The organism is Bacillus sp. DHT2 (assembly GCF_026241455.1).
Classification (GTDB): Bacteria; Bacillota; Bacilli; order Bacillales; family Bacillaceae_G; genus Bacillus_A; species Bacillus_A pseudomycoides.
Genome location: NZ_JAPHWH010000002.1, coordinates 519045 through 725392 on the forward strand (window position 1 = coordinate 519045; position 206348 = coordinate 725392).

Consider the following 206348-nt stretch of genomic DNA (forward strand, 5'->3'; position numbering starts at 1 on the left):
GCACATCTTTTTCTGAATCTTGACTTGTCTTTTCTTTAAACACAGGCACTTCTTCTTTTTTCGGTTGAAAGAAATTACTAAAAAACATAAGCAACATTCCAAGTATGAGTAGGACAAGCAAAAACTTAGGTGTTACTTTTTTTCCTTTCTCCCTATCATCTTTTTCGTCCCCTTTCAATAAATTGCGAAAAAATGAGAATTTCGAGTTTTTATCTTTATTGTCCATTTACTCTACCTGTCCCCCCTTCCATTTGAACTTGGATTTGTTTATCCTCTAGCTGCCACCTGCTTGAAAAGAACTGTTTCATTTCTACATTTGTTTCTTCCGAAGTTTTCCGAGGCGCTCTCGTATTAATTTCAACTGGCTTTACTGTTTCAATTGCATCGTTTTTCTTCACTTCAGCTTCTTTTAGCGTCACAATAACAGATTGAATATCTTTTGCCGCTTTTACTTCTTCCTTAGTTTCTGCTGCAATTATTTTTATTTCAGACACTGTCACGCCATACTTTTTCTCAAATTCTTTTCCAACTTCTTTTTTCATTTTGACAGCCATCTCTTCTAAACTATATGCACGTGTTAGGGCTTGTATTTCTTTTTTCTTTGTATCAATTGAATTTTTTATCGATCCGTCCGCTACGTATTTTTCTTGATTAAAATTCGCAATCACTTCATTTACATCCGTTTGTAATAACTTAAATAGCGGCGTTAAGATTAAAACGACTAACAATAAGCTCACAACAAATTTGACATACTTTTGTAAATTTGAATTAGGAAGGATAAGATGCAGCATCGTCGCTAAGAGCAAAAAGACGATAATATTTCTAATCCACTCTGTAACAAATTGCATACTCGTCACCTCCTATCGCATCATGAGGGTAATGTTCCCCGCGGCAATAATAATGGTAATGCTTAAAAAGAACATAAAGGATACGATAGCTAAGCAGGCAAATACATAAATGATACTTCTTCCTATAATATCTAAACATTTAATAATAGCTCCTCCGCCAACTGGCTGTAGTACTGCCGCTGCGAATTTATAAATAAACGCGATACAAAAGATTTGAATCGCTGGAAAAGCAACGATTAAACATAAGATAACAAGCCCGATAATCCCGACCGTATTCTTTAATAACCCAGAGGCGCTAATAACAGTATCCGCCGCTTCTGTAAACATCCGCCCTACCACAGGAATAAAATTTCCCGTTACAAACTTCGCTGTTTTAACAGCTATACCATCAGCAACTGCTGTTGCTGTCCCTTGCACAGATAATACGCCTAGAAAAACTGTTAGAAAGATACCAATAATCCCAACACTTACATTTTGCAGGAGCTTGGACAATTTCGTAACTTTATATTGATCACTCATTGTACTTACAATGCTTAAGATGGTCGCAAGTAATAAGAGCGGAAGAACAATATAGTTCATAAGCAGCCCACTTGTATTCATTAAAAAAATGATAATCGGATGGAAGAAGGATACTGATACAACCCCGCCTCCGGTCGCTATGAGTGCTAGGAGAATAGGAAGCAAAGCTAATATAAAATCTACCATCGTTTGAATCGTTTCTCGTGCATACGTCATGACCACATAAAAACTATTTAAAGCAAAAATAATTAACACCATATATACAACGGCATCTGCAATTTTACTTATGCTACTCTTCGAAAAGGCAGATTGTAGTGATTGTAATAATGCACTGAAAATTGTGAGCATAATGAGCGTTCCAAGTAGCTTTCCATTTGCAACAAGCTCATGAAATAAATATTTTAATAGCCCTATCATCCATTCTTTTATAGAAAATTCCTTTTCGCCCTTTACAAATTCCATAAAACTTCCCTTTTGACTCTCTGGTAAATAACCTCCATATTTTGTGACAAGCCCGTCCCAAAACTGCTTCACATCTTCGATTCCGAGTTTATCCAATTGTTGATCTACGACGTTTTTTTCTACAGGAGAAGCTTGTACGACAATTGGTAAAGAAAAGAAAAGGAAGCAAGCAAACAGCAGCTTAGCTCCAAACCTTTGCAACATTCACTCCCCCTTATCCCGTAGGTAAAAAACCAAGAATTGTTTCAATTACAACCGTTAAAATAGGAATAGCCATAACAAGAATTAAAATTTTCCCTGCTAATTCAATTTTTGAAGCAATTGCACCTTGACCAGCATCTTTTGTAATTTGTGCCCCAAACTCAGCAATGTAAGCAATTCCAATAATTTTCAGCAGTGTCTCTACATAGACATTGCTTACTTTCGCCTCACTGGCAACTCGCTCAATCATTCTTAAAATAGAATGAATTTGATCGATTAGCAGCAGAAACATGACACTCGCGATGAACACAATAAACAAAGAAGTGATACTAGATTTATGTTGATTTAGCACAGCTGCTAAAAATGTCGCGACGAGGCCCAATCCGACAATTTGTAAAATCTCGATTCGAACCGCCTCCTTTACTGAAAGAGAAAGACACTTTTAATCTTGTCAAACAAAGTATTAATCAAAAATGCAACATGAAATAAAATAACGACAAAACCGACAAGAATAACCCAGTTTGCAATATCCTCCCGCTTTAACTCTTTTAGTACTGTATGAATGAAAGCTAAAACAATGCCGATTCCGGCGATTTGAAATATTAATCCAACATCGATGGACATCGCCTTTCTCCCCCCTATAGCAGTAAAATTACGATAAGTAGTCCTGCTAGTACACCCAAACTCTTTATCATCTTTTCATATTGAAGTTGAAGTGCTTTCGCTTCACCCTCTTCTCTTTCTAGGTGCGTAATACATAAGCGAATATGCTTTTGCTGCGATTCACGGTCATGCTGCCCTAATGTTTCACCAAATTGCTGCAAAATCTCATATTCAGTTTGTTTAAATGCAGTGAGTTTCCAATTTTCTTGTAAACTTTCAAGCCAAGCCTCTCTAACTGTTTGTTCGCCGCTTTCTAGTCGCTTTGAAAAACTTTGAAATATCCAGTTTAAAGGCTTTGGCATTTGTTTTACTAAGCGCTCTGCTGCTTCTGATAAAGGCGTATGCCCATACATGATTTCAGCTTCTAACGATTGCAGCGCTGCTTTTAAAAGCCTAAGTTGACGCGGGCGTTCACTATATCTTTTGGCATACGAAAAACCAAAGAAAGTGCTCACCGCTACAATTAACACCGCACCAAATATTTTCACCATACGCTTTGAACCTTTCCTCGCCTTTGAACAGGCTTTCCATCTCTATCCTTGACTTGAACAACGGTTCCAGGTCCCTTTGCTTTTGATAGTTCAATAAAGCGATCAAACACACCAAGCTCCATCACAGCCTTTAAAGATGGTCGTTTCATTACATCATCAAAAGAAAATCCGTGAGCACTTATAAAAAGCTGAACCCCCGCATGTACCGCCTCCATAATCGCTTCACTATCTTCCACACGCCCAATTTCATCAACAATTAATACGTCCGGACTCATAGAACGAATCATCATCATCATTCCTTCTGCTTTTGGACATGCATCCAACACATCAACACGCGGGCCAAATTCATATTGCGGAATCCCTTTTACACATCCAGCGATTTCTGAGCGTTCATCAACAATCCCCACTTTACAAGAAGGAATTTCATGAGAACGAACCCCTTGACTCATACAACGTGCCACATCCCTGAGAAGTGTTGTTTTCCCTGTTTGCGGAGGGCCAATTACCATTGTGTTTAACCAACGTGAGTCGTACAAATAAGATAAGAGTGGCTCAGCTATCCCGATTTTTTGACGGGCAATTCGAATATTAAATGATGACACATCTCGAATCATCTTCACTGCACTTTTCTCTGTAATTACTTTTCCAGCTAAGCCAATCCTGTGACCACCGCGCAAAGTAACATACCCACGCTTTAACTCTTCTTCCATCGTATAAATAGAATATTGACTAAGCTTATTTAATAAGTAGATTGCATCCTCTGCTGTAACGACATAGTCATAAAAGAACACTTCTCCACGAGCAATACATTCAAGTGGCCTTCCTATCCGAACCCTAATTTCTTCTAACGCGCTATATTGTTCACAGCCTTCAATAAACTGTTTCATCGCTTTTGGTAAAACCTCTAATACTTCTTTCATCTGCTTCTCCCCACCATACTTGACTTACTATTTCAACACTGCAATAAAAATACAGCCAATTCCGAGAGTTAGAAAAAAGAGCTTCAAAAAAGAAATTTCATTTGTAACACTCGCAATACCGATTGACATCGTTAAAATTAATACAGTCGGTCCAACAAATGCCAACATACCATTTATAAACAATGCTTTTTTTGCATCATTCACATAAAGCATAAGCAAAGCGGCGAATATCTCCGCACTACCTGAAAACAACCGAAGCAATCCCATGACAAGCACGGATGTTTCCATTGCCGCCAGCCATTGTTTCATTCTCCCACCTTCTCTCCTACCAATTACTTTTCAGTTCACTAACAAAACTCTTATTCCAAAAAGAATATATTTGTACAACCATATGCAGAGGTTGTCTATTTCAGAAGTAAAAACATAATTTTTCACATCAATCGCTGCAAAAATCTGAATATTCCCATTAATTTATGTTATATTTAGTGTACGAAAGGGGATTTTCTATGAATCACGTAACATTATTACCACTCGATTTACAATATGCAGACATCATTTTCACATTATCTAGCGATCCACATGTGAAAGACGCCCTAGGGCTAAAAGTAGAAACTATCGAAGATACAAAAGCATTTATTCGTTTTGCAATGGAAGAAGAACGAATAAAACAATCTCTATCAAGAGTGATTGTAAATGAAAACAAGGAGATAATTGGTATCACCTCTCTCAAACATATCGATCACAAAAAAAAGAAATCTCATATCGGTAGTTGGCTCGGCTATCCACATTGGGGCCAAGGATACAATGAAGCTGCTAAAAAGGAAATTTTTAAAATGGCATTTGAAGAATTAGATCTTACATATGTATTCGCGGGCGCAAAAACAACTAATATCCGTTCGCAAAAAGCACAGGAGAAATTACCTTATATTTCTCTACATGTAGAAAAACAGTTTCCAGATGAACATATAGCACTAGAAAAAGAGACAAAATCCCCTTGTGTGCTACATGTTATATCTCGTGAGAATTTTTTAAATTGGATGGAATTAAAAAACAAGGAGGCATCAAATTGAAAGCAATTAAATTTTTTGTCACAATCACATTAGAATTTGTTGGTATCTACCTTTTTTCAAAAATGGTTGGTTGGTCATTTATGGAGGCCTTCTTTCTAGGGAGTTTAGCGATATTCGGTGTTATTTGGTTGCTTGCGTTAAATATCAATCTTAATGCCAATATGGATCACACTATATACAAAACAGGGATAGTAAAACCATTCCAATTCATTTGGAGTCCTTACATAATGGGAACAATCAGTCTTATAACTATCAGTCTTATTACAAGCATCATTTATTATATACCTTATTTCACATAAAAAAAGCACTCGTGATCATCACGAGTGCTTTTTCTAACTATGCACGAGAAACGTATTTACCTTCACCTGTGTTGATGATAAGCATTTCGTCTTCGTTAATGAAGATTGGTACTTGTACAACAAGGCCAGTTTCTAATGTAGCTGGTTTTGTTACGTTAGAAGCTGTGTCACCTTTAATACCAGGCTCTGTTTCTACAACTTTTAACTCAACTGTGTTTGGAAGTTCAACACCAAGTACTTCGCCTTGGTATGTCATAATTGCTACTTCCATGTTTTCTTTTAGGAATTTAAGTTCGCGCTCGATTTGGTTTTCGCCAAGTTCGATTTGCTCATAAGTTCCGTTATCCATAAATACGTGAGACTCACCGCTCGCGTATAAGTATTGCATACGACGGTTTTCGATGTGTGCTTTTTCTACTTTTTCACCAGCACGGAATGTTTTTTCTTGAACAGAACCTGTGCGAAGGTTACGTAATTTAGAGCGAACGAACGCAGCACCTTTACCTGGCTTTACATGTTGGAAATCAAGCACTTGCCAAAGGGCATTGTCCACTGAAATTGTTAAACCTGTACGAAAATCATTTACTGAAATCATGCAAAAAATCCTCCTGTGTATTACAAAATAATAAGTTCTTTTGGAGATTTCGTGATTACTTCATTACCTTCACTTGTTACAATAATATCGTCCTCGATACGCACACCGCCAACACCAGGAATATAAATGCCCGGTTCTACTGTCACAGCCATTCCTGGCTCAAGTACCGTTTCAGAACGGAATGCTAAGCCTGGTGCTTCATGGATTTCAAGGCCCACTCCATGACCAGTAGAATGTCCGAAATATTCACCGTATCCTTTTTCCGTTATGTAGTCACGTGTTAATGCATCAGCTTCACGACCAGTTAAACCAGCTTTAATGCCGTTCACACCACGAAGCTGTGCTTCTAAAACGACATTATAAATTTCTTTTAATTTATCAGATGGTTCGCCGACTGCAATCGTACGCGTAATATCAGAGCAATATCCTTTATAATAAGCACCGAAGTCTAATGTTACGAAATCTCCTTTTTCTATCACTTTTTCAGATGCCACACCATGCGGCAATGCTGAACGAAGTCCTGAAGCAACGATAATATCAAACGAAGAAGATGTTGCTCCTTGTTTTCTCATGAAAAATTCAAGTTCATTTGACACTTCAATTTCAGATACGCCTGGGCGAATGAATGATAGAATATGTTCAAAGGCAGCATCTGCAATCTGTGCAGCTTCCTTTAATATCTTAATCTCTGAATCCGTCTTAATCAAGCGTAACTTTTCTACAAGCCCAGAAGTTGGAACAAATTCCGCTTCTACCGCTTCTTTATGTGCTGTATAAGAGCTATATGTAAGAGTATCTTGCTCAAAGCCAAGCTTTTGAATTCCTAATTCTTTCACTTGTTTCGCAACTTCATCCAGAATTGGTCCTGTATGTTGCACAATTTCATAACCAACAGCTTGTTTACCAGCTTGCTCTACATAGCGGAAATCTGTAATAAACAGAGCACGATTATTAGAAATAAGTACAACACCAGCTGTCCCTGTAAAGTTCGTCATATATCTACGGCTATATTCATTCGTTAATAAAATACCATCAATACCAGCTTCACCAAATGCATTTCTTAACTTCGTGATCTTTTCCATCAATTTATGCCTCCCTAAGTTTCTCCAATAATGCAAATAACGCTAACTTATAGCCATAAAAACCAAACCCAACAATTTGGCCCGCCGTGACTGTTGCCGTCACAGATTCATGACGAAACGATTCCCGCTGGTGGATGTTAGAAATATGTACCTCAATAACTGGAATCGAAATGCTCGCTATCGCATCTCGAATCGCATAGCTATAATGCGTAAATGCTCCTGGATTTAGAATGATTCCTTCATATATGTCATCAGCCTCATGAATGATGTCAATAAGAGCACCTTCATGATTCGATTGAAAACATTCTAACTCCACTCCCAATTTCTCTGCTTCTTGCTTCATCTCTTCTTCTAATGATGCCAACGTTCCTTTCCCGTATACATTCACTTCTCGAACACCGAGACGATTTAAGTTAGGACCGTTAACGAGGAGTACTTTTTTCATATACTTTAAACTCCTTAATATAAAAAATGTCTATACAACATTCTAACACAGGAGCCACTTATTTGAATAGTTTGTCTACTCCAACCCTTCCCCTTGATTCGCATTGTTCGCTTCAAATGAAACAGAATATGTGATAAACACACCGTATAAAATAAAAATACATATTGTTGTGACAATTGTTTCTTTCGGTAAATGAAGTGCATTTTTTATAACAGGTGCAATAGAACCCAGTCCGAAAAATAAAATGCCCCACCAAAACAGTCCATAGAGTATTCCCGGTAGTATCCCTTCAAATCTTTTGAAAAGAGCCCTATAGAGAAATGCCACTAAAATAGAAAGAAGCCCTATACAAACAATACCCAATACATTTCCCCAAACTCCTTCTTTCCACGATCCAAACGCAAATGGTAAAAGCAAATAGTTTGGTCCGGCTTCTGTAAATGAAAAAATATGAAGAAAATACCATATACATCCCCAAAAAACACCACCAAATAAACCAATCTGTACAATGTTTTTTGTTATTGATTGTTCTTGCTTCACATCGACACCTCCGCTTACTAGTATGTCCGAAACTATTTTGAAGCATGTTTAAATCATGCGAAATTTGTCTATAAAAAGAATAAGAAATGTCTGGCTTCCGTAACAATTTTCCTTGTCAGCAGCTTGTGTTTGTCGATAAAATAAAGGAAACTCGGTGATTGTCAAATCTCACAATGACAGAACCAAGTGTGACAATTGCCTCTTTTCTACATAAGAGAGAAACAAATACAGGTTGGTGTTAACATGGCAGAGGAGACAAAACAAATATACGGTGGGCAAGCGGTCATAGAAGGAGTTATGTTTGGTGGTAGAGAATATACTGTTACAGCGGTTCGTCGCAAAGATAAATCAATCGAATTTTATCGATTACCACGCGTACGGAATAAAGTATTATCTATGCTAAAGAAAGTTCCCTTTCTACGTGGTATCGCCGCTATCGTTGACGCAAGTGCCAATGGAGCAAAACATTTAAACTTTGCTTCGGAACGATTTGACGTTCATCCTGAAGACGATGAACAACTTACACACAAGAAAGAAGAGCAGTCAAAATTAACGATGGTATTAGGAGTAGCCGCAGTCGGAGTCTTATCGTTCATATTCGGCAAAGTCATTTTCACAGCAGTCCCCGCACTTTTAGCGGAATTGACACGACCGATTTTCCCATCTCACACTGGGCAAATTATTGTCGAAAGCATCATTAAGCTCATCCTTTTACTGAGCTATATATATATTGTGTCACTAACTCCGCTCATTAAGCGTGTGTTTCAATATCACGGTGCGGAACATAAGGTCATTAATGCTTACGAAAACAATCTTCCGCTGACAGTAGCAAATGTACAAAAACAAACTCGTCTCCATTATCGTTGCGGTAGTAGTTTTATTATATTTACAGTCATTATCGGAATGTTTGTCTACTTTCTTGTTCCAACTGATCCCCTTTGGGTCAGAGTGGTAAATCGAATTTTATTAATTCCAGTTGTTCTAGGGATTTCTTTTGAAGTCTTGCAATTTACGAATCGATTACGAGATATTCCGGTCTTGCGCGCATTAGGATACCCAGGGTTATGGCTTCAACTATTAACAACAAAAGAACCAGAAGATGATCAAGTTGAAGTTGCAATTGCATCCTTTGAAGAATTATTACGTTTAGAAGAAAAACACTAATAATTTTTTAAAAATGGTACTCAACTCCTTTCCTTGTCGCTAATATACTAATTTTAATATATGTTATTTAGGAGGTGTTCCCTATGAACGGTCGTTCGTTTACGTTCGCTTTATTCGTGCTTATTATTGGGTTAGCAATATTCGGTCTCGTATCATCTGCAATTACAGATCCATACGGAATGGTTAAAAACATTGTCATCATGTTACTTGTTGTTGGTGTCTTTTATTTATTATATAAAATGTTTACAAGTTCCAGCGGTTCCGCCAATTCGCAAAACTCTTATAAGCGTGCTGCGAAACAATCGAACCGAAAATACGGAAAACAAAACGTAGCACCCCTAAGCAATTCTTTATTAAAACGAAATGCTTCTGATGACAAAGTTAAGAAAGGCAATTCATCATTGTTAAAAAGGAAACGAAAACAATCTCATTTAACCGTGATTGAAGGTAAAAAAAATAAAAAGAAAGACCGCGCTTCCTTTTAGGAAATGCGGTCTTTCTTTTATTTATGCTCCCTCACATATTGAAGTACTTCTGTTAAGCTTTTTTCTTTCATACTTCCTAAGCGAAGATGGTGATTTTCAAACTGCAAAGCCTTTGTAACTTCATTTGGAACAACGACACATTTTAATCCTGCCGCAATCGCTGCTTTCAATCCATTTACTGAATCCTCAAACACAACAGCTTCTGAAGAATCAATTTTCAGTTCTTCAATAGCCGCTTTATACAGTGCTGGATCTGGTTTTACTTTCTCCACATCTTCTTTCGTTTTAATTACTTCAAAATACTCCCGAATCCCTAAATCTTCTAAAAACCCAATAACCCATTCTCTTGAAGAACTAGAAGCTAAACCAATTTTTACTCCAAGACCTTTTGCTTCTTCTAAGTATTCTTTCACACCATCACGAGCTACTGGTATTTTCATTTTCTCTTGATGTAAAGCCGAAACTTTTTCTTTTAGCAAGTTCTTATTAAATTGCTCTTTCAATTGTTGTTCAATATATGTATAAAGCACTTCATCTGTTGTTCCAATACATTTTGCAAACTCTTCTAGAGGTAAATCTCCACCATATTCGCGAATTACTTCCTGAAAAGCTTGGAACCAAATTGTTTCTGTATCTACAATTAATCCATCAAAGTCAAAAATAATTGCTTTCATTCCGATCCCGCCTTTTACAAAACAATTTTTCACATCTCTATACATTCAACTTAAATAAAGTAAATTCCTCTTCTAAACAAAAAAGGAAACGCCTCTCGTTCCCTTTACTTCCCCTGCTCTTCATTTGCTTTTTGAACACCGCGAAGTGTTTCAATTCGAAGTTCATCTTGCTCAAAATATTGTACTAAATCACCAATGCGGTCAATAGCTTCCCAACTTAAATGATGCTCAATTCCTTCTACATCATTATAAATCTTACTTTCATCCACACCGATGATACGCATAAATTGTTCTAGTAACTCATGACGATATACAAGACGCTCCCCGATTTTTTTCCCTTTTGATGTTAATACAAGCCCTCTATATTTTTCATAAATTAGATACTCATCTTTATCTAACTTTTGTACCATTTTCGTTACAGAGGATGGATGTACACTAAGCGCTTCAGCAATATCAGATACACGGGCATATCCCTTTTCATCAATTAACAAATAAATTTGTTCAATATAATCTTCCATACTAGGGGTAGGCATCGGCTTCCTCCATCCAATTTTATTTTGTGTTTTCCGCACTAAGCAATCAATAAAATGATACACCAGAAAGGGTATCATGACAAGGGTGGAAACAGACCAAAAGCTATGAAATATAAAAAGAATCTGCATGTATATACAGATTCTTTTATGTGAAATATTGAATTTCAGCATTCGGAAAATATTCGTAACTATATCTTCTTATCGTTTCCTCTAACCTCACTGCATCATCTTTCTGATATACATATTTTCCGATGCCATATCGTCCCCATTTATATTTTCGTTTCTCCTCATCCATTTCGAGTTTCGTATTGGGATAACGTTGTTGTATTACCTTTTTCGCTGGCTTAGTAAAGCGATGTTGAATCAATTCGAATGATAAATTTAGTAGGGTTAAGTCTTTTAACGCATCAGAAAGTCGTTCAAATAATTCACGATACCCGTCTTCCCAACCTTCATGCATATAAATTGGAGCAACAATAAAACCAAGTGGAAAATTTGCTCCCGCTACTTTACGGGCTGCTTCAATTCGATCCTCAAATGTTGTGGTACCCGGTTCAAAATAAACAAGCTTTGGCATAAATGGCTTCATATGATTCCCTCCCTCATTTTAGTATGAGCAAACGCATGCTGACAGCGCTGTTTAAAATTTTCCACTTTAGTAACTTGTGTTGCAAGTTACCGAATGTTATAATTTAGATAACAACTACCTTGCACAACAAGTTACTTGAAGGCGGTGACGCAATTGCATAGTCAAATGTTAAAAGGTGTGCTCGAAGGATGTATTTTATATATCATTTCGCAAGAAGAAGTGTATGGATATGAACTGAGTACGAAATTAAACCAACATGGCTTTACATTCGTAAGTGAAGGTAGTATCTATCCTCTTTTGCTACGAATGCAAAAAGAAAAACTCATTGCTGGTACATTAAAAGCTTCTAGCCTTGGGCCAAAGCGAAAATATTATCATGTAACCGATAAGGGGTTCGAACAGCTAGAAGAGTTTAAAAAGAGCTGGGGGATGGTTTCGACAACGGTAAATAATTTATTGCAGGGAGAGTGAGATTGATGAAAGCGAAAGATTTAATTGAGCTGAATAATAAAAAACGCAAACTTCTAACCCCCGAAAATGAAGCTATCTATGGAGATATGCTCATATATTTGCGGTTTACTAGTATTCCACAGGAGCAAATGGAGGAGCTATTATTAGAAATACTAGATCACCTTTTAGAAGCTCAAAAAAATAGTAAAAATGCCTATGATATTTTTGGAGAGGATTTAAAAGCATATTGCGATGAATTAATTAATTCATCTAAGCACCAAACTACTTTCGAAAAAGGTGCAGTTATTGGCTTTGCAGTTAGTTTATTGTTAGCTATCCAATTTGGATATGATACATTTACGCATGTATTTTTTAATCATGCAAATAAACCAGGGATTCCATTTAGTATCCTAGGAACAATATTGTCAGCTATTATTTTAACCACTGGTACTTTTTTAACTTTTTCCGTATTAAGACGATATTCTTTCACAATGTTAGCGTCTTGGAAGCAAAAAATTATGCTCATATTATCAGCTTGTATACCATTTGGATTATCAGTGTTTTCAGATATTTATTTTAAAACAAAACCTTATTTATCCTATAACTTAACAGTTTGGCAAGGTGCTCTTATTACAATTTCCTTTTACATTTTATACAAAATTTTATATAAAACCTCTAGATTTTAACAGCCTTCAAAAAGGCTGTTTTTCTTCTGTCTAATTTTACAAATTGAAAAATTTCATAAAGAAAAAAAGAAAAATGCAAAATAATTAAAGTTAATTGTTGACGTGATGCTTTTATTATCGGTATCATATTTCTTCGTGAGCAATTATTTTTCGTTATACGATTTTTTTATTATTAATGAATTTTTGAGAGGGGAAATTTGATGTCACTTAAGAAAAAAACGCAAGTACGCACCGGCAAAATGGTACGTGAACTAATGTTAGCAGACGAAGATGTAAATGCTTCGCTAATTATGGTATATAGTGAAAACGGTGTAAATGCAGAAATTAAAATCGAGGGCTTAACGCCAAAATGTAACGAAGAATTATTTTTGAGCGGGAACGTAGATTGGAACAAAAGTGTGATTTATAAAATTGTCGATTTCACTGGAAACGCTGAAGTTGGTAAAGTTACATTAACCGCAATGAACAAAAACAATGTTTCCCTAGAAATCGAACGCGTTATGTGGAGCAAAGAGAATAAAGAAGCAGCTGAACAGGAAGTGGCACCTGTAGAAACTGCTCCCAAAAAAGAAGTAGTGGTAGAAAAAGTACCTAAAGTAGTCACAGCTGCTCCAAAGCCTGTTACACGTGCTGAAGAACCCGTTGTAATCCCTAAACCTACTCCAGCACCAGCGCCAAAGCCAGTACGTTCAGAGACAGTTGTAGCGGCACCTACTTCAGCACCTGTAAAGAAAGAAGTATCCACTCCGGTTGCAAAGCAAGAAACGGTTTCGGCTATGCCTACAAAACCAAAACAAGCGGCTCCAGCCGAAGCGAATTCAAAACTACAAGAAAATTATGTGAAGCTTGTGAAGAAAACAATTGAAGTATGTCAAGATTATGAGCTTGGCATCGATATAGATGATTCCATTGAAAACTTAAAAGAAGAATTACAAAGCCAAGGAATTAGCGTTACTTTTGATAAAGAGATTATGGATGTTGTAAATCGTCTTCGTTCTTTACAAGACAAAGGAATCAAAGTAGAAAAAGTACTGAATTTACTATAAAAATAAGGAGAGGGCAAATGCCCTCTCCTTATTTTTTATAATTCCACTCATCACTTTCGTACTTTTCTTTTGCCAATGTTTGCACTTCCTTAAGCTGTTCTTCCGTTAGTTCATACGGAACTAGCTCCACATCTAAGCCTTTTTCAAATCCAACTTGGAAGGCTTCAATCAACTGTTCGATTGTAAACGTTCGATCTGTTAATTCATTGATTGCAACGGCCTTAGAAGAAAACATGCTCTTCATACGCTCTTTTACTCGCTCATTTGGGAATAAGAATAAATCATACAGCTCATCTAAATCGATTTCTAGCGGAATAGATCCATGCTGCAGGATAACACCTTTTTGTCGCGTCTGTGCACTTCCAGCAATCTTTCGGCCTTCTACAACAATTTCATACCAAGATGGAGCATCGAAACATACGCCTGAGCGTGGATTTTTTAAATTCTCACGGTCTGCTTCCGTTTTTGGAACCGCATAGTAAGCTTCTAATCCTAACGCCTTAAACCCGTCTAATAACCCTTGCGAAATTACTCGGTATGCTTCCGTAACTGTTTTCGGCATATTCGGATGATCCTCAGAAACGATAACACTGTACGTTAATTCCTTATCATGCAATACACCCCTACCACCTGTTTGACGGCGAACAAAACCATATTTCTTTTCATTTACTACATCCATATTGATATCTTTTTCTACACGTTGAAAATACCCTACTGTTAATGTTGGCACTTCCCATTCATAAAAACGAATCGTCGGCGGCATTTTCTTTTCACTTTGCCAATTTAATAAACATTCATCTAACGCCATATTAAATGCTGGTGAACATTGACCAGAGTTAATATAACACCATTTTTCTTTTCCCATCCTGCACCTCATATAACCAATTATTTTTCACAATCTCTAGTCTAACAAATTCGACAAAATTTGTGAAAGAATACGAAATTTCTCCTCCTCACCGAACGAACCTGTTGCATAAATACATATGGGCATTATAATATTGAAAGTAGGATAAGAAAAAAGGGAGCGATAGAATCGTGTCAACAAACTTGATTATTATACTAGCCGTAATCGTAGGAATCATCGGCTACTCTGTATGGATGTTTTTCTATCAGAAAAAATTAATTAAAACACTTTCAGAAGAAGAATTTCGCGCTGGCTACCGTAAGGCACAGCTTATCGATATTCGTGAAGCAGATGAATTTAACGCGGGGCATATTTTAGGTGCTCGTAACATTCCATTATCACAAATCCGTATGCGTTACAAAGAGCTACGTAAAGACCAACCTGTCTATTTATACTGCCAAAGCGGATTCCGTACAGGACGTGCAGCTCAATATCTAAAAAAACAAGGTTACAAAGATTTCTACCAACTACAAGGTGGATTTAAATCTTGGACAGGCAAAATTAAAAAGAAATAATATTTTAAAGAACTAGCATGATTCATCCGCTAGTTCTTTTCTTCCATGTTGTTCGCAATATATAGTAAGTTCTTTTTTACTACTTCTCCATCTTGTACTTCTGTATTTCGATACAACAACTGATATTCCAGCCCTTTCTCTTTCCATATAAGCGTTGCAAATTCTTCCCCATGCTCGCCCTCATCCCTATTTTTAAAATAGGCAGCTGAACCATTATCCAATCTCATTTTTTCATGAAATCGATTTTGTTCTACAATATAAGGAAAACTGTAAGAAAAATTAGCAACTGTTAATTCTACATAATCTTTTTTTTCTGTTTCCTTTTGCTTATATTTAATCGTTAAGACAGCGTTCTTCTTCCCAATTGCTCTTACTTCCCCTTTTATATCATTCGTAATGTCATACGGTAAAAACGTTGGAACTTTAACTGATTTTGGAAAATAATTAGAAACATCTTTTAATAAGATAGGACCAGATACGCGATCTGTAGCCCCTCCTGTGCTTTCCACAAAATTTTTCTCTTCATTTATCGTTTGTTGAAACGAACATGAGCTAAGTAACACACTAGAAAACACGAAACAAATGAGCCCTTTTTTCAATTTGTTTCCGCCCTTTCATACCGCTCCCTTTACGAACAAAGCGTTAGTATGTTGTTCATATTCGCTTCGCTTGTTCATTCTCCCTTTAGAAACTTTCCTCGTTTATCTCACACATTTTGACACAGCATTTCTATTTAGACAAAAAAAGACTTTCTGCTACTCTTACGCCCAAAATAAAAAGGTTACGCGAATAACAGAAGGTCCTTTTATAACATAGATTGTGAAAAGCTTTTCAGGTCAAGCATTTTTCAGTATTTTTTCCATTCTTATCTATTTGCCTATATAATGAACGAAGAGGTGATACATATGGCGAATATAAAACAAATTGCGAAAACCGCTGGGGTATCTATAACGACGGTTTCACGCGTGCTAAATGACCATCCCTACGTCAGCGATGAAAAACGAAAACGCGTTTTAGATGCGGTTGAAGAACTAAATTATGCAAAAAATATAAATGCAATTCATTTAATAACAGGAAAAACATTGACGGTCGGTGTTATGCTTCCTTTTATTAATTTACCCTACTTTAGTACAATTATTGAAGGGATTGGAAATGAAGCATTAGCTGCTGGCTATCAGATTAATCTATGCCAAACGAACTATGATAGTAAAGAAGAAATTCGTGTTCTAGAGATGATGAAAATGAAACAATTTGATGGCATGATTATTTGCTCACGTGCAAGCTCGTGGGAACAAATTGAACCATTTGCAAAATTCGCTCCTATCATCTCATGTGAAAAGATGGAGCATCCCCTCGTTTCATCTGTTTATGTTAATCATTATGAAGGGTTTCGCATTGGTACAGAATATTTATTGCGTAAAGGTCATGAGAAGATTGGTTTTTGTTTAGCAAGGCAAAATAGCATAAATACAAAGCAGCGTGAAAAAGCCTTTTCCGATGCTCTTCATACTGCCCAAAAAAGAGTACAACCAGATTGGATGTTTTACCAATGTTACAATATGCAAGATGGTGCAAAAGTTCTGCACAGTATTTTAAACATGAAAGAGCGTCCAACTGCTATTTTTGCTGCTAATGATCAAGTGGCCGCTGGTTTAACAACTGAAGCAAGAAAACACGGCCTACGTGTACCAGAAGATCTCGCCATTCTTGGCTTTGATAACCATGAAATTTCAAAAGCATTAGAGATTACAACAATTGAACATCCTGGTTTAACAATGGGTACTCGAGCCTTTTCTTTATTTCATAAGCAAATACAGGCCGAACAAATTATAGGTAGCTCAGAGGAACTCCCTTTCCATTTGATTGAACGAAAAACTGTGTAAAGAGTGCCAATTCAGGTACTCTTTTTAAATCATTTGACTCATTGACTTTATGTTTATTCTCTTTTATAATAAAACTAACGAACGGTAGGTAGGGGATGAAAATGACAGCAAACCGCATTAAAGCTGTAGCACTTTCTCATTTCGCACGCTATGGCTACGAAGGGACTTCGTTAGCAAATATTGCACAGGAAGTCGGGATTAAAAAACCATCGATTTACGCACACTTTAAGGGAAAAGAAGAATTATACTTCATCTGCTTAGAAGCTGCACTTCAAAAAGATTTACAATGCTTTACAGACGATATAAAAAAATTTTCAAAGTCATCTACTGAAGCATTACTTGTAAACTTGTTAAAAGGTTACGCAAAGCGATTTGGTGAAAGTGAAGAATCGATGTTTTGGTTACGCACTTCCTATTTTCCGCCTGATGCATTTCGCGAACAAATTATTGAAAAATCAAATGCTCACATTGAAAACATCAGAGAACTTTTATTTCCTGTATTCAAACGAGCAAATGAACAAGGTGAACTGCATAACCTTGAAATACAAGACGCTTTAGAGGCTTACTTATGCTTACTTGACGGTCTAATGGTTGAACTATTGTACGCAGGCTTAAATCGCTTTGAGACCCGTTTAAGTGCTTCTTGGAAAGTGTTTTGGCGAGGGCTTTCACAATGACGGATTGCAAATAGCAATGCGTCGTTTTTCAGCCCTCCACCTAACGACTGGTAGGAAGGAGAAATAATATATGGCATGGATTTATGTTATTTTAGCTGGCATCATTGAAATTTTTTGGGTGATTGGACTAAAGCACGCAACTACTCCACTTGAATGGGTTGGTGTTGCTCTTATAATCGCAATTAGTTTCGTCCTATTATTTAAAGCTTATAAGGATCTACCTGTTGGAACTGTATATGCAGTCTTTACAGGAATCGGAGCCGGTGGAATCGTTCTTACAGAAATCTTTATTTTCGGAGAACCATTTTCAATTGTAAAAATCTTATTTATTGGTTTAATCTTCTTTGGCGTTATTGGATTAAAACGAGTAACGGGTAAACAAGAAGAGAAGGAGGCTGCATAAAATGGCATGGGTATTTTTAATTATTGCTGGTATTTGTGAAATTGTTGGTGTACTGTTTATGAAAGTAGCCACTGAAAAGAAAGGCTGGGCACCTAAGCTTATTTTAATCGCTAACTTTGCCGTAAGCTTCTTCTTCTTATCACTTGCAATGAACTCATTACCAATGGGAACAGCTTATGCAATTTGGACTGGAATTGGAACTGCTGGAAGTGCGCTTCTAGGTATTCTTATCTTCCGTGAATCAGCTGATTGGCGTCGCCTTGCCTTTTTAAGCTGCATTTTATGCGGTGCAGTTGGCTTAAAATTAATGAGTTAACATGAGGTGAATGTCATGTGGAAAGAAGAAGGGAAACAAATTGTAACTGGAATTATAATTGGAATTGTGCTCCTACTACAAATGAGCTTTCATTTTATCGAATGGTTATTCCATAAAGGAATTTCTATTCTTACATTCCTTCCCAACATGGCACTTGAAGTTGTATCCATTGTTTGGTCAATTATCGCCTCCATCATGATTATTATCATTTGGAGTATCGCTAAACTTTGGAATAAAATAACCAAAAAAGACAGTTCTTCTGAAAAGAAGTAACTGTCTTTTTTATACTTAATGATTCGCGTTGCTTGGCAACCTAAAGAAATTGGATGCAATAAGACATAGTATTCCAAGAATAAAAACGCCAGTCCCAATACCCTTATTCGAGTTTTTAAATAAGTTAATATCCGAGTAAAAATTAAGCATCATAAGACCTAAAGAGAACAAAATCAATCCAATTCCAATTAATATTCTTCCTATTGACGTCCGTTTTCTCATCATTACATCTCCCCCTAATTTCTTTAAAATCTAATAATATTTCCAATCCAACCGGACATAATATTAACAAGGAGCTGATTATATGCAAAATTCCATACATAAACATATCCTATTGTTATTTTTCTTATTTCTTTTCTTTGTTATATGTTTCAGCCTTATATTACATGCACCAAAAGAGATGCCGAGCACCGTTTCTGTTTATAAGTTACTCCTTTGTTATTTTCCCTATTGAAAAAGGTGTCTTGTGATGAGGCACCTTTTTCCCTGCTATATGTCCATTCGCTCATATAATTTCACACAAGCCAACATTGAGAAGACCAATATGCAAGTTGCCCCCATGCATAAGAACCCACTATGTAAATTCAATTGCTCTATATTTACTTTAAAGAAAACTTCTAAAATAAATATAGGTGCGATTAATAGAAAACAAGCTATCATAAACGTTTTCTGATAACCTAGCAGAAAGTAAATTGGTAAAATTAAACTAAAAACAATAAAACCGAGGCTCATACTAGTTACAACCGTTGTTTCTACAAAATCCACTGTCTCATTTCTTAACTGAATACCTACTGTAAAGTAAGCAATGATAACACTGGTCATTAAAATAATCAGCAATGCGCTCTAAGTCTGTTGTAATATGTGTCGAGAATAATACCGATACTTCTTCTTCCATCACAATTTCTTGCAATATATCAAGTAGTTCACTACGGACAACCGGATCTAAACCTGATGTTGGTTCATCCATAATGATGCGTTCTGCATGATGCGATAACGCCATCGCAATCGCAAATTTCATTTTCATCCCTTTTGATAACCGCTTAATCTTTTTGTTTTTCGGAACTTGTAATCTCTCCATATACGATTGATATTGCGCTTCATCCCAGTTTTTATATAAAGGTGCAATAATCTTCTTCATTTGTTCACATGTTAACTCTTCGTAGTAATGATTTTCATCATACACAAATCCAATATATTGTTTAATGTCTTTTTCTCCTTTTGCATTATCCTTACCGAAGATCGTAATATCCCCACTATTTTTCTTTACTAAATTCATAATCATTTTAATGGTCGTACTTTTTCCTGCACCATTTGGCCCAACAAATCCCATAATATATCCACGCGGCAATGTAAAACTTATATTTTTCACTGAAAAATATAAGTTTTACAAACGTTTTTTAACTCTAACATGTCACTTATTCCCCCTTATATAGAAACGTAATCATCTGTTGCAACTCTTCCAGTGAAAGCTGCAAAAATTTACTTTCCTGGACAATCTCTTCTGCTTTACTTTCTAGTAAACGCAATCGTTGTTCCTTTATAAGCTCATTATTTTGTACGGAGACATATGTTCCTTTCCCTGCAACCGTTTCAATGTACCTTTCCTTTTCAAGCTCCTCGTACGCACGTTTCGTCGTAATCACACTAATCTGCAGTTCTTTTGCTAAACTGCGGATAGACGGCAATTGATCTCCCCCCTTAAGACCTCCATTTAAAATAAGCTGCCTCAATTGCTTACTAATCTGCTCATAAATAGGGTCTGGGGAAGAATTTGAAATAATAATATTCATGTTTTCCTCCACTGTGTATATACACAGTTCCCTATTTTTAGCAAGAAAAAAAGACCAACATTTTCCTGTTGGTCTCCCATATATGTATCACTTCTCAAAGCGATCTAACATTTCATCTCTCATCCCAAAACTAACAACCGCAATTCCTACATACATAAAAATAAGAAATGCTGGATGCACTGCGTTGTACCAGCTGCTATCAACAATTAAATATACCGTTAATGCTACAACAAGTACAAATGCCAAAATAAACATATAAAAGTGTCTTGTACTACCCATGATAAACTCCTCTCTTCTCACTTCACCATTCAACAGTATATTTTATCGAATAATTCGATATGACTCAAGGCTAACTTTCTTTTATGTAATCAAGTTCTACCTTTATAATGTCATCACAAGCTATTGAAATAATTGTTCCTTGTTTATCAATCGCTGTCACTTCTGCGTTATCCATTACACGATGTGCTACACGCTCTAACATTTTTCCATAATCTCGATAACAAAATTCCTTTATATCTTTAATTTTTTTACCGTTTTCTAAATGATACACCATCCTATAACACTTATAGCCCATTCCTTCACCCCAAATTGTTCGTTTTTTCACATATACGTAAAAATGAGTTATTCTCCTCATTACACCTTCTTAATTTCAATAAAATTCTAACAAAAATACACAATTTTATCAAACCGACTTTTTCAACAAAAAAGCTTAAAAAACAACTTTCTTCCACACTGTTACATAAAATACAAAAATTCTTTACATTATTTTCATAATTTCTGCACAATTTCTCCACAAAAAAAGAACTCGCATATAGCGAGTTCTTTTCATTTCACATTTACTCAAACTTGTACAGGAGCTGGCTTTTGATAACGTAAAATCGGTTTACGTGCAGCCATTGTTTCGTCTAGACGTTTAATTACTGTCGTATGTGGTGCTTCTTGTACAACTTCTGGATTTTCTTCTGCTTCTTTTGCGATTTGAATCATCTTATCGATGAAACCGTCTAATGTTTCTTTTGACTCTGTTTCTGTTGGTTCAATCATAATACATTCTTCCACATTTAATGGGAAGTAAATTGTTGGTGGATGGTAACCAAAATCAAGCAGACGTTTTGCGATGTCTAGTGTACGTACACCAAGTTTCTTTTGACGGCGACCTGATAATACAAATTCATGCTTACAATGTCTATCAAATGGAAGATCATAGAACGGCGCTAATCTTCTCATCATATAGTTTGCATTTAATACAGCATATTCTGTTACTGCACGTAGTCCATCTGGCCCCATAGAACGAATATACGTATAAGCACGAACATTGATACCAAAGTTTCCATAGAATGGTTTCACGCGTCCAATTGCTTGTGGACGATCGTAGTTAAAGTGATAACCATTTTCTGTTTTCTCTAAAATTGGTTTTGGTAAAAATGGAATTAAATCAGCTTTTACACCTACTGGACCAGAACCTGGGCCACCGCCGCCATGCGGACCTGTAAATGTTTTATGAAGATTTAAATGCACAACGTCAAATCCCATATCTCCAGGACGTGCTTGACTTAATACCGCATTTAAGTTTGCACCATCATAATACAATTTACCGCCTGCATTATGAACGATTTCTGCCATCTCTAAAATATTCTCTTCAAATAAACCAAGTGTATTTGGATTTGTTAGCATAAGTGCTGCTGTTTCTTCGTTCACAACACGTTTTAAATCTTCTAAGTCAACAAGACCGTATTCATTTGATTTTACTGTAATTGTTTCAAAACCTGCTACTGTTGCAGATGCTGGGTTTGTTCCGTGCGCAGAGTCAGGAACGATAACTTTTGTACGGTTATAATCACCGTTTGCTTCATGATATGCACGGATTAACATTAATCCTGTCCATTCCCCATGTGCACCAGCTGCTGGTTGAAGTGTTACAGTATCCATACCTGTAATTTCGATTAAATGTTCTTGTAAGTCGTACATTAATTCCATTGCACCTTGCACTGTTTTTTCATCTTGAAGCGGATGAATGTGTGCAAAGCCTGGGAAACGAGCCACGTTTTCGTTGATTTTTGGATTGTACTTCATCGTACAAGATCCTAATGGATAAAATCCAGAATCAACGCCGTGGTTACGGTTTGAAAGTGCTGTGTAATGGCGCATAATATCAAGCTCAGATACTTCTGGAAGCTCTGCATCTTCAGTACGGATATAATCACTCTCAAACACATCTTCTAATTTCACTTCTTCTACATCTAATTGGGGTAAGCTATATCCTACGCGTCCTTCTCTACTCATTTCAAAAATAAGTGCTTGATCTTGGTTCTTCATTGGATAGCCCCCATTTCGTTTACAAGTGTGTCAATTTCTTCTTTTGTACGAAGTTCTGTTACCGCTAGAAGCATATGATTTGTTAATTCTTTATAATCACGGCCTAAGTCGTAACCACCGATAATATTCTTTTGTACTAATGCATCATTTACTTCTTGTACTGGACGTTTGCAATCTACAACAAATTCATTGAAGAATGGTCCAGCAAATGTTACTGTAAATCCTTTTTCCTCAAATTGGCGTTTTGCATATTGCGCTTTAGAAATATTTTGACGTGCCATTTCTTTCACACCTTGTCTTCCAAGTGCTGTCATTGCAACAGACGCTGCTAATGCATTTAACGCTTGGTTTGAACAAATGTTAGATGTCGCTTTGTCACGACGAATATGTTGTTCACGAGCTTGCAATGTTAATACGAAGCCACGTTTGCCGTCTGAATCCACAGTTTGTCCGACAAGACGTCCTGGGATTTTACGCATAAATGCTTTCGTTGTTGCAAAATAACCGCAGTGTGGTCCACCAAACTGTGTTGGGATACCAAATGGTTGTGCATCACCAATTACAATATCAGCACCAAATTTACCTGGTGGTGTTAAAGCGCCTAATGATAATGGGTTTGAAGAAACGATAAATAATGACTTTTGCTGATGAACAATTTTCTCAATATCAGCTAATCTTTCCACCTGTCCAAAGAAGTTTGGATATTGAACGATTACGCAAGCGACTGTATCATCTACTTCACTTTGTAATACATCTAAATCTGTTACACCATCTTTATGATCAATTTCAACAACTTCAAGATGTTGACCTTTTGCATATGTTTCAAGTACTGCTCTTGATTCTGGATGAACTGCTTTAGAAACAAGAATTTTCTTTTTGCGCGTATGACCAGCTGCTAACATTGCCGCTTCTGCTAACGCTGTACCTCCGTCATACATAGAGGAGTTTGCTACATCCATTCCAGTTAATTCACAAATCATTGTTTGGAATTCAAAAATCGCTTGTAATTCCCCTTGTGAAATTTCTGGTTGGTATGGCGTATAAGCTGTATAAAATTCTGAACGAGAAATAACATGATCAACAATTACTGGAGCGTGATGATCGTATACACCTGCTCCTAAGAAAGAAGCGTATTCTTTTAAGTTAGCATTTTTACAAGCCATATCAGACAGTTCTTTTAAAAGCTCTGGTTCTGACTTTGCTTGTTTAATCTTTAAATCCCCTTTGAAACGAACACTTTCTGGAATATCAGAAAATAATTCATCGATCGTTTGAACGCCGATCGTTTGTAACATTTCTTTTTTGTCTTCTTCTGTCATTGGAAGATAACGATGCAACATGAAATCTACCCCTCTCCCCGTTACTTTGAACGTTTGTAAAATGGTGTTGGAACAACTACTGCTTTAACGCGTTTATTACGAATCTCAATTTCTACTTCTGTATCAACTGCTGCGTATTTTACATCAACTAATGCTAAACCAATGCTTTTCTTTAACGTTGGAGATTGTGTACCACTTGTAACTTCCCCGATTTTTTCTTCGCCTACATATACAGGATAATGCGTACGAGGAATACCGCGTTCAATTACTTCGATGCCGACTAATTTACGAGGTGCACCGTTTTCTTTGTATTCTTTTAATGTTTCTTTTCCAAAGAAATCTGCCTCTTTATTTGTTTTTACTGCAAAACCAATTCCAGCTTCAATTGGTGTAATATCTTTTGATAGTTCTTGACCATAAAGTGGAAGTGTCGCTTCAAAACGAAGTGTGTCACGTGCTCCCAAACCACATGGTTTTAAGCCGTCTTCTGCTCCAGCTTCAAGAAGTTTCTCCCAAAGTTTTGGAGCATCTTCACTCTTGCAGTAAATTTCAAATCCGTCTTCACCTGTGTAACCTGTACGAGATACAAGTGCAGGAGTTCCATCTACAAGAACATCATTTTTAAATTTAAAGAACTTAATTTCTTTTAAATCTTCTGACACAACTTTTTGTAAAATGCCTTCTGCTTTTGGACCTTGAATTGCAAGTTGTGCAATTTCACTAGAAACATTGACTACTTTCGTATTGCCAATGACATGACTTGCTAACCACTCGTAATCTTTTTCGATATTCGATGCGTTGATTACTAATAAGTAGTCTTCTTCACCACGTTTGTAGATTAATAAATCATCTACTGTACCACCATTTTCGTAACACATTGCTGTATATTGTGCGCCTCCTACCTTTAAGGTAGAAACGTCATTTGTAACAACACGTTGTAAAAATGCCAAACTATCTGTACCTGTTACTTCTACTTCCCCCATGTGAGACACATCAAACAGGCCTGCAGCTGTACGAACAGCTTCATGTTCTTCTTTAATGCTTGAAAATTGAACTGGTAATTCCCAACCACCAAAGTCGATTGTTTTTCCACCATACTTCGCGTATACATCAAATAGCGGTGTACGTTGTAATGTAATCATGTTCTTTCCCCCTTATGCTGTCTATGACAAATCAATAAAAGTTGGCTTCCCGTATCTAAACATTTTTCATTCAGAAAAGATGGGATATACGGAATCTCAATGTATTTTTTTATGAAAGCGTAAATAAAAAAGTACTTTCTTGGATAAAATACGAAAGATTCCACACATTTCACACCATTATCCTAACATTTTTCGATCTATTTCATCAATATTCTAGCATAAAAAATAATTTAGAATTTTTTATTCTTATACTTACAAAAACAACTTCACCTTAAAATGTTAGAAATTAGGATTTTTGGTGAGGGATGTAACAATAAGCGTTTTAGTTTACAGAAGGTGGGAGAGTTTCAATGAATGTCGATATTTCCGTAGATCGGACATGGCAAAATAATTTCTTAAAACGAATTGATGAAGATGGCCCTTGGACAAATTGGGAACTATATGATTTAGCCTATAAAACAGAAGAATCATTGCTTGTCCCTACATTTGATGGTTTGCAAGCTCCTAAACATTTATCCCATTTCACACCGCTTCCTCATCAATTAGAAGTAGCACAAACTGTTATTGAACAAATGAATGGAAAAGCGATACTGGCAGATGAAGTTGGACTTGGAAAAACCATTGAAGCAGGTCTTATTTTAAAAGAGTACATGGTGCGCGGTCTTGTAAAAAAAGTACTTATACTCGTTCCAGCCTCCCTCGTTTCACAGTGGGCATATGAACTGAACACAAAGTTTTTTATTCCTGCTGTTGCCCAGAGAAAAAGCTATTCGTGGGAACAAGCTGACGTTATCGTTTCATCCATTGATACAGCGAAGCGTTCACCGCATCGTGACATCGTTTTAAACTTGGAATACGATCTCATCATTATTGATGAGGCACACAAACTTAAAAATAATAAAACAAAAAACTATGAATTTGCACAACGTCTTAAAAAGAAGTTTTGTTTATTACTAACTGCAACACCTGTCCAAAACAAAATTGATGAAATCTTTAATCTCGTTTCCTTATTAAAACCAGGACATTTAGGCAATCAGTCTAACTTCGAAGAATATTATGCATCGAAAAATCGCTCAGCAGAGTCAGATGAAGATTTAAAAGCACTCATTAATAAAGTGATGGTAAGAAATCGGCGAAATGGTACAGGTATCGAATGGCCGAAAAGGCACGTTCGGACAATATTTGTTGATTTTAATGAGGAAGAGCAGGCTCTATACAATGCGATTGAAAATTGGAAAGGACAAGACGCTTTTACCTCTGCCTTTTCATCATTAACTTTGAAACGAGAAGTATGTAGCAGCCGTGAAGCAGTTTATTATTCACTCAAAAAGCATGTAGAAAAAAGACAAAAAGAAAATGAGAATTATATACCAGACCCATATATCGATGTTTTAATGGATAAAATCAATCATATTCCTTTTAATACAAAAGCAAACCAAGCACTGGAGCTTATAAAAGAAATTGATGATAAAGTCGTCATTTTTACAGAATATAGAGCCACGCAAATGTATTTACAATGGTTTTTAAAACAGCACGGTATTTCATCAGTCCCTTTTCGTGGTGGGTTTAAACGAGGGAAAAAAGATTGGATGAAAGAGCTCTTCCAAAATCATGCGCAAGTGTTAATTGCAACCGAAGCTGGCGGTGAAGGGATTAACTTACAATTTTGTAGCCATATGATTAACTATGATTTACCATGGAATCCAATGCGGCTTGAACAGCGAATTGGACGTATCCATAGGCTTGGCCAAAAAAATGATGTTCATATTTATAACTTAGCAACGAAACATACAGTTGAAGAACATATTTTGAAACTTCTATATGAAAAAATCAATTTATTTGAGCGAGTCATCGGTGAACTTGATGAGATTTTAACAAGAATTAATATGAAAAATATCGATGCACATATTCAAGAGATTTTCGCAGGATCAAAGAGCGAAGGAGAGATTCGAATTAAGATGGAAAATTTAACATCTATCATCGACTTTGCGAAGAGAAACGAAGCTGAGGTGCAAGGCTATGCAGCAACATGAAATTCATAATTACTTATGGAATTTTTTCCAAGCAAATGACTGTGAAATTTTGGGGCGTTCCCCGCATCTACTAGATGTACAATTAACAATTGAAATGGATAAACTATTGATGAATCGCCCTTTTTATTGGCACTACCTTGAGAAAACGGGTGGCATCCCAAATCCGATGCAACTTACTCTCATTACGGATCCAGAGAATGATGAAGAAGAAGGTGAGCTTATTCACTATGGCTCTCCTCGTCTGCATCAAATCTTCCAAACAACAAAAGAACTGGGATCCTACATACGTTTATTCGAAGAAGTAAATTCAAGTGGTACAACTCATATACCACTTCATCCATGGCTTGGCGTCAATGTAAAAGTATGTTATCAATGTGATCGAAAGAAAGATATGCTTCATTCCATCGGGATTCATCTTATTTCTGGAACAATGATTACAAGTTTTCATGAAACACTAGCGAAAATTCGGCTCACGCCAAAAATACCAGATTTCAGTTTTACACTTACTCCCATTATTAAGCCGCAAAGTGGATTACAGCGGATAGAAGATGCATTAAAAAATCTCATTGCAGCAGATGATCATACATGGGCTGAAGAAGCACGTGTACGCTGGAATCATGATTTAGCGCTTCTAAATCGATTTTACGAAGAAAGCGAGGAACTTCCCGAAAGCTACGACATAGAAAAACAAGCATTACAAGAGCAATATGAACCGCGTATTACAATGCAAATTATAAATGGTGGGCTCTTTTATGTAACCGCTAACCATTTTTTTTCATAAGAAAAGCCCCTTCATATGAGAAGGAGCTTTTCTTATATTTTTCCATTATACTTTCGACCATCGTTATGTTCTTGTTGCTTCTTTTCTGTCATTCGCTTTTGATATTCTCTATCTTTTGCACTCACATGGTTTGCATCTGTTGGAAGATTTTTCTTCGAACGCCCTACACCATTACTCATCTTTTTCACTCCTTGCCCTTTTAAATTCCTCCTTATTTTCAGCTATAGAAGCATTCCTTATTCATTAAAATAAGAGAAGCTTTTCGCTCCTCTTATTCCTTCACATATTTCTGAAACATATCGTGTAAGCCTTGATTTACGAGATGAGAGATCTGTTCGTCAGATTTATGTGGATAACGATCACGCAACCTGATAGATGCTTTCACCATTAAATTTTCTAATACAGAACGGCCACCTGCTCCATAAATAATTTCAGCATATTCTACAAGCCTTCCGTCCTCTAATGTTGCTGGATTATGATTAAAGAAAAATTTACTCATTGTCTCCACCTCTCTTTTTTGATAACGTTTACATTTATATAGATTATTTATGTTATTTATTTCACAATATTGTATGCATGTATAGATGATTAGTTTCATTATAAAACAACATGACGATAGGAATAATGTATTTTTTCGTCAATTTTGTGAACAAATTTTTAAAAAATGAAAGCGTTTTAATTATTATATAATAAAAAAGATTACCACGCTAGGGGCAATCTTTTTTATTTCTACTAAACTATAACTTACGCTTCGTTTGCTTCGTTTAGTACACGCTCAAGACGTTTGCGAAGCATTGGCATACCGCTGCCGCCTGCTTGGAAATGACGAAGTTTTCCTTCTTTATCAAATACGTAGTAAGCAGGAACATATTTATTTTCAAATGCATCTGTGATCGCATGTTTACTATCAACTAAAATTGGTTGAATGATATCGTGGCTTTCTGCCATTTTTTCAATTACTGCTAAGTCTAAATCTTCTTCTGAGCGAGGCATATGAACTGCTACAACGTTTAAGCGATCATCATACTCATCACGTAATTCATTTACTTCTGGCATTGCTTCTTTACATAAGTAACAGCTTACAGACCAAAAGTGAATTAATGTTGGCTTATCTCCAATTAAATCTTCACGCGTTACTGCGTCGTTTAAAATTTCTGTTGCACCTTCTAATGATGGCATTTGTTCACGTAATTTCATTCTATCTATTCCTCCTACGACTTATAAATTATAGAGTTTCTTGTCCTGGTTTCCAATTTGCTGGGCAAAGGCCGCCTGTTTGCAATGCTTGTAATACACGTAATACTTCGTCTACTTCACGTCCAATATTGTTATGGTGTACAACTTGGTACATTAATTCGCCTTCTGGACTAATGATGAATAATCCACGTAGTGCGATTCCTTCATCTTCTAATAACACGCCGTATTCGCTTGATACAACATGGTTTGTATCAGCTGCTAATGGGTAACGTAAGTCGCCTAAACCATTCTTTGTACGATCTGTGTTAATCCATGCTAAATGTGTGTGTACTGTATCTGTAGAAACACCGATTACTTCCGCATCTAAATCTTCGAACTCATCGTAGCGATCAGATAGTGCAATGATTTCTGTTGGACAAACGAAGGTGAAGTCCATTGGATAGAAATATAATACTGTCCATTTATCATTTTTCATGTTTTCTTCTAAACTAACATTTTTAAATTCTTTATTTGGCATTACTGCACTCATTTCGAAACGTGGTGCTTGTTTCCCTACTAAACGTTTTGTCATATCTATATTCATCCTCCTGAAGCTAATTGAGATTAATTTCTAATTTGTAATGATTACAATTTGTATTATATACAAGTTATCAAATTAAAGTCAACACTAAATTAAAATAATTTTAATTTGATTACAATTATCAATTAATCTTGTACAATATTCAGAAATTGTATTGTAAAATATATCTATAACTAAGGAGGCACAAAATGAATCAAAATAAGAAAGCTATATTCGATATTGTATTTTATCTCGTCTTCCCTTTTCTCATTTGGAAATTTGCAAAAACGCATATTGATCCTTATTATGCAATGCTTATTTCCTCAGTACCGGGAATTCTTTATACACTGTACTGCTTTAAGAAAGAAAAGCAGTTCAACGTTACAGGGTTCTTTATTCTTATTACCCTTATTGCTAACACGACAGTAGACTTACTATCTGGTTCTGCTGAGAGAATGCTATGGAATGACGCATATTATCATATCGTACTCGGATGCATTGTCATCTGTACAATCTTTATTAAAAAACCACTCATGTTATATTTCGCAGCTGATATCGCAGCCTTGCAAGGACATGACCGAGATAAGAGCCGCACTCTTTACCGTGACAAACGCATATATCCAGCCTTGCAATATTTAACACTATTTTTTGGTCTCCAATTCATTTTAAAAAGCTTTTTAAAAATCTATTTCATTTCTGTTTTTGGTGTAGAAGGATATGGTGAAATGAGAGCAATCATGACCGCTGTTGGCTGGGGAATTTCCATATGTATTGGGATAGGATTTGTATGGGTTAATAATAAAATACACTCAGTAACTGAACAGAAAGAATCTACACAATAAGTTAAAAACTATCATAAGAAATAATAAAAATCCCCCTGTACAATATATGTACAGGGGGATTTTTATAGGTTTATCTGTCGAATCGATGACAAGTATACACTCATCGCAAAAATTGTACTATACCGCCCAGCATCATTACTAGCGGTAAATCATTCCAATTTTTATTAACTTGATTTTTTTCGTTTCTTCTTAACGTTTTGATAAAACAAAGCAGCGCTAAGCGGCATCATACCGAACCATCTATTTAAAAACGGCGCTTTTTCAGCACGGCGCTGCTCTTTCTTTTGCTTTCGATCCTCTTTTGGAGCATCCATATACGATACAAATTGTTGCGTCATAAAACGCACATAATCATTAGTAGACATATCATCACCTCTACTTGATTAGTATGTCCACTTTTTTACGCATTAATCTTACGCAGTAGCTCCCCCATAATCTCTTCCACACTTTTATTTGTCGTATCAATATATATATCCGCTTCTTCATAATATGCCCGGCGGTTCTCAAACTTCTCCACAAACGCCTCAATATTTTCTTTTTGAAATAATGGACGTGTCGTATCTTCACGAAGGCGCTCTGCAATAACATATGGATCACAATATAAATACACGACGGTTCCATTCTCTTTCATCCACTGACGATTCTCTGCGCGTTCCACGATGCCACCACCCGTTGTAATAATTACATTACTCGTTAATAACGAACGCAGCATTTCACTTTCATATTGACGAAATGCATTTTCCCCTTCTTCTGCAAAAATATCACGAATTTCCTTCCTTTGCTTCTCTTCAATTTTTTGATCTGTATCTACAACTGGAATATGGAGTTGCTCACTTAGCATCCTCCCAATTGTTGTTTTTCCGGCTCCCATAAAGCCTGTTATGTAAATGGATTTCATTTTGTTACCTCTTTTCTGTCTGTTTAATTATTTGTATTATAACGAAAGATAAGCTAACGTGGTTTATTTTATATACTACTTGCACAAATTAATAAAAAACGTTTTGTCCTTAATTTGTTATCAAGAACAAAACGTAATGGTCATGTAACTTCTTCCTCATCTCTCTTCCACCCAATTCATAACTCTTTTATTTATTTTATCGTACTGAAAGTTCACTTTATAAGAGCGATTTTGTTTCGTCATACACTGCAATGCGACAAATATAATTTCATTTTCAAATACATAATTCCCGCTCGCTTCACCATTTTCGTATCGAAAAGAAAATACAGCATTTTGTTCTTTTTCCTGCAAATCATCCTTTATAGAGGAGACTGCTTGATCAGCAATCTCTTCTAACAAAAATTTTTGCTGCGCCTCCTTATAAAATCTTTGATCAGATTTCAACATATTTATTTCATATATAAAGAATGAAAATAGTAAGAAGAGAAGAATTAACGTTCCCGGCATCGCAAAACCATCTTGTTTTCTCATGTCTTCAACTCAATGGGTGTGTAGCGCGTTGCTACACCGTGATACATTTTACCGCTTATATCTTGCACATGTATAATTAACATATAAGGTGTTAAGTCATAAGAAACCGAATTTACCTTTTGTAATAGAATTTCCATTCCTAACGTATTTACTTTTCTCACGATATTATTTCCTAACATTTCATATGTTACATTCGTACCGTTACTCATTTGAAAAAGTATTAGAGCTTCTTTATTCTCTAACTCGACACCTTTCCCGCTTTTACTCTCTCGAAACTCTAATTGTACTTGTTCCAGGAACACATTCCATTCCCAACTGTTTATTTGCTTTGAATATGGTTTCTCCATAAATAAACTATGGAGGCGCGGCACAAGAAGAAAGAAAATAGATAAAAACAATAAACATAACATCATTTCTAATAACGTAAATCCTGCTTCTACCTCTTTACTTTTTGACATGACGACATTGTTCCATCCTTCTTTGTTTGGTATCTTTCCAAATTGTACAAACTTCTTCTTCCCGCCAATGTATCCAGTACACAACGCCATCTATCTCCTCCTCTTTTTGCTGCTTTAGCTGATTTTGATACATATATAGTGCTGCTTCCCTCTTCAACAATGAATGTGCTTTATACCGAAATTGAATATTTTTTCTTTCTTGCATGATGAGGAGTGTTTGCGGAAGTAATAGCGACACAGCCATCATTAATAAACTTAACGATACAAGCATTTCCAGCATAACCGACCCTTTTTGACACTTCACGATACGTAAATCTTCCTCTCCCAAGTTGAAATACAATTTCATAGGTGCGTGAGCGATAAGAAAGTAGAATTGTACCAGCTTTGTTTATATTTCCATTTGCATTATAGATCATTGGATTTGGAAAAGTATTCAAATCAATTTTTATATCTCGTTCATATTCCCGGATAAAAAGGGAACGCTCATCCCCAGATTCCCAAATACTGTACATATGTTTCTCAGGACTCCATCGCAGCATATGAAGATTCCGGCGGTTTATAGCTAACTGCTGCATATACAAAATATCTTGTGAAAATCGCTTCAAAAACTGCTCTACCTTTTGCTTTTCATATAACGGAGCAACATTAAAGTAAGTGACGACACTTAATATAGAAATGATGAATAAGACAAGAAGCATCTCTAAAAATGTAAATCCTTTTTGTTTCACGATTTACCAACAGATACTGTGCCGTCCTCACTTGAAATACTAATCGGTTCCCCTTTTGGACACGTTGTAGAAGTAATATACTTTTCTTTCACTAATTCATCTACTGTTGGTATCTTATTCTTTTCTAATTGATAAGCTTGCACTTGCGCTTCGACAGACTTCACGTATGCATCGCAACCTTTCCCTTGTACGGAAGAGCGCTGTTTAATTACATTTGGAATAATTAATAAAAGTAATACCGAAATAACGACCATCACTAATAACATTTCTAAAAGAGTAAATCCTTTTTCATTTTTCATTTAAACTACCTCCTAAATAGAATTCATCATTTGAAACATCGGCATAATCATCGCTAAATACATAAGAACAACAATTATGCCAATACATGTAAACAAAAGTGGTTGAATAATGACTAAAATACGTTGAATCTTTCCTTCCATTTTTTCAATCGTTAATTCGCTATAGTCTCCTAATTCTGTCGCTAAGTTTCCGTTTGCTTGTCCATGCGCAATCACGTAAGACAGTTCCCTCTCGTAATAACCGCTCTTCATAATAATAGAATCCAACTGTTCTCCTGCGATTAATAATTCTTCAATTCGAGTGGCTTCACATTGAAAAAACGGGTGATGTTTTTGTTCAACCATTAACGTTAAGGCCTCTAGTACCGATAGTCCTCCTTGTAATAAGCCGCTTAATTGAACAGAGAAATAATGAGAATTTGTTAAAATAAGAAATGTTTTTATAAGAGGAATACGAATCATAATATTCATTCTTTGAACTGGGGGAAGTTTTTGTATATAAAATACATATATACATGTTCCTAAAACGAGGCAGAGAAAAAATCCTCCAATCATGTACGGAAGCATTCGAATAAGGAGCATAATATGATCGGTAAATGAAACAGAAGAAGCTCGCAAGGAACTATATAATGTTTCAAATTGTGGAAGCAAAACGAAATTGAATACAGCAAGTATCCCTAATAGAAAAAAAGATAAAAATATCGGGTAACGAAGCACTTTCATCATATCTTTTTGATGTTTATCTTTTCTATGCAGCAATACACTTCCTTGTTGCAACGCAAAAGAAATATCCCCATGCCGCTGTGCATAGAATAAATAACTTAATATGTCTGGATGAAACATAAGTTGGTGAAAAGCATCATGAATGCTTCGACCATTTTTTAATTCTTCTGCAATATGTTGCAATTGAATTTGTTTTTGAGAAGATAACTGAAACTGCAGAAACTCCAATGCTTGTAAAAGTGAATAGCCCTTTTCTAACAATTCCCCAAGTCTTCTTAATAACAAGACTTGCTCATGTAATCGCCACCCTTTTCGTTCAAACATAAACATCCTCTTCTAAAAAGCCTAAGGCATATCCTTTTCTTATACATGATTGCAACGTTTCATAATGATAGGTTACACGCTCTCCATTCGCTTCACGAATAGCTTTTTTCAATTCATGGCCATATAACAACTCATAAACGCTTGCTTGCCGCACTTGCCTTATTGCTTTACATAACGGCGAACATTTCCCTTTGCAAAATGGACACTTCAATTCAACAAGACGCTGTGCTGCCACAGCAAGCAATGATTGCTCAATTTCTTGCCGCGTAATCCCATAGTCCATCAAACGTAACACAGCTCCTTTTGCATCGTTTGTATGCAGTGTTGTCATTACTAAATGGCCTGTTAAACTCGCACGCACAGCTACTTTTGCTGTTTCTTCATCACGAATTTCACCAACTAAAATAATATCAGGATCATGGCGCAAAATCGCTTTTAAACCAGTTGTATACGTGATACCTGCTTTTTCATTAATCTGAATTTGTAACAAGCCATCCTTTCTCTTTTCGATCGGATCCTCAAGTGTAACAATACGACGTGTTTGTCCCTTTTTGGCTACCTCTAACAAAGCATACATTGTCGTTGTTTTCCCAGATCCTGTCGGCCCAGTAAACACGAGTAATCCATGAGAATGATGTACAAACGAGAGAAGTGTTTTTGCCGAGCTTGGAAATAAAGAGAGATGGGAAAGTGGTTGAACCGACGCTTGCAAGTGTAAACGAATGACGAGGCTTTCTAAATACACAGTTGGTAGTGTAGAAAGACGCACGTGCACTTCTTGCCCCTCAATTTGTAAATACAATGATCCATTTTGTGGCTTACGTCTCTCCCCTATATCCATAGATGCTAAAAATTTAAAATGCGAAACAAGTCTTTCTCCAAATTCCTTTCCAATACAATGCTTCGTTACTAAATCTTTTCCAATGCGCAATTGTATGACTGCATCTGCTTGTCGCGGCACGATATGTAAATCGGATGCCTGTAATGCACATGCTTCCTTCATAATTGTATTGGCAAAATGTTCAACACCATTCATAATGATCTCCTCCTCACTATGTATATATCATGCGGAAATATAAAAGAAAAATAGCGACTTTCGTATTTTCAACAGAGAAAAGAAGGAAAATACGTTTGTGAAATTATGAACAATTTCTGAATTATTGACTAAAATTACCTATAAGCAACTTTATCTGTATTATAATGTTATTATCTTGGATAAAGTGATAAAGGTGGAGATCCTCATGGAACAAGCTTTAAAAATTACAGGTGTACTATCTGATCCAACTCGTTATTATATTTATAAATATATTTCTCAAAAACATAGTTACGTAACTGTACAAGAAATCGCAGATGAATTTAATATCCATCCAAACGTAGCACGTCTACATTTATCAAAATTAGAAGATGTCAATATGTTGCGATCTGAAACAAAGAAAACGGGAAAAGGCGGCAGACCAAGCAGATTATATGTATTGTCTGAAGACTTAATTCAGCTACAATTCCCATTTCGCGATTATCAATTATTAGCAAAAATCGCTTTTAATTCATTGCTTAGCCTCGGTGCAGCCGGTGAAAAAGCACTATATGAAACAGGCAAACAATTTGGTAAAGAATTAATGGAACAACATATGCAGCATTTAAACATTAATGAAGATTCATTAACATTAGAACACAAAGTTCAAATTGCAAAAGAAGCATTATCAACTGCTGGCCTATCCCCTTCATTTGAATTAAGCACAGATGGTACACAAATTTTCTATGACGTGTACAATTGCCCATTCAAAGAAGTTGCTGTCCATCATCCTGAAGAAGTTTGCCATATGCATAGCGATATGATGAAGGGAATTTTTGAAATCCTATTTCCGGGCATGGAATTAACACGACATGATAATTTATTAGACGGATGTAAATCTTGTAACTACAAAGTTCAGCTATAACTTGTTTTTATATGAAATTGTGTCAAAAAGAAGTCAATTTGATTTGGCTTCTTTTCTTTTTTCGCAAATATTTACAATAGTAAGAAAAATAAACTATAATGAAGAGAGGTTTACTTTTTTAGAAAAGGAGGGAGATTGCATGGAGCGCATGTTTCGCGTTCTCGGCTTTTGGACTGGAATTTTCTCGGTTATGTTTTACTTAGGGGATATGCACGCAACTGCACTATTATTTTTAGGACAAACAGGATTCTTCGTACTTTTAAGCTATTTAAAATTAACAGAGCGTATGTATATATACGTATTCGGGGCATATTTAACTGTTTTCTTCATTGGGTTTACATACTATACAACATTTCTACTTGTCCCTGGCGCTGGGCATTAAAAAGATGGCAAATTGCCATCTTTTTTTATTTTCTCTAATTACCTAGTTGACTTATAGGTTTTATTGAAATATATTCTATATAACAGATTGGAATTAGGGGGAATTATCATGAATACACTGCTAGTCGGTATTAACATAGCGGTCATGCTCGTATTAGTTGGCATATTGTATTATATGCAGCGCAAGCATGTATCATTTAATAAACGCGTATTTACTGCTTTAGGGGTCGGAATTGTATTTGGCCTTATCTTACAATTTATCTATGAACCTACTTCTAAAATTATCGTGGATTCGAATAACTGGTTTAGCTTAATTGGTAGTGGGTATGTGAAATTACTACAAATGATCGTTATGCCACTTATTCTAGTTTCTATTATCTTGGCATTTACAAAATTAAAGTTAACAAGTAACCTTGGTAAAATTAGCGGACTTATTATTGGAATTTTAATTCTTACAACTGGAATCGCTGCAGCTGTTGGTATCGCAGCAAGCGCAGGGTTTGACGTTCAAGCAACTGGCTTACAACAAGGTGATGCAGAAACGGCTCGCTTAAAATTAGTGGAAGAAAAATTCAGTTCAATTGAACAAACACCAATTCCACAAAAATTATTGGAGTTATTACCTACAAATCCATTTCTTGATTTAACTGGTGCACGTCCAACTTCGACAATTTCTGTTGTAATCTTTGCAGCGTTCATTGGAATCGCCTTTATCGGTGTGAAAAGAAAATATCCAGAACAAGCAGAGTTATTTAAGAAAATGCTTGATGCTGTCTATGCAATTGTAATGCGTATGGTAACATTAATTTTACGCCTTACTCCATATGGCGTATTAGCTCTTATGACAAAAACAGTCGCTGGTAGTGATGTAAGTGCCATTTTAAAACTCGGTAACTTTGTTTTAGCATCTTACGTAGCACTTATCGTTATGTTTGTTATTCACTTATTATTAATTGCTCTTTCTGGTTTAAATCCAATTCAATATTTGAAAAAGGTATTCCCAGTATTAACATTCGCCTTCACTTCTCGTTCTAGTGCAGGTACAATGCCACTAAATATTGAAGCACAAAAAGAAAAACTTGGTGTTTCAGAAGGAATTGCAAACTTTGCTGCTTCCTTCGGGGTATCTATCGGGCAAAATGGTTGCGCAGGTATTTATCCAGCTATGCTGGCGATGATGGTCGCTCCAACTGTAGGAATTGATCCATTACAACCACAATTTATTTTAACTTTAATCGCAGTTGTCGCTATTAGCTCATTCGGTGTTGCTGGTGTAGGCGGCGGAGCAACATTCGCAGCATTAATCGTACTTTCAACAATGAACTTACCAATCGGGATTGTTGCTCTTCTTATCTCTGTTGAGCCATTAATCGATATGGGTCGTACAGCTCTTAACGTAAGCGGATCAATGACAGCAGGTCTTATTTCTAGCAAATGGCTTGGTGAATTAGATCACGATACGTATAATCAAGATGATGTGAAAAGCGAAGAAGTTGCTTCATAAGAAAGAGAAACTTTCATAAAAAGGAATGCTAATTGATATAGCATTCCTTTTTTTATTCCTTATACCTGTTTTAAAAAATTTAATACTATTTTAGGAACATCCCCATTTATTTGAATTCCTTGAACAGAACCTTTATCTACATCTTTTGCGATTATAATGTTATTTTTATCATCTACCCAGACTAACAAACTTTCCTTAGAATCATCCTTAAAAATAACTTCCATATTAGCATGTACAGCATCCCTTGCTTTTTTATCTAAAGATATTTTTTTAGATGTACCAGCTTTGATTGCTGTAACAATTTGATTTACTAGATCTTCATTATCCGTTCCTGCTTTAGAAATATTATCCTGATCTATCCTCACTAAATTCATTTCTTTTATTTGTTTTTTCTCAAATACTATTGATGTTTCTTTTTCCTCTTTTTGTTCAGTTGATGAAGAAGTTTTTGAAGAACTTGTAATATTGGAACATCCAATTAAACTCAAAAACACTAGAATTATCATAAACAAGCACATATTTTTTCTCATTTCACTCACCCCTTCATACAATACAATTTTTAATACTGAATATCAGTATAAATCGATTCCTCAACTCCCGGAAGAAGTCTGTATACACTCATTCCAATCAAAGATTCTATTTCTTTTTTTATTTCATAAAAACCTTTCCAATGAACAGAAGTGTGAGCATTGGTGCCGTGTCTCAATCCAACTAAAATCAATCTTTTTTCAAGGGTAGTAAATCCCTTTTCATCAGCTAGGGCATCACAAAGAGTAATAACTTTATCGTATAAATCATAGTTACTGTTTGCATTTAATATCACTACAAGCTTCATTTTCATATCTGGAGGAACAAGACTCCAATCAGCCGCGATTTCTATGTCTTTATTCCTACAAGGAAATGAATGTGTTACACATTTAATCGCATTCCCTCTAAATCCTAATTGTTCTAAGTACATGTATCCATCATAAGAATGTATAACAGATTTTGTAAAACCTTTATACCTACCAATGTCATGAAGCAACCCTGCATTATAAGCCAAATTATCATTCACATCATATCCTTGTTTCATAAATTCCAAGATTATGTTTTCAGTAGCTTGGGCAACATTTATCGAATGTTTATACCAAGGTCCAGGATTTTGTTTATATGCACGTTCAAGTAACTCACGTGCATATGCTCTATCCATGATATATTCCATAACACCACCACTCTATCATCATTACTTCACATAACAAATCTGTTTCTTTTGCTCCCAAAGATCCAATTCTGGAATTTGTTTCTCCGCCGAAATCAATACTTCTTCGATTAATAATTCCAAATCCTTCACACTGTTTTCCGGATTTCCCATCAAGATATTCGTCATTCGCTCATAAAGGTTTTCCGGTTTTATTGTCATTCGTTTGATATTAAAAGGCATCCATTTAAATGCAGGGTGATGCACATACATTTTATTAAGGCCGAACAAAACACCAAATACATTCTTCTGTACATCACAAATTACATCGTATAGCATAAGCCAATCTTTTCGTTTTAAAAGTGCTTCACGGTTATGCCAGCGATTACTTAGCAAAAGATTCTCTACAATCATTTGTCTAGAAAGTTCCAATGGATAATCTGCGACTCTATCTTTTAGCCCCCTAATTTTGTCTTCACCATACAAACTCACACCATCATGAATTGAGGCTACAATACATTGTTTCTCATAATCAGTTTCATACTTTTCCACCACATCAGAAATAAAACGTTCAACCGTTACGGATAAAAAGTTACTTATTTCTAATTTAATCCCATCTTTCGTTACATAAGATTCAGACCACTCTTCCTCTTCATACGGATGATACGATAAAACTGTCCCATCAATACGTTTAATAGGCCCTTCACGATCTTCATCTTCTGGCGGTGCTGACCATAAAATATGTAACTCTATATCTGAATTTTCATCTTGCCAGTTTCTTGATACGGATCCTGCTAAAAGAATCGCTTCTACTTTTTGGTTTTGTTTATATATTTTTGCCATATCTATTGCTTTTTGCATTAAATTCATTTGATTTCCCCCATGTTTGATCATCCATTTGAACATTTTATTGCAGCGTTATTACAATGTTTCTATTTATAGCTTAATGGAAATTTATTACTATATCAAATGATTTTCTTTTATTTCTGAATATTACATATAAAAACTTTCTTCGTTACCAAGTGTATAAACAGAAAAAGGATATATGCTCCTATATTGAGCATAATATCCCCATCATCATTATCTATTGATATAACCTTTTCAAGCACATAATAAAAATAAAAGTTCCTCTTCACAGCCCGTCCCTTTTACAAATAGCCATTGTGTTCGCACCATTCATGAAACTGCCGCACATCTACCCCTACTAAAACGATATCTTTTAGTTCCACATCAACGACTTGATCGTCAATAACAAGGAAAAAACTTGATCCTTCCTGCTTTTCTTTTTGCTTTACAATTCCAATGCGATTCCGATACGGTCCATCTTTTACATACGCTTTTTGTCCTGTAATATCAAAATTCAAAATTCTCCCCCCTTTTACTGCGCTCAACTTTGGCATACTACCTTCTCCTCGGAAAGTTTCCTTTCATCACACTATTTCTGTATATATATGATGAAACAGCAAAAGAGTCCTTCCTTTATTACAATTATTTTTTCTTTGTGTCATTTTTATAAATTATACGTGAAAATTAGGAAAAACCGCACTTGGAAACGCTTTCTTAAATTTATTTCATGTTATAATGGAAAAGCAGAACTTCGTAAAGAGGGAGAAAAATGGATATAACAATTATTACAAAAGTAATCGAAGCATTAAAATCATATGGATTTCAAGATGTAACATACTGTGAGGAAACAAAACAATTCTTATTTCATAACCAAACCGATATTATGAGTGGCTATGCAGAAATAACATACAGCAGCCAATTTGAAAAGTTTAACGTGCAAATTCATCCGATTGAAACCCATCATCAGGCAGAGTTACAAGAAGTTGAAAAACACATTCAATCTTGTATACGAAAAGTCGAGTATTTAAATGCACTTCTTACAGGACAAAAAAAATTAACTGACAAAATTATTATTATGTAAAAAAAGAACGTGAGATTATCACGTTCTTTTTCATTTTCACTATTATATACTCATCTTCTCTTTCAATTGTAACCCTGTAACAGACTCTAATACATTCATCGCTTCTCCAATTGTCATATCAAAAATTGTCTTATCTTCTATATACGGAAACTGTCTAAAACGTTTTTCTAACATTTTTACTGCATCCGATGAAAATACTGCACTATCTATACGGAATTCTGTTTCAAGTAGAACAATCCAATCTAAAATATGAAATCCTAACCCATTTACAAATGAAATAAGTTTTTCTTCAGGTTGTGAAGATAGAAATACATAACGTTCCATTTCACTAAAGAGTTCTTCACCTAAAATTTCTGCGAGTTCTTCATCATGTTCACGATTTACAATTTCATCATATCCATAATCGTCTGCAAGTTCTTCTACTTCTTCTCCATCTGCACAAAGTAGCTGACTACGCAGTGCACCTTTTTTGAATTCACTTTTTTGTATAACTTCTAAAAAGCTTGTTTCCCATCCTTGTTCTAATTTCATATTTATAACTCCTTTATGCTTTCTTTATTTTTAAATATATATTTTGATTGAAGTTCTCTTTCGCATTTTGATTGCATAACCTTACATGTTCAGATAAACGAGACGCTTTATATATTTTACCATTCATATAGACATGTGGATCAATTAAGCGTTCCTTCCCACCCGAGTAACAAATATCATACTCTTGATTATTCTCTTCTACTATTACATTTGGATGTAAAGTAGCCAATACACTCGTTATCTCTTCATCACGACAACATTTCAATTTTTGAAGCACTACCTCATCATCGCACAAGAAATCTTCAGTATGTATCACATGCTTTTCTAACGCTAGTTGCAAAACTTTTGTTAATACATGATAACTATATGAGCCTAATGGATGTAGAAAGAAATCAATTGTTTCTTTGTAATAGACTGTTGTAAACCACTCTGCCGCCTCTAGCGTACTAAGACAGATTTGTTTTTCATGGACAACTAATTGATTTAAAAATGTAAGAACTTCTTGTTTTGAAATCATTCCATATGTATATAAATCGCGAAGTGTATAATCTATACGATCTGCGCATAGAGCTGGTAGTGGTTGTTCCAACAGCATCCATTGTTCCCAGTTTTGAAGCATTTTAGAATCATATCCATACTTTTTCAAAATGAGCGGGATATCCGAGTTTTCAATGACTGTATCAAAAATATGTTCATGATAGTCTTCATCTTTTTTATGTAATACACGATCTACAACGTGTGAAAAAGCAGTATGTGATACATCGTGAAGCAATGCTGCAATTTGTTCCGCTTCACCCCCGCCCAGCATTTTCACAAGAAGCATAACTCCAATTGAATGCTCATAACGAGTTATATTCCACTCTGGTTTTACAAGAAAGCTCGCTCCAACTTGATGAATTTTCTTCAGCCTTTGCATAGCTTCTGTTTGTAATAGTTCTTCTAATACACCGTCTATTTCAAAATTACCGTATATCGTATCATAAACCTGCATGATCTATGCGTCTCCTTTATTCATGACGTATGAAACAAACTCCTCCACTTCCCCTTGAAAAATATCCACTTCTGGTAAATGGTAAAACGTTGTTTGAAGCGGATTGTTTTTATGATACATATAGATTTTCTTCTCTAGCGCAATAGCCATACCAAGCTCCGTGTGACTCCCATTTCCGCCATCTAATAAAAGTAGAAAAACATCAGCGTTTTGTATCGCCTGCTTTTCTGCTTGACCAATCTTCTGTAATTGTTCTCTATTTGTCGCTCTTTCATTTTGAGTCCAATTATATGTATGATGCCATCCCGCTTCTTTCAATTGACTCGCTACAAATTGAACAAGATGTTTGTTTTGAAAACTTGATGCAATATAGAAATTCATATGAATTAGCTCCTTATTTATAAAACCAAAGGAAAACTCCTTTTTTAGCGTTAATGATAATAATAGAGAAGGATTTCGCCAAAAGAAATCCCCACCTTCAAAACTTATTTTGCGTTTAAATGGTGGGGTGCCTCATGCTTTTCTCTTATTTTTTGCTTTTTATCACTTTCATCGGCTAACATCTCTAACTCAGCTGTTATTTCCGATTTTTCTAAGTTTCGTTCTTGTGAAAATTTTCTTGAAATGTAAATAATAACACTACCAACGTATAGCACAAAACATATAATCAGAGCGGTATTTTCATAGAGACTCAGCTCCAACACAGTCACTCCTAATCCATTCGTATTTTCACGCTCAAAGAACTGGAATTCCCCTATTAAATCTCTGTTATTGTAACATAAATAAAGTAATTCTTCGAACCTTTCATTCTACTAAAAAAGACATGATTTTTTAGAAATCACGCCTCCGTAATATATTTCATAATGGTCTGTACTGCTTCTTTTCCACTATACTTTTTTAATTCTTTTTTATACTTCTCACAATTATGATTTAACTCTTCTATATGCTTCATAAGGGATGTCACTGTTACAGTTTCTTCATATAAAACCGCTGCATACCCTTGTCTTTCAAACGATTGTGCATTTAAAATTTGATCTCCGCGGCTTGAAGCTTTCGGTAATGGAATTAAAAGCATCGGTTTTTGCAATGTTAAAAATTCAAAAATCGCATTCGATCCAGCTCGTGAGATGACAAAATCAGTTGCCCCTAACACATCTGGCAATTCTCCGTGCACATATTCAAATTGCCTATACCCTTCTATACCTTGTAACGTCTCGTCTAGATTTCCTTTTCCGCATAGGTGAACAACTTGATAATTTTTAAGGAGCTGTGGCAATGCTTCTCGTACTGTTTCATTGATTTTCTTTGCCCCTAGACTTCCTCCCATAACCGTGATAACTGGTTTTCTAGTATGGAACCGAAGAAAGTGTAATCCTTTTTCACGATTTCCACGTAGCACTTCTTCCCTCACAGGCGAACCTGTATAAACCACCTTTTCTGTTGGCAAATGTTGTGCAGCTTCTTCAAACGTAACAAATATTTTTGAAGCAAAACGGAGTGCAATTTTATTCGCTAGTCCTGGTGTCATATCCGATTCATGTAACAAGACTGGAACACGATTTAACCATCCGCCAATTACTACTGGTACAGATACAAAACCACCCTTTGAAAAAATAACATCAGGTTTTAATTTTCTTATTCGTACATAAGCATCCATAACACCCTTCATAACGAGAAAAGGATCTTTTATATTTTTCAAATCAAAATAACGGCGTAACTTTCCGCTCGCTATACCATAGTATGGAATTCCTTCGTTCTCTATAATCGTTTTTTCAATCCCTTGATGAGAACCTATATAAGAAATATCCCAGCCCTTTTTTTGCAAATGTGGAATAATTGCTAAATTAGGTGTCACATGTCCAGCCGAACCACCGCCTGTAAAGACTATTCTTTTCATAGCTCTCCCCCTTCTACACTATAGTACACTAAAATATCGTGCTTCGGGGTGAGCAAATACCATTGCCGTTACAGATGCTTCCGGCTCCATCATAAATCCTTCTGTTAGTGAGATTCCAATCTCCTCTGGCTGAATTAAGCGAAATAGTTTTTCTTGATCAGCAAGTTCTGGACAAGCTGGATAACCAAAAGAAACACGAATTCCCTGATATTTTGTACGGAATCGCTCTTCCATCGTCATCTCCGGTGAATCCGGAATTCCAAAACGATCACGAATCAACATATGTGTTTTTTCAGTGAGTCCCTCTGCTAGCTCTAGCGCTAACGATTGAATCGCATGGCTACGTAAATAATCCCCTTTCTCTTTCCATTCTTCCGCAATATCACGCACACCTTGCCCCACTGTAACAGATAAAAAGGCGACATAATCCATTTCATCACCGACAGGACGTAAGTAATCCCCTAATGTACGGTACGGAGCTTTCCCTTGTCTTGTGAATGAAAAACGCTCTAGCACACGTGTACGATCTTCTGGATCATAAATAATAATAGTTTGTCCATCACTTTGGGCAGGGAAAAATTGATAAACAGCTTTTGGACATAGCCAAGATTGTCCTCCTTGTAATAATTCATCAATTAAATTGTTTAACTCATGCGCTCTCTTATCACCTTCTTTTAATAATTTTTTCACATTTCCTTTTAAACCAAGGTGATGACCAATTAGCATTTGCCTGTTTAAAAATGGTGCAAGATGTGAAACTGGAATATCACGAAGTACAACCCGTTTTGTTGAGTCCGGCACCATAACTTTTGCTTTCGGCAACGGTTCAATGACGGCTGGTTTCTCCACTTTTTTCTCCTCTTGTTTCACGACATGAATGTGGCGATTTTTTTTATCCTGCTTCATTTTTTCTCGTTCTTCTTCTTTTTGCAATCGATTGATAAGATCGAGTCCTGTCATCGCATCACTTGCATATAATACGAGTCCATTATAGGAAGCTGAAATACGGTTATCTGTAAACTTTCTTGTCAATGCCGCACCACCTACAACAATGGGAATATCAATATTTGCCGCTTGTAAATCTTCGGCAGTTGCTACCATTTGCTGCGCCGATTTTACTAATAATCCAGAAAGTCCGATAATGTCTGGTTTCTTTTCTTTTACCTCTTGCACAATGCGATCAGAGCGCACATTAATTCCTAAATTAACAATATCATAGCCGTTATTTGATAAAATAATCTCTACAAGGTTTTTGCCAATATCATGTACATCACCTTTTACAGTTGCTAATAATACCTTTCCTTTTTTCGCACTATCGCTAGATTCCATATAAGGCTCCAAATACGCAACAGCAGCTTTCATACTTTCTGCACTTTGCAATACTTCAGCAACGATAAGCTCATTGTTATTAAACAAACGACCTACTTCGTCCATCCCCATCATAAGCGGACCGTTAATAATATCAAGGGGCTTTCTTCCTTCTGTTAGTGCGAAACTTAAATCTTCATGTAAACCCTGCTTCGTTCCTTCTACAATATAATTTGCTAACCTTTCATCAAGTGTTAATGTTTCTTGTATGACCGCTTCTTTTTTCTTAGCAACCCGGTAAAAGTTCGTAAATTCTTCTAGTGTTTCTTTCGTTGTTTCGAATAATAGTGCATCTGCGAGTTCCTTTTCCTCTTCTGGAATGGATGCATAGCGCTCTAGCTTTTCAGTATTCACAATTGCGTAGTCAAGCCCAGCCTTTGTTGCATGATATAAAAAGACCGAGTTTAGCACTTCGCGACCAGCTGGCGGTAAACCAAACGATATATTACTTACTCCTAAAATTGTTAAACATTCTGGCAGTGATTCTTTAATAAGACGAATCCCTTCTATCGTCGCTGCTGCCGAACCAATATATTCTTCATCACCAGTTCCTACCGGGAAAACGAGTGCATCAAAAATAATATCGGATGGACGTATACCATATTTCTTCGTTAATAACTCGTAACTTCTCTTTGCAATTTCTAACTTTCTTTCTGCACTAACTGCCATGCCCTCTTCATCAATCGTTCCTACTACAATTGCCGCACCATATTTATGAAGAAGAGGTGCTACTTTCTCAAAACGCTCTTCTCCATTTTCTAAATTAATAGAGTTAATAACCCCTTTTCCTTGTATATACGTGAGAGCTTTTGCCATAACATTATCATCCGTTGAATCTATCATAATCGGAACTTTTAATACTTTCGTTACTTCTGCCAAAAAGTTCTCCATATCTTCTACTTCATCACGATCTGGATCCGCCATACAAATATCAATAATATGGGCATTTTCCTTCACTTGCGCCCTCGCAATTTCAGCAGCTTCTGCAAAATTCCCTTCAGCTACTAATCGCTTAAATCTTCTTGATCCAATAACATTTGTTCTCTCTCCCACAAATAATGGCCTCATAGAATCATCATATTGCAACGCTTCTAAACCACTAATACCGTGACCTTCTCGTTCATGATTCTCACGTGGTTCAAGGGACTCAAGCGAAACTTTTATCGCTCGTATATGATCAGGCGTTGTACCACAACAACCACCGATAATATTGATCCACCCTTCTTTAGCAAATTGTTTCACCTTTTCTGCAAGTGAAGTCGGTGACTCATGATAATGTCCATCCTCGTCTGGAAGACCAGCATTTGGATAACAAGAAATATAACACTCTGATAAGTCAGAAAGAGAACGAATGTGTTCGCGCATAAATTCTGGTCCTGTAGCACAGTTTAATCCGACAGATAATGGTTTCATATGCTCAATTGATAAATAAAATGCCTCGATTGTTTGCCCCGCTAACGTTGTTCCCATCGGTTCAATGGTTCCTGAAATCATAAGCGGAACCGTATGATTTGCTTCCGTAAACGCTTCCTGAATCCCTAAATACGCCGCTTTCACGTTACGCATATCTTGGCTTGTCTCTACAAGCAATACGTCAACGCCACCTCGTAATAAGCCCCGAGCTTGTCTCGTATAAGCTTCAATTAGTTCTTCAAACGTTACACCGCCTGTTACACTAATTGCTTTTGTTGTTGGCCCCATCGCACCTGCTACATATACTTCTTTACCACTCTCCTTTACCGCTTGCTTTGCTAAAAACGCCGCTCTTTCATTTAACTCTTCATCTAAATGAGATAGCTCATAATCATGCAATACGATATTCGTAGCACCAAACGTATTTGTTTCGATAATATCCGCACCCGCTTCAATGTAAGCTTTATGGATACCTAAAATAACATCTGGCCTTGTTTTTACTAAGTATTCATTACAACCTTCGTATTCTTCACCTCCAAAATCTTCTGCAGTTAAATCTGCCTGCTGAATCATCGTTCCCATCGCGCCATCTAATATTAAAATATCATGTTGTAATCTCTCTTCTATCGGTCTCATCAGTTGATTCCCTCTTTCACGTCTTGCTTTTCTTTCACATACTTAACGAGATTTTCTGTAATTTCATATTTCAAAAATGGCGTAATGAGATAAATACCGTTAAAGTATTTCATTGCGGCATTAATTAATTCCTGAGAAATACGAATTCCTTCTTCAATTGCAGACTCCTGCGTTTCATGCCCATCCATTCTCTGTCTTACTTCCTCAGGCAATGTAATGCCTGGCACCTCAAAATGAAGAAAATCAGCATTACGTTTACTTACTAAAGGCATAATTCCAATAAAAATTGGTTTTTCTAAATGTTTTGTCGCCTCGTATATTTCTTCAATTAAGGCTACATCGTAAATTGGCTGTGTTAAGAAATACTCTGCACCAGCTGCAATTTTCCTCTCCATTCGCTTCACCGCTGCTTTTAAATGTCTCACGTGCGGATTAAAAGCTCCTCCAACAGAAAACCTTGTCGCTGGACCAATGGATTTTCCTAAAATAGATCGACCATCATTCATTTCTTTAATCATTTTAATTAATTCAATAGAAGACAAATCATATACAGAAGTCGCTCCAGGAAAATCCCCCACTCGCGCTGGATCACCTGTTAAAGCTAACACTTCTTCCATTCCTAAAGCCGATAAACCTAGTAAATGAGATTGCAAACCAATGACATTATGATCACGGCACGTTAAATGCGTCAGTACTGGAATATCATGCTTCGTTAATAATGCCCCCATTGCCATGTTTGAAATGCGCGGGGATGCTAACGAATTATCTGCTAACGTAATGGCATCTGCTCCCGCTCTTTTCAATGCCCTTGCCCCTTCAAAAAAACGCTGCGTATCTAATGTTTTTGGGGGATCTAGTTCAACAACCACCGTTGTTTGCTTCTTCGCTTTTTCTGCAAGGGTAACATGAGTGCTAGCACGTTTTGTTTGGATATGAACTACTTGTTGTCTTTGAACAATTTGTTTTTCTGTAACAGGCGTTACATTCGCAATTACACGCTTCATCCCTTCAATATGTGCTGGCGTTGTACCACAACAGCCCCCTAACAAACGAATACCTTGTTCAATAAATTTCGGTGTCATCTCTTCAAAATAAGCAGGGCTTCCTTCGTATACGTAACGTCCTTCTACATAGTTTGGAAGGCCTGCATTTGGATAAGCGGACAAATAACCATTTTTAGGAATCGATATCATTTTAAAAGCTTCCGTCATATGAAGCGGTCCTAACTGACAGTTTAAACCGACTACATTTGCACCGTAATCTAAAAGCTGCGTTAATATTCCATTTACATCATTTCCATTTTGCGTTGCGCCCGCTTCATGAAGCGCTAGCTGTGCAATAATTGGAATATCTGTTTGTTTTCGCAATACTTTCACTGCATGTAACAATTCGAACTCATCATAAAATGTTTCTAATAATAATCCGTCAACCTTTTCTTCTAATAATGCTCCCGCTTGCTCAAGTAGCATAAACTCTCGTTCCATATCAGTCGTTGTAACGGCCCCGATATGCTTCATCCCACCGATGGTCCCTAAAATGGCGTTCTTATCTGTTACGGCTGCTTTTGCAAGTTTAACCGCTGCTTTATTAATTTGGGTGACCTGATTTTCCAAACCATACATGCGTAATTTCGCTTCATTTGCACCATATGTATTTGTTTGAATAATATCTGCCCCAGCAGCTACATATTGTTTATGAATAGATATAATAAGATCTGGATCAGATAAGTTTAATTCTTCAAAACTACTTTGCAAACCATGAGAATGTAATAACGTACCAATTGCGCCATCACCGATAACAATTCCTTTTGATACTAAATCTAGAATTTTCACTTGTCTCCCTCTTTTCTATCAATATAAAAACCCCCTCTTCATCTTGAAGAGGGGGACATCATCAATCCTCCTCTTATCATGCAAAACAAATTGTTTTGCAGGTATTAGCACCGTTTCAAACATTTCGTTTGAAGGTTGCCGGGTTTCACAGGGCCTTTCCCTCCACCGCTCTCAATAAGAGTTTGTCTTTATTATTCATCTATGTTTTAAAAGGAAATACGTGTACCTTTTAACAATCTTTGTTAATTTTCTCATAAATTTAGCATGGGATAGACTAAAAGTCAATTGAATTAGCAGAAAAATGAAAATTGTTTAAAATAAAGTTGCAATTCAATTATCTTTTGTTGTAAAGTTAAAACCATAATAAAATTTCATACAAAATATTCTTATCTAGAGAGGTAGAGGGACTGGCCCTATGACACCTCAGCAACCATTAACACGTTCGTTAATAAGGTGCTAATTCCAGCAAATTGTGAAAAGATTTGACAGATAAGAAGAAGACTATATTCGCATGAAAGCCTTCTTCTTAGAAGGCTTTTTTTATTTTTATAAAGGAGGAATTTCACATGTCAACAATCGAAACAAAACTAGCACAAATCGGAAATCGAAGCGAAACTACAACAGGAACAGTTAATCCCCCTGTTTACTTTTCAACAGCTTATCGTCATGAAGGAATTGGAAAGTCAACAGGCTTTGATTATTCACGAACAGGAAATCCAACACGTGGTCTTTTAGAACGCGCAATTGCTGATTTAGAAGAAGGTGAACAAGGCTATGCCTGTAGTTCTGGAATGGCAGCTGTTCTTCTTATTCTTTCCTTATTCCGTTCTGGAGATGAACTTATCGTATCAGAAGATTTATACGGAGGGACCTACCGCTTATTTTCGGAACATGAGGAAAAGTGGAATATTCGATGTAGATACGTAGATACACAATCTATTAAACAAATAGAACAAGCTGTCACTTCTCAAACAAAGGCTATTTTTATCGAAACACCGACCAATCCATTAATGCAAGTCACTGATATTGCAGCTGTCGCAACTGTCGCAAAACGGCACGGCCTACTTCTAATTGTCGATAATACTTTCTACACTCCTTATATACAACAACCATTAACAGAAGGCGCAGATATTGTCCTTCACAGCGCAACAAAGTATTTAGGTGGACATAACGATGTACTAAGCGGCCTTGTCGTTGCAAAAGGTCAGACACTTTGCGAAGCACTTGCCCACTATCATAACGCTTCTGGTGCTGTATTAAGTCCATTTGATTCGTGGTTATTAATTCGTGGTATGAAAACATTGGCTCTTCGTATGAAACAACATGAAGAAAACGCAAAAAAAATCGTTTCTTATTTAAATGGGGAGAATGGTGTAACCGATGTTTTTTATCCAGGAAGGGGCGGTATGATTTCATTTCGTCTTCGCGATGAAAAATGGATAAATCCTTTCTTACAATCTTTATCGTTAATTACATTTGCAGAAAGTCTTGGCGGGGTTGAAAGTTTAATGACATATCCAGCAACACAAACACATGCAGATATCCCAGAAGCAGTGCGTATAGCACGCGGGGTATGTAATCGTCTTCTCCGTTTTTCCGTTGGCATTGAAAACGGGGATGATTTAATTCAAGACTTAAAGCAAGCTATTAAACATGTAAAAGAAGGTGTAAGAATATGAGTTATTCGTTAGATACACTCTTACTTCATAACCAATATAAACATGATTCACAAACAGGAGCTGTTAACGTTCCCATTTATAATACATCGACATTTCATCAATTTGATGTAGATACCTTTGGAAAATACGACTACAGTCGCTCTGGGAATCCAACACGTGAAGCACTTGAAGACATAATCGCTTTATTAGAAGGGGGAACAAAAGGATTTGCCTTCGCATCTGGAATTGCAGCGATTTCTACTGCCTTCCTCCTTCTCTCGCAAGGCGATCATGTTCTCATTTCAGAAGATGTATACGGGGGAACATATCGCATTGTAACAGAGGTTCTGTCTCGTTACGGTGTTTCACATACATTTGTTGATATGACAAATGTAGAGGCAGTAAAACAAAACATTAGACCAAATACAAAAGTCTTTTACATTGAAACACCATCCAATCCATTATTAAGAGTAACCGACATTCGTACTGTTTGCGAATTAGCGAAATCTACCGGAGCTCTTACTTTTGTTGATAACACATTTTTAACACCACTATTCCAAAAACCACTCGAACTTGGAGCAGATGTGGTTCTCCATAGTGCGACAAAGTTTATTGCCGGTCATAGTGATGTTACAGCAGGATTAGCAGTTGTAAAAGATGATGAACTCGCTAAAAAACTCGGCTTCCTGCAAAATGCATTTGGCGCTATATTAGGCCCGCAAGATTGCTCTCTCGTTCTTCGCGGTCTGAAAACATTACACGTACGTCTCGAACACTCAGCAACAAACGCGAATAAAATTGCTCTTTATTTACAAAAACACTCGAAAATTCAGAATGTGTATTACCCTGGATTAGAATCACACCTTGGCTATGACATACAGCACTCACAAGCACAATCTGCCGGTGCTGTTTTATCTTTCACGTTACAATCTGAAGATGCTTTGCGAAAATTTTTATCACAAGTCAAGCTTCCTGTATTTGCAGTAAGTTTAGGAGCTGTGGAATCCATCCTCTCCTATCCTGCAAAAATGTCACATGCAGCATTATCACAAAAAGCACGCGATGAAAGAGGTATTTCTAATTCATTGCTCCGTTTATCAGTTGGCCTTGAAAATGTAGATGATTTAATTACCGATTTTGAAAATGCACTTTCTTTTGTAGAGGAACCTGTGAATGCATGAGAAAGTTCCCATCTGATATAGAAATAAAATGTTTCACATTATAAAAAAGGATAGACCAAGCAAATTACATTCGCTTGGTCTATCCTTTTTTATTACGGTACTCAGGATTTACCACCATAAACTCATCATATGCACTTAGGTAAAGTCCCTCTATTGAAGATAATAAGCCATTAATGTATCCTCTCCATAAGAACCATCTTCATATTTAATTTGCTTCCGTTGTCTACCTTCTTCTATAAAACCAGTACGTTTGTATACTTTAATAGCCCTATCATTAACAGAAACGATCCCTAAGCAAATTTTTTCTAAACCTTTCTGCTTTTTAGCCCAATTAACAAGAAATTTTATTAATTTGGTACCGATACCTTGATTGCAACATTCCTCTCTGATACCCATTCCCATTGTTCCTACATGTTTTAAGCGTTCTTGTTTGTAACGATTGAAAATCAAAAAGCCGACTACTGCACCTTCCATCTCACTTACTATATAAAGATTTCCATCCTCAACACTTTTCAATATTTTTTCTCTTTCTTTATTCACATTATCAGGTATTTTATTTGGAGAAGATATAAAAAACTTTGTCGTAGCTGCTGATAAAATGATTTCCTTTCTAATAGCAATAAATGATTCAGCATCAGATTCTTTTGCTAATCGTATCACATCATCACCACTTATCTTTTTTCAGTAAACCTTCAGGAAAGTGAAAGTGTTTTAGGAAATGTATGTTATGATATGCCTTCTTTTCATCCAAAATTATATTCTATAGAAACATATAAAATCTCTTTTTCTTATTATTTTAAAAATTTTGTATATTAATTGAAAGAATAACAAAATCGTGATAAAATTGTGTTACAAATGTATCTGTATATTCACGATTTTTAACAAAAAATACTGTGTTACAAAACGTACAAATTTTGCAAAGTTATTTACATCATGTTCTCTTTTCTTACAATTTCTTTACTTTAGAACATTTTTTCTGCAACAACTATTTTCTTTTCTTTAGATTTTTGGTATGTATAGTATGGGTATAACAGCTCGCATGGAGGTGGAAAAAACATGTTAGAAACCTTTCAAAAGGAATTAGAACTATACGAAAATAATGCAGAATTACTGAAAGTTCTTGCTCACCCTGTTCGTTTATGTATTGTAAAAGGATTGATCGAACGCGGTCCAAGCAATGTTTCGACAATGTACACAGGATTAAATATGCCACAATCCACAATTTCACAACATTTAGCGAAATTAAAAAGCGCTAAAATCGTTTCTAGTGAAAGAAAAGGATTGGAAATTTACTACAAAGTAGAAAATGAAACAATTATCCAACTTGTTCGTGTATTACTAGGTTAGGGGTAACCAAACAAAAAGGACGTATTCTATATTTTCTATCTCATATCTTTAATATAAATATATATCATGAGAGAAAATATACAATACTACATATCCTAAAGTCGTATCAAAAAACAAGACGCAGAATCATTCTGTGTCTTGTTTTTTTCTATATATGTAAATAATGCTTTAAATCAAAATGTGGCATTCCTTTTTTTTGCATAACAACATCAAAAGCATCGCTTATTCCCCCATGTAAAATCATAGAACGAACCGCTCGATTTTGTTTCTGTTTCTCAGAAAAAGGATCGGAATCTTGATGACTAACAAGTTGTTCTAATATACCTGCCGCAAGTAAAAACCCCCTTTGTTTTGTATGCCACACTGTATGAAGACTGCTTTCTTCTCCTATTTTCTTCAATTCATCCCAATGAATATGCGCTGTAATATCCATTTCACCTGGATAATTCAGAGGGTTCTGAATGAGCCTATGGTCATAATATCCCCTTAGACTCCCTTCATGATGCGCAGGATGCATCCACTCCGCCTTTGTATATCCATAATCAACCGTGATGAATAAGCCTTCCTTGAGCCATCCTATAATCTCTTGTAAATAGGTTTCCATTGCTATTGGTACTTCAAAGCGCTGTCCTTCATAAAGCTCAATCTTATGTCTTCGTAAATAGCATCGTATTACTTCTTGTTCTAACGGCCGCAATACTTCTGTAAGTTCCCGCTGCTCCGTATACGTAATACGAACTTCATACAAAATACCAGCTCGCTTCTCTATCACTTCAACAGGAAACGCATCAAACAATTCGTTTGAAAAAACGATTCCTGTAAAAGACTCCCCTAATTCCTTATAGGACTTGTACTGCGAAATATTTTGAAATGAACCAAGTTGACGTTTTTGCAACCTTCTATGAAAAGGACTCACTTCAATAATAGAATATCGTAACTCTGTATAGGTTACTGGAGATAACTGTTTCCATTCCTGTAAAACATCATAAGCAAATCTCCCTGTTCCCCCTCCAATTTCACAAACATTCGGGGGGATCTCTCCATTTTGGACAAGTCGAATAAAAAAACGAGCGAACGTCCTTGCAAATACCGAAGAAATATTACTACTCGTAAAAAAGTCACCATTTCTTCCGATTTTCTCACGTTCTTTCATATAATATCCGTACTCCTCATCATACAGTGCAAGGTTCATATATGTACTATATGAAATCGAATAATCCTTTTCTTTTTCCATCCATTTTCTTAAAACGAGCTCCATCCCCATATAGCTCCTTATTGTAAAAACGGATTATTTTCTTTTTCGAAACCAATATTTGTTTCTGGACCATGTCCACATAATACTGCTGTGTCATCTGGCAGTACAAATAATTTTTCTTCAATGCTTCCAATTAATTCTGCAAAACTTCCACCTGGTAAATCTGTTCGACCAATACTCATTTGGAATAATACATCTCCTGAAAATACAGCATTTGCCTCTTTGCAATAATATGAAATACTGCCTGGAGAATGCCCTGGCGTCTCAAACATTTCAAATGTAAAAGATCCAATCGTTAACATTCCTTCGCCTTCAATAATTTGATCAGCTGGTTTCGCTGTAATACTTCGATTCATCATAAAAATTTGCGAACCATTTACAGTCGCATCTCCTAACCAATCCACTTCTTCTTTATGTACATATACCGGGATATGAAAAGCATCTCTCACAGCATCAACTGCACCAATATGATCGAAATGAGCATGTGTTAATAAAACAGCCAGCGGCTTTAATTGTTCTTCTTGTAAATACGTTACAAGCTTTTCTCCTTCACTACCTGGATCAAAAATAATACATTCTTTTTGATCATTACTTAAAATATATGCATTTGTTTGTAATGGCCCTAATGGCATTTGTATCCATTTCATTTTAAAATCTCCTCCAGTTATTGAACTTACTTTTATGATACAACATTTCTTCCCCTTAGGAAAAGAAACGATGCTATCTCGACAATCATTTCTAAAACATGTACAATAAAAAAGAAGAAATATTGCAAAAACTCAAACGAAAGAATGAGGGAGCAGAGGGGGATCATATATGGGTCTTGTTATCATTTTTGCGCTAGTCACTCTGTTAGCTGTATTCGCAACCCTTAGAACGTTACGTGAAAAAAATTTACTAGCAGGCGGTTTTGCTGTTGCAACTGTACTTGTTTTTGGTTGGTTTACAGTCATGACTGTCCTTTATAGCGGGTACCCACCAGCTCATTAATTCACTTACAGTTCTATTTCCCATCAAGATTTTGCATAAAAAAAGAGGAAGGGATCTCCCTTCCTCTTCTCATTATTTTGCAAATACCAGTAGTCTCACCTTAATTCCGATTCGCCCTGACTGATTCTATTCTTTTTACTTCATAACTTCATATTTATGCTTCTTCACAAGCCAAGCTCCACCAATTACACCAGCATCATTCCCAAGCGTTGCAATTGCTAGCTTCGTGCTCTTAACAGCACGAGAAAATGCATATTGTGCAAAATAGCGCTGAATTGGTTGTAACAATGCATCACCAGCTTTAGATACACCACCGCCAATTACAATCTTTTCTGGATTTAACGTACTAGAAAGATTTGCTACAGCTAACCCTAAATAAGAAGCTACTTTTTCTACAACTTGTTCCGCTAAAGCGTCACCTTGTTCAAGCGCTTCAAATACATCTTTAGATGTAATACGTCCCTCTTCTTCTAACATAGAGTGAAGTATGCTTGGTTCATCTGTACCTTGTAATTTTTGCATAGCAACACGTACAATACCTGTTGCTGAAGCTACTGTTTCTAGACAGCCAGATTTCCCGCAGTTACAAGGAAATCCATTTTCTGTTACGACTGTAATATGTCCGATTTCACCAGCAGCACCACTTACACCGTGCACGATCTCACCATTTGCAATTACACCGCCGCCAACACCAGTTCCAAGAGTCATACAAACTAGATCTTTTGCTCCTTCACCAGCACCTTTCCACATTTCACCAAGCGCTGCTAAGTTTGCATCATTATCAACCACAACAGGTAAGCCTGTTTCTACTTCTAATAAATCTTTTAATGGATAGTTTTTCCATCCTAAATTAACAGCTTCATAAATCAGACCAGAAGCGACATGCACAGGTCCAGGAGCGCCCATACCAATACCAATTAGCTTGCTCTTTAATTCTCCTAGTTCTTCTAACTTTTTATCAATTGCTTTCGCTACATCTAATGTAATATGTTTGCCTTGCTCACTTGTATTCGTTGGGATTTCCCACTTATGTAAAATTTCACCATAAACATTGATAAATGCTAATTTAATCGTTGTCCCGCCAAGGTCAACACCAACTAACCACTTTTCTTCCATTTTTGCTAACCTACCTTTATCTAATTCTTGCTCATCTCTTTTTGAATCTCTTGTTTCAATAAAAATAAAGCTGTTTGATAGTCTTTTGGCTCAATCAACTGTGATTGATTTAATTCACGCAATTCATCTTGCATTAATTGTAAATCAGCGATTCGATCACCTGTATAAATGATTGTTCCAAATTTTTTTAGCAATTGCTGAATATCATAAATTGATATCATTTCATCACCCTCTATGTCCACTTATTATGGAAATATAATAAGAAAACGTTCACATATTTTATTATAATCAACAAGAAAAAGTCTCGTCAATTTTTATTTGTCTATACAAGTCCATTTTGAAGAATTGTTTCTTTTTCTGTAATAATTTTTTGTACATTTTGATCAAACGACTCTGTTGGAATATAACTTACAATTTGAAAATCAAAAGCTAATGATAACGTTTTCCCTTCATACTGCAGCAGATAACGATCATAATAACCACCGCCGTACCCAATACGTTCCCCTCGTCTTGTATACGCAACTCCGGGTACAAACAGAAGATCAATTTCATTTGCTTCTGTTTCTACTGTTAGCGCAGGAATTGGTTCACGCAAGCTCATATATACTGTTTCTAATTGATCAAAATTTGTAATTTGACGAAAGATCATTGTTCTTGTCTCTCTATTACACTTTGGTACAACAACTTTTTTTCCTTCTCGCCATGCTTGTTCAATAATTACATATGTATTCACTTCATGTTCCATCGAAAGAGTAATTCCGATTGTTTCCGCTTCTCTCCACTCTTTTTGTTCATATAAAGTAAATACAATTTGTTCTGATAAAGTTTTGTGCTGTTCTTTCGATAAAAAATTCATTTGCTCTACTAGTTTCTTACGTAAACGTACCTTCTCCTCTTTCACACGCTTTTCCCCCTATAAAGTGATCCTTTACCTACTTTATAATTATTAATCGCAAAAATGAATTATGTTCTTGTAAACAGTCTATCATTTTTTTCATGTATCATCACTTTTCAATAAGGGTTATAACCATAGTAAAAAAAAGAAACAGTAGGAAATTTCCTACTGCTTACTTTGTTTCACGGTGTAACGTAGACTTCTTGTCACGCTTGCAATACTTTTTAAGCTCAAGGCGCTCCGTGTTGTTACGTTTATTTTTCTTTGAGATATAGTTACGATCTCCGCATTCTGTACATGCTAGAGTAATATTCACACGCATTCTTATTTCCCTCCAGTCACTAATAACTTAAATCAGACTATACTATAATACCACTTTTAAAATAAAAATTCTACACCTTTTGATATTGTCTAATTTTTTCTATAAGAGTTTTCATATTTTCCTTTGCTATTACTGGGTTTCTCGCGTGTGAATATACAAGAAATTTAGGATGTTTTGCATCAGAAACAATATAAGACCACTCTTTTTCTGTATATTTAAATTGGATTCCCTCTAATACTTCGACTTCTCTTTTTTCCATATCTTGCAATAACATTCCCATTACTTTCCCTTTCTCTTTCCACGAGCAAACAACTTCATCACATAATAAGTAAAGGGGTGGTGATTGCTCTAACATCGTCGACAAAGTATTTCCTTGCCGAGCAATTAGTTCGAATAATTTTCCAATCCGATATAAAATATCTTGCTGCCATCTCATCTGAAACTTACTTTGTTCACCATACATATAAAAAAGAAGATAGCACTCTCCTAATTTTAACGATAATGGATAAACACTTTCTGTCGTCTCAAGTAATAAATCAGGCACATCGATTTCTTCACAATTTGCACTTTGGTAAATCCCACCATGATTATCATATAATTCAAATTTATTTCCTTGTTCATAAAACATAAGAGCCATATGAGCTCTACTTGATTTCATTAACAATTTAACATGTTCTTTTTGCTCACTAGCATAAACCCATGTAATTGTGCAACCTAGTTTTCGCAAGAAGGATATGAGTAGGGACTGAAACATTTCATCTCTTTTATTAATAAGAAGGTGAAATGTTTGCTTTTGTATCGTTTCGATATCCAAATACACTAATACAGATTCAACATATTTCTCTAAACAAACATGTACCGTTTCATTTCGTCCCATGTCTTTATCATATACATAATGAAATGCTTCTGACATATACAAGTGTTCCATTTCTTTTTGCTGTTTATACGATAACCTTATGCCTTCCTTACCATACAGTTGAATGACAATTCCTTCTTCTTGTTCAAAGCGAATAAAAATGCCCCCTGCACATTCGAGTTCATTGATCGCATACCGAAAGGCCGAATCGTTCATTTCTTGACATTCCATCGTATACAAGCCAACACTATGAATTGCATGTAGAAATAACTTTTTAAAAATATCAACTTTTACATCATCATATCCCCCTATCAATATACGCTCCCCTTTTGAAAAAAGAGAGCCATATGCCATTGCTATTTTTACAACAACTTGAGGTGTCATTTCTATATTACTCCTACCTACTACCCGGCTTTTTTGCAGCCAACCTGAGTTTTTTTCATTTTCAGTAATTCCTGACGGGGCAATAATAGAATGACTATCAACAACTTTATTAGGCCATATTTTCCCATTGTGTTGTATCACTGTATTTTTTCCAATCTGGCAACGGTCTGCTACCACACTTTTCTCAAATAAAGTTACATCATCTTTAATCATCGCATTTTCTCCAACGGTCGCTTCTAATAGCTCACAGCGTTTTCCTACATACGTATGGGCAAGAACAATACTTTTTTGGACATGCGTATGATCTAATATTGTGCTGCACTTACCGATAATTGAATATGGCTCAATTATTACCCCCGCTCCGATGGACGCTCCTTCTCCGATAAAAGATGGACCGTGAATTTTTGTTCCCTTTTCAATAGTTACCCCTTCTCCCATCCAAACCATCGGTAGTACTTCCGTATAAGAAATGGGTACCTGTACTTTCTTTGTAAGTAAGTCAAAATGAGCCTGCCGATATTGATCTAATGTACCAATATCTAACCAGTAGCCTTGCGCTACATATCCAAAGAGTGCTTTTTTATTTTCCAGCAAAGGAAAGACATGGTGACTAAAATCAAAAAACTGCGCTGATGAAATATAAGAAAAAATTTCGGGGTCCATAATATAAATGCCTGTATTTACAATATTTGAAATCACTTCGTTCCAACTCGGTTTTTCCATGTAACGTATAATTTCATGCTCTCTATTCATAACGACTGAACCAAATGATAGTGGGTTTTCCACTTCCTTCACAAACATTGTGACCAGTCTATTCCTGCATTGATGGAATTCAATTCCTTTCGATAAATTAAAATCCGTCAATGCATCTCCACTAATTACAACAAATGGCTCATCTAAAAACGCTTCTGCTTGTTTAATGCTTCCTGCCGTACCAAGCGGTGGCGAATCTTCGAAATATTGCAACTTCACTCCCCATTTACTTCCATCACCAAAATACCGCCTAATTGCCGTACTCATATATTGAACTGTAATTGCAATCTCATGAATACCATGCTGCCTTAGTAACTCAATATTGTATTCTATCACTGGTTTTTCAAGTAATGGTAACATTGGCTTTGGAAGGTTACATGTTAACGGTCTAAGACGCCTTCCTTTTCCTCCAGCTAAAATAACCCCCTTCATATACATTCATCCTCCACGTTTATAATGTTGAACGACCTTGTATATCATATGTATGTCACTTATGTAGAAATTAACCTTTTCACTTCACTGAACCACATTAGTAAGCGCTTACTTTATAGCTTAATACTGTAAAATTTTAATCAGTGGCGTTTTTCCTTGTCCTTCACTGAGTGTCTACCTTCACCAATCAAGTTTTTTACAGGATAAACAATCACTTCCTATATTATTCCATATCATATTATGATACATCTTATCATCATAGAGAGGACAAGACAACGAGCTTTTTTTGTCATGTTTTGACTAAAAAAGCAAGTGATATTCCATCACTTGCTAACATTTTTTCCTATTCATTTAATAAATAATGTTTTCCTTTCACCAAGTAAAAAACATTCTCGGCAATATTCGTAATGTGATCTGCTACACGCTCAATGTAACGTGCAATAAAAGATAATTGTGTAATTTGCGTAATCGCTTCAGGATGTTCAGGGATAGAGGAAATAAATTCACGAATCGCTCTCCCGTATATTTCGTCAACAGAATCATCCATTTCCGCAATTTGTTTTGCAGAAGTTAAATTTTCTTCTTGATATGCTTCTAACGATAAATTTAACATATCCATGGCAATCGTAAACATTTGTTCTAGACTATGCAAGCTAACAGATACATCTTTTTCTCCGAGCCGAATTGTTGATTTAGCAATATTTACGGCATGATCTGCAATACGTTCTAAATCTGTTGCTGTCTTAATCGAAACAAAAATTCTTCGCAGATCGCTTGCAACAGGTTGCTGTTTTGTAATTAGCATAAGTGCAAGGTCATTAATTTCTTCTTCTAAATTATCCATACGGTAATCACCATCAATGACTTCTAGCGCTTTTTCTACATCTTTCTTCTGAAGCCCTTCCATAGAACAAGAAAGGGCTTCTCTTGCCAATTCTCCAAGTTCAATTACCTTTTGCTGCAATGTGTGTAAATCATAATGAAATTGCTCCCTTACCATGTTGTTTCCCCCTTTAGCTGTTACATATATGAAAACTCCCGCCACTTAGCTCCTTTGGATCTTGAAGTGGGGGTTTCTCGTGTGTCTCCTCTAACAGATGCGTAACACGAGTGGAGCTGACACAGTTACCTGATAGCACAACCCCTCTATTTCATTGGCAAACGCCTTTGGAACCACTTTTTTAATATATTGTACAAAGCGTACAAGAATGCGGTTACTAGCAATTCAGCTCCCCGCTCAAGGACTGTGCTGAGCATAGTCCTTGAGCGGGGAGTTTTCTTACTTGATTTTTGATAAAATGATAAAAGCCCCTTATAAAGGGGCTTTTACTCCCAAAAACATTAACCAAATCGTCCCGTGATATAATCTTCTGTTCGTTTATCTGTAGGAGTAGTGAATAATTTGTTTGTATCTGTATATTCAACAACTTCACCGCTTAGGAAGAACGCTGTTTTATCAGAGATACGTGCCGCTTGTTGCATATTATGCGTCACAATTACAATACTAAAATCTTTCTTTAGCTCTTGAATCAATTCTTCAACTTTCAATGTAGAAATCGGATCCAATGCTGATGTCGGTTCATCCATTAAGATTACATCCGGTTCAATCGCTAAACAACGCGCGATACATAAACGCTGTTGTTGTCCACCAGATAAACCATATGCATTATCGTGTAATCGATCTTTTAATTCATCCCAAATCGCTGCACCACGTAAACTTTTTTCAACAATTGCATCAAGTGTCTTCTTATCACGAATACCATGAATCTTTGGACCATAGACAACATTCTCATAGATAGATTTCGGAAATGGATTTGGCTTTTGGAACACCATTCCAACATGCGTACGTAATTCTTCAACAGGATATGACTTATCAAAAATATTTCGATCTCGATATTCAATTACTCCCGTTGTGCGAACGATAGGTACTAGCTCTACCATACGGTTTAACGTTTTTAAATATGTTGATTTTCCGCAACCACTCGGTCCAATAATTGCTGTTACTTCATTCTCATGAATACTTAAATTAACATCTTTTAATGCATGATCTTCTCCATACCATAAATTTAAATTTTTTGTATCGAATACAACCTTCTTCGTTGCTGACTCAATTTTCTCTTCATTTTTCACCTGTACATTTACTACTGTTGCTACCATTTTGAATTCCCCTTTCATCCACTACTTACGATTTCTCAACCATAAGGCAACCACATTTATAATGAGCAACAATCCTAATAAAACGATCATACCGGCTGCTGCTACATGCTGAAACTCCTCTTGCGGTCTACTCATCCAATTAAAAATTTGAATCGGTAAAACTGTAAATCTATCAAACATGTTAAGCGGAATATAATTAGCAAAAGCAAGCGCCCCAATGACTAATAATGGTGCCGCTTCTCCGATTGCCCTCGATAAAGCCAAAACACATCCCGTTAAAATTCCTGGCAAGGCAGTTGGCACTACAATTTGATACATTGTTTGCCATTTTGTAGCACCGACACCATATGAGGCTTCTAACAAAGAGCTTGGCACCATACGAATTGCTTCTTGACTCGACACAACAACAGTTGGTAACACAAGAAGACTCATCGTAAACGCTGCTGTTACTATACTCTCACCTAACTGAAGACCATATACAAAAATTGTTAAACCAAGCAATCCAAACACAACAGATGGCACCCCCGCTAATGTTTGAATATTTAATTCTACGATTCTTGTGAATACAGATTGTCTTGCATAATGCTCTAAATAAAGAGCTGTACCTACTCCAAATATAAAGGAAACTGGTACTACTATACTCATAAATACAATTGTTCCTGACAATGCAGCTGCAATACCAGCTTGCTTTGGATTACGCGAAGCAAAGTTCATAAAAAAATCTATCGAAAGATAACTTATACCTTTTTCAAAGATTTGATAAAGTAATAAAATTAGTATGCAAATAGAAAATAGCATTGTCATATAAGAAATTGACTTATATATTTGATCCTTCCAAAAACGCGTTGCCATATTTTCTTTTATTCTCTTATGATTCAGCATTCGCATCTTATATCGCCTTTCTAAAACGGTACATAATCTGCTGCGAAATCATATTCATCATGAATGTAAACATAAGTAACGTCGCGCCTACAGCGTACATACTATAGTATGCGATCGTTCCATGGGGGGCATCACCTAAGCTTACTTGCACAATATAAGCCGTTAACGTTTGAATGGAGTGCGTCGGATCTATAGATACATTGGGCGTTGAACCTCCAGCAATGACAACAATCATCGTTTCACCAATCGCACGTGAAGCCGCTAATAGGATTGCAGCCATAATACCGGTAAATGCAGCTGGAAACACAACCTTTCGTATAGTTTCAAAACGCGTTGCACCTAGCCCAAGTGAAGCCTCTTTTATTCCTTTAGATACAGCTCCCATTGCATCTTCAGAAAGAGAAGCGATTGTTGGAACCATCATAATTCCTATAACAATGCCTGGACTAATTGCATTAAAGAACTGTAAATCCGGAATGACACGCTGCAAGGCCGGTGTGACAATCGTTAAAGCAAAAAATCCATATACAATTGTAGGAATACCTGCTAGTAGTTCTAAAATGGGCTTTAACACTTTTCTAACAAAGTGTGAAGCATATTCATTTAAAAATACGGCACATCCTAGTCCAATTGGAATAGCTACTATCATAGCGATTGTTGTTACAAGTAAGGTCCCACATATAAGAGGAAGTATCCCAAACTTAGGCTCTTCAAAAAATGGTAACCATTCTTTCTCAGTAAAAAAAGAATACATTGATATTTCACGAAAAAACATAATTGTTTCATTCGCTAGCGTAATAACAATACCGATTGTTGTTATAATAGATATGCTAGCAATTGCCTTTAATAGTAACGGAACCATTCGATTGATTCGCTGCGTTTTTTTTCTTTTGATTGTATTTCTTTCAATCAAATGTTGCACAGAAAATGCAAATTGACTTTTGTCATTTCGAGCCAAAGATGAAAACCCCTTCCCATCCTGACATTATCTTTTTATTTCTGTTAACATTCGCAGCTGTTCACTATATTTCTTTTGTGGTAATTTAACATATCCGACTTCTTCAGCAAGTCCGCCCGCATGTTGCATCATAAACACCACATACTCTGCCACACTGCTTTTATTTCGAATCGAAGCATGGTTTACATAAGCAAATAGCGGCCTAGACAATGGCTTATAAACACCAGATTGAATGTTTGCTTTTGTTGGTGGTACACCATTTACTTTTACGGATTTTACCTTATCTCGATTCGCCATATAGTACGCATATCCCACAAATGCAATTGCATTTTTATCATTCATTACCCCTTGCATAATGACTTGATCATCTTCAGATAAAGCAACTGTTTTTGCAAGACGATTGTTTCGCAAGACAACACTTTGAAAATAATCATACGTACCGGAATCAACACCTGGCGCATAAAATTGCACCTTTTCGTGCGGCCATTTCGGATGAATATGTGACCATCGTTTCGTTCTCCCATCTTCGCTCCATAATAGACGTAATTCTTCTATTGTCATATTATCAGCCCATGTATTTTGACGATTCACAATGATTGTGAGGCCATCATAAGCAATTTCAAATGGTGTAAACTGGATGGAATTTTCCTTCATAAAATTTTCTTCTACTTGTTTTACCTGGCGCGATGCATTATTTATATCTACTTCGCCTTTGCCAAAACGATGAAACCCTCCTCCGGTCCCAGATATACTAATAGAAATTTTCACACGTGGTTCTTTTTTTGTGTACTCTTCCGCTATAGCTTCCATAATTGGAAAAACGGTTGAGGATCCATCAACTCTCACTTCCCTCACATCATTAGCAGCGGATGGAGTAGACACATATAAAAAAATGAAACATGTCGATATTGCTAAAATCTTGATAGATTTTTTTGTCCATTTCACGTGTAGCTCCTCCTAGAAGTATCCTGGAGTAACAGGATTACAGATATAAGAATAATGCCCAACTATTAATTCGGTTTTAATAATTTGTAAAAGTTTTGTAAAGTTCAACATAATGTGGAGGAATACGCTACTTCTTTCTCATTTTCACTTCTTTTCTCAAAAGTAAATATATGACCGGTCATACTATGAGAGAGTTCATTTTTTTCAACCCCCTATTTCGCGTATAGGATATGCTCGTCCACAATTACTAAAACCTATGCATAAAATACAAAAAAAAGCACACTATCTTTTAAGATAGTGTGCCAAATTCACATATTTTTATTCTTTTTTACCTTTTTCATCTTTTGTTGCTTCACCTGTTACTTCTTGTTTTTTCAAGTCAAAGTAAGCATCCATAATTTCACGACCGATATTTCCGTTAATTCCAGACTTATCATCGTGTACCCATGGAACAACAACGGAGAATGCAACTTCAGGATTATCAAGCGGCGCATAACCTACTAATGTTAAGTTATAAGTTGATACAGGCTCGCCTTTTGCATTTCTTCCGATATCTTTGTTACCACCATAAAACGTTTGTGCTGTTCCTGTTTTTCCAGCAGCTGTATATTTTGCACCTGTAAAGTATTTTGCACCTGTACCACCTGAATCATTAAATACTTGTCTAAATCCTTCTTGCACACGCTGGATTTGATCTTCAGGCATATCAATACGATTTAATACTTTTGGTTCCATTGATTGAATCACTTTTCCGACTTCATCTGGTTTAGATGATGGTTGACGAATTTCTTTTACGACTTGCGGTTGCATACGATAGCCACCATTGGCAATTGTAGAAACATATTGTACAAGTTGAAGCGGTGTATACGTATCATACTGCCCGATTGCTAAGTCTAATAAGAAACCTGGTTGGAATCCAGAACCTCTCTGACCGGCTATTTCATTTGGTAAATCAATTCCTGTTTTCACACCAAGCCCAAATTGTCCAAAATAATAACGCATATCATCGAATGCCTTTTTCTTAATATCTAATGTACCGCCCCTTTGATATTGCACTCCAGCAAGATTCATGGCTGTTTTAAACATGTATACGTTAGAAGACATTTTTAAAGCGGTAAGGTCGTTAATACTGCCCATCGTTTTCCAAGAAGCTTTTTGCGGTGTACCTTTTAATTTAATCGGTTCATCCACTAGAACTGTTCCAGGCGTAATTGCTCCTGTTTGATATCCCGTTAGCACCGTAGCACCTTTCACAGTTGAGCCCATCGGATACGCACTTGTCATTGTTCCTAATGCGTAATCTTTTATCTCTTTCGTTCCATTTTCGTCTACGATTTGTTTCCCAGCCATAGATAAAACTTCACCATTTTTCGGATTCATCATCACAACAAATGCACGGTCTAAAAGTGGTTCTGCACCTGCATATTGCTTTAAATACTTCGTAAGGATTTCTTCTACACGCTTTTGCAGTTCCATATCAATTGTTAAATTCAGATCATTGCCTCGTTGACCTTTAGAAACGTTTATTGTTTCTAAAATATTTCCGTCTTTGTCTGTAACATTTCTCACTTCTGCTTTTGTACCATGAAGCGTATCCTCATATTGCTGTTCAATATAACTTTTACCAACGCGGTCGTTACGGTTATAATCTCGAACAAGAAAATAATCTAGTCGTTCTCTTGGCAACCCTTCATCTGAGCTTGTTACACCACCAAGTACACTACGGAACATATCATCATAAGTGTATTTACGATCCCAATCAACTGTCGTATCTACACCTGGCAACAATGCTAAATTTTCACTAATGATTGCATATTCTTCTGTTGTTACATCTTTTTTTATGATTTGCGGTGTCATTGCATATCCGCCATCCATTTTACTCTTAATTGCAAGTATTTCTAAATCTTCGGGTGTTAATTGATTTATTTCTGCCTCTGTCACGCGATTACGCTGACGCTCTGCCATTTCTTTATCATCAATTTTCTTTGCTTTAAATTCAGCTTGGTCTTTCTTTGTAATCTTTTCCTTTGCCTCTTTTTCATGTAAAGAAAGCCAATAATCTTTTTTATCACGTTCTGTTAATTTATCTGGTGATACTTCAATTAGCTTCGCCAGTTTTTTCGCTGTTTCTAAACGTTCTTCCGAAGTTGAACCCTTCAGTCTTGTAAACGTAATGGTACGAACTGGGTTATTATCCACAACCGCACGACCATATCTATCAAAGATCTTTCCGCGTGGAACTGGATTACTTACTGTTGAGTTTTCCTTTTTTTCAACTTCATTTTTATAGTCCTCACCATGTACAATTTGTACCATTCCAAGCTTTACAATGATCGCTGAAAACATTAAAAACACACAAAAAAACAACACGTTAAGCCGAAACGGAACGTGGGTTTTCTTTTTTTTCTTCTTTTTACTCATACGAACCCCCTCTACCAACAGCTATGTAATAGGAAAGGGACACCTTATTATAGGTGTCCTCACTGCTGTTTTACATGTCTTTTTATTCTAGCATAAAATCCAGAAGAAGTTAACCTTCTCGTTCAGTATGATTTTGTGTTGTTTCAGGTGCTGAAATCCTTGGTTTATTTGGATTCCCTTCCCCGTATTTGACATTTCTAACAGCAAAATAAATAAGTAAATGTCCAGCTCCAAGAATACATAATAGAACAGGTAAGCTTTTTTCTGGCTGAAAAAATGATACTGCACATAAAAAACTTAAAATCGAACAAATTCTTCCGCTGTTTAACCATAATTCTCGAACAACAATATACTCGACCCGCCATTCTTTCGCCTGCTTTGCTCTTCCGATTACATCGTATGTCATCGATCCGTACGGAACAAGTAAAATCGGATAAGCTATTGCAATACATGCTGCATAAATGAGTAATTTTACATATGTAACATGAAAAATAACTAAAAATACAACGACATACAAAATAATTCCACCAAGTAAAATCGCCTTTTTTCTCCACTCCTTTTTTAACATACGCGCAACCAAGTAATAGCATACAAATGAAACAGCGGAATTGACTAAACTATACTTTCCTAATGCAAATTCGCTCCCTGATGCCAAATAGACATATACAGAAATAACAAAAATAAACGTCCCTTCCCTTAATCCTTGAAAAAAGTGTGCGCGTGTAATCCTTCCCCAGTTTTTATCAACCTTACGTTCTTTCAAAACTTGAACAATTTCATAGCGCCCCTCACATTCTCTTTTCGATAAAAAGAAGCTTATGACAACAGCAATTGCAAATAAAGTTAATGAAAGAAAAAAGATAACTGTATAACCGCTCCATTTCTCCATACGTGAAATCGTATATCCTGCTGTTATTGGCCCAATCATTCCAGAAAAGGATGTTAAAAGACCAAGAAAACCGTTAAAAAAATCACGTGTTTCCGGTTCCGTAATCTCAAATGTCAACAGATTAAATGCAAGCCAATAAAAACCGTATCCAATTCCAAGAAGACCGCCAAGTAATAAAATGTAATGTGAAGCATGCGTTCCTGCGAGTAAAACAACAATAAAAAAAGCAGCTAATGTTCCCACACCGATTCGCAGTAAAATAGCACGATCTATCCGTTTTGCCAATTTTCCTGCAAAAAGAAATGTTAGTGGCTGCAATACAACGCTTGCTAAATTATACAAACCAAGGTTCACATAGTTTTGTGTTTGTTTCCATAAATAAATGTTAACAAACGTGTTGGATAAAGAAATTGCGAGCGTGTATAATCCCCCCATAACAAGTAACAATATTAAATCACGATTCACCTCGACATCGCCAATTACATGTTTCCACTTCATACATAACTCTCCTTTACTTCATGTTCTAGTCTTCCAAAGACGAGCACAATTATGTAAAAGAAAGCATACAAAAAAGCTAGGAGAATATTCCCCTAGCTTCTTCAATATCGCCTTACCTAAAACGGAACAAGCGATATTATTTAGCTTCTTGGTAACGTTTTTCAGCTGCGTTCCAGTCTACAACGTTCCAGAATGCACCGATGTAGTCAGGACGACGGTTTTGGTAATGTAAGTAATAAGCATGCTCCCAAACATCTAAACCGATAACTGGAGTTTTACCTTCTGTTAAAGGTGAATCTTGGTTTGGAGTGCTTGTTACTTCTAGCTCACCATTGTTTACTACTAACCAAGCCCAACCAGAACCGAAGCGAGTTGCACCAGCTTTTGCGAATTCTGTTTTGAATGCATCAAAGCTACCGAATTTCGCTTCAATTGCAGCTGCAAGTTCACCTACTGGTTGTCCACCACCATTTGAAGATAGAATTGTCCAGAAGAAAGTATGGTTCGCATGTCCGCCACCGTTATTGCGTACTGCAGTACGAATTGCTTCTGGTACTTCATTTAAGTTTGCAACTAATTCTTCAACACTTTTGTCAGCTAGTTCTGCATGACCTTCTAGCGCAGCGTTTAAATTTGTTACGTAAGTGTTGTGGTGTTTTGTATGATGGATGTTCATTGTTTCTTTATCAAAGTGAGGTTCTAAAGCATCATACGCATAAGGTAAATTTGGTAATTCATGTTTTGCCATTGTTACATTCCTCCCAGTTTATGTATTGCCAAAATGACTTGGCATACAACTTCATTTTACCCTAATTGCCATAGGGTGAAAACAAATTAAATCACATTGTCTTGCTATCATTAACGTAGCAAAATTCCCATTTCTTTTCAAATAAAATGCTCATATATTTCGTAAAAAAAGCTTCCTTCTACAAGGAAGCTTCTCGTCTACATGATGAACATTTGAAATGGATATGGACCCTGTAGGACTCGAACCTACGACCGGACGGTTATGAGCCGTCTGCTCTAACCAGCTGAGCTAAGGGTCCAGAATTATGTATATATCGGTGGCTGAAATTTAAATCACACCACCAAGTCTCCACAGAACTTTCATACAAGATAAAAACTGTATGATTGCATGGTTGAGTCACTGCGAGATATATCGGTTAAGAAATGTAAGATAAATTTACCATATAAAAAAGAAAAGTGTCAATTGTATTTTTACTTTTCTTAAAGTCAAACTTCCATCAGTAAACCTTTCCTCATTTCTCAATGATGGTGAGCTCTCGTCTATTTTACATTTACTGAAGTCTATCTTTTTTATTTTCAAATCTTAAAAAAACACCTTACTGCAAGCGAATAATTATATAAATCCATTTTGTTTTTTCGATATATAATAATCCCCCACTACGCAAAACAAAAAGTGACCTGCACTTGTTTTCTCTCTTTGTTTTACCATCGGACGGGGCAGGAAAAAGGATCTGACTGCTTCTATGCATAGCCAGTTGCCCTCTCCTACCTAAAAGAAAGGTTTTATGTCAGGGTTTCAATTTATATTGATATAGCAAAAAGTCCTTTATAGCTCTCACTTACTGGGGTATCAATCTTACTTCACACGATATAACTTGTGGTTCTCTAGATTCGTACGTTACAATGATTTTATGCATCAATCTATCATACATATAGCAAAGGAAGTGAATATATGTCCGTATTTACGCAGCTAGTAAAAAGTTTATATTCGCCAAAAGACATGGCACTTTTTCGTTTTCAAAAAATCGGAAAAACGATTCTGTATATCATGTTATTGTGTTTAATTGCAACAATCCCAAAAACCTTTACATTTGGGAATTTCACCCAAGATGTCGTTTCTACTGTACATCAATCAATTGAAAAAGATCTCCCAGATTTTAAAATTGAGAACGGCGAACTTCATGCCGACGTTAAAGAACCCATTATAAAAGAAGATGGGAACTTTGTTTTCGTATTTGACCCTAATGCAACGGATACGACTGCATATGCAAATAAACAAGGTGTATTCGTTTTAAAGGATAAAGTTGTATCTATTAATAACAATCAAACACAAAGTCAGTCTTATAGCGATTTTGGGAATGGTACATTTGAGAAAAAAGATATTAAAGATATCATATCAGCCATTGATAGCATTTATCCTATTCTCATGCTTGTTGTAGGAATAGTCATTTATTTGTTCCAATTATTCATTTCATTCCTAGGGGTAACAATTTTAGCCTTTATTGGTTCTGCAATGGGCGGTCAGCGGAAGTTATCTTACAAACAAGTTTGGACATTAACGGCTTACAGCTATACAATTCCAACAATTTTCTTTATGATTATGGATTTATTAAAAATAAATGTACCCTGGTCATTCCTTCTGTACACTGCAATCATTTTAATTGTTCTGTACTTAACCATTAAAGAAATACCAAAACCTAAAGAAAAACACGAACTATAAAAAATGCCATTTTGGCATTTTTTTTTTGGACAAGCATATATTTCCTAACAAAGGAGTGAGGAATATGAAAAGACTTGGTACACTCTTACTTGTGCTTGTTCTCGGTTACGTGTTTTATTACGATATAAAAATTGGTACTTTACCAATGTTAAGTTCATACAAAAAACCAACAGCTGCCCAAACTGTAAAAAAAGAAAATGTTGATACAAAATCCAAAAAAGAAACGGATGCACAATATAAAGCGATTGAAGTAAAAACAGGAGATACTGTTTTATCCATTACAGAAGCGATTAACAAGAAAAAAGTTCCTTCTATTGAAAAAGTAATCGATGATTTTAAACAATTAAATAAAAATACATCTTCTACAAAAATTCAAATTGGAAAATCTTACAAATTCCCATTATATCAATGAACCATCACTTAATCCTTGTCAATTACATAAAGGCGCTGATACAATAGTAAAAGTGAAACCGAGCATATAGGTTTCTATCGCTCCATATCACATATACTATATTTGATATGAGGCAACAAAATAAGAAACTTCTTTTATAAGGAGAGCGATCTATTCGTGAATGAAATGACTCATCGTACAAAAACACGTCCTGTTAAAGTCGGTAATTTAACAATTGGCGGTAATAATGAATTAATTATACAAAGTATGACAACAACAAAAACGCATGATGTAGAAGCTACAGTTGCTGAAATTAAACGTTTAGAAGAAGCGGGTTGTCAAATTGTCCGCGTTGCTGTTCCAGACGAACGCGCAGCAAATGCTATTGCTGATATTAAAAAACAAATTAACATCCCACTTGTTGCTGATATTCACTTTGATTATCGTCTTGCTTTAAAAGCAATTGAAGGCGGCATTGATAAAGTACGTATCAATCCAGGAAACATTGGGCGTCGCCATAAAGTAGAAGCTGTTGTAAATGCTGCAAAAGAACGCGGTATCCCAATTCGTATTGGTGTAAATGCTGGTTCATTAGAGCGCCATATTTTAGAAAAGTACGGCTATCCTACTGCAGATGGTATGGTTGAAAGCGCACTGCATCATATTAAAATTTTAGAGGACTTAGATTTCCACGATATCATCGTATCCATGAAAGCCTCTGATGTTAACTTAGCAATCGAAGCTTATGAGAAAGCAGCTCGTGCCTTTGATTATCCATTACATTTAGGCATTACAGAATCTGGAACACTATTTGCTGGAACGGTAAAAAGTGCTGCTGGTCTTGGAGCAATCTTAAGTAACGGTCTCGGAAATACACTTCGTATTTCATTAAGTGCTGATCCTGTTGAAGAAGTAAAAGTTGCTCGTGAACTTTTAAAATCATTCGGTCTTGCATCGAATGCTGCAACACTTATTTCTTGTCCAACTTGCGGTCGTATTGAAATTGACCTTATCAGTATTGCAAATGAAGTAGAAGAATATATCTCTACGCTGAAAGTACCAATCAAAGTTGCTGTACTTGGATGTGCTGTAAACGGACCTGGTGAAGCTCGTGAAGCTGATATCGGTATTGCCGGTGCACGTGGAGAAGGCTTATTATTCCGTAAAGGAAAAGTCGTTCGCAAAGTACCGGAAGAAACAATGGTAGAAGAACTCAAAAAAGAAATTGATGTAATTGCTGCTGAAATGGCTGCAAATCAAGAAAAAGAAAAACAAGAGCAATAATAAAAACGGCTGCCTGGATGTCACCAGCAGCCGTTTTATAACTACAAATAAAAGCTTGTCAGTCTTTACGCTGACAAGCTTTTACTTTGCACACTTCGGGCAACGCCCATATATTTCAAACTTATGCCCTGTTACTTCGTATCCTTTAAAATCTTTATTCATAAAATCCATTGGACAGGAAGTAATTTCTTTCGTACCACCACAATCCAAGCAAATGAAGTGATGATGATGTTCCATAATTGAACATGTAAAACGAAAATGCTTTTCTCCATTTAATTCTGTTTGCTCTAAAACACCAATTTCAGCAAATACCGTTAAATTACGATAGATTGTATCAAAACTTAGTCCTGGGTAATCATTCTTCATATGCTCTAAAACGTCTTTTGCGGTTAAATAACGATTATGAACCGCAAATAAACGTAACATTTCTTCCCTTTTTCCAGTGTGTTTATAGCCTTTTTCTTTCATAAGACGTAAAGCTTCAGTCAGATTCATAACTATCCCTACTTTATGCAGTTTTTTTCTTCTTCCATAAGATTGCACCGATTAAAATAAGAACCGCTAGCATAACAATTGTACCACCTGGAGCTAAATCAAGCTGATAAGAAGCAAACAGCCCACCTATCACGGAAATTTCACCAAATAAAATGGAAAAGAAAATTGTTTGTTTAAATCCTTTTGCGATGCGGATACTTGCGGCAACTGGTAACGTCATTAGGGATGATACGAGAAGAACCCCAACAACACGCATTGATACTGCAATGACAAGCGCAACTAAAATAATAAAAATAAAATGAATCCATTTAGCACGAAGACCTGTTGATACAGCATATTCCTCGTCAAATGATAATAAAAATAACTCTTTATATAATAAAATAATTGTTGCAATAACTACGATTGCTACAATACCAATAAGAATTAAATCCGTGCTTGTTACAGCACTCACGCTACCAAATAAGTAACTAAATAAATCCGTATTAAATCCATTCGCAAGTGAAATAAAAACAACTCCGAGTCCCATCCCTGCTGAAAGAATAATTGGAATTGCTAATTCTTGGTAATGTTTATATACAGTACGTAATTTTTCAATTAATAGTGCTCCGCCTATCGAAAAAATCATTCCCATATATAACGGATTTAAAAAACCACCTGTAAAAATCGTTTTTTCTAGTAACAAACTTGCGGCAATCCCTGATAATGTCACATGACTTAAAGCATCTGCAATCAGTGACATGCGACGAATGACAACAAATACACCGATTAACGGGGCAACAAGCCCTATTAAAATACCAGCGTATAAAGAATTGCGTAAAAAATCATATTGTAAAAAATCCTGTATCATTATATCCTCCCGTGATGCTCATGATCATGTTCTAAACGATGAACATGATGTCCATATAAAATCGACATTTCTGCATCTTCTAACTCTCGGAATTTCTCAACATTTCCATGGAAATGCAAATGCTGATTTAAACATGCAACATGCGTCACCTTCTCTGTTACAGCTCCCATATCGTGTGTAACCAGAATCAATGTGATACCTAGTTTTTTATTTAAATCTTCTAGTATCTCATAAAAGCTCTCTACACTCTTTACATCAATCCCCACTGTAGGCTCGTCCAAAATCAGTAATTCTGGATTACTTACAAGCGCGCGTGCAATAAACACACGTTGCTGTTGTCCACCGGAAAGCTCTCCGATGTTACGATTTTGAAATTCACTCATTCCTACATCTGCGATTGCCTTTGTAACCTTTTCTTTATCTTCTTTCTTCAAGAAACGAAATAGGCCTTTTTTTGAAACAAGCCCCATTGAAACAACTTCAAAGACAGTTGCTGGAAAACCAGAGTTAAAGCTGTTAGCCTTTTGTGAAACATAGCCAAGTTTATTCCACTCTTTAAACTTCTTGCTATCAATACCAAATAACCGAATACTCCCTTTCTTCGGCTTCAAAACACCTAATATACACTTTAATAGGGTCGATTTACCAGATCCATTCGGTCCAACCAAACCTAAAAAAGCTCCCTTAGGAACTTGCAAATTAATATCTTCTAACACATTTCGATCTTCATACCGAAATGTCAGTCCTTCTATTTCCAACATATTCTTCATAGCATCTCACCTATTTTAATTCAGAATGATTCCGATTTACCTCTATTTGAATTATAGTATAACTTATTATAGTTGTAAACCAATCTGCCCAAAAATATATTCTTTATTTCGGACAACCTTATTATTATAACAAAAAAGCAGAGAAAATCTCTCTGCTTTTTTTTAAGGATATTCAAAAATTACGGCAAAGATTACTTTTACATTTCCTCATACTTTGGAACTGATTGGCCTTCTTTATCTTCTTTTTTTGAACATGTACTTTTAATGAATAGCGGATTTAAATTTACCACCATTTGTCTCTTGCGTACTCATAATTGTAATAAAGGCATTTTCATCAATTTCATGAACAATTGATTTTAATTTTGTTACCTCAAGACGTGTAACAACTGCATAAATTACTTCTTTCTCTTTATCTGTATAACCACCTTTAGCAACGAGTTTCGTTGTTCCACGACCAAGGCGGTGTAAGATGGCATTTGATACTTCTTCATACTGATCTGATACAATCAGTACTGCTTTTGTCTCATCCAACCCTTGAATAACCGTATCAATTGTTTTAAATGCGATATAGTATGTCATAACAGAATACATCGCCTGTTCGACACCAAACACAAATGCTGCCCAAGCAAAAACAAATAAGTTCACAAACATAACAAATTCACCAACAGAAAACGGTAATTTTTTCGTTAATAAAATTCCCATAATTTCCGTTCCATCTAATGAACCACCATGCCTAATAACAATCCCTACACCAATCCCTAAAATAAGACCACCAAAAACGGTTGCCAAAATCGGTTCCGTCGTAAAAGGCTTGAAAGAATGTAATGTTGACTCAATAAATGCTAAAGCGACGATTGCAAAAGCAGAAGATAGCATAAAAGTTTTCCCGATTTGTTTATACCCAGAATACATAAACGGTAAATTGAGGATGACAACTAAAGTAGAGAAACTTAACCACCAAATGTTTGGAGTAAGATAATCTAGTATGAGGGAAATACCGATAATACCACCGTCAATAATTTTATTTGGCATTAAAAACAGTTCAATAGCTACTGCCGCACACGTTGCACCAAAGACAATCATAACTAAACGATACAATAGGTGAATAATACTTTCTTTTCTATGTTGCTTTTTTTCCATAAACCCTCCTTATATACTTTTTATATAGTTTTGTTCTTTTATTATAACATAGTCTTCTTTTACTTATAGAAAAAAGCATCTACTATGCGAATATATACAAGCATCCCGTACATATATTTCGATATAAGAACAACTGAAGGAGGACTACATCATGAACCTCATCAAGCACATTGTAAACAAAAAATTAAATCATATGACAACAAAAGAATTATTGAAATATAGTAAAGAATATGAAGTTCCCATCACAACTGAACAGGCTGAGCAAATTGTCCCTTTAATAAAAGGGAAAAACATCAACATTTATGATACAGGAGAAAGACTAGAACTTTTAAAAAAGATTGCAAAAGTCACTTCCCCATCTACCGCTCAACAAATAAATACGCTATTTCAGAAACTATTAAAATAAGGAGGTGGAAATCCCCCTCCTTATTGTTCTTTAATCTTCTCAAGAAGACCTTCATCAAATGAGCCACTCTTCAACATTTCAATTTCAAACTTATATGGTGGTTTTTTATCTTTCTTATCCTCACCTACATACGGTGTTTCAAGAATTTTTGGTACATGCTGTAATTGCGGATGGTGTACGATGTGGTGTAACGCTTTATAACCAATATGACCGAAACCAATATTTTCATGACGGTCTTTTCCAGCTCCGCGTATATTTTTACTATCGTTAATATGCAATACTTGCAAACGATCAATCCCAACAATTTTATCAAATTCATTTAATACACCGTCAAAGTCATTCACAATGTCATAACCTGCATCATGCGTGTGACACGTATCGAAACATACAGATAACTTTTCGTTATATTTTACACCATCAATAATTTTTGCAATTTCGTCAAAGCTGCGTCCGCACTCTGTTCCTTTTCCAGCCATCGTCTCTAGTGCAATATTCACTGTCTGTTCTGGCGTCAATACCTCATTTAGGCCTTTAATGATTTGCTGAATACCAGCTTCAGCTCCCGCGCCAACATGAGCTCCTGGATGAAGTACAATTTGCTTCGCTACACCTAACGCTGACGTTCTTTCAATTTCCATGCGCAGGAAATCAACACCTAATTGAAACGTTTCCGGTTTTGTCGTATTACCAACATTAATAATATAAGGTGCATGGACAATAATTTCTTCAATACCATTGAGCTCCATATGTTTACGCCCTGCTTCTATATTTAACTCTTCAATTGGTTTTCTTCTCGTATTTTGCGGTGCACCTGTATAGATCATAAAGGTTGTCGCACCGTATGAAGCAGCCTCTTCACTTGCTGCTAATAACATTTTCTTACCACTCATAGAAACATGAGATCCAATCTTTAACATATAATCACCTCTTCAATATACAATAGCTATAATGATAGCATAATTTGTAGAAATATGTAGTGAATTGTTTGTTCACAAAACAATAAACATACTGCTAAAACAGATTCACAAGTTACGCCCCCTGCTTCTAAAACATGGAACTCTTCTTAGCATATCAAGATTAGTAGCGTTTTTCTTAATTCCTGCTGGTTATTAGTCCTCACCTAACGCCTTTATTTTTGCTACAGGAAAGATTCACATTCGCAAATAAAAGGATAAAAAAAGATAAGGGATCGCCCCTTATCTTTTTTTATTACTGTATTTATTCTTCACTTTTGCACGTTCTGTTGCCAGTTTTCTCTTATAATTAGGTTTTACTTTTTTCGGCTTCTTAACAACTTTCGTTGCCATAATATCAAGTTCATCATTTGGCTTTTTACGACTTTTACGACGACGGCGGTCACCTAAATCAGCCCATTCATCTCCACGTAAGTCTACATGGTTAAATATGATATTACGTTGTTTTTCTAAGCTATCTAACGCTTCTTCATTTGCTGGATCATAAATCGTCACTGCAATTCCTGAATATCCAGCACGAGCTGTTCTTCCTACGCGGTGAACAAAGAAATCTAAATCAGATGGAAGTTCATAGTTAATAACATGGCTAATCCCTTCAATATCAATACCACGTGCGGCTAAATCTGTAGCGACAATGTATTGAAACTCTAAGTCACGAACTTGTTTCATCATTTTTTTACGATCACGTGGTGATAAATCACCATGAATTCTTCCTACTTTTAATCCACGCTCTGCTAATCCGTCCGCAACTTCATCCGCTTTTTTCTTTGTATTTGTAAAAACGATTGCTAAATACGGCTTAAATTGAAGTAACATATTTTTCACTAATTCAATTTTATTACGATGCCTAGAAGGAACTAAATAATGCTCAATATTCCCTGCTGCAACTTGTTTTGGATTAATATGAATATGCTCTGGATTCTCCATATACTTCTTCATAAACGGTTTTAATTTTTGAGGAATCGTTGCAGAGAAAACAAGCATTTGCAAGTTTTTAGGCATACGCGCTGCAATTTTATCTACATCTTGAATGAATCCCATATCAAGCATCAAGTCTGCTTCATCAACAATAATCGTAGTAGCTTTATGAACGAATAGCGCTTTTTCTTCTACTAGATCTTTAATACGCCCGGGTGTCCCAATAACAACATGAGGTTGTTTTTTCAATTTTTCAATGGATCTTTGCTTATCTGTTCCTCCGATTAAGCAGCGTGCTGTAATCATTTGATCTTCTTCACAAAACTTTGTTAACTTTACAATCTCTTGATAAATTTGTTGTGCTAACTCACGAGTAGGCGCTGTAATGACAAGTTGGACCTCGTCTCGTTTCGCATCAATTCGGTTTAATGTTGGAAGTAAATATGCGTGTGTTTTACCAGAACCCGTTTGGGACTGTCCAATTACACTCACACCTTTTTTCACAACAGGAAAAATTTTCTTTTGAATTTCTGTCGGCTCTGAAAAGCGTAGTTCACGAACTGCATCTATTAAAAACGGTTGAAAATTATATTGTGTAAATGTTTGTAGTGTCATAAGTTACACCTTCTTTCTAAAATTTCTACTGCGCGCACAAATCAGTCAAGTCTACATTATATCGAACTCTAATAGTAAAATCCATCTTTAGTTTAGGTTTTCACTCCAAAAACTAACCTTCTTTCTTTTCATTGCATATTGTATGTGTATATACCTAACTGAAGAAAGGAGGAGTTCTCTTATGTATCCGAACTCTCCTATGGGACAAATGTATACAGGACAGCAACCGTACACCCCGTATCCTATACCTAATTTACCTCCTATGATGCAAAAAAAGAAAGGATTTCTCTCGAAGCTATTCAAAAAACACGATCCGACTCAGCCCTTTATGCAAATGGTTCCTCCCTATCGACAAATGGAGGGGCAACCGATGATGCATCAACATCAGCAGCCCTATATGCAGCAGTCACAACAAATGATGCCACCTCAAATGAACAATCCGAATGAAATCCGTAGCTCAGCACCGATTATACCTAGCGGTGGCGGTGGCATTGGCAGCTTTTTTTCCAACTTAATCTCCAATCCAACAGGTATGTTAAATAACATTGAAAAAGTTGCTCAAGTCGCTCAATCTGTTGGACCTGTCGTCGAGCAGTATGGACCCATTGTGCGTAGCATACCAAGCATCGTAAAAATTCTCACTTCTGGAAAAGGTGCTGCTGAAGAATCAGCAGAAGAGGTGGAAGTAATTACTACACCTCCACCACCTTCAAAAAAGAAAAAAAAGAAGAAAATAATTTTAGAACCAGTTATTGAAAGAGCCTTACCGAAAGAGGAGAATATCCCGCGTATGGCACCAAAACCGAAACTATATGTCTAACAATCCTTTGTTTTCTGTCCGCTCCTCCTTTATAATGGAAAAGACTATGTACAAAAAGGATTCCTTGTTTAGAAGGAGAGGATTACTCACATGAAAATTGTTAAAATTTCCCCTCGTGGTTATTGCTACGGTGTTGTTGATGCGATGGTCATTGCACGCAATGCTGCACTAGATAAAACATTACCGAGACCGATTTATATTTTAGGTATGATTGTTCACAATAAACATGTAACCGACGCTTTCGAAGAAGATGGCATTATTACATTAGATGGTCCAAGTCGATTAGAGATTTTAGACAAAATTGATTCTGGTACTGTTATTTTCACAGCACACGGTGTTTCTCCAGAAGTTAAACAACGTGCAAAAGAAAAAGGGTTAACGACAATCGATGCAACATGTCCAGATGTTACGAAAACACACGACCTTATCGAAACAAAAAAATCGGAAGGATACCATGTGATTTACATTGGTAAAAAGGGACATCCAGAACCAGAAGGTGCCGTTGGTATTGCACCTGACATCGTTCATCTTATTGAAAAGGCAAATGATTTGGAGACACTAGAAATCCCAACAGAGAAAATTTTAGTAACAAATCAAACAACAATGAGTCAATGGGACGTTCAGCACCTGATGGAAGACATTCAGAAAAAATTCCCAACAGCTGAATTTCACAAAGAAATTTGTTTAGCAACACAAGTACGTCAAGAAGCAGTTGCTAAGCAAGCAGATGTGGCTGATTTAACGATTGTTGTCGGTGATCCAAAAAGTAATAACTCAAACCGTTTAGCCCAAGTATCACAAGAGATTGCTGGTACAAAAGCATACCGCGTTGCAGATGTAAGCGAAATTCAATTAGAGTGGCTGCAAGGGATCGAAAATGTCGCTGTTACCGCAGGGGCCTCTACACCAACGCCAATTACAAAAGAAGTAATCGCCTTTTTAGAACAGTACGACCCAATGAACCCAGCAACTTGGGAACGTAAACGAAACGTACCACTTCAAAAAATCTTGCCACGTGTTAAAGTAAAAAAACAACAATAAAAAAAATCCGTTGCTAACTCACTAGCAGCGGATTTTTTTATTCAATATAAATCTATTTTGATTTTTTCACATATAAGTCGCTGCTACGGAGAACAAAAAAATTACCTATATTCTTTTTTCTCTTTGTTTTCACTTGGCATGGGGCAAAAAAAGGCTCTGACCACTTCTATGCATAGCCGGATGCTCTCTTCCATCTAAAAAGAAAGATTTTATAATTTTTCTTTTTAGAGCTTATACAAAAGTAAACGGATCTGTATGTAACTGAGAAGCATGAATTTGCACAGCAAATTTTTTCTCATCTACTTTTTGCTGTAATTGCTTTTGCACACCTTGTTTCATTACTTTTTCAACATTATGTCCTGGATCCACAATATTTAATCCGAGCATCATCGCATCATGTGCAACATGATAATACATATCGCCCGTCACATACACATCTGCCCCTTTAAATTTCGCTTGCGTAATATATTTATTCCCATCACCGCCAAGCACTGCTACTTTCCGCACTTTATCGTCTAAATTCCCAACAACTCGCGCACCTTTTACATCTAATGCCGATTTCACATGTTCAGCAAACTGGCCTAATGTCATTTCTTCTTGCAAATATCCAATTTTACCAAGTCCTAACGTTTCTCCCTTATTATCAAGGGGGTATACATCGTAGGCAACTTCTTCATATGGATGTGCTGTTAACATTGCTTTTACTACTTTTCGCTCTAGTGGGGCTGGGATAATCGTTTCAATCTTTACCTCTTCTACACGCTCTAACTGCCCAGTTTCGCCTATATAAGGGTTTGTCCCCTCCCCAGGCATAAATGTACCTATTCCTTCACTATTAAACGTACAATGGCTATAGTTGCCGATATAACCAGCACCAGCATCCCCAAGAGCTTTGCGAACTTCTTCAGCATGCGTTGCAGGCACACATACAACAATCTTTTTCATTTCTTCCGAGTATGTCGGAACAAGCACTTCTGTATTTTGTAATCCCAGCGCCTCAGCAAGCAAGTCGTTCACTCCGCCTTTTGCTACATCGACATTTGTATGCGCTGCATAAACAGCGATATCGTTTTTGATACACGTTTCAATAATTCGACCATACGCCTTATCTGTATGGATTGCTTTTAGCGGATTAAAAATAAGCGGGTGATGAGCAATAATTACATTCGCACCTATTTGAATCGCTTCTTCTACAACCGCTTCTGTAACATCTAGTGCAATCAATACATGCTGGACTGGCTTATTGAGTGCACCAATCTGCAAACCAATTTTATCGCCTTCCATCGCTAAATGCTTCGGATACATGCTTTCAAATAAAGAAATCACTTCATGCCCATTTGGAATTTTACTCATGATAAAACCTCCTCTATCATTTTCATTTTCTCGACTACTTCAATTCGTTTTGCCTTTGTATCTTCTGATTCTGTCGCACGCTCTATTTGCTTCAGGATATTTTGAAAGTTTTTCAGTTCATTTTCCCATTTCTCTACAAACGCATCACTTTTTTCCTTCATCAAAAATGGTCCAATAAATAACTCTGCTTGTTTGTTTTCATGATAAGGAGTTAGCGGTTCTCCTTTTTCCCCAACTAAAATCTCATAAATCTTTCCGTCTTCTTTTATAATTTTTTCATGAATAAGCTCCCAACCATTTTCAATAAACCATTCACGAATATGATGTGCAGCAATATTAGGCTGTAAAATTAAACGTATTACACCATTTAGCTTTTCTTTTCCATTCTCTAAAATATCACGAATTAGCGCTCCACCCATACCAGCAATTGTAATAACATCGACTTCTCCTGGTGTAATAACAGCTAAGCCATTTCCTTTACGAACATCTACCTTTTCTTGTAGGCCACTCTCAGCTACTGTAGCCTGTGCAGAACGGAATGGCCCATCTACCACTTCTCCCGCTACTGCCTTTATAGCAATATTATTTATGATTGTATAGCACGGTAAATACGCATGGTCGGAACCAATATCTGCAACTGTAGATCCTACTGGAATCTCCCGCACTACTTCTTCTAATCTTTTTGAAAGCTTCACTTCATTCATTTATTTCCATTACTCCTTCTCTTGTCAGTCTGTCTCCATGATAATGAATTTACAGTAGTTGTTGCAAGTAAAGAAACAAAACAATTCATTTATTTCATCGTATTTTAGATTGAAAGAAAAAACAAGCTCCCTGCTATAAGCAAAGAACTTGTTTTATCGGTCGTATTCCACTACATGCGAATCATAAAATTCTCACGGATTAAAGGTTCACTTTATTTTTTCTTTGATAACCAATCAGCTACTTTAGAAGCCTGATCTGCTGGGATTATATTCGCTGGCATATTTCCTTTCCCTTTTGTAAGCACTTCCTTAATTTCATCTTTGGAAAGTTTCCCACCAACTTTTTGTAAGTTAGGACCTACTGCACCTTGCAACTGATCACCATGACAGCTCGTACAACTTTGTTTCACAATATCTTCTGGTTTCGATGCCGTTTGTGCAGGTTTCCCACCATTTTTTGCATCAGCAAGCTCTTTAGATTTATGTAACCCCTGAAACGAAAATACAAACATAATGATAATGCCCAGTGCTGCAATAAGAGCGAATGGAATCAACGGATTACGTTTCATATCTCTTCTCCCCCCTCTACACCCCCGAATAGTTAGATGATTCAGTCACTTCTATTGTACTTGAAAACATTCTATCAGAAAAGACAAAACTATCAGTTGTTAAAAATATTCCATAAATTCAGTTTATTGATTCTCTTCCTTTTATCCCATATTATTTTGATAAATATCAACGCTTCTCATCATATTTTTTGTTTTTCTACATATATTTTTGTATAGAATAAACGAAATTAATCGAAAAATCGAAAAATGAGCATTTGCAAATCAAAAGACAATTCTGTAAAATAAATTACAAGAATTGTAATCGTTACTGGCAGCTAAATTTTAACAAAAATTAACAAAATAAAAAAGTTTACTTCACAAATGTGAAGTAAACTTAAAAAGAACCCTATTCTAAGAAATCTTTTAAACGTTTGCTACGGCTTGGATGTCTTAATTTACGAAGCGCTTTTGCTTCAATTTGACGAATACGCTCTCTCGTTACGCCGAATACTTTCCCAACTTCTTCAAGCGTACGAGTTCGTCCATCATCTAAACCGAAACGAAGACGTAGAACATTTTCTTCACGATCTGTTAGTGTATCTAACACATCTTCTAATTGTTCTTTTAGCAATTCATACGCTGCATGGTCCGCAGGTGATGTTGCTTCTTGGTCTTCAATAAAATCGCCTAAATGTGAGTCATCCTCTTCACCAATTGGTGTTTCAAGAGAAACTGGCTCCTGTGCAATCTTTAAGATTTCGCGTACTTTTTCTGGAGCAAGATCCATTTCTTCTCCAATTTCTTCTGGAGATGGTTCACGTCCTAAATCTTGTAATAATTGACGCTGTACACGGATTAATTTATTAATTGTTTCAACCATATGAACGGGAATACGAATTGTTCTCGCTTGGTCTGCAATGGCACGTGTAATCGCTTGACGAATCCACCAAGTTGCATACGTACTGAATTTAAAACCTTTACGATAATCGAACTTTTCAACAGCTTTAATTAAACCCATGTTTCCTTCTTGGATTAAGTCTAAGAAGAGCATACCACGGCCTACATATCGTTTTGCAATACTTACAACAAGACGTAAATTCGCTTCCGCAAGACGGCGCTTCGCTTCTTCATCACCTTCTTCAATGCGGGTTGCAAGTCGAATTTCTTCTTCAGCAGATAGTAGATCCACACGGCCGATTTCTTTTAAATACATGCGAACAGGGTCATTGATTTTCACACCTGGTGGCACACTTAAATCATTTAAATCGAATTCTTCTTCTGTCTTTGTGATTTGGTGATTATTCGGACCTTCATCGTTGTCGCCAACTAAATCAATTCCTTGTTCACCTAAATATTCATAATATTCATCCATTTGATCAGATTCAATTTCAAATCCATTCATGCGTTCTGCAATCTCTTCATATGTAAGAACGCCACGTTTTTTTCCAAGCTCAGTGAGTTGTTCTTTCACTTGCTCAAGAGTCATATCAGTTTCAATTTGTTTAGAACGAGCTGGTTTATCAGCCATCTGTTCCCCTCCTTACGCGAGATACAAACATTCATTATAATAAAATTTTATACAAAAAGCTATCTTCTTGCTTTCTGATTTTGTAAATATGCTACATAAAATTTTGCAGCTTCTACTGGATCTGTTTTTTCCATTTGCTTTAATGCAAAAATGGTTTCCATCTTTTTAAGCTTTTGCTTGTGGCGGCTTAGCGCCTCTAAGTGACCTTGCAATATTTCATCACTGTATTCTGGATTAATGAATTCATCCGTTGAAATATTGGTGATAATATTTTTCAATTTCTCATCAGAGAGCCAGCTCAAGAAATTCCCGACTGAAGGTTCATTTCCCTTTTCATAATATGCATATAGTTCATATAAAATCCCTTTATGTTCTTCCGTATGAAAATCTTCTATATGAGGTTCAATACGGAAAGCAACTTCGGCACTTTGTAACATATGGTAAATGAGCTCTCTTTCTGCCCTTTCAAAACCTGAAAATTTCGGTTTTGCCTGAACAATTTGAGGCGGCTTAGAAATTTGTTTCGTTTGTTTTTGCTGTATCTTTTGTTCTTTGCGATATTGGTGCAATTGACCTAAAAGTGTTTCCATTGAGTAAGAAAATTCTTGCGATAATGATTTTAAATACGACTCCGCTTGCATTGCATCTTGCAATAATGCTAGCTCTTTTAAAACACTTTTCACATATTCTTCTTTACCAGACTCATCTTGCAAATTTTTCCCTAAACGCAAGTAATTTATTTTGAATCCAACAAAACTTATACTAGCCTTTACAAGATTTTCAAACGCCGCTGTTCCATATTGTTGCACATATTCATCAGGATCAAGCTTATCTGGCAATGAAGTAACCTTCACATGACAACCAACTTGCGATAACAATTGTCCTGCTTTCATCGTCGCTTCTCGTCCTGCTTTATCACCATCATAGCAAAGAACAACAGTTTCAACATTACGCCGCAGAAGTTTTGCCTGTTCTTCTGTTAAAGCTGTTCCCATCGTCGCAACTGATTCTTCAATCCCGCTTTTTACAGCAGCTAATACATCAGCATATCCTTCAAATAGAACAACTTGCCCTCGTTTTCTGATAAACGGTCTTGCTTGATGGAAGTTATACAGCAATTTGCTTTTGTAAAAAATAGGTGTTTCTGGGCTGTTTAAGTATTTCGGAGTATCATCCCCCAACGCCCTTCCACTAAACGCTGCGACTTTTCCTTGTAGTGTGTGAATGGGAAACATAACCCTTCCGCGAAAACGGTCATGGTGACTGCCATCCCTTTCACTCCGCACAAGCAAGCCAGCTTGCTCCATGGTCGATAACGAAAAACCTCTTTTTTGTAATATTTTTGCTGCTGCATCCCAACCTGGAGATGCATAACCAATTTCAAACTTTGCAATCATCTCTTTTGTAATACCTCGATTTAGTAAATAAGAAAGAGCTACATTTCCCTCTTCAGTATTTACTAAAAGATGGTGATAGTATTTTTTCAAAAGTTCGTGAGCCTGTAACATAATGACACTGTCATCAGATATGTTCTCTTGTTGATCTTGTCCTGATGTATAATCTACAACCGAAATATTATTTCTTTCTCCTAGCTTTTGCACAGCTTCTATGAAAGAGAGCCCTTCCATCTTCATGAGAAATGAAAAAACATTTCCTCCCTCTCCACATCCGAAGCAATGAAAAATTTGCTTGTCTAATGAAACAGAAAATGAAGGTGAATTCTCACCGTGGAATGGACAAAGCCCAAAATAATTGCGCCCTTGCTTTCTGAGCTGAACATACTCACCAATCACTTCTACAATATCAGATGCTGTCCGAATCTGTTCAACAACTTCTTCGGGAATTCTGTTCCCCATAACTCCATCTCCGTGTCGTATTTTGTATTCGATACAAATTAAAGGATTCCTTTATAATTCGACAATATTTTTTCTAAATTTATTAAAAAGCATTGTCGATCATGGGTTGAAAATGCTTTTGGACCTTTTGTGTAGGTCCCTTGTCTGCGTAACTTCGCAGATACATACCTACTATATAAAATTGTATCCATTTGCTCATCAGTCACAAATGTACCTCGTGGAGATAATACATATACTCCCTTTTTTACAAGAAGACCAGCAAGTCCCATATCCTGTGTGATTACGAGATCTGAAGCTTTGGCGTGTTTATAGATATAAAAATCCACCTCATCTTGCTCAGAATCCACATATATCCAATTCTCTTGCTGTTTTTTCGAACGATGGGCGTAGGATGCGACAAACAAAATTTCGACATGGAATTTTGTTCCAGTTTGCACAATTTCATCCTTCACAGGACATGCATCTGTATCAACTAGAATCTTGCTGATGTTTTGCATATTTCTGTATTCTACATCCCTTCTGTGAATCCTTCCATAATGTGCGTTTTCTTGTCCAGATTTTTGTCGATTTTACGTAAATACATACCTTTTCCGTAAATCCTATCCCTAGTTTATTCTGAAAAATTAAAGTCTAAACGTAAAATGTACCTTTTTATCACAATTTTTTATTATAATATATTTTCTCTAACTTCGCTACATATCCTTTAAAATTTTATCCGGCTATTCACGGGCAGTAATACTCCCATTTCAAAATTCAGATTAAAGTAAAAGGTTAAGCCGGGGACAACCTACCCGTAAAAGCCCAAATAGTAAAAGATGAAGAACTCCACTGATTAAAGTTTTTCTTTATCTTGAGCGAAAAAAGCACATTCACCCTTGGTAAATGTGCTAAAACATTTTTTGGTTTTGCACTGCATTCACAATAATATTCGCTGTTTCCTCAATTGCCTTATTTGACACATCAATAACTTGACAGTTTATTTTACTTACTACCTTCTCAAAATGATCAATTTCTTCTTTAATACGATTGATGTTCGCATATGTTGCTCCATCACTTAACCCAAGTGATTTTAATCGTTCTTTTCGAATGTGATTTAACTTATCCGGTGTAATTTTCAAACCGAAACATTTCTCTTTTGCAACTTGATATAATTCTTCAGGCGGATCCACTTCTGGTACAAGTGGTACGTTCGCAACCTTCAATCGTTTATTATGAGCTAAATATTGTGAAAGTGGCGTCTTTGATGTACGTGATATCCCAATTAAAACGATATCAGCTTTTAAAATCCCACGTGCATCTCTACCATCATCATATTTAACAGCAAACTCAATTGCTTCAATCTTTTTAAAATATTCTTCATCTAATCTACGAACAACACCAGGTTCATACCTTGGAACTTGTCCTGTAATCTCTTCGATTTGATCGATAAGAGGCCCGATAATGTCATATGCCTCTACACCCTCTTTTGCCGCTTCTGCTAACAAATACTGACGCATTTCTGGTTTTACTAACGTAAAGCAAATAAGCGCTCGATTACTTTTCGCAATTGAAATTACCTCTTTTAATGTCCCTGTATCTTCCACATACGGTACACGTCTAATATCAGGAGCAAATGGAAACTGTCCCATTGCAGCTCGAACAACTAAATCAGCCGTCTCTCCAACAGAGTCAGATACGACATATACGATTTTATTATCCATTACATTACCTCACTTTAAACAAATTACACTTATTCATTGTTTACTAAATTTACAAACGCACGCGTAATATTTGTTTTTGTAATTCGACCAACAACTTCTAACCCTTGTTTCGTGTCTTTTACCACTGGTACAGCATCAATCTGTCTTTCTATTAATTCCATCGCAACATCATATAGAGAATCCTCTCTACGGCACATTGCGATGTTTGGCATCCTTGTCATGATAATATTAACCGGAAGCGATGTTAAATCCTGCTTTCCTAAGCTTGCACGTAATAAATCTTTACGAGAAACTACCCCAACTAGAAGCGTCGCTTGATCTACAACAAATAAAGTACCAACATCTTCTAAAAACATGGTACAAATCGCATCGTATACGGAAATATTTTTATCAATTACAGCCGGTCTAGATTGATAATCTTGTACCTTAACTTTCTTAACAGCTTCTGATAATAACTGTCCCCCAGTTTTCCCTGTATAAAAATAACCGACACGTGGACGTGCTTCTAAATAACCTGCCATCGTTAAAATCGCTAAGTCAGGTCTTAATGTTGCACGTGTTAAATTTAATTGTGCCGCAATTGATTCCCCTGTAATAGGACCGTGATCTTTTACAATCTGAATGATATGTTCTTGCCGTTTATTCAGTTCTATGATAATCACCACCTTCAATGCAAAACGAAAAAAGTTATACTATCTCTTAAATATTATATACTAAATATGCTTTTTGAAAAAGAAAGTATGTAAAAAGGACCTATATATGGTCCTCATTATATTTGAAATTTATCAAGTTGTTCAAGAAAACGCCTTGATTTCAAATAGATTCCGCAATATTCATCATAATATGTATTTAATACTGTACGTATTTGCCGCTTCGTTCCATCCTTAACAGATACATTACCAAGGCGAGCTAAATCAAAATGATAAAAGAGACGTAGCAATTTATGAACAGCCTCTCCCACCGGAATACGGTATGGATCTTGCTGCGCATGACGCGAGCACAGAAAACCGCCTTCTCGGACAGAGAAGGCGACAAAATCTGCTTCTTGGTGACAAATTGCACATGTATCAAAGTATGGATGCATCCCTAGTACTGGGAGCATTTTCGTTTGATAAATTAAAGACAATACTTCAGCATCAACACCCTCACACATATAGTGCAACGTTTGATGTAACATTTCAAATAAATACGGATTATGTTTCTTATCTTCAGTTGCTTTATCGGTCAATTCCACGATAAATGATGCATAAGCAGTTAAAAATATATCTTCACGAATTTCTTTCATAGATGAAATTATTTCACCTTGTTGCAAAGTCCCAAGTCCAGACCCCATTTGAATCAGAAAGTGACCGTGCATCATAAGTTGCGAAATAGATGCTAACCTACTTTTCGGTTTTTTCGCCCCTCTTGCCATTGCACTTACCTTTCCAAGCTCACGGGAAAATATCGTAACAATTTTATTCGTTTCTCCGTAATCTGTTGTCCGGATGACAATTCCCTCAACTTTTTGAAACATGTTTGTCACCATCCAAGGTTTGAACAAAACGGGTCAAGAAATTGGAGAATCTAGATGCGCTAGCTCCTCTTCATGTTGATCCATCTCATCGTTTACGTCTTTTTCCATTTCCTTCAAAAGCAAATACGTTTCAATGCTTCCTGTTTTGGAGAAAAACTTCCAGGTAAAATCTAGCATAAGAATCCACCTTTCTCAGTAAGCGTAGCATATAAACCAATTTCTTTTGTTGTTATTAAAATGACCCATTTTGTCCATTTTCATGTGAGAAAAATTTTCCTAATTTCTATTAATACTCATCTTCACGGAAACCAAGATCGCGAAGTTGTGACATTTTATTACGCCAATCTTTTTGTACTTTTACCCACACTTCTAAGAATACTTTTGAACCAAGAAGTGCTTCAATATCAAAGCGAGCTCGCTTTCCAACTTCTTTCAGCATCTTCCCTTGTTTTCCGATAATAATTCCTTTTTGCGATGGACGCTCTACAATAATTGTCGCATTCACATAGACCGCTCCACCTTCACGCTTTTGAATCGCATCAATCACAACCGCTACCGAATGTGGTACTTCCTCACGTGTTAAATGAAGTACCTTTTCACGAATAAGCTCAGCAATAATAAATCGCTCTGGATGATCCGTTACTTGGTTGTCTGGATAGTATTGTGGTCCTTCAGGTAAATATTTTTTAATCGCACCGATTAACGCCTCAACATTATTACCATCCAATGCAGAAATCGGAACAATTTCTGCAAATTCATGTAACTTACGATATTGATCAATTAATTCCAGCAATTGTTCCGGATGAACTTGGTCAATTTTATTGATTACTAGAAATACCGGTTGCTTTGTTTCTTGTAATTTTTCGATAATAAACTCTTCACCACGACCAAAACCTTCAGCAGCATTGACCATAAATAATACAATGTCAACTTCTTTTAATGTCGTTTGTGCCATCTTCACCATAAAATCGCCTAATTTATGCTTCGGCTTATGTATTCCTGGCGTATCAATAAAGATAACTTGTGAGTCATTTTCTGTGTATACACCTTGAATTTTATTACGAGTTGTTTGTGGTTTATCGCTCATAATTGCAATTTTTTGACCGATAATTCGATTTAAAAATGTAGACTTTCCAACATTCGGTCTTCCAATTATAGAGACAAAACCTGATTTATAACCTTTTCTATTCATGTAAATCCTCCGCTAAAAATGCTCCTGGTAACAATTCTCCAACTGTTGTCTCCTGAACGTCACCATGTAAATTTGATAAGTATACTTTCGTATCCTGTTTACATAATTCTATCATAACTTGACGGCACGCTCCACAAGGAGGTACTGGACGCTTCGTATCCGCTACTACCGCAATGGCTACAAATTCTTTATCTCCTTCAGAAACTGCTTTGAATAAAGCTGTTCTTTCTGCACAATTACATAATCCATATGATGCATTTTCAACATTACATCCTCGGTATACTTTTCCATCTTCCGTTAATAATGCTGCACCTACTTGAAACTTAGAATATGGTACATACGCTTGTTTACGCGCTTCGATTGCTTCTTGAATTAATTCTTTGCTGTTCATGCTCTCGCATCCTTTCCATTCACAATTGTGAAAAGATAAAATGAAACTTTCATTAACGGCGTTCTTAACGCTACCAAAGCATAACAAAAGCTTTGGAATGCAACTATACCATATAAGGTAAAAAGATAATAGCACCAATTATAACAGCTATAACAGTAAATAATAGCACTGCACCAGCAGCAACATCCTTTGCAATTTTCGCAAATGGTTTAAAATCCGCTGTGACTAAATCAACTGTTTTTTCAATTGCCGTATTGACCATTTCCAAACCCATGACAATTCCAATTGTAATGAGTAATATGAGCCATTCCGTTCTCGTTACACGGAAATAAAAGCCGCAGCATATAACAATAACTGCGGCCAAAAAATGAATTTTCATATTTCGTTCGTGACGAAGACAAAAGTATATACCAGCTATAGCATATCCAAAACTATTTATAAGTTTTCCTTTTTTCATCTACCTAATCCGAACGCCTCTAAAATTTCTTTTTGCTTTCCAAACATTTCTTGTTCGTCTTCATCTGTCATATGATCATAACCAAGTAAATGCAAGAATCCATGCAACGCTAAAAATCCTAATTCACGATCAAAGGAATGCCCATATTCTTCAGCCTGTTCTTTCGCTCTTGGAATAGAAATAATAAGATCTCCTAGCATACGCGGCATTTCCGCGCCAACGATCTCCATCTCTCCTTCTCCCATATCCTCCATTGCAAAAGAAATAACGTCTGTCGGTTGATCTTTGTCGCGATAATCACGATTAATTTCTTGAATACGTTCATTATCAACAAATGTAACAGAAAGCTCTGTTCCATCTTCTACGTTCTCCATTCGTGCAGCTTGCTCTAGCAAATCGCAAATCATATTCACATATTCTTCTTTCACTTCTTCTGTTTCATCAAAAAAATCTATTAATAAACTCATTCTGTCCCCTTTTCTTCCGGCGGTTCCGGATATTTAATACGAGAATGAAAAATACCATTTAACGTTTCACATAAAGTTTTCCCAACAATTTGTAATTCTTTAAATGTCAAATTACATTCACTAAATTGTCCATCCTGCAAACGATCTTTTATAATACTTTGTACTAAATTATTAATTTGTTCTGGTGTCGGATGGTTCATAGAACGCACTGCTGCTTCGACGCTATCCGCAATCCCAACAATTGCAGACTCTTTTGACGTCGCTTTTGATCCTGGATAACGGAACATTTTTTCTGTATATCTCTCTTTATCTTCTTTAATCGCTTTATAGTAAAAATATTTAAGTAATGTCGTTCCATGATGCTGTCCTGCAATATCAATAATTTCTTGCGGAATATGGTGTTCTTCTAACATTTTTACTCCATTTGTCACATGAGCAATAATAATATCTCTGCTCATTTCAGGATCTAATTTATCATGCGGGTTTTCAATCCCCATTTGGTTTTCTATAAAGAAATGAGGCTGCACTGTTTTCCCAATATCGTGATAATACGCACCAACACGTGCTAAAACTCCATTTGCTCCAACAGCCTCACAAGCTGCCTCAGAAAGGTTAGCAACCATAACGCTATGATGATATGTTCCCGGTGCTTCTAGTAAAATTTTACGAAGGAGCGGATGATTCGGGCTTGAAAGCTCCATAAGCTTCATACTTGATACAATTCCAAGACCACTTTCTAAATACGGTAAAATCCCCATAGCTAAAATGGATGAGATGATACCAGAAGCAGCAGCCATTAATAATTGTGAACCAATTTCAAGCGGCGAGAAGTTTCCATTACGCAAAAGTAATAGCGCAGCTAATACAACTACATTTAGAACAGAAACAAGGATGCCCGCTTGTAAGATCATCGAACGTCGATTTTTCTCTCTCAAAAAGATACTAACCGATAACGAGCTTAATAAAACATAAATACCTACACTATAATTCAGTGTACTCGTTACACCTTCATTAAACATAATACTCCCACATACAGAGAAGATCATACTTGTTATAAAAACAAAACGATCACCAATCATTAATTTTACTAGTATTGTTCCCATCGCGACCGGAACAACATATGCGATACCGGCATATTCCAACTTTTGAAACAAACTAATGATTTTCATCAAAACGACTGTAATCGCTACAATTGTTGTATAAGCTAAAATATATGGTTTTTCTTCTCTTTTCAATTTTAAAAACGATTCAAATTGCTTATGCATAAAGAATAGGAGTACACCAATAATGATTGCTAATCCTACAAATGGCTGAAATGTATTTCCTTGTTCAAGAAGCCCAACTAATTTCAATTGATCATATACTTCTCTTGTAATCGTGTCGCCTTCCTTCACAAGAATTTGCCCTTGAAGAATATAAACTGGCGCAACTGCATCTTCCGCTACTTTTTTCCGGTCTTTTGTAGCAGTTGAATCATAGAAATAATTTGCTTCAATTGCATATTTTCCAAGTACGTTAAGTGCGTCTTTTAAATCGCTATTCACATTAACATTGCGTATTTCATTGACAAATCGTTCTCTCGCATCATTTTCTTCATTCATTTTAATGTGAGTACTCATAATATTATTAATCGCTGTTACCATAGCATCTCTTGCTAATGACAATTGACCTGGTTCAGCATTTACAAACTGTAACAACACAGAATCAGATAAACTTTTTGTTAAATCTGTAGGCAATTTCTTCTTTAATTTCTCCAATCGTTCTGCAGCAGAAATCCTTTTCTGTTCATCAGGACCAGCAGCCTTCGTGTCAGCTTCCACTTCTTCTATCGCTAAAAAGACAGAGTTTACAATATCTACTTTATTTTGCTTGTATTCACTTCGATATGTATATTGGTCCTCTACCTTTTGAGCAGCTTCTCTCTTCTTTCTATCCGTCGTTACTTTATCTTCGATTTTGATAGGAGAGTGGATTGTTTGTTTCGAAATAGATAGCATTTTAACATCTAGTTGCTCTGGTTTCACATTGTTCATGAGTGCAAAAAACAGTACCGCTCCTAATAAAATATAAGAAATCCAGCTTAATTTTTTCGAATGTTGTATGTTACGAAACCACCTAGAAATTTCTTGAGATCTTGACATGATTTCAATACCTTCTCCTCTCCAGACATAAAGTGAATCTTTAATCAACGGGAGTTTTTTATCCCCACCAATGATTAACCCCCACCAATCGGGCTTTTTATAAGCAGGCTTCTACATTGCACTGCACATTCACAAGTAAATGAATCTACTTGTCCACCCTTTAATGATAGTAAAAAATAGGCTATTCGCCAACCCTTTCATCTATCTCTACCATACAAAAAGAAATGATCCTTACAAATAGGATCATTCCATTTTATCATATGCCTCGATAATCCGCTGCACAAGGGGATGTCTTACAACGTCCGATTGCTCTAATTTAACAAATGAAATCCCTGATACACCTGATAGAACATTCGCAGCAATTGAAAGTCCCGACTTTACCCCCTTCGGTAAATCAACCTGCGACGGATCGCCAGTAACAACCATTTTCGAACTAAAACCTAGGCGAGTTAAAAACATTTTAATTTGAGCACCAGTTGTATTTTGAGCTTCATCTAAAATAACGAAAGAATCATCCAGCGTACGTCCCCTCATATATGCAAGAGGTGCAATTTCAATCGTTCCTCTCTCTAGCATACGCTGTGTATATTCTTGCCCAAGAATATCATGAAGCGCATCGTATAAAGGACGTAAATAAGGGTCTACCTTTTCTTTTAAATCACCTGGTAAAAAACCTAAGCTTTCCCCTGCTTCTACAGCTGGTCTTGTTAAAATAATCTTTTTTACATACCCTTGCTTTAATGCTCGTACAGCCATTACCACAGCTAAATATGTCTTCCCTGTACCAGCAGGCCCTATTCCAAATACAATATCATTCTTCTTCATCGCATGAATGTACTGTCTTTGACCCATTGTTTTCACACGGATGGATTTACCTTTTGCTGTTTTAAAGATCTCCTCTTCATATAGCTCTTCAAAATGAGTTATTTTCCCTTGACGTCCAAGCTGAATTGCATATGCAACATCTCGTTCCGAGATTGATACACCTTTACGAATAACAGCAAGTAATTGCTGTAAAATTTTTTCAACAAGCGCCACGGTTTCATCTGTTCCAGATACACGAACAGATTCACCTCGCGTTACGATAGATACGGCAAGTTCTCGTTCAATTACTTTTAAATGTGCATCATTCACTCCAAATAGAGCAATTGCTTCATTAGGATTTTCCACTTGTTGATTCATTTCTATTAATTGTTCTGCCATTACTCAGTCTCCTTGAATATCGGATTCAGATATCGGTTGTGGCTCTGCAATATTTTCAATCACTGTATAATGTAATGTTACTCTTAGATGATTCGCCTCAACCTCGTTGTGCAAAATCTTATCACTTACAATCATAGCATGTTCATCCAATTTTTTCTTTAGTTCTTTTTCAGCCATTTCTTTCGCTACTCGCATTGCTTGTTTTTCTGTATATTCACGATTCGCTTCTTCCTCTTCACGCACAATTTCCCTTTCATAGGAAATAGGCAATATAAAACCAAACAGTTTCACATCATGTTTGACATTTTCAGTACGAGACCGCTTATACTTATCATGCTGAAATCCCCATATTTTTATTTTAACACTTCCAAGACGAAGATAATGCTCATTATATGAATTTCCTGTATACACTTGAAATGTTGTTTTTAAAGGAACTGTCACTTCAGATTCATACCACGTTTCTCCATATACAATTCCTTTAGCAGAAACAATCGTTGGATTATCCTCTTTTCCAAACATCCCTGACACAAGAAGTTGTCCCTTTTGCACATAATCATTTTTCATTACAACTGGTTTTCCAGTTTCCACAAATGTTTTTGTAATGATTGCCTCTTTTTTGGCAACTAAATTTTGTGGTTTTTGCTCTTTCTCCTTCTCCGGCTCATTTTTTTCAACAATTTTAAAATGATATGTTGTCCCCTTTATCTCTAGGCCAGCCCATGTAATCGCATTAATATTATCTGTCAAATGACGCTGAACATCTTCTACATTCGGCATTTGAAATTGCAGTCTTCCTTTTTTAATGCCCATTTTATCCAATTCTTTTATAAGAATATATTCCGTTTCCGGTTTTGCCCCTGTAATCTCGATTTTCCAGACCATATTTGATAAAGCAATCATACCGAAAAAAAAGATAAGAAAACCGATTAAAAAACCACTATTCTTAAGCAAACGCTTATTCAAAAACGGAAAACCGAAACGTCCAATAAAGTATAGCTTACATTCATTTTTTCGATAGATCGGTCTCAGTCGCTTCACATCACGAAGCAACATACAAAATACTAATGTATCTTCTGCAATCTTCTTTACTTCCCATACGACTAAATTTCTGCGCACACATTCATTAATAAAACGCTCGGCTCCTCTACCTTCAATTCGAACCTTCACATACCCAAGCCATCGTGTGAACCATTGATTTTTCATCGTCCGTCCCACTACCTTTCTCAAAAGCACAAATGTTACGCCACTATTTTCGTAGTGCTTTCTTCAGCTTTTAACATTCAAATAGCTCGTACGAAACGAAATAAGAAGAAAAACTTCACTAATGGAAGTTTCATTATAATTTATCTTTCTTCTCATTTTCTAAAAACGTTACTTGTTCAATAATCCCTTCAAGCAAAAGCTCTTCTGGAAGAATTGTTTTAATAACAAACGATTGCCCTTTTATTAATAGTTGACCATGTTTCAATAACAACCGCACTTCTTTATCTGTAAATACTAATAACCCTCGATGATTTTCTATATAAATATGTACTTGCCCGACAAGGGTAATACGAGGTAGATCCATTAGTACATCCACTGGTAGGTCTATTTGCTTTGTTAGCCAATTTTTCATTTGCACTAATTTCTTCATCTCCAAGACCCCCCTCTCATCCCATATGTATGAAAAAAGAGCTTGTAATATCACGTCCAAAAAGAAAAAAGCATAAAAAAACGTCTCATTTCTCATGAGACGCTTTTTTATGCTAATAGCTGTGCAACCAGCTTATTCACTTGTGATCCGTCTGCTTTACCTTTTACTTTCGGCATAACAGCACTCATCACTTTACCCATATCTGCCTTAGAAGCAGCACCAACTTCAGAAATAACTTGCTTAACTACATTCACTAGCTCTTCTTCTGTTAGTTGTTCAGGTAAATACGTATTTAAAATCTGAATTTCATTTTGCAGTTTATCAACAAGGTCATCACGACCCGCTTTTTTAAATTCAAGGAGGGAGTCCTTATGCTGTTTTACTTCACGAGTTAAAACTGTTAATTCCTCTTCTTCAGTAAGAGTATGTTGCAGTTTAATTCCTTCATTTTGCAAAGCAGCCTTAACCATACGAATAACGGTTAATTTTTCTTTTTGTTTATTCTTCATCGCTTGTTTCATATCATCGTTTAAACGACCGAGAAGACTCATAACTTACACCCTCTCTTAGAATTTACGCTTTCTTGCCGCTTCAGACTTCTTCTTACGTTTTACACTTGGTTTTTCATAAAACTCGCGCTTTCTTGCTTCAGCAAGTGTACCAGTTTTAGAAACCGATCTTTTAAAACGGCGAAGTGCATCCTCCAAAGACTCGTTTTTACGAACGACTGTTTTTGACATTCTCTTTCCCTCCCTCCGAAACATCACACTTACATACTAACTTCAGCATGCAAAAAGAAACACTTCTTCAGCATGTCTTTTACGATTATAATACATTTTGTTACTTCAGGTCAACTATTTGACAGAATAAAAGAAGAGTAGATGCCCTTCTTCTATCTAAATTTGTTCAAATCATACATTACAGCTAATGTATATTTTATTTTTTGAACAATTCAATCCATCTAGCTATAATAGCTAGATGGATTCGTTTCTTTTACCTTCCATACAAGAAGATAACAAGCTTATCAGATAGGACTAAACAGTCGGCTCCGCTTTTAAATTAATAATCCGTTGTTGCTGTTTTCCCACTTACTAGTGCAACACCAGCACTTGTACCAATACGTGTTGCTCCCGCTTCTACCATCGCGTCCATATCTTCTCCGTTACGAACACCACCAGAAGCTTTCACACCGATTTCTGGCCCAACTGTTTTTCTCATTAGTGCTACATCTTCTACTGTTGCCCCGCCCGTTGAGAAGCCAGTCGATGTTTTTACAAAATCTACACCTGCTTTTACAGATAATTCACAAGCACGAACTTTTTCTTCTTCTGTTAATAAGCATGTTTCAATAATAATTTTTACAAGTGCTTTTCCTTTTGCAGCTTCTACAACCGCACGAACGTCGCGCTCTACTAATTCATCATTTTTATCTTTTAATGCACCAATATTAATTACCATATCAACTTCTGTTGCACCTTTTGCAATTGCATCTTGCGTTTCAAACGCTTTTGTTTCTGGTGTATTTGCTCCAAGAGGGAAACCGATTACTGTACAAACTTTTACATCTGTACCTTTTAATAATTCTGCTGCAGTTTCAACCCAAGTAGGGTTTACACACACAGACGCGAAGTCATGTTTCTTTGCTTCCTCACATAATGTAACAATCGCTTCTTTTTTTGTATCCGGTTTTAATAATGTGTGGTCAATTAACTTTGCATAGTTCATTTTTCATATGCCCCTTTCTTCACTACACGGTTGTCTGACAACCATAACGGTTAGCATTATAGCATGAAATATTACAACTTCATATCTTAACTTCTCCAGCAAAGAAAAAAGCATGCAAACCCTTTTCGTTTGCATGCTTTTCTCTTACGCACTTGCTGATTCTTTTTTCACATCATCTTCAAGAACACGAACAAATTGCGCTTCGTTATATGGGTAACCAGCTTTTGTAATTTTCACTTTTACTAGTTTGCCGATTAATTCTTCAGATCCTTCAAACACAACTTTTAAATAGTTATCTGTATAACCTACATATAATCCTTCACGATCGCCGTCTTTGAAAGGCTCTTCTGGAATAATCTCAAGAACTTCACCTTCAAATTGAGATGCGTATTCTTTCGCTAACTGATTCGATAATTCAATTAAACGATGAACACGATCATTTTTTACTTCTTCAGGAATTTGGTCATCCATACGAGCCGCAGGTGTTCCTGTACGTTTTGAATAAGGGAACACGTGCAATTCAGAGAAACGGTTTTCTTTAATGAAATTGTATGTTTCCATAAATTCTTCTTCCGTTTCACCAGGGAAGCCAACAATTACATCGGATGTAATCGCAAGGCCTGGTAACGCTTCTTTCAAGCGATCTAAACGCTCTTGGAAAAATTCCATCGTATACTTACGGCGCATACGTTTTAGTACAGTGTTAGAACCTGATTGTAGTGGAATGTGCAAATGACGGACAACTACTTCAGATTTATCTAATACTTCAATTACTTCATCTGAAATTTGACTCGCTTCAATTGAAGAAATACGAAGACGTTTCAAGCCATTTACCTCTGCTTCCATATCGCGAAGCAATCCAGCTAAATTGTAGTTTTTCATGTCTTCCCCATATCCACCTGTGTGAATACCAGTTAAGACGATTTCTTTATAACCTGCATCCACTAATTGCTGCGCTTGGTGAATAACTTCTTTTCCATCACGAGAACGCATTAAACCACGTGCCCAAGGAATAATACAGAACGTACAGAAATTATTACAACCTTCTTGTATTTTTAAAGATGCACGTGTACGGTCAGTGAAATACGGTACATCAAGCTCTTCATATACACGTGTTTTCATAATGTTACGGACAGCATTGATTGGTTGACGTTCTTTACGGAACTCTTCAATATACCCTAGCATTTTCTCACGATTTTGCGTACCAACAACGATATCTACGCCTGGAATCGCCATAATTTCCGCTGGAGATGTTTGTGCGTAACATCCTGTTACACAAATAACAGCGTCTGGATTTTGACGTACAGCACGTCGAATAACTTGACGGCTTTTTTTGTCTCCAGTATTTGTTACTGTACATGTATTGATTACATACACATCAGCTTTCTTTTCATATTCAGTTCTTTCATAACCACCTTGTTTAAACAATTGCCAAATTGCTTCTGTTTCATAGTGGTTTACTTTACAACCTAACGTGTGAAACGCAACAGTTGCCATTGATCATCACCCCATCAATTCAAAATGATAAGAAGCGGCACTTAACGCATAAAGCGGCGCCGTTTCTGTTCGTAAAATCCTCGGCCCTAAACTACATGGTATAAATTTATGTTCACGAAGCGCAGAAATTTCTTCCTCAGATAAACCACCTTCTGGGCCAAATACAACCAACAGTTTTTGACCACGTTCAAGTGCCGTTAAAGCCTTCGCAAAATTAGCTTTTTCGCCTTGCTTTGCTTCCTCTTCATACGCAACAAGACAAACATCATAATCACTGCTCATCGCAAGCAATTGTTTAAATGATGCCGGAGCATGTACAGCTGGAATTTCACTTCTATGCGATTGCTCTGCAGCTTCTTTCACAATTTTTTTCAAGCGCTCAACTTTTTTATCTGCTTTTTTTGCATCCCATTTTACAATAGAACGAGATGCTTGAAATGGTAAAAATGCGGCCGCCCCAAGCTCAGTTCCTTTTTGAAAAATTAACTCTAGCTTGTCTCCTTTTGGCAGTCCACTTGCAATCGTCACGAACACTGGCAGTTCACTTGACGCCTCTACCCATTCTACAATAGCACTATCCACAAATTCACTGGTAATTTCAGCAATTGTACACATTGCTGTTTTACCGTTTACACAGCAATAAATGTGATCACCAACTGACATGCGCATCACTCTTGCGATATGATGTACATCATCACCTACAATACGAATACTTGCATCATTTACATACTTCTCTTCTACAAAATAACGTTGCATCTCATCACCTTAGTAAAGTTTCGTTCCTTTCGTAAGTCCTCCCTTACGAAAAGAACGAAACGTTATCATTTTAATATAACAAACGGCAAGTCTCTCACTTCATATAGCGAGAGACTCTTTCGTTCATTATTAACATAAATTATATATTACGCATTTCGTGCAATGATTGCTACCCAATCTTCCATTCTCAACACTTCTTCAATTGTAAATCCAGCTTTTTCTAACGCCTCAGAGATTACTTTTTCTTTTGCTCCAATAATACCAGATGTAATAAATAGTCCACCCTGTTTTACAACTCTCGCTGCGTCTTCAGGGAATAGAAGAATAATTTCTGCAAGTAAATTTGCTACAATCAAATCTACTGGTCCTTCAATACCTTCTAATAAACTATTTTGTCCGACAGATACGATACCGTCCGTTTTATTTAAACGAACATTCATCTCCGCACTTTCAACTGCAACTGGATCTAAATCATACGCTTGAACAGATGCTGCACCTAATTTTGCTGCAGCAATACTTAATACACCAGAACCTGTTCCAACATCAATTACGGTATTACCTGGCTGCACTGTTTTCTCTAACGCACGAATACACATCGTTGTTGTTGGATGTGTCCCTGTACCAAATGCCATCCCTGGATCTAATTCAATAATTTTTTCATCTGGAGAAGAAGGTATATATTCTTCCCAAGTTGGCACAATTGTGAATGTATCAGAAATTTGAACTGGATGATAATATTTTTTCCAAGCAGTAGCCCAGTCTTCCTCATCGACTTCATTAATCGTAATATTTCCTGTACCAATTTCGATGTCGAAAGATGGAAGTACATCAATAGATGATTTTACACTCGCAACTGTTTCATGTAAAGAATCCGTTTGTGGAAAATATGCTTTTATTAACACACCATCTTCTGGATATTCAGATGGATTGAGCGCATAAATTTCACCATACTGTTGCTCACGCTCTTTTGTTAACTCTGCCGGGTCTTCAATCGCTACACCGCTAGCACCTGCTTCGTGTAAAATATGAGAAACAGCTTCTACTGCTTCCTCCATTGTATGAATACTAATTTCTGACCATTTCACAATTTACCAACTCCATTTTTTATTTCCATTATTCCCCTTTGAAAGCTCGTTTAAGCTTTCCAAATAGGCTATCATCTTGATCTTCTTGTCCTGCAAATTCACGTAATAATTCTTTTTGATGTGATGTTAATTTCGTTGGTACAACAACACGAACAACTACATATTGATCACCTTGGCCATATCCACGTACATTTGGAGCGCCTTTTCCTTTTAGGCGGAATTCCGTTCCTGTTTGCGTTCCTGCTGGTATTTTCAATTTCACTTTTCCATGAACAGTTGGAACTTCCACTTCAGCACCAAGCGCTACTTGCGTGAATGTTAATGGCATTTCACAAATAATATGATCGCCATCACGCTCGAAGAACTCATGGTCTCTTACATGAACAACAACATATAAATCACCAGCCGGCCCACCGTTTACACCCGCTTCACCTTTACCAGACACACGGATTTGTTGACCATTATCAATACCCGCTGGAATTTTAACGTTAATTTTTTTACGTTTACGTACTTTTCCAGAGCCATGACATGTTGTACATTTCTCTTTAATCATTTGGCCTGTTCCTGAACAATGTTTACACGCTTGACGATTTACAATACGACCAAATGGTGTATTTTGTTCTACGCTCACTTGACCTGTTCCTGAACAATGTTTACATGTTTCTTTTGAAGTTCCTGGTTTCGCCCCAGCGCCTTGACATGTGTCACATGGGTCTTCAACTGGAATTTCAACATTTAATTCCTTACCAAAAATCGCTTCTTCAAAGTTTAAAGTAACTTGATATTGCAAGTCAGCACCTTGACGCGGTGCATTTGGATCACGGCGTCTGCCGCCACCTCCGCCAAAGAATGAGCTGAAAATGTCTTCAAATCCGAATCCACCACCAAAGTCTCCACCGCCGAAGCCGCCAAAACCCTGATTTGGATCAGCATGACCAAATTGATCGTACTGCGCACGTTTCTGATCGTCACTTAAAACTTCATACGCTTCTTGTACTTCTTTAAACTTTTCAATTGCATTTTCTTCTTTGCTTACGTCTGGATGATATTTTTTAGCCAAACGACGGTATGCTTTTTTGATTTCATCTTTTGAAGCGCCCTTGCTAAGGCCGAGCACCTCATAATAATCTCTTTTATTCATAAATTTGTAACCCCCGAATCTTTCACATAAACGTAATTTTAACACCGAAAGAAAGTGCTTTGCAACAAAGTTTCCTCACTTACAGTATGCAAAAAGAAAAACTTAAGACTCTCATATGAAAGAGCTAACCTGCCCGAAGCACTTTCTTCATTCATGAAAAAAGCCAAAACCAAGGCACGCTTGACTTTGACTTTTTGTCATCTTACTTATGTTTTTTTACTTTATTACTTATCTTCTTTTACTTCTTCAAACTCAGCGTCAACTACGTTGTCATTTTTTGCACTAGCGTTACCTTGTGTACCTTCTGCTTGCTGAGCACCAGCAGCTGCTTGAGCTTGTTCATATAATTTTACAGTAAGTTGTTGTACGATTTCTTGAAGTGCATCTTTTTTCGCACGAATTTCATCAAGATCATTTTTCTCGATTGCCGCTTGTAATGCTTCTTTTGCTTCTGTTGCTTTCGCTACCTCAGCTGCATCTACTTTACCTTCTAAATCTTTTACAACTTTATCTGTTTGGAATACAAGTTGGTCAGCTTCATTACGAAGTTCAACTTCTTCCTTACGCTTTTGGTCAGCATCAGCATTTGCTTCAGCTTCTTTTACCATACGATCTACTTCTTCATCAGAAAGACCTGAAGAAGATTGGATTGTAATTGTTTGTTCTTTACTTGTTCCTAAGTCTTTTGCACGTACATTTACGATACCGTTCGCATCAATATCGAATGTTACTTCGATTTGCGGAATACCACGTGGTGCTGGTGGGATATCTGTTAATTGGAAGCGACCTAGTGTTTTGTTGTCAGCTGACATTGGACGCTCACCTTGCAATACGTGAATGTCTACTGCAGGCTGATTATCAGCAGCAGTTGAGAACACTTGTGACTTACTTGTTGGAATTGTTGTGTTACGCTCGATTAACTTCGTAAATACGCCACCCATAGTTTCGATACCTAAAGAAAGTGGAGTTACGTCTAATAATAGAACGCCTTTTACATCACCAGTAAGTACACCGCCCTGAACTGCAGCACCTAACGCTACAACTTCATCAGGGTTAACGCCTTTATATGGTTCTTTACCAGTTTCACGTTTAATTGCTTCTTGTACAGCTGGGATACGAGTAGAACCACCAACAAGAATAACTTTATCTAATTCACTTGGAGAAAGACCAGCATCTTTTAATGCACGACGAGTTGGCTCTAATGTTCTTTCAACAAGGTTAGCTGAAAGTTCTTCGAATTTCGCTCTTGTTAAGTTTAATTCTAAGTGTAATGGACCAGCAGCCCCAGCACTAATGAATGGTAATGAAATTTGTGTTTGTGTTACACCTGAAAGATCTTTTTTCGCTTTTTCAGCTGCATCTTTCAAACGTTGAAGTGCCATTTTATCTTGGCTTAAATCAATGTTATTTTCTTTTTTGAATTCAGCTACTAAATGATCGATGATAACTTGGTCAAAGTCGTCACCACCAAGACGGTTGTCACCCGCAGTTGAAATAACTTCAAATGTTCCATCTGCTAACTCAAGAATAGATACGTCGAATGTACCGCCACCTAAGTCATATACTAGAACTTTTTGTTCTTCGTCTTGTTTTTCTAAACCGTAAGCAAGCGCAGCTGCTGTTGGTTCATTAATAATACGTTCTACTTCTAAACCAGCAATACGGCCAGCGTCTTTTGTTGCTTGGCGTTCTGCATCGTTGAAGTATGCTGGCACTGTGATAACAGCTTTCGTTACTGTTTCACCTAAGTACGCTTCAGCAGAAGCTTTTAAGTTTTGTAAAATGATTGCAGAAATTTCTTGAGGTGTGTAGTTTTTACCTTCAACTTCTACTTTGTAGTCTGTACCCATATGACGTTTAACAGACATGATTGTATTTGGGTTTGTAATCGCTTGACGCTTCGCTACTTCCCCAACTTGACGCTCTTCATTTTTGAAAGCTACAACAGAAGGTGTTGTACGGTTCCCTTCTGGATTTGGAATAACCTTTGGTTCTCCACCTTCCATAACAGCTACACAAGAGTTTGTTGTACCTAAGTCAATACCGATAATTTTACTCATGGCGAAACCTCCTACATTTATGTAAATTATTGATTTACTTTTACCATTGATGGGCGAATCACACGGTCTTTCAGTTTATAACCTTTTTGGAATTCTTCCACAACCGCGTTTGATTCAAACTCGCTGTCTTCTACTTGCATAACAGCTTGATGTTCATGCGGATCAAACTGTTTACCAACAGCTTCAATCGCTTCAACACCTTCTTTAGTCAGCGCTTCTAGCAATTGACGATATACCATTTCCATCCCTTGTAGTAAGGACTTCATCTGCTCGTCGCTCGCTTCCACTTGCATCGCTCTTTCAAAGTTATCAAGAGCTGGCAAAATATCTGACACAAGGCTTTGCGATCTGTATTTTTCAGCCGCTTGCTTATCCAGTTGAACACGGCGCTTATAGTTTTCAAAATCAGCTTGTAGACGTAATGTGCGACCTTCCGTTTCCGTCAATTTCGCTTGCAATCCATCTACTTTTTCTTGTAAAAGAGCCGCTTCACTTTTTTCTTCTACTACAGTTTCTTCACTGTTTTCTGCTGTAATAGATTCCTCAGTTTGCGTTTCTTTCGCTTCTTCAACTACTTGTTCGTTACGCTCTTCCACAACTTTCACCTCCTTAAAAGGCACCAGAGCTCATGCTTAACATGAGCGTCCAAGCATAGTTTTTATGTTACACACCAGCAATGACAATGTTCATCGCTCGAGTGAATTTATTATTTTGATTTATACAATCCGTTTAGCCCATCTGTAAATTGTCTTGAAAACAATTGTAACAGACTAATTACGCGAGAATACTGCATTCTCGTTGGACCTAGGATCGCGATTGTTCCAATCTGTTCTTCGCCAATGGAATAGGTTGCAGAAATTAAACTACAATCTTCCATAGCCGTCGAAGAATTTTCTCGACCGATTTTCACTTGAATCCCGACTTGTTTATTACGCAAAATATCGTAAAATTCAGCTTCATTATCAATCATAGTCAGCAAGGAGCGTACCTTTTGAATGTCGTGAAACTCCGGCTGCGAAAGCATATTCGCTTTCCCCCCAAAGTATATCTTTTCCGACAAGGGAACTTGAAATGTACCATCTAACATTTTTATTGCACTATCATAGTTGTGGACATACCCACGTAGAACCGTCACAATCTCTTTTAAAATTTTATTATGCAGCTCCGCCATCGGCACACCAGATAGCTTTTCGTTTAAAATATTAACCATTTTTTCTAAATCTGATAAATCAACAGATTCCGGAACGGTAATCGTTTTGCTTTGTACATGACCTGTATCTGTTACAATAATGGCGACTGCTGTTTGATGATCCAGCGGAACAATTTGTACATTCTTTAATTTATTTGCACTCACTTTCGGTCCAAGAACAATTGCCGTATAATTTGTGAGCTCTGATAAAATTTGAGCGGATTGCTGTGCAATTTTTTCCGCTTCAAAAATTCTTTCAGCAAATAAATCCTTAATCTGTACAACATCCTCATTCGATAAATGTTGTGGTGCTAAAAGATGGTCTACATAAAATCGATATCCTTTTTCTGAAGGAACACGTCCAGAAGAACTGTGTGTCTTTTCGATAAATCCCAGTTCCTCTAAATCAGCCATTTCATTTCGAATCGTAGCTGAACTAAATGTAATTTCATCTTTTTTAGCCAACGTTCTTGACCCAACAGGTTGCGCTGATCCAATAAAGTCATCAATAATTGTTTGTAAAATCAAGAGCTGACGTTCCGTAAGCATCTCATCATCACCTCTGTTAGCACTCTTTGTCTTCGAGTGCTAAATCTATTAATAACTTACCAAAATTGACATTCAATTGTCAACGGAAACGTCACAAAATAGAGAAACTTTTTCATACCTACTGAACATTTAATTAATCAATTAAAAACGACTGAAATACTTCATTCCCTAATAACTTACCTTGTCTCGTCAAACAAACATGGTTACCTTTATCCTGAAGCAATCCATATTCCTTGTTGGATAATAACTGCTTTGCAAAAATCTCATCCATTTCGACACCAAATTTCTTTTGGAATGTAAGCTTAGAAACGCCCTTTGTTTTCCGAAGCCCTAAAAATAGTTCTTCTTCCATTCTTTCTTTTCTTGTTACTTCGTGGACGTCTAAATAAGGGAAGCCTGTCTCATCAATTTTAGAGAAATATTGCTTTAACGGGCCAACATTTTGAATTCGTTCTCCGTTTACATAACTGTGAGCACCAGCTCCAAAACCATAATACTGTTCATTATTCCAGTATGTGAGATTATGTCTACTTTCATAGCCTTCTTTTGAAAAATTACTGATTTCATACTGTTTATAGCCATGATTTTCCATTTCATCCATTACCATTTCATACATTCTTGCTTCATGCTCTTCCCCTGGAAGTCTTAATTTTCCTTTGTTCATTAAATTATAAAAAACCGTTTTCGGTTCAACAATTAAGGAATATGCAGAAAAATGCTGAACTCCTAACGTAAAAGCAATGTCCAACGTTTCTTTCACATCTTCTATCGTTTGCCCTGGTAATGCATAAATTAAATCCACATTAATATTCGTAAAGCCTACTTCCTGCGCTTCACGAATCGCTACAAATGCATCTTCCCTCGTATGCTTACGTCCAATTTTCTGAAGTAATTCATCTCGAAATGTTTGCACACCAAAGCTAATTCGATTGACACCACCATCTAATAGCAGGTTCAACTTTTCTTTTGGCAAATCTCCAGGATTTGCTTCAAACGTCAATTCACAGTTTGGAGCGAACGGACGTAAACGGCGATTAATAATATCTAACAGCTTTTTTGTCTGCTCCATATTTAATGCCGTTGGTGTCCCGCCCCCAACAAAAATCGTTTTCATATTTTCAAACGGCACCTTTTGAACCGTATTCATAATTTCTTTCTCTAAATACTCTAAATATTGATCAACAGGCTGACGTTCAATAAATACTTTATTAAAATCACAATAGTGACAAATATGCTGACAAAACGGAATATGAATATATGCAGCTTGCATTAAACTAGACTCCTACCTTTCTAAAAAGAAAACCTCCGCACTTCGGAGGCTCCTTTACTTCTGTAACGTGTTACGAATTTGTTCCATTCGCATTTTTCCCCAATCATACATCATTTCGACGATTGGTAAAAGCGTCATACCTAAATCAGTCATAAAGTACTCTACCCGCGGAGGTACTTCTGGATATACTGTCCGTTCAATGATTCCATCTTCCATTAATTCTTTTAATTGATTAGATAAAACCTTATGAGAAATGTTTGGGAATAGTCGTTGTAACTCACTAAAGCGATGCGACCCTTCTACACCTAGATGCCACAAGATTACAACTTTCCACTTTCCGCTAATAATAGAAAGCGTCAATTCTTTTTCACAATTAAAATCACCGTTTTGTATTTTTTCTTGAATATCTTTTCGAATATTTTCAGACATCAATAGTCTCCTAACTCTATATCACTGTTGTTTCTTACAATAAAAAGCATCCTCACCATTGTAAAGGAGAGATGAAAAGATGTCTAAAAAAGTAATCCTACGTACAAAAAGAAGCCGCACAAACGGCTTCTTTTTTATTAGTTATCGTCCATTTTCAATACAGCCATGAATGCTTCTTGTGGCACTTCTACAGAACCAACAGACTTCATACGTTTTTTACCTTCTTTTTGTTTATCAAGAAGTTTACGTTTACGAGAAATGTCACCACCATAACATTTTGCAAGTACGTTTTTACGCATCGCTTTAATTGTAGAACGCGCTACAACTTTGTTCCCAATTGTCGCTTGAATTGGTACTTCAAACTGTTGTCTTGGAATTAATTCTTTTAATTTTTCTACAATTACTTTACCACGATCATAGGCTGAATCGCGATGTACAATGAATGATAAAGCATCGACTTGTTCATTATTTAATAAAATATCCATCTTCACAAGTCTAGACGGTTTGTAACCGATTAACTCGTAATCAAATGATGCATACCCTTTCGTATTAGACTTCAATTGATCAAAGAAGTCGTATACGATTTCAGAAAGTGGGATTTCATATGTTAACGTAACACGTGTTTCATCTAAATATTGCATATCAAGGAATGTACCACGTTTCCCTTGGCAAATTTCCATTACAGCACCAACGTAATCATTTGGAACCATAATCGTCGCTTTTACAAACGGTTCTTCCACACGGTCAATAGATTGCGGATCTGGCATGTTAGATGGGTTATCAACAATAAGATCTTCACCGCTCGTTAAATATACTTTATAAATAACACTTGGCGCCGTTGTAATTAAATCAATCTTAAATTCACGTTCAATACGTTCTTGAATGATTTCCATGTGAAGTAACCCTAAGAAGCCACAACGGAAACCGAATCCTAATGCTTGAGATGTTTCTGGCTCAAATTCAAGAGCAGAATCATTCAATTCAAGTTTTTCTAATGCATCACGTAAATCGTTATAACGCGCCGAATCGATTGGATATAAACCACAGAATACCATTGGGTTTAATTTACGATAACCTGGTAATGGTTCTGCTGCTGGACGTTTCGCATGTGTGATTGTATCACCAACGCGTGTGTCTCCTACATTTTTAATAGATGCTGCTAGGAATCCTACATCACCTACTGTTAACTCTTCACGCTGCGTTGTTTTCGGTGTAAATACACCTACTTCTGTTACCTCAAATTCTTTACCAGTTGCCATCATACGTACTTTATCGCCAACTTTTACTGTACCGTTCACAACACGGATATACGCAATTACACCGCGATATGGGTCATATAAAGAGTCAAAAATCATACATTGAAGTGGCTCTTCCGGGTCACCTTCTGGAGCTGGTACTTTTTCAACGATTTGTTCTAAAATATCTTCAATCCCAATTCCAGCCTTTGCGGAAGCAAGTACAGCTTCTGATGCATCTAAACCAATTACATCTTCTACTTCTTGACGAACACGCTCTGGGTCAGCACTTGGCAAATCGATTTTATTAATAACCGGTAAAATTTCTAAATTATTATCAAGCGCTAAATACACGTTCGCTAACGTTTGCGCTTCAATACCTTGCGCTGCATCAACAACAAGGATAGCACCTTCACAAGCCGCTAAACTACGAGATACTTCGTACGTAAAGTCGACGTGCCCTGGTGTATCGATTAAGTGAAGAGTATATTCTTCACCGTTTTTTGCCGTATACGTTAATTGAACTGCATTTAATTTAATTGTAATACCACGCTCACGCTCTAAATCCATAGAGTCAAGTAATTGAGCTTTCATTTCGCGCTGTGTTAACGCATTTGTTTTCTCCAAAATACGATCTGCCAACGTTGACTTTCCGTGGTCAATATGAGCAATGATGGAGAAGTTACGAATGTTGGACTGTCTTTTTGCTCTTTCTTCTTTATTCATCTATGTTCTCAACTCCTAATAGTCTCGCCAATATACACTAGCACTGATTATATCAATAGAGCAGCAAAGATTCAATGAAAACTCGTGCTGCTTATAAGACAAATCTTCCTCTCTTTATCTTATGCGAGCAGATCAAACGAGACAAACCTTTTTATAACAAAAAAATGGTTGTCTTACAAAATGATAAGACAACCTCTGTTTATTCTCCCAATTGGCTAAAAATATCTTTTATTTTCCCAATTACTATATCTGTACTAAACTTAGCGATACTTCGAACAAATTCTGCGATTCCCATTCCCAGTCCTTCTACAACATTAAAACTTCTGAGACTTTCTAACTGTTTTTGTTTTTCACTTACTGAAAATGTACCTCCTAAAATTTCTAAATCAACATTTTCACTTCCAGTTCCCGTCATTCGTGCAACTTGTTCATATGTTGGCTGCCGATAGCCTTTCATGCTTTTTAAGCCATGATTAACGATTCCAATTCCGATTAGCATCACAAACAAAAACAGAATAACGCAGCACACACATTGAAGCGTAAATCTACTCAACTACTTTCGCCTCTTCTCATCAATGCGTATATGCACCTGTATTATCTTGGTCAATTTGATGATGAAGTGCAGCATTTAAACCACTCGCTATTACATTTGCCATATCTTCAATAAATGCATCTACTTCTTTCGGCGTCACCATTAAATTATGACCAAGAGGAGCTAATACTTCGTAAATTAATTTTCGTTTTTCTTCATCTTCCAATGTGCCCACTGCCCCTAAAAACATATTACGGCTTTTTTCATCCGGCATATCTTCCTCTGTTAGTTTCTTCTTTTCTCTAAATGTAAAACCTGCTGGCAATAAAGATCGAGACGGCTTATCTCCTTCTCTCATTTCACGTCCAAAATGTTTTAGGATAAAATCAATTGTATCGCTCGTAATGGAAACAGCATCTACAACCGTCGGAACGCCGATAGCAATCACAGGAATTCCTAGCGTTTCTTTACTTAGTTCTTTTCGTTTATTTCCTACACCAGATCCAGGATGAATTCCCGTATCTGAAATCTGTATCGTACTGTTTACTCGTTCAATAGACCTTGCAGCAAGCGCATCGATAGCGATAACAAAATCCGGCTTTGTTTTTTCAATGATACCGTAAATGACGTCACTTGTTTCAATCCCTGTAATCCCCATTACACCTGGACGAATTGCACTAACTGGGCGATACCCTTCCTCTACACTTTCAGGTTGTAATTTAAAAAGATGGCGTGTCACAAGCACATTCTCTACAACAATCGGACCAAGTGCATCTGGTGTGACATTCCAATTCCCTAGCCCTACAATTAAGCAGCTTGCTTCTTTGGTTATTCCAATTTCTCCTAATAAGTAAGAGAATTCTTTTGCAAAAATACGTTCCACTTTTTGCTGAAGTTCCGTATCTTGCTGGCGGATCCCTTGCACTTCAAGCGTTAAATAATTCCCGGCTTTTTTACCCATCGATTCAGAAGCACTTTCATCGATTATCACTTTCGTAATCGTAATCCCTTCTTCTTCACGCTCTTTTACAACAACACCTTCGATTCCCGTTTGTTTTTGTTGACGTTCTTGTAACATTTGATGCGCTTCTACTGCAAGGTCTGTCCTAACGCTATATTTACTTAAATCTAATGGTTCTTTCATCGTATCTCCTCCGCATTTAATAGTAAATATCGTTAGATTTCCCAAAATTATATAAGGCCATTCTTTCCCTTACATGAAATTTCATTGATCTCGCTATTGCAATTCTCTTCTCCGTTTGATAGAATATCACTTGTTCTATGTAAGTATCGAGTCACTCGATCGCACCAGGGAGGTGAAAAGTATGGCAAACATTAAATCTGCTATCAAACGCGCTAAACTTAGCGAAGAGCGTCGTGCACATAACGCTTCTATCAAATCTGACATGCGTTCAGCTGTTAAAACTGTAGAAGCTTTAGTTACTAATAACGATCTTGAAAATGCTAAAGAAGCTTTCAAAACTGCTTCTAAAAAACTTGACAAAGCAGCTCGTAAAGGTCTTATCCACCAAAACGCTGCAGCTCGTCAAAAATCTCGCTTAGCGAAACAAGTAAACGCGTAAGGCGTTTAAAAAACGATCCATTTGGATCGTTTTTTTATATACAAAAAAGTCCATGCAGCAGATGACATGAACTTTTTTATTTTATCCAGCTATAGCAACTAGAATCTCCGGCCATTTCACCCTCTCGATCGAAGCCAAAAGCACTTCTCGGTGGGGGGCTCCAATGACCTGTGATTCTGAGCGAACTGCCTCCGCTTTTATTTTACCCAATATGATTTAAACGCATTAAGAAAAACTCCAAGACAAGCTTTTTATCCATTTTCCCTGTTTTCATACTATAATCAGCTTCAGCTAGCTCTAAAATAACTTTTTTCAATTCTTCAAACGAGAAAAATTTCGTTTGATTCATCGCCAACTTTACTCGGTACGGGTGAACACCAATATGCGAAGCAATTTGATTTTGTCCATATCCACGTTGCTGTAATTCCTTCACTTGGTACAGTAAACGAAATTGACTCACTAATAACGCCAATAATTTAATTGGTTCCTCTTGCTGCGTAAATAGTCCATCTAGAATTAGCATAGCCCCAGCAATATCTTTTTTTACTACCTTTTCTGTTAACGCAAACACATTTTGTTCAACCGATTTTGGTACCAGTTCCGCTACAAGCCCTGTTGTAATTTCTCCACCTATACCAACATAAAGGGTCAACTTGTCCATTTCCTTTGCTAGCATCGTTACATTGCTTCCTACAAGCTCCAATAGTAAACTAACAGCTGCTTCCTCAATATGTACATGCACTTCATCTACACGGGCCACAATCCATTTACGAACGTCCTGTACTTGCATCGTACTTGCTTCTACTACATCTGCCGTTTTCTTTAATAATTTTGTGATTTTTTTCCGTTCATCTAATTTTTCATAAGGAGCTACAAATACAACAATCGAAAATGGAGATGGTTCTGCAACATACTCCTCCAAAATCTTTAGATTTTGTTCTAGTTTTTCTTTTTGTGATGTTAAAAACAATGGGGATTTAACTAGTAGTATTTTACGTTCTCCAAAAAAAGGAAGCGTCCGTGCATCTTCTATTACATCTTCCAAATACGCTTCTTCTAAGTCATATGTTACAACATTAAACTCACGATCTTCTTCAGCTAGCGCTTCCGTTGTTATAAGCTTTATTGTTTCATTTATAAAATAAACTTCCGTTCCATATATTAAATAAAGTGGTGCAAACTGTTTCTTTTTAATCTTCTTATGTATATCACTCATGCTTTTTCCTACTCCCTAATTTGGCAATATATCTCTATACTAATGTGGTATCTTTTGTTTTACAAGTACAAAGGAACAGGTTTAAACTAACCCGTCCCTTTATCTATATAAAACGCCACGCAATAAGTCCCGGGATTCTTATTGGTGTGCGGTAACCACTTTACTGTTATTATTCGCAACTGCCGGATAAGTATAATTGTTAACTGTTAACATGCATGGAAATCAAATTTCCATCTTCTTTTCACATAAGATTTACCGCCTACTTCTACACACATATTCTCTATCTCCCCCGCTACTCACGTGCAGTAAGACCCTCATCTCAAAATTCAGCGAAAGCAAAAAAGTCAGATATGGGATCAATTGCCCGTAAAAACCCGATTGGTGGGGGTTAATCATCAGTGGAAGAGCAAACCCACTGATTAAAGTCTCCCTTTATCTTCATATGGAAATTGTAGATTTTTTTCTGACAATATCTTATACTAAAATGGAATGTTGGGGAGGGATTCTAAATGAATGAATTTGAGCAAAACGTTCAAAGTAAACGCAATGACGCTATTGATTCAGGGGTAGGTTTTATCGTCTCATTTGGTTTTTTCGCAACACTTTTCATTATTGCAACAATTATTAAATTTATTGGTTCTTAAAGGCTGCTGCTTGCGGCCTTCTTTTTTTCACTTCACCTTTTCTGTGCTTCATCATATGTTAATTTACTTTGAAACGTTCCTCTTTCGCCTTCAAAAACATAGGAAATAGCTCCTTGCTTGTCTGTTCGCCATATTTCAATATCAAGTTCTAACAAACGCTCTAGCACTTGCTGATGCGGATGACCATATCGATTATGCTCTCCAGCTGAAATAATTGCCTTTTTAGGCTGAATCAGGTGTAAAAAAGAAGATGAGGACGACGTCTTACTACCATGATGCCCAACCTTTAAAATATCCGCTCGCAACTCTGGATACTGCTCTACAATTCGTCGCTCGCCTTTCTCTTCTAGATCTCCAGTAAACAGCCATATAAATCCACCTAGCTTTACCCATAACACAATAGACGAATCGTTATCCTCTTTCTCTCCTCCCTCTGGTGATAGTACAGTAAATATCGCTTCGTCTACTTGCCATCCATCCCCTTCTCCTACAATGTTTATCCTTATATTTTTTTCCTTTGCAATTTTTTTCAATTCTTTTTCGACCACAGCATCTTCTCGCTTCTTCCCAAATACGATTTCCCCTACAGTAATAGCGGATAACAATTCTTTAGCCGCTCCCATATGATCTGTATCTCCATGCGTCACAATCAACTTATCAATTTTCCGAATACCCTCTTTTTGCAAAAATGGAAGGAGAATATCGTGTCCAACAGAAAATTCATGTTTTTTCTTCTGCCATGCTTCTTTTTTTACAGGAATCGTTCCTCCTGTATCAATGAGATAGACCCCCTTTTCATACGGAAGACGAATCAAGATCGCATCTCCTTGTCCAACATCAATAAAAGTCACACTTCCGCTAGTACGGAAATAAGGCGAAATATAATGAAAAATACATATAAAGAGGAAAAACCCAACAGTCAGGAATAAAAACTTTTTTCTAACCACTCTTTCCCACACAATAAATATACTAACGATACTAAAACAATATAAAACTATAAGAAATAAAGGCGTTTGGCCAAAGGTAAAGCGAAGAAATGGGAGATTTTCACAGTACTGAAGAATATCATTAGAAATTGTTAAACATACTGATAACATTTGTGCGAGCCATTTCGCTACGAAAGGTACAAATAGTATACACGCAAAAATTACAATACTACACGGTAACACAACACAAGATAGAAGCGGGACATATAGAAGGTTGAGGAAAATACTATATGGAGAAAAATAACCAAAATGATATAACAAAATAGGAGTACTAGCAAGTTGTGAAATAACAGAAAGATAGATTGTATTTTGAATCAGACCATTATCATGCTGTAATAGCCTACTTGCTGACAGCAATAACGCAAAACTACCAACAAACGAAAATTGAAATCCAATATCAAAAGCCATATAAGGGTTATATAAAAGCATTAATACAGCCGTCATACTAAGCGCATCTAAACTCGAAACACGGATAGAATGCATTAGTGCTAGCAACAACATAACACCCGTTACAGAAGCCCTCATGACAGATGGAGACGCCCCTGCTAAAAACATATACAGCGGAATGCAAATAATAAGGCAGATTGTCGCCATTTCCCTCGTTACACCAATCCGTAGTAGAACAAAGTAGCCAATCGCCATTAATAATACAATATGTGATCCTGAAATGGCTAATAAGTGGATAAGACCAAACTGTTGGTATTGTTCTTCTACTTCAAATGTCATCAGTTGCCGATCTCCAAACAACAACGCATTCATAAACGCTCCGGATTGCCCAGGAAACATTTCTGCGACTATCGACACCGCATTTTGGCGTAATAAAAAGACCCACTGTGTAAACGTCAAAGATTTTTGGATACAATTTGAAATCTCTTTTGCTTCGAATAAAAAGTGAATCTTTTGCTTATGTAAGTAGTCACGATAGTCGAACCCGTGGAAATTCCGTGCTTCTGACGGCACTTTCATTTCTCCTTGAAATGTACAACTCATACCAGCATGTAATTTCTGCAACTGTTCTTTTTGTTCAACTGATTGAATTTTGTACATCAATTGCAACGTATCTCTATCATTGACCTCCATTTGAAAAGAGAGTCGATCACCATTTATAAGGGGTGTAGTTTGAATCACACCTTCTGTTATTTCAAAGTCTAACCCTTTTGAATGCTGATTTTTCCATTCAACATATGAGGTATAGAGGAAGCTACCGGAACATGCCAGTATGCAAAAAAAGAGGATTCGACGTGAAGTACGATATATACAAAATAGAATATAACAACAAAATAAACCAATATACAACAATTTAAAGGAGGAACAGGCAATCGCAATCCCAATAACAAACGAGATTGCAATATAGCCCCATTGTCCACGCAACTTATACTCACCCCTTATAGCGGATGTTCAAAAAATCCAGGAAAGATATCTTTCACATTTCTTCGTCTGCTTCGCCAATCCGGCACTCATGTAGTTCCATCTACACTCCGCACTCTCCTGACTTCCGCGTCTCGAACTGCCAAGCTCTCTTTATCCTCCTTTTTGAACACGCACTTATAGTATCTCTTTTGCTCTAGCGAATACTTGTTGTAATTCATTCATTGTTAACTCATCTTTTTCTAAAGATGAAAACAGTTCTTTTAATTGCAAATGACGTTCTTGTTTCTCTAACGTTGTAATATCATATTCTAACGGAACATGTTTCACAGTGACATTTGCTTGTTCGAATAGTTCTACAGCATACGGGTGATTTTTATAGTCTTGTGCGTAATAAACAGCTGTAATACCACTTTGAATAATGGCTTTACAACATTGTAAACAAGGAAAGTGTGTAACATAAATTTCCGCACCTTCTGTTTTCGCACCAAATTTTGCACATTGCAACAGTGCATTCATTTCAGCATGAATTGTACGAACACAATGATTATCAATGATATAACACCCATCGTCTATACAATGCACACCACCTGTGATTGAACCGTTATATCCACCCGCAATAATTCGCTTATCGCGGACAATTGTCGCTCCTACTGCAAGCCTTGTACACGTACTACGTAGCGATAATAAGTGACTTTGCGTCATAAAATATTGATCCCAAGAAATTCGTTCCATATCTTTTCACCTACTTTTTCATCTACTTGTAGTGTAGCGAAAGAAGAAAAAGTTCGTCAATCCTTTATGGAATAATTATTTTATCTTTTATTTTTTCAAGCGATTTCTCTCCAATGCCGTCTACCTCCAATAAATCTTCCATTTTTTGAAACGGCCCATGTTCTTCTCGATATTTCAAAATATTTTCTGCTTTCCGAGGCCCAATTCCCGTTATTTTTTCGAGCTGCTCTTTTGAAGCAACATTAATTTGAATTTTCTCCTCCTGCCGCCCTGAAGGTAGATTGGCTCCTTGAACTTGCTCTCCTTTTCTCGGGACATAGAGTAACATTTGATCTTGCATAAGCTGCGCTAAGTTCACTTTTCCCATATCCGCTTCAGGTAAAAAACCACCCGCTTTTTCAATCCCGTCTTTCACGCGTGCACCCGCTCCTACCTCATATACACCTTCGCGATACACAGCACCTTTTATATCAATCATAATTGTTTTTTTCTGTCCATTTGATTCTGCTACTTTCAATTTACCTTTTCTCTCTTCGCTCTTCACATTTGTATCAAGTTTCACGGTCGGTTGCACAGCTTGTTGCTTCGTCTGCCACATAAACAGTATAAATACGACGCCAACAGCCCCTAATAAAGCGAGCCACTTCTTTTGAAAATTCCGCATAATTTTAATACCTCCAATTCATAAATTCACAACATGGTTCATATTGTTTAGGAGAAAGATGTTACGAAGGAGGGATGAAACATTGAACATAGGAATTATAGGGACAGGAAACATGGGGAATATACTAATCGATGCATTTTTAGAAACCCGTGCTGTCAAACCTTCGTGCCTTACTATTATTAATCGTACGCCTGCCAAAGCATATCATATAAAAGAGAAGTATCCTTCTGTTCATATAGCAAAGACAGTGCAAGAGGTAATTGAACGTTCAGAGCTTATTTTTATTTGCGTTAAACCTTTAGACATCTATCCAATTTTAAAAAAACACACTGCCCACTTTACTGATGAAAAATGTTTAATTTCTATTACAAGCCCCATATCAGCAGTTCAATTAGAACAGGTTGTATCTTGTCACGTCGCACGTATTATTCCAAGCATTACAAACCGCGCATTCTCTGGCGCCTCACTATTCACATTCGGGAAAAACTGTTCGAAAGAATGGGAACAAAAGTTACTTCGTTTGTTTAAAAATATTTCTACACCTATTGTGATCGGAGAAGATATTACACGAGTTTCATCTGACATTGCAAGCTGCGGACCCGCATTCTTCAGCTACTTACTACAATGTTTCATTGATGCTGCTGTGGATAAAACAAATATTACTCATGAAGAAGCAACTACTTTAGCAAGTGAAATGATTATCGGGATGGGGAAATTACTAGAAAAAGAAATTTTCACATTACCAACTCTACAAGAGAAAGTATGTGTAAAAGGCGGTGTTACAGGAGAGGGTATTCGTATTTTAGAGGATCACGTCGGAGATATGTTCCATAAATTATTCGAGCGGACACATGAAAAATACGATGAAGATTTAGAAGGCGTTGAACAACAATTTAATAAGCACACGTAAATAATACGCCACAATGATACAGAATCCTCTTAAAAATCCTTCTCTTTTTCTCATCCTATTTTTTATCAAACCCTTATTTTTAGATTTTATAGGTATTACTTTTCTACTTTTCTATAAATAAAATATTGTATTCTAAACAAAAAAAAGCAACCTAATCGGTTGCTTTTTTTTATCCATTTTTTTTCGCCATAAAAAAGATACGTTCCGTTTGTTCAGTTACTTCCATTCGTTCAAAATCACCCGTTACACGAAGTACTGTAAATCCAGCTTCTTCAAGCCATTTTGTTAACAATTCAACTGAATAGGCACGTTGCATATGACATTCATCAAAGCGATGATATACGCCTTCCTCTGGATCCTGTACAAAGAATGACAAGTCATGTTCTACACTATCTGATTCTTCGCCAGGGAAGCAGTTCCAAATGAGAGCTATCTCTTCCCCATTGACTGTGTACGTTTCATTTTGAAAGACATGATAAATTTTATATAAAGAGTGTACATCAAATAAGAACAGACCATCTTGACGCAAATGGTGAAATACTCGTCTGAATGTTTCTTGTATCCCCTCTTCTTGCAATACATAATTTAATGAATCACAAAAGATTGTCACACAATCAAATTCACCAGGAACATCCAGTTCTCTCATATCCTGTTGATAAAAAGGAATAAAATACCCTTCTCCCCCTAGCTTTTGCTGGGCAACTGTTAGCATTTCTTCTGAAAGATCGACACCAATCATGTCATAACCTTTTCGCACAAGCGGAAGTGTTACATTCCCAGTCCCGCACGCTACATCAAGAATCTTCGCCTCTTTCATGCCTGCCTGCTGTAAGCTTTCCTCTGTGAATTCTACCCATTTATCATATGGGACATCATTCATGAGTTCATCATACAACAATGCAAATTGCTCATATCTCATTAGCTTAACTCTTCTGTAATATCTTCACGTGGCACATCGCCCCATAGACGCTCTAAATTATAATGATCACGCTCATCTTTATGGAATACATGCGCAACTACATCACCAAGGTCCACTAGAACCCAACGCGCTTCATCGAAGCCTTCCATACGTTGTACGTCGATTTGGAATTCATGTGCCTTCGCTTTAATTTCACGTGCAATTGCTTGTACTTGCTTATCAGAATTCCCGTGACAAATAATAAAATAATCTGCAATTGGTGAAATTCCTTGCATGTTTAGTACAACCATATCTTCTGCTCTTTTATCATCAGCTGCTTTTGCTGCTAATACTAATAACTCTTTATCTTTCATTCAGTAATTTCCTCCTTCAGTACCGCATTGTATGTTTGAAATGTTAACGGATAGATCGTTTGATCCTTTTCCATTAAAAATTGAATCGTACGTTTTAATGCAAATAATAAAGCTTTATTTATATCTTCCTGTGCTAATTCCCGTGCTTCTTCCACACCTGGAAATTTGCGTCCAGGTTCAATATAATCTGCCACATAAATAACTTTATCAAGCATTGTCATCTCTTCATGACCGCTTGTATGATATGTAATAGCTTGCAGAATTTCAGAGTCCGTAATGCCGACTTCTTTTTCTACTAAGTATGCCCCAACTGGTGCATGCCATAACTCTTTGTTGTAGTGAAGTAAATCTTTTGGCAACTCTTCCTGCTTAATAATGTCTTCCATCTCTTGAATCGGTCTACATTTTGCATAATCATGAAATATAGCAGCCATTTCTGCTTTTTTCTCATCCACGCCATATAGCTTAGCAAGTTCAATTGCCGTTTCCATTACACCAATTGTATGTATATAACGTTTTTCATGCATTTGTTGTTTTACAATCTCAAGTGCTTTCTCACGATTCATACAACCCATTCCTCTCGATATATACCTGTACTTGTTCTGGAAGCAAATATTTGCACGTTTTCTTCTCTTTATATCTCTCACGTAACAAGGAAGACGAAACAGCAAATTCCGGAATTTCTACTGTGACGATTTCATAAGGTGTATTTAATGTATACCCCGGTCTTGCAACCCCAACAAAAGTTACAAGTTGAAGTAATTTCTCGATGTTATACCATTTTGGTAAATACTCCACCATATCTCCGCCAATAATAAAATGAAACTGCGCATCCGGATGCTTCTTAGTTAATTGTAACATAGTGTCATATGTATAGGATGGACCTTCTCTTCTTAACTCTTCTAAACAAACCGAGAAATACTCCTCTTGCTCAATTGCTAACTCTAGCATGTTCAATCGATTTTCTACACTTGTAATACTACGATCTTGTTTATGAGGTGGAATTTGATTCGGCAAAAACCATATTTCATCAAGCGCGAGTGCATCATATACCTCATTTGCAATCAGCAAATGTCCATAATGAGGCGGATCAAACGTGCCGCCAATGATTCCGATTTTTTTCAAATGAAACGCCCCCTTTAATTCACAAGCAGTAATCTTTCCGAAACAACATGCGGAGAGATTACTGCCTGTAAAAGCTCAATTGGTCTAAACCCTATTATCCCGAACATAGCAAGCATATGCTATGGAAACGACATATACACATCCTGAGCACAGTAAACTTGCTATTATGGAAGTTTGATTTGTTTATTTTCTCTTGATTCTTTATATAAAACAATTGTGCTTCCAATTACTTGGACAATTTCAGCTCTCGCACCTTTAGCCAATTCTTCTGCAACTTCACGACGATCAAATTCACAGTTTTGTAGTACGCTCACTTTGAATAACTCACGAGCTTCTAACGCCTCTGCAATTTGTTTTACCATATTTTCATTTACGCCACCTTTTCCAACTTGAAAAATCGGTGTTAAGTGATGTGCTTTTGCACGTAAAAATCTTTTTTGTTTTCCTGTTAACATATAGTTAGCCTCCAAGCTTTCTCATTACTAATTGTTTCATTTTTTCGATATTCGGCATACGTCCTGTCCACAATTCAAATGCAAGTGCTCCTTGATAAACAAACATATCTATTCCATTCTGTACGATCGCTCCTTTAGCTTTCGCATCTTGCAGAAGCTTTGTCTCAAATGGATTATAAATAATATCCGAGACAATCGTCCCTTGTTTCAAAGATCGAATTTGCAACGGTGTATTTTGGATATGCGGATGCATTCCTATCGTTGTTGTATGAATGATAATATCATAATTCCCTTGTTCTTCAGTTGCTCGCTCTAATGAAAGAGCTTGCGATGTAATCTTTGCTTGGCATCCAGAGAGAAGATGATTTGCCTTTTCCACTGTTCGATTGGCAATATCAATTTCCTTTACACCTGCGTCTGCAAGCGAAAAATAGATAGCACGGCACGCTCCACCTGCACCGAGTAATAAAATACGCTTTTGATAAAGCGGCTCTTTACTAATCGATTGTAATGAACGAACATAACCAATTCCATCTGTATTATAACCAATTAGTTTTCCATCTCTATGAACTACCGTATTCACAGCACCAATTTGCTTTGCTAACGGATCAATTTCATCCAAGTATTTCATAATTGAAACTTTATGTGGAGTCGTGACATTAAATCCTGAAACTCCTAACGCCTTTAACCCTTTCACTGCTTCCCCTAATGTTTCTTCTTCTACAAGAAACGCATGATAATGAGCATCTATATTCAAGTGTTCAAATGCATCGTTATGCATGAGCGGTGACAATGAATGTCCAATTGGATTCCCGATTACACCATATAATTGTTTCATAAATCCCTCTCCATATTAAATTAAAGATTTACGTAATGAAACACTAACTCCTTTTGGTACATGAGCAACGATTTTTGCACCTGGCTCATTTACAGTCACCCATCCTAATCCAGAGAATACAACATCTGTTTTGGGCTCACGAATATTAAATTCATATTTCACAAGCCCAGGCATATTTTCTAGTTCTTCTGGAGTTGGTGGATTTAATAACTCCCCAGCATGTTTTTCATACAATTCATCTGCTTTTTCAAGTTTTGTACGATGAATTGGTAGACGATTTGATAAATGACAAGTGAACGCACGACGACCACCACTAATATAATCAAAACGTGCTAATCCCCCGAAGAATAATGTTTGTTCTTCGTTTAATTGGAATACCATTGGCTTAATTTCCTTCGTTGGTGTAATAAGCTTTAAGCTTTGCTTTCCAACGTAATGTGCCATTTGGTGGTGATTAATAATACCTGGTGTATCATATAAAGAAGATGTTTCATCTAATGGAATGTCAATTAAATCAAGTGTTGTTCCTGGAAAATGAGACGTTGTAATCACATTCTCAGTTTCTTCACTAAATTCTTTAATCATGCGATTAATAAATGTAGATTTCCCAACATTTGTACACCCTACAACGTATACATCCTTACCACCGCGGTACTGTTCAATCGCCTCAGCAAGCTCGCGAATACCTTGTCCTTTTGCTGCACTAATTAAAAAGACATCTTCTGGTTTTAAGCCCAGTTGCTTTGCACTATAACGCATCCAATGTTTTACTTTATCATGCTTTACTGACTTTGGAATTAAATCCGATTTGTTTCCAACAAGCAATACTTTGTTGTTCCCTACAAAACGATGTAAGCCTGGTAACCAACTACCATTGAAGTCAAAAATATCTACAATTTTGACAACAAGCGCGTCTGATTGTCCAATTCCATTTAAAATGCGCAAGAAATCATCATCTGTTAAAGACACATCTTGAATTTCATTATAGTTCTTTAAACGGAAACAACGTTGACAAATCACCTGTTCTTTTTCTAAAGATGAAGTTGGTGCATATCCAACCCCATTTTTATTTTCTGTTTGAATTTCTACACCGCAACCAATACATTTAATTGTTTCAGTCAAACTTTATTCCTCCCAGTTAATTAAACCTTTTTTCTTCATATTGCTCATAATTCTTCGTTCAATTTTTCGATTAAAGCGCGTTACTAGTCCATCTGTTTGTGCCACTGGCACGACTAAAATTGTATATAAACCAACGCGATTCCCGCCTAATACATCCGTTAACAATTGGTCCCCAATAACAACTACTTCATCCGCTTTTAAATTCATTTCTTGTATCGCACGTTTAAAAGCACGAACAAATGGTTTACGTGCGCTATGGATAAAAGGAATGCCAAGTGGATCTGCAAAATCCTTTACACGTTGCTCATTATTATTTGAAACAACCGTTACTTGAATGCCTTGCTCTTTCATTTTTAAAAACCATTGCTCAAGCTTAGGCGTTGCATTCGGGCGATCCCATTCAATTAAAGTATTATCTAAATCAGTAATAATACCTTTGATCCCGCGTTTTTTTAAATCTTCCGGTTGAACATGATATACGTTTTTTACGTATTCATTAGGTAAAAATAATTTCAATTTCTTTCACCTCTTTGAGGAGTTTTCTTAAAATTTTTCGACAACATTTTTCGATAGCGAGCTTGTGGATAACATTGTACACATTTTCCACATCGATATTTCAGTTAATTCAAAATTTATCAACAACTCATACACACCTTATCCACGGTGATATGTGGATAACCAGTCGTTTGTGACTATCATATTTTTTTGATACAGTAGATGCAACAAAGAACCTATCCTTATTATCGGAGGTGACTCACCTTGAAAACGAAACATATGGAACAGTTATCTACTGAGTTACTCACTGAGTCTTATTATAAAGCAAAAGAACTAAAATTAAATCCTGACTTCATTTTACTTATAAAACAAGAAATCATCCGGCGATCATTAGAGGACAAGCTTGTCAAATCGTCTTGAGTACATATAGATTACTGCTTCGCCTGTAAAAAGAGCCATCCTCAAGATGGCTCTTTTATAAAATGAAACTTCCATCCGTGGGAACTTTTCACTCATCACATAAGTCCATCTAACTTCTTGGTGTCCTCACAAGTTTGTGATAAAACTTTTACTGCCCGTTACCATTAGATAAGCGCGTTGCGATTTTTTCACCAACGTGAAGTTCTTGGCCACTCGTTAATGTTGAAACAACTTCAACCATTCCTTTTTCAAACAGTAACACGACTGTTGAACCAAATGTAAAGTATGCCATCTCTTCACCTTTTTGAACAGTATTTCTTTCATGAAGAAGCTCAATACTATTTACAAACATAGCTCCTACTTTTACAAGCGCCATATGTTGTCCTTCACTATCGACCTCTGTGACAGAACGATAGTTCTTTGACAATGGTTCTTTTCCATATTTCATTCCTGCTGCGTTTACTGGATATGATTTTCTTCCAAGTACAACTCTCTCTGTCACAGCACCTGAGAGCGGGCTATGAATGCGATGATAATGACTTGGACTTAAATAAATAACCATATATGTACCGCCGGCATAGCGTCTTGCTCGCTCTTCATTACCTAGCATATCCACAAGCGAATACCGCTTGCCTTTAATATCAAATGTTTTCGTTTCTTCAATAGGGCCATGATCAGCAGATACCCCATCAACAGGACTAACAATACTTGATGCCGCTGCATCTATTTCTCGTTTTCCTTCTTTCAACTTACGTGTAAATAATTCATGCAGCGTCTGGTATTCCTTTAAGTCCTTCTCCATCTCATCCTGATTCAATTGAAATGCTTTTGCATAAGATGAAATAATAATGGAACTTAAGCGAGACTGTGCAAATTTACGTAATATATAAGAAGTAAAACGCCCGTTTGTAAGTTCGATCATGAGTCGATATAATGTACGTCGCAAACCGCGAAACCTCCTAATAAGTCTTAATGTAACAATTAAGTTTAGCTTTCCCTTCTTTTCTTTCTATATCAGAAAGTGGTTTTTATATTCACTTATCATACATCGAGCCAGTCATATAAAAAGAAAAAACAAGTACTATTTCATTCTTAAATTCGTTAGCACCTTCTAATATTACAGATAGAACCCGTCATTTTCAACAGTGAACGTATATTTCTTCTTAGAGTTTCTTGTTTTATTCCCTTTTCATCAAAAGAAAAAACGGCTGCACTCGAGCTGCAACCGTACCACACACCTTTACGCTTTTCCCTTCTTTTCCTTCTCCGCACGAACAAATTCATGAAACATTTTCATCAGCGCTCGCTTCTCAATCCGGGACACGTAACTTCTTGAAATGCCTAGCGCTTTCGCAATTTCCCGCTGCGTTTTTTCTTTATCAAGACCAAGTCCAAACCTTTTTACAATCACTTCTTTCTCTCGTTCATCTAAAATATCGATATATTCCTTAATTTTTTCTAATTCCATGCTAAGCTGGATCATATCAATTACATCTTCGGATTCGGATTTTAAAATATCGATAAGTGATATTTCATTTCCTTCCTTGTCCTGTCCAATCGGGTCATGAAGTGAAACATCTTTCTTTGTTTTCTTCAGTACACGCAAATGCATTAAAATTTCATTTTCAATACAACGAGCTGCATATGTCGCCAGCTTCGTTCCTTTCCCCGCTGAATAACTCTCAATTGCCTTAATGAGCCCAATCGTTCCGATAGAAATTAAATCTTCCGAATCCTCACCTGTGTTTTCAAATTTCTTAACAATATGAGCCACAAGCCGTAAATTATGTTCAATTAAAAGATTTCTCGCATGAGCATCACCTTGCTCCATCAGCTCTAAGTACTTCTTTTCATCGTCTGGTGACAATGGCTGTGGGAACGCATTGTTTTTAACATAAGAAACAAATACAAACACTTCGCGAATCATGTATCCAATTGCGGCGAATAGACTCAAACCCTTCACCTCCGCCAAAATAGTGGTCTTTACTATATGTATGTGGGCGGGGGGGTGTTTGTGTCTGTACCTACTTAAGAATAGAAATGCATAAAAAAACAGCAAGATTTCTCTAGCTGTTTTACTTCGTTTCACGATGCAATGTTACTCGCTTTAATCGTGGACAATATTTTTTCAGTTCAATACGCTCCGGATTATTTCGCTTATTCTTCTTCGTAATATAATTACGATCACCGCATTCTGTACAAGCTAATGTAATGTTTACACGCATATGTAGACCTCCTTTTCTCCAAAGATCGCGACTAAAACGTAATGATTACGATTTATATAATAAATGCTATTATTCTTTTTGTCAATTCACCCTTTTAACAATCATTCTAAAAAGACAAAAAACTGAAACAATTAGTTCATACGAAATTCACATCAATCCATTACTATTAGAATTGTACATAATCAATTTATTAACAATCCAATTTATTGATATATGAAAGCTAATTAGAAAGGAGTTAAAAACAAATGAAAGCAAAATACCGTTTTATGATCTCATCATTTGCAGCATGCGCTTATATGATTTGGTATTTAGTATAATAAGCAACCTTATTTGCAAATATGAAAAGGTGTGTATATAAATGAAATATAATCAATCAACTGTTAACTATTGGAAAGCATTTGTATTACCTTATACATTCGCTTTAGAAGAGTTAAAAACAAAATTCGAAATTATGAACCGGGAAGCTCAATTCTTAGAGGACTACAACCCGTTTGAACATATAAAAACAAGATTGAAACAGCCTGAAAGCATCGTAAAAAAACTCGAACGCAAAAATTTAGCACCAACGATTGCAAATGCGCAAACACATTTGCAAGATATTATCGGCATCCGGATTACATGTTGCTTTGTGGAAGATATTTATCACTTAAAACAAGTCATTGAAAATCGTGAAGACATGGAAATTGTAGAAGTAAAAGATTACATTGCTAATCCAAAGCAAAACGGCTATAAAAGTTTGCATATGATTATTAAGTATCCACTAGCGCTAAATTCTGGTACAAAAGAAGTTTTTGCAGAAATTCAATTACGTACACTCGCTATGGACTTCTGGGCAAGTTTAGAGCATAAACTCTACTATAAATATGAGGGGAATATCCCCGATTATTTAAAAGATGAACTCCACGATGCTGCCATGAAAGCTGAAGAGCTTGATAATAAAATGGCAACCATCCGCCAAGATATTGATGAGATTGAAGCATGTTCAAATCAAATTTTACTACCATTATAAAAAGGTTCTCCTAATAAGAGAACCTTTTTATTTCTTTTCTACCGTCCGGACTTCTTCAATTTTCCAATGCTCATCTTCTTTTCCTAGCGCATACCGGATCTTTTTCTGAAGAGAGCTTCCACCATCTATTTCTTTTTCTTCTGTTTCAACAATGGCAAAATCGCCTTTTGAACTTTTCACTTGAACACGATTCAACTCAATTCTCTTATTTTCTCGTTGAAACGCCGCTTCTTTTTGTGTTCGTAAGTCTTCGGCGCCAACAATTTTGCCCGAAAACAAAGCCATATGTTGATCGAAATTTTTTTCGTTTGTCGTCTGCACAAACGTCTCTATTACATTCCGAATTTCTTTCTCTTCTTCTGGTGTTACATGTACCTTCGTTTCTGGTTTTACCGTTACCTCTTTTTTTTCTATATCTTTTTGCTTCGTTTCTTGCTGAAATTGACAACCCATTAATAATAACCCAGCTAGAGCAGAAGCCCCTATTTTCTTAACAAAGTTTTGCATCCTTTATTCCTCCAAAAAAGAAAAAACGTGGCGAAATGCCTCGCTTTCCTTCACAATTAGCGTCTGCCTTTATTAGGGTCACCGCCACCAACAATATCGAAGACACGTTTTGCTAAATTTGTATTTTCTTGAACGCCAGAGAATAGATATTTACCTGGTCCAAATGCATATACGTTCACATCTTCACCCGTATGTCCACCTGTTGTCCAGCCTGTAAATGAACGTTTATTGAAGATTTCTTCAATCGCATTATCAATTTTCGTTACATCTTTTGATGGAGCAATGTCATTCACGGATTTAATTTCTTCTGTTGTTAATTGTAAATCAATGTATTTTTTCAACGTTTCTTCTACATTTGCACCTTTTGCAATTTCATTTGCCATAAAGTCTGGTGTACGTTTCGCAGCTTTAATCGCATTTGCATTAAAGTTATATTCACCGTTTACACCAAGAGAGAATCCACCAGTAGAATGGTCAGCTGTTGCAATCACTAATGTATGTTTATCTTTTTTCGCAAATTCAATTGCTGCTTTAAATGCTTTCTCAAAGTCTTCCATTTCACTCATCGCACCAACTACATCATTATCATGGCCAGCCCAGTCAATTTGACTACCTTCTACCATTAAGAAGAAACCTTTATCGTTTTTATTTAAACGATTGATTGCTGCATTTGTCATTTCTTCTAACGAAGGTGTTTTTTCATTACGATCGATCATTTTATCTAAGCCACCTGGTGCAAATAAACCAAGAATTTGATCACTTTTATCATTTAATAATTGCTCACGATCTGTTACATAGCTATAACCAGACTTCTTAAATTCTTCTGTAAGATTCCGATCTTTTCTTACAAAGTTATTCACGCCACCACCAAGAAGAACATCTACTTTATGTTTCCCATTAATTTTCTCATCAAAGTAATCATTTGCAATTGCATCCATATTTTTACGGCTTATATCATGCGCTCCAAAAGCAGCTGGCGTTGCATGTGTAATTTCAGAAGTTGCAACTAAACCTGTTGATTTCCCTTGCTCTTTTGCTTGTTCAAGTACTGTTTTCACTTCTGCTTGATCATTATCAACCGCGATTGCTGCATTGTATGTTTTCACACCTGCTGACATCGCTGTTGCCGCTGATGCAGAATCTGTAATATTTTGATGCTCATCTTCTGGATATGTCTTTTGTGTTCCTACAAGATGATTATCAAATTCTGTCGATTCCATTTCAAACGTCTTTGGATTGTCTTTCATATAACGATGAGCAGTCATATACGAAGGTCCCATGCCATCCCCAATTAAAACAATTACATTCTTAATTTTTGGATCACTTGCTTTTCCATCCGCTTTAATTACATCTGAACGTGTTACGCCCCACGTTACTACGGAAGTAAGTGCTAACGATGTGACAACTGCAAATGGCCATGCTTTCTTCATAAACTTTTTCACTTTTTTTGTCCCCCTAATACGTTATTAAGTTCCCTATACCCAATTTAAAGGAAGACTATTAAGGAAAAGTTAGTTATATGTAAATATTTTGTTAAGTAATGTAAATTTTAGTTATAATTTGTATATCTTTGTCTTATATCATTAAGCTTTATCACCTTTACAAAATGAAAAGAAACTAGTATAGATTTTTCAAAATTAAAAATTACTGCTTTACATTCTCTCTGTTTATGACTATGTATTCATTTTTTTCATGGTAAAATATTTCTACTAGATTAGAAATGTGGTGATTCAATATGCAAATACAAAAACTAAATAATTCTAGTATTTCACAGCTCATTTCTCTTTGCGAGGCTGTTGGATGGTTACAGCCTCAATTATTTATGCGAAATCAATTTGAAATGTACCTGTCAATCGGAAGTCTATTTGGCTATACACAGAACGAAAAACTGATTGCTACTGGTGGGGTATTCCCTTCCGAATCTGGATTTTCTTCTATCGGTATGTTAATGGTTCACCCCAACTTTCAAAAACAAGGACTTGGCCATTCTTTACTCGATTTTTGTGTGCAACAAGCGCCTACTTCTCTCCCAGTTATACTCATCGCAACAGATGCTGGTGTGCCCTTGTACCAAAAATACGGCTTTACGACAATTACAACAATCCATCGCTTTGAAAAATTTGTTACAAATACATCTACGAATCTCTCTCATTTAAAGCAAATTATACAAGATGATCTTAGTTCTCTCAGTAAGCTTGATAAAACCGCAACAGGTACGCATCGTCCAAACCATTATTCAATATTACTAGCTAGAGCAGCACTCACATTTAAAATTGAAAGAAACCACAGGATAGAGTCTTTTGCATTATGTATCCAAAAAGGGGATGTACTGTGCATTACCCCTCTTATCGCAAAAAATGAGGGAGATGCAATCCAATTATTACAATCCATTTGCAAAGGTTGGAATGGAACTGTACGTATAGATGTTCCACACTCACAATGTACATTTCGAGCACACTTGGAATCGAAAGGATTTCAAGAAACACTGCTTTCACCCCTTATGATAAAAAATGGAAGTCACCTATCTGGAAATCGTGACCATTTATTTGCTATGATGGATGCAGCGTTATGTTAGAAAGGGGTCAAATGCTTGAAACGAATGAAATCTTATATAGTAAGCTGTCTTACTCTTACATTGCTAGTGGGTTGTAATGCGGCAGAAAAACCAGTAGAAACAGTAAAACAGGTAAAAAATACAATTGAAACAAAGTTAACAACAGATGAAAAAATGGTCGAAATAGATGGACAAACTATTTACTTTAAACAAATTGGGAAAAAGAAACCACCATTACTTATGCTTCATGGATTTGGTGGATCATCCAACGGATTTAGCGATATTTATGCAGACTTAGCAAAAGATCATACGATTATCTCCGTTGATGTTTTAGGATTTGGCCATTCTTCCAAGCCGATGGATTTTCCATATTCTTTCCCTAACCATGCCAATCTTTATTATAAGTTAATGAAAAAATTAGGATATGATACATTTGCAGTGCTTGGTCATTCTATGGGTGGAGAAATTTCTCTTAATTTAACATACTTATATCCAAATGCAGTTACCCATCTCATTTTAACGGACGCTACAGGAGCTGTATCATTAACGAACAGAAATGCTTCACCTAAGCCCCAGTTATCAACTGATTTAAATACTGTTTCTTCAATTACAAATTATGATGAAAGTAAAGTGAAATTTAAACGTGATGATACAGAACATTATAACCAAATGAAAATGTGGCCTAGACGCCTTAAGATTAATGCTAGTGAAATCAAGCTTCCGACTTTAATTATTTGGGGCAGAAATGATAGTAGTGTATCATGGAAAGAAGGCGAATCTTATCATCAGTTTTTAAAAAACAGCGCCTTTCATATTATTGAAAAAGGTTATCATGCCCCATTCCGCCAAGAACCAAAAGAATTTATGGGCTATGTAAAAGAATTCTTTGAAAAGAATCCAACCGAAACGACAAAGTAATAAAAACGGGTATCTCACCTTTGAGATACCCGTTTCATATATTAAGCAGCTTGCCTCTGTCTTTTTTGCGTTTTTGAACCTAGTAATTTAGGTCCAATCCAACCATCAATTCCAAGTTTTCCAGCATTCATGCCAGCAACTAAAACAAACATAGATAAAATAACCATTTGTGGATTCACACCTAGAGACCCACTAAACATATAGGAAAAGTTCATTACAAGACCAAAAAAGACAGCTGTTTTCGTTAAACAACCTACAATTAAACCTATTCCAACTAGAATTTCTCCCCATGTTACAAGCGTGTTAAATAGATCAACATTCGGAATTGCAAAGTCTTGTAAGAATGCTGCCCACCAAGATTGAACAGCTGGTTGTGCTCCTTTTGACTTTTCAATAGCCCCCTGCAAATAACCTGTCGCATCAAATCCCTTTCCTTGTAACTTTCCGATTCCAGCCATCAACCATGTGTATCCCAGATAAACACGGATAATCGCTAACACAAAAGAAACTGCTTTGTTTTCTCTTAAAAATTGAATAACCATATCTTCCTCCTAAAGATGTAATTAAGTTAGTTACAGGTAATATCTTAACATTAGTTACTTATTTTTTAAATGTTAATTATGAATAAATTGTGACAATTATATAGAATGTTAAAAACTAACATTTATATAGTTGCTTTTATTTCCTTGCAAAAAACTTGAAAATATCATACCATAATTGATAATGATTTTCATTATTTTTCGCAAAAAAAATTATGCGGTAAATGTGAAACGTGCTTATCCTATATTCGGATAAGCACGTTTCATTCTCTATATAATTCAAATGTAAGAGTCCCGTTATCTAATGATTTTGCATCCTGAAATGCATCATCTATTGTTTTTTGATGATTAATAAGCCCGTAAAATAAACGCATTGTAAACATAAGTGCTGCATTTCCATCCACATAATCTGTTGAGCCTATATAAGCTTTTACACCACTATTTAAAAATGCTGTCGCAAGTTTTGGATCTCCTAGAGTACACCCGCTATTGATAATATACTTGTTATGCAATTTTGCATATTGTTTAATTTCAGTTACACCAAAGTTTCCTCTCAGCTCATCTTTCTCATACACATCTTCCCCTAATTCTTCCATTACAAATTCCCCTTCTTCACCATGAAAGCAAAAGATAATATAATCTATATCTTCATACAAACTTTTCCCTGAAAGAACATCCATCAAATCCCGCGGTCGACCAATCCAATATGTAATAACTCTTGCTCCAAAATACTCAAGCGTCGCTCGAAGCGATTGTGCTTCTAAATCTGAATTATCGCCAACTACTAACGCAATATTCAAATAAAAAACCTCCATTCATAAGTTTATTTCATACACACCTGTTTCTTCTAAAAAACCCTCTCTGGTTAGAACTAAATTTTGTAAATACTGCCTATATGCTGTAATCGTTCCATCGTGTGAAACGATACAAATTCTTTCTGTATGTAATGTATAACACCAATCGATGAATTCATCTGCTATATTCTGAAATTCCTTCTCTGAAGTCGTATTTATCCCCTGATTCCATAACATATCGTTTGTATTTTCTCTTAAAGAAAAACTAGGAAATAACTCTTGAATTACCTTTGTATCTAACAACCTGTCACACGGTAATGTTCTCGCTCCTTCACGATAAGGGAAAATACGTGGAGAAATATAAGGATGTGTTATTTTGCGGCAAACTACTTGTGAGCTCCATATCGCAGCAGTTTGTAATGTTCGAAGCGTAGGACTCGCTATTAATACATCGATTTCTTGTAGTGGTAAACTACTTTGAAGTAACAATGCTTGTTTTTCGCCTTCTTTTGTCAAAGCTGGATTCTCTAATTGCAAGCTCATAGGTAAATCTTTTGTATGTGTTCCCTCGCCATGCCTTATGAAAATAAGTTTCATAGTTTTAGTCCTTTCTATGAAAATAAATATATCTTTCTATCTTTTCTCCTTTCTCTTCTATATTCCTTTTGCATTATTTTTAATCACAATTATGAATGATGCTGTAAAAAATACCCGACACCCCTATTAGCAATTATTACAATAAAATATGTAAACCATTTTTATCCCGCATTAACGGGCAGTAAGGCCTCCACCTCAAAATTCAGTGAAAGCAAAGAAGTTAGGTGGGGATCAACTGCCCGTAAAAGCCCGATTGGTGAGGGCTAATAATCATCAGTGGGGGATGAAGAAAACCCCACTGATTAAAGTTTCACTTTATAATTCTTATATATTTAGGGAGGGATTCACAAATGTTTGAAAGCTGAAAAATCTATACAGAGTTATACATTTTTTAATCCGAATACCAATTCATGATTCTCCTCTCAAATGGTTATAGTAACAGAGATAAAACGAAATTCTGAGGAGGATATATCAATGAGTAACTCAAATGATTTTTTAGACACAATACACGAAAAACAAGCGAAAGACGAGCAAAATAGAAAACGCCAAGGGAATGGAAATCCTGGGAAAAAGAAGCCGAATAAAACGCACAAATAACTATAAAAAAGCTGCCTAAAAAATATTCTAGGCAGCCTTTTTTAACCTTCTTTTACAGAAATAACTTCCTCCCAATTCCATTTTTCATAATACCACTGGGGGACATCAATATTTTCAATCCATTTCTTCGCTTTCGATCCATCTCCATTCGCCAACCACATATCTGCCTTTTTACGGTCAGAGCGCATCCATGTCAGCTGATTTTCACTTTTTATATAAAGTGGATTGTAATCTCCATATTTTTTTGAAGGAGTTGTAATTTGACGCTGTCGATTTGATTGAATATTTACTTGGTATAAAGAAGGCAATGATCTTTTTTCTTCTTCGTTCGACCATTCCATTGCCTTCGCTCTTGAAAGAGTAATAAGTTCATTATCCTGCCATGTAAAATCCCAATCAACATATCCTTTTGGAGTGAATTTTTCTTGCTGGAGAGCGGGTAATTCCTTTACTTTTAAATGTTTATTCTCTAACGTAAATCTTCCACTTCCTTCAATATAAGCTAATATATTTTTCGATGGAGCCCATTGTATCCATTGGCTGTTTAATAACATTTGATCTACTTTTTCAAAATAACTTCCGTCCGCTTTCAAAAGACAAAGTGTATTACTATCAGCTGACCACGAAGCAGTTGGTACAGCTAAAAAAGCAATCCACTTTTGATTTGGAGACCACTTGAAATCACTTGCAATATAAGCTAAGAAATCTTCCTGCATACTCGGTAATGTATACAGGGGTTTCATTTTATTCGGATTCATTCCTGCATCCTTTTGTACTTCATATAACTGCGCTCCTGTCCAACCTGTTGGAAGCAACTGAGCCTCAGACGAAACAAGAAATTTCTTTCCGTCTGGATACCATGCATAGTCTCCTACACCCGATGATACATTTTCAAACGTTGCATTCTTCTTCTCTGCATCAAATGTATTTAACGTGCTTGTAAATTCAAATGCAATTATATTCTCTGCCGGTGACCATTGATAATTCGTTGCTTCTGTCTGAGACGGAACAACTTTTTTTCCATCCGCAACACGGTACAATTCAAGCTGATTTTGTTCCTCTCCCTTTGCGTATGCGATCCATTTTCCATCATGTGACCATTTTGGCTTTGTTATATACTCTCCTTTTGTTATTTGTTTTTCGTTTCCATCGATTTTTATCCAGAGATTATGGTTACGGATAAAAGCTACTTGTATATTTTTTGTTTCAGCTTGAACAGTAGGCACAGCTTCACATAAGCAGCAAACACAGACAATCAAAACAATTATTTTTCTCCACATCTTTTCCTATCCTCCTATAGATAATTCCCACTTATCGTTCCCCTTATCTACTATATTTAAATAAAATTATTGTTGACAACTATTCAAATGTAGTTTTATAATACAAAACATAGTTTAGTTGAATGAATTATATATCGGCTTTGAAGGAAACCTAGTAGCGACTTATATCCCTGACTCAGAGAACTGATGGTTGGTGCAAATCAGTACATATACAAGCGTGAATTACAATTCTGGAGCTTCTTTCCCGTAGTGCGATTATGCATGAAGAGAAAGACGGATCTTTCCGTTATCTTAAAGTAAGTGGTAAACAATTTTTTGTTTACAAGTAGGGTGGTACCGCGATTTCTATCGTCCCTTTCGGATTTTCCGATAGGGGCTTTTTTGCGTCTTCCCCTTTTAAACAATTTCATATATTACGCGTTGAAAGAATCGCAGTAGTAACTTATATCCCTGTTTCAGAGAGCTGATGTTTGGTGCGAATCAGTACATATACAAGTGCGAATTACAATTCTGGAGTTTCTTTTTCGTAGTGCTATTTTTGTATGAAGGAAAAGACGGATTTTTCCGTTATCAGTAACTGAGAAGTAGGTGGATTTTCACTTACAAATAGGGTGGTACCGCGATTTCTTCGCCCCTATCGGATTTTCCGATAGGGGCTTTTTCTATTTCTCACAAAAACAAATGTTAAATAATTCCGAATCTTATGATAAAATTTTATAAGCGCTTACAATAATTGAAAGGGGGTGATATACCCAAAAGTAATCACAGCAGTTTTTACAGATAAAAAAGGAGGATGTATTAATGACAAAGAAAACAGAAATTCCATCACATTTAAAACCATTTGTATCCACGCAGCATTACGATCAGTACACACCGGTTAATCACGCTGTGTGGCGTTACATTATGAGACAAAACCATAACTTTTTAAAAGATGTTGCTCATCCAGCCTATGTTAACGGACTACAATCATCTGGTATTAATATAGATGCAATTCCAAAGGTTGAAGAAATGAATGAATGCTTAGTACCAAGTGGTTGGGGTGCAGTAACGATTGACGGCCTTATTCCCGGCGTAGCGTTCTTTGATTTCCAAGGACATGGTTTATTACCAATCGCAACAGATATTCGTAAAGTGGAAAACATTGAATATACTCCAGCTCCTGATATCGTTCACGAAGCAGCTGGACATGCACCGATTTTACTTGAGCCTACATATGCAAAATATGTAAAACGATTTGGCCAAATTGGAGCAAAAGCATTTTCAACTAAAGAAGAACACGATGCTTTTGAAGCTGTGCGTACTTTGACAATTGTGAAAGAAAGTCCAACTTCTACACCAGAAGAAGTTGCAGCAGCTGAAAAAGAAGTTGTCGAAAAGCAAAAGCTTGTTTCTGGCTTATCAGAAGCGGAACAAATTTCTCGCCTTTTCTGGTGGACAGTCGAGTACGGCTTAATTGGAGATATAAATAACCCGAAAATTTACGGTGCCGGTCTTCTCTCCTCTGTCGGTGAGAGCAAACATTGTTTAACAGATGCTGTAGAAAAAGTCCCATTCTCAATTGAAGCTTGTACAAAAATGACCTATGATGTTACAAAAATGCAACCACAGCTATTTGTATGCAAGTCATTTGAAGAATTAACAGAGGCACTTGAGAACTTCTCTGAAACAATGGCTTTTAAAACAGGTGACGCAGAAGGATTAGAAAAAGCAATTCGTTCTGAAAACAATGCAACTGCTCAATTAAGTAGTGGGTTACAAATTACAGGTACATTTGCAGAAAAGATTCAAAATGATGCAGGTAGAGTGATTTACATGAAAACAAATACACCGACTGCATTAGCACTAAACAATAAACAACTACCGAATCATTCTACAGCTGTACATCAAGATGGATTTGGTACACCAGTTGGTTTATTAGAAGGCAATGTTTCACTCGAAGATTGCACAGATGAGGAGTTACAAGCATTAGGCATTATCATTGGTAATCGTACGGAACTATACTTTGCAAGCGGTGTTCATGTAAAAGGAACAGTAACCGATATTATGAAAAACGATGAAAAAATCGCTCTTATTTCATTTACAGATTGCACAGTGGTTTACAAAGATCGTCTATTATTTGATGCTTCATGGGGAGCTTTTGACATGGCAGTTGGTTCAAAAATCACTTCTGTATTCCCAGGCGCAGCCGATGCAGCCGCATTCTTCGAAGTGACTGAAGAAGTAGAAGAAACACCAGAACCACTTACATTAACTGAGCTTGATCGTATGTATCAAACCGTTCGTGATATTCGAAATGAAGGTGTGTTACAAGATTCACATGTGGAACAATTAGTAGCAATTCAAGAGGTACTAAATAAGTTCTATACGAAAGAATGGTTGCTTCGTCTTGAAATTTTAGAATTACTTTTAGAGCATAACAAAGGGCACGACGCATCTACTGCTCTATTACAACAACTTTCTACTTTTACAGAAAATGAATCTGTAAAACGTTTGATTAGCAATGGTCTTGCCCTATTCTCAATAAAGGATGTGAACAATAATGCAACGACTAACAGATGAAGAAGTGCAAGAGGAATTTGCAAAGCTAGATAAATGGACAGTGAAAGATGAAAAATGGATTGAGAGAAAATATATGTTTTCCGACTACTTAAAAGGTGTCGAATTTGTCTCTGAAGCCGCCAAACTATCAGAAGAACACAATCACCATCCATTTATCCTTATCCAGTATAAAGCAGTCATTATTACTTTGTCATCCTGGAATGCAAAAGGTTTAACAAAACTTGATTTCGAGCTAGCAAGACAGTTTAATGAACTCTTTTTACAAAATGAAAAAGCAATTATAAGATAGTAAAAAAAGGAGAAGCCTTTATTTAGGCTTCTCCTTTTACAATCAATTGAATACAGTGACCAAACGGATCTTCTACTTGCATTATTCCATCTTTATACGTAGCAATCGCGCCAATATATTTTAAGCTTTCACACACTTGCTCTTTTTCTTTTTCATCTACTAGTACAATTGTGAAATATTTCAAGCCAACGGAATTTGGCATTTGCGGCGGCACACCTTCACCTTGCCATGTATTTAAACCAATATGGTGATGATAGCCACCTGCTGAAACAAATAATGCACCATTTCGGACTGGAATCGTCACTTCAAATCCAAGCCCATCTACATAAAAACGTTTTGCTTCTTCTAAATCAGCAGCATGTAAATGAATATGTCCCATTACTGTTCCGTTTGGAAATCCATTCCACTCATTTCCTTGTTGTAATAATCCTTCTCCATCTAATGGGTTGCTAACAAACGGAAGCTCTCCCTTTTCATCACGCCATACTTCTCTTTGACGATCATGATAAATTTCGATTCCATTTCCATCTGGGTCAGCTAAATAAATTGCTTCGCTAAAGTAATGATCTGCCCCGCCATGTAACGGATACACTTTCTGCACAAGATGAAGAAGAATATTTGCTAAATCTTGTCTACTTGGTAGTAAGATTGCAAAGTGATATAAACCAGTGCGACTTCTTTGTTTTGGAAGAGCATTTTCTTTCTCTTCTATTATAAGAAGTGGTTCATTACTTTCATTACCAAGTGTAGCGATATGCTCCTCTTCTCTTACCACTTTCAATCGTAACACATCTGTATAGAATGCTAGAGATTGTTGTAAGTTCGATACATATAAATGAACTGCACCGAGTGTTGTACTGGGATGAAGTCGAAAGTCCATATTGTTATGCCCCCATTTCGATTAGTCTTTTTTGAATACAGTTGCTTTTAAGAAGTTATCTACAAAACCTTCAGCTTTAACAACGAATAAGTAAAGACCCATTGCCAACAATGCAAGGTCTAATTCGTATCCTGGATTCTTTCCATCTCCTAATAAACCAGCAGACCATTTTACTTTTACAATTGCTCCAACTAAAATAAGTGCGAATAATAATCCAATATAACGTACACCTAAACCGATAATCAATAACAGACCACCAACTAATTCTACTGTCGCTACGCCGTATGCAAGAGCACCTGGTAAACCAATGCTTGTAAACCATCCTGCAATATTATCAATGCCTGATTGGAACTTTGCCAAACCATGCATAAAAAACGTTACTCCTAATACGATACGAATAATTAAATTACCAATATGTTGATTCATTTTGTTCTCTCCTTTTTAGTTTTATAATATAAAACTTTTGTTTACATTACAAAACATACAATAATTTTTTTTATTCGTCAATTTATTTTTCTTGAGAAAAAAATGTTTTTTTTTGCTATGATACAAATAGTTGTCTACAAAAAGGAGCTTGATTATTATGAATATCGGTTCTGCAATACGTGAAATTCGTCAGCGCAGAGGCGTCACTATCGCCCAAATTTGTGAAGGAACAGGACTTTCTAAAGGTTTTATGAGCCAGGTCGAGAATAATAAAACTTCTCCATCTATCTCAACTTTAGAAACAATTTCCAAATTTTTAAACGTTCCTCTCCCTTATTTATTACTTGAGCAAAAAGATCACATGAAAATTGTAAAAAAGGAAGAACGAAAATACAGTGTGTATGGAAAAGATGAACAAAGGATTGAACATGTCGCTGAGCAAGGAGGCCTTCGTTTATCTTTAGTAGAAATCCCAGCTGGATTCCCAAAAGAAAATATACCAAATGCTCATGAAGGTGAAGAATGCCATCTTGTTTTGCGCGGTAAATTAGAAGTACAGCACGGAGAAGATATCGCGATTGTGGAAGAAGGAGATTCTTTCTCCTGGAGTGCATGTGTGCCACATATTGTGCGTAATATTGGCGAAGACTCCGCATTATTACTCATCTCGAGCCATGCTGAAAATCGAAAACGTGTATATTAAAATGCAATGCAAAAAGCCTGTTTTCAAAAATGAAAAACAGGCTTTTTGCATTATTCTCGTATAATTCCATAGCTTGATCCTACTAATACTTCTTTCCCTTTTTGATTACGATAAATCGACTCTATCGATACCTTTTTGTACCCTTCCATTTGTTCCACACTTGTAAGAGTTACATCACAAGTAATTGTATCTCCAGTAAAAACAGGCCTGATGAATTCACTTACTAATTCCCGTGCTATGTAATGTACCTCTCCACCAATTTTCGTTCCAATACTTGCAGTTAATAACCCATGCACCATTAAACGTCCCTGCTCATCATGTTCCATATGATGTCTCCCTTTATCACCTGTAAGATGAGCAAATTCCAAAACCTCTTCTTCTGTAAATGTTCTTTCGTACCGAAACGTATCTCCTACTTTAATATTCATTTTATCCTCCTTTTTAAATTTCTGAATTTTCTTTATTATTTTACCACAAAATGAATAGACCTTCATTTTAATCACTAAAAGTATCGTTACAAACTGTTAATAATTAACATTTTCGTGTTATTATTTAAGTATCTTTGGTGAAATTGGAGGTCTTAACAATGACATTTGAATTAGTTAGTGGCATATTATTGGCAGTTTCATTACTCTTCTATTCCACATTAGAAGTTTGGCTTGCTCCCAATAATAACTCCTTCTTTAAAGGTTTCAAAAAGAAAATGATATTCCTACTCCCCTTGTTTACTCTCTCATTCGCAATTCACTACTTCTTTTTTGTACAATAAAATAGTTTATCTGTGTAAATACAAAAGGATCGCTATCGTCTAGCAATCCTTTTTACACGCTTTCTATTATCTAATGGGATTATCGATGTCCTGCTTTTTTCGCTTCATTATAACCATAATAAGCACACGTCCCATTTTGAGATAAATCCCGCACCTCAAAACCACAACTACGATAAAAATCAAAATTATTCGCAGAAGTATGAGCAAACCAATCTCCATGAGGGAGTTTCTGCATACAAAGGGAAACGAGCTTCTTTCCTAATCCTTTTCCTCTATATTCATACTTCACAACTAAATCCATAATATTTGCAGCCATTATCTGATCAGAAATAACACGAACCATCGCAATCATTTCTTCCTCATCCCAAATCGTAAAAGCCCACGTAGAATTTTCAAATGCTATCGTAAATTTTTCAATTTGCCATGATGGAATGCTATTGTTACTCCAGCCCGCATCTTCAAATAAACTTTTAATTGCATAAGCTGGCACACCTGTCGTTCCTTCTCGAATAATGAGTCCATTATGATAAATATACAATCCCATTCCCCCTTTTATTGTTATATACTATTCTTTAAAAGTTGAATATTACCTTTTTAAAAGGAGAAAAAGATGAAGGGATTTTTATTATTCTTTTACACTTCTTATGATTACTATACAAACTACTAATATAGCATTCTTTTGTTTATGGATCCTTACATTACTACTTCTACTACTAAAAAAGAAAAACTATCATCATTTCATATGGATTACTCTATTATTTTGGAGTGGATTCTTTCTCTATTTATTTACTATGGATCAAATTTCCTTTTCTTCAAGAGAACTAACAATTATTGTGAAACGTCTTTGCCTACTTCTTATTTTTGTGCCATTTCTCATAGATGCTCTTGTACGCAAACAGCGAATATCTCTAAATTAGAATCAACCAAAATGGAACAATACTTTGCACATGCCTTTTATTTGGAGTGGTCCTCATCAAGTTAAAATTTATATATTTCTTATCATCGCGATTTCTATTAACATCGTCACCTTTACACCTTTTCTACTACAAAAAGAAATATCTTATATACAACATCTCATGCTATTTGCCGTATTGTTTTCTATTATCAATGGCGTATTAGAAGAATGTATTTGGCAGGGAATCCTACTACATCAGTTTACAAATCAGTTTGATGAAAAATAGGCTATTTTGCTTACAAGCATTGGTTTTGGTTTACAGCATTACTCCTTAGGTTTTTCTTGGAGTGTTTCCACCGCTTTTATTATAGCTGGTATATTTTATGGAGGAATAGTTGTGAAATCAAATAGTATCATTCCAGCTATTATATGGCATGTAATTTTAAACATATTAATGGTATTTAGTAGTCTCTTTCTTTAAAAGAGCAGGATTTATCCTGTTCTTTTAATTGCATATACAAGAACATCTATTCCATGAAATGATGCTGTCTTCTCATAACTCATTCCTGTTTTTCGGGCAACAAAGATAGAAGCAGGATGATCTGGATTAATAAGAGAAATGAGCTTATTCAAACTTAACACTTGAAAACCATAATCTCGAAAGGCTGTTGCTGCTTCCTTTGCATATCCCTTTCCCCAATACTCTGGAAGTAACCAGTACCCAATTTCAATTTCTTCTCTTCCATCTACTTGTTGCCTAACGAGTCCTGCGTGACCAATTGGTGTATCTGTTTCCTTTTCAATCATTAGAAATAATCCTAAACCGTTTTTATAACTAGGAAGAACCCAGCTTTCAAGACTTTTTTTACACTGCATATATGTTTTCGGAGTTCCGTTCCCAATGTAACGCATCACTTTCTCATTTCCCCATAAAGAAGCGTAAAAATCTAAATCGGTCATTGTATATTTGCGAAATTGTAAATGATCTGTATGGAACATACTCCTACTCCTTTCTTGTAGATTCTCTTTCTATAACTGAAATAGGCAATTGTATACGTTGTATATGCTCTCCTCGTAATTGTTTATGCAATAATACGATAGTATTCTTTGCCATACTTTTGATGGAGGTATTGATCGTTGTTATATTAGGGTGCATTATCATGGAGATCTCTTGATTATCAAATCCCATAACACCAAAATCTTGTGGGATACGAATTCTTAATCGTTGCGCTTCCATAATGATTCCAGCAGCTATCTCATCACTACCTGTAAAAATTGCATCAGGAGCATTTTTCATGGATTGAATGACATGTATAACATTCTTTCCATCCTTCAGTCCACAGCAATTCGAAAATACCCATTCTTGCTGCAACTGTAGGCCATGCTCCTTTAAAGCTCGTTTATATCCTTGGTATCTCTGTCTCTGCGCTTTACTTTTTAATGTATCGTAACAAAATCCTATACGTGTATATCCATTTTCAAAAAGGTGCTTCGTTCCTATATAACCTGCTAACTCTTCATCAAATTGAACTGTGGATACGAATTCTGTTTCTACATGTTCATTACAGATAACAATTGCTCCTGAAGAGACCGCACGTTCTATTTCCTCTATTGGCAAAGAAAGTGTAGTAAAAATAAACCCATCTAACTTCTTCGTCCTAATATATTGTAAAAATTCTCTTTCTCTCTCAACTTCATAATTTGATTGTAATATCACGACATCATAACAATCTATTTTTAAAATACCACTTAACTCTTGGATTAACTGACTAAAGAAGGGATGATGTAAATTTGGTACGACTACACCGATTAAATTTGTTTGCAGACGACGTAAATCTTTCGCCGTTGCCACAGGTACATAATTTTTTTCATCAATAATCGCTTGCACTTTCGCCCTTAATTCTGGACGTACATACGGATGATGATTGATTACACGGGAAACCGTTGCTTTAGACACTCCAGCTAATTTCGCGATATCTTCAATTGTAGAAATCTTAACTCCCCCCTTGACCTGTAATGCATTTCAGAATGTACAGTATATGGTAACTATTATAAACGAGGTGACATGAAATATGGGGAAAATTCAAATTTCAGGAAAAATTATTGAAACAAAGGCAGTTGCCTTTGATAAAGATGGTACGTTATTTCAAGCTACTCCATTTTGGCAGGAAATTGATAGACTGCGAAAATCCAAATTTTCACAAATTGTTGGTAAAAAGTATGAACCACTTTGGGAAAAAGCAGTTGGATTTGTCCCTCCAAACCAAGTTGATTTTAAAGGCCTATTAGCGGTCGCATCTGAAGAAGAAGAAATAATTGTTGTCGCGAGCCTTTTATATCAAATCAAAAAATATCCATGGCATCGTTGCAAAGAACTCGCTACTACCATATTTGAAAAAAGTAATGAACAATTATCCATTGAACAAGCTTTTCATCCTATTCAAGGGGTAACTGAATGCATCATTTCTTTGCAAAAAGAAGGAATATACACAGGTATTCTTACCTCAGATAATAAGGTGAGAACAAAAAAGTGTATTGATTTACTTAACATACCATCTTTTCAATTTCTCTTTACGCCAGAAGATGTAGAAAACGGAAAGCCTTACCCAGAAATGATTACAAAAGCATGTGAACAACTTGCCATTAAGTCAAATGAACTAGTAATGATTGGAGATACTGTTGTGGATGTAAAAATGGCCAAAGATGCCGGAAGTATCGCTGTCGGTATTGCAAATCATGAACATGCTATAAAAGAACTAACACCTTATGCAGATTTTATTATTACCGATTACAATGATATACAAGTTTTAACAAAAAAAAGACAGTAGACAAAGCTTGTCTACTGCATCCATATCATAACTAGTATAAAGAAAACTACAGTTGAGGGGGGGAGGACTTTCAATTATATACTAGATATTTATCTTGTTCTAACAACGGACAAGAACTTCCGTTCACAAATGACCTTGAATTAGAACTTAGTTCTATTATATTTCAATTGATAAAGATTATCATTGTCAATATAAATCACATACATTTTCTACAAATTTTACTTATACGAAAAAACGCTACAAAAAGATACACTCTTTTCGTAGCGTTTCATCTATCAATCTTATTCATACTCGTTCTCCTCTAACCTGTCACGCAATACTTTAACACGCTTGAAAAAGAAAAATGACATCCCTAAAAATAAAACAATAACACCCATCATCGCAAAGGATTGTACAGTTTCTCTCCCTCCATTTGGGATTAATAAACCAATCATTAAAAATGTGGCTAGCGCAAGAAGAACTTGACCGAAGCGAATATAATCTGCTATTTTCTGTTGTAATTCTTTCATACTTCTACCACTCCTCCCTCTCACTCTATCATATTCTAATCGTTTCTGAGGCAAGTAAATACAGCCAATGAGGGAGATGTTTTCCAAAGTAAAAAGAGCCGCTGCTAAACGGCTCTTTCAAATTTTCTATACACCTTTATAAGCTTGCATATACACTTCTTTCAACTCTGAAATAAGCGGTAATTTCGGATTTGCCGTTGTACATTGATCTTCAAATGCTCGTTCAGAAAGTATATCAACAACCGCTTCAAATGCTTCTTTTTCAATACCTTGGCCAGCAACACTCATATTAATATTTAATTCTTTTCCAAGGGCGATAATAGCTTGTACTAATGATTCCACGCCTTCTTCTACTGTACGTGCTTTAAGACCAAGCATTCTTGCGATATGTGCATAACGCTCATCCGCAACAAAGTGCTCATATTTAGGGAATAGTGCATGTTTTCTTGGTTTAATTGCATTATAGCGAATAACATGCGGCATTAAGATTGCATTAGCACGTCCATGCGGAATATGAAACTCCGGTCCAATTTTATGCGCTAAGCTATGGTTAATACCAAGAAACGCATTGGCAAATGCCATCCCAGCAATTGCTGAAGCATTATGCATTTTTTCACGAGCTTCTTCGTCATTTCCATCTTTATATGCACGTGGTAAATATTTAAAGACAAGATCAATTGCTTTTAAAGCTAATCCATCTGTATAATCGTTTGCCATAATAGATACGTACGCTTCAATCGCATGTGTTAATACATCCATTCCTGTATCAGCAGTTACATGTGGTGGTACTGTCTTAACGAACTGCGGGTCAACGATTGCAACGTCTGGTGTTAATTCATAATCAGCAAGCGGGTATTTGATATTATTCTTTTTATCTGTAATAACCGCAAATGGTGTCACTTCTGATCCTGTTCCAGATGTTGTAGGAATCGCAACAAACTGCGCTTTAGTTCCTAGTTTTGGATATTTGCATGTACGTTTTCTAATATCTAAAAACTTTTGTTTGATACCAAAGAATTCTGTTTCTGGATGCTCATAAAATAGCCACATTCCTTTTGCTGCATCCATCGCTGATCCGCCGCCAAGAGCAATAATCACGTCTGGCTTGAAGCTTCTCATCATTTCTGCACCTTTAAATACAGTTTCATCTGATGGATCTGGTTCTACTTCAGAGAATATTTCTACTTTTACATCATTTCTATGTTGACCTAAATAATGCGTTACTACATCAATATATCCATGTTGAACCATTCCAGGATCTGTTACAATGAATGCTCGTGAAATGTTTGGCATACTTGCTAAATATTGCGTAGCGTGTTTTTCAAAATAAATTTTTGGTGGCAGCTTGAACCACTGCATATTCTTTTTTCTATTTGCAAGTCTCTTTACGTTCATTAAATGAGTTGCCGTTACGTTTTGAGATACAGAGTTCTTTCCGTATGATCCGCATCCAAGTGTAAGCGATGGAATGAAAGCATTATATATATCACCAATTCCGCCTTGTGCTGACGGAGCATTCACAATAAGACGACATGCTTTCATACGTAAACCAAACTGTTTTTGTACTTCTGTATTTGTAGAATGAATAACTGCAGAATGTCCTAAACCGCCAAGCTCTAACATGTTTTCACAATGCTGCAATCCTTCTTCTAATGAATTTGCTTTTATACAAGCTAATACTGGGCTTAATTTTTCGCGGGATAGCGGATAATTTGCGCCGACTCCTTTAATTTCTGCAACCAGCATTTTTGTATCTTCTGGTACTGCAATTCCTACTAGTGATGCAATGTAGTGAGCAGATTTCCCAACAATATCGCTATTTACTGCACATGTATTTTCATTAATGACAAGTTTCTCTAATTTCTTCCGTTCATCTTCTGTTACAAAATAACAATTGTTTGCTATCATTTCTTGTTTCACATCATTATAGATCTCTTTGTCTACAATAATTGCTTGTTCAGAAGCACAAATCATACCGTTATCAAATGTTTTTGATAAGATTACATCATTCACAGCACGTTTCACATTCGCTGATTTTTCCATATAACATGGAACGTTACCTGGTCCTACTCCTAAAGCTGGTTTACCAGTTGAATATGCTGATTTTACCATTCCTGCTCCTCCTGTTGCCAGAACAAGCGCTACACCTTCATGATTCATTAATTGTTTTGTTGCCTCAACAGAAGGCTTTTCAATCCATTGAATACAGTTCTCTGGTGCACCAGCTTTCACTGCAGCATCGCGCACTGTTTTTGCAGCTGCGATAGAACATTGCTGCGCTGAAGGGTGGAATGCAAAAATAATTGGGTTTCTCGTTTTTATCGCAATGATCGCTTTAAACATCGTTGTTGACGTTGGATTTGTTACTGGCGTTACCCCAGCAACCACACCGACCGGCTCTGCAATTTCTATTACTTCCTCATGTGGATCCTCACGAATAATCCCCACTGTTTTGTCATTTTTTATGCTATTCCAAATATATTCAGTTGCAAAAATATTTTTAATACATTTATCCTCATACACACCGCGTCCCGTTTCTTCAACAGCCATTTTTGCAAGCGGCATATGTTGATCCACGCCCGCAAGTGCCATTTCATGTACAATTTTATCAATTTGTTCCTGTGTAAAACCTTCTAATGCTTGTAAAGCTTTTTTACCATTCTTTACTAACGCCTCAATCATTTCTACCACTTCTTGCGTTTCATTTACAACTTTCTCTTTGACTACCATGTAATTTCCTCCTATTCTGCTATATGGACTTAAATAGACCCTAAGGGTCTTAATACGTCCCTATTAGCGTAAAAAAATAGAGTTACTTTTCCTACATGAATCCTATTATTTGTGAAATGTTTCACATATTTATGTGTGAAGTATTATTTCATGATTTTACTATACACGAAATATTTTTAATTGTGTGTGTCTAATTTGTGAAAAGTTTCACAAATTGTATTTAAAAAAACACTGCCTTTTAGCAGTGCTTTTTTATTATGCTAATGCTTGGGCTAAATCTTCAATTAAATCTTCGCCATCTTCAATACCGACAGAAATACGAATTAATGTATCTGTAATTCCTAGCTCTTTACGACGATCTGCTGGAATAGATGCATGTGTCATTTGAGCTGGAATAGAAATTAAGCTTTCTACTGCTCCTAAACTTTCAGCAAGCGTAAAATACTGCAGTTTCTCAAGTACTTTATTTAGCGTTTTTGCACTATCTACATCGAATGAAATAATTGCACCGTATCCATTCGCTTGTTCAGTTGCTAATGCATGATTCGGATGTGATTCAAGGCCTGGATAGTATACTTTATTAACTTTTGGATGATTATTTAAAAACTCAGCAATCGCGCGTGAATTTATTTCATGTTCTTCCATACGAATTCCTAATGTTTTTAAACCACGAAGTAACAAGAAGCTATCTTGTGGTCCAAGAATACCACCTGTTGAGTTTTGAACGAAATGAAGGTCTTCTGCTAATTGCGCGCTATTAACAACAACTAATCCGGCAACAACATCGCTATGTCCACCTAAATATTTCGTTGCACTGTGAAGTACAATATCTGCTCCTAAAGAAATTGGTGACTGCCAGTATGGCGTCATGAATGTATTATCAATAATTGTTAATAGACCTTTTTCCTTTGCAAATGTAGAAATTTGCTTAATATCTGTAATTTTTAATAATGGATTTGTTGGTGTTTCTACATAAATTGCCTTTGTATTTGGACGTACTGCTTCTGCTACTTCATCTAAATTTGTTGTATCTACAAATGTATGTTCAATACCGAAACGATTCAATACTTTTGTAATCACACGATATGTTCCGCCATATACGTCATCTGTTAAAATGACATGATCTCCTTTTGAGAATAACATAATAGTTGCTGTAATAGCAGCCATTCCTGAACCAAATGCAAATCCTGCATGACCGTTTTCTAATACGGCAATCATTTCTTCTAATGCTGAACGCGTTGGATTACCTGTACGTGAATATTCGTATCCTTGATGTTTACCAACTGCTTCTTGTTTGTACGTACTTGTTTGATAAATCGGTACGTTTACAGATCCAGTTGAAGGTTCTCCTATGCGAATACCATGAATTAACTTTGTTTTTGCTCTCATTTTTTATTCCCACCCTTTGTATATATCTTTACTTAAATAACGCTCACTGCTATCTGGAAAAATCGTTACAATATTTGTACCTGGTTTTGCCTTTTCAGCCTCTAATAGGCTCGCATGAAATGCTGCTCCTGAAGAACTACCAACAAGAAGGCCTTCTTTCTGCGCTAATTCTTTCACACGTCTGAATGCATTTCGATCAGAAATGGTATGAATTTTATCGAAATATGATGATTTTAAAAATGGCGGAATAAATTCAAGACCGATTCCTTCTGTTTCATGTGAACCTGCTTCACCACCATTTAAAATAGATCCTTCTGGTTCTACAATCACCGCTTTAATTTCACGATTTTGTTCTTTTAAATAGGAGGCAGTTCCCATAAATGTACCGCCAGTACCTGCACCTGCTACGAATATGTTAATCTCTCCATCCAACGCTTCCCACAGCTCTGGGCCTAATGTTTTGAAATAGGCACGTGGATTTGCATCATTTGCAAATTGACTTGGAGAGTATGAATTTGGAATTTCTTTTACTAATTCTTTCGCCTTCGCAATTGCGCCTGTCATTCCTTGTTCAGTTGGCGTATGCACAACTGTTGCACCAAGTGCTTTCATCAGCTCTTGCTTTTCAATACTGAATTTTTCTGGAACACAAACAATTACATGTAAATCATGCTCTAGTGCTGCGAGTGCCAGTCCAATGCCAGTATTCCCTGCCGTCGGTTCAATAATTGTTCCTCCTGGCTTTACAAGTCCTTTTGCTAGTGCATCTTCAATCAATTCTCTTCCTAAGCGATCTTTCACGCTTCCACCTGGATTATAAAATTCAAGCTTTGCAAATAAACGAACGCCCTCTGGAAGTGAAAAACGAGTAATTTCTACAATCGGTGTATGACCGATTAATTCATGAACTCCACGATACACCTTCATCGTGTTCTCCTCCTTATTTGCCAATAAAGAAAAGGCAACTGTATGTATCTTCTTTATATGAGACAGTTGCCTTTTTGTTACATTACTTTAACTCTTCTAACACTTTTACAATAAAGTTTGTAGAATGAAGAGCTGCTTGATCTAAAAATTGATCAAATGAAACGTTTGATTCTTTACCAGCAATATCAGAAAGTGCACGAATAATTACAAATGGTACTTTGTATTGATGACATACTTGCGCAACCGCTGCTGCTTCCATTTCTACTGCGTAAAGATTTTCAAATTTATCACGGATTGCTGCAACTCGGTTTGGATCACTCATAAATGAATCCCCTGTTGCAATCATTCCTTTCACAACTTGAATGTTCTCTTCGGATTTCATACATTTCTCAGCTAATGCTATTAGTGCTTCATCCGCTTTAAATCCTGGTGGCATCCCTGGCACTTGACCATATTCGTAATCAAATGCCGTTACATCCACGTCATGATGGCGAACTTCTGTTGAGATGACAACATCCCCAACATTTAAAGATTGATGGAATCCACCAGCTGAGCCTGTATTAATTACTTTTTCAGGTTGGTATCTCTCTAATAAAATTGTCGTCGACATAGCCGCATTTACTTTACCAATACCAGACTTTAACAAGATTACTTCATGTCCTGCTAATGTCCCTTTCGTAAATTCACAACCTGCAACGGTTTCTGTTTCTGCTTGTTCTAATTTGTCACGTAAAATACGTACTTCTTCTTCCATTGCTCCAATTACAGCAATTCTCAATCTAATCCCTCTTTCTATTGCTTAGTTGCCTCCATTACCCAAACGAAATGATTTAATCTCGTAAATGTTACATGGAAGCCATTGTTTTCAAAAATAGATTGCATAATCGGAATACGTGTATAGTATTCTGTTTGCAAATCGTTTGCTAACTGATGAAAACCTCTTTGTTTTGCAGTTTCAACAGTTTTATCATACGCTTCTTGATCTGCAAATATCGTATCAGCAAACACTATTTTACCACCTTTATGAAGCAATTGACTATACTTCGCAATTGCTACATCTTTTTCTTCATCTGTTAGATGATGAAACGCATAAGTGCTTACAATTGTATCAATAGAATCGGGAACATCAAAAGAAAGAAAATCTCCCTCTGTAATTGAAAATCCTTCTGGTAGCTTTTGCTTTGCGATTGTACGCATTTCACGTGACGGCTCTATGCCGTAAACAGTATGGCCAACAAGTAATAATTTATTTGTTAAATTACCAGTACCAACACCAAATTCTAATACATTTCCAAATGATTTATTTACTACATCCTCTAAAATCTCCTCATAACGAGCGAAAACTTCTTTATATTGTATATCTTCGCCTTGTACGAATGAATCGTACGTATGAGCCCACTCATCAAATAAACCGTTAAATTCTGTACCCATATAAAATTCCCCTTTTTCTTATCGGTTTTATCAGTATGATATGCTTTCTTTACGAAAATGTCAATTGAAACGGAAATGGTATTTCCTTCTTTTCTTTGTTACACTTAACTTGATTATATGGAGAGGAGCGTTTTTTGTGTCATTTACGTTTGAAATGCTGGAAGATAAAGTAGAATTTTTTGAAGCACCAAACTTAGTTTCCTTAGAAAAGAAAATTAACGAACAAATTGACAATAACAAAGCACTTATGCTGGAGGTTCATTATATTTCTCATCAAATGGTTATGGATCCCGAGAGCAAAAGACCTTATTACAGCGCAGTTGTTCATTTTAAATTAAAAAAATTACGCTAACTAAAAAAGAGAGAGGTTCTAAGAACCTCTCTCTTTTTTAGTTTAGAGTTTGAACAAGTGCTGGTTTCCAACCCTCATTTTCTACCCAATCAATATTTACATAATATCTTTTACCAGTTTGTTTATCTTGAACATTACCGTACGCTTTTTGCTTACCGTTATTCCCAATGCGGTGAATAACCAATTGTTCCACTGGAACTTCGATTGCAGCGGAAATTGCTTGTTTCATCTCATTCCAATCTGCTGATCCTTGTTGAAATGTCATTGCCGGTGTTGCACCTTGCGTTGTACCAACTGGCTTCCAAGAAGGTTTCGTATAAGCATCTGTTGCTTTAGGCTGTGTTTTTTCAGCTGGGGTCTTTTCATTTGCTTTTGCTTCTTCCTCAGCTTTTTGTTTCTCTTCGTCCTCTTTTTTCTTCGCTGCTGCTTGCTCTTGTTTCTTAGCTTCTTCTTTCTCTTTCGTTTTCTCAGCTTTATTATCTTTCGTTGTTTGCTGAGATACTTTCTTGTCTGGAGAAGATGCTTGCTCTGTTGTATCAGAAGTAAAGAATACTTGATACGCTACAACAAGTACTGCTAATAACACAATAGCAATTGCAATATTTAAAACACCGTTTTGACGACGTTTTTGTTGTTTCTGTTGGAATCTAGATCCTCCTGCCATTCTTCAAACCTCCATGCAGTTTTTCCTACTTGCTATTGTAACACTAAATCTTAAAAGGTTGAATAACTACAGTAATTTTTTCACGAAATGAAAACATTTGATAATAAATTGCAAGATTACCTTCTACTTTCCAAGTGAGCAATCTCTTCTACAAATTCTTTAAAAATCGGTGTTACAGTATTTTGTTCATTATTCGTTTCTAAGTCAACAACTACTAACGCATATCTTGGGTTTTCATACGGGAAGTAACCCGCAAACCAACGATTTACACGATTTCCTTTTCCTGTTTGTGCCGTCCCAGATTTTCCGGCAACAGATAGCGGTAATGACTGAAAAGTAGTACCTGTTCCTTTCTCCATCGTTACTACTTTTCTTAATAGTGATTGCACTTGTTTCACTGTATGATAAGAGAGTTGTCGCCCCTCCAATTTATGATCTTCAAAATAAAAAAATCTTGTGCCATTTTTGTACCGTATTTCTTTTACAGCTTTTACTTCTTTCTTCTCTCCATTTCTTGCAATCGTCGCCATCATATTTGCAACAGCTAAAGGGGATATTCTTACATCCTTTTGCCCAATCGCCGTTTGGGCGATTGCTTTGTGACTCATCTTAGTTTCTTCTTCATTCCAAACAATTGCTTTTTTCTCTTCTATCAACTGTTTAAACCCAGACGTATGAAACACTTGCCCTTTCCATCCTACCTTCTCACTCGCTCCTAGCGCTTCTAAATACGTTTCCATTACATGTTTATCCTTTTGCATCAATTCATCACCAAGCACAGCAAATGTCCTGTTACAACTCCTAGCAAAGCTCTCTGTGAAGCTTAATTTCCCCATCATAACCTGCGGAGTATTTTCGCCATACGGATCTGTATCACAGTTAAATATACGATGAGATTGAATTATATCCTTATCAATTGCCGCGGCCGCTACAACTGTTTTAAAAATAGAACCAGGAAAATGAGGCGTTAGCATTTGGTTTTCCATCGTTTTTTGATACGTACGCTTATCATTCGTCTGTAAAGATGGTTTACTCACCATTGCTAAAATTTCACTCTTCTTCACATCAAGTAGTACTAATCCACCGTTTTTTATTCCATGCATTTGCACAAGCTCTTCTGCTTTTTGTTGCAAAGACTTTTCTATCGTTGTTTGAATCGTAACTGGATAAAAAGGATTTCCAGGAGATGTATATTTTGCACGTTTCCCAAAAATCGGTTCGCCCTGTCTGTCTACTTGATACAACACTTTCGTTTCACCATCAGTCATTAAAAATTCATCAAATGATTGTTGAAGTCCTGAAATACCAATCGGTGTTTGAATAGGGAACTTCTTCATTTCCCCGTATCGCTTTTGAAATTCATTCTCGTTTTCTCCTACTGCACCAATTAAATGCTCTGCTTCTGTTATTTGTTTCACCCTTACTTCAGTTGCAACCATGCCTAACATATCCGCACGATTAATCTTTTCCACCTGTTCTTTCGTTAATTGAAACGGTTTATCACCTCTTTGAAATATAAATGGTTTTCGTTTGTCTTTCATTTGCAGATTTATGTCTTGTCCCGGCACACTAATGATATGCGCAATTTTCTCTAACATGTCATTTTTTATTTGTAGAAATGGAAAAATAATTAACACTGAATACTTTTCTTCACCAAGTTCTACTCCATTTCGATCAATAAAACGTCCCCTACCATCATCCACTGTAACTGCTTGTGTACGCTGGGTAACACTCTTTTCAATTAAATTTATATGTTTATCTGTAAATGATTCAGTAGATATAAGCTGTATTTGTACCAATCTTCCAAGCAATAGCAACATGATGCATGTAAAGCATAATAAGGTGATGATAATTCTCCGTTTGATTTTCATAAAAAACACCTCGTCTTTTCAGTTTAGACGAGGTGTCATTCCTTTTATACAGAACGAAATATTATTAGAGTTTGTATTTTTCTTGTATGATTGAATGATTTTTATAAATCTTTTGGCTGCTTAAGAAATTTCATAAGAATTGACCTAAAACTCTCTTCATCTATTCCTGAATTTTTTGCAACCTCAATTGTAGTAGTTGTTACTTGAGCTGCTGCTTTTAAATAATCCGGTTGTAAAGCTTGCATTTCACTTCTTTTTTCTTTTGCATTCTCAACCGTTACAGAATCAATACATGCGATCATCTTGTCTACGATCTTTAAATATTCATTTTCTGCATTAATTAACTTTTGAATTTCATCTTTATTACTTACTTTAGATTGATTTAAATAAGTATACGCTTGATTCACTTCATCTTTAAAAAGTTTATCATTATTCTTTGCCTGTTCTTGTAACATATTCTTCATATCATCTATTGTCTTCTGATCCATTGTATCCTGTAACAAATATTCTGGATTACCAATCGCATAATCATACTTAATCGTCACATCCTGAAACATTCTCATTACAATAGCTAACTGGTACTCTAGAGCAAAGTCTTCGAATTTCTGTTCCTTTTTATTCTTATCTAATTCCGTGTTCCCCTTTGTATTCGGTGTGCTGTTTGAAGACGAAGTTGCTGCATCATCCTTTTTTTCTTCTTGTTTCGGTTTCGATTCGTTTGATGCACTTGTTTTCTCACTAGATCCACATGCCGCTAATCCTGTCATCATAACGCCACAAGTGAGTGCTGCAAATAATTTCTTTTTCATGAACTGTCCCTCTTCCTTATCCCTTTTAAACTCTCTTCACACTTCAAAACATAAAAGTATAAAATTCCTCACTTATAATATCAGAATTAAAGCTCTTACATCGTCATATTATGTCGAATAAAGTGAAAACTCCCTTAAGGATCCTTTTTCTTTTATCGCTCAAACCAAACTATCATGGACGATTATATAGCACTTTTCACTCAGAATCTTGAGAGCAATGGGATAATGAAAGAGAAAAAATAAAAAAGGTTCACCCATATGAGTGAACCTTTTTTATTATTTTACAGAGATAATCTCTACTTGCATTTCTCCGCCTGGCGTTTGGATTGCTACCTTTTCACCAATTTGCTTACCTAATAAGCTTTTTGCGATTGGAGAATCGTTAGAAATTCTTCCTTCAAATGGATCAGCTTCTGCGCTACCAACGATTGTGTAAGCTTCTTCATCTCCATCTGGTAATTCTTTGAATACTACAGTTTTACCTAATGTTACAACTGTAGACTCTTCGCCATTATCTTCAATGATAACTGCGTTACGAATCATATTTTCTAGTTGTGTAATACGTCCTTCTACGAATGCTTGCTCATCTTTCGCTGCATCGTACTCCGAGTTCTCTGAAAGATCACCGAAGCTACGTGCGATTTTAATACGCTCTACAACTTCTTTACGTCTTACTGTTTTTAATTGCTCAATTTCATTTTCTAATTTTTGTTTACCCTCTTGCGTCATAGGGTATGTTTTTTCTGTTGCCATGTTTTCCACTCCTTTTATATACCAATCCCCCGAAAAAAAGAGGAGTTCAATATGAAAACTCCTCCGCTTTATCCTATAGCGGAGGTTTCTAGTACACATGCACTAGCGGAGTTGTCACATACAACCCCGTATTTTCCAATTCTTCCTCATATAAAGAAGATATGTATGGAAAGTTCATATAAATATGCCCTCACCTATAGATAGATGAGGTTGGCATGTTTCATTGTATTCGATAGGAAGGGAAAAAATCCCTTCCTATCGTATATCTTTTACTATGCTATTACAAATTCACTTTTTGTTCAAGAATTGTTGCAATTTTTGTGACCATAATATCGATTGCAACATGATTTTGTCCGCCTTCTGGAATAATTATATCCGCAAATTTCTTAGAAGGCTCAATAAATTGGTTGTGCATTGGACGTACAACATTTACATACTGCTCAACAACAGAGTCCATTGTACGGCCACGCTCTTTAATATCACGTTGCATGCGACGTAAAATACGAAGGTCAGCATCCGTATCAACAAACACCTTAATATCCATTAAATCACAAAGGCGCGGGTCTTCTAAGATAAGAATCCCTTCTAAAATAATTACATCTTTCGGTTCTACTGGAATAATTTCTTCTGAGCGTGTATGCAATGTATAATCATATACGGGTTTCTCAACCGGCTTATATGCAAGCAACTGATGTAAGTGCTCAATTAATAAGTCATTATCAAACGCTAATGGATGATCGTAATTTGTTTTTAAACGCTCTTCCATTGGCAGATGACTTTGGTCTTTGTAATAATAATCTTGCTCCAAAATTAAAATGGAATGACCTTGAAATTGATCAAAAATTGCTTTTGTTACACTTGTTTTACCTGATCCTGAACCACCAGCGATTCCAATTACAACCGGCTTATTCGTCCCCATTCAACTACCACTCTTTCTTATTGATGTATGCTTTTTCGCATCATATTATTCACATACACTGGTTGATCCACTTTGAATTTCACGATTTGCAACGGATGTCTCGCTGCATCTAATTCGTTTCCATCCTCATCCCAAATTTTCTCCACCGTTTGTGTAAAGTTTTCTATTTCTGGCCCAAAGAACTCAACCTCATGCCCTGGTTTGAAGTAGTTACGTTGTTCGATTGTGACAATGCCTGTTTCTTCATTATAATCTAACACTAAACCAGCAAAATCATACGTTGTTTTCTTACTATGATTTCCATACATTTGTTCTTGGTATCCTGGAACTCCTTCAAAGAATGCAGGCGCTGTATCACGATTTGCACATTTATCGAGCTCATCTAACCATTCTTGTTTAAACTCAAAGTTATCAGGATCCGCGCAATATGCATCAATTACTTTGCGATACACAGTTGCTACTGTTGCTACGTAGTGAATAGATTTCATGCGTCCTTCAATCTTCAAGCTGTCAATTCCAATTTCAATCATTTTCGGAATTGAAAGGATCAAGTTTAAGTCTTTTGGACTCATTGCAAAGTGTGCATCGCCTTCTTGGAATAAAGGAAGCTCTTCTGCTTCTTTATGTTGTGATACTGCTTGAACTAGGTCATAATCCCAACGACATGACTGACAACAACCACCACGGTTCGAGTCACGTGCTGTCATATGGTTACTTAATGTACATCTTCCAGAGTATGCAATGCACATTGCCCCATGGACGAACGCTTCAATTTCAATATCAACGTTTTCTTTAATTTCCTTCATTTCTTCATAGCCGACTTCACGAGCTAATACAAGACGATGCAAGCCTTCTTCTTTCCAATACTGCGCTGCTTTCCAGTTGGATAGAGACTGTTGTGTACTTAAATGTACCTCAACAGAAGGAGCTACACGTTTACACGTCTCGATAATAAGCGGGTCTGCAACAATAATACCTGTTACACCAGCTTTTTCAATCCCTCTTAAATAATCTTCTAATCCATCCATATTTTCATTATGTGCAAAGATATTTGTTGTTACATATATTTTTGCGCCATATTTCTTTGCAAATTCTACGCCTTCTGCCATTTCTTCTAGCGTAAAGTTCCCTGCATTTGAACGCAGACCAAATTCCTGTCCACCTAAATATACAGCATCTGCACCGTAATGAATAGCTACTTTTAATTTCTCTAAATTACCTGCAGGGATTAACAATTCAGGTTTTTTCACAATAACGCGTTTTCCATCGATTACTCGTGAAATTTCTTGTACAGTCATATCCTACACCCTCCTCGTTTAGTAAACCGTTTCTTTAAAGAAGAATCCTGTATCTAACGGACGATTTACTGGTTGAATTTCTTCTATCTCTTTATATAAATCGTCTTTCATGTCATAATACGCATCGCGATCTTCTACACATAAATCAATAGCTTTACGATATTTCTTTGTCACTTGGATAATGTATTCAGAGCTTTTTAACACACCATCAATTTTCAAGCTATCGATTTCAGCATCGATAAGTTCATCTAACTCATCAATGAAACAAATATCATTCGGACTCATAATATGAGTACCATTTTCGTCCTCATAAATCGGATACTTGTTATTACGCTCTGGATCATGTAAAAACATATTTTCTTCATACTTTTTCTTTTCAATCTCCAGATTACGATCTTGATATTCAAAATAGTTTCCAACTAATGAACGCTTTGATTGGAACATGCATGTCATACCATGAATTTGTACTTCTACTTCAACTTCAGCGTTTTCTTTTAATTCAACAATTTCATCTAAGCTCAATTCACGTGCAAGCACAGCACGTTTTGCACCTTTACGGCCCCAATAGTTACATGTGAACCAGTTCGTTGCTGTCGTTTCTGTATTCCAATGCATTTGCATGTTTGGTGCTACTTCACGCACAGTCATTAATACTGCAGGATCTCCAAAGACGATTGCATCTACCTGTACTTCTTGCAGGAATGCAACGTAGCCTTTTAATTCTTCTACTTTGTCGTTATGGAACATAGCGTTCATCGCTACGTATACTTTCATACCATTTTCATGTGCAATGCTTACAGCTTGTTTCACATCATCACGCGTGAACTCCCCTGCTAAACGTAAGCCAAACTTTTGCTCACCGATCATTACTGCACTTGCCCCTGCTTTTGCAAGAGGTTCAATGTCCGCCACCGCTCTTGGCGTTACTAACAATTCAGGTTTTTTCATACTGTTGTCACCCTCTCTTTTTACTCACGGCTACTCCATCACCAATCGGAAAAATAGTTGTATCATATCCTTCATGGTTCATTAGCCATTCATTGTACGTCTTAATACGACGAATCAAACCACGCGTACGTCTATTTTCAATTTTTTCTTTTGTCGTTACAAGTCCATGGTACATAACATTATCTGAAATAATGACACCCCCCGGATTTAATAACGGTTCATATAAGTCAAAAAAGCGACGATATTGTCCTTTTGCGGCATCAATAAAAATAACATCAAATGTTCCATGTTCATTCACTTGTTCACCTGTTTCTAATGCATCACCATAAATAACGGAAATACGCTCTTTTACAGAAGAACGCTCTATATATTCAAGTGCTTTTTCATATCGATCGCTATTTCGTTCTACTGTCACAATGCGAGAATTAGGGATAGCTTGCATCATACGAATACTGGAGTAACCAATTGCTGTTCCGAGCTCTAAGATGCTTTTTGGCCCAATTAAACGTAAAAATTGCAACATAAACTCCATTCCAAGACGATCCATAATTGGCACATGATGTTCACCTGCGTACTGTTCCATTTCAAGAATAAGTTTATCTTTTGGATCAATAAATGATAATAGGTACTCGTTAACTGCATCCTCCATAAATGGTCCTCCTTATTTACATGGAGAAGTGCCTCTATGACGTGTCAGTTTCTATCTTTTCACACATAGAATGCAATAAAAATACAAGCCAGCTTCACCCTTAGCTTGTACGTCCCGTTTTGATATTAAAAACGATTCTTCTGCCAGTTTTTAACCCGATATATTTTATCATAAAAAAGAGGGATATGCGACCCTTTTCGCTCTCCCTCCTATTTTCACTTCTTTTGTGTAATATATTTTTGTTTTAATGCATTATGTTCTTCTAACGTTTTTGCATAATACACTTCACCATTTGGTGCTGCTAAGAAATAGTAATAATCTGTTTGTGCAGGTTCTAACGCTGCTTGTACTGAATGCTTGCCAGAATTCGCAATTGGTCCAACAGGTAATCCTTTTATAACATACGTATTATACGGTGAATTTACTTTTAAATCCTCATATAATACACGTTCTTTATGCTTTCCAAGCGCATATAATACTGTCGGATCTGTTTGTAACGGCATCCCTTTTGCTAAACGATTATAAAAGACGCTGGAGATCTTTTGACGATCTGTAAACCCTGTCGCCTCTTCCTCAATTAAAGAAGATAATGTTAAAAGCTGGTGAACGTCCAGCTGCTTTTCTTTCATTTTCGCCTCATTTTGAACAATTAATGCATTCGTTTTTTCAAGCATTGACGTCACAATTTCTTCCAATGTTGTATCTTTTTTATAGAAAGAATATGTCGCTGGGTATAAGTAGCCTTCTAACGGATATTTAATATTGGCATCAAAAATTTTATTTGTTAATAATATCGGATATTTTTGCTGCATTTTTTGAATAAAAGCCTTATCGTTTAATTGGCGCACAACATCATCTTTATTCCATTTCAGTTCCTTCGCAATTATATCTGCGATTTCAACAACTTGTGCACCTTCCTTAATCGTCAATTTATAAGCAACTGGACGATGGACATTACCCGATGACATTTGTTCCATTACATCATCTACATTCATTGACGAATTTAACAAATATGTACCTGCCTGCAAATTTTTAGATTTAGCTTTTGCATAGAAGCTAAATACTGTACCGTTTTTAATAGCGCCTTTTTCTTCTAAAATCTCTCCGATTTTACTTGTAGATGAACCTTTTGGAATCTCTACTTCAATTTCTTTTTTATTCCCGCTATCAACTGGTTTTAACGCAGATGAAATATACGCATAGACTGACACGCAGACCACAAGTAGTGCAATAACCACTATTAAAAGTGTGTTTCTACGCTTCTTCTTCACTTGATTCTCTATCAAAGTTCTTCCTCCTTATTCCATTGTAGACCATATGTACATCCTCTATACAATGCCCTACAAACCCAAAGCAAAGCTCATTCATTTGCAGATAGTTTTTTATTTTATACAATCCGTCTCATTATACTACAAACAATTATGTAGTTTCGACAAAAAATCTGTCATTTTGCACGAGAATACAAAAAAAGATGGACTGCATGTACAGCCCATCTTCTTCACCTGAATTACGCTTCGCCCTCTTCTTCTTCAGCAAGTGTGTTAAACATTTCTTGTACCATTTCCCACTCTTCTTCAGATTCGATTGGAAGTAATGTTCCACCTGACTCTTCTTCGTTTTGTTCGAAAGCCATTGCATCATAAATTTGTTCGCCATCTTCGTCAACTTCACCAATCGGAGAAAAGACTACATAAGATTTTTTCCCGAATTTTTCAGCATCGAAAGTGAAAATAATTTCACATAAATGCTCGTTACCTTTTTCGTCTACAATTGTAATTTGATTTTCTTCCATTCTGGTCACCTCTTATTTACTATCTAAATATCCTTGCAAAATCACGACTGCAGCCATCTTATCGATCACTTGCTTTCGCTTCTTTCGACTTACATCAGCCGAAATAAGAAGACGTTCCGCTGCCATCGTTGACAGACGCTCGTCCCACATCATGACGTCTAATTGTAACAGTTCACGTAAGGATTGTGCAAATTGCTGGCAAGCCTCACCACGTGGTCCGATTGTACCATTCATGTTCTTTGGCAATCCTACTATTATCTTGTCCACATTGTACTGTTTTACTAACTCAGAAATACGATCAAAACCAAATTGACCTCGTTCTTCGTTAATTTTAATCGTTTCTAAACCTTGTGCTGTCCAGCCCATTTCGTCACTAATCGCAACGCCGACTGTTTTTGTACCAACATCTAAACCTAATATCCGCATAAACTACTCCTCACGATGTTGTTTCAAATAAGACTTCACAAGCTCTTCAATCAATTCATCACGTTCTAACTTGCGAATAATGCTTCGTGCATCTTTATGACGAGGTATGTATGCTGGGTCTCCACTTAATAAATAACCAACGATTTGGTTAATCGGATTATAGCCTTTTTCTTGAAGTGCATCATACACAGTTAAAAGTACATCGTTTACATGGACACTCTGTTTTTCATCTTGAAAGTTAAACTTCATTGTTTTATCAAAACCGTCCATTTTAAGCACCTCACTTATAAGTAGTAAGTATAGGGAGAAGAATCTCTCCTCTCCCTACTATTGTACACTACTATCTCTTTATTTTGAAACAGATTTAACGTACTCTTCTACAAATGCAAGTGCATCATCCACTTGCGCTGGGTTTTTACCACCTGCTTGAGCCATGTCAGGACGGCCGCCACCGCCACCGCCGCAGCGAGAAGCAACTTCTTTCACAAGTTTACCTGCATGGTAACCTTGATTGATTAAATCTTTCGTTACACCTGCTAGAATATTTACTTTATCCTCATTTACAGCTGCTAATACAACGACTGCAGACTCTAATTTATTTTTCAGGTCATCCATCATTGTACGTAAGTTATTCATATCTGCAACATTTACTTTTGTTGCTAATACATTTACTCCATCCACTGTAACAACTGAATCTGTTAAGTTTCCAGCTTCAATGTTACTTAATTTTGCAGCAAGAGATTCATTCTCTTTTTGAAGTTGTTTCACTTCAGTAAATAGACCGTCTACTCTTGTTAAAATATCTTTCGGATTTGTTTTCATTTTGCCTGCAGCTTCTTTTAATAAACTTACTTGATCGTTCATTAATTCGTATGCAGATTTACCAGTCACTGCCTCAATACGACGAGTTCCAGCACCGATACCAGACTCAGCAACAATTTTGAAAATACCGATAGATGCTGTGTTATCAACGTGACAACCACCGCAAAGTTCTAAGCTATAATCGCCTACTTGGACAACGCGTACAACATCTCCGTATTTTTCACCGAATAATGCCATTGCACCCATTTCTTTTGCTTCTTCAATTGCTTTTTGAGAAATCTCAACATCAATACTTTCCCAAATTTTTTCGTTTACAATACGCTCAATTTTTTCTAATTCGTCAGCTTGTACTTGACCGAAGTGAGAGAAGTCAAAGCGTAGACGTTCTGATGTTACAAGAGAACCAGCTTGGTTAACATGTGTTCCAAGTACATCTTTTAATGCTTGGTGTAAAATATGCGTTGCTGTATGGTTTTTCACAACACTGCTACGGTTCTTCGTATCAATAATAGCTTTTACAGCTGATTCTTTTGTTAACGTTCCTTCTTCCACAACTATTTTGTGTAAGCTTTGACCATTTGGTGCTTTTTGTACGTCTTTTACAAGAACTTTCACACCGTCAGCAAGAAGGTAACCGCGGTCTGCGATTTGTCCGCCACTCTCAGCATAGAATGGTGTTACATCAAGCATTAATTGTCCTTCTTCGCCTGCTTGTAAGCTATCTGTGTACTCGCCATTTTTCACAAGTGCAACAACATTACTTTCTGTCGCAACTGTACCATAACCAACGAATTCACTCGCTACTTTAATTTCTCCAAGTACGCCGCCTTGAACTTGCATAGAATCAACGTCTTGACGAGCTGCACGTGCACGTTCACGTTGTTTTTCCATCTCTGCTTCAAAACCTGTATGATCAACCGTCATACCAGCTTCTTCTGCATATTCTTCTGTTAATTCAATTGGGAAACCATATGTGTCATATAGACGGAACGCATCTACTCCAGAAATAGCAGTCGTTTTTTCTTCTTTTGCTTTTGCAATAACCTCTGCTAAAATTGCTTCTCCATCATGAAGTGTTTCATGGAAACGCTCTTCTTCATTTTTCACAACTTTTGCAATAAAGTCTTTCTTTTCAAGAACTTCTGGATAGAAGTCTTTCATTACTTCGCCAACAACCGGTACTAATTCAAACATGAATGGACGGTTAATGTTTAATTTCTTCGCATAACGTACAGCACGGCGTAATAAACGACGTAATACATAGCCACGGCCTTCGTTAGAAGGAAGAGCTCCATCACCAACAGCAAATGTTACTGTACGGATATGGTCTGCAATTACTTTAAACGCCATATCTTTTTCTACATCGCCACCGCGATATTTCTCACCAGAAATTGATTCTGTTGCACCAATCATTGGCATAAATAGGTCTGTATCAAAGTTTGTAGGTACATCTTGAACGATAGATGTCATACGCTCTAGACCCATCCCTGTATCGATGTTTTTCTTTGGAAGTGGCGTATATGAGCCATCCGGATTATGGTTAAATTGAGAGAATACAAGGTTCCATACTTCTAAGTAACGTTCGTTTTCTCCACCCGGATACAACTCAGGATCGCTAAAATCGTTACCGTAAGCTTCACCGCGGTCATAGAAAATTTCTGTGTTCGGTCCACTTGGTCCTTCACCAATATCCCAGAAGTTTTCTTCTAAACGAATGATGCGCTCTTTCGGAACACCCATTTTCTCATTCCAAATTGTAAATGCTTCTTCATCTTCTGGATGGATTGTTACAGATAGTAACTCTTTATCAAATCCAATCCATTTGTCGCTCGTTAAAAATTCCCAAGCCCATGTAATTGCTTCTTCTTTAAAGTAGTCACCAATTGAGAAGTTTCCTAACATTTCAAAGAATGTATGGTGACGAGCTGTTTTCCCAACGTTTTCAATATCGTTTGTACGAATTGATTTTTGCGCATTTGTAATACGTGGGTTTTGCGGGATTACACGACCATCAAAGTATTTCTTTAATGTCGCTACACCACTGTTGATCCATAAAAGAGATGGATCCTCATGCGGAACTAATGATGCACTTGGTTCAATTGCATGCCCTTTTCCCTCGAAAAAGTCTAAAAACATTTGACGAATTTGTGCTCCTGTTAACTGTTTCATCTATATTTCCTCCTTTAAGAAATTTCATAAAAACAAAAAACTCCCGTCCCTATAAAAGGGACGAGAGTTAACTCGCGATACCACCCTAATTATGAACCGATTTATACATTCTCGATTCATCACCTCATGGTGCCGTAACGTGGCAAGACGGCAGGGATTAGCTGCTCTCAGGATTAGCGTTCTGTCACCCTTCATTTAAAACTTCTTTCAGCCGATGGAAGTTTCTCTCTAAAAATGGACTGTGACATACTCGTTCCGTCATCAATTTAAAATCATATGCTATATGCCAAAATTGTAGCGAATCCGTTTCCATTTGTCAATGTTTCCAGAGTGGCTTTATATGAACAATGACGGTTCGAATCACCGCCAAAATAGGAACTGCTATTAAAAGACCGACGATTCCACCTATTTCTCCCCCAATCAGAAGAGCAAGCATAATAATAACAGGATGCATACGTAACGACTTCCCAACAATATATGGGGAGAGAATGTTACTTTCAACAAATTGTAAAATGGCAAGTGCAATGCCCGCTTTAATAAAAAGGTTCGTGGATACGGTTGCCGCAATCATCAACGTCGGAATCGCTCCTAAAATTGGTCCAAAGTAAGGAATAATATCGGTAACTCCAACAATAATGCCTAATAACAGTGGGTACTTCATCCCAATAAACCAAAATGAAAGAGCGGACACTCCTCCTAAAACTAAACAAACAAATAATTGCCCTCGAATATAACTTCCAAGTGACTTATCGATCTCCTTCGCCAATACTTGTCCTGTACTACGCCATTTACTCGGAACAAGCTTCCAAAAAACGTGATAAAACTCTCCATAGTCTTTTAATATGTAAAATACAATAAAAGGAATCAAGAAAATGATGAGTAATGAATCCAGTACACCACGCGCTGTACTCATCACCTTATTTAAAAGTGCTTGTATCTTCATCTCAATGCCGACAAATATTTGCTTTACTTTCTCATGAATAAACGATGGGAAATTGTCTGTCTGTTCTGTCACACCGTCCATCCAAGAATCATACATTTTCATAAACTGCGGGAATTGCTTATTGATTTCTTGTAGCTGCGCAATCACAACCGGTGTCCCTTTATAAATTCCATAACCGAGACCACCAAAAAAGAGAATATAAATAAGCAAAATCGCAAGTGTACGTGGCATTCCCTCTTTATATAATTTTTCAATTAAAGGATGCAGTAAATACGCGATGAAACAAGCAATTAAAAATGGTGTAATTGCTACTTTAAACACAAATATGATTGGCGCCCATAGTGGTTTAATTTTTAAAAAGACGAGCAAACATAAAAACACTAATAACAATAACCCTAATCGATAGATCCAAATAATTTTAAGATTCTTCAAGCGAAAAACCTCCTCCATCCTTATTTTGAAAAGAAATAGAGAAGGTTATGTGTAAAACTTTTAAAAAATTACTGGACTAAAATATTTCCATACAGACCATACTGTTTTTAAAAAAACTTACATATATTTAACATCATACGGACAAGCACTTAGGTCAGCTCGCAAATATGTGAGGAGGAATAAAATGGTTTGGCTTATGTTAATTCTTTCAACACTTTTCATGATACTAGAATGGATCTGCATTGGCTTTGGTATTTGGAAGGGACTCTTCACGCGTTCAACACGAAAAGAACGTGCGAAACAGCTGTGGTATTACGGAGTTCTTGGTATTGGATGTTACGGACTTTCTTATCTTTTTTCTGAAATTGGACTTTTTTATTTATATACGAGCACATGAAAAAACTCCCTGAGAATGAAGGGAGTTTTTCACTTTATAGAAATGATTATAAATAAGACTTAATCATTTTGCGTGCTCTTTTCATATTACGTTTGGAAAACACATCTTGTTTACGTGCATATTGATATGCCGCAGCTCCAATACCTAATGCGATTAATGAATTGCGTACGTTCAAAGTAAATCCCCCTTTTTGACTATCCGATGGTTCGTTCATTCTCATCAAATAAATCATCAAGAGAACTAAGCGATCCATCTTCTTCTACTTGATGCGTATGGATTTTCCCCTTTGAAACCGATAATTCAATATAACAATTCCAGCAATAAAATTGGTTGACACCTATTTTTCCAATGTCTTTCCCTTTGCAATTTGGACAACTGAACATATGGCTTTCATCTCCTTACAGTCTCCCAGATTCTATTCGCCATTATGTCCAAACTACACTCATTTATACATACTAGAACTGCCTTACACTTTCAAAATAACGCTCTCTATATTGAAAGTTTCACTATATAATTTCACCTTGCTACATAAAATCATACGGTGAAATGTTTTCCACATCCATCTCCTGGCCATCAATCGTAACCATTTGCACTTCCCCTTTTGATTCCTGCAAGCGACCAGCTAACGTTGTTTGCCGCATGGAATCATCAAGACGATTCACACCAGATTGAAAGGCTGATTCTTCTCCGCAAATAATTAGAAACTTTTTACTTCTCGTAATACCTGTATAAATTAAATTACGGCGTAACATGCGGTAATAACTCTTTACAATCGGCATAATTACAATTGGAAATTCACTTCCTTGTGACTTATGAATTGAACAACAATACGCATGTGTAATTTGATTTAAATCTGGCTTTATATACGTTACTTCAATCCCATCGAACGAAACAACAACCATATCTTGTTTCTCCACATTTTCCTTTGCATAAAATACAGAAACAATTTCTCCAATGTCACCATTAAAAACTTGGCTTTCTGGTTGATTTACGAGCTGCAATACTTTATCACCCGTTCGATACACAACATCACCGTAGGCAATTTCTCTACTCTTTTCTTTCTTCGGATTAAATACTTCTTGGAGTGCCTCATTTAGCACATTAATACCTGCCGGACCGCGATACATAGGTGCTAACACTTGGACATCTCTTGCATTAAACCCTTTCGTCTTCGCGTTTTCACATACTTGTTTTACAACCTCAACAATTTGAGCACCTGAGCAACCAATAAACGAACGATCTTTTTTATTTTGTGCTAAGTCTGGTGGCAGCGTACCATTTTTTATCGCATGGGCAAGCTGAATAACGGATGACCCTTCTGCTTGACGGTAAATCTCTGTTAACTTCACTGTCGGAATTGCACCAGCATCTAATAAATCTTTCAACACTTGTCCAGGCCCTACAGAAGGTAATTGATCTTCATCACCTACAACAATTACTTGAATGTTTGTTGGTAATGATTTAAACAATTGATTTGCGAGCCAAATATCAACCATTGAAAACTCATCAATGATAAGTAACTTTCCTTGTACAGGGTCCGTTTCATTACGCTGGAAAGATCCTTCTGGCGTCCAACCAAGTAAGCGGTGAATCGTACAAGCAGGAAGCCCTGTTGACTCACTCATCCGCTTCGCAGCGCGGCCTGTCGGAGCTGTTAACAGAATCGGAAACGGATTATCATCACTGTAATCTTGCGTGCTTAATGATAAACCATGCAAGGAAGCATACATTTCGACAATTCCTTTAATAACGGTCGTCTTCCCTGTACCAGGTCCGCCGGTTAATAACATCATCGGCTTATGAAGCGCAGTTTGAATTGCCTCTTGTTGAAGCGGCGCATACTGTACTTTTAGCTGCTCTTCGATTTTCCCTAACGTTAATAATACTTCCGCTTCAGGAAATGAAGGCGTCTCTTCTTGGTTCATGAGACGGCGGATTGATTTGACAACGCCCTTTTCGGAATAGAATAACGAAGCTAAATAAATGCGGTCTTCTTCTATAATGATTTTCCCTTCACCTTGCATCATTTCAACGCATTGCAAAATATCTTCTTCCGTCACATTACCCTCTTGATTATTTAAAAGCGATACGGTTTCTCGAACTAGTTGACCCTTATCCATAAACACATGACCTTCTTGGAGCGAAACATTTTCTAACGTATAGAAACATCCTGCTCTCACACGATCATTATGGTTACCAGATATCCCTAGCGCTCGTCCTATATCGTCAGCTCTTCCAAAACCGATGCCATCGACTTCTTCAATCAACTGATATGGATTATTTCGAATCACTTCAAGCGTCATTTCTTTATACTGCTGATAAATCTTAATCGAGAGCTTCGTTCCAAAACCATAACCATTTAAAAAGCTCATGACCTTTTCAAGCCCTTGGTGTTCAATAATTGTGTCATAAATTTCTTGCGCTTTCTGCTTGTTTACAACACCTTCTAATGCAGCAGGGTCGTCCATAATTTTAGAAATCGCATGTTCTCCGAGATGATCAACAATCTTTTCTGCTGTTCGCTTCCCAATTCCTTTAAATAAATCACTCGCTAAATATTGCACCATACCTGTTTTTGTTTGAGGTAATTCTTTTTTAAATGTTTCAACTAAGTATTGCTTTCCGTACTTTGGGTGGTCTTTAAAGTGACCTGTCAATGTAAATACTTCATCTTCATGCATACGGGGAAAGTGACCGTTGATCATCACTTTTTTTTCGTCATATGTTTCATTTGTTTCAATGATTTTCATACTGACAACGGAATAGAGGTTTTCTTCGTTGTGGAAAATGGTATGAAGAACTTGTGCTTTTATAAATTTTTGCTCTTCCTCAAACAAATCCATTGCATGTTGATTTCCCATGTTTCCTCTCCTTTCCGATTTCTCTCACTCTAACGAGCAGTAAAGCCCCCACCTCTCTACTTATCATTAGATGAGGGGTAACTGCGCGTTAAGGTACGATTTCTATTCGGCTTCTTGCTCTAATAAACGAATGCCATTCCCTGCTAAAAAGTGATCTGGTTGAATTTCAGTCGCCTTCTTAAATAAAGCAAGTGCTTTCTCATTATTTTCCTCAAACACGTACGCAACACCTAAATTATAGTACGCATCTGCATGTTCTTCATCCATTTGTAAAACCTTTTCAAAATAAGGTTTTGCTTCCTGAATATGTTCTAGTCGTGCAAAGCATAATCCGCATTGGAATACCGCTTCTACATCTGCCCTATCTAATTCAGTTGCTCTTTGTAAAAATGGCAGTGCAAGACGATCATTTCCAAGCTGTACATACGTAATCCCTAGCATAAATGTCACATCAGCTGATTGTAATCCAGCTTGCATTGCTTGCTCAAATGCAGCTTTTGCTTCTGTAAATTGCTCTTGTCCATAATATATGCTTCCAAGTCCATAATAGGCAGTAGCTGATTTCCCATCTAGTTCTAATGCGCGTTTATAAAATAAAATCGCACGTTCGCTATCTCCTAACACATCTAATAAATTCGCAAAGTTAATGTATCCAAGTGCATCTTTCGGATTTTCTTCAATTGCCTCTGTAAAATTTTTAGCTGCTTCTTCCCAGTTTCCTTCTTGCATATATTGAATGCCTGCTTCAAGCTTATTTGACATGTTCTTCACCTCTACAACAAATTATAACAAATAATCTATTTTCCAAGCGAACAAAAATTCGCTGTTATGAAAAAGAAACCTCTAACCGCTAATCGGCAGAGGCTTCTCGTTTTTCATCCTAAATAGTCTAGTTTCTTACCACTACGGTATACTTCATCAATTGTAGCACCGCCTAAGCATTCATCTCCATCATAGAAAACAACTGCTTGTCCTGGCGTAATCGCACGAATTGGTTCATCGCAAAGAATACGAACTGTATTATCATCAACGATTTGAACCGTTACCTTGTTATCCTCTTGACGATAACGGAATTTCGCTGTGCACTTAAATTCCTTTTCTTTCGCTCTGTTGCTTACCCAACCTATATTCGTAGCAATGACTTCATCACCATATAAAAGCTCATTGTGGAATCCTTGATCAACATATAAAATATTTTCTTTCAAGTTTTTCCCAACAGCGAACCAAGGATCACCATTACCACCAATACCAAGACCATGACGTTGTCCAATTGTATAGTACATTAAACCGTCATGTTTCCCTTTCACTTCGCCAGATAGTGTTTGCATCACACCTGGCTGAGCTGGTAAGTAGTTACTTAAGAAATCTTTAAAGTTACGCTCACCAATAAAGCAGATACCTGTACTATCTTTTTTCGTCGCTGTTGCTAAACCAGCTTCTTTTGCCATTTCACGAATTTGTGGTTTCTTTAATTCGCCTAACGGGAACATTGTTTTTGATAGTTGCTCTTGGCTTAATTGATTCAAGAAATATGTTTGATCCTTATTATCATCAACACCGCGTAGCATTTTATATTCGCCATCAATATAAGCAACACGTGCATAATGACCTGTCGCTACATAATCGGCACCAAGCGCAATCGCATGTTCTAAAAAGGCTTTAAATTTAATTTCTTTGTTACACATTACATCTGGGTTTGGCGTACGACCAGCTCGGTACTCATCTAAAAAGTACGTAAATACTTTATCCCAATATTGTTTTTCAAAGTTTACTGCATAATAGGGGATACCGATTTGATTGCACACTTCGATTACATCATTGTAATCTTCCGTTGCTGTACAGAAACCATTCTCGTCTGTATCATCCCAGTTTTTCATAAAAATCCCGATTACATCATAACCTTGCTCTTTTAATAAAAGAGCTGCTACAGATGAATCTACGCCACCGGACATTCCAATGACAACGCGTGTTTCGTGAGGTAGTTTGTTCATCATGTCACCTCCCATGCTATTTTTGTGTTAATCGCTTCACGATTTTCACTGTTTCATACGCTGCTTTTTCCACTTGTTCTTTCGTATTACCAAGACCAAAGCTAAAACGTACGGATGAACGTATTTGATCGGAATCTTTTCCAAACATCGCCACTAACACATGCGATGGGTCAATAGAACCAGCTGTACATGCAGAACCACTTGATACTGCAATACCTGCTAAGTCTAAGTTTACAAGAAACGGCTCAATATCCATTCCTGTGAAACTTACATTAAACACATGTGGTAAGCGATATTCTAAGTTTCCGTTTACCTCGAAAGTAATGTCTTCTTTTTGAAAGACAGATACCATTATATCTTTAAATCCTTCATATTGGGCAATTTTTTGCTCACGCGTTGATTCTGCCAACTTAACAGCTTGCTCTAGCCCAACGATGCTAGGTACATTCTCAGTACCTGCACGACGTTTTCGCTCTTGCTCCCCGCCCGTTAATAACGGTTCAAACTTCACTTGCGCGCTAGCATATAAAAAACCTACACCTTTTGGACCATTAATTTTATGAGCTGAGATTGATAATAAATCAATGCCTAACTCTTTCACATCAATTGCTGTTAAACCGTAGGCTTGTACAGCATCCGTGTGAAAATAAGCGTGATGTTCTTTTAACAGTTCTCCAATTTCTGCAATCGGTTGAACCGTTCCAACTTCATTATTTCCAAACATAACAGATACGAGAATCGTTTCATCCGTTAACGCCTCTTTTACATCAGAAACTTGAACACGACCTGTTTCATCAACCGGTAAATACGTCACCTCAAAGCCTTCTCGCTCTAACGCTTCACATGTATGCAAAATAGCGTGATGTTCAATCTGCGTCGTAATAATATGATTTCCTTTATTGCGGTTTGCACGTGCCACACCTAAAAGTGCTAGATTATCAGCCTCCGTACCACCGCTTGTAAAAATAATTTCATTTGGATTTGCATGAATGCTACGTGCACAAACACGTCTTGCTTCATCTACAGCATGGCGCGTTTGGCGTCCATAAAAATGAATACTAGACGGATTACCAAATATTTCTGTCATATATGGAATCATCTTTTCGACTACTTCTGGGTGAGCCGGAGATGTCGCAGCATGATCTAAGTAAATGCGTTCCATCAGATCTCCTTCTTTCCAAATCGTTTCACAAGGAATTAAATGTAAAACATATAACCCCCATGATTCTCTTCCTCATAACGTACTAAATCTTCTAGAGTTGTACTATCTAATACTTCTTGTACTGCATCACGAACACGCATCCACAACTGGCGCTGTGCTGGTTCTTCCTCTTCTATCATTTCAACAACGCTAATTGGGCCTTCTAAAACACGAATTACATCGCCAGCCGTAATATTAGCTGGTTGGTCAGATAATACATAACCACCATATGCACCACGCGTACTTTTTACAAGACGAGCGTTACGAAGTGGAGAGATTAATTGCTCTAAGTAATGTTCAGATAGGTCATGCGCTTGCGCAATTGATTTTAAAGAAATTGGACCCTCACCAAACTTCTTCGCAAGATCAATCATAATTGTTAAGCCGTAACGGCCTTTCGTTGAAATTTTCATCTATTTCGCACCTCTTTTCAAAATTTCACTTCTATTAGTTAAATCTTTATTCGTAAGAAGAACACAATTTTAAAATCAAAATCCTATGAAATTATAGCATAATATAGTATTATAAGAAATTTCAACTTATGTATCAAAATGATAACATAAAATCACATTGAAAAACTCGGTAATTATTACAATAAAGAGAAGAATGAAAAAATTAAGCAGAATTACTTATAAATACAGTAGTATATTTCAATTTTCCATAAAAAAGATGATACCATAGAATATGATTACATATTAAGGGAGACGGTCATAATGAAACAACCACTCGCACACCGAATGCGTCCGACAAATATTAAAGAAATAATTGGTCAAGAGCATTTAGTTGGTGAAGGGAAAATTTTATGGCGAATGGTTCAGGCAAACCATTTCCAATCGATGATTTTATACGGTCCACCCGGAACTGGAAAAACATCGATTGCTAGTGCAATTGCCGGCAGTACAGGGACGCCCTTTCGCCTATTAAATGCTGTTACTCATAATAAAAAAGACATGGAAGTTGTCGTGCAAGAAGCAAAGATGCACCGCCACCTTATTTTAATTTTAGATGAAGTTCACCGCTTAGATAAAGCAAAACAAGACTTCTTATTACCTCACTTAGAAAGCGGGCTTCTGACCTTAATTGGCGCAACAACAAGTAATCCATTCCATGCGATTAACTCTGCCATTCGTAGCCGATGTCAAATCTTTGAACTACACGCACTAACAGAAAATGATATTTTAATCGGCTTAAAACGAGCGCTTGAAGATAAAGAAAAAGGTTTAGGTGAATATCATGTAACAGTTACAGATGAAGCAATGTGTCACTTTGCAAATGCCTCTGGCGGAGATATGCGATCGGCTTATAACGCACTTGAACTTGCTGTTTTATCTAGCTTTACAACAGACGATCAATCAACCGAAATCACATTAGAAATTGCTGAAGAATGTTTACAGAAAAAGAGTTTTGTTCACGACAAAGGCGGAGATGCTCATTATGATGTCCTATCTGCCTTTCAAAAATCAGTTCGCGGAAGCGATGTGAACGCTGCACTTCATTATTTAGCGCGCCTTATTGAAGCTGGTGACTTACAAAGTATCGGGAGACGTCTTCTTATTATGGCATATGAAGACATTGGACTGGCTAGCCCGCAAGCAGGTCCCCGTACACTTGCTGCGATTGAGTCGGCAGAACGTGTTGGTTTTCCAGAAGCTCGCATTCCGCTTGCCAATGCAGTTATCGAACTTTGTCTTTCTCCAAAATCAAATTCAGCATACAGGGCACTTGATGCAGCACTTCACGACTTGCGAAACGGACAAACTGGCGATATCCCAAGTCATTTAAAAGATAGTCACTATAGAGGTGCTGAATCATTAGGTAGAGGTATTGGATACTTATATCCACATGATTATCCAAATGGATGGGTACAGCAGCAATACTTACCAGATAAAATAAAAAACAAGCAATATTATAAGCCGAAAACAACGGGGAAATTCGAACAAGCACTTTCAGGCGTATATGAAAGATTGCAAAGTTCGCATAAAAGCAAACCAAAAGGGTAATCTAAGCGAAAACGACATGATAATGGAGGTTTCGCTTATGAAAACGCGCCAAGATGCATGGACAAGAGAAGACGATCTCCTTTTAGCAGAAACCGTTTTACGACATATTCGCAGTGGAAGTACTCAGCTGAAAGCGTTCGATGAAGTTGGAGACAAATTAAACCGGACTTCAGCTGCTTGTGGTTTTCGCTGGAATGCTGAAGTCAGACAAAATTATGAGGATGCTGTACAGCTCGCTAAGAAGCAAAGAAAAGAGTTAAAGCGTTCGGAAGCAAATGTAGAAAAAGAGCAACTATTAAAGCTAAAACCAAAACAAAAAGTCGTAATTGATGCTGATTTTTCCGAAGCAATCGTTTCTAATAAACATTCTCTTACAATGCAAGATGTAATCTCATTCTTGCAAAACCTAGGGCATAATAATCCTCACTTAGAAAAGATACAAATTGAAAATGAAGACTTGCATACAAAGCTTGCCTCCTTACAAAAAACAAACGATGAACTAGAAGTCAAACTAGCATCTTTAACGAAAAAACAACAAGCAATCGAAGAAGATTATGCGATGCTTGTTAGAATTATGGACCGTGCCCGGAAGCTTGTGTTAGTAGATGAACAGCAAGATCAAATTGCACCTATTTTTAAAACGGATCAAAACGGGAATTTAGATATTATATATTCGGCAGAAAATTAAAATACTCTAAAGCAACAGGAAATATATTACTTTTATGCTATTATAAACATAACAAGACTTGTTACTGAAAGGAGAGGTTATCTATTTCATTAACAATTTTCAAAATTACACTTGGGATTCTTGTGTTACTTTTAGGATTCTTCACAATTAGAGGTTTAAAAAAGACTTCTGCATACAAATCGGACAAATACGAAAATTATTTATTATTTTTAATCGCTTTTGAATCTATCGTCTTACCGATATGGATATTTCTTTAACATCTTTTCATACAAATAAAAAAGCGTATACTCCTCATGGAATATACGCTTTTTTATTTTTTATTCTTGCCCTACACGCTTCACTTCTACGTTTTTAATACGTTCACGTACAACGTGACTCGCCATAATTAAACCAGCCACAGATGGTACGAAGGCATTTGAGGAAGGTGGTAATTTCGCTTTACGAATTTTCGCATTTTCGTCTGGTACGATTTCTTTACGTACTTCTTCACGAATTACGATTGGGTTTTCGTCAGAGAAGACAACTTTTACACCTTTTTTAATACCCTCTTTACGAAGCTTCGTACGAATTACTTTCGCAATTGGATCTGTATGTGTTTTAGAAATGTCCGCAATACGAAAACGAGTTGGGTCCATTTTATTTGCTGCGCCCATACTTGAGATAATTTTAATTTTACGACGTAAACATTGTTTAATTAAATGAATTTTGAACGTAATTGTATCAGATGCATCCACTACGAAATCTAAGCCGTGTTTAAAGAACTCTTCATATGTTTCATCTGTATAAAACATTTCTAGTCCAATTACTTCACATTCCGGATTAATGTCTGCAATGCGCTCTTTCATTAATTCTACTTTTGAACGTCCTACAGTAGATACTAAAGCATGAATTTGACGGTTTACATTTGTAATATCTACAACGTCTTTATCAACTAATACAAGACGTCCTACGCCAGAACGCGCTAACGCTTCTGCTGCGAATGAACCTACACCGCCAATTCCTAGAATACCAACTGTACTATTTTTTAATATTTCAAGACCTTCTTTTCCGAAGGCTAATTCATTACGTGAAAATTGATGTAACATTCAGCTCTACACTCCTATTACAAAAATGGTCTACCATGTATTCTAGCGTTTTTCCGACTATTTGTATAGAAAAAGTTATAGAATTCCTAAAAATACATATTCAAAAAAAGGATTACTAGCTAAACCGGACTTTTTAAATTTCCTCTTCCAATCCACGTTTAAAAAGGAGGATTCAGAGAGCCGAGCTGTTCGAGGCGCTGACGCCAGGAGGAGCGGAGTGTAGGATTACTTACTCGAGCACCGGACTGGCGAAGCAACGAAGAAATGCGACTGCTATCTGAACCAGATTTTTTAAACTTCCTCTTCCAATCCACGTTTAAAAAGAAGGATTCAGAGAGCCGAGCTGTTCGAGGCGCTGACGCCAGGAGGAGCGGAGTGTAAGATTACTTACTCGAGCACCGGACTGGCGAAGCAACGAAGAAATGCGACTGCTATCTGAACCAGATTTTTTAAACTTCCACTAAAAAAAATCCTAGATGGGTTTAGTATAACCATCTAGGACTCCTTCTTACTTCTCTTCTTTTACGTTTAATTGTAAGTATAGCTCTTCAAGCTGCGCTTCTGCAACAGGGCTTGGAGCATCTGTTAATAAGCAGCTTGCGCTTGCTGTTTTCGGGAATGCAATTGTATCACGAAGGTTTGTACGGCCTGCAAGTAACATTACGAGACGGTCTAAACCTAATGCGATTCCGCCATGTGGTGGTGTACCATATTCGAACGCTTCTAATAAGAATCCGAATTGTTCTTGTGCTTCTTCTTGAGAGAATCCAAGAGCTTTGAACATTTTTTCTTGTACATCACGCTCATAAATACGAAGTGACCCACCACCAAGCTCATAACCGTTTAATACAAGGTCATATGCTTGTGCACGCGCTTTTTCTGGTGCTGTTTCTAATAACTCAACATCTTCACGGAATGGCATTGTGAATGGATGATGCGCTGCGAAGTAGCGATCAGCATCTTCATCATACTCAAGAAGCGGCCAATCTGTTACCCATAGGAAGTTAAATTTGCTTTCGTCAATTAACTCAAGTTCTTTACCTAAGCGTAAACGAAGTGCACCTAAGCTATCTGCAACAACGCTCTTCTTATCAGCAACGAATAATAATAAGTCACCCGCAGCCCCATCTAATGTGCTCATTAGTACGTTTGCATCTTCTTCACCGAAGAATTTCGCAATTGGTCCTTTTAAGCCATCTTCTTCAACTTTTAACCAAGCTAAACCTTTTGCTCCGTATACTTTTACGAATTCAGTTAATGCATCAATGTCTTTACGAGAATATTTACCTGCTGCACCTTTTGCATTAATTGCTTTTACTTGCCCGCCGCTTTCTACAGCACTTGTGAACACTTTGAAGCCGCAATCTGCTGCAAACTCAGATAAGTCAGTAAGCTCCATTGCAAAGCGTGTATCTGGTTTATCAGAACCGTAGCGAGCCATTGCATCAGCATACTTCATACGAGGGAATGGTGCACGAACCTCTACGCCTTTTGCATCTTTCATCACTTTTGTCATCATACGTTCCATCATTTCTAGAATTTCATCTTGTGTTAAGAATGATGCCTCGATGTCAATTTGTGTGAATTCTGGTTGACGATCGGCACGTAAATCTTCATCGCGGAAACAACGCGCTACTTGATAATAACGCTCAAATCCGCCGACCATTAGAAGCTGTTTAAATAGCTGTGGAGATTGAGGTAACGCGTAAAATTCACCTTCATGCACACGGCTTGGTACTAAATAGTCACGTGCTCCTTCTGGTGTACTCTTTGTTAAAATTGGTGTTTCAACTTCTAAAAACTCTTCTGAATCTAAGAAGTTACGAATTGTTTTTGTCACGTCGTGACGCATTTTGAATGTGTTATACATAACAGGGCGACGTAAATCTAAATAACGATATTTTAAACGAACATCTTCTGATGCATCTGTATCGTCTGCAATAATAATCGGCGTTGTTTTTGCTGCATTTAATACATTTACTTTCGTTGCTTGTACTTCAATGCGCCCTGTTGCCATATTTTCATTAATTGCACCTTGACCACGTTCAACAACTGTTCCTTCTACGTGTAATACGTATTCGCTACGAATTGTTTCTGCTACTTCTAGTGCTTCTTTTGATGTTTCTGGGTTAAATACAACTTGCACGATACCTGTACGGTCACGTAAGTCGATGAAAATGAGTCCGCCTAAGTCACGGCGTTTTTGTACCCAACCTTTTAATTGAACGGTTTGTCCAACTGCTTCTACTGTTACTTTTCCACATGCATGTGTTCTTTCAGCCATTGTTCGTTCCCCCTATATTAATTTCTCTGCTACATATGAAGCAAATACATCTAAAGCCACTTCTTCTTGTCCACCTGTTGCCATATCTTTTAAGTTGATGATGCCTTTATCTAGCTCATCTTCTCCTAATACAGCTACATATTTCGCATTTAGACGATCTGCTGATTTAAATTGTGCTTTCATTTTGCGATCTAAATAATCTTTTTCAACTGATAATCCAGCTTTACGAAGATCAAATGCAATTTTTGCTGCGTGATCTTTCGCTTTATCTCCAAGTGCTACAACGTAGCAATCAATGTTATGTTCAATTGGTAATTCAATATTTTCAGCTTTCAGCGCCATAATTAAACGTTCAATACTCATCGCAAAACCAATACCAGGCATTTCTGGACCACCGATTTCTTGTACAAGACCGTTATAGCGACCACCGCCACTTAATGTCGTGATTGCACCGAAACCGTCTGCTTCACTCATAATCTCAAATACAGTGTGCTGATAGTAATCTAAACCGCGCACTAGGTTTGGATCTTTTTCAAATGGGACACCCATCATTGTTAATAACTCTTGTACTTTTTCATAGTACGTTGTTGATTCTTCGTTTAAGTATTCTGTAATAGACGGTGCTGTGCTCATTAATTCATGATCACGGTCCTTTTTACAGTCTAAAATACGAAGTGGATTTTTCTCTAAACGAGATTGGCAATCTGAACAGAATTCGCCGATGCGAGGCTCAAAGTGAGCGATTAACGCCTCACGGTGCGCTTGACGGCTCGCTGCATCACCTAAGCTATTTAGGACAACTTTAATGTTTTTTAATCCCATGCCGCGGTAGAATTCTACAGCAAGTGCAATCACTTCCGCATCAATTGCTGGATCATTACTACCGATTGCCTCGATACCAAATTGTACGAATTGACGATAGCGACCCGCTTGTGGTCTTTCATAACGGAACATTTGACCGATGTAATATAATTTCGTTGGCTGTGTTGCATCACCATACATTTTATTTTCAACATAAGAACGTACAACAGGTGCAGTTCCTTCTGGACGTAATGTTAAGCTACGTTCACCACGATCTTGGAATGAGTACATTTCTTTTTGTACGATATCTGTTGTATCACCAACACCGCGTAAAAATAATTCTGTGTGCTCAAAAATTGGTGTACGAATCTCTTTATAGTTGTAACGACGGCAAATTTCGCGTGCTTGCCCTTCGATATACTGCCATAACTCAACGGTTCCTGGAAGAATATCTTGCGTTCCGCGTGGGATTTGAATAGACATATTCAGTTCCTCCTCAAATTGTTTTAATCTTATTAAAAATAAAAAAACTCCCGCCTCTACTGATTATCCAGTAGGGACGAGAGTATTATCACCCGTGGTGCCACCCTAATTGAAGCACGTATGCTTCCACTTTTTTAATAACGCTTAAACTTGCGTTCAACCCCTACTAAGCATTTGTGCCGTTCAAGTTGAAACCTACAGAGTGTCATTCGATTAGTCATCATGTAGAAATGTTTTCAGCCTAGGACATTTCCTCTCTTTTCATGTGTATCTCATCTACTCTTCTCTATCATCGGTTCTCTTCATATGTAAATATAAAATTACTATACGTTTGTTCAGGGCGATTGTCAAGTGCACTAGGAGCGTTCAATCTGCTTCTTTAACCGTTTTACATCCTGCAATGAAATACCAAATTCAGATGCAAGCTCCATAGAGGTATTATTTTGTTCTCTTGCAATAAACTCATGAAAATTCACGTTAAATAATTGGTTTGCACCGTTTGTCACAGAGTGTCCTTTTTCATTCATGCGCATACGCGTATCCCTCACAATCAATATGGATGTTTTTACTTTTATTGTTCCATATCAATGAGTTAGTTATACACGAATAAGAAAGGGAATCTACTACTGCTTCCATATGTACATAAGGACGCTATTGGTAAAAATGACAATCATAAATATAGTCGCTAACGCAACATATCTTAAATGATAGAGTGCTACATTACCTAACCCTAAAATTATTATTTCTAACATCAGATGTAACACGCCCTGTAATTTCCATGTTGCTTCTGGTGCTCCAAATAATCCCCATATAACAGCTATGATAAGAGGAAGTACAACGGAAAATGTTCCTTTTATAACAGGTCCTTTCCCCACCTGAAACCCCCAATACCCTATAACTCCAAGGGTACATAACTCTAATACAAAACGGAAAGCTATATTCATTTCTTGAAGCATCGTATACCAGCTCCCCACTTCAGATTCCCCTTCTTCCGCGGTGAGTTGAGCACCTTATATCTCATCGTTTCAAAATTAGTTCGTATATTGACTTAATATACGAACTAACACTTCTGGATTTGTTTGCATCACCCAGTGCCCACCTGTTTGTACTGAAAAAACATCCCAATCTCTTTCTCTCGCTATTTCAGCAGATTTTTGGAAAATAGGCGTCATTGGCCAATGTTCTGGATGATCTAATATTTCTACATATGTATGTGGTATCTCGTCAACTTTCGGATTTTTCATTTCAATCGCTTGTGTAAAAGCTAATAAAGGCATAGCCGATTTTCTTTTATCTGATGCATTTCTAGGGAGAATACGCCATCCCTCCCCAGATAATTTTACTTCTTCTATAAAATGAGTAGCCATTTTAGGTCCAGAAATATCCATAACAGAATCGTCATCATTTGGAAGCATAGCATCTATATACACAAGGTTTTTAATAGATTCAGGAATAACTTCAGCTACCCCCGTTATCACCATGCCTGAATAACTATGTCCCACTAAAATTACATCGTGTAACTGTTCATATTGAATAACATTAGCAATATCTTGAATATATGTTTTCAATCCTACACTTGGTTGTGCGAGATGCGTTCTCTCCCCAAGTCCTGTTAATGTAGGTGTATATACCTCATGCCCCTCTTTTCTTAAACATGTAGCGACTTCTTTCCAAACATATCCTCCATCCCATGCTCCATGAACAAATACAAACGTTGCCATAACATGTACCTCCCTGTAATTTCCCTTGTTACTATTTTTGTTATTTTCCAAATAATTATATTACAAATTAACAAAATATTCCTTTCGTAAGACTTATAAGATGAAACTTTAAACAGTGTAGGTATTATCGCCCGTGAATAGCGGGATAAAAAAAGAGAGGATGACATGCATCCTCTCTTCCAGCATCATTATTTACTTTCTAAAATTAAGGTCACCGGACCATCATTAATTAAAGAAACATCCATCATTGCTCCGAACCTGCCCGTTTCTACGCGCAGTCCTTGTTTGCGCAGTTCTTCATTGAAGAAATCATACAAGTTCTCTGCGTAGTCTGGTTTCGCAGCATCCATAAAGTTTGGGCGTCTTCCTTTACGGCAATCTCCGTACAATGTAAATTGTGAAATGGATAGCACTTGTCCCTCCATATCAAGGACAGAATGGTTCATCTTCCCGTTCCCATCCTCAAAAATACGTAAATTCGCAACCTTCTCGGCAATATATGTTGCATCTTTTTCTGTATCTTCATGTGTAATGCCAACTAGCAATGTTAAACCGAACGGAATTTGCCCTACAATCTCACCATCTACTGTAACAGACGCTTCTTTTGATCGTTGCAAGACAACTCTCATATTTTATACACTCCCTATTAATGCATCATGCGGCGTACTGCATAAATTTCTGGAACTCTTTTAATACGCTCTACTACCTTTTTCAAATGATGTAAATTACGAATAGAAATGGACATATTGATCGTTGCCATTTTATTGCGGTCGCTTCTACCTGAAACAGCTGAAATATATGTTTTCGTCTCTGTTACAGCTTGCAGAACTTCATTTAGTAAGCCGCGGCGATCATAACCAGAAATTTCAATATCAACGTTATACTCAATCTCTTTTTCTGGACTACCTTCCCACTCTACTTCTAGTAAACGCTCCTTAGCTTCTTCTGTATGCACATTGACGCAATCACGACGGTGAATAGAGACACCGCGTCCTTTCGTAATGTATCCGACAATATCGTCACCTGGAACTGGGTTACAGCATTTCGATAAGCGAATTAATAAATTGTCAGCTCCACTTACTTTTACACCTGAATCCCATTTTCTGATTTTCATCGGTTTACGAACTTCTTTTACTTCCACAATATCTTGTTCTTCGTCACGTTGTTTGCGGAACTTGTCCGTTAGACGCGTTGCAATTTGTGCAGCCGTAATGCCGTTATACCCAACTGCCGCAAACATATCCTCTTCATTTGCAAAGTTGTATTTCTCAGCCACTCGCTTTAAATTGTCAGGTGCTAATATTTCTTTCATTTCATACTCTAAGCTACGCACTTCTTTTTCAACAAGCTCGCGACCTTTTTCGATATTCTCATCTCGGCGCTGCTTTTTAAAGAATTGGCGGATTTTATTTTTCGCATGAGATGTTTGCGCAAGTTTTACCCAGTCCTGACTTGGTCCATATGAATGTTTAGATGTTAAAATTTCAATGATATCACCTGTTTTTAATTTATAATCAAGTGTTACCATTTTCCCGTTTACTTTTGCACCAATTGTTTTATTCCCTATTTCTGAATGGACACGGTAAGCAAAATCAATTGGAACAGAACCTAGTGGTAATTCCATGACGTCTCCTTTTGGTGTAAAGACGAATACCATATCAGAAAATAAATCAATTTTTAATGACTCCATAAATTCTTCCGCATTAGAAGCTTCATTTTGCCATTCTAATATTTGACGGAACCACGTTAATTTTTTCTCAAGTGTACCTGTTGCTTCTGCCGCTTTTCCTTCTTTATATGCCCAGTGTGCCGCAATTCCGTATTCTGCAATTTCATGCATTTCTTTCGTACGAATTTGCACTTCAAGCGGGTCACCTTTTGGACCAATCACAGTTGTATGGAGGGATTGATATAGGTTCGCTTTCGGCATTGCAATATAATCTTTAAAACGACCTGGCATTGGTTTCCAGCACGTATGAATAATTCCTAACACTGCATAGCAGTCTTTAATACTATTTACAACAACGCGCACAGCTAGCAAATCATAAATTTCATTAAATTGTTTATTTTGAAGTGCCATTTTACGATAAATACTATAAATATGCTTTGGGCGACCTGAAATATCAGGTTGAATCGCTACTTCTTTCAGTTTGTCACGAATACCCGTCATGACTTCATCTAAATATTCTTCACGTTCTGCACGTTTCCGCTTCATTAAGTTTACAATGCGATAGTATTGCTGCGGATTCAAATAGCGAAGCGATGTATCCTCTAGCTCCCATTTAATAGTATTAATTCCGAGTCTATGAGCTAAAGGTGCAAAAATTTCTAACGTTTCATTTGCGATACGACGCTGCTTTTCTTGAGGCAAATGCTTAAGTGTACGCATGTTATGAAGACGGTCAGCTAATTTGATTAAAATAACACGAATATCTTGGGCCATTGCAATAAACATTTTGCGATGGTTCTCTGCTTGCTGTTGTTCATGAGATTTGTATTTAATTTTCCCAAGCTTTGTAACACCATCAACAAGCATGGCAATTTCTTTATTAAATTCCCGTTCAATATCTTCTAGTGTAACCTCGGTATCTTCTACTACATCATGCAAAAAACCTGCCGACACTGTAGATGGATCCATGTGTAAATCGACTAAAATACCTGCTACTTGAATCGGGTGAATAATATATGGTTCGCCCGATTTTCTATACTGTTCGCTATGTGCATCACGTGCATATTCATAGGCACGTGCCACCAGCTCAATATCATCGTCCGCTAAATATTGACTTGCCTTCTCGAGTACCTGTTCAGCTGTTAGTACTTGCTCATTTGCCATCGAATCACCTTTTATTGAAAATTGACTTTTCCCTTACTCATAGAATAAATTTTATTCTATCATTATAACCTAATGATTGTGAATTGTGAAAAGGAAAAGATTTTACTGATATTTCATCATACTTTTTTGTACAATTATACAAAAGTACCCGCTCCTCTCCAAGAGATTCACGGGTACTTTTTTTCTATCGCCGTAGTTTTATCTATATAATAATTAGTATTTTTCTAACACTAATACATCATAACCGTCTAACATTTTGCGGCCATCTAAGTAAGTAAGTTCTACTAAGAATGCAATCCCTGCTACAATTCCGCCAAGCTCTTCAACTAGCTTAATTGTCGCTTCGATTGTTCCACCTGTAGCTAATAGGTCATCTGTAATTAATACGCGTTGACCTGGTTTAATTGCATCTTTATGGATTGTTAAAACATCTTTTCCATACTCTTTACCGTAGTCAACTGTAATTACTTCACGAGGTAATTTCCCTAATTTACGAACTGGTGCAAATCCTACTTCTAATGCGTAAGAAACTGGGCAACCGATAATAAAACCACGTGCTTCTGGTCCTACTACAAGGTCGATGTCTCTTTGTTTTGCGTAAGCAACGATTTCATCTGTTGCTGCTTTGTATGCTTGCCCATCGTTCATTAAAGGTGTGATGTCTTTAAAAACGATACCTTCTTTCGGATAATCCGGTACAATTGCGATATGTTGCTTAAAGTCCATATTTCTGAATCCTCCTCAGATATAAAAGGTCTGTAAATACAAGGCCTTTACCCTAACTGTTCTACTTCTTTATGATTACGAATCGTTTCAAACCATGTATATAATTGTTGATATGTGCTATAAATCAACTCTTTTTCTAGTTGTAGATGGTTCATTTTCTCACGATATGTGTTCGATTCAATTAAATCACGCTTTTTCATTTCTTCTGCCATAAAAATGACACCGTCTTTTATTGTAACAAATTCTAACTCAAAAAACACCTGTGTCATGAAATTTACTGTATCTTTTGACCAACCTTTATGACGACATAGCTGTTCTCCATGTTGTCTTAAAGAAAATGGTGCTTTTTGGTGTAAAAAGGAATAGTACCATTTAAAGTGTTCCCTTGTTGGAACTGTACTAAATAAATGATTATTCTCTTGGTAAAACAGCGTATAAATTCGCGCTGGGAATCCTGCCTCAAATAAACCTCGTAATTCATCCGTTGACTTTGGTAAATCTAGCAACACAATATAACGACCATCTAGGTCAGTCACTTCTGAAGCATGTATAAGTTGTTCTTTATATTCTTCTAAAGAAAATTTATTTAATACCTCTTCAGAAAAATACACCATTGTTATTTTTTCTCGTGAAAGTTCTGCTAAGTTCGATTCCACATTACGCATACTACGCCAATCAAATAATTGCCATGCATCTACCGCAATATCTTGAATCATAAGTTGCGGTTTTTTGAAATTATTCCATTCATTAATTGATGCCTCACCAACGACAGAAACGTGAGCAACTGGAGAAATTTCTTTCGCATAGGCTCCAAAACCAAATCCAATCGTATCTAACGTCGCCTGTCCGTCACGAAGTGCCATTTTCAAATGAGAACCATCAGATCCAATGGCACGAATACTTTCTAACTCCGCATCTCTAATTGCGATACGCGGCTTCGGATTTCCAACACCAAACGGTGCGAGCTTCTGCATTTCCTCAATCGCTGAGAGCGTCACATCCTCCACTTTGCAAATCGCATCAACTGTTGTAATCGGAGTAAAATCTTCAGACGTTAAAATCGCATCTGCTTGTTCATTTAAGCGGCGGCGCAGTTCATCCACATCATTCATATGAAGCGTCATTCCCGCCGCCATTGGATGTCCCCCAAAGTGCGGTAACAATTCCCTACAATCTGATAAGTTTGCAAATAAATCAAATCCTGCAATACTACGAGCAGACCCTTTTGCTGTTTGCTTCTCGGGATCAATACACAATACAATTGTTGGACGATAAAAGCGTTCTACTAATTTAGAAGCAACAATCCCTATTACTCCTGGATTCCATCCTTCTTTCGCGAGCACTAACACTTTATTGTCCTCTGGCGGATAATTGTTTTCTACCTCTGCAATCGCCTCTTCTGTAATTTGCTTTACAATATCTTTTCGAAGCTTGTTCAGTTCATCAATTTCTTCAGCAAGCTCTTTCGCTTCTTCTGGATCTTCTGATAAAAGGAGGTGAACTGCCGGAGCCGCATCTTCTAAACGACCAATTGCATTAATACGCGGTGCAATTGAGAAACCAATGCTCTCTTCCGTAATCTCACTTTGTGAAACATTTGCTACTTTAAATAATGCTTTTAAACCAATATTTTTTGTCATTCGCATTTGTTTCAATCCACGCTGCACAAGCAATCTATTTTCACCATGAAGTGATACTAAATCGGCTACCGTACCAATCACTGCAATTTCTAATAAATGCTCCGGTACACGCCCAAGTAGTGCATGCGCTACTTTAAACGCAACACCAACGCCCGCTAAATAATGAAACGGGTAAACACCACCCTTTAGCTTCGGGTGAATAATCGCAAGTGTTTCTGGCAGTTCTGGCGGCGGCTCATGATGATCTGTAATAATAAGATCTATACCAAGCTCTTTTGCTACTTGCGCCTCATCGACTGCTGCGATACCTGTATCAACAGTAATGATAAGAGAAAATCCCGCACGGTGTGCCCAGCGGAACGCCTCTTCATTCGGTCCATACCCTTCAGTAAATCGGTTTGGAATATAGAACTCAACATCCGCACCTAATTCTTGAAGAGCAAGAAATAAAACGGCTGTACTACTTACACCGTCCGCATCATAGTCTCCGAATATTAAAATTTGTTCTCCATTTTGAATGGCTTGCCCTATACGTTCTACCGTAAGGTCCATTCCTTCAAGCAAAAATGGATCGTGAAATTCTTGCTGTCCTGTATTTAAAAAATCCACAATCTTATCTTCTGTATCTAAACCTCTACTGAGGAATAACGAAGTAACAAGCGGTGATAATTGCAATTTACTTGCTAATTCACTCACCAGTTCCTCATTAAATGACTTTTCTTTCCAACGCGTCTTCGGTTGTAACACGAAATCACCCCTTAACCTGTCCATTATACAAGACAGATTAAGGGGTGACAATATGATACAAACTCTATTAGTTATGATTGAATATCTCCATAAACAGATGAATATTTACTTATTTCGTATCAATCAGGAGAATACGGATTAATATGTACAAAAACATTTTGTACATTATCTTGTTTCATCAATACCTCTTTTACATGTTTCCCGATGCGATGTCCCTCTTCCACTGTGATATATGGATCAACAGACACTTTAATATCAACAATGACATAATGTCCATGCTCTCTTGCATACAAAGAACCAATTTTTTTCACACCTTCCACTTGAAGAACTGATTCTCTTAGCGGAATAACATCTTCTTCATGAAGTACATGATCAAGCGTTGTATGAATCGCTTCTCTTCCAATACTCCATGCCATCTTTACAACAAGTAGAGAAACAAATAATCCCGCAACAGGATCGGCATACACAAGCCAATCTAAACCTAGTTTATTGCCGATAATAGCTGCACAAATCCCGATTAAAGCTGCAATTGAAGAAAACACATCTGAACGGTGCTCATATGCATTTGCAATAATTGCATCACTATTTATCCGTTTCCCTAATCGATACTTATACTGAAACATCCCTTCTTTTAGCACGATAGAAAGAATAACCGCAAAAATTGTAATTCCCTTCGGTGGTTCAAGGTACTGCGTAAAAGCCTTTATAGAAGAAATCGCAATTTCAATCCCAACAATAAATAATAACACTGCAACAATAATCGCTGAAATCGATTCCGCTTTTCCGTGCCCATACGGATGATCTTCATCGGGGGGTTGCTTCGCTGCACGCAATCCAAAAAACACAGCTAACGAACCAACTACATCTGACGCTGAATGAACTGCGTCCGCTAAAAGCGCCTTACTATTCCCAATATAGCCGATTACCGCTTTTACAATCGCTAAGACAATATTTCCAACGATTCCAACAATGGCACCAAACTCGGCCTGTTTAAAACGTTCATCTTTTTCCATAACTGAAATCCCTTCTTTTCTCAAACTACCTTTTTTATTGTTACAAAAAATAATGAAAGAAGCATCACTTCCCACTAGTCTCCGTAACTGGCTCTACTAACCTTTAACAAAACCGCTAAAGGAAGTTTCACTGTCCCTAACACCCCGATTAGTTCCACTAACCTTTAGCAAAAAACGCTAAAGGAAGTATCGCTTTATTGTATCCACAAACGAAAAAAGAGATGCCTCTAATGTAAAGAGGCATCATCTTTTTATATGTTCTGTTCTAACCTTTATACTTGTGGTTCAGATACTTCAGTTTCTACTTTTTTCTTGCCTTTTCCTTTTTTCAATCGGCGATTTTCAAGCATTAGCCAGATTTGAGAAGCAACGAAAACAGAAGAATACGTACCTACAACTAATCCAACCATTAATGCAAGTGAGAAGTTTCGCAGTGATTCACTACCGAAGATCAGCAGTGCAATAACTGGGAACAATACAGTTAAAACTGTATTAATGGAACGACCAATTGTTTGACGAATACTTGAGTTTACGATTTCTTCTAAATCTTTCAAATCACGAATTCGTTTTTTCTGTTTGTATAACTCACGGTTTCGGTCAAAGGTAACAATCGAGTCATTGATAGAATAACCAATAATTGTTAATACCGCAGCGATAAACGTTAAATCTACTTCCAATCGGAATACGCTAAACACAACAATCATAACGAACGCATCATGTAACAATGCTAATACGGCAGATAACGCATATGTGAAACGGAAACGAATACTCACATATAAAATGATAACCGCTGAAGCAATCAGAACCGCGATAAATGCATTTCGTGCAATCTCTTTCCCGATTGTTGGAGAAACTGTACTTACATTTGGATCTGTACCATATTTATCGTGGAAGAATGTTTTTGCTTTCGCAATTTCATCTTTTGATAAAACGCCTAATGTACGAACAGCAAATCCTTTATTGTCATCCCCTGTTGGTACAATGTCCTCTTTTTTTACATCAATTTTCAACTCATGTAAATCTTTTTGAACTTGATCTACACTAATCGCTTGTTTTGACTGCAAGTCCATACGTGTACCACTCGCAAAGTCAATTCCAAGGTTCATTTTGAAAATTGGTAGTATAATTGCTCCAGCAATAACAACTACAATTGAGAATAAAAAGAACTTGTGACCGATATTCACAAAGTTAATACGATCAAATCTCGTTGGTGCATGTTCTACACCTTTCGATAACGGAATAATTTCCTTCTGTTTCACACCAAAGTAAGATAATTTCTTATCAAAGTAACGGCTTTTTACAAGTAATCCAAGTAGGAAACGAGTACCGAATACGTTTGTAAGGAAACCAACTAAAATACTTACGATTAAACTTGTTGCGAACCCTCTTACAGAACTTGTACCATAAGCGAATAACACACCAGCTGCTGCAATTGTCGTAACGTTCGCATCTAAAATTGTTGCTAACGAACGGTGATTACCAGCGCGATATGCTGACATCATTGACTTACCAATTCGCAATTCTTCCTTCAGTCGCTCATACGTAATAATATTCGCGTCGACCGCGATACCAACCCCGAGCACTAACGCCGCAATCCCCGGTAACGTAAGGACTGCATGCATCCAGTTAAAGACAAGCAATGTTACGAAAATATATAACCCTAACATAATAACCGCTACAAGTCCTGGCAAACGGTAGAATACAAGCATAAATAAGAAGATAATAGCAATTCCGATTGCACTAGCGAAAATCGTTTGCTCTAATGCTTGTTGACCAAATTTTGCCCCAACAGATGTTGAATACATTTCTTTTAAATCAACAGGAAGTGCACCAGCATTTAATAAAGATGAAAGCTGTTTTGCGCTTTCAACTGTGAAGTTTCCACCTGTGATAGATACTTCCGCTTGATTAAATACTTGATTTACTGTTGCTGCTGATAAGAATTTAGGATTTGGTTTTGCTGCTTCAGCTTTATAAGAATCTTTACCTTCTTCAAAATCAAGCCAGATTACCATTAAATTGTCAGGCTTCATACTTAATATTTTTTCTGTAACAGAACGAAACTTATCAGCACTTTTTAATGTAAGTCCAACGCTTGGTCGGCCTTGATCATCAAACGTTTGCTTCGCTCCCCCGCCTTTTAAATCTGTTCCGTCCATGAGAAGATTATCATTCACATCTCGGAATGTTAATTTCGCTTGAGTAGATAAGATTTCACGTGCTTTTTGCTGATCTTTTACACCAGCAAGCTGTACACGAATGCGATCTTTCCCTTCGATTTGAATGTTCGGTTCACTAACACCGAGAACATTCACACGATTTTCAAGAGCACCTACTGTACTTACAAGTGCATCATGATCGATTTTATCTCCCTTTTTCGCCGGCTTTACTTCATACAAGATTTCAAAGCCACCACGAAGGTCTAGTCCAAGACTAATTCCTTTTGTTATGTTTTTTCCTGTCGCGCCAATAATTCCACCGATTAATAAAACGATGAGAAAAAACGCGACGATTCTAGTACCGCGCTTTGCCATATGTACCTTCTTTCTGCTACTAAAACCATAAACAAATCATATCATTCATTTACGCTAGACAATTTCCTGTAACAACCATTTCTGTTTATTCACAGGCATTCCTTTACACTTCTGCATTTGTCTAGTTAGTAGGCTTCCTTTCTGTGAATTTTCAACTTTCATACTAGCCATATAGGCAAAACCTCAGTTCTACATTTTAGACGCTGGGCTGCAACCTATATCTTACTACAAATTTTTATGACTTCTGCTTCCTACCTCCTTTACTTAAAATCTCTGACATATACATTCCTCTTTATCAATACCTATCATTATACTGCAAAAGGAAGAACAAACCAATTACAGTCGGTTATTTATTTTCATATTCTTCAAATGACCAAAGTGGCGCTTGATACGCTTCTACTGTTAAATATGTCATATACTCATTTGCTGTTAATGTTAGCACATCATTCACAAGCTCATACAATCTAATTTCACTTTTTATTTTTTTCCACTTTTTACTTTTTAAACATTTCCAAATATCATTAACAGTCACTCGATCATAGCCAAACATTTGGAATTCTTCTAATTTGCTCTCTAAAACGACTTGTAACTGTCCGCGGTAAGCTTCTACCAAATCTTCTTTTTCAATCATACCATCACATCTCCTTCTGATTTCAGCACGAAAAGTCGCTTTTCATCCCGCTCTAATGGACAGCAATAACTGTCTTTAAGGGTTTTATCGCTCTGCTCTTTCCCATGAAAGTCTTACTTTATAAGCGCATCCTCTTAAATGCTTGTCATTCTTGTCTCATACGTGCATATAAATTATTGTAAATCATTCCATTGATTTTGAGAAGGTAGGAGAAGATCATGACGAGACAAAGCTTTTTACGAGGTGCATTTATTTTAATGCTAGCTGGTTTTATTACAAAAATTCTCGGGTTCATAAACCGAATTGTAATGGCGCGTATTTTAGGAGAAGAAGGTGTCGGTCTTTATATGATGGCTGTCCCCACCTTTATTTTAGCAATTACATTAACACAAATCGGGCTTCCTGTTGCTATTGCCAAATTCGTCGCAGAAGCAGAAGCAGTACATGACAAACAAAAAGTGAAGAGAATATTAACAGTCTCATTAGCTGTTACATCCGTTATTAGTATTATCTTAACAATCGCAATCATGCTTCTCACCCCGATTTTAGCTGAAACTTTATTAACAGATAGAAGAACATACTATCCACTCATGGCCATTTTACCCGTCGTTCCTGTTATTGCTGTTTCATCTGTTTTGCGCGGCTACTTCCAAGGAAAGCAAAATATGAAACCAAGCGCTTATGCACAAGTGCTAGAACAAGTTGTCCGCATTACAATTATCGCAGTATGTATTCGTCTATTTTTACCTTATGGTGTTGAATATGCAGCTGCAGGAGCAATGTTATCAGCTGTACTTGGTGAAGTAGCATCGTTATTATTTTTACTCACCCTATTCCAGCGTGAAAAACACCTCTCGATACGATCTGGCTTTATGAGCACCGTTAAGCAAAGTAAACATACATTTCATTCCCTTATGGAAATTGCACTTCCAACTACAGGGAGCCGCTTAATTGGGTCGGTTTCTTACTTTTTCGAACCAATTGTCGTCATGCAAAGTCTAGCTATTGCGGGTGTCGCTGCTTCAGTTGCTACGCAGCAATACGGCATATTAAATGGCTATGCTTTCCCGCTCCTATCATTACCAGCTTTTATTACATACGCTCTTTCTACAGCACTTGTACCATCTATTAGTGAAGCAATGGCAAAAAGGCAGCATCGATTAGTAGAACATCGTCTGCAACAAGCGCTGCGTATTTCTTTAATTACTGGAGGCTGGTCTGTCGTTATTCTTTACGTATTCGCTTCACCTATTTTAACTCTTATGTACGGTTCAGATAGCGCAACTGCATTTATTCAATTACTTGCACCTTGCTTTTTATTTCACTACTTTCAAAGCCCTCTCACATCTGTTTTGCAAGCTTTAAACTTAGCACGCGCCGCGATGATGAACACATTTATCGGAGCTATCGTAAAACTGCTCGTTATTTTCTTACTCGCTTCACGTTCAGAATTTCAAATGATGGGAGTAGCAATTGCAATTGCAGCTAACATTGTGACAGTCACATTCCTTCACTATGCAACAGTCTTAAAGAAAATTACATTTACAATTTACATGAGAGATTATATTTTCGGTGGGATTGCGATCAGCCTCGCAGGAGCTTTCGGATTCTATCTTCACAAATACATTATTTTTTCACATTCACTCGGCATACAAACATTATGGGAAATTACATTAACCACTATCCTTTACATTGTACTGCTTCTTATTTTCAAACTCATCCGTAAAGATGAATTGCAACGCCTTCCTTTACTCCGAAAGCTATCATTTTTAAAATAACCACATGTGTAAGAAGCTTGCTTTTTCAATAGCAAACTTCTTACTTATCTTTTAAATCTACAAAAAACTTTCCGTTTTGAAAGCTGCAATACGAAATTTCATTTACATCTCGGTGTCCTATGTTCTTTAATTTTTTCACAAGCCATTCTTCTGACTGTTCAATCATATGCAAATGTGATTGTTGAATCTCACCATCAATAATTAGCGGAAATGAAAAAACAAGCTTATCATCCTTATTTTTTTTACTCTTTTGCTTTTCAAATACAGATAATTTCCCTGAAGCTTCTAAAATTGCGTATTCAACATCTCGAATATCGCCAATCCCTTCTTCTCTTAACTGCATTAATAAATCGTCCATATTATAACGTTGCTTTCGCATTTGTTTCTCATCAATCTTCCCTCTCCGAACAAGAATAGCCGGTTCACCATCGATCAGATGACGTATCTTTCCACTTTTGAGCGAAGCATATGCCAATACAACCTGAATCACTACAATTACTACCATAGAGACAAGTTGATCCCACATAGGGCGATCAGCCTCAATAATCCCTAATACAGCAAGCTCTCCCAACATAATGAAAACGACTAAGTCTAATATACTTAACTCTCCAATTTCGCGCTTTCCCATAACTCGAAAAATGATTAACATAATAAAATACAGTACCACCGTTCGTAAAACAATTCCCCATAATCCCATCTTTAATCTCCTTTCTACACATTTCGTCTAAGGTGTAGTTTAACCAGCAAAAAAGAAACTAGTCTAACTTACAAGAAATGAAAATATGCTTGTATTAAAAAGGAGGAATGCATAATGGATGGAACAAAAAAATTATCCACAGCAATCGGTTTTGGTATTATCACTTTATTAATACTTGCCTCAGTTACAAGTATGATTGTTGCTCTATTATTAAAGTTTACAAATATTAGCGAAGGAACATTGACAGTAACCCTTTTTATATTCGCTATTCTTTCTATGCTCAGCTCTGGCTTTGTTGCCGGTAAAAAAGCGCAAGGAAAAGGCTGGCTAGTTGGACTTACAACGGGGATTACCTTTACCATTCTTGTTTTTCTCGTTAGCTACTTAGGATTCTCAAATTCTTTATCTAAGTCACAACTTCTCTATCAATTAGCTTTAATGGGTGCAAGTACACTTGGAGGCATATTTGGTGTTAACATGACAAAACGTACAAATTAAAAGAAGCCCTGCATTTGCAGGGCTTCTACTTATTAGTTCTTCACAACTTCACGAATCGCATTGCGGTCGAATGTTAAGTGTGAACCACCAGATTTAACAACAATCTTAGTCTCATCTACTGACTCAATTGTACCGTGTAAGCCACCGATTGTTACGATAGCATCACCTTTTTTCAATTCACTTTGCATTTGAGCTACTGCCTTTTGACGCTTTTGTTGCGGGCGAATTAATAAAAAATAGAAAATCGCAAACATCGCAACAATCATGATGATATTCATCATACCTGGATTCATCTTTTGTTCCTCCTTTAATTATATGTATTAGAAGTTTTTAGCATTCGGTTTATTAAAGCCATATTGTTCAAAGAACTCTTCGCGGAAATCGCCAAGACGATCTTCACGAATGGCTTGTCTCACCTGCTCCATTAAGTTTAACAGAAAATGAAGATTGTGATAAGACGTTAAACGAATTCCGAAAGTTTCATCACATTTCATTAAGTGGCGAATATACGCACGAGAGTAATTTTTACATGTGTAGCAATCACAATTTGGATCAAGCGGACCGAAGTCTCTTGCAAACTTCGCATTTTTCACAACTAAACGACCCTGACTTGTCATACATGTACCATTTCGAGCAATACGAGTTGGAAGTACACAGTCAAACATATCGATACCACGAATTGCACCGTCAATTAATGAATCTGGAGAACCTACTCCCATTAAGTAACGAGGCTTATTATCTGGAAGAAGCGGTGTTGTAAATTCAAGCACGCGGTTCATAATATCCTTTGGCTCTCCAACTGATAAACCACCTACTGCGTATCCTGGGAAGTCCATTGAAACAAGGTCTTTCGCACTTTGACGACGAAGTTCTTCAAACTCTCCGCCCTGTACAATACCAAATAAACCTTGATCCTGCGGACGCTCATGAGCCTTTAGACAACGCTCTGCCCAGCGGCTTGTACGTTCTACAGATTTTTTCATATATTCAAACGTAGCAGGGAACGGCGGGCACTCATCAAATGCCATCATAATATCTGAACCTAATGCATTTTGAATTTCCATTGCTTTTTCTGGCGATAAAAATAACTTGTCTCCATTTAAATGATTACGGAAATGAACGCCCTCTTCTTCAATACGGCGGAAGTCACTTAAACTAAACACTTGGAAACCACCAGAATCTGTTAAGATAGCACGATCCCAGTTCATAAATTTATGTAATCCGCCTGCCTCACGAACAATTTCGTGACCCGGACGAAGCCATAAATGATACGTATTACTTAAAATAATACCAGAGTCCATCGCCTTTAACTCTTCTGGTGACATTGTTTTTACTGTCGCAAGTGTACCAACTGGCATAAATGTCGGTGTATCAAATGAGCCATGTGGTGTATGAACACGGCCTAAACGTGCGCCCGTTTGTTTACATGTTTTAATAAATTCATAACGAATTGCTGTCATAGATTTACTCCTTTTTATTTATCTCTCACTTTAGCATGAGATGCAACGAACATCGCATCACCGAAGCTAAAGAAACGGTATTTTTCTTTTACTGCTTCATTATAAGCATGAAGTACACTTTCTCTATTTGCAAATGCACTTACAAGCATAATTAATGTTGATTTTGGCAAATGGAAGTTTGTAATTAAACCATCAATTGCTTTAAATTCATATCCTGGATACATAAAGATATCCGTCCATCCAGATGCCGCACAAAGCTTACCATCGTTATCTGTAGCAATTGTTTCCAGTGTACGAGTTGACGTTGTCCCAACTGTAATAATGCGACCACCGTTCTCTTTTACACGATTTAACAAATCTGCCGTTTCTTCTGACATATGATAATACTCCGCATGCATATGATGTTCTTCAATTGTATCAGCAGAAACTGGCCTAAACGTACCAAGACCAACATGAAGCGTAATAAATGCTAAATGAACACCTTTTTTCTTTAACTTCTCTAATAACTCTTCTGTAAAATGAAGTCCAGCTGTCGGCGCTGCTGCAGAACCAATTTCCTTCGCATATACCGTTTGATAACGGTCGCGATCTTCCAGCGTTTCTTTAATATATGGAGGTAGCGGCATTTCTCCAAGTTCATCCAAAATTTCATAAAAGATACCATCATACGAAAACTCAAGCTGACGACCACCTTGATCAGCTGTTCCAATACAAGTTGCTTTTAGCTTTCCTTCCCCAAAAGAAATGACAGTTCCTTCTTTTACACGTTTAGCCGGTTTCACAAGTGTTTCCCACTTATCTCCATCTTCTTGTTTTAAAAGAAGCACTTCAATATGTGCACCTGTATCTTCTTTCACACCATGCAAACGAGCAGGCATAACTTTCGTTTCATTTAAAACTAAACAATCTCCCTCATGTAAATAAGAAAGAATGTCCGTAAAATGCTTATGCTCGATATCACCTGTTTCACGGTCTAACACCATTAATCTTGATGTTTCACGCTCTTCAAGAGGCGTCTGTGCAATAAGTTCTTCCGGTAAATGAAAATCAAACAGATTAATATCCATAACTATATCCACCTATTTCTATTTAAATCGATTTATTATATACATAATAAAAGATAATACAACACTTAACACAATACATGTAATGATCGGAAAATAAAAGGTAACGTTTCCTTTTTTCACAAAAATATCGCCTGGAAGCCTTCCGATGAACTTCCAAGCTAAGCCGATAACAATGAGAAGAATACCCGCCGTGATAAGCAGCTTCGGTATATCGGTCATACCTTAGGCATCTCCATTCCGAAATGTTCATACGCAAGTGGCGTTACAATTCGGCCCCTTGGTGTCCGTTGTAAAAATCCGATTTGAAGTAGGTATGGTTCATATACATCTTCAATTGTAGTGGATTCTTCTCCAATTGTTGCTGAAACTGTTTCTAACCCAACTGGACCACCGCGGAACTTTTCAATAATTCCAAGCAGTAACTTATGATCAATATGATCAAGACCTAGTTTATCGACTTGTAAGAGCTCTAATGCCATTTGGGTAATTTCCATCGCAATTGTTCCATCACTTCGAACTTGCGCGAAGTCACGTACACGTCTTAGTAAACGGTTTGCAATACGCGGTGTACCACGTGCACGCCTTGCAATCTCTAAAGCAGCTAATGAATCTATTTCAACTTCAAACACCTCTGCTGTACGCTCCACAATTGCTGATAGTTGATCTACTGTATAGTACTCTAATCGTGATAACACGCCAAAGCGGTCACGAAGCGGTGCTGATAATGCACCAGCGCGTGTGGTTGCACCAACTAGCGTAAATGGAGGTAAATCAAGACGTACAGATCGTGCGCTCGGACCTTTACCGATGACAATATCAAGACAGAAATCTTCCATCGCTGGGTATAACACCTCTTCAATTGATCGGTGCAAACGATGAATTTCATCAATAAATAATACATCGCCAGGCTGAAGTGCAGTTAACACTGCCGCTAAATCTCCTGGACGCTCAATTGCTGGACCTGACGTTGTTCGAATATTAACACCCATCTCATTAGCAATAATATTCGCAAGCGTTGTTTTACCAAGCCCTGGCGGTCCGTATAATAGTACGTGATCCAATGTCTCCTCACGCATCTTCGCCGCCTCAATAAACACTTCTAAATTATGTTTTGCCTTATCTTGGCCAATATACTGACGGAGCGTCTGTGGCCGTAACGAATATTCTAAATCCGCATCTTCATATGCCGATTCTCCTGAAAGGAGGCGTTCGTCCATTCTACTCACCTCTTACCATTTAGTAAAAGACTAAGTGCCTTTTTAATATATTGATCCGTCGTAAGTGATTCTTTTAACAACTCTGGTATAACGCGATTTACTTCTCGTTCCGCATAGCCAAGTGCACGCAGTGCTTCAAGCGCTTCGTCAAGCTCAGCCGATGAACCTTTCTTCTCGTCGAAACGTTCTACATCCGAGAATAAATCAACAAATGCATCCGGCACAACATCAGCTAATTTTCCTTTTAAATCCAAAATCATTTGGCGTGCTGTTTTCTTTCCGACTCCCGGGAATTTCACTAAGAATTTTTCATCCTCATGTTCAATTGCTTGCACGACCTGTCCGGTTTGACCAGAAGCTAAAATGGCAAGCGCACCTTTTGGCCCGATTCCTGACACACCTAACAATTTTGTAAATAATAATCGCTCTTCACGTGTCTTAAATCCGTAAAGCGCCATAATATCTTCTCTCACATAATGATATGTATATACACGAATTTCTTGCTTACTTCTTTGGAATACATACGGATTTGGCGTGAAAATTTGATAGCCAATTCCATTATGATCAAGAACGACATATTCCGGCCCTACATATTCCACATAGCCTGTAACATATTCAAACAAAATACGATCTCTCCCTCTTAAATCATGTATTCCATTTTAACATATTTAATGATGGAAAAGCGAGACTGCCCCAACAAATGTTCTCTATTTAGATTTTCCATTTTTTTAATATTGACAGAATGATATAAAGCAAATTAATATTACAAAGTCGATAATGATTATCAATATTAATTAAAGGGGTTACATACAAGATGAAACGCAATTTATCTATTCTACTTACTCTCATTCTTGTTGTTCTTGCCATCGTTGGTTGCTCTTCTAAAAAAGAAGAATCACAGGCGAAAGAACAACCGAAAACAAAAGTTGTAAAACATGCAAAAGGAGAAGTTGAAATTCCGACAAATCCAAAAAGAATTGTTGATTTATCTGGATCATCTGAAGAACTATTACTTCTTGGTCATAAACCAGTTGGTACTGCCAACACGTATAAAGATAAAATCCAAAATCATTTACAAAAAGAACTAGAAGGTGTAAAAGCAGTTGGTTGGTACTGGGCACCTAAAGTCGATTTAGAAGCAGTTACTGCTTTAAAACCAGACTTAATCATTTTAAACAATCGTCAATTAAAAATTTATGATCAATTAACAAAAGTTGCACCAACAGTTGTCTTAGAAACCAACTTAGAAGACTGGCGCGGTAAATTTAAAGAAGTAGGCAAGCTATTTGACGAAGAGAAAAAAGCTGATAAATGGATTGCAGACTACGATAAGAAAGCGGCGTCCTTATCTAAAAAGATTAAAGAGAAAACAAAAGATGAGAACTTTATGTTCCTTGCTGTAACACCGCAAAACTTCCGTGTATATGGTAGCTTTGGTTATGGTGATATTCTCTTTAACGATTTAAAGCTTCCTGCAACGAAAGGTACAGATTTAAAACAAACGATGGCACAAGTGTCATTAGAAGGCCTTGTTGCATTCCAGCCTGATCAAATGTTTATCGTAAACTTTGGCGGCGAAGCAGATAAAGTTTATGATGATTACAAAAACAGCGCCGTTTGGAAAGATAACAAAGCGGTAAAAAATAACCACGTTTACGAAGTAAGTAATGAAGTCTTTAACACACAAGCATTCAACCCAATCGGAAAAAATATGCTAATTGATGAAATTGCAAAACAAATTTTAGATAAAAACAAATAAGAAAAATAGCAGCTCATCCCGGGCTGCTATTTTTCTTATTTTGTACGGCATACTGCCTCATCTTCTCAATGGTCTTCACAAAACGTTCTTTTGACTTGATGCGAATACCGCGTTTTAACTCTGCTCGTTCATAACTTTCTAGCTTCTTCATATCAATTTGAAAAAAGGAATGAATCGCATTATCTTCTTGTGGCACACCATTAAAAATTTGCAGTATCCCCTCATTAGAAACACCAAAATATCCACTCGTTTTAAGTAGTGGTGAAATATCATCTACCTTTTTTTGCAATACAATTTGTGTATCATCTCGATCAACAAGTTGCCATTCTTTGTACTGCTGAAGAAACTGTTCTAAGTTTGCTACTTTTTCAGTGAAAATTTCCTCACTTACTTCTCCATCCACATACATACGCTCTAATAAAATCGTAACTTGAGGTTCTTTTTGTGTGACCTTTGGTGCAGGAACCGCAGCTATCACACTCGATTCATGATATAAACAAAACATAGCGATTACAACTTGAACTGCAACCATCATGAACTTCATTTCCGCTCACCTCTTCTAGGCAATATAGAACTTCCATTTGTAGTTTTGCCGGAAATGGGTGTTTTATCCATGATAACAAGAATAGTTATTTTTATTGAAACTAAAAAATGCAGGTAAGGTGTAACCCTGCCTGCATGAATCGTTTTCTATTATATAATAAGAAAGACGCCTGAACATAGCAGGCGTCTTGATGCGTTTACGGCGAGAGACCAGGCGGCCACATCCGCGTGTTTAGCACTTAAGCATATCTCTCGTCTTACGTAAATTAGCTCATCGCTTTGCTAATATAACATTAATAGCATCGGAAAGCAACATAATAAATAAAAATATTTATTACCTTTTTACACCAGTACTTATTCCTACAGTCTATTTAGTAATATATAAATTGATTAACGCAATATATATGTTACACTTGATATAAGTGAAATGAAAAATTTGGTGAACAGGGGTGAGTATATTGAAAAAAATAAAAGATGAACGTTTAATCCTTCAAAATCTAAAAAATGTTCGAATCGCTTTTCTATTTCAAACAATTGGTATACTAGGGATTTTGGGGTATATTGGCTTCTATGAAGGTATAGATCAAATTACAAAATCTCCGCTATGGTTATTATTTTTGTTAACAAGTATACTTCTAGCCTATTTACAAATGGGGATTTCCATTGATGCTGAAGAAACTGAAAAAGGAATGAAAACAACTCCTTACTACAAACTTGTTTTACGTGCTGCTATTATAGGTATTATTTTTGTTATTATTTATATGATTTTCAGTCCCGAAAGACTGTTGTGGGAATCGATTCTTATGGGAAGTATCTTCTTCCTATGCTTTTTAGCTTCTTTTTCTGTTAGTTACTTTATCAAGAAAAAACGTGTGCAGGATATTGATGAATGATTTTTGGCACCGCCTTTTTAATACTTAAGAAATCAAAAAGGGAAAGGCCGAAACCTTTCCCTTTTTTGTTATCTCACTGTACCAGTTACACCAGTACGAATATCTCGGACCAATTCTTCTATATCACGGTTTAAATCATTTGTAACTGTTCCATTGCGCAGACGTGTATTCATTGTATCAACACGATTAAACATATCGTTTTTCACAGTTACATACACATTACGGTTTTTCACATCGTTGGTAACAGCTTGACGAATTTCATTTGCCATCGCTGCTTCATTTGTTACTGCATTACGTGGTTTTACCGCAATTACTACATCATTTCCACGTACAACAGTAGAAACACGATCTACGTTATTCATACGCTTAACACGATTTGTAATTTTTTCTGCAGTTTTACCATCGTTGTTCACGTATGAATTGTTCATTGTAATGTTACGGGTTGGATAAGGATTTGCAATTTGACCGTGGTAATTTACATCACGGTAATAATTATATCCAACATCATTACGACGATCGTATACATTATCTGTAACTCTATTCCCATTTCGATATGTGACATAATCGGTATAAGGATTTGTACGTGTTACATTATTTCCATATGGCTGGTTATCATAATAAGATGTACGTTCATAATTATAATTCGCATTACGTTCATCCATTGCATTTTTATCATTTGGTGTACCACATGCAACTAATGCACTGGTAACTAACAAAGAAGCGGCAATCATTTTAATCTTTTTACTCAATATAAAAACCCCCCTTGTTAGGCTTAAACTTCTCTCTCGAAAAGCTCCTTCTTATAGTGGGTAACAAAGGGGGTTTTTACACTTGTTAATATTTCACTAGGAATTTTCTAACACGCTTTCTTCTCATCGCTAACATAACCCAAATTATTCCTCATCTTCTGCAAAGGACTCCCCAAAAATTTTTGGCGGGTCTTGTTGATAATTCATCACACCTGGCTGCGGTGCATATGCAACTTGGGCCGTTGAATGGTATGGAGAATTAGGATAATATGGGCCACCTGGTTGCGGACTATATAGATTTCTTTCCTCACCACATCCACAATCTTCCTCTTTTTGTATCATCGGTGGCATATTATTATCAGTTTGTGGTTGATATGGCATTGAAGTATGTTGCATCGGCATTTGCTGCGGCATCATTGGTACACCTTGTGTATATGGCATTTGATAATACGGATTTTGCTGTTGTTGATATGGCATTTGATAATATGGATACTGTTGTGGCATCATCTGTGGTTGATATGGCATAGGTATTGGCGGTGGTTGATTATTATCCATCATTGGCATGATATTCGGCATTTGATTACTATCCATCATCGGCATGATATTCGGCATTTGGTTACTATCCATCATTGGCATGATATTCGGCATTTGGTTACTATCCATCATTGGCATGATATTCGGCATTTGATTATTATCCATCATCGGCATGATATTCGGCATTTGATTATTATCCATCATCGGCATGATATTCGGCATTTG

At 36.6% G+C, this 206348-nt stretch carries 230 protein-coding genes, 1 tRNA gene, 3 pseudogenes, 2 riboswitches and 4 other annotated features (1 of these 240 only partly in view); of the genes and pseudogenes, 51 read left to right on the plus strand and 183 right to left on the minus strand.

Annotated features, from left to right (window positions below; all coding sequences use genetic code 11):
* The 8 genes in view from spoIIIAG to ORL93_RS07775 are tightly spaced (at most 27 nt apart) and all read right to left on the minus strand, a layout consistent with a single transcriptional unit that may run on beyond the window.
* On the minus strand, nucleotides 1–226 hold the 5' portion of the coding sequence (gene spoIIIAG / locus ORL93_RS07740; RefSeq protein WP_018780781.1) for a stage III sporulation protein AG. Its footprint begins 440 nt before the window's first position; only the first 226 of its 666 coding nucleotides appear in the window; it begins with the start codon at nucleotides 224–226; its stop codon lies off the left edge, out of view.
* On the minus strand, nucleotides 216–848 hold the full coding sequence (gene spoIIIAF / locus ORL93_RS07745) for a stage III sporulation protein AF (protein ID WP_018780780.1): 633 nt from the start codon (nucleotides 846–848) through the stop codon (nucleotides 216–218). The genes spoIIIAG and spoIIIAF overlap by 11 nt, the downstream gene beginning before the upstream one ends.
* A 12-nt stretch (nucleotides 849–860) precedes the next feature.
* Entirely contained in the window at nucleotides 861–2033 is a 1173-nt protein-coding gene (gene spoIIIAE / locus ORL93_RS07750) for a stage III sporulation protein AE (RefSeq protein ID WP_003208467.1), read from the minus strand.
* 10 nt (nucleotides 2034–2043) lie between these two features.
* A complete protein-coding gene (gene spoIIIAD, locus ORL93_RS07755) occupies nucleotides 2044–2430 on the minus strand; it encodes a stage III sporulation protein AD (RefSeq protein ID WP_077293892.1) in 387 nt (128 codons plus the stop codon).
* A gap of 20 nt (nucleotides 2431–2450) precedes the next feature.
* Nucleotides 2451–2654, minus strand: coding sequence for a stage III sporulation protein AC (gene spoIIIAC, locus ORL93_RS07760; protein ID WP_000020914.1), 204 nt, complete (start codon nucleotides 2652–2654; stop codon nucleotides 2451–2453).
* Nucleotides 2655–2668: 14 nt separating this feature from the next.
* Entirely contained in the window at nucleotides 2669–3184 is a 516-nt protein-coding gene (gene spoIIIAB, locus ORL93_RS07765; RefSeq protein WP_016131997.1) for a stage III sporulation protein SpoIIIAB, read from the minus strand.
* A complete protein-coding gene (gene spoIIIAA / locus ORL93_RS07770; protein WP_003200253.1) occupies nucleotides 3178–4104 on the minus strand; it encodes a stage III sporulation protein AA in 927 nt (308 codons plus the stop codon). The genes spoIIIAB and spoIIIAA overlap by 7 nt, the downstream gene beginning before the upstream one ends.
* Nucleotides 4105–4131: 27 nt before the next feature.
* The gene (locus ORL93_RS07775; RefSeq protein ID WP_097794400.1) at nucleotides 4132–4413 is read right to left on the minus strand and encodes a YqhV family protein; all 282 of its coding nucleotides are present in this window, start codon (nucleotides 4411–4413) and stop codon (nucleotides 4132–4134) included.
* A 197-nt stretch (nucleotides 4414–4610) separates the two neighbouring features.
* Between ORL93_RS07775 and ORL93_RS07780 the strand changes: the two genes are divergently transcribed.
* A complete protein-coding gene (locus ORL93_RS07780; protein WP_097794401.1) occupies nucleotides 4611–5174 on the plus strand; it encodes a GNAT family N-acetyltransferase in 564 nt (187 codons plus the stop codon).
* The gene (locus ORL93_RS07785) at nucleotides 5171–5473 is read left to right on the plus strand and encodes a hypothetical protein (RefSeq protein WP_265958839.1); all 303 of its coding nucleotides are present in this window, start codon (nucleotides 5171–5173) and stop codon (nucleotides 5471–5473) included. Before ORL93_RS07780 ends, ORL93_RS07785 begins: the two co-directional genes overlap by 4 nt.
* A gap of 37 nt (nucleotides 5474–5510) precedes the next feature.
* Here the strand turns inward: ORL93_RS07785 and efp are convergent, their stop codons facing one another.
* The 4 genes from efp to ORL93_RS07805 form a co-directional block, all read right to left on the minus strand.
* Nucleotides 5511–6068 (minus strand): elongation factor P, encoded by a 558-nt coding sequence (efp, locus tag ORL93_RS07790; RefSeq protein ID WP_006095937.1) that lies wholly within the window; start codon nucleotides 6066–6068, stop codon nucleotides 5511–5513.
* A 20-nt stretch (nucleotides 6069–6088) separates the two neighbouring features.
* Nucleotides 6089–7150, minus strand: a complete 1062-nt coding sequence (gene pepQ / locus ORL93_RS07795) for a Xaa-Pro dipeptidase (protein WP_040118979.1) — start codon at nucleotides 7148–7150, stop codon at nucleotides 6089–6091.
* 4 nt (nucleotides 7151–7154) lie between these two features.
* Nucleotides 7155–7595, minus strand: a complete 441-nt coding sequence (aroQ, locus tag ORL93_RS07800; RefSeq protein ID WP_040118980.1) for a type II 3-dehydroquinate dehydratase — start codon at nucleotides 7593–7595, stop codon at nucleotides 7155–7157.
* A 75-nt stretch (nucleotides 7596–7670) separates the two neighbouring features.
* Complete coding sequence (locus tag ORL93_RS07805; protein WP_003200322.1) at nucleotides 7671–8135, minus strand: YqhR family membrane protein; 465 nt, start codon at nucleotides 8133–8135, stop codon at nucleotides 7671–7673.
* 243 nt (nucleotides 8136–8378) lie between these two features.
* On the opposite strand from ORL93_RS07805, the gene ORL93_RS07810 reads away from it, so the two are divergent.
* Both ORL93_RS07810 and ORL93_RS07815 read left to right on the plus strand, forming a co-directional pair.
* Nucleotides 8379–9299 (plus strand): DUF1385 domain-containing protein, encoded by a 921-nt coding sequence (locus tag ORL93_RS07810; protein ID WP_003200320.1) that lies wholly within the window; start codon nucleotides 8379–8381, stop codon nucleotides 9297–9299.
* Nucleotides 9300–9382: 83 nt separating this feature from the next.
* The gene (locus ORL93_RS07815; protein WP_006095934.1) at nucleotides 9383–9784 is read left to right on the plus strand and encodes an SA1362 family protein; all 402 of its coding nucleotides are present in this window, start codon (nucleotides 9383–9385) and stop codon (nucleotides 9782–9784) included.
* Nucleotides 9785–9801: 17 nt separating this feature from the next.
* On the opposite strand, the gene ORL93_RS07820 is transcribed toward ORL93_RS07815, so the two are convergent.
* The 3 genes and pseudogenes from ORL93_RS07820 to ORL93_RS07830 form a co-directional block, all read right to left on the minus strand.
* On the minus strand, nucleotides 9802–10458 hold the full coding sequence (locus ORL93_RS07820) for an HAD family hydrolase (protein ID WP_026008605.1): 657 nt from the start codon (nucleotides 10456–10458) through the stop codon (nucleotides 9802–9804).
* Nucleotides 10459–10562: 104 nt separating this feature from the next.
* On the minus strand, nucleotides 10563–10991 hold the full coding sequence (gene mntR, locus ORL93_RS07825; RefSeq protein WP_016116280.1) for a transcriptional regulator MntR: 429 nt from the start codon (nucleotides 10989–10991) through the stop codon (nucleotides 10563–10565).
* 145 nt (nucleotides 10992–11136) lie between these two features.
* A pseudogene (locus ORL93_RS07830) lies at nucleotides 11137–11550 on the minus strand (spore photoproduct lyase family protein); the annotation flags it as partial.
* A 183-nt stretch (nucleotides 11551–11733) separates the two neighbouring features.
* Here ORL93_RS07830 and ORL93_RS07835 point away from each other — a divergent pair.
* From ORL93_RS07835 to ORL93_RS07845, 3 genes are all read left to right on the plus strand, one after another.
* Nucleotides 11734–12051: a PadR family transcriptional regulator gene (locus ORL93_RS07835; RefSeq protein ID WP_016132003.1), complete on the plus strand. Its 318-nt coding sequence runs from the start codon at nucleotides 11734–11736 to the stop codon at nucleotides 12049–12051.
* A gap of 5 nt (nucleotides 12052–12056) precedes the next feature.
* On the plus strand, nucleotides 12057–12716 hold the full coding sequence (locus tag ORL93_RS07840; protein ID WP_097794403.1) for a hypothetical protein: 660 nt from the start codon (nucleotides 12057–12059) through the stop codon (nucleotides 12714–12716).
* 200 nt (nucleotides 12717–12916) lie between these two features.
* A complete protein-coding gene (locus ORL93_RS07845) occupies nucleotides 12917–13762 on the plus strand; it encodes a hypothetical protein (RefSeq protein WP_097794404.1) in 846 nt (281 codons plus the stop codon).
* 28 nt (nucleotides 13763–13790) lie between these two features.
* Here the strand turns inward: ORL93_RS07845 and ORL93_RS07850 are convergent, their stop codons facing one another.
* Nucleotides 13791–14627: a lipoate--protein ligase family protein gene (locus tag ORL93_RS07850; protein ID WP_003200303.1), complete on the minus strand. Its 837-nt coding sequence runs from the start codon at nucleotides 14625–14627 to the stop codon at nucleotides 13791–13793.
* 170 nt (nucleotides 14628–14797) lie between these two features.
* Between ORL93_RS07850 and ORL93_RS07855 the strand changes: the two genes are divergently transcribed.
* Nucleotides 14798–15181 (plus strand): rhodanese-like domain-containing protein, encoded by a 384-nt coding sequence (locus ORL93_RS07855; RefSeq protein WP_003200301.1) that lies wholly within the window; start codon nucleotides 14798–14800, stop codon nucleotides 15179–15181.
* Between the two features lie 29 nt (nucleotides 15182–15210).
* Here ORL93_RS07855 and ORL93_RS07860 read toward each other — a convergent pair whose 3' ends face one another.
* On the minus strand, nucleotides 15211–15756 hold the full coding sequence (locus ORL93_RS07860; RefSeq protein ID WP_050774441.1) for a hypothetical protein: 546 nt from the start codon (nucleotides 15754–15756) through the stop codon (nucleotides 15211–15213).
* 330 nt (nucleotides 15757–16086) lie between these two features.
* Between ORL93_RS07860 and ORL93_RS07865 the strand changes: the two genes are divergently transcribed.
* The 5 genes from ORL93_RS07865 to ORL93_RS07885 all read left to right on the plus strand — a co-directional run bounded on the left by ORL93_RS07865 (nucleotide 16087) and on the right by ORL93_RS07885 (nucleotide 18733).
* Nucleotides 16087–17064, plus strand: a complete 978-nt coding sequence (locus ORL93_RS07865; RefSeq protein WP_018780769.1) for a LacI family DNA-binding transcriptional regulator — start codon at nucleotides 16087–16089, stop codon at nucleotides 17062–17064.
* Between the two features lie 95 nt (nucleotides 17065–17159).
* Nucleotides 17160–17741 carry a TetR/AcrR family transcriptional regulator gene (locus ORL93_RS07870; protein ID WP_006095929.1) on the plus strand — a complete coding sequence of 194 codons (582 nt, stop codon included), beginning with the start codon at nucleotides 17160–17162 and terminating at the stop codon, nucleotides 17739–17741.
* Between the two features lie 70 nt (nucleotides 17742–17811).
* On the plus strand, nucleotides 17812–18144 hold the full coding sequence (locus tag ORL93_RS07875) for a DMT family transporter (RefSeq protein ID WP_003200294.1): 333 nt from the start codon (nucleotides 17812–17814) through the stop codon (nucleotides 18142–18144).
* Between the two features lies 1 nt (nucleotide 18145).
* Nucleotides 18146–18460: a DMT family transporter gene (locus ORL93_RS07880; RefSeq protein WP_003200292.1), complete on the plus strand. Its 315-nt coding sequence runs from the start codon at nucleotides 18146–18148 to the stop codon at nucleotides 18458–18460.
* Between the two features lie 15 nt (nucleotides 18461–18475).
* Nucleotides 18476–18733, plus strand: a complete 258-nt coding sequence (locus ORL93_RS07885; RefSeq protein WP_097794405.1) for a DUF3975 family protein — start codon at nucleotides 18476–18478, stop codon at nucleotides 18731–18733.
* A gap of 15 nt (nucleotides 18734–18748) precedes the next feature.
* On the opposite strand, the gene ORL93_RS07890 is transcribed toward ORL93_RS07885, so the two are convergent.
* The 9 genes and pseudogenes from ORL93_RS07890 to gcvT form a co-directional block, all read right to left on the minus strand.
* The gene (locus ORL93_RS07890) at nucleotides 18749–18958 is read right to left on the minus strand and encodes a hypothetical protein (RefSeq protein WP_098160346.1); all 210 of its coding nucleotides are present in this window, start codon (nucleotides 18956–18958) and stop codon (nucleotides 18749–18751) included.
* A 264-nt stretch (nucleotides 18959–19222) separates the two neighbouring features.
* On the minus strand, nucleotides 19223–19555 hold the full coding sequence (locus ORL93_RS07895) for an ABC-2 transporter permease (protein WP_255262366.1): 333 nt from the start codon (nucleotides 19553–19555) through the stop codon (nucleotides 19223–19225).
* 4 nt (nucleotides 19556–19559) lie between these two features.
* Nucleotides 19560–20143, minus strand: a pseudogene (locus tag ORL93_RS07900) (ABC transporter ATP-binding protein); the annotation flags it as partial.
* Nucleotides 20144–20148: 5 nt separating this feature from the next.
* Nucleotides 20149–20523: a GntR family transcriptional regulator gene (locus ORL93_RS07905; RefSeq protein WP_097794407.1), complete on the minus strand. Its 375-nt coding sequence runs from the start codon at nucleotides 20521–20523 to the stop codon at nucleotides 20149–20151.
* 87 nt (nucleotides 20524–20610) lie between these two features.
* Nucleotides 20611–20802, minus strand: coding sequence for a hypothetical protein (locus ORL93_RS07910; protein ID WP_016116299.1), 192 nt, complete (start codon nucleotides 20800–20802; stop codon nucleotides 20611–20613).
* Between the two features lie 70 nt (nucleotides 20803–20872).
* Nucleotides 20873–21097: a DUF3929 family protein gene (locus ORL93_RS07915; RefSeq protein WP_097794479.1), complete on the minus strand. Its 225-nt coding sequence runs from the start codon at nucleotides 21095–21097 to the stop codon at nucleotides 20873–20875.
* A 266-nt stretch (nucleotides 21098–21363) separates the two neighbouring features.
* Nucleotides 21364–22839 carry an aminomethyl-transferring glycine dehydrogenase subunit 2 gene (gene gcvPB / locus ORL93_RS07920; RefSeq protein ID WP_097794408.1) on the minus strand — a complete coding sequence of 492 codons (1476 nt, stop codon included), beginning with the start codon at nucleotides 22837–22839 and terminating at the stop codon, nucleotides 21364–21366.
* Nucleotides 22836–24179, minus strand: a complete 1344-nt coding sequence (gene gcvPA / locus ORL93_RS07925; protein ID WP_265958840.1) for an aminomethyl-transferring glycine dehydrogenase subunit 1 — start codon at nucleotides 24177–24179, stop codon at nucleotides 22836–22838. The genes gcvPB and gcvPA overlap by 4 nt, the downstream gene beginning before the upstream one ends.
* Before the next feature lie 20 nt (nucleotides 24180–24199).
* Entirely contained in the window at nucleotides 24200–25300 is a 1101-nt protein-coding gene (gcvT, locus tag ORL93_RS07930; RefSeq protein WP_003200273.1) for a glycine cleavage system aminomethyltransferase GcvT, read from the minus strand.
* 350 nt (nucleotides 25301–25650) lie between these two features.
* On the opposite strand from gcvT, the gene ORL93_RS07935 reads away from it, so the two are divergent.
* Nucleotides 25651–27333, plus strand: a complete 1683-nt coding sequence (locus ORL93_RS07935; protein ID WP_003200271.1) for a DEAD/DEAH box helicase — start codon at nucleotides 25651–25653, stop codon at nucleotides 27331–27333.
* A complete protein-coding gene (locus ORL93_RS07940; RefSeq protein WP_018780764.1) occupies nucleotides 27320–28114 on the plus strand; it encodes a YqhG family protein in 795 nt (264 codons plus the stop codon). The genes ORL93_RS07935 and ORL93_RS07940 overlap by 14 nt, the downstream gene beginning before the upstream one ends.
* A gap of 32 nt (nucleotides 28115–28146) precedes the next feature.
* Here ORL93_RS07940 and ORL93_RS07945 read toward each other — a convergent pair whose 3' ends face one another.
* The 4 genes from ORL93_RS07945 to ORL93_RS07960 all read right to left on the minus strand — a co-directional run bounded on the left by ORL93_RS07945 (nucleotide 28147) and on the right by ORL93_RS07960 (nucleotide 29882).
* Nucleotides 28147–28293 (minus strand): hypothetical protein, encoded by a 147-nt coding sequence (locus ORL93_RS07945; protein WP_016116306.1) that lies wholly within the window; start codon nucleotides 28291–28293, stop codon nucleotides 28147–28149.
* 92 nt (nucleotides 28294–28385) lie between these two features.
* A complete protein-coding gene (locus ORL93_RS07950; RefSeq protein WP_003200265.1) occupies nucleotides 28386–28613 on the minus strand; it encodes a hypothetical protein in 228 nt (75 codons plus the stop codon).
* 245 nt (nucleotides 28614–28858) lie between these two features.
* The gene (locus ORL93_RS07955) at nucleotides 28859–29311 is read right to left on the minus strand and encodes a TlpA disulfide reductase family protein (RefSeq protein ID WP_003200263.1); all 453 of its coding nucleotides are present in this window, start codon (nucleotides 29309–29311) and stop codon (nucleotides 28859–28861) included.
* Nucleotides 29312–29339: 28 nt separating this feature from the next.
* Nucleotides 29340–29882, minus strand: coding sequence for a peroxiredoxin (locus tag ORL93_RS07960; RefSeq protein ID WP_016116309.1), 543 nt, complete (start codon nucleotides 29880–29882; stop codon nucleotides 29340–29342).
* Between the two features lie 197 nt (nucleotides 29883–30079).
* On the opposite strand from ORL93_RS07960, the gene ORL93_RS07965 reads away from it, so the two are divergent.
* Nucleotides 30080–30712 (plus strand): VC0807 family protein, encoded by a 633-nt coding sequence (locus ORL93_RS07965; RefSeq protein WP_003200259.1) that lies wholly within the window; start codon nucleotides 30080–30082, stop codon nucleotides 30710–30712.
* A 164-nt stretch (nucleotides 30713–30876) separates the two neighbouring features.
* Here the strand turns inward: ORL93_RS07965 and ORL93_RS07970 are convergent, their stop codons facing one another.
* The 9 genes and pseudogenes from ORL93_RS07970 to comGA all read right to left on the minus strand — a co-directional run bounded on the left by ORL93_RS07970 (nucleotide 30877) and on the right by comGA (nucleotide 35709).
* Nucleotides 30877–31077: a YqzE family protein gene (locus tag ORL93_RS07970; RefSeq protein ID WP_016116311.1), complete on the minus strand. Its 201-nt coding sequence runs from the start codon at nucleotides 31075–31077 to the stop codon at nucleotides 30877–30879.
* Nucleotides 31078–31112: 35 nt separating this feature from the next.
* A complete protein-coding gene (locus tag ORL93_RS07975; RefSeq protein WP_003200427.1) occupies nucleotides 31113–31610 on the minus strand; it encodes a shikimate kinase in 498 nt (165 codons plus the stop codon).
* Nucleotides 31611–31766: 156 nt separating this feature from the next.
* Nucleotides 31767–32141, minus strand: a complete 375-nt coding sequence (gene comGG, locus ORL93_RS07980; protein ID WP_018765812.1) for a competence type IV pilus minor pilin ComGG — start codon at nucleotides 32139–32141, stop codon at nucleotides 31767–31769.
* Nucleotides 32138–32689: a competence type IV pilus minor pilin ComGF gene (gene comGF, locus ORL93_RS07985; protein WP_097794409.1), complete on the minus strand. Its 552-nt coding sequence runs from the start codon at nucleotides 32687–32689 to the stop codon at nucleotides 32138–32140. Before comGF ends, comGG begins: the two co-directional genes overlap by 4 nt.
* Nucleotides 32586–32903 (minus strand): competence type IV pilus minor pilin ComGE, encoded by a 318-nt coding sequence (gene comGE / locus ORL93_RS07990; protein ID WP_257130794.1) that lies wholly within the window; start codon nucleotides 32901–32903, stop codon nucleotides 32586–32588. Before comGE ends, comGF begins: the two co-directional genes overlap by 104 nt.
* Nucleotides 32884–33327, minus strand: a pseudogene (comGD, locus tag ORL93_RS07995) (competence type IV pilus minor pilin ComGD); the annotation flags it as partial. The pseudogene comGD and the gene comGE, both read right to left, overlap by 20 nt.
* Nucleotides 33324–33626: a competence type IV pilus major pilin ComGC gene (gene comGC, locus ORL93_RS08000; protein ID WP_003200417.1), complete on the minus strand. Its 303-nt coding sequence runs from the start codon at nucleotides 33624–33626 to the stop codon at nucleotides 33324–33326. The gene comGC and the pseudogene comGD, both read right to left, overlap by 4 nt.
* Before the next feature lie 12 nt (nucleotides 33627–33638).
* The gene (comGB, locus tag ORL93_RS08005; RefSeq protein WP_026008570.1) at nucleotides 33639–34679 is read right to left on the minus strand and encodes a competence type IV pilus assembly protein ComGB; all 1041 of its coding nucleotides are present in this window, start codon (nucleotides 34677–34679) and stop codon (nucleotides 33639–33641) included.
* Nucleotides 34666–35709 (minus strand): competence type IV pilus ATPase ComGA, encoded by a 1044-nt coding sequence (comGA, locus tag ORL93_RS08010; RefSeq protein WP_097794411.1) that lies wholly within the window; start codon nucleotides 35707–35709, stop codon nucleotides 34666–34668. The genes comGB and comGA overlap by 14 nt, the downstream gene beginning before the upstream one ends.
* A gap of 205 nt (nucleotides 35710–35914) precedes the next feature.
* Here comGA and ORL93_RS08015 point away from each other — a divergent pair, with 205 nt between their 5' ends.
* The 3 genes from ORL93_RS08015 to ORL93_RS08025 all read left to right on the plus strand — a co-directional run bounded on the left by ORL93_RS08015 (nucleotide 35915) and on the right by ORL93_RS08025 (nucleotide 38495).
* On the plus strand, nucleotides 35915–36610 hold the full coding sequence (locus tag ORL93_RS08015; RefSeq protein ID WP_003200412.1) for a helix-turn-helix transcriptional regulator: 696 nt from the start codon (nucleotides 35915–35917) through the stop codon (nucleotides 36608–36610).
* A gap of 139 nt (nucleotides 36611–36749) precedes the next feature.
* Nucleotides 36750–36992 (plus strand): DUF2626 domain-containing protein, encoded by a 243-nt coding sequence (locus ORL93_RS08020; RefSeq protein WP_006096019.1) that lies wholly within the window; start codon nucleotides 36750–36752, stop codon nucleotides 36990–36992.
* Between the two features lie 87 nt (nucleotides 36993–37079).
* On the plus strand, nucleotides 37080–38495 hold the full coding sequence (locus tag ORL93_RS08025; protein WP_309534137.1) for an L-cystine transporter: 1416 nt from the start codon (nucleotides 37080–37082) through the stop codon (nucleotides 38493–38495).
* Between the two features lie 59 nt (nucleotides 38496–38554).
* Here ORL93_RS08025 and ORL93_RS08030 read toward each other — a convergent pair whose 3' ends face one another.
* From ORL93_RS08030 to ORL93_RS08045, 4 genes are all read right to left on the minus strand, one after another.
* Nucleotides 38555–39025 carry a hypothetical protein gene (locus ORL93_RS08030; RefSeq protein WP_242479883.1) on the minus strand — a complete coding sequence of 157 codons (471 nt, stop codon included), beginning with the start codon at nucleotides 39023–39025 and terminating at the stop codon, nucleotides 38555–38557.
* Nucleotides 39026–39054: 29 nt separating this feature from the next.
* Nucleotides 39055–39696 (minus strand): HD domain-containing protein, encoded by a 642-nt coding sequence (locus ORL93_RS08035; protein ID WP_040118985.1) that lies wholly within the window; start codon nucleotides 39694–39696, stop codon nucleotides 39055–39057.
* A 21-nt stretch (nucleotides 39697–39717) separates the two neighbouring features.
* Nucleotides 39718–40542 (minus strand): DUF4037 domain-containing protein, encoded by an 825-nt coding sequence (locus tag ORL93_RS08040; protein WP_018782570.1) that lies wholly within the window; start codon nucleotides 40540–40542, stop codon nucleotides 39718–39720.
* Between the two features lie 278 nt (nucleotides 40543–40820).
* Nucleotides 40821–41036 (minus strand): DUF3912 family protein, encoded by a 216-nt coding sequence (locus ORL93_RS08045; protein WP_026008571.1) that lies wholly within the window; start codon nucleotides 41034–41036, stop codon nucleotides 40821–40823.
* A 251-nt stretch (nucleotides 41037–41287) separates the two neighbouring features.
* Here ORL93_RS08045 and ORL93_RS08050 point away from each other — a divergent pair, with 251 nt between their 5' ends.
* Nucleotides 41288–41599, plus strand: coding sequence for a hypothetical protein (locus ORL93_RS08050; RefSeq protein WP_003200402.1), 312 nt, complete (start codon nucleotides 41288–41290; stop codon nucleotides 41597–41599).
* Between the two features lie 42 nt (nucleotides 41600–41641).
* On the opposite strand, the gene ORL93_RS08055 is transcribed toward ORL93_RS08050, so the two are convergent.
* The 7 genes from ORL93_RS08055 to ORL93_RS08085 all read right to left on the minus strand — a co-directional run bounded on the left by ORL93_RS08055 (nucleotide 41642) and on the right by ORL93_RS08085 (nucleotide 50267).
* Nucleotides 41642–42130 (minus strand): hypothetical protein, encoded by a 489-nt coding sequence (locus tag ORL93_RS08055; RefSeq protein WP_040118987.1) that lies wholly within the window; start codon nucleotides 42128–42130, stop codon nucleotides 41642–41644.
* A 13-nt stretch (nucleotides 42131–42143) separates the two neighbouring features.
* Nucleotides 42144–43121 (minus strand): HD domain-containing protein, encoded by a 978-nt coding sequence (locus tag ORL93_RS08060; protein ID WP_040118988.1) that lies wholly within the window; start codon nucleotides 43119–43121, stop codon nucleotides 42144–42146.
* A gap of 3 nt (nucleotides 43122–43124) precedes the next feature.
* Nucleotides 43125–43502: a nucleoside 2-deoxyribosyltransferase gene (locus ORL93_RS08065; protein WP_003200399.1), complete on the minus strand. Its 378-nt coding sequence runs from the start codon at nucleotides 43500–43502 to the stop codon at nucleotides 43125–43127.
* 104 nt (nucleotides 43503–43606) lie between these two features.
* Nucleotides 43607–43879 (minus strand): DUF3966 domain-containing protein, encoded by a 273-nt coding sequence (locus tag ORL93_RS08070; protein ID WP_026008572.1) that lies wholly within the window; start codon nucleotides 43877–43879, stop codon nucleotides 43607–43609.
* An 80-nt stretch (nucleotides 43880–43959) separates the two neighbouring features.
* Nucleotides 43960–45018: an undecaprenyldiphospho-muramoylpentapeptide beta-N-acetylglucosaminyltransferase gene (locus tag ORL93_RS08075; protein WP_006096013.1), complete on the minus strand. Its 1059-nt coding sequence runs from the start codon at nucleotides 45016–45018 to the stop codon at nucleotides 43960–43962.
* Between the two features lie 18 nt (nucleotides 45019–45036).
* A complete protein-coding gene (gene metH / locus ORL93_RS08080; protein ID WP_265958842.1) occupies nucleotides 45037–48435 on the minus strand; it encodes a methionine synthase in 3399 nt (1132 codons plus the stop codon).
* A complete protein-coding gene (locus tag ORL93_RS08085; RefSeq protein ID WP_006096011.1) occupies nucleotides 48435–50267 on the minus strand; it encodes a bifunctional homocysteine S-methyltransferase/methylenetetrahydrofolate reductase in 1833 nt (610 codons plus the stop codon). Before ORL93_RS08085 ends, metH begins: the two co-directional genes overlap by 1 nt.
* Before the next feature lie 70 nt (nucleotides 50268–50337).
* Nucleotides 50338–50448: riboswitch (SAM riboswitch) on the minus strand.
* Between the two features lie 202 nt (nucleotides 50449–50650).
* Nucleotides 50651–50763, plus strand: a riboswitch (SAM riboswitch).
* A 70-nt stretch (nucleotides 50764–50833) separates the two neighbouring features.
* Here ORL93_RS08085 and ORL93_RS08090 point away from each other — a divergent pair.
* Together ORL93_RS08090 and metC are read left to right on the plus strand one after the other, a co-directional pair.
* Nucleotides 50834–51946 carry a methionine biosynthesis PLP-dependent protein gene (locus tag ORL93_RS08090; RefSeq protein WP_006096010.1) on the plus strand — a complete coding sequence of 371 codons (1113 nt, stop codon included), beginning with the start codon at nucleotides 50834–50836 and terminating at the stop codon, nucleotides 51944–51946.
* Nucleotides 51943–53106, plus strand: a complete 1164-nt coding sequence (gene metC / locus ORL93_RS08095) for a cystathionine beta-lyase (RefSeq protein ID WP_097794417.1) — start codon at nucleotides 51943–51945, stop codon at nucleotides 53104–53106. The genes ORL93_RS08090 and metC overlap by 4 nt, the downstream gene beginning before the upstream one ends.
* Before the next feature lie 150 nt (nucleotides 53107–53256).
* Here metC and ORL93_RS08100 read toward each other — a convergent pair whose 3' ends face one another.
* A complete protein-coding gene (locus ORL93_RS08100) occupies nucleotides 53257–53766 on the minus strand; it encodes a GNAT family N-acetyltransferase (RefSeq protein ID WP_003200379.1) in 510 nt (169 codons plus the stop codon).
* 396 nt (nucleotides 53767–54162) lie between these two features.
* Here ORL93_RS08100 and ORL93_RS08105 point away from each other — a divergent pair, with 396 nt between their 5' ends.
* A complete protein-coding gene (locus tag ORL93_RS08105) occupies nucleotides 54163–54453 on the plus strand; it encodes an ArsR/SmtB family transcription factor (protein ID WP_000894376.1) in 291 nt (96 codons plus the stop codon).
* A 148-nt stretch (nucleotides 54454–54601) separates the two neighbouring features.
* Here ORL93_RS08105 and ORL93_RS08110 read toward each other — a convergent pair whose 3' ends face one another.
* Nucleotides 54602–55717, minus strand: coding sequence for a class I SAM-dependent methyltransferase (locus tag ORL93_RS08110; protein ID WP_003200377.1), 1116 nt, complete (start codon nucleotides 55715–55717; stop codon nucleotides 54602–54604).
* 8 nt (nucleotides 55718–55725) lie between these two features.
* Entirely contained in the window at nucleotides 55726–56355 is a 630-nt protein-coding gene (locus ORL93_RS08115) for an MBL fold metallo-hydrolase (RefSeq protein ID WP_003200375.1), read from the minus strand.
* A gap of 169 nt (nucleotides 56356–56524) precedes the next feature.
* On the opposite strand from ORL93_RS08115, the gene ORL93_RS08120 reads away from it, so the two are divergent.
* The gene (locus tag ORL93_RS08120; protein WP_003200373.1) at nucleotides 56525–56698 is read left to right on the plus strand and encodes a DUF2759 domain-containing protein; all 174 of its coding nucleotides are present in this window, start codon (nucleotides 56525–56527) and stop codon (nucleotides 56696–56698) included.
* Between the two features lie 135 nt (nucleotides 56699–56833).
* Here the strand turns inward: ORL93_RS08120 and glcK are convergent, their stop codons facing one another.
* The 14 genes from glcK to ORL93_RS08190 all read right to left on the minus strand — a co-directional run bounded on the left by glcK (nucleotide 56834) and on the right by ORL93_RS08190 (nucleotide 71252).
* Nucleotides 56834–57814 carry a glucokinase gene (gene glcK, locus ORL93_RS08125; protein WP_097794419.1) on the minus strand — a complete coding sequence of 327 codons (981 nt, stop codon included), beginning with the start codon at nucleotides 57812–57814 and terminating at the stop codon, nucleotides 56834–56836.
* A 20-nt stretch (nucleotides 57815–57834) separates the two neighbouring features.
* Nucleotides 57835–58035, minus strand: a complete 201-nt coding sequence (locus ORL93_RS08130) for a YqgQ family protein (RefSeq protein WP_016116335.1) — start codon at nucleotides 58033–58035, stop codon at nucleotides 57835–57837.
* A gap of 101 nt (nucleotides 58036–58136) precedes the next feature.
* Complete coding sequence (locus tag ORL93_RS08135) at nucleotides 58137–58715, minus strand: 5-formyltetrahydrofolate cyclo-ligase (RefSeq protein ID WP_097794420.1); 579 nt, start codon at nucleotides 58713–58715, stop codon at nucleotides 58137–58139.
* Nucleotides 58716–58881: 166 nt separating this feature from the next.
* Nucleotides 58882–59031 carry a 50S ribosomal protein L33 gene (gene rpmG / locus ORL93_RS08140; protein ID WP_001265618.1) on the minus strand — a complete coding sequence of 50 codons (150 nt, stop codon included), beginning with the start codon at nucleotides 59029–59031 and terminating at the stop codon, nucleotides 58882–58884.
* A gap of 70 nt (nucleotides 59032–59101) precedes the next feature.
* Nucleotides 59102–61456: a sugar phosphate nucleotidyltransferase gene (locus ORL93_RS08145; protein WP_097794421.1), complete on the minus strand. Its 2355-nt coding sequence runs from the start codon at nucleotides 61454–61456 to the stop codon at nucleotides 59102–59104.
* 343 nt (nucleotides 61457–61799) lie between these two features.
* Nucleotides 61800–62456 carry a phosphate signaling complex protein PhoU gene (gene phoU, locus ORL93_RS08150; RefSeq protein ID WP_016116338.1) on the minus strand — a complete coding sequence of 219 codons (657 nt, stop codon included), beginning with the start codon at nucleotides 62454–62456 and terminating at the stop codon, nucleotides 61800–61802.
* Nucleotides 62457–62797: 341 nt separating this feature from the next.
* The gene (gene pstB / locus ORL93_RS08155) at nucleotides 62798–63613 is read right to left on the minus strand and encodes a phosphate ABC transporter ATP-binding protein (RefSeq protein ID WP_265958843.1); all 816 of its coding nucleotides are present in this window, start codon (nucleotides 63611–63613) and stop codon (nucleotides 62798–62800) included.
* A 21-nt stretch (nucleotides 63614–63634) separates the two neighbouring features.
* Nucleotides 63635–64501, minus strand: a complete 867-nt coding sequence (gene pstA / locus ORL93_RS08160; RefSeq protein WP_265958844.1) for a phosphate ABC transporter permease PstA — start codon at nucleotides 64499–64501, stop codon at nucleotides 63635–63637.
* Nucleotide 64502: 1 nt separating this feature from the next.
* Nucleotides 64503–65453: a phosphate ABC transporter permease subunit PstC gene (pstC, locus tag ORL93_RS08165; protein ID WP_265958845.1), complete on the minus strand. Its 951-nt coding sequence runs from the start codon at nucleotides 65451–65453 to the stop codon at nucleotides 64503–64505.
* A 27-nt stretch (nucleotides 65454–65480) separates the two neighbouring features.
* Entirely contained in the window at nucleotides 65481–66398 is a 918-nt protein-coding gene (locus ORL93_RS08170; RefSeq protein ID WP_018765834.1) for a PstS family phosphate ABC transporter substrate-binding protein, read from the minus strand.
* 318 nt (nucleotides 66399–66716) lie between these two features.
* Nucleotides 66717–68819, minus strand: a complete 2103-nt coding sequence (locus tag ORL93_RS08175) for a peptidoglycan D,D-transpeptidase FtsI family protein (RefSeq protein WP_265958846.1) — start codon at nucleotides 68817–68819, stop codon at nucleotides 66717–66719.
* A 109-nt stretch (nucleotides 68820–68928) separates the two neighbouring features.
* On the minus strand, nucleotides 68929–70206 hold the full coding sequence (locus ORL93_RS08180) for an MFS transporter (RefSeq protein WP_097794425.1): 1278 nt from the start codon (nucleotides 70204–70206) through the stop codon (nucleotides 68929–68931).
* Nucleotides 70207–70342: 136 nt separating this feature from the next.
* Entirely contained in the window at nucleotides 70343–70954 is a 612-nt protein-coding gene (gene sodA, locus ORL93_RS08185; protein WP_003200350.1) for a superoxide dismutase [Mn], read from the minus strand.
* A 224-nt stretch (nucleotides 70955–71178) separates the two neighbouring features.
* Nucleotides 71179–71252 (minus strand) — tRNA-Ile (locus ORL93_RS08190).
* Between the two features lie 653 nt (nucleotides 71253–71905).
* Here ORL93_RS08190 and ORL93_RS08195 point away from each other — a divergent pair.
* The 3 genes from ORL93_RS08195 (at nucleotide 71906) to ispG (ending at nucleotide 74348) form a co-directional block, all read left to right on the plus strand.
* Nucleotides 71906–72673: a DUF1189 domain-containing protein gene (locus ORL93_RS08195; protein WP_003200348.1), complete on the plus strand. Its 768-nt coding sequence runs from the start codon at nucleotides 71906–71908 to the stop codon at nucleotides 72671–72673.
* A gap of 64 nt (nucleotides 72674–72737) precedes the next feature.
* Nucleotides 72738–73085, plus strand: coding sequence for a hypothetical protein (locus ORL93_RS08200; RefSeq protein WP_003200346.1), 348 nt, complete (start codon nucleotides 72738–72740; stop codon nucleotides 73083–73085).
* 165 nt (nucleotides 73086–73250) lie between these two features.
* Entirely contained in the window at nucleotides 73251–74348 is a 1098-nt protein-coding gene (gene ispG / locus ORL93_RS08205; RefSeq protein WP_176524564.1) for a flavodoxin-dependent (E)-4-hydroxy-3-methylbut-2-enyl-diphosphate synthase, read from the plus strand.
* A gap of 81 nt (nucleotides 74349–74429) precedes the next feature.
* Here ispG and ORL93_RS08210 read toward each other — a convergent pair whose 3' ends face one another.
* The 4 genes from ORL93_RS08210 to ORL93_RS08225 form a co-directional block, all read right to left on the minus strand.
* Nucleotides 74430–74843 carry a Fur family transcriptional regulator gene (locus tag ORL93_RS08210; RefSeq protein WP_003200343.1) on the minus strand — a complete coding sequence of 138 codons (414 nt, stop codon included), beginning with the start codon at nucleotides 74841–74843 and terminating at the stop codon, nucleotides 74430–74432.
* A 13-nt stretch (nucleotides 74844–74856) separates the two neighbouring features.
* Entirely contained in the window at nucleotides 74857–75690 is an 834-nt protein-coding gene (locus ORL93_RS08215) for a metal ABC transporter permease (RefSeq protein ID WP_003200340.1), read from the minus strand.
* Nucleotides 75690–76460: a metal ABC transporter ATP-binding protein gene (locus ORL93_RS08220; RefSeq protein WP_018782557.1), complete on the minus strand. Its 771-nt coding sequence runs from the start codon at nucleotides 76458–76460 to the stop codon at nucleotides 75690–75692. The genes ORL93_RS08215 and ORL93_RS08220 overlap by 1 nt, the downstream gene beginning before the upstream one ends.
* 261 nt (nucleotides 76461–76721) lie before the next feature.
* Complete coding sequence (locus ORL93_RS08225) at nucleotides 76722–77600, minus strand: YitT family protein (protein ID WP_003200334.1); 879 nt, start codon at nucleotides 77598–77600, stop codon at nucleotides 76722–76724.
* A 151-nt stretch (nucleotides 77601–77751) separates the two neighbouring features.
* Between ORL93_RS08225 and ORL93_RS08230 the strand changes: the two genes are divergently transcribed.
* Nucleotides 77752–78006 (plus strand): DUF2624 domain-containing protein, encoded by a 255-nt coding sequence (locus ORL93_RS08230; RefSeq protein ID WP_003200331.1) that lies wholly within the window; start codon nucleotides 77752–77754, stop codon nucleotides 78004–78006.
* 20 nt (nucleotides 78007–78026) lie between these two features.
* Here ORL93_RS08230 and ORL93_RS08235 read toward each other — a convergent pair whose 3' ends face one another.
* Together ORL93_RS08235 and ORL93_RS08240 are read right to left on the minus strand one after the other, a co-directional pair.
* Complete coding sequence (locus tag ORL93_RS08235) at nucleotides 78027–78923, minus strand: deoxyribonuclease IV (RefSeq protein WP_003208520.1); 897 nt, start codon at nucleotides 78921–78923, stop codon at nucleotides 78027–78029.
* 279 nt (nucleotides 78924–79202) lie between these two features.
* A complete protein-coding gene (locus ORL93_RS08240) occupies nucleotides 79203–80513 on the minus strand; it encodes a DEAD/DEAH box helicase (protein ID WP_018782556.1) in 1311 nt (436 codons plus the stop codon).
* A gap of 181 nt (nucleotides 80514–80694) precedes the next feature.
* Between ORL93_RS08240 and vrrA the strand changes: the two genes are divergently transcribed.
* The gene (gene vrrA, locus ORL93_RS08245) at nucleotides 80695–81333 is read left to right on the plus strand and encodes a VrrA/YqfQ family protein (protein ID WP_018782555.1); all 639 of its coding nucleotides are present in this window, start codon (nucleotides 80695–80697) and stop codon (nucleotides 81331–81333) included.
* Nucleotides 81334–81423: 90 nt separating this feature from the next.
* Nucleotides 81424–82374 (plus strand): 4-hydroxy-3-methylbut-2-enyl diphosphate reductase, encoded by a 951-nt coding sequence (locus ORL93_RS08250; RefSeq protein ID WP_003200678.1) that lies wholly within the window; start codon nucleotides 81424–81426, stop codon nucleotides 82372–82374.
* A gap of 231 nt (nucleotides 82375–82605) precedes the next feature.
* Here the strand turns inward: ORL93_RS08250 and ORL93_RS08255 are convergent, their stop codons facing one another.
* The 33 genes from ORL93_RS08255 to gpr all read right to left on the minus strand — a co-directional run bounded on the left by ORL93_RS08255 (nucleotide 82606) and on the right by gpr (nucleotide 114401).
* Nucleotides 82606–83727, minus strand: coding sequence for a Nif3-like dinuclear metal center hexameric protein (locus ORL93_RS08255; protein ID WP_033796422.1), 1122 nt, complete (start codon nucleotides 83725–83727; stop codon nucleotides 82606–82608).
* Nucleotides 83724–84431: a tRNA (adenine(22)-N(1))-methyltransferase gene (locus ORL93_RS08260; RefSeq protein WP_097794429.1), complete on the minus strand. Its 708-nt coding sequence runs from the start codon at nucleotides 84429–84431 to the stop codon at nucleotides 83724–83726. Before ORL93_RS08260 ends, ORL93_RS08255 begins: the two co-directional genes overlap by 4 nt.
* Before the next feature lie 212 nt (nucleotides 84432–84643).
* On the minus strand, nucleotides 84644–85000 hold the full coding sequence (cccA, locus tag ORL93_RS08265) for a cytochrome c550 (RefSeq protein ID WP_003200671.1): 357 nt from the start codon (nucleotides 84998–85000) through the stop codon (nucleotides 84644–84646).
* 385 nt (nucleotides 85001–85385) lie between these two features.
* Complete coding sequence (gene rpoD / locus ORL93_RS08270) at nucleotides 85386–86507, minus strand: RNA polymerase sigma factor RpoD (protein ID WP_003200669.1); 1122 nt, start codon at nucleotides 86505–86507, stop codon at nucleotides 85386–85388.
* Between the two features lie 59 nt (nucleotides 86508–86566).
* Nucleotides 86567–88363 (minus strand): DNA primase, encoded by a 1797-nt coding sequence (dnaG, locus tag ORL93_RS08275; protein ID WP_097794430.1) that lies wholly within the window; start codon nucleotides 88361–88363, stop codon nucleotides 86567–86569.
* Nucleotides 88364–88401: 38 nt separating this feature from the next.
* The gene (locus tag ORL93_RS08280) at nucleotides 88402–88860 is read right to left on the minus strand and encodes a YaiI/YqxD family protein (RefSeq protein WP_265958847.1); all 459 of its coding nucleotides are present in this window, start codon (nucleotides 88858–88860) and stop codon (nucleotides 88402–88404) included.
* Nucleotides 88861–89250: 390 nt separating this feature from the next.
* A complete protein-coding gene (locus ORL93_RS08285; RefSeq protein WP_003200663.1) occupies nucleotides 89251–90063 on the minus strand; it encodes a pyruvate, water dikinase regulatory protein in 813 nt (270 codons plus the stop codon).
* Nucleotides 90064–90092: 29 nt separating this feature from the next.
* Nucleotides 90093–90725 carry a transcriptional regulator CcpN gene (gene ccpN, locus ORL93_RS08290; protein ID WP_097794432.1) on the minus strand — a complete coding sequence of 211 codons (633 nt, stop codon included), beginning with the start codon at nucleotides 90723–90725 and terminating at the stop codon, nucleotides 90093–90095.
* Nucleotides 90726–90832: 107 nt separating this feature from the next.
* A complete protein-coding gene (gene recO / locus ORL93_RS08295) occupies nucleotides 90833–91579 on the minus strand; it encodes a DNA repair protein RecO (RefSeq protein ID WP_016116361.1) in 747 nt (248 codons plus the stop codon).
* A 33-nt stretch (nucleotides 91580–91612) separates the two neighbouring features.
* On the minus strand, nucleotides 91613–91756 hold the full coding sequence (locus ORL93_RS08300) for a YqzL family protein (RefSeq protein WP_000883924.1): 144 nt from the start codon (nucleotides 91754–91756) through the stop codon (nucleotides 91613–91615).
* A 109-nt stretch (nucleotides 91757–91865) separates the two neighbouring features.
* Nucleotides 91866–92771 (minus strand): GTPase Era, encoded by a 906-nt coding sequence (gene era, locus ORL93_RS08305; protein WP_018765845.1) that lies wholly within the window; start codon nucleotides 92769–92771, stop codon nucleotides 91866–91868.
* The gene (locus ORL93_RS08310; protein WP_006095994.1) at nucleotides 92764–93162 is read right to left on the minus strand and encodes a cytidine deaminase; all 399 of its coding nucleotides are present in this window, start codon (nucleotides 93160–93162) and stop codon (nucleotides 92764–92766) included. Before ORL93_RS08310 ends, era begins: the two co-directional genes overlap by 8 nt.
* A 103-nt stretch (nucleotides 93163–93265) precedes the next feature.
* Nucleotides 93266–93619 (minus strand): diacylglycerol kinase family protein, encoded by a 354-nt coding sequence (locus ORL93_RS08315; protein ID WP_033799103.1) that lies wholly within the window; start codon nucleotides 93617–93619, stop codon nucleotides 93266–93268.
* Nucleotides 93616–94086 (minus strand): rRNA maturation RNase YbeY, encoded by a 471-nt coding sequence (gene ybeY / locus ORL93_RS08320; protein WP_018782551.1) that lies wholly within the window; start codon nucleotides 94084–94086, stop codon nucleotides 93616–93618. Before ybeY ends, ORL93_RS08315 begins: the two co-directional genes overlap by 4 nt.
* Entirely contained in the window at nucleotides 94083–96227 is a 2145-nt protein-coding gene (locus ORL93_RS08325; protein ID WP_033799707.1) for an HD family phosphohydrolase, read from the minus strand. Before ORL93_RS08325 ends, ybeY begins: the two co-directional genes overlap by 4 nt.
* Before the next feature lie 243 nt (nucleotides 96228–96470).
* On the minus strand, nucleotides 96471–97430 hold the full coding sequence (locus tag ORL93_RS08330) for a PhoH family protein (protein ID WP_003208528.1): 960 nt from the start codon (nucleotides 97428–97430) through the stop codon (nucleotides 96471–96473).
* A 3-nt stretch (nucleotides 97431–97433) separates the two neighbouring features.
* Nucleotides 97434–98633, minus strand: a complete 1200-nt coding sequence (gene yqfD, locus ORL93_RS08335) for a sporulation protein YqfD (protein ID WP_097794433.1) — start codon at nucleotides 98631–98633, stop codon at nucleotides 97434–97436.
* Nucleotides 98634–98766: 133 nt separating this feature from the next.
* Nucleotides 98767–99063, minus strand: a complete 297-nt coding sequence (gene yqfC / locus ORL93_RS08340; RefSeq protein ID WP_003200641.1) for a sporulation protein YqfC — start codon at nucleotides 99061–99063, stop codon at nucleotides 98767–98769.
* 107 nt (nucleotides 99064–99170) lie between these two features.
* Complete coding sequence (locus ORL93_RS08345; protein WP_003200639.1) at nucleotides 99171–99614, minus strand: GatB/YqeY domain-containing protein; 444 nt, start codon at nucleotides 99612–99614, stop codon at nucleotides 99171–99173.
* A 15-nt stretch (nucleotides 99615–99629) separates the two neighbouring features.
* Nucleotides 99630–99803 (minus strand): 30S ribosomal protein S21, encoded by a 174-nt coding sequence (gene rpsU / locus ORL93_RS08350; protein WP_000048061.1) that lies wholly within the window; start codon nucleotides 99801–99803, stop codon nucleotides 99630–99632.
* Between the two features lie 319 nt (nucleotides 99804–100122).
* A complete protein-coding gene (deoC, locus tag ORL93_RS08355; protein WP_097794434.1) occupies nucleotides 100123–100788 on the minus strand; it encodes a deoxyribose-phosphate aldolase in 666 nt (221 codons plus the stop codon).
* A 144-nt stretch (nucleotides 100789–100932) separates the two neighbouring features.
* Complete coding sequence (gene mtaB, locus ORL93_RS08360; protein ID WP_097794435.1) at nucleotides 100933–102285, minus strand: tRNA (N(6)-L-threonylcarbamoyladenosine(37)-C(2))-methylthiotransferase MtaB; 1353 nt, start codon at nucleotides 102283–102285, stop codon at nucleotides 100933–100935.
* A 6-nt stretch (nucleotides 102286–102291) separates the two neighbouring features.
* Entirely contained in the window at nucleotides 102292–103041 is a 750-nt protein-coding gene (locus ORL93_RS08365; RefSeq protein ID WP_003208529.1) for a 16S rRNA (uracil(1498)-N(3))-methyltransferase, read from the minus strand.
* Nucleotides 103042–103187: 146 nt separating this feature from the next.
* Entirely contained in the window at nucleotides 103188–104126 is a 939-nt protein-coding gene (gene prmA, locus ORL93_RS08370; protein WP_097794436.1) for a 50S ribosomal protein L11 methyltransferase, read from the minus strand.
* A gap of 28 nt (nucleotides 104127–104154) precedes the next feature.
* The gene (gene dnaJ / locus ORL93_RS08375; RefSeq protein ID WP_003200629.1) at nucleotides 104155–105267 is read right to left on the minus strand and encodes a chaperone protein DnaJ; all 1113 of its coding nucleotides are present in this window, start codon (nucleotides 105265–105267) and stop codon (nucleotides 104155–104157) included.
* Between the two features lie 224 nt (nucleotides 105268–105491).
* On the minus strand, nucleotides 105492–107327 hold the full coding sequence (gene dnaK, locus ORL93_RS08380; RefSeq protein WP_003200627.1) for a chaperone protein DnaK: 1836 nt from the start codon (nucleotides 107325–107327) through the stop codon (nucleotides 105492–105494).
* 26 nt (nucleotides 107328–107353) lie between these two features.
* Nucleotides 107354–107923 (minus strand): nucleotide exchange factor GrpE, encoded by a 570-nt coding sequence (gene grpE, locus ORL93_RS08385; RefSeq protein ID WP_018765852.1) that lies wholly within the window; start codon nucleotides 107921–107923, stop codon nucleotides 107354–107356.
* 110 nt (nucleotides 107924–108033) lie between these two features.
* Complete coding sequence (gene hrcA, locus ORL93_RS08390; RefSeq protein WP_003200623.1) at nucleotides 108034–109065, minus strand: heat-inducible transcriptional repressor HrcA; 1032 nt, start codon at nucleotides 109063–109065, stop codon at nucleotides 108034–108036.
* Nucleotides 109066–109198: 133 nt separating this feature from the next.
* On the minus strand, nucleotides 109199–110335 hold the full coding sequence (gene hemW / locus ORL93_RS08395; RefSeq protein ID WP_097794437.1) for a radical SAM family heme chaperone HemW: 1137 nt from the start codon (nucleotides 110333–110335) through the stop codon (nucleotides 109199–109201).
* Nucleotides 110336–110389: 54 nt separating this feature from the next.
* Nucleotides 110390–110764 carry a winged helix-turn-helix transcriptional regulator gene (locus tag ORL93_RS08400; protein WP_097794438.1) on the minus strand — a complete coding sequence of 125 codons (375 nt, stop codon included), beginning with the start codon at nucleotides 110762–110764 and terminating at the stop codon, nucleotides 110390–110392.
* A gap of 137 nt (nucleotides 110765–110901) precedes the next feature.
* Complete coding sequence (lepA, locus tag ORL93_RS08405; RefSeq protein WP_003200617.1) at nucleotides 110902–112725, minus strand: elongation factor 4; 1824 nt, start codon at nucleotides 112723–112725, stop codon at nucleotides 110902–110904.
* Between the two features lie 199 nt (nucleotides 112726–112924).
* Entirely contained in the window at nucleotides 112925–113278 is a 354-nt protein-coding gene (locus tag ORL93_RS08410; RefSeq protein ID WP_097794439.1) for a DUF3679 domain-containing protein, read from the minus strand.
* A gap of 19 nt (nucleotides 113279–113297) precedes the next feature.
* Nucleotides 113298–114401, minus strand: coding sequence for a GPR endopeptidase (gene gpr / locus ORL93_RS08415; protein WP_265958848.1), 1104 nt, complete (start codon nucleotides 114399–114401; stop codon nucleotides 113298–113300).
* Between the two features lie 181 nt (nucleotides 114402–114582).
* On the opposite strand from gpr, the gene rpsT reads away from it, so the two are divergent.
* A complete protein-coding gene (gene rpsT, locus ORL93_RS08420) occupies nucleotides 114583–114840 on the plus strand; it encodes a 30S ribosomal protein S20 (RefSeq protein WP_001274011.1) in 258 nt (85 codons plus the stop codon).
* Between the two features lie 202 nt (nucleotides 114841–115042).
* On the opposite strand, the gene holA is transcribed toward rpsT, so the two are convergent.
* The gene (gene holA / locus ORL93_RS08425; protein WP_006095981.1) at nucleotides 115043–116056 is read right to left on the minus strand and encodes a DNA polymerase III subunit delta; all 1014 of its coding nucleotides are present in this window, start codon (nucleotides 116054–116056) and stop codon (nucleotides 115043–115045) included.
* 509 nt (nucleotides 116057–116565) lie between these two features.
* Here holA and ORL93_RS08430 point away from each other — a divergent pair.
* Entirely contained in the window at nucleotides 116566–116700 is a 135-nt protein-coding gene (locus tag ORL93_RS08430) for a YqzM family protein (protein ID WP_001001652.1), read from the plus strand.
* 32 nt (nucleotides 116701–116732) lie between these two features.
* Here ORL93_RS08430 and ORL93_RS08435 read toward each other — a convergent pair whose 3' ends face one another.
* The 3 genes from ORL93_RS08435 to ORL93_RS08445 all read right to left on the minus strand — a co-directional run bounded on the left by ORL93_RS08435 (nucleotide 116733) and on the right by ORL93_RS08445 (nucleotide 120456).
* Entirely contained in the window at nucleotides 116733–119057 is a 2325-nt protein-coding gene (locus ORL93_RS08435; protein ID WP_097786627.1) for a DNA internalization-related competence protein ComEC/Rec2, read from the minus strand.
* A gap of 174 nt (nucleotides 119058–119231) precedes the next feature.
* Nucleotides 119232–119789 carry a ComE operon protein 2 gene (locus tag ORL93_RS08440; protein WP_097794440.1) on the minus strand — a complete coding sequence of 186 codons (558 nt, stop codon included), beginning with the start codon at nucleotides 119787–119789 and terminating at the stop codon, nucleotides 119232–119234.
* A gap of 64 nt (nucleotides 119790–119853) precedes the next feature.
* Nucleotides 119854–120456 carry a helix-hairpin-helix domain-containing protein gene (locus ORL93_RS08445; RefSeq protein WP_306482355.1) on the minus strand — a complete coding sequence of 201 codons (603 nt, stop codon included), beginning with the start codon at nucleotides 120454–120456 and terminating at the stop codon, nucleotides 119854–119856.
* A gap of 79 nt (nucleotides 120457–120535) precedes the next feature.
* Between ORL93_RS08445 and comER the strand changes: the two genes are divergently transcribed.
* Nucleotides 120536–121363, plus strand: a complete 828-nt coding sequence (gene comER / locus ORL93_RS08450; protein ID WP_097794441.1) for a late competence protein ComER — start codon at nucleotides 120536–120538, stop codon at nucleotides 121361–121363.
* Nucleotides 121364–121532: 169 nt separating this feature from the next.
* Here the strand turns inward: comER and ORL93_RS08455 are convergent, their stop codons facing one another.
* The 8 genes from ORL93_RS08455 to ORL93_RS08490 form a co-directional block, all read right to left on the minus strand.
* Nucleotides 121533–122282, minus strand: a complete 750-nt coding sequence (locus ORL93_RS08455) for a class I SAM-dependent DNA methyltransferase (RefSeq protein ID WP_003200600.1) — start codon at nucleotides 122280–122282, stop codon at nucleotides 121533–121535.
* Complete coding sequence (gene rsfS / locus ORL93_RS08460; protein WP_018765860.1) at nucleotides 122282–122635, minus strand: ribosome silencing factor; 354 nt, start codon at nucleotides 122633–122635, stop codon at nucleotides 122282–122284. The genes ORL93_RS08455 and rsfS overlap by 1 nt, the downstream gene beginning before the upstream one ends.
* Nucleotides 122632–123201: a bis(5'-nucleosyl)-tetraphosphatase (symmetrical) YqeK gene (gene yqeK / locus ORL93_RS08465; protein WP_141556342.1), complete on the minus strand. Its 570-nt coding sequence runs from the start codon at nucleotides 123199–123201 to the stop codon at nucleotides 122632–122634. The genes rsfS and yqeK overlap by 4 nt, the downstream gene beginning before the upstream one ends.
* The gene (locus tag ORL93_RS08470; protein WP_003200594.1) at nucleotides 123191–123760 is read right to left on the minus strand and encodes a nicotinate-nucleotide adenylyltransferase; all 570 of its coding nucleotides are present in this window, start codon (nucleotides 123758–123760) and stop codon (nucleotides 123191–123193) included. The genes yqeK and ORL93_RS08470 overlap by 11 nt, the downstream gene beginning before the upstream one ends.
* Nucleotides 123761–123924: 164 nt before the next feature.
* Nucleotides 123925–124215, minus strand: coding sequence for a ribosome assembly RNA-binding protein YhbY (gene yhbY / locus ORL93_RS08475; protein ID WP_003200592.1), 291 nt, complete (start codon nucleotides 124213–124215; stop codon nucleotides 123925–123927).
* 4 nt (nucleotides 124216–124219) lie between these two features.
* Entirely contained in the window at nucleotides 124220–125053 is an 834-nt protein-coding gene (gene aroE / locus ORL93_RS08480; RefSeq protein ID WP_018782541.1) for a shikimate dehydrogenase, read from the minus strand.
* A 15-nt stretch (nucleotides 125054–125068) separates the two neighbouring features.
* Nucleotides 125069–126175 carry a ribosome biogenesis GTPase YqeH gene (yqeH, locus tag ORL93_RS08485; RefSeq protein ID WP_003200588.1) on the minus strand — a complete coding sequence of 369 codons (1107 nt, stop codon included), beginning with the start codon at nucleotides 126173–126175 and terminating at the stop codon, nucleotides 125069–125071.
* Between the two features lie 3 nt (nucleotides 126176–126178).
* Nucleotides 126179–126691, minus strand: a complete 513-nt coding sequence (locus tag ORL93_RS08490) for a YqeG family HAD IIIA-type phosphatase (protein ID WP_003200585.1) — start codon at nucleotides 126689–126691, stop codon at nucleotides 126179–126181.
* Nucleotides 126692–126934: 243 nt separating this feature from the next.
* Here ORL93_RS08490 and sda point away from each other — a divergent pair, with 243 nt between their 5' ends.
* Nucleotides 126935–127090, plus strand: coding sequence for a sporulation histidine kinase inhibitor Sda (gene sda, locus ORL93_RS08495; protein ID WP_000850094.1), 156 nt, complete (start codon nucleotides 126935–126937; stop codon nucleotides 127088–127090).
* Nucleotides 127091–127238: 148 nt separating this feature from the next.
* Here the strand turns inward: sda and ORL93_RS08500 are convergent, their stop codons facing one another.
* From ORL93_RS08500 to rpmG (ORL93_RS08510), 3 genes are all read right to left on the minus strand, one after another.
* Nucleotides 127239–128036 (minus strand): phosphatidylserine decarboxylase, encoded by a 798-nt coding sequence (locus ORL93_RS08500; RefSeq protein WP_018782540.1) that lies wholly within the window; start codon nucleotides 128034–128036, stop codon nucleotides 127239–127241.
* 294 nt (nucleotides 128037–128330) lie between these two features.
* A complete protein-coding gene (gene sigK, locus ORL93_RS08505; RefSeq protein WP_016116395.1) occupies nucleotides 128331–129044 on the minus strand; it encodes an RNA polymerase sporulation sigma factor SigK in 714 nt (237 codons plus the stop codon).
* A 121-nt stretch (nucleotides 129045–129165) separates the two neighbouring features.
* Nucleotides 129166–129315 (minus strand): 50S ribosomal protein L33, encoded by a 150-nt coding sequence (rpmG, locus tag ORL93_RS08510; RefSeq protein WP_001265619.1) that lies wholly within the window; start codon nucleotides 129313–129315, stop codon nucleotides 129166–129168.
* 358 nt (nucleotides 129316–129673) lie between these two features.
* On the opposite strand from rpmG (ORL93_RS08510), the gene ORL93_RS08515 reads away from it, so the two are divergent.
* Entirely contained in the window at nucleotides 129674–130324 is a 651-nt protein-coding gene (locus ORL93_RS08515; RefSeq protein ID WP_003200578.1) for a GTP pyrophosphokinase, read from the plus strand.
* 27 nt (nucleotides 130325–130351) lie between these two features.
* Here ORL93_RS08515 and ORL93_RS08520 read toward each other — a convergent pair whose 3' ends face one another.
* Together ORL93_RS08520 and ORL93_RS08525 are read right to left on the minus strand one after the other, a co-directional pair.
* The gene (locus tag ORL93_RS08520; RefSeq protein ID WP_265958856.1) at nucleotides 130352–130831 is read right to left on the minus strand and encodes a Cif family virulence factor; all 480 of its coding nucleotides are present in this window, start codon (nucleotides 130829–130831) and stop codon (nucleotides 130352–130354) included.
* A 56-nt stretch (nucleotides 130832–130887) separates the two neighbouring features.
* A complete protein-coding gene (locus ORL93_RS08525; protein WP_003200574.1) occupies nucleotides 130888–132273 on the minus strand; it encodes an alkaline phosphatase in 1386 nt (461 codons plus the stop codon).
* Between the two features lie 293 nt (nucleotides 132274–132566).
* Here ORL93_RS08525 and ORL93_RS08530 point away from each other — a divergent pair, with 293 nt between their 5' ends.
* Nucleotides 132567–133406: a GNAT family N-acetyltransferase gene (locus ORL93_RS08530; RefSeq protein ID WP_097794447.1), complete on the plus strand. Its 840-nt coding sequence runs from the start codon at nucleotides 132567–132569 to the stop codon at nucleotides 133404–133406.
* A 24-nt stretch (nucleotides 133407–133430) separates the two neighbouring features.
* Nucleotides 133431–134303, plus strand: a complete 873-nt coding sequence (locus ORL93_RS08535; RefSeq protein WP_371388594.1) for an alpha/beta fold hydrolase — start codon at nucleotides 133431–133433, stop codon at nucleotides 134301–134303.
* A gap of 41 nt (nucleotides 134304–134344) precedes the next feature.
* Here ORL93_RS08535 and ORL93_RS08540 read toward each other — a convergent pair whose 3' ends face one another.
* The 3 genes from ORL93_RS08540 to ORL93_RS08550 all read right to left on the minus strand — a co-directional run bounded on the left by ORL93_RS08540 (nucleotide 134345) and on the right by ORL93_RS08550 (nucleotide 136233).
* Nucleotides 134345–134845, minus strand: a complete 501-nt coding sequence (locus ORL93_RS08540) for a DoxX family protein (protein ID WP_003208549.1) — start codon at nucleotides 134843–134845, stop codon at nucleotides 134345–134347.
* Nucleotides 134846–135105: 260 nt separating this feature from the next.
* Nucleotides 135106–135657, minus strand: coding sequence for a hypothetical protein (locus ORL93_RS08545; RefSeq protein ID WP_006095972.1), 552 nt, complete (start codon nucleotides 135655–135657; stop codon nucleotides 135106–135108).
* A complete protein-coding gene (locus ORL93_RS08550; protein ID WP_265958859.1) occupies nucleotides 135658–136233 on the minus strand; it encodes a histidine phosphatase family protein in 576 nt (191 codons plus the stop codon). It abuts the gene before it with no gap.
* Between the two features lie 474 nt (nucleotides 136234–136707).
* Between ORL93_RS08550 and ORL93_RS08555 the strand changes: the two genes are divergently transcribed.
* The gene (locus tag ORL93_RS08555; RefSeq protein WP_003200562.1) at nucleotides 136708–136830 is read left to right on the plus strand and encodes a DUF4023 domain-containing protein; all 123 of its coding nucleotides are present in this window, start codon (nucleotides 136708–136710) and stop codon (nucleotides 136828–136830) included.
* A 41-nt stretch (nucleotides 136831–136871) separates the two neighbouring features.
* Here the strand turns inward: ORL93_RS08555 and ORL93_RS08560 are convergent, their stop codons facing one another.
* Nucleotides 136872–138110 (minus strand): TolB family protein, encoded by a 1239-nt coding sequence (locus ORL93_RS08560; RefSeq protein ID WP_098160989.1) that lies wholly within the window; start codon nucleotides 138108–138110, stop codon nucleotides 136872–136874.
* Nucleotides 138111–138241: 131 nt separating this feature from the next.
* Nucleotides 138242–138469: a binding site (T-box leader), on the plus strand.
* Nucleotides 138470–138521: 52 nt separating this feature from the next.
* Nucleotides 138522–138749, plus strand: a binding site (T-box leader).
* A 162-nt stretch (nucleotides 138750–138911) separates the two neighbouring features.
* Here ORL93_RS08560 and ORL93_RS08565 point away from each other — a divergent pair.
* Nucleotides 138912–140669 carry an aromatic amino acid hydroxylase gene (locus ORL93_RS08565; protein WP_265958860.1) on the plus strand — a complete coding sequence of 586 codons (1758 nt, stop codon included), beginning with the start codon at nucleotides 138912–138914 and terminating at the stop codon, nucleotides 140667–140669.
* Nucleotides 140647–140958, plus strand: a complete 312-nt coding sequence (locus ORL93_RS08570) for a 4a-hydroxytetrahydrobiopterin dehydratase (RefSeq protein WP_265958898.1) — start codon at nucleotides 140647–140649, stop codon at nucleotides 140956–140958. The genes ORL93_RS08565 and ORL93_RS08570 overlap by 23 nt, the downstream gene beginning before the upstream one ends.
* 22 nt (nucleotides 140959–140980) lie before the next feature.
* On the opposite strand, the gene ORL93_RS08575 is transcribed toward ORL93_RS08570, so the two are convergent.
* On the minus strand, nucleotides 140981–141838 hold the full coding sequence (locus ORL93_RS08575; RefSeq protein WP_097794452.1) for a VOC family protein: 858 nt from the start codon (nucleotides 141836–141838) through the stop codon (nucleotides 140981–140983).
* Nucleotides 141839–141859: 21 nt separating this feature from the next.
* Nucleotides 141860–142264 carry a DoxX family protein gene (locus ORL93_RS08580; RefSeq protein WP_003200553.1) on the minus strand — a complete coding sequence of 135 codons (405 nt, stop codon included), beginning with the start codon at nucleotides 142262–142264 and terminating at the stop codon, nucleotides 141860–141862.
* A gap of 157 nt (nucleotides 142265–142421) precedes the next feature.
* Here ORL93_RS08580 and ORL93_RS08585 point away from each other — a divergent pair, with 157 nt between their 5' ends.
* The gene (locus ORL93_RS08585; protein WP_003200551.1) at nucleotides 142422–142967 is read left to right on the plus strand and encodes a helix-turn-helix domain-containing protein; all 546 of its coding nucleotides are present in this window, start codon (nucleotides 142422–142424) and stop codon (nucleotides 142965–142967) included.
* A gap of 50 nt (nucleotides 142968–143017) precedes the next feature.
* Here ORL93_RS08585 and ORL93_RS08590 read toward each other — a convergent pair whose 3' ends face one another.
* Together ORL93_RS08590 and ORL93_RS08595 are read right to left on the minus strand one after the other, a co-directional pair.
* Nucleotides 143018–143395, minus strand: a complete 378-nt coding sequence (locus tag ORL93_RS08590) for a MaoC family dehydratase (protein WP_016132059.1) — start codon at nucleotides 143393–143395, stop codon at nucleotides 143018–143020.
* A gap of 420 nt (nucleotides 143396–143815) precedes the next feature.
* On the minus strand, nucleotides 143816–144274 hold the full coding sequence (locus tag ORL93_RS08595; protein WP_018765876.1) for a GNAT family N-acetyltransferase: 459 nt from the start codon (nucleotides 144272–144274) through the stop codon (nucleotides 143816–143818).
* Between the two features lie 649 nt (nucleotides 144275–144923).
* On the opposite strand from ORL93_RS08595, the gene ORL93_RS31370 reads away from it, so the two are divergent.
* Nucleotides 144924–145112 (plus strand): CPBP family glutamic-type intramembrane protease, encoded by a 189-nt coding sequence (locus ORL93_RS31370; protein ID WP_176524559.1) that lies wholly within the window; start codon nucleotides 144924–144926, stop codon nucleotides 145110–145112.
* Nucleotides 145113–145123: 11 nt separating this feature from the next.
* On the opposite strand, the gene ORL93_RS08600 is transcribed toward ORL93_RS31370, so the two are convergent.
* Both ORL93_RS08600 and ORL93_RS08605 read right to left on the minus strand, forming a co-directional pair.
* Nucleotides 145124–145630: a GNAT family N-acetyltransferase gene (locus tag ORL93_RS08600; protein WP_097794455.1), complete on the minus strand. Its 507-nt coding sequence runs from the start codon at nucleotides 145628–145630 to the stop codon at nucleotides 145124–145126.
* A gap of 4 nt (nucleotides 145631–145634) precedes the next feature.
* Entirely contained in the window at nucleotides 145635–146588 is a 954-nt protein-coding gene (locus ORL93_RS08605; RefSeq protein WP_003208567.1) for a LacI family DNA-binding transcriptional regulator, read from the minus strand.
* A 115-nt stretch (nucleotides 146589–146703) separates the two neighbouring features.
* Here ORL93_RS08605 and ORL93_RS08610 point away from each other — a divergent pair, with 115 nt between their 5' ends.
* Nucleotides 146704–147459: an HAD family hydrolase gene (locus tag ORL93_RS08610; RefSeq protein ID WP_097794456.1), complete on the plus strand. Its 756-nt coding sequence runs from the start codon at nucleotides 146704–146706 to the stop codon at nucleotides 147457–147459.
* A 281-nt stretch (nucleotides 147460–147740) separates the two neighbouring features.
* Here the strand turns inward: ORL93_RS08610 and ORL93_RS08615 are convergent, their stop codons facing one another.
* The 6 genes from ORL93_RS08615 to ORL93_RS08640 form a co-directional block, all read right to left on the minus strand.
* Nucleotides 147741–147968 (minus strand): YrhC family protein, encoded by a 228-nt coding sequence (locus tag ORL93_RS08615; protein WP_003200539.1) that lies wholly within the window; start codon nucleotides 147966–147968, stop codon nucleotides 147741–147743.
* Nucleotides 147969–148094: 126 nt separating this feature from the next.
* Entirely contained in the window at nucleotides 148095–150698 is a 2604-nt protein-coding gene (adhE, locus tag ORL93_RS08620) for a bifunctional acetaldehyde-CoA/alcohol dehydrogenase (protein WP_006095960.1), read from the minus strand.
* A gap of 255 nt (nucleotides 150699–150953) precedes the next feature.
* Nucleotides 150954–152087, minus strand: coding sequence for a bifunctional cystathionine gamma-lyase/homocysteine desulfhydrase (locus ORL93_RS08625; protein WP_006096053.1), 1134 nt, complete (start codon nucleotides 152085–152087; stop codon nucleotides 150954–150956).
* 3 nt (nucleotides 152088–152090) lie between these two features.
* The gene (locus tag ORL93_RS08630; RefSeq protein ID WP_097794458.1) at nucleotides 152091–153014 is read right to left on the minus strand and encodes an O-acetylserine dependent cystathionine beta-synthase; all 924 of its coding nucleotides are present in this window, start codon (nucleotides 153012–153014) and stop codon (nucleotides 152091–152093) included.
* Between the two features lie 82 nt (nucleotides 153015–153096).
* The gene (gene mtnN, locus ORL93_RS08635) at nucleotides 153097–153792 is read right to left on the minus strand and encodes a 5'-methylthioadenosine/S-adenosylhomocysteine nucleosidase (RefSeq protein WP_003200530.1); all 696 of its coding nucleotides are present in this window, start codon (nucleotides 153790–153792) and stop codon (nucleotides 153097–153099) included.
* Between the two features lie 14 nt (nucleotides 153793–153806).
* The gene (locus tag ORL93_RS08640; RefSeq protein WP_018765882.1) at nucleotides 153807–154445 is read right to left on the minus strand and encodes a class I SAM-dependent methyltransferase; all 639 of its coding nucleotides are present in this window, start codon (nucleotides 154443–154445) and stop codon (nucleotides 153807–153809) included.
* Between the two features lie 136 nt (nucleotides 154446–154581).
* Between ORL93_RS08640 and ORL93_RS08645 the strand changes: the two genes are divergently transcribed.
* On the plus strand, nucleotides 154582–154797 hold the full coding sequence (locus tag ORL93_RS08645; RefSeq protein ID WP_265958863.1) for a YrzA family protein: 216 nt from the start codon (nucleotides 154582–154584) through the stop codon (nucleotides 154795–154797).
* Between the two features lie 37 nt (nucleotides 154798–154834).
* On the opposite strand, the gene ORL93_RS08650 is transcribed toward ORL93_RS08645, so the two are convergent.
* From ORL93_RS08650 to ORL93_RS08715, 14 genes are all read right to left on the minus strand, one after another.
* On the minus strand, nucleotides 154835–155461 hold the full coding sequence (locus tag ORL93_RS08650) for a YrrS family protein (protein ID WP_006096049.1): 627 nt from the start codon (nucleotides 155459–155461) through the stop codon (nucleotides 154835–154837).
* Between the two features lie 116 nt (nucleotides 155462–155577).
* Complete coding sequence (locus ORL93_RS08655) at nucleotides 155578–157332, minus strand: peptidoglycan D,D-transpeptidase FtsI family protein (protein WP_097794459.1); 1755 nt, start codon at nucleotides 157330–157332, stop codon at nucleotides 155578–155580.
* A gap of 101 nt (nucleotides 157333–157433) precedes the next feature.
* Nucleotides 157434–158141 (minus strand): hypothetical protein, encoded by a 708-nt coding sequence (locus ORL93_RS08660; RefSeq protein WP_098160991.1) that lies wholly within the window; start codon nucleotides 158139–158141, stop codon nucleotides 157434–157436.
* 276 nt (nucleotides 158142–158417) lie between these two features.
* A complete protein-coding gene (gene greA / locus ORL93_RS08665) occupies nucleotides 158418–158894 on the minus strand; it encodes a transcription elongation factor GreA (protein WP_003208577.1) in 477 nt (158 codons plus the stop codon).
* Nucleotides 158895–159174: 280 nt separating this feature from the next.
* Entirely contained in the window at nucleotides 159175–159813 is a 639-nt protein-coding gene (gene udk, locus ORL93_RS08670) for a uridine kinase (RefSeq protein ID WP_003200515.1), read from the minus strand.
* A gap of 17 nt (nucleotides 159814–159830) precedes the next feature.
* Nucleotides 159831–161111 carry a peptidase U32 family protein gene (locus ORL93_RS08675; protein WP_003200513.1) on the minus strand — a complete coding sequence of 427 codons (1281 nt, stop codon included), beginning with the start codon at nucleotides 161109–161111 and terminating at the stop codon, nucleotides 159831–159833.
* Between the two features lie 18 nt (nucleotides 161112–161129).
* Entirely contained in the window at nucleotides 161130–162059 is a 930-nt protein-coding gene (locus ORL93_RS08680) for a peptidase U32 family protein (protein ID WP_003200512.1), read from the minus strand.
* Between the two features lie 7 nt (nucleotides 162060–162066).
* On the minus strand, nucleotides 162067–162708 hold the full coding sequence (locus ORL93_RS08685; RefSeq protein ID WP_003200510.1) for an O-methyltransferase: 642 nt from the start codon (nucleotides 162706–162708) through the stop codon (nucleotides 162067–162069).
* 215 nt (nucleotides 162709–162923) lie between these two features.
* The gene (mltG, locus tag ORL93_RS08690) at nucleotides 162924–163994 is read right to left on the minus strand and encodes an endolytic transglycosylase MltG (RefSeq protein WP_265958868.1); all 1071 of its coding nucleotides are present in this window, start codon (nucleotides 163992–163994) and stop codon (nucleotides 162924–162926) included.
* A gap of 221 nt (nucleotides 163995–164215) precedes the next feature.
* Entirely contained in the window at nucleotides 164216–164500 is a 285-nt protein-coding gene (locus ORL93_RS08695) for a DUF1292 domain-containing protein (RefSeq protein ID WP_003200504.1), read from the minus strand.
* Between the two features lie 12 nt (nucleotides 164501–164512).
* Nucleotides 164513–164926 (minus strand): Holliday junction resolvase RuvX, encoded by a 414-nt coding sequence (gene ruvX, locus ORL93_RS08700; protein WP_003200502.1) that lies wholly within the window; start codon nucleotides 164924–164926, stop codon nucleotides 164513–164515.
* 3 nt (nucleotides 164927–164929) lie between these two features.
* Nucleotides 164930–165196, minus strand: a complete 267-nt coding sequence (locus ORL93_RS08705; protein WP_000348589.1) for an IreB family regulatory phosphoprotein — start codon at nucleotides 165194–165196, stop codon at nucleotides 164930–164932.
* Between the two features lie 78 nt (nucleotides 165197–165274).
* Nucleotides 165275–167917: an alanine--tRNA ligase gene (alaS, locus tag ORL93_RS08710; protein ID WP_097794463.1), complete on the minus strand. Its 2643-nt coding sequence runs from the start codon at nucleotides 167915–167917 to the stop codon at nucleotides 165275–165277.
* Nucleotides 167918–167970: 53 nt separating this feature from the next.
* Nucleotides 167971–168188 (minus strand) — a binding site (T-box leader).
* Nucleotides 168189–168233: 45 nt separating this feature from the next.
* A complete protein-coding gene (locus ORL93_RS08715) occupies nucleotides 168234–169310 on the minus strand; it encodes an AI-2E family transporter (RefSeq protein ID WP_170957066.1) in 1077 nt (358 codons plus the stop codon).
* A 166-nt stretch (nucleotides 169311–169476) separates the two neighbouring features.
* Here ORL93_RS08715 and ORL93_RS08720 point away from each other — a divergent pair, with 166 nt between their 5' ends.
* Entirely contained in the window at nucleotides 169477–169689 is a 213-nt protein-coding gene (locus ORL93_RS08720; RefSeq protein WP_018765889.1) for a hypothetical protein, read from the plus strand.
* A 46-nt stretch (nucleotides 169690–169735) separates the two neighbouring features.
* Here the strand turns inward: ORL93_RS08720 and ORL93_RS08725 are convergent, their stop codons facing one another.
* From ORL93_RS08725 to cymR, 7 genes are all read right to left on the minus strand, one after another.
* Entirely contained in the window at nucleotides 169736–169864 is a 129-nt protein-coding gene (locus ORL93_RS08725; protein WP_001102898.1) for a YrzQ family protein, read from the minus strand.
* A gap of 19 nt (nucleotides 169865–169883) precedes the next feature.
* A complete protein-coding gene (locus ORL93_RS08730) occupies nucleotides 169884–170072 on the minus strand; it encodes a hypothetical protein (RefSeq protein ID WP_000490499.1) in 189 nt (62 codons plus the stop codon).
* A 141-nt stretch (nucleotides 170073–170213) separates the two neighbouring features.
* Nucleotides 170214–172550, minus strand: a complete 2337-nt coding sequence (gene recD2 / locus ORL93_RS08735; RefSeq protein ID WP_265958869.1) for an SF1B family DNA helicase RecD2 — start codon at nucleotides 172548–172550, stop codon at nucleotides 170214–170216.
* Nucleotides 172551–172652: 102 nt separating this feature from the next.
* On the minus strand, nucleotides 172653–173312 hold the full coding sequence (locus ORL93_RS08740; RefSeq protein ID WP_003200488.1) for a tetratricopeptide repeat protein: 660 nt from the start codon (nucleotides 173310–173312) through the stop codon (nucleotides 172653–172655).
* Between the two features lie 113 nt (nucleotides 173313–173425).
* On the minus strand, nucleotides 173426–174541 hold the full coding sequence (gene mnmA, locus ORL93_RS08745; RefSeq protein ID WP_018782988.1) for a tRNA 2-thiouridine(34) synthase MnmA: 1116 nt from the start codon (nucleotides 174539–174541) through the stop codon (nucleotides 173426–173428).
* A gap of 16 nt (nucleotides 174542–174557) precedes the next feature.
* The gene (locus tag ORL93_RS08750; protein WP_003208579.1) at nucleotides 174558–175703 is read right to left on the minus strand and encodes a cysteine desulfurase family protein; all 1146 of its coding nucleotides are present in this window, start codon (nucleotides 175701–175703) and stop codon (nucleotides 174558–174560) included.
* A 35-nt stretch (nucleotides 175704–175738) separates the two neighbouring features.
* The gene (gene cymR, locus ORL93_RS08755) at nucleotides 175739–176155 is read right to left on the minus strand and encodes a cysteine metabolism transcriptional regulator CymR (protein WP_000704116.1); all 417 of its coding nucleotides are present in this window, start codon (nucleotides 176153–176155) and stop codon (nucleotides 175739–175741) included.
* Between the two features lie 300 nt (nucleotides 176156–176455).
* Here cymR and ORL93_RS08760 point away from each other — a divergent pair, with 300 nt between their 5' ends.
* Nucleotides 176456–177742 (plus strand): replication-associated recombination protein A, encoded by a 1287-nt coding sequence (locus ORL93_RS08760; RefSeq protein ID WP_265958870.1) that lies wholly within the window; start codon nucleotides 176456–176458, stop codon nucleotides 177740–177742.
* 37 nt (nucleotides 177743–177779) lie between these two features.
* Nucleotides 177780–178430 carry an RsfA family transcriptional regulator gene (locus ORL93_RS08765; protein ID WP_018765894.1) on the plus strand — a complete coding sequence of 217 codons (651 nt, stop codon included), beginning with the start codon at nucleotides 177780–177782 and terminating at the stop codon, nucleotides 178428–178430.
* Nucleotides 178431–178747: 317 nt separating this feature from the next.
* Here the strand turns inward: ORL93_RS08765 and ORL93_RS08770 are convergent, their stop codons facing one another.
* From ORL93_RS08770 to ORL93_RS08830, 13 genes are all read right to left on the minus strand, one after another.
* On the minus strand, nucleotides 178748–179515 hold the full coding sequence (locus ORL93_RS08770; protein WP_000903177.1) for a tRNA threonylcarbamoyladenosine dehydratase: 768 nt from the start codon (nucleotides 179513–179515) through the stop codon (nucleotides 178748–178750).
* Nucleotides 179516–180023: 508 nt separating this feature from the next.
* On the minus strand, nucleotides 180024–181799 hold the full coding sequence (gene aspS / locus ORL93_RS08775; RefSeq protein WP_003208580.1) for an aspartate--tRNA ligase: 1776 nt from the start codon (nucleotides 181797–181799) through the stop codon (nucleotides 180024–180026).
* A gap of 12 nt (nucleotides 181800–181811) precedes the next feature.
* On the minus strand, nucleotides 181812–183083 hold the full coding sequence (gene hisS / locus ORL93_RS08780) for a histidine--tRNA ligase (RefSeq protein WP_006096038.1): 1272 nt from the start codon (nucleotides 183081–183083) through the stop codon (nucleotides 181812–181814).
* A 69-nt stretch (nucleotides 183084–183152) separates the two neighbouring features.
* Nucleotides 183153–183385, minus strand: a binding site (T-box leader).
* A 54-nt stretch (nucleotides 183386–183439) separates the two neighbouring features.
* Nucleotides 183440–183616, minus strand: coding sequence for a hypothetical protein (locus tag ORL93_RS08785; RefSeq protein ID WP_003200475.1), 177 nt, complete (start codon nucleotides 183614–183616; stop codon nucleotides 183440–183442).
* A 90-nt stretch (nucleotides 183617–183706) separates the two neighbouring features.
* Entirely contained in the window at nucleotides 183707–184039 is a 333-nt protein-coding gene (locus tag ORL93_RS08790) for a YrdB family protein (RefSeq protein WP_097794481.1), read from the minus strand.
* A 75-nt stretch (nucleotides 184040–184114) separates the two neighbouring features.
* Nucleotides 184115–184804: an alpha/beta fold hydrolase gene (locus ORL93_RS08795; protein ID WP_006096036.1), complete on the minus strand. Its 690-nt coding sequence runs from the start codon at nucleotides 184802–184804 to the stop codon at nucleotides 184115–184117.
* Between the two features lie 188 nt (nucleotides 184805–184992).
* A complete protein-coding gene (gene dtd / locus ORL93_RS08800; RefSeq protein WP_003200469.1) occupies nucleotides 184993–185433 on the minus strand; it encodes a D-aminoacyl-tRNA deacylase in 441 nt (146 codons plus the stop codon).
* A gap of 17 nt (nucleotides 185434–185450) precedes the next feature.
* Nucleotides 185451–187637, minus strand: coding sequence for a GTP diphosphokinase (relA, locus tag ORL93_RS08805; RefSeq protein ID WP_003200467.1), 2187 nt, complete (start codon nucleotides 187635–187637; stop codon nucleotides 185451–185453).
* A 213-nt stretch (nucleotides 187638–187850) separates the two neighbouring features.
* On the minus strand, nucleotides 187851–188363 hold the full coding sequence (locus tag ORL93_RS08810) for an adenine phosphoribosyltransferase (protein WP_003200465.1): 513 nt from the start codon (nucleotides 188361–188363) through the stop codon (nucleotides 187851–187853).
* 47 nt (nucleotides 188364–188410) lie between these two features.
* Nucleotides 188411–190750: a single-stranded-DNA-specific exonuclease RecJ gene (gene recJ, locus ORL93_RS08815; RefSeq protein WP_265958882.1), complete on the minus strand. Its 2340-nt coding sequence runs from the start codon at nucleotides 190748–190750 to the stop codon at nucleotides 188411–188413.
* 119 nt (nucleotides 190751–190869) lie between these two features.
* The gene (locus ORL93_RS08820; protein WP_097794482.1) at nucleotides 190870–191763 is read right to left on the minus strand and encodes a cation diffusion facilitator family transporter; all 894 of its coding nucleotides are present in this window, start codon (nucleotides 191761–191763) and stop codon (nucleotides 190870–190872) included.
* A 272-nt stretch (nucleotides 191764–192035) separates the two neighbouring features.
* Entirely contained in the window at nucleotides 192036–194297 is a 2262-nt protein-coding gene (secDF, locus tag ORL93_RS08825; protein ID WP_003200458.1) for a protein translocase subunit SecDF, read from the minus strand.
* Nucleotides 194298–194643: 346 nt separating this feature from the next.
* Nucleotides 194644–194928 (minus strand): post-transcriptional regulator, encoded by a 285-nt coding sequence (locus ORL93_RS08830; protein WP_003200455.1) that lies wholly within the window; start codon nucleotides 194926–194928, stop codon nucleotides 194644–194646.
* 218 nt (nucleotides 194929–195146) lie between these two features.
* Here ORL93_RS08830 and spoVB point away from each other — a divergent pair, with 218 nt between their 5' ends.
* Nucleotides 195147–196706: a stage V sporulation protein B gene (spoVB, locus tag ORL93_RS08835; protein WP_265958883.1), complete on the plus strand. Its 1560-nt coding sequence runs from the start codon at nucleotides 195147–195149 to the stop codon at nucleotides 196704–196706.
* Between the two features lie 40 nt (nucleotides 196707–196746).
* On the opposite strand, the gene ORL93_RS08840 is transcribed toward spoVB, so the two are convergent.
* Entirely contained in the window at nucleotides 196747–197403 is a 657-nt protein-coding gene (locus ORL93_RS08840) for a DUF421 domain-containing protein (protein ID WP_098490209.1), read from the minus strand.
* A 114-nt stretch (nucleotides 197404–197517) separates the two neighbouring features.
* Between ORL93_RS08840 and ORL93_RS08845 the strand changes: the two genes are divergently transcribed.
* Entirely contained in the window at nucleotides 197518–197901 is a 384-nt protein-coding gene (locus ORL93_RS08845; protein ID WP_265958884.1) for a TIGR04086 family membrane protein, read from the plus strand.
* Between the two features lie 32 nt (nucleotides 197902–197933).
* On the opposite strand, the gene yajC is transcribed toward ORL93_RS08845, so the two are convergent.
* Genes yajC through ruvA form a run of 6 tightly spaced genes read right to left on the minus strand, consistent with a single transcriptional unit; the run spans nucleotide 197934 to nucleotide 202268 of the window.
* Nucleotides 197934–198194 carry a preprotein translocase subunit YajC gene (yajC, locus tag ORL93_RS08850; RefSeq protein WP_001068063.1) on the minus strand — a complete coding sequence of 87 codons (261 nt, stop codon included), beginning with the start codon at nucleotides 198192–198194 and terminating at the stop codon, nucleotides 197934–197936.
* 27 nt (nucleotides 198195–198221) lie between these two features.
* The gene (gene tgt / locus ORL93_RS08855) at nucleotides 198222–199361 is read right to left on the minus strand and encodes a tRNA guanosine(34) transglycosylase Tgt (protein WP_000125373.1); all 1140 of its coding nucleotides are present in this window, start codon (nucleotides 199359–199361) and stop codon (nucleotides 198222–198224) included.
* Between the two features lie 14 nt (nucleotides 199362–199375).
* Nucleotides 199376–200428 (minus strand): tRNA preQ1(34) S-adenosylmethionine ribosyltransferase-isomerase QueA, encoded by a 1053-nt coding sequence (queA, locus tag ORL93_RS08860; RefSeq protein ID WP_265958886.1) that lies wholly within the window; start codon nucleotides 200426–200428, stop codon nucleotides 199376–199378.
* Nucleotides 200429–200446: 18 nt separating this feature from the next.
* Entirely contained in the window at nucleotides 200447–200647 is a 201-nt protein-coding gene (locus tag ORL93_RS08865) for a DUF2905 domain-containing protein (RefSeq protein WP_000129822.1), read from the minus strand.
* Entirely contained in the window at nucleotides 200644–201645 is a 1002-nt protein-coding gene (gene ruvB, locus ORL93_RS08870) for a Holliday junction branch migration DNA helicase RuvB (RefSeq protein WP_000344447.1), read from the minus strand. The genes ORL93_RS08865 and ruvB overlap by 4 nt, the downstream gene beginning before the upstream one ends.
* Nucleotides 201646–201650: 5 nt before the next feature.
* Nucleotides 201651–202268 (minus strand): Holliday junction DNA helicase RuvA, encoded by a 618-nt coding sequence (gene ruvA / locus ORL93_RS08875; RefSeq protein ID WP_000464518.1) that lies wholly within the window; start codon nucleotides 202266–202268, stop codon nucleotides 201651–201653.
* Between the two features lie 191 nt (nucleotides 202269–202459).
* Between ruvA and ORL93_RS08880 the strand changes: the two genes are divergently transcribed.
* On the plus strand, nucleotides 202460–203404 hold the full coding sequence (locus ORL93_RS08880) for an iron-hydroxamate ABC transporter substrate-binding protein (protein WP_265958887.1): 945 nt from the start codon (nucleotides 202460–202462) through the stop codon (nucleotides 203402–203404).
* A gap of 13 nt (nucleotides 203405–203417) precedes the next feature.
* Here ORL93_RS08880 and ORL93_RS08885 read toward each other — a convergent pair whose 3' ends face one another.
* Nucleotides 203418–203948 carry a BofC C-terminal domain-containing protein gene (locus tag ORL93_RS08885; RefSeq protein WP_265958888.1) on the minus strand — a complete coding sequence of 177 codons (531 nt, stop codon included), beginning with the start codon at nucleotides 203946–203948 and terminating at the stop codon, nucleotides 203418–203420.
* Between the two features lie 457 nt (nucleotides 203949–204405).
* Between ORL93_RS08885 and ORL93_RS08890 the strand changes: the two genes are divergently transcribed.
* On the plus strand, nucleotides 204406–204840 hold the full coding sequence (locus ORL93_RS08890; protein WP_265958889.1) for a branched-chain amino acid ABC transporter substrate-binding protein: 435 nt from the start codon (nucleotides 204406–204408) through the stop codon (nucleotides 204838–204840).
* A gap of 68 nt (nucleotides 204841–204908) precedes the next feature.
* Here the strand turns inward: ORL93_RS08890 and ORL93_RS08895 are convergent, their stop codons facing one another.
* On the minus strand, nucleotides 204909–205571 hold the full coding sequence (locus ORL93_RS08895; RefSeq protein ID WP_373926187.1) for a YhcN/YlaJ family sporulation lipoprotein: 663 nt from the start codon (nucleotides 205569–205571) through the stop codon (nucleotides 204909–204911).
* Nucleotides 205572–205733: 162 nt separating this feature from the next.
* Nucleotides 205734–206348, minus strand: a 615-nt coding sequence (locus tag ORL93_RS08900) for a spore coat protein (RefSeq protein ID WP_265958893.1), incomplete at its 5' end; no start/stop codon positions are given.

Bases quoted from the DNA above. Each gene is read 5' to 3' on its own strand.
- spoIIIAC (WP_000020914.1), bottom strand. From the start codon at position 2,654: ATGTCCATCGATGTTGGATTAATATTTCAAATCGCCGGAATCGGCATT.
- ORL93_RS08880 (WP_265958887.1), top strand. From the start codon at position 202,460: ATGAAACGCAATTTATCTATTCTACTTACTCTCATTCTTGTTGTTCTT.
- ORL93_RS07895 (WP_255262366.1), bottom strand. From the start codon at position 19,555: ATGACCAGTGTTATCATTGCTTACTTTACAGTAGGTATTCAGTTAAGA.
- ORL93_RS08685 (WP_003200510.1), bottom strand. From the start codon at position 162,708: ATGGAGGATGCAGTTAACGAGTACCTATTATCATTTATTGATCCAAAA.
- ORL93_RS08210 (WP_003200343.1), bottom strand. From the start codon at position 74,843: ATGAATCTGACTGAAGCTTTACGTCTTATGAAAGAAAAAGGCTATAAA.
- cymR (WP_000704116.1), bottom strand. From the start codon at position 176,155: ATGAAAATTTCAACGAAAGGCCGTTACGGCTTAACAATTATGATTGAT.
- udk (WP_003200515.1), bottom strand. From the start codon at position 159,813: ATGGGGACGAATAAGCCGGTTGTAATTGGAATCGCTGGTGGTTCAGGA.
- ORL93_RS08440 (WP_097794440.1), bottom strand. From the start codon at position 119,789: ATGGAACGAATTTCTTGGGATCAATATTTTATGACGCAAAGTCACTTA.
- secDF (WP_003200458.1), bottom strand. From the start codon at position 194,297: ATGGCAAAGCGCGGTACTAGAATCGTCGCGTTTTTTCTCATCGTTTTA.
- ORL93_RS08840 (WP_098490209.1), bottom strand. From the start codon at position 197,403: ATGGGATTATGGGGAATTGTTTTACGAACGGTGGTACTGTATTTTATT.
- ORL93_RS08555 (WP_003200562.1), top strand. From the start codon at position 136,708: ATGAGTAACTCAAATGATTTTTTAGACACAATACACGAAAAACAAGCG.
- rpoD (WP_003200669.1), bottom strand. From the start codon at position 86,507: ATGGCTGATAAACCAGCTCGTTCTAAACAAATTGAAACTGATATGACT.
- ORL93_RS08680 (WP_003200512.1), bottom strand. From the start codon at position 162,059: ATGAAAAAACCTGAATTGTTAGTAACGCCAAGAGCGGTGGCGGACATT.
- hemW (WP_097794437.1), bottom strand. From the start codon at position 110,335: ATGCAAGCTGCATATATTCATATTCCGTTTTGTCAGCATATTTGTCAC.
- ORL93_RS07845 (WP_097794404.1), top strand. From the start codon at position 12,917: ATGTCACTTAAGAAAAAAACGCAAGTACGCACCGGCAAAATGGTACGT.
- ORL93_RS08430 (WP_001001652.1), top strand. From the start codon at position 116,566: ATGAATGAATTTGAGCAAAACGTTCAAAGTAAACGCAATGACGCTATT.
- ORL93_RS08550 (WP_265958859.1), bottom strand. From the start codon at position 136,233: ATGAAACTTATTTTCATAAGGCATGGCGAGGGAACACATACAAAAGAT.
- ORL93_RS08235 (WP_003208520.1), bottom strand. From the start codon at position 78,923: ATGTTAAAGATTGGATCTCATGTTTCTATGAGTGGTAAGAAAATGTTA.
- yajC (WP_001068063.1), bottom strand. From the start codon at position 198,194: ATGAATCCAGGTATGATGAATATCATCATGATTGTTGCGATGTTTGCG.
- ORL93_RS07965 (WP_003200259.1), top strand. From the start codon at position 30,080: ATGAATCAAAATAAGAAAGCTATATTCGATATTGTATTTTATCTCGTC.
- ORL93_RS08895 (WP_373926187.1), bottom strand. From the start codon at position 205,571: ATGATTGCCGCTTCTTTGTTAGTTACCAGTGCATTAGTTGCATGTGGT.
- hrcA (WP_003200623.1), bottom strand. From the start codon at position 109,065: ATGCTTACGGAACGTCAGCTCTTGATTTTACAAACAATTATTGATGAC.
- ORL93_RS08300 (WP_000883924.1), bottom strand. From the start codon at position 91,756: ATGCTAGATTTTACCTGGAAGTTTTTCTCCAAAACAGGAAGCATTGAA.
- ORL93_RS07840 (WP_097794403.1), top strand. From the start codon at position 12,057: ATGAAAGCGAAAGATTTAATTGAGCTGAATAATAAAAAACGCAAACTT.
- ORL93_RS08885 (WP_265958888.1), bottom strand. From the start codon at position 203,948: ATGAAGTTCATGATGGTTGCAGTTCAAGTTGTAATCGCTATGTTTTGT.
- ORL93_RS08610 (WP_097794456.1), top strand. From the start codon at position 146,704: ATGGGGAAAATTCAAATTTCAGGAAAAATTATTGAAACAAAGGCAGTT.
- ORL93_RS08020 (WP_006096019.1), top strand. From the start codon at position 36,750: ATGGAGCGCATGTTTCGCGTTCTCGGCTTTTGGACTGGAATTTTCTCG.
- ORL93_RS08230 (WP_003200331.1), top strand. From the start codon at position 77,752: ATGAACCTCATCAAGCACATTGTAAACAAAAAATTAAATCATATGACA.
- ORL93_RS07875 (WP_003200294.1), top strand. From the start codon at position 17,812: ATGGCATGGATTTATGTTATTTTAGCTGGCATCATTGAAATTTTTTGG.
- ORL93_RS08580 (WP_003200553.1), bottom strand. From the start codon at position 142,264: ATGAATCAACATATTGGTAATTTAATTATTCGTATCGTATTAGGAGTA.
- recO (WP_016116361.1), bottom strand. From the start codon at position 91,579: ATGTTTCAAAAAGTTGAGGGAATTGTCATCCGGACAACAGATTACGGA.
- ORL93_RS08795 (WP_006096036.1), bottom strand. From the start codon at position 184,804: ATGGCAACGTTTGTATTTGTTCATGGAGCATGGGATGGAGGATATGTT.
- era (WP_018765845.1), bottom strand. From the start codon at position 92,771: ATGAATAGAAAAGGTTATAAATCAGGTTTTGTCTCTATAATTGGAAGA.
- ORL93_RS07890 (WP_098160346.1), bottom strand. From the start codon at position 18,958: ATGATGAGAAAACGGACGTCAATAGGAAGAATATTAATTGGAATTGGA.
- ORL93_RS08715 (WP_170957066.1), bottom strand. From the start codon at position 169,310: ATGGAGGAGGTTTTTCGCTTGAAGAATCTTAAAATTATTTGGATCTAT.
- ORL93_RS08590 (WP_016132059.1), bottom strand. From the start codon at position 143,395: ATGAATATTAAAGTAGGAGATACGTTTCGGTACGAAAGAACATTTACA.
- ORL93_RS08220 (WP_018782557.1), bottom strand. From the start codon at position 76,460: ATGAAGAATATGTTGGAAATAGAAGGACTGACATTTCGGTATGAAGAT.
- ORL93_RS08640 (WP_018765882.1), bottom strand. From the start codon at position 154,445: ATGGGTACAGAATTTAACGGTTTATTTGATGAGTGGGCTCATACGTAC.
- ORL93_RS08650 (WP_006096049.1), bottom strand. From the start codon at position 155,461: ATGGCAGGAGGATCTAGATTCCAACAGAAACAACAAAAACGTCGTCAA.
- comGB (WP_026008570.1), bottom strand. From the start codon at position 34,679: ATGTTTATGTTTGAACGAAAAGGGTGGCGATTACATGAGCAAGTCTTG.
- ORL93_RS08060 (WP_040118988.1), bottom strand. From the start codon at position 43,121: ATGCAGGTTTATGATACGATATACGGTAATTTTGAAATAGACGGTGTA.
- ORL93_RS08050 (WP_003200402.1), top strand. From the start codon at position 41,288: ATGGATATAACAATTATTACAAAAGTAATCGAAGCATTAAAATCATAT.
- ORL93_RS08065 (WP_003200399.1), bottom strand. From the start codon at position 43,502: ATGAATTTCTATATTGCATCAAGTTTTCAAAACAAACATCTTGTTCAA.
- ORL93_RS07880 (WP_003200292.1), top strand. From the start codon at position 18,146: ATGGCATGGGTATTTTTAATTATTGCTGGTATTTGTGAAATTGTTGGT.
- rpsT (WP_001274011.1), top strand. From the start codon at position 114,583: ATGGCAAACATTAAATCTGCTATCAAACGCGCTAAACTTAGCGAAGAG.
- ORL93_RS08575 (WP_097794452.1), bottom strand. From the start codon at position 141,838: ATGGACTTTCGACTTCATCCCAGTACAACACTCGGTGCAGTTCATTTA.
- ORL93_RS08760 (WP_265958870.1), top strand. From the start codon at position 176,456: ATGAAACAACCACTCGCACACCGAATGCGTCCGACAAATATTAAAGAA.
- ORL93_RS07815 (WP_006095934.1), top strand. From the start codon at position 9,383: ATGAACGGTCGTTCGTTTACGTTCGCTTTATTCGTGCTTATTATTGGG.
- cccA (WP_003200671.1), bottom strand. From the start codon at position 85,000: ATGAAACGTAATCCGTTGATTCCATTCGCTCTTATTGCAGCACTGGGC.
- ORL93_RS08195 (WP_003200348.1), top strand. From the start codon at position 71,906: ATGTCCGTATTTACGCAGCTAGTAAAAAGTTTATATTCGCCAAAAGAC.
- ORL93_RS08455 (WP_003200600.1), bottom strand. From the start codon at position 122,282: ATGAGATATGAGCAATTTGCATTGTTGTATGATGAACTCATGAATGAT.
- ORL93_RS07940 (WP_018780764.1), top strand. From the start codon at position 27,320: ATGCAGCAACATGAAATTCATAATTACTTATGGAATTTTTTCCAAGCA.
- spoIIIAF (WP_018780780.1), bottom strand. From the start codon at position 848: ATGCAATTTGTTACAGAGTGGATTAGAAATATTATCGTCTTTTTGCTC.
- ORL93_RS08075 (WP_006096013.1), bottom strand. From the start codon at position 45,018: ATGAAAAGAATAGTCTTTACAGGCGGTGGTTCGGCTGGACATGTGACA.
- ORL93_RS08545 (WP_006095972.1), bottom strand. From the start codon at position 135,657: ATGGAGGTTTTTTATTTGAATATTGCGTTAGTAGTTGGCGATAATTCA.
- ORL93_RS08520 (WP_265958856.1), bottom strand. From the start codon at position 130,831: ATGCAAAACTTTGTTAAGAAAATAGGGGCTTCTGCTCTAGCTGGGTTA.
- ORL93_RS08110 (WP_003200377.1), bottom strand. From the start codon at position 55,717: ATGGGGATGGAGCTCGTTTTAAGAAAATGGATGGAAAAAGAAAAGGAT.
- pstB (WP_265958843.1), bottom strand. From the start codon at position 63,613: ATGGTAGCAACAGTAGTAAATGTACAGGTGAAAAATGAAGAGAAAATT.
- ORL93_RS07885 (WP_097794405.1), top strand. From the start codon at position 18,476: ATGTGGAAAGAAGAAGGGAAACAAATTGTAACTGGAATTATAATTGGA.
- ORL93_RS08280 (WP_265958847.1), bottom strand. From the start codon at position 88,860: ATGCAAAACATCAGCAAGATTCTAGTTGATACAGATGCATGTCCTGTG.
- spoIIIAE (WP_003208467.1), bottom strand. From the start codon at position 2,033: ATGTTGCAAAGGTTTGGAGCTAAGCTGCTGTTTGCTTGCTTCCTTTTC.
- gcvT (WP_003200273.1), bottom strand. From the start codon at position 25,300: ATGATTACATTACAACGTACACCGCTATTTGATGTATACGCGAAGTAT.
- efp (WP_006095937.1), bottom strand. From the start codon at position 6,068: ATGATTTCAGTAAATGATTTTCGTACAGGTTTAACAATTTCAGTGGAC.
- ORL93_RS08310 (WP_006095994.1), bottom strand. From the start codon at position 93,162: ATGAACAGCAAAGAATTAATTCAAGAAGCAATCGAAGCGCGTAAACAA.
- adhE (WP_006095960.1), bottom strand. From the start codon at position 150,698: ATGGTAGTCAAAGAGAAAGTTGTAAATGAAACGCAAGAAGTGGTAGAA.
- yqfD (WP_097794433.1), bottom strand. From the start codon at position 98,633: ATGAAAAATCAATGGTTCACACGATGGCTTGGGTATGTGAAGGTTCGA.
- ORL93_RS08865 (WP_000129822.1), bottom strand. From the start codon at position 200,647: ATGACCGATATACCGAAGCTGCTTATCACGGCGGGTATTCTTCTCATT.
- ORL93_RS08215 (WP_003200340.1), bottom strand. From the start codon at position 75,690: ATGATACAGGATTTTTTACAATATGATTTTTTACGCAATTCTTTATAC.
- aspS (WP_003208580.1), bottom strand. From the start codon at position 181,799: ATGGCTGAAAGAACACATGCATGTGGAAAAGTAACAGTAGAAGCAGTT.
- gcvPA (WP_265958840.1), bottom strand. From the start codon at position 24,179: ATGTTGCATCGTTATCTTCCAATGACAGAAGAAGACAAAAAAGAAATG.
- ORL93_RS07810 (WP_003200320.1), top strand. From the start codon at position 8,379: ATGGCAGAGGAGACAAAACAAATATACGGTGGGCAAGCGGTCATAGAA.
- rpmG (WP_001265619.1), bottom strand. From the start codon at position 129,315: ATGCGTGTAAACATTACATTAGCTTGTACAGAATGCGGTGATCGTAAT.
- ORL93_RS08845 (WP_265958884.1), top strand. From the start codon at position 197,518: ATGGATGGAACAAAAAAATTATCCACAGCAATCGGTTTTGGTATTATC.
- ORL93_RS07935 (WP_003200271.1), top strand. From the start codon at position 25,651: ATGAATGTCGATATTTCCGTAGATCGGACATGGCAAAATAATTTCTTA.
- ORL93_RS08785 (WP_003200475.1), bottom strand. From the start codon at position 183,616: ATGCGCATGAATGAAAAAGGACACTCTGTGACAAACGGTGCAAACCAA.
- comGA (WP_097794411.1), bottom strand. From the start codon at position 35,709: ATGAATGGTGTTGAACATTTTGCCAATACAATTATGAAGGAAGCATGT.
- ORL93_RS08145 (WP_097794421.1), bottom strand. From the start codon at position 61,456: ATGAAGGGGGTTATTTTAGCTGGAGGAAAAGGAAGGCGTCTTAGACCG.
- mnmA (WP_018782988.1), bottom strand. From the start codon at position 174,541: ATGAACAAACTACCTCACGAAACACGCGTTGTCATTGGAATGTCCGGT.
- ORL93_RS07870 (WP_006095929.1), top strand. From the start codon at position 17,160: ATGAAAATGACAGCAAACCGCATTAAAGCTGTAGCACTTTCTCATTTC.
- ORL93_RS08535 (WP_371388594.1), top strand. From the start codon at position 133,431: ATGAAATCTTATATAGTAAGCTGTCTTACTCTTACATTGCTAGTGGGT.
- ORL93_RS08740 (WP_003200488.1), bottom strand. From the start codon at position 173,312: ATGTCAAATAAGCTTGAAGCAGGCATTCAATATATGCAAGAAGGAAAC.
- ORL93_RS08175 (WP_265958846.1), bottom strand. From the start codon at position 68,819: ATGAGTAAAAAGAAGAAAAAAAAGAAAACCCACGTTCCGTTTCGGCTT.
- ORL93_RS08015 (WP_003200412.1), top strand. From the start codon at position 35,915: ATGGAACAAGCTTTAAAAATTACAGGTGTACTATCTGATCCAACTCGT.
- ORL93_RS08790 (WP_097794481.1), bottom strand. From the start codon at position 184,039: ATGCTTCAAGAAATGAATATAGCTTTCCGTTTTGTATTAGAGTTATGT.
- ORL93_RS08130 (WP_016116335.1), bottom strand. From the start codon at position 58,035: ATGATATCAATTTATGATATTCAGCAATTGCTAAAAAAATTTGGAACA.
- lepA (WP_003200617.1), bottom strand. From the start codon at position 112,725: ATGAATAAAGAAGAAAGAGCAAAAAGACAGTCCAACATTCGTAACTTC.
- mtaB (WP_097794435.1), bottom strand. From the start codon at position 102,285: ATGGCAACTGTTGCGTTTCACACGTTAGGTTGTAAAGTAAACCACTAT.
- gpr (WP_265958848.1), bottom strand. From the start codon at position 114,401: ATGAAAGAACCATTAGATTTAAGTAAATATAGCGTTAGGACAGACCTT.
- rpmG (WP_001265618.1), bottom strand. From the start codon at position 59,031: ATGCGTGTGAATATTACTCTAGCATGTACAGAATGCGGAGATCGTAAC.
- ORL93_RS08540 (WP_003208549.1), bottom strand. From the start codon at position 134,845: ATGGTTATTCAATTTTTAAGAGAAAACAAAGCAGTTTCTTTTGTGTTA.
- dnaG (WP_097794430.1), bottom strand. From the start codon at position 88,363: ATGGGGAACAGAATTCCCGAAGAAGTTGTTGAACAGATTCGGACAGCA.
- ORL93_RS08325 (WP_033799707.1), bottom strand. From the start codon at position 96,227: ATGTCAAGATCTCAAGAAATTTCTAGGTGGTTTCGTAACATACAACAT.
- rsfS (WP_018765860.1), bottom strand. From the start codon at position 122,635: ATGAAAGATAAAGAGTTATTAGTATTAGCAGCAAAAGCAGCTGATGAT.
- yqfC (WP_003200641.1), bottom strand. From the start codon at position 99,063: ATGAAGAAATTAGTGCAAATGAAAAATTGGCTAACAAAGCAAATAGAC.
- ORL93_RS08200 (WP_003200346.1), top strand. From the start codon at position 72,738: ATGAAAAGACTTGGTACACTCTTACTTGTGCTTGTTCTCGGTTACGTG.
- ORL93_RS08565 (WP_265958860.1), top strand. From the start codon at position 138,912: ATGACAAAGAAAACAGAAATTCCATCACATTTAAAACCATTTGTATCC.
- glcK (WP_097794419.1), bottom strand. From the start codon at position 57,814: ATGGAAGAAAAGTGGTTAGTTGGTGTTGACCTTGGCGGGACAACGATT.
- ORL93_RS08830 (WP_003200455.1), bottom strand. From the start codon at position 194,928: ATGATTGAAAAAGAAGATTTGGTAGAAGCTTACCGCGGACAGTTACAA.
- yqeK (WP_141556342.1), bottom strand. From the start codon at position 123,201: ATGAATCGTGAGAAAGCACTTGAGATTGTAAAACAACAAATGCATGAA.
- pepQ (WP_040118979.1), bottom strand. From the start codon at position 7,150: ATGGAAAAGATCACGAAGTTAAGAAATGCATTTGGTGAAGCTGGTATT.
- ORL93_RS08315 (WP_033799103.1), bottom strand. From the start codon at position 93,619: ATGAAAAAAGGAAAACTTATAAATAGTTTTGGATATGCTATAGCTGGT.
- relA (WP_003200467.1), bottom strand. From the start codon at position 187,637: ATGGCAAATGAGCAAGTACTAACAGCTGAACAGGTACTCGAGAAGGCA.
- comGC (WP_003200417.1), bottom strand. From the start codon at position 33,626: ATGAAAAATGAAAAAGGATTTACTCTTTTAGAAATGTTATTAGTGATG.
- alaS (WP_097794463.1), bottom strand. From the start codon at position 167,917: ATGAAACAGTTAACAGGAGCACAAATTCGTCAAATGTTTTTAGACTTT.
- ORL93_RS08255 (WP_033796422.1), bottom strand. From the start codon at position 83,727: ATGAGTAAAATTCCAAATGGGCATGAAGTGATTTCTTTATTTGAAAGC.
- ORL93_RS08625 (WP_006096053.1), bottom strand. From the start codon at position 152,087: ATGAGAGCAAAAACAAAGTTAATTCATGGTATTCGCATAGGAGAACCT.
- ORL93_RS07955 (WP_003200263.1), bottom strand. From the start codon at position 29,311: ATGAAATTACGTGAACAAATGCCATCATTAGAAGGTGCAACAGAAATT.
- ORL93_RS08345 (WP_003200639.1), bottom strand. From the start codon at position 99,614: ATGAGTCTTCTCGGTCGTTTAAACGATGATATGAAACAAGCGATGAAG.
- ORL93_RS07970 (WP_016116311.1), bottom strand. From the start codon at position 31,077: ATGTCTACTAATGATTATGTGCGTTTTATGACGCAACAATTTGTATCG.
- queA (WP_265958886.1), bottom strand. From the start codon at position 200,428: ATGGATATTAATCTGTTTGATTTTCATTTACCGGAAGAACTTATTGCA.
- ORL93_RS07775 (WP_097794400.1), bottom strand. From the start codon at position 4,413: ATGAAACAATGGCTGGCGGCAATGGAAACATCCGTGCTTGTCATGGGA.
- greA (WP_003208577.1), bottom strand. From the start codon at position 158,894: ATGGCAACAGAAAAAACATACCCTATGACGCAAGAGGGTAAACAAAAA.
- ORL93_RS07865 (WP_018780769.1), top strand. From the start codon at position 16,087: ATGGCGAATATAAAACAAATTGCGAAAACCGCTGGGGTATCTATAACG.
- ORL93_RS08695 (WP_003200504.1), bottom strand. From the start codon at position 164,500: ATGGAAGAAAATCAAATTACAATTGTAGACGAAAAAGGTAACGAGCAT.
- aroE (WP_018782541.1), bottom strand. From the start codon at position 125,053: ATGAAACAATTATATGGTGTAATCGGGAATCCAATTGGACATTCATTG.
- ybeY (WP_018782551.1), bottom strand. From the start codon at position 94,086: ATGAGTTTATTAATAGATTTTTTTGATGAAACAGAAGAAGTGAAAGAA.
- ORL93_RS08400 (WP_097794438.1), bottom strand. From the start codon at position 110,764: ATGTCTGAAAATATTCGAAAAGATATTCAAGAAAAAATACAAAACGGT.
- ORL93_RS08365 (WP_003208529.1), bottom strand. From the start codon at position 103,041: ATGCAACGTTATTTTGTAGAAGAGAAGTATGTAAATGATGCAAGTATT.
- metC (WP_097794417.1), top strand. From the start codon at position 51,943: ATGAGTTATTCGTTAGATACACTCTTACTTCATAACCAATATAAACAT.
- comGF (WP_097794409.1), bottom strand. From the start codon at position 32,689: ATGGCGTTGTGTACTGGATACATTGGCGGGAAGAAGAAGTTTGTACAA.
- ruvX (WP_003200502.1), bottom strand. From the start codon at position 164,926: ATGCGGATATTAGGTTTAGATGTTGGTACAAAAACAGTCGGCGTTGCG.
- ORL93_RS08765 (WP_018765894.1), top strand. From the start codon at position 177,780: ATGAAAACGCGCCAAGATGCATGGACAAGAGAAGACGATCTCCTTTTA.
- aroQ (WP_040118980.1), bottom strand. From the start codon at position 7,595: ATGAAAAAAGTACTCCTCGTTAACGGTCCTAACTTAAATCGTCTCGGT.
- pstA (WP_265958844.1), bottom strand. From the start codon at position 64,501: ATGCGAATGCTGAATCATAAGAGAATAAAAGAAAATATGGCAACGCGT.
- ispG (WP_176524564.1), top strand. From the start codon at position 73,251: ATGACTCATCGTACAAAAACACGTCCTGTTAAAGTCGGTAATTTAACA.
- tgt (WP_000125373.1), bottom strand. From the start codon at position 199,361: ATGACAGCAATTCGTTATGAATTTATTAAAACATGTAAACAAACGGGC.
- ORL93_RS08770 (WP_000903177.1), bottom strand. From the start codon at position 179,515: ATGTTACATCAATTTTCACGTAATGAATTAGCCTTCGGAAAAGAAGGT.
- ORL93_RS08655 (WP_097794459.1), bottom strand. From the start codon at position 157,332: ATGAAAATCAAACGGAGAATTATCATCACCTTATTATGCTTTACATGC.
- recD2 (WP_265958869.1), bottom strand. From the start codon at position 172,550: ATGGGAAATCAACATGCAATGGATTTGTTTGAGGAAGAGCAAAAATTT.
- ORL93_RS08055 (WP_040118987.1), bottom strand. From the start codon at position 42,130: ATGAAATTAGAACAAGGATGGGAAACAAGCTTTTTAGAAGTTATACAA.
- phoU (WP_016116338.1), bottom strand. From the start codon at position 62,456: ATGGTAAGGGAGCAATTTCATTATGATTTACACACATTGCAGCAAAAG.
- ORL93_RS08030 (WP_242479883.1), bottom strand. From the start codon at position 39,025: ATGAGAAAAAATATGTGCTTGTTTATGATAATTCTAGTGTTTTTGAGT.
- ORL93_RS08675 (WP_003200513.1), bottom strand. From the start codon at position 161,111: ATGACTGTACAAGAAATTTCACGAGTAATCGATGGAAAACGCGTTATT.
- dnaJ (WP_003200629.1), bottom strand. From the start codon at position 105,267: ATGAATAAAAGAGATTATTATGAGGTGCTCGGCCTTAGCAAGGGCGCT.
- deoC (WP_097794434.1), bottom strand. From the start codon at position 100,788: ATGAACTATGCAAAGTTAATTGACCACACATTATTAAAACCGGATACA.
- dnaK (WP_003200627.1), bottom strand. From the start codon at position 107,327: ATGAGTAAAATTATCGGTATTGACTTAGGTACAACAAACTCTTGTGTA.
- ORL93_RS08600 (WP_097794455.1), bottom strand. From the start codon at position 145,630: ATGTTCCATACAGATCATTTACAATTTCGCAAATATACAATGACCGAT.
- ORL93_RS08515 (WP_003200578.1), top strand. From the start codon at position 129,674: ATGAAATATAATCAATCAACTGTTAACTATTGGAAAGCATTTGTATTA.
- spoIIIAB (WP_016131997.1), bottom strand. From the start codon at position 3,184: ATGGTGAAAATATTTGGTGCGGTGTTAATTGTAGCGGTGAGCACTTTC.
- ORL93_RS08585 (WP_003200551.1), top strand. From the start codon at position 142,422: ATGAATATCGGTTCTGCAATACGTGAAATTCGTCAGCGCAGAGGCGTC.
- ORL93_RS08530 (WP_097794447.1), top strand. From the start codon at position 132,567: ATGCAAATACAAAAACTAAATAATTCTAGTATTTCACAGCTCATTTCT.
- ORL93_RS08705 (WP_000348589.1), bottom strand. From the start codon at position 165,196: ATGGACGGTTTTGATAAAACAATGAAGTTTAACTTTCAAGATGAAAAA.
- hisS (WP_006096038.1), bottom strand. From the start codon at position 183,083: ATGTCTATTCAAATCCCACGCGGAACGCAAGATATTCTTCCAGGAACC.
- sodA (WP_003200350.1), bottom strand. From the start codon at position 70,954: ATGGCAAAACATGAATTACCAAATTTACCTTATGCGTATGATGCTTTA.
- ORL93_RS07915 (WP_097794479.1), bottom strand. From the start codon at position 21,097: ATGGGCTATAAGTGTTATAGGATGGTGTATCATTTAGAAAACGGTAAA.
- ruvB (WP_000344447.1), bottom strand. From the start codon at position 201,645: ATGGACGAACGCCTCCTTTCAGGAGAATCGGCATATGAAGATGCGGAT.
- ORL93_RS07950 (WP_003200265.1), bottom strand. From the start codon at position 28,613: ATGAGTAAATTTTTCTTTAATCATAATCCAGCAACATTAGAGGACGGA.
- ORL93_RS08240 (WP_018782556.1), bottom strand. From the start codon at position 80,513: ATGACACTACAAACATTTACACAATATAATTTTCAACCGTTTTTAATA.
- holA (WP_006095981.1), bottom strand. From the start codon at position 116,056: ATGAGTGATATACATAAGAAGATTAAAAAGAAACAGTTTGCACCACTT.
- ORL93_RS07905 (WP_097794407.1), bottom strand. From the start codon at position 20,523: ATGAATATTATTATTTCAAATTCTTCCCCAGACCCTATTTATGAGCAG.
- mntR (WP_016116280.1), bottom strand. From the start codon at position 10,991: ATGCCTACCCCTAGTATGGAAGATTATATTGAACAAATTTATTTGTTA.
- ORL93_RS08820 (WP_097794482.1), bottom strand. From the start codon at position 191,763: ATGGAAAAAGATGAACGTTTTAAACAGGCCGAGTTTGGTGCCATTGTT.
- ORL93_RS08035 (WP_040118985.1), bottom strand. From the start codon at position 39,696: ATGGAATATATCATGGATAGAGCATATGCACGTGAGTTACTTGAACGT.
- vrrA (WP_018782555.1), top strand. From the start codon at position 80,695: ATGTATCCGAACTCTCCTATGGGACAAATGTATACAGGACAGCAACCG.
- metH (WP_265958842.1), bottom strand. From the start codon at position 48,435: ATGAGACCGATAGAAGAGAGATTACAACATGATATTTTAATATTAGAT.
- ORL93_RS08560 (WP_098160989.1), bottom strand. From the start codon at position 138,110: ATGTGGAGAAAAATAATTGTTTTGATTGTCTGTGTTTGCTGCTTATGT.
- ORL93_RS08330 (WP_003208528.1), bottom strand. From the start codon at position 97,430: ATGGCAGAACAATTAATAGAAATGAATCAACAAGTGGAAAATCCTAAT.
- spoIIIAA (WP_003200253.1), bottom strand. From the start codon at position 4,104: ATGAAAGAAGTATTAGAGGTTTTACCAAAAGCGATGAAACAGTTTATT.
- ORL93_RS08105 (WP_000894376.1), top strand. From the start codon at position 54,163: ATGTTAGAAACCTTTCAAAAGGAATTAGAACTATACGAAAATAATGCA.
- ORL93_RS08225 (WP_003200334.1), bottom strand. From the start codon at position 77,600: ATGGAAAAAAAGCAACATAGAAAAGAAAGTATTATTCACCTATTGTAT.
- ORL93_RS08180 (WP_097794425.1), bottom strand. From the start codon at position 70,206: ATGAAGTGGAAACATGTAATTGGCGATGTCGAGGTGAATCGTGATTTA.
- ORL93_RS07820 (WP_026008605.1), bottom strand. From the start codon at position 10,458: ATGAAAGCAATTATTTTTGACTTTGATGGATTAATTGTAGATACAGAA.
- ORL93_RS08660 (WP_098160991.1), bottom strand. From the start codon at position 158,141: ATGAAAAAGAAATTATTTGCAGCACTCACTTGTGGCGTTATGATGACA.
- ORL93_RS07780 (WP_097794401.1), top strand. From the start codon at position 4,611: ATGAATCACGTAACATTATTACCACTCGATTTACAATATGCAGACATC.
- ORL93_RS08115 (WP_003200375.1), bottom strand. From the start codon at position 56,355: ATGAAATGGATACAAATGCCATTAGGGCCATTACAAACAAATGCATAT.
- ORL93_RS08250 (WP_003200678.1), top strand. From the start codon at position 81,424: ATGAAAATTGTTAAAATTTCCCCTCGTGGTTATTGCTACGGTGTTGTT.
- ORL93_RS08090 (WP_006096010.1), top strand. From the start codon at position 50,834: ATGTCAACAATCGAAACAAAACTAGCACAAATCGGAAATCGAAGCGAA.
- spoVB (WP_265958883.1), top strand. From the start codon at position 195,147: ATGACGAGACAAAGCTTTTTACGAGGTGCATTTATTTTAATGCTAGCT.
- ORL93_RS07945 (WP_016116306.1), bottom strand. From the start codon at position 28,293: ATGAGTAATGGTGTAGGGCGTTCGAAGAAAAATCTTCCAACAGATGCA.
- ORL93_RS08630 (WP_097794458.1), bottom strand. From the start codon at position 153,014: ATGAAGGTGTATCGTGGAGTTCATGAATTAATCGGTCATACACCGATT.
- yhbY (WP_003200592.1), bottom strand. From the start codon at position 124,215: ATGTTAACAGGAAAACAAAAAAGATTTTTACGTGCAAAAGCACATCAC.
- ORL93_RS07960 (WP_016116309.1), bottom strand. From the start codon at position 29,882: ATGACAAAACGTTTAGTAGGGAAACAAGCACCACGTTTCGAAATGAGT.
- ORL93_RS08750 (WP_003208579.1), bottom strand. From the start codon at position 175,703: ATGGAACGCATTTACTTAGATCATGCTGCGACATCTCCGGCTCACCCA.
- ORL93_RS08615 (WP_003200539.1), bottom strand. From the start codon at position 147,968: ATGAAAGAATTACAACAGAAAATAGCAGATTATATTCGCTTCGGTCAA.
- ORL93_RS08285 (WP_003200663.1), bottom strand. From the start codon at position 90,063: ATGGATAATAAAATCGTATATGTCGTATCTGACTCTGTTGGAGAGACG.
- ORL93_RS07850 (WP_003200303.1), bottom strand. From the start codon at position 14,627: ATGGGAAAAGAAAAATGGTGTTATATTAACTCTGGTCAATGTTCACCA.
- ORL93_RS08810 (WP_003200465.1), bottom strand. From the start codon at position 188,363: ATGGACTTTAAGCAACATATCGCAATTGTACCGGATTATCCGAAAGAA.
- comGG (WP_018765812.1), bottom strand. From the start codon at position 32,141: ATGAGAAAACAAGATGGTTTTGCGATGCCGGGAACGTTAATTCTTCTC.
- ORL93_RS08730 (WP_000490499.1), bottom strand. From the start codon at position 170,072: ATGTTCAGTTGTCCAAATTGCAAAGGGAAAGACATTGGAAAAATAGGT.
- gcvPB (WP_097794408.1), bottom strand. From the start codon at position 22,839: ATGAAGAACCAAGATCAAGCACTTATTTTTGAAATGAGTAGAGAAGGA.
- ORL93_RS07910 (WP_016116299.1), bottom strand. From the start codon at position 20,802: ATGGGTAGTACAAGACACTTTTATATGTTTATTTTGGCATTTGTACTT.
- ORL93_RS08260 (WP_097794429.1), bottom strand. From the start codon at position 84,431: ATGAATGAAGTGAAGCTTTCAAAAAGATTAGAAGAAGTAGTGCGGGAG.
- dtd (WP_003200469.1), bottom strand. From the start codon at position 185,433: ATGAGAGTTGTCTTGCAACGATCAAAAGAAGCGTCTGTTACAGTAGAT.
- ORL93_RS08040 (WP_018782570.1), bottom strand. From the start codon at position 40,542: ATGAATTTAATGCAAAAAGCAATAGATATGGCAAAAATATATAAACAA.
- ORL93_RS08720 (WP_018765889.1), top strand. From the start codon at position 169,477: ATGGTTTGGCTTATGTTAATTCTTTCAACACTTTTCATGATACTAGAA.
- rpsU (WP_000048061.1), bottom strand. From the start codon at position 99,803: ATGTCAAAAACAGTCGTTCGTAAAAACGAGTCTTTGGAGGATGCACTT.
- ORL93_RS08120 (WP_003200373.1), top strand. From the start codon at position 56,525: ATGGGTCTTGTTATCATTTTTGCGCTAGTCACTCTGTTAGCTGTATTC.
- ORL93_RS07975 (WP_003200427.1), bottom strand. From the start codon at position 31,610: ATGAAATCCATTTACATAACAGGCTTTATGGGAGCCGGAAAAACAACA.